General features: G+C 51.5%; 220 protein-coding genes, 3 tRNA genes, 1 other RNA gene, 4 pseudogenes and 1 riboswitch (2 of these 229 running past the window's edge). Of the genes and pseudogenes, 111 read left to right on the plus strand and 117 right to left on the minus strand.

What is annotated here, in order from left to right; genetic code table 11:
- From plsC to ygiW, 5 genes are all read right to left on the minus strand, one after another.
- Positions 1 to 374, minus strand: the 5' portion of a protein-coding gene (plsC, locus tag ACJHYO_RS02190) for a 1-acylglycerol-3-phosphate O-acyltransferase (RefSeq protein WP_000965712.1). It extends 364 nt beyond the left edge of the window; only the first 374 of its 738 coding nucleotides appear in the window; the start codon lies at positions 372 to 374; its stop codon lies beyond the left edge, outside the window.
- A gap of 234 nt (positions 375 to 608) precedes the next feature.
- Entirely contained in the window at positions 609 to 2867 is a 2259-nt protein-coding gene (gene parC, locus ACJHYO_RS02195) for a DNA topoisomerase IV subunit A (protein WP_001281888.1), read from the minus strand.
- A gap of 137 nt (positions 2868 to 3004) precedes the next feature.
- On the minus strand, positions 3005 to 4612 hold the full coding sequence (locus ACJHYO_RS02200) for an ABC transporter substrate-binding protein (protein ID WP_085455538.1): 1608 nt from the start codon (positions 4610 to 4612) through the stop codon (positions 3005 to 3007).
- Positions 4613 to 4720: 108 nt separating this feature from the next.
- Entirely contained in the window at positions 4721 to 5203 is a 483-nt protein-coding gene (locus tag ACJHYO_RS02205) for a GyrI-like domain-containing protein (protein ID WP_000183493.1), read from the minus strand.
- A 52-nt stretch (positions 5204 to 5255) separates the two neighbouring features.
- The gene (gene ygiW / locus ACJHYO_RS02210; protein WP_000712658.1) at positions 5256 to 5648 is read right to left on the minus strand and encodes an OB fold stress tolerance protein YgiW; all 393 of its coding nucleotides are present in this window, start codon (positions 5646 to 5648) and stop codon (positions 5256 to 5258) included.
- Between the two features lie 151 nt (positions 5649 to 5799).
- On the opposite strand from ygiW, the gene qseB reads away from it, so the two are divergent.
- The 4 genes from qseB to ACJHYO_RS02230 all read left to right on the plus strand — a co-directional run bounded on the left by qseB (position 5800) and on the right by ACJHYO_RS02230 (position 8841).
- Positions 5800 to 6459, plus strand: a complete 660-nt coding sequence (gene qseB, locus ACJHYO_RS02215) for a quorum sensing response regulator transcription factor QseB (protein ID WP_001221493.1) — start codon at positions 5800 to 5802, stop codon at positions 6457 to 6459.
- Positions 6456 to 7805 (plus strand): quorum sensing histidine kinase QseC, encoded by a 1350-nt coding sequence (qseC, locus tag ACJHYO_RS02220; protein WP_000673386.1) that lies wholly within the window; start codon positions 6456 to 6458, stop codon positions 7803 to 7805. The genes qseB and qseC overlap by 4 nt, the downstream gene beginning before the upstream one ends.
- A gap of 109 nt (positions 7806 to 7914) precedes the next feature.
- Positions 7915 to 8496, plus strand: a complete 582-nt coding sequence (mdaB, locus tag ACJHYO_RS02225; protein ID WP_000065430.1) for an NADPH:quinone oxidoreductase MdaB — start codon at positions 7915 to 7917, stop codon at positions 8494 to 8496.
- Between the two features lie 30 nt (positions 8497 to 8526).
- Positions 8527 to 8841 carry a putative quinol monooxygenase gene (locus tag ACJHYO_RS02230; protein WP_000633738.1) on the plus strand — a complete coding sequence of 105 codons (315 nt, stop codon included), beginning with the start codon at positions 8527 to 8529 and terminating at the stop codon, positions 8839 to 8841.
- Positions 8842 to 8885: 44 nt separating this feature from the next.
- Here ACJHYO_RS02230 and ACJHYO_RS02235 read toward each other — a convergent pair whose 3' ends face one another.
- The 5 genes from ACJHYO_RS02235 to ACJHYO_RS02255 are packed head-to-tail and all read right to left on the minus strand — an operon-like array spanning position 8886 to position 13563.
- The gene (locus ACJHYO_RS02235; RefSeq protein ID WP_000614960.1) at positions 8886 to 9773 is read right to left on the minus strand and encodes a MurR/RpiR family transcriptional regulator; all 888 of its coding nucleotides are present in this window, start codon (positions 9771 to 9773) and stop codon (positions 8886 to 8888) included.
- Positions 9770 to 10717, minus strand: coding sequence for an iron-siderophore ABC transporter substrate-binding protein (locus ACJHYO_RS02240; RefSeq protein WP_033555524.1), 948 nt, complete (start codon positions 10715 to 10717; stop codon positions 9770 to 9772). The genes ACJHYO_RS02235 and ACJHYO_RS02240 overlap by 4 nt, the downstream gene beginning before the upstream one ends.
- Before the next feature lie 10 nt (positions 10718 to 10727).
- Positions 10728 to 11765: a FecCD family ABC transporter permease gene (locus ACJHYO_RS02245; protein WP_001357675.1), complete on the minus strand. Its 1038-nt coding sequence runs from the start codon at positions 11763 to 11765 to the stop codon at positions 10728 to 10730.
- A gap of 8 nt (positions 11766 to 11773) precedes the next feature.
- Complete coding sequence (locus tag ACJHYO_RS02250) at positions 11774 to 12757, minus strand: FecCD family ABC transporter permease (RefSeq protein ID WP_000986433.1); 984 nt, start codon at positions 12755 to 12757, stop codon at positions 11774 to 11776.
- On the minus strand, positions 12754 to 13563 hold the full coding sequence (locus tag ACJHYO_RS02255) for an ABC transporter ATP-binding protein (protein ID WP_000940874.1): 810 nt from the start codon (positions 13561 to 13563) through the stop codon (positions 12754 to 12756). Before ACJHYO_RS02255 ends, ACJHYO_RS02250 begins: the two co-directional genes overlap by 4 nt.
- Positions 13564 to 13936: 373 nt before the next feature.
- Between ACJHYO_RS02255 and ACJHYO_RS02260 the strand changes: the two genes are divergently transcribed.
- Positions 13937 to 16078: a TonB-dependent siderophore receptor gene (locus ACJHYO_RS02260; protein WP_001240666.1), complete on the plus strand. Its 2142-nt coding sequence runs from the start codon at positions 13937 to 13939 to the stop codon at positions 16076 to 16078.
- A gap of 63 nt (positions 16079 to 16141) precedes the next feature.
- On the opposite strand, the gene parE is transcribed toward ACJHYO_RS02260, so the two are convergent.
- Genes parE through nudF form a run of 5 tightly spaced genes read right to left on the minus strand, consistent with a single transcriptional unit; the run spans position 16142 to position 20548 of the window.
- On the minus strand, positions 16142 to 18034 hold the full coding sequence (gene parE / locus ACJHYO_RS02265; protein ID WP_000195274.1) for a DNA topoisomerase IV subunit B: 1893 nt from the start codon (positions 18032 to 18034) through the stop codon (positions 16142 to 16144).
- A gap of 28 nt (positions 18035 to 18062) precedes the next feature.
- Positions 18063 to 18644 (minus strand): esterase YqiA, encoded by a 582-nt coding sequence (gene yqiA, locus ACJHYO_RS02270; RefSeq protein ID WP_000105733.1) that lies wholly within the window; start codon positions 18642 to 18644, stop codon positions 18063 to 18065.
- A complete protein-coding gene (gene cpdA, locus ACJHYO_RS02275; protein ID WP_000444751.1) occupies positions 18644 to 19471 on the minus strand; it encodes a 3',5'-cyclic-AMP phosphodiesterase in 828 nt (275 codons plus the stop codon). The genes yqiA and cpdA overlap by 1 nt, the downstream gene beginning before the upstream one ends.
- A gap of 24 nt (positions 19472 to 19495) precedes the next feature.
- Positions 19496 to 19918, minus strand: a complete 423-nt coding sequence (locus ACJHYO_RS02280; RefSeq protein ID WP_000833393.1) for a DUF1249 family protein — start codon at positions 19916 to 19918, stop codon at positions 19496 to 19498.
- Positions 19919 to 20548, minus strand: a complete 630-nt coding sequence (gene nudF / locus ACJHYO_RS02285; protein ID WP_000917124.1) for an ADP-ribose diphosphatase — start codon at positions 20546 to 20548, stop codon at positions 19919 to 19921. It lies immediately after the preceding gene.
- A 204-nt stretch (positions 20549 to 20752) separates the two neighbouring features.
- On the opposite strand from nudF, the gene tolC reads away from it, so the two are divergent.
- The 6 genes from tolC to dsbI all read left to right on the plus strand — a co-directional run bounded on the left by tolC (position 20753) and on the right by dsbI (position 27872).
- On the plus strand, positions 20753 to 22234 hold the full coding sequence (gene tolC, locus ACJHYO_RS02290; protein ID WP_000735290.1) for an outer membrane channel protein TolC: 1482 nt from the start codon (positions 20753 to 20755) through the stop codon (positions 22232 to 22234).
- 147 nt (positions 22235 to 22381) lie between these two features.
- On the plus strand, positions 22382 to 23053 hold the full coding sequence (locus tag ACJHYO_RS02295; RefSeq protein WP_000831543.1) for a DUF1190 family protein: 672 nt from the start codon (positions 22382 to 22384) through the stop codon (positions 23051 to 23053).
- A gap of 5 nt (positions 23054 to 23058) precedes the next feature.
- Positions 23059 to 24219, plus strand: coding sequence for a glutathionylspermidine synthase family protein (locus ACJHYO_RS02300; RefSeq protein WP_000442855.1), 1161 nt, complete (start codon positions 23059 to 23061; stop codon positions 24217 to 24219).
- Positions 24220 to 24703: 484 nt separating this feature from the next.
- A complete protein-coding gene (locus ACJHYO_RS02305; protein WP_000459865.1) occupies positions 24704 to 26500 on the plus strand; it encodes an aryl-sulfate sulfotransferase in 1797 nt (598 codons plus the stop codon).
- 17 nt (positions 26501 to 26517) lie between these two features.
- Positions 26518 to 27186, plus strand: a complete 669-nt coding sequence (locus tag ACJHYO_RS02310; protein WP_000040020.1) for a thiol:disulfide interchange protein DsbA/DsbL — start codon at positions 26518 to 26520, stop codon at positions 27184 to 27186.
- Positions 27187 to 27200: 14 nt separating this feature from the next.
- Positions 27201 to 27872 carry a protein-disulfide oxidoreductase DsbI gene (dsbI, locus tag ACJHYO_RS02315; RefSeq protein ID WP_000511506.1) on the plus strand — a complete coding sequence of 224 codons (672 nt, stop codon included), beginning with the start codon at positions 27201 to 27203 and terminating at the stop codon, positions 27870 to 27872.
- A 45-nt stretch (positions 27873 to 27917) separates the two neighbouring features.
- Here the strand turns inward: dsbI and ygiD are convergent, their stop codons facing one another.
- Complete coding sequence (gene ygiD, locus ACJHYO_RS02320) at positions 27918 to 28706, minus strand: 4,5-DOPA dioxygenase extradiol (protein ID WP_001443213.1); 789 nt, start codon at positions 28704 to 28706, stop codon at positions 27918 to 27920.
- A gap of 142 nt (positions 28707 to 28848) precedes the next feature.
- Between ygiD and zupT the strand changes: the two genes are divergently transcribed.
- Positions 28849 to 29622 (plus strand): zinc transporter ZupT, encoded by a 774-nt coding sequence (gene zupT / locus ACJHYO_RS02325; protein WP_001295627.1) that lies wholly within the window; start codon positions 28849 to 28851, stop codon positions 29620 to 29622.
- A 61-nt stretch (positions 29623 to 29683) separates the two neighbouring features.
- On the opposite strand, the gene ACJHYO_RS02330 is transcribed toward zupT, so the two are convergent.
- The gene (locus ACJHYO_RS02330) at positions 29684 to 29854 is read right to left on the minus strand and encodes a hypothetical protein (RefSeq protein ID WP_001296421.1); all 171 of its coding nucleotides are present in this window, start codon (positions 29852 to 29854) and stop codon (positions 29684 to 29686) included.
- Positions 29855 to 30424: 570 nt separating this feature from the next.
- Here ACJHYO_RS02330 and ACJHYO_RS02335 point away from each other — a divergent pair.
- The 4 genes from ACJHYO_RS02335 (at position 30425) to ACJHYO_RS02350 (ending at position 35399) form a co-directional block, all read left to right on the plus strand.
- Positions 30425 to 30988 carry a fimbrial-like protein gene (locus tag ACJHYO_RS02335; protein ID WP_000915007.1) on the plus strand — a complete coding sequence of 188 codons (564 nt, stop codon included), beginning with the start codon at positions 30425 to 30427 and terminating at the stop codon, positions 30986 to 30988.
- An 86-nt stretch (positions 30989 to 31074) separates the two neighbouring features.
- Positions 31075 to 33597, plus strand: coding sequence for a fimbria/pilus outer membrane usher protein (locus ACJHYO_RS02340; RefSeq protein WP_001060676.1), 2523 nt, complete (start codon positions 31075 to 31077; stop codon positions 33595 to 33597).
- Positions 33598 to 33612: 15 nt separating this feature from the next.
- The gene (locus ACJHYO_RS02345) at positions 33613 to 34353 is read left to right on the plus strand and encodes a molecular chaperone (RefSeq protein WP_001366880.1); all 741 of its coding nucleotides are present in this window, start codon (positions 33613 to 33615) and stop codon (positions 34351 to 34353) included.
- Entirely contained in the window at positions 34350 to 35399 is a 1050-nt protein-coding gene (locus tag ACJHYO_RS02350; protein ID WP_000631275.1) for a pilus protein, read from the plus strand. The genes ACJHYO_RS02345 and ACJHYO_RS02350 overlap by 4 nt, the downstream gene beginning before the upstream one ends.
- Positions 35400 to 35452: 53 nt before the next feature.
- Here ACJHYO_RS02350 and ribB read toward each other — a convergent pair whose 3' ends face one another.
- Positions 35453 to 36106 (minus strand): 3,4-dihydroxy-2-butanone-4-phosphate synthase, encoded by a 654-nt coding sequence (gene ribB / locus ACJHYO_RS02355; protein WP_001076989.1) that lies wholly within the window; start codon positions 36104 to 36106, stop codon positions 35453 to 35455.
- A 103-nt stretch (positions 36107 to 36209) separates the two neighbouring features.
- Positions 36210 to 36358, minus strand: a riboswitch (FMN riboswitch).
- A 121-nt stretch (positions 36359 to 36479) separates the two neighbouring features.
- Here ribB and ubiK point away from each other — a divergent pair.
- Complete coding sequence (ubiK, locus tag ACJHYO_RS02360; protein ID WP_001314168.1) at positions 36480 to 36779, plus strand: ubiquinone biosynthesis accessory factor UbiK; 300 nt, start codon at positions 36480 to 36482, stop codon at positions 36777 to 36779.
- Between the two features lie 34 nt (positions 36780 to 36813).
- Here the strand turns inward: ubiK and glgS are convergent, their stop codons facing one another.
- Complete coding sequence (gene glgS / locus ACJHYO_RS02365) at positions 36814 to 37014, minus strand: cell surface composition regulator GlgS (protein ID WP_001296424.1); 201 nt, start codon at positions 37012 to 37014, stop codon at positions 36814 to 36816.
- Positions 37015 to 37283: 269 nt separating this feature from the next.
- Between glgS and ACJHYO_RS02370 the strand changes: the two genes are divergently transcribed.
- From ACJHYO_RS02370 to ACJHYO_RS02380, 3 genes are all read left to right on the plus strand, one after another.
- The gene (locus ACJHYO_RS02370) at positions 37284 to 37913 is read left to right on the plus strand and encodes an OB-fold-containig protein (RefSeq protein WP_000599932.1); all 630 of its coding nucleotides are present in this window, start codon (positions 37284 to 37286) and stop codon (positions 37911 to 37913) included.
- A gap of 26 nt (positions 37914 to 37939) precedes the next feature.
- On the plus strand, positions 37940 to 39601 hold the full coding sequence (locus ACJHYO_RS02375; protein WP_001296425.1) for a flotillin family protein: 1662 nt from the start codon (positions 37940 to 37942) through the stop codon (positions 39599 to 39601).
- A 239-nt stretch (positions 39602 to 39840) separates the two neighbouring features.
- Positions 39841 to 39900: a type I toxin-antitoxin system Ibs family toxin gene (locus tag ACJHYO_RS02380; RefSeq protein ID WP_001387081.1), complete on the plus strand. Its 60-nt coding sequence runs from the start codon at positions 39841 to 39843 to the stop codon at positions 39898 to 39900.
- Positions 39901 to 40019: 119 nt separating this feature from the next.
- Here ACJHYO_RS02380 and hldE read toward each other — a convergent pair whose 3' ends face one another.
- From hldE to ygiF, 3 genes are read right to left on the minus strand one after another with little or no spacing between them, the layout of a single operon-like run.
- Positions 40020 to 41453, minus strand: a complete 1434-nt coding sequence (gene hldE / locus ACJHYO_RS02385) for a bifunctional D-glycero-beta-D-manno-heptose-7-phosphate kinase/D-glycero-beta-D-manno-heptose 1-phosphate adenylyltransferase HldE (protein WP_000869178.1) — start codon at positions 41451 to 41453, stop codon at positions 40020 to 40022.
- 47 nt (positions 41454 to 41500) lie between these two features.
- Positions 41501 to 44341 carry a bifunctional [glutamate--ammonia ligase]-adenylyl-L-tyrosine phosphorylase/[glutamate--ammonia-ligase] adenylyltransferase gene (gene glnE / locus ACJHYO_RS02390; protein ID WP_085455540.1) on the minus strand — a complete coding sequence of 947 codons (2841 nt, stop codon included), beginning with the start codon at positions 44339 to 44341 and terminating at the stop codon, positions 41501 to 41503.
- Positions 44342 to 44363: 22 nt separating this feature from the next.
- Positions 44364 to 45665 (minus strand): inorganic triphosphatase, encoded by a 1302-nt coding sequence (gene ygiF, locus ACJHYO_RS02395; RefSeq protein ID WP_085455541.1) that lies wholly within the window; start codon positions 45663 to 45665, stop codon positions 44364 to 44366.
- 241 nt (positions 45666 to 45906) lie between these two features.
- Between ygiF and ACJHYO_RS02400 the strand changes: the two genes are divergently transcribed.
- Positions 45907 to 46527, plus strand: a complete 621-nt coding sequence (locus ACJHYO_RS02400; RefSeq protein ID WP_001125331.1) for a TIGR04211 family SH3 domain-containing protein — start codon at positions 45907 to 45909, stop codon at positions 46525 to 46527.
- Between the two features lie 63 nt (positions 46528 to 46590).
- Complete coding sequence (cca, locus tag ACJHYO_RS02405) at positions 46591 to 47829, plus strand: fused tRNA nucleotidyltransferase/2',3'-cyclic phosphodiesterase/2' nucleotidase/phosphatase Cca (RefSeq protein ID WP_085455542.1); 1239 nt, start codon at positions 46591 to 46593, stop codon at positions 47827 to 47829.
- Between the two features lie 181 nt (positions 47830 to 48010).
- On the opposite strand, the gene bacA is transcribed toward cca, so the two are convergent.
- Both bacA and folB read right to left on the minus strand, forming a co-directional pair.
- Positions 48011 to 48832: an undecaprenyl-diphosphate phosphatase gene (bacA, locus tag ACJHYO_RS02410; protein WP_001305111.1), complete on the minus strand. Its 822-nt coding sequence runs from the start codon at positions 48830 to 48832 to the stop codon at positions 48011 to 48013.
- 90 nt (positions 48833 to 48922) lie between these two features.
- A complete protein-coding gene (gene folB, locus ACJHYO_RS02415) occupies positions 48923 to 49291 on the minus strand; it encodes a bifunctional dihydroneopterin aldolase/7,8-dihydroneopterin epimerase (protein ID WP_001295541.1) in 369 nt (122 codons plus the stop codon).
- Positions 49292 to 49395: 104 nt separating this feature from the next.
- Between folB and plsY the strand changes: the two genes are divergently transcribed.
- On the plus strand, positions 49396 to 50013 hold the full coding sequence (gene plsY, locus ACJHYO_RS02420; RefSeq protein ID WP_001272796.1) for a glycerol-3-phosphate 1-O-acyltransferase PlsY: 618 nt from the start codon (positions 49396 to 49398) through the stop codon (positions 50011 to 50013).
- A 12-nt stretch (positions 50014 to 50025) separates the two neighbouring features.
- Here the strand turns inward: plsY and ttdR are convergent, their stop codons facing one another.
- On the minus strand, positions 50026 to 50958 hold the full coding sequence (gene ttdR, locus ACJHYO_RS02425) for an L-tartrate utilization transcriptional activator TtdR (protein WP_000935202.1): 933 nt from the start codon (positions 50956 to 50958) through the stop codon (positions 50026 to 50028).
- A 206-nt stretch (positions 50959 to 51164) separates the two neighbouring features.
- Between ttdR and ttdA the strand changes: the two genes are divergently transcribed.
- The 3 genes from ttdA to ttdT are packed head-to-tail and all read left to right on the plus strand — an operon-like array spanning position 51165 to position 54189.
- Positions 51165 to 52076: a L(+)-tartrate dehydratase subunit alpha gene (gene ttdA, locus ACJHYO_RS02430; RefSeq protein WP_000986810.1), complete on the plus strand. Its 912-nt coding sequence runs from the start codon at positions 51165 to 51167 to the stop codon at positions 52074 to 52076.
- Entirely contained in the window at positions 52073 to 52678 is a 606-nt protein-coding gene (gene ttdB, locus ACJHYO_RS02435) for a L(+)-tartrate dehydratase subunit beta (RefSeq protein ID WP_000722957.1), read from the plus strand. The genes ttdA and ttdB overlap by 4 nt, the downstream gene beginning before the upstream one ends.
- 47 nt (positions 52679 to 52725) lie before the next feature.
- A complete protein-coding gene (gene ttdT, locus ACJHYO_RS02440) occupies positions 52726 to 54189 on the plus strand; it encodes an L-tartrate/succinate antiporter (protein ID WP_000804951.1) in 1464 nt (487 codons plus the stop codon).
- 42 nt (positions 54190 to 54231) lie between these two features.
- Here ttdT and tsaD read toward each other — a convergent pair whose 3' ends face one another.
- Positions 54232 to 55245, minus strand: coding sequence for a tRNA (adenosine(37)-N6)-threonylcarbamoyltransferase complex transferase subunit TsaD (tsaD, locus tag ACJHYO_RS02445; protein ID WP_001264377.1), 1014 nt, complete (start codon positions 55243 to 55245; stop codon positions 54232 to 54234).
- A 237-nt stretch (positions 55246 to 55482) separates the two neighbouring features.
- On the opposite strand from tsaD, the gene rpsU reads away from it, so the two are divergent.
- The 3 genes from rpsU to rpoD all read left to right on the plus strand — a co-directional run bounded on the left by rpsU (position 55483) and on the right by rpoD (position 59590).
- Positions 55483 to 55698, plus strand: a complete 216-nt coding sequence (gene rpsU, locus ACJHYO_RS02450) for a 30S ribosomal protein S21 (RefSeq protein ID WP_001144069.1) — start codon at positions 55483 to 55485, stop codon at positions 55696 to 55698.
- 110 nt (positions 55699 to 55808) lie between these two features.
- Entirely contained in the window at positions 55809 to 57554 is a 1746-nt protein-coding gene (gene dnaG / locus ACJHYO_RS02455) for a DNA primase (protein WP_000918810.1), read from the plus strand.
- 194 nt (positions 57555 to 57748) lie between these two features.
- Positions 57749 to 59590 (plus strand): RNA polymerase sigma factor RpoD, encoded by a 1842-nt coding sequence (gene rpoD, locus ACJHYO_RS02460; RefSeq protein WP_000437380.1) that lies wholly within the window; start codon positions 57749 to 57751, stop codon positions 59588 to 59590.
- 77 nt (positions 59591 to 59667) lie between these two features.
- On the opposite strand, the gene mug is transcribed toward rpoD, so the two are convergent.
- Positions 59668 to 60174 carry a G/U mismatch-specific DNA glycosylase gene (gene mug, locus ACJHYO_RS02465; protein ID WP_048223286.1) on the minus strand — a complete coding sequence of 169 codons (507 nt, stop codon included), beginning with the start codon at positions 60172 to 60174 and terminating at the stop codon, positions 59668 to 59670.
- Positions 60175 to 60298: 124 nt separating this feature from the next.
- On the opposite strand from mug, the gene ACJHYO_RS02470 reads away from it, so the two are divergent.
- Positions 60299 to 60374 (plus strand) — tRNA-Ile (locus ACJHYO_RS02470).
- Positions 60375 to 60427: 53 nt separating this feature from the next.
- Here ACJHYO_RS02470 and nfeF read toward each other — a convergent pair.
- Positions 60428 to 61192: an NADPH-dependent ferric chelate reductase NfeF gene (gene nfeF / locus ACJHYO_RS02475; protein ID WP_001066503.1), complete on the minus strand. Its 765-nt coding sequence runs from the start codon at positions 61190 to 61192 to the stop codon at positions 60428 to 60430.
- A gap of 287 nt (positions 61193 to 61479) precedes the next feature.
- On the opposite strand from nfeF, the gene nfeR reads away from it, so the two are divergent.
- On the plus strand, positions 61480 to 62103 hold the full coding sequence (gene nfeR / locus ACJHYO_RS02480) for a DNA-binding transcriptional regulator NfeR (protein ID WP_024705364.1): 624 nt from the start codon (positions 61480 to 61482) through the stop codon (positions 62101 to 62103).
- A 106-nt stretch (positions 62104 to 62209) separates the two neighbouring features.
- Here nfeR and aer read toward each other — a convergent pair whose 3' ends face one another.
- On the minus strand, positions 62210 to 63730 hold the full coding sequence (gene aer / locus ACJHYO_RS02485; protein WP_021555725.1) for an aerotaxis sensor receptor Aer: 1521 nt from the start codon (positions 63728 to 63730) through the stop codon (positions 62210 to 62212).
- Positions 63731 to 64147: 417 nt separating this feature from the next.
- On the opposite strand from aer, the gene ygjG reads away from it, so the two are divergent.
- Complete coding sequence (ygjG, locus tag ACJHYO_RS02490; RefSeq protein ID WP_085455543.1) at positions 64148 to 65527, plus strand: putrescine aminotransferase; 1380 nt, start codon at positions 64148 to 64150, stop codon at positions 65525 to 65527.
- Positions 65528 to 65568: 41 nt separating this feature from the next.
- Here ygjG and ACJHYO_RS02495 read toward each other — a convergent pair whose 3' ends face one another.
- Entirely contained in the window at positions 65569 to 65901 is a 333-nt protein-coding gene (locus ACJHYO_RS02495) for a tRNA-binding protein (RefSeq protein WP_000450588.1), read from the minus strand.
- Positions 65902 to 66119: 218 nt separating this feature from the next.
- Here ACJHYO_RS02495 and ebgR point away from each other — a divergent pair, with 218 nt between their 5' ends.
- The 7 genes from ebgR (at position 66120) to fadH (ending at position 78137) form a co-directional block, all read left to right on the plus strand.
- Entirely contained in the window at positions 66120 to 67103 is a 984-nt protein-coding gene (gene ebgR / locus ACJHYO_RS02500; RefSeq protein ID WP_000212449.1) for a transcriptional regulator EbgR, read from the plus strand.
- Positions 67104 to 67286: 183 nt separating this feature from the next.
- Complete coding sequence (ebgA, locus tag ACJHYO_RS02505; RefSeq protein ID WP_085455544.1) at positions 67287 to 70379, plus strand: beta-galactosidase subunit alpha; 3093 nt, start codon at positions 67287 to 67289, stop codon at positions 70377 to 70379.
- Positions 70376 to 70825, plus strand: a complete 450-nt coding sequence (locus tag ACJHYO_RS02510; RefSeq protein WP_001592724.1) for a beta-galactosidase subunit beta — start codon at positions 70376 to 70378, stop codon at positions 70823 to 70825. Before ebgA ends, ACJHYO_RS02510 begins: the two co-directional genes overlap by 4 nt.
- A 62-nt stretch (positions 70826 to 70887) precedes the next feature.
- Positions 70888 to 72321 carry an amino acid permease gene (locus ACJHYO_RS02515; RefSeq protein WP_001285446.1) on the plus strand — a complete coding sequence of 478 codons (1434 nt, stop codon included), beginning with the start codon at positions 70888 to 70890 and terminating at the stop codon, positions 72319 to 72321.
- 133 nt (positions 72322 to 72454) lie between these two features.
- Complete coding sequence (ygjJ, locus tag ACJHYO_RS02520; RefSeq protein ID WP_085455545.1) at positions 72455 to 73525, plus strand: protein YgjJ; 1071 nt, start codon at positions 72455 to 72457, stop codon at positions 73523 to 73525.
- A gap of 16 nt (positions 73526 to 73541) precedes the next feature.
- The gene (gene ygjK, locus ACJHYO_RS02525; protein WP_000695434.1) at positions 73542 to 75893 is read left to right on the plus strand and encodes an alpha-glucosidase; all 2352 of its coding nucleotides are present in this window, start codon (positions 73542 to 73544) and stop codon (positions 75891 to 75893) included.
- 225 nt (positions 75894 to 76118) lie between these two features.
- Positions 76119 to 78137 carry an NADPH-dependent 2,4-dienoyl-CoA reductase gene (fadH, locus tag ACJHYO_RS02530; RefSeq protein ID WP_000121413.1) on the plus strand — a complete coding sequence of 673 codons (2019 nt, stop codon included), beginning with the start codon at positions 76119 to 76121 and terminating at the stop codon, positions 78135 to 78137.
- Positions 78138 to 78181: 44 nt separating this feature from the next.
- Here the strand turns inward: fadH and higA are convergent, their stop codons facing one another.
- The 3 genes and pseudogenes from higA to rlmG form a co-directional block, all read right to left on the minus strand.
- Positions 78182 to 78598 (minus strand): type II toxin-antitoxin system antitoxin HigA, encoded by a 417-nt coding sequence (gene higA / locus ACJHYO_RS02535; protein WP_000560270.1) that lies wholly within the window; start codon positions 78596 to 78598, stop codon positions 78182 to 78184.
- Positions 78595 to 78672, minus strand: a pseudogene (locus ACJHYO_RS02540) (type II toxin-antitoxin system HigB family toxin); the annotation flags it as partial. The gene higA and the pseudogene ACJHYO_RS02540, both read right to left, overlap by 4 nt.
- Before the next feature lie 196 nt (positions 78673 to 78868).
- Positions 78869 to 80005 carry a 23S rRNA (guanine(1835)-N(2))-methyltransferase RlmG gene (gene rlmG / locus ACJHYO_RS02545; RefSeq protein ID WP_000018671.1) on the minus strand — a complete coding sequence of 379 codons (1137 nt, stop codon included), beginning with the start codon at positions 80003 to 80005 and terminating at the stop codon, positions 78869 to 78871.
- A gap of 84 nt (positions 80006 to 80089) precedes the next feature.
- Between rlmG and ACJHYO_RS02550 the strand changes: the two genes are divergently transcribed.
- The 5 genes and pseudogenes from ACJHYO_RS02550 (at position 80090) to sstT (ending at position 85243) form a co-directional block, all read left to right on the plus strand.
- The gene (locus tag ACJHYO_RS02550; RefSeq protein ID WP_001295542.1) at positions 80090 to 80593 is read left to right on the plus strand and encodes a M48 family metallopeptidase; all 504 of its coding nucleotides are present in this window, start codon (positions 80090 to 80092) and stop codon (positions 80591 to 80593) included.
- A gap of 76 nt (positions 80594 to 80669) precedes the next feature.
- A pseudogene (locus tag ACJHYO_RS02555) lies at positions 80670 to 81361 on the plus strand (vancomycin high temperature exclusion protein).
- 78 nt (positions 81362 to 81439) lie between these two features.
- Positions 81440 to 82426, plus strand: coding sequence for a Gfo/Idh/MocA family protein (locus ACJHYO_RS02560; protein WP_085455570.1), 987 nt, complete (start codon positions 81440 to 81442; stop codon positions 82424 to 82426).
- A 282-nt stretch (positions 82427 to 82708) separates the two neighbouring features.
- Positions 82709 to 83674 (plus strand): TerC family membrane protein Alx, encoded by a 966-nt coding sequence (gene alx, locus ACJHYO_RS02565; RefSeq protein ID WP_001098826.1) that lies wholly within the window; start codon positions 82709 to 82711, stop codon positions 83672 to 83674.
- A gap of 324 nt (positions 83675 to 83998) precedes the next feature.
- Entirely contained in the window at positions 83999 to 85243 is a 1245-nt protein-coding gene (sstT, locus tag ACJHYO_RS02570; protein WP_000211635.1) for a serine/threonine transporter SstT, read from the plus strand.
- 3 nt (positions 85244 to 85246) lie between these two features.
- Here sstT and ACJHYO_RS02575 read toward each other — a convergent pair whose 3' ends face one another.
- The 3 genes from ACJHYO_RS02575 to uxaC all read right to left on the minus strand — a co-directional run bounded on the left by ACJHYO_RS02575 (position 85247) and on the right by uxaC (position 88795).
- A complete protein-coding gene (locus tag ACJHYO_RS02575; protein ID WP_000128143.1) occupies positions 85247 to 85798 on the minus strand; it encodes a YgjV family protein in 552 nt (183 codons plus the stop codon).
- Between the two features lie 82 nt (positions 85799 to 85880).
- Complete coding sequence (uxaA, locus tag ACJHYO_RS02580; RefSeq protein WP_001199369.1) at positions 85881 to 87368, minus strand: altronate dehydratase; 1488 nt, start codon at positions 87366 to 87368, stop codon at positions 85881 to 85883.
- A 14-nt stretch (positions 87369 to 87382) separates the two neighbouring features.
- The gene (gene uxaC, locus ACJHYO_RS02585) at positions 87383 to 88795 is read right to left on the minus strand and encodes a glucuronate isomerase (RefSeq protein WP_000187442.1); all 1413 of its coding nucleotides are present in this window, start codon (positions 88793 to 88795) and stop codon (positions 87383 to 87385) included.
- A gap of 482 nt (positions 88796 to 89277) precedes the next feature.
- Here uxaC and exuT point away from each other — a divergent pair, with 482 nt between their 5' ends.
- From exuT to ACJHYO_RS02645, 12 genes are all read left to right on the plus strand, one after another.
- Positions 89278 to 90576, plus strand: coding sequence for a hexuronate transporter ExuT (gene exuT / locus ACJHYO_RS02590; protein ID WP_001298326.1), 1299 nt, complete (start codon positions 89278 to 89280; stop codon positions 90574 to 90576).
- Between the two features lie 129 nt (positions 90577 to 90705).
- Positions 90706 to 91482 carry a transcriptional regulator ExuR gene (gene exuR, locus ACJHYO_RS02595; protein WP_000406487.1) on the plus strand — a complete coding sequence of 259 codons (777 nt, stop codon included), beginning with the start codon at positions 90706 to 90708 and terminating at the stop codon, positions 91480 to 91482.
- 239 nt (positions 91483 to 91721) lie between these two features.
- Positions 91722 to 91805, plus strand: a complete 84-nt coding sequence (locus ACJHYO_RS02600; protein ID WP_212734101.1) for a hypothetical protein — start codon at positions 91722 to 91724, stop codon at positions 91803 to 91805.
- A 21-nt stretch (positions 91806 to 91826) separates the two neighbouring features.
- Positions 91827 to 92489 carry a DedA family general envelope maintenance protein YqjA gene (gene yqjA / locus ACJHYO_RS02605; protein ID WP_000422149.1) on the plus strand — a complete coding sequence of 221 codons (663 nt, stop codon included), beginning with the start codon at positions 91827 to 91829 and terminating at the stop codon, positions 92487 to 92489.
- A 3-nt stretch (positions 92490 to 92492) separates the two neighbouring features.
- A complete protein-coding gene (mzrA, locus tag ACJHYO_RS02610) occupies positions 92493 to 92876 on the plus strand; it encodes an EnvZ/OmpR regulon moderator MzrA (RefSeq protein WP_001166764.1) in 384 nt (127 codons plus the stop codon).
- A gap of 146 nt (positions 92877 to 93022) precedes the next feature.
- Positions 93023 to 93391 carry a DUF1090 family protein YqjC gene (gene yqjC, locus ACJHYO_RS02615; RefSeq protein WP_001298323.1) on the plus strand — a complete coding sequence of 123 codons (369 nt, stop codon included), beginning with the start codon at positions 93023 to 93025 and terminating at the stop codon, positions 93389 to 93391.
- A 37-nt stretch (positions 93392 to 93428) separates the two neighbouring features.
- Positions 93429 to 93734, plus strand: a complete 306-nt coding sequence (locus ACJHYO_RS02620; protein WP_000031415.1) for a YqjD family protein — start codon at positions 93429 to 93431, stop codon at positions 93732 to 93734.
- A 2-nt stretch (positions 93735 to 93736) separates the two neighbouring features.
- On the plus strand, positions 93737 to 94141 hold the full coding sequence (locus ACJHYO_RS02625; protein ID WP_000785725.1) for a phage holin family protein: 405 nt from the start codon (positions 93737 to 93739) through the stop codon (positions 94139 to 94141).
- The gene (locus tag ACJHYO_RS02630; RefSeq protein ID WP_000096093.1) at positions 94131 to 94430 is read left to right on the plus strand and encodes a YqjK-like family protein; all 300 of its coding nucleotides are present in this window, start codon (positions 94131 to 94133) and stop codon (positions 94428 to 94430) included. Before ACJHYO_RS02625 ends, ACJHYO_RS02630 begins: the two co-directional genes overlap by 11 nt.
- Before the next feature lie 186 nt (positions 94431 to 94616).
- Positions 94617 to 95009 carry a DoxX family protein gene (locus ACJHYO_RS02635; protein ID WP_000732237.1) on the plus strand — a complete coding sequence of 131 codons (393 nt, stop codon included), beginning with the start codon at positions 94617 to 94619 and terminating at the stop codon, positions 95007 to 95009.
- A 69-nt stretch (positions 95010 to 95078) separates the two neighbouring features.
- Entirely contained in the window at positions 95079 to 96065 is a 987-nt protein-coding gene (yqjG, locus tag ACJHYO_RS02640) for a glutathionyl-hydroquinone reductase YqjG (RefSeq protein WP_000531180.1), read from the plus strand.
- Between the two features lie 282 nt (positions 96066 to 96347).
- Positions 96348 to 96716 (plus strand): DUF805 domain-containing protein, encoded by a 369-nt coding sequence (locus tag ACJHYO_RS02645; RefSeq protein ID WP_001314179.1) that lies wholly within the window; start codon positions 96348 to 96350, stop codon positions 96714 to 96716.
- Between the two features lie 33 nt (positions 96717 to 96749).
- Here ACJHYO_RS02645 and yhaJ read toward each other — a convergent pair whose 3' ends face one another.
- On the minus strand, positions 96750 to 97646 hold the full coding sequence (gene yhaJ / locus ACJHYO_RS02650; protein WP_001041010.1) for a DNA-binding transcriptional regulator YhaJ: 897 nt from the start codon (positions 97644 to 97646) through the stop codon (positions 96750 to 96752).
- 104 nt (positions 97647 to 97750) lie between these two features.
- Between yhaJ and ACJHYO_RS02655 the strand changes: the two genes are divergently transcribed.
- Both ACJHYO_RS02655 and yhaL read left to right on the plus strand, forming a co-directional pair.
- Positions 97751 to 98452, plus strand: a complete 702-nt coding sequence (locus ACJHYO_RS02655; RefSeq protein ID WP_000633590.1) for a pirin family protein — start codon at positions 97751 to 97753, stop codon at positions 98450 to 98452.
- Between the two features lie 22 nt (positions 98453 to 98474).
- Complete coding sequence (gene yhaL, locus ACJHYO_RS02660; RefSeq protein ID WP_001295544.1) at positions 98475 to 98639, plus strand: protein YhaL; 165 nt, start codon at positions 98475 to 98477, stop codon at positions 98637 to 98639.
- Positions 98640 to 98701: 62 nt separating this feature from the next.
- On the opposite strand, the gene cyuA is transcribed toward yhaL, so the two are convergent.
- The 9 genes from cyuA to tdcA form a co-directional block, all read right to left on the minus strand.
- Positions 98702 to 100012, minus strand: coding sequence for a cysteine desulfidase (cyuA, locus tag ACJHYO_RS02665; RefSeq protein ID WP_000460529.1), 1311 nt, complete (start codon positions 100010 to 100012; stop codon positions 98702 to 98704).
- 27 nt (positions 100013 to 100039) lie between these two features.
- Entirely contained in the window at positions 100040 to 101371 is a 1332-nt protein-coding gene (locus ACJHYO_RS02670) for an amino acid permease (RefSeq protein WP_000401593.1), read from the minus strand.
- 277 nt (positions 101372 to 101648) lie between these two features.
- Entirely contained in the window at positions 101649 to 103013 is a 1365-nt protein-coding gene (gene tdcG / locus ACJHYO_RS02675) for an L-serine ammonia-lyase (protein WP_000622132.1), read from the minus strand.
- Positions 103014 to 103084: 71 nt separating this feature from the next.
- Positions 103085 to 103474, minus strand: a complete 390-nt coding sequence (locus tag ACJHYO_RS02680; protein WP_000719990.1) for an enamine/imine deaminase — start codon at positions 103472 to 103474, stop codon at positions 103085 to 103087.
- 13 nt (positions 103475 to 103487) lie between these two features.
- Positions 103488 to 105782: a 2-ketobutyrate formate-lyase/pyruvate formate-lyase gene (gene tdcE, locus ACJHYO_RS02685; RefSeq protein ID WP_000861710.1), complete on the minus strand. Its 2295-nt coding sequence runs from the start codon at positions 105780 to 105782 to the stop codon at positions 103488 to 103490.
- A gap of 33 nt (positions 105783 to 105815) precedes the next feature.
- A complete protein-coding gene (gene tdcD, locus ACJHYO_RS02690; RefSeq protein WP_001298325.1) occupies positions 105816 to 107024 on the minus strand; it encodes a propionate kinase in 1209 nt (402 codons plus the stop codon).
- A gap of 25 nt (positions 107025 to 107049) precedes the next feature.
- Complete coding sequence (gene tdcC / locus ACJHYO_RS02695; RefSeq protein WP_000107720.1) at positions 107050 to 108381, minus strand: threonine/serine transporter TdcC; 1332 nt, start codon at positions 108379 to 108381, stop codon at positions 107050 to 107052.
- A gap of 21 nt (positions 108382 to 108402) precedes the next feature.
- Positions 108403 to 109392 (minus strand): bifunctional threonine ammonia-lyase/L-serine ammonia-lyase TdcB, encoded by a 990-nt coding sequence (gene tdcB, locus ACJHYO_RS02700; RefSeq protein WP_085455546.1) that lies wholly within the window; start codon positions 109390 to 109392, stop codon positions 108403 to 108405.
- A gap of 98 nt (positions 109393 to 109490) precedes the next feature.
- The gene (gene tdcA, locus ACJHYO_RS02705) at positions 109491 to 110429 is read right to left on the minus strand and encodes a transcriptional regulator TdcA (protein ID WP_000104210.1); all 939 of its coding nucleotides are present in this window, start codon (positions 110427 to 110429) and stop codon (positions 109491 to 109493) included.
- Between the two features lie 314 nt (positions 110430 to 110743).
- On the opposite strand from tdcA, the gene tdcR reads away from it, so the two are divergent.
- From tdcR to ACJHYO_RS02720, 3 genes and pseudogenes are all read left to right on the plus strand, one after another.
- Positions 110744 to 110962 carry a transcriptional activator TdcR gene (gene tdcR, locus ACJHYO_RS02710; RefSeq protein ID WP_000033206.1) on the plus strand — a complete coding sequence of 73 codons (219 nt, stop codon included), beginning with the start codon at positions 110744 to 110746 and terminating at the stop codon, positions 110960 to 110962.
- Positions 110963 to 111217: 255 nt separating this feature from the next.
- A pseudogene (locus ACJHYO_RS02715) lies at positions 111218 to 111310 on the plus strand (hypothetical protein); the annotation flags it as partial.
- Positions 111311 to 111312: 2 nt separating this feature from the next.
- Positions 111313 to 111375, plus strand: a pseudogene (locus ACJHYO_RS02720) (hypothetical protein); the annotation flags it as partial.
- 143 nt (positions 111376 to 111518) lie between these two features.
- Here the strand turns inward: ACJHYO_RS02720 and rnpB are convergent.
- From rnpB to garP, 5 genes are all read right to left on the minus strand, one after another.
- Positions 111519 to 111895, minus strand: an RNA gene (gene rnpB, locus ACJHYO_RS02725) — RNase P RNA component class A.
- 32 nt (positions 111896 to 111927) lie between these two features.
- On the minus strand, positions 111928 to 113073 hold the full coding sequence (gene garK, locus ACJHYO_RS02730; protein ID WP_410232400.1) for a glycerate 2-kinase: 1146 nt from the start codon (positions 113071 to 113073) through the stop codon (positions 111928 to 111930).
- 96 nt (positions 113074 to 113169) lie between these two features.
- Positions 113170 to 114060, minus strand: a complete 891-nt coding sequence (garR, locus tag ACJHYO_RS02735; protein ID WP_001303675.1) for a 2-hydroxy-3-oxopropionate reductase — start codon at positions 114058 to 114060, stop codon at positions 113170 to 113172.
- A gap of 29 nt (positions 114061 to 114089) precedes the next feature.
- Entirely contained in the window at positions 114090 to 114860 is a 771-nt protein-coding gene (gene garL / locus ACJHYO_RS02740) for a 2-dehydro-3-deoxyglucarate aldolase (protein ID WP_001058227.1), read from the minus strand.
- 15 nt (positions 114861 to 114875) lie between these two features.
- Positions 114876 to 116210 (minus strand): galactarate/glucarate/glycerate transporter GarP, encoded by a 1335-nt coding sequence (garP, locus tag ACJHYO_RS02745; protein ID WP_001357710.1) that lies wholly within the window; start codon positions 116208 to 116210, stop codon positions 114876 to 114878.
- Between the two features lie 374 nt (positions 116211 to 116584).
- On the opposite strand from garP, the gene garD reads away from it, so the two are divergent.
- The 3 genes from garD (at position 116585) to yhaV (ending at position 119104) form a co-directional block, all read left to right on the plus strand.
- Positions 116585 to 118156, plus strand: coding sequence for a galactarate dehydratase (garD, locus tag ACJHYO_RS02750; RefSeq protein ID WP_001273763.1), 1572 nt, complete (start codon positions 116585 to 116587; stop codon positions 118154 to 118156).
- A gap of 148 nt (positions 118157 to 118304) precedes the next feature.
- The gene (gene prlF, locus ACJHYO_RS02755) at positions 118305 to 118640 is read left to right on the plus strand and encodes a type II toxin-antitoxin system antitoxin PrlF (protein ID WP_001296435.1); all 336 of its coding nucleotides are present in this window, start codon (positions 118305 to 118307) and stop codon (positions 118638 to 118640) included.
- Positions 118640 to 119104: a type II toxin-antitoxin system ribonuclease toxin YhaV gene (gene yhaV / locus ACJHYO_RS02760; protein WP_000347252.1), complete on the plus strand. Its 465-nt coding sequence runs from the start codon at positions 118640 to 118642 to the stop codon at positions 119102 to 119104. The genes prlF and yhaV overlap by 1 nt, the downstream gene beginning before the upstream one ends.
- A gap of 54 nt (positions 119105 to 119158) precedes the next feature.
- Here yhaV and agaR read toward each other — a convergent pair whose 3' ends face one another.
- Complete coding sequence (gene agaR, locus ACJHYO_RS02765) at positions 119159 to 119968, minus strand: aga operon transcriptional regulator AgaR (RefSeq protein ID WP_000072187.1); 810 nt, start codon at positions 119966 to 119968, stop codon at positions 119159 to 119161.
- 248 nt (positions 119969 to 120216) lie between these two features.
- Here agaR and kbaZ point away from each other — a divergent pair, with 248 nt between their 5' ends.
- The 12 genes from kbaZ (at position 120217) to ACJHYO_RS02825 (ending at position 130644) form a co-directional block, all read left to right on the plus strand.
- Positions 120217 to 121497: a tagatose-bisphosphate aldolase subunit KbaZ gene (kbaZ, locus tag ACJHYO_RS02770; RefSeq protein ID WP_085455547.1), complete on the plus strand. Its 1281-nt coding sequence runs from the start codon at positions 120217 to 120219 to the stop codon at positions 121495 to 121497.
- A 22-nt stretch (positions 121498 to 121519) separates the two neighbouring features.
- On the plus strand, positions 121520 to 121993 hold the full coding sequence (agaV, locus tag ACJHYO_RS02775) for a PTS N-acetylgalactosamine transporter subunit IIB (RefSeq protein ID WP_001298322.1): 474 nt from the start codon (positions 121520 to 121522) through the stop codon (positions 121991 to 121993).
- A gap of 10 nt (positions 121994 to 122003) precedes the next feature.
- Positions 122004 to 122783, plus strand: coding sequence for a PTS N-acetylgalactosamine transporter subunit IIC (gene agaW, locus ACJHYO_RS02780; protein ID WP_000406214.1), 780 nt, complete (start codon positions 122004 to 122006; stop codon positions 122781 to 122783).
- The gene (agaE, locus tag ACJHYO_RS02785; protein ID WP_001295548.1) at positions 122773 to 123651 is read left to right on the plus strand and encodes a PTS N-acetylgalactosamine transporter subunit IID; all 879 of its coding nucleotides are present in this window, start codon (positions 122773 to 122775) and stop codon (positions 123649 to 123651) included. Before agaW ends, agaE begins: the two co-directional genes overlap by 11 nt.
- Before the next feature lie 17 nt (positions 123652 to 123668).
- On the plus strand, positions 123669 to 124103 hold the full coding sequence (agaF, locus tag ACJHYO_RS02790; RefSeq protein ID WP_000948837.1) for a PTS galactosamine/N-acetylgalactosamine transporter subunit IIA: 435 nt from the start codon (positions 123669 to 123671) through the stop codon (positions 124101 to 124103).
- Positions 124100 to 125233 carry an N-acetylglucosamine-6-phosphate deacetylase gene (gene nagA, locus ACJHYO_RS02795; RefSeq protein WP_001337620.1) on the plus strand — a complete coding sequence of 378 codons (1134 nt, stop codon included), beginning with the start codon at positions 124100 to 124102 and terminating at the stop codon, positions 125231 to 125233. The genes agaF and nagA overlap by 4 nt, the downstream gene beginning before the upstream one ends.
- A 349-nt stretch (positions 125234 to 125582) precedes the next feature.
- Positions 125583 to 126737, plus strand: a complete 1155-nt coding sequence (locus ACJHYO_RS02800; RefSeq protein ID WP_001114867.1) for an AgaS family sugar isomerase — start codon at positions 125583 to 125585, stop codon at positions 126735 to 126737.
- Positions 126738 to 126749: 12 nt separating this feature from the next.
- Entirely contained in the window at positions 126750 to 127610 is an 861-nt protein-coding gene (gene kbaY / locus ACJHYO_RS02805) for a tagatose-bisphosphate aldolase subunit KbaY (RefSeq protein ID WP_042021115.1), read from the plus strand.
- 166 nt (positions 127611 to 127776) lie between these two features.
- Positions 127777 to 128253 (plus strand): PTS galactosamine transporter subunit IIB, encoded by a 477-nt coding sequence (gene agaB / locus ACJHYO_RS02810; protein ID WP_000098020.1) that lies wholly within the window; start codon positions 127777 to 127779, stop codon positions 128251 to 128253.
- Positions 128254 to 128291: 38 nt separating this feature from the next.
- The gene (agaC, locus tag ACJHYO_RS02815; protein WP_085455549.1) at positions 128292 to 129095 is read left to right on the plus strand and encodes a PTS galactosamine transporter subunit IIC; all 804 of its coding nucleotides are present in this window, start codon (positions 128292 to 128294) and stop codon (positions 129093 to 129095) included.
- On the plus strand, positions 129085 to 129876 hold the full coding sequence (agaD, locus tag ACJHYO_RS02820) for a PTS galactosamine transporter subunit IID (RefSeq protein WP_000534351.1): 792 nt from the start codon (positions 129085 to 129087) through the stop codon (positions 129874 to 129876). The genes agaC and agaD overlap by 11 nt, the downstream gene beginning before the upstream one ends.
- The gene (locus tag ACJHYO_RS02825; protein WP_072172205.1) at positions 129877 to 130644 is read left to right on the plus strand and encodes a galactosamine-6-phosphate isomerase; all 768 of its coding nucleotides are present in this window, start codon (positions 129877 to 129879) and stop codon (positions 130642 to 130644) included.
- 49 nt (positions 130645 to 130693) lie between these two features.
- Here ACJHYO_RS02825 and rsmI read toward each other — a convergent pair whose 3' ends face one another.
- A complete protein-coding gene (gene rsmI, locus ACJHYO_RS02830; protein ID WP_000809258.1) occupies positions 130694 to 131557 on the minus strand; it encodes a 16S rRNA (cytidine(1402)-2'-O)-methyltransferase in 864 nt (287 codons plus the stop codon).
- 64 nt (positions 131558 to 131621) lie between these two features.
- Here rsmI and lpoA point away from each other — a divergent pair, with 64 nt between their 5' ends.
- From lpoA to dolP, 4 genes are read left to right on the plus strand one after another with little or no spacing between them, the layout of a single operon-like run.
- On the plus strand, positions 131622 to 133658 hold the full coding sequence (gene lpoA / locus ACJHYO_RS02835; protein WP_085455550.1) for a penicillin-binding protein activator LpoA: 2037 nt from the start codon (positions 131622 to 131624) through the stop codon (positions 133656 to 133658).
- Entirely contained in the window at positions 133616 to 134011 is a 396-nt protein-coding gene (locus ACJHYO_RS02840) for a YraN family protein (protein WP_000246833.1), read from the plus strand. The genes lpoA and ACJHYO_RS02840 overlap by 43 nt, the downstream gene beginning before the upstream one ends.
- Positions 134012 to 134030: 19 nt before the next feature.
- Positions 134031 to 134621 carry a DnaA initiator-associating protein DiaA gene (diaA, locus tag ACJHYO_RS02845; protein WP_001158035.1) on the plus strand — a complete coding sequence of 197 codons (591 nt, stop codon included), beginning with the start codon at positions 134031 to 134033 and terminating at the stop codon, positions 134619 to 134621.
- Positions 134622 to 134630: 9 nt separating this feature from the next.
- Positions 134631 to 135206, plus strand: a complete 576-nt coding sequence (gene dolP / locus ACJHYO_RS02850; protein ID WP_000646033.1) for a division/outer membrane stress-associated lipid-binding lipoprotein — start codon at positions 134631 to 134633, stop codon at positions 135204 to 135206.
- A 112-nt stretch (positions 135207 to 135318) separates the two neighbouring features.
- Here dolP and ACJHYO_RS02855 read toward each other — a convergent pair whose 3' ends face one another.
- On the minus strand, positions 135319 to 136359 hold the full coding sequence (locus ACJHYO_RS02855) for a permease (RefSeq protein WP_000147603.1): 1041 nt from the start codon (positions 136357 to 136359) through the stop codon (positions 135319 to 135321).
- Positions 136360 to 136431: 72 nt separating this feature from the next.
- Positions 136432 to 137067, minus strand: a complete 636-nt coding sequence (locus ACJHYO_RS02860) for an NAD(P)H-binding protein (protein WP_000084526.1) — start codon at positions 137065 to 137067, stop codon at positions 136432 to 136434.
- 127 nt (positions 137068 to 137194) lie between these two features.
- On the opposite strand from ACJHYO_RS02860, the gene yhbO reads away from it, so the two are divergent.
- Positions 137195 to 137713, plus strand: coding sequence for a protein/nucleic acid deglycase (gene yhbO / locus ACJHYO_RS02865; protein WP_001346703.1), 519 nt, complete (start codon positions 137195 to 137197; stop codon positions 137711 to 137713).
- On the opposite strand, the gene ACJHYO_RS02870 is transcribed toward yhbO, so the two are convergent.
- Positions 137693 to 138136 carry a YhbP family protein gene (locus ACJHYO_RS02870; protein WP_000449457.1) on the minus strand — a complete coding sequence of 148 codons (444 nt, stop codon included), beginning with the start codon at positions 138134 to 138136 and terminating at the stop codon, positions 137693 to 137695. The two genes, yhbO and ACJHYO_RS02870, sit on opposite strands and share 21 nt — an antisense overlap.
- Before the next feature lie 50 nt (positions 138137 to 138186).
- On the opposite strand from ACJHYO_RS02870, the gene yhbQ reads away from it, so the two are divergent.
- A complete protein-coding gene (gene yhbQ, locus ACJHYO_RS02875) occupies positions 138187 to 138489 on the plus strand; it encodes a DNA damage response exodeoxyribonuclease YhbQ (protein ID WP_085455552.1) in 303 nt (100 codons plus the stop codon).
- Here the strand turns inward: yhbQ and ACJHYO_RS02880 are convergent.
- Both ACJHYO_RS02880 and ACJHYO_RS02885 read right to left on the minus strand, forming a co-directional pair.
- Positions 138476 to 138979 (minus strand): GNAT family N-acetyltransferase, encoded by a 504-nt coding sequence (locus tag ACJHYO_RS02880; RefSeq protein ID WP_000908554.1) that lies wholly within the window; start codon positions 138977 to 138979, stop codon positions 138476 to 138478. The genes yhbQ and ACJHYO_RS02880 overlap by 14 nt on opposite strands.
- Entirely contained in the window at positions 138973 to 139497 is a 525-nt protein-coding gene (locus tag ACJHYO_RS02885; protein ID WP_085455553.1) for an SCP2 domain-containing protein, read from the minus strand. The genes ACJHYO_RS02880 and ACJHYO_RS02885 overlap by 7 nt, the downstream gene beginning before the upstream one ends.
- A 208-nt stretch (positions 139498 to 139705) precedes the next feature.
- Between ACJHYO_RS02885 and ACJHYO_RS02890 the strand changes: the two genes are divergently transcribed.
- From ACJHYO_RS02890 to ACJHYO_RS02900, 3 genes are all read left to right on the plus strand, one after another.
- Entirely contained in the window at positions 139706 to 140701 is a 996-nt protein-coding gene (locus ACJHYO_RS02890) for a peptidase U32 family protein (RefSeq protein WP_000421305.1), read from the plus strand.
- 8 nt (positions 140702 to 140709) lie between these two features.
- Positions 140710 to 141588 (plus strand): U32 family peptidase, encoded by an 879-nt coding sequence (locus ACJHYO_RS02895; RefSeq protein ID WP_001298329.1) that lies wholly within the window; start codon positions 140710 to 140712, stop codon positions 141586 to 141588.
- An 80-nt stretch (positions 141589 to 141668) separates the two neighbouring features.
- Complete coding sequence (locus ACJHYO_RS02900; RefSeq protein ID WP_000130380.1) at positions 141669 to 142676, plus strand: luciferase-like monooxygenase; 1008 nt, start codon at positions 141669 to 141671, stop codon at positions 142674 to 142676.
- 117 nt (positions 142677 to 142793) lie between these two features.
- On the opposite strand, the gene mtr is transcribed toward ACJHYO_RS02900, so the two are convergent.
- The 12 genes from mtr to ACJHYO_RS02960 all read right to left on the minus strand — a co-directional run bounded on the left by mtr (position 142794) and on the right by ACJHYO_RS02960 (position 156510).
- Positions 142794 to 144038 (minus strand): tryptophan permease, encoded by a 1245-nt coding sequence (gene mtr / locus ACJHYO_RS02905; protein ID WP_000224361.1) that lies wholly within the window; start codon positions 144036 to 144038, stop codon positions 142794 to 142796.
- A 153-nt stretch (positions 144039 to 144191) separates the two neighbouring features.
- Entirely contained in the window at positions 144192 to 146081 is a 1890-nt protein-coding gene (gene deaD / locus ACJHYO_RS02910) for an ATP-dependent RNA helicase DeaD (protein ID WP_001442045.1), read from the minus strand.
- Positions 146074 to 146154 (minus strand): protein YrbN, encoded by an 81-nt coding sequence (gene yrbN / locus ACJHYO_RS02915; protein WP_010723222.1) that lies wholly within the window; start codon positions 146152 to 146154, stop codon positions 146074 to 146076. The genes deaD and yrbN overlap by 8 nt, the downstream gene beginning before the upstream one ends.
- 106 nt (positions 146155 to 146260) lie before the next feature.
- Positions 146261 to 147145 carry a lipoprotein NlpI gene (gene nlpI, locus ACJHYO_RS02920; RefSeq protein WP_000802080.1) on the minus strand — a complete coding sequence of 295 codons (885 nt, stop codon included), beginning with the start codon at positions 147143 to 147145 and terminating at the stop codon, positions 146261 to 146263.
- 108 nt (positions 147146 to 147253) lie between these two features.
- On the minus strand, positions 147254 to 149389 hold the full coding sequence (pnp, locus tag ACJHYO_RS02925; RefSeq protein WP_001298330.1) for a polyribonucleotide nucleotidyltransferase: 2136 nt from the start codon (positions 149387 to 149389) through the stop codon (positions 147254 to 147256).
- Positions 149390 to 149635: 246 nt separating this feature from the next.
- Positions 149636 to 149905 (minus strand): 30S ribosomal protein S15, encoded by a 270-nt coding sequence (rpsO, locus tag ACJHYO_RS02930; protein ID WP_000059466.1) that lies wholly within the window; start codon positions 149903 to 149905, stop codon positions 149636 to 149638.
- Between the two features lie 148 nt (positions 149906 to 150053).
- Entirely contained in the window at positions 150054 to 150998 is a 945-nt protein-coding gene (gene truB / locus ACJHYO_RS02935) for a tRNA pseudouridine(55) synthase TruB (protein WP_000089698.1), read from the minus strand.
- The gene (gene rbfA, locus ACJHYO_RS02940; protein WP_001040205.1) at positions 150998 to 151399 is read right to left on the minus strand and encodes a 30S ribosome-binding factor RbfA; all 402 of its coding nucleotides are present in this window, start codon (positions 151397 to 151399) and stop codon (positions 150998 to 151000) included. The genes truB and rbfA overlap by 1 nt, the downstream gene beginning before the upstream one ends.
- 163 nt (positions 151400 to 151562) lie before the next feature.
- Positions 151563 to 154235, minus strand: a complete 2673-nt coding sequence (gene infB, locus ACJHYO_RS02945; RefSeq protein ID WP_000133040.1) for a translation initiation factor IF-2 — start codon at positions 154233 to 154235, stop codon at positions 151563 to 151565.
- A 24-nt stretch (positions 154236 to 154259) separates the two neighbouring features.
- Positions 154260 to 155747 carry a transcription termination factor NusA gene (gene nusA / locus ACJHYO_RS02950; RefSeq protein ID WP_001031057.1) on the minus strand — a complete coding sequence of 496 codons (1488 nt, stop codon included), beginning with the start codon at positions 155745 to 155747 and terminating at the stop codon, positions 154260 to 154262.
- 27 nt (positions 155748 to 155774) lie between these two features.
- A complete protein-coding gene (rimP, locus tag ACJHYO_RS02955) occupies positions 155775 to 156227 on the minus strand; it encodes a ribosome maturation factor RimP (RefSeq protein WP_001300397.1) in 453 nt (150 codons plus the stop codon).
- A 206-nt stretch (positions 156228 to 156433) separates the two neighbouring features.
- Positions 156434 to 156510 (minus strand) — tRNA-Met (locus tag ACJHYO_RS02960).
- A 347-nt stretch (positions 156511 to 156857) separates the two neighbouring features.
- On the opposite strand from ACJHYO_RS02960, the gene argG reads away from it, so the two are divergent.
- Positions 156858 to 158201: an argininosuccinate synthase gene (gene argG, locus ACJHYO_RS02965; protein ID WP_001683324.1), complete on the plus strand. Its 1344-nt coding sequence runs from the start codon at positions 156858 to 156860 to the stop codon at positions 158199 to 158201.
- 7 nt (positions 158202 to 158208) lie between these two features.
- On the opposite strand, the gene ACJHYO_RS02970 is transcribed toward argG, so the two are convergent.
- The 7 genes from ACJHYO_RS02970 to rlmE form a co-directional block, all read right to left on the minus strand.
- Complete coding sequence (locus ACJHYO_RS02970) at positions 158209 to 159834, minus strand: phosphoethanolamine transferase (RefSeq protein ID WP_077633449.1); 1626 nt, start codon at positions 159832 to 159834, stop codon at positions 158209 to 158211.
- A 456-nt stretch (positions 159835 to 160290) separates the two neighbouring features.
- A tRNA-Leu gene (locus ACJHYO_RS02975) sits at positions 160291 to 160377 on the minus strand.
- A 14-nt stretch (positions 160378 to 160391) separates the two neighbouring features.
- A complete protein-coding gene (gene secG / locus ACJHYO_RS02980) occupies positions 160392 to 160724 on the minus strand; it encodes a preprotein translocase subunit SecG (protein WP_001295556.1) in 333 nt (110 codons plus the stop codon).
- A gap of 227 nt (positions 160725 to 160951) precedes the next feature.
- Positions 160952 to 162289 (minus strand): phosphoglucosamine mutase, encoded by a 1338-nt coding sequence (gene glmM / locus ACJHYO_RS02985; RefSeq protein WP_410232402.1) that lies wholly within the window; start codon positions 162287 to 162289, stop codon positions 160952 to 160954.
- Positions 162282 to 163130: a dihydropteroate synthase gene (gene folP, locus ACJHYO_RS02990; RefSeq protein WP_000764750.1), complete on the minus strand. Its 849-nt coding sequence runs from the start codon at positions 163128 to 163130 to the stop codon at positions 162282 to 162284. Before folP ends, glmM begins: the two co-directional genes overlap by 8 nt.
- Before the next feature lie 89 nt (positions 163131 to 163219).
- Complete coding sequence (ftsH, locus tag ACJHYO_RS02995) at positions 163220 to 165154, minus strand: ATP-dependent zinc metalloprotease FtsH (RefSeq protein WP_001107467.1); 1935 nt, start codon at positions 165152 to 165154, stop codon at positions 163220 to 163222.
- A gap of 99 nt (positions 165155 to 165253) precedes the next feature.
- The gene (rlmE, locus tag ACJHYO_RS03000; protein WP_000145975.1) at positions 165254 to 165883 is read right to left on the minus strand and encodes a 23S rRNA (uridine(2552)-2'-O)-methyltransferase RlmE; all 630 of its coding nucleotides are present in this window, start codon (positions 165881 to 165883) and stop codon (positions 165254 to 165256) included.
- A gap of 125 nt (positions 165884 to 166008) precedes the next feature.
- Here rlmE and yhbY point away from each other — a divergent pair, with 125 nt between their 5' ends.
- Positions 166009 to 166302 (plus strand): ribosome assembly RNA-binding protein YhbY, encoded by a 294-nt coding sequence (gene yhbY, locus ACJHYO_RS03005; protein WP_001054420.1) that lies wholly within the window; start codon positions 166009 to 166011, stop codon positions 166300 to 166302.
- Positions 166303 to 166457: 155 nt separating this feature from the next.
- On the opposite strand, the gene greA is transcribed toward yhbY, so the two are convergent.
- Positions 166458 to 166934, minus strand: a complete 477-nt coding sequence (gene greA, locus ACJHYO_RS03010) for a transcription elongation factor GreA (protein WP_001148001.1) — start codon at positions 166932 to 166934, stop codon at positions 166458 to 166460.
- 247 nt (positions 166935 to 167181) lie between these two features.
- On the opposite strand from greA, the gene dacB reads away from it, so the two are divergent.
- A complete protein-coding gene (gene dacB, locus ACJHYO_RS03015) occupies positions 167182 to 168615 on the plus strand; it encodes a serine-type D-Ala-D-Ala carboxypeptidase (protein WP_001212636.1) in 1434 nt (477 codons plus the stop codon).
- A gap of 40 nt (positions 168616 to 168655) precedes the next feature.
- Here dacB and cgtA read toward each other — a convergent pair whose 3' ends face one another.
- The 4 genes from cgtA to rplU form a co-directional block, all read right to left on the minus strand.
- Positions 168656 to 169828, minus strand: a complete 1173-nt coding sequence (gene cgtA, locus ACJHYO_RS03020; RefSeq protein WP_085455555.1) for an Obg family GTPase CgtA — start codon at positions 169826 to 169828, stop codon at positions 168656 to 168658.
- A gap of 15 nt (positions 169829 to 169843) precedes the next feature.
- Positions 169844 to 170809: a DMT family transporter gene (locus ACJHYO_RS03025; protein ID WP_000813040.1), complete on the minus strand. Its 966-nt coding sequence runs from the start codon at positions 170807 to 170809 to the stop codon at positions 169844 to 169846.
- A gap of 126 nt (positions 170810 to 170935) precedes the next feature.
- On the minus strand, positions 170936 to 171193 hold the full coding sequence (gene rpmA, locus ACJHYO_RS03030; protein WP_000940595.1) for a 50S ribosomal protein L27: 258 nt from the start codon (positions 171191 to 171193) through the stop codon (positions 170936 to 170938).
- Positions 171194 to 171213: 20 nt separating this feature from the next.
- Positions 171214 to 171525, minus strand: a complete 312-nt coding sequence (gene rplU / locus ACJHYO_RS03035; RefSeq protein ID WP_000271401.1) for a 50S ribosomal protein L21 — start codon at positions 171523 to 171525, stop codon at positions 171214 to 171216.
- A 258-nt stretch (positions 171526 to 171783) separates the two neighbouring features.
- Here rplU and ispB point away from each other — a divergent pair, with 258 nt between their 5' ends.
- Positions 171784 to 172755, plus strand: a complete 972-nt coding sequence (gene ispB / locus ACJHYO_RS03040) for an octaprenyl diphosphate synthase (RefSeq protein WP_001047336.1) — start codon at positions 171784 to 171786, stop codon at positions 172753 to 172755.
- Positions 172756 to 172989: 234 nt separating this feature from the next.
- Positions 172990 to 173268, plus strand: a complete 279-nt coding sequence (gene sfsB, locus ACJHYO_RS03045; RefSeq protein WP_000445413.1) for a DNA-binding transcriptional regulator SfsB — start codon at positions 172990 to 172992, stop codon at positions 173266 to 173268.
- Between the two features lie 47 nt (positions 173269 to 173315).
- Here the strand turns inward: sfsB and murA are convergent, their stop codons facing one another.
- The 7 genes from murA to mlaF all read right to left on the minus strand — a co-directional run bounded on the left by murA (position 173316) and on the right by mlaF (position 178146).
- Positions 173316 to 174575, minus strand: coding sequence for a UDP-N-acetylglucosamine 1-carboxyvinyltransferase (gene murA / locus ACJHYO_RS03050; RefSeq protein ID WP_000357259.1), 1260 nt, complete (start codon positions 174573 to 174575; stop codon positions 173316 to 173318).
- A gap of 54 nt (positions 174576 to 174629) precedes the next feature.
- On the minus strand, positions 174630 to 174884 hold the full coding sequence (gene ibaG, locus ACJHYO_RS03055; RefSeq protein ID WP_000429656.1) for a BolA family iron metabolism protein IbaG: 255 nt from the start codon (positions 174882 to 174884) through the stop codon (positions 174630 to 174632).
- 159 nt (positions 174885 to 175043) lie between these two features.
- A complete protein-coding gene (gene mlaB / locus ACJHYO_RS03060) occupies positions 175044 to 175337 on the minus strand; it encodes a lipid asymmetry maintenance protein MlaB (protein ID WP_000004487.1) in 294 nt (97 codons plus the stop codon).
- On the minus strand, positions 175337 to 175972 hold the full coding sequence (mlaC, locus tag ACJHYO_RS03065) for a phospholipid-binding protein MlaC (protein WP_000476484.1): 636 nt from the start codon (positions 175970 to 175972) through the stop codon (positions 175337 to 175339). Before mlaC ends, mlaB begins: the two co-directional genes overlap by 1 nt.
- 18 nt (positions 175973 to 175990) lie before the next feature.
- Positions 175991 to 176542 (minus strand): outer membrane lipid asymmetry maintenance protein MlaD, encoded by a 552-nt coding sequence (gene mlaD, locus ACJHYO_RS03070; RefSeq protein WP_001296448.1) that lies wholly within the window; start codon positions 176540 to 176542, stop codon positions 175991 to 175993.
- A gap of 4 nt (positions 176543 to 176546) precedes the next feature.
- Positions 176547 to 177329 (minus strand): lipid asymmetry maintenance ABC transporter permease subunit MlaE, encoded by a 783-nt coding sequence (gene mlaE, locus ACJHYO_RS03075; RefSeq protein WP_000925795.1) that lies wholly within the window; start codon positions 177327 to 177329, stop codon positions 176547 to 176549.
- Positions 177330 to 177336: 7 nt separating this feature from the next.
- Positions 177337 to 178146: a phospholipid ABC transporter ATP-binding protein MlaF gene (gene mlaF, locus ACJHYO_RS03080; RefSeq protein WP_000438245.1), complete on the minus strand. Its 810-nt coding sequence runs from the start codon at positions 178144 to 178146 to the stop codon at positions 177337 to 177339.
- Between the two features lie 209 nt (positions 178147 to 178355).
- On the opposite strand from mlaF, the gene ACJHYO_RS03085 reads away from it, so the two are divergent.
- The 12 genes from ACJHYO_RS03085 (at position 178356) to yrbL (ending at position 187164) form a co-directional block, all read left to right on the plus strand.
- On the plus strand, positions 178356 to 179333 hold the full coding sequence (locus ACJHYO_RS03085) for a calcium/sodium antiporter (RefSeq protein ID WP_094258990.1): 978 nt from the start codon (positions 178356 to 178358) through the stop codon (positions 179331 to 179333).
- A gap of 13 nt (positions 179334 to 179346) precedes the next feature.
- A complete protein-coding gene (kdsD, locus tag ACJHYO_RS03090; protein ID WP_085455557.1) occupies positions 179347 to 180333 on the plus strand; it encodes an arabinose-5-phosphate isomerase KdsD in 987 nt (328 codons plus the stop codon).
- Positions 180334 to 180353: 20 nt separating this feature from the next.
- Positions 180354 to 180920, plus strand: a complete 567-nt coding sequence (gene kdsC / locus ACJHYO_RS03095) for a 3-deoxy-manno-octulosonate-8-phosphatase KdsC (protein WP_000030016.1) — start codon at positions 180354 to 180356, stop codon at positions 180918 to 180920.
- Positions 180917 to 181492 carry an LPS export ABC transporter periplasmic protein LptC gene (gene lptC / locus ACJHYO_RS03100; RefSeq protein ID WP_000030537.1) on the plus strand — a complete coding sequence of 192 codons (576 nt, stop codon included), beginning with the start codon at positions 180917 to 180919 and terminating at the stop codon, positions 181490 to 181492. Before kdsC ends, lptC begins: the two co-directional genes overlap by 4 nt.
- On the plus strand, positions 181461 to 182018 hold the full coding sequence (gene lptA / locus ACJHYO_RS03105) for a lipopolysaccharide ABC transporter substrate-binding protein LptA (RefSeq protein ID WP_000669785.1): 558 nt from the start codon (positions 181461 to 181463) through the stop codon (positions 182016 to 182018). Before lptC ends, lptA begins: the two co-directional genes overlap by 32 nt.
- A 6-nt stretch (positions 182019 to 182024) precedes the next feature.
- Entirely contained in the window at positions 182025 to 182750 is a 726-nt protein-coding gene (gene lptB / locus ACJHYO_RS03110) for an LPS export ABC transporter ATP-binding protein (protein WP_000224099.1), read from the plus strand.
- A 47-nt stretch (positions 182751 to 182797) separates the two neighbouring features.
- Positions 182798 to 184231 (plus strand): RNA polymerase factor sigma-54, encoded by a 1434-nt coding sequence (gene rpoN / locus ACJHYO_RS03115; protein ID WP_000809051.1) that lies wholly within the window; start codon positions 182798 to 182800, stop codon positions 184229 to 184231.
- Between the two features lie 22 nt (positions 184232 to 184253).
- Positions 184254 to 184541: a ribosome hibernation promoting factor gene (gene hpf / locus ACJHYO_RS03120; protein ID WP_001176599.1), complete on the plus strand. Its 288-nt coding sequence runs from the start codon at positions 184254 to 184256 to the stop codon at positions 184539 to 184541.
- 117 nt (positions 184542 to 184658) lie between these two features.
- Positions 184659 to 185150, plus strand: a complete 492-nt coding sequence (gene ptsN / locus ACJHYO_RS03125) for a PTS IIA-like nitrogen regulatory protein PtsN (RefSeq protein ID WP_000183674.1) — start codon at positions 184659 to 184661, stop codon at positions 185148 to 185150.
- Positions 185151 to 185195: 45 nt separating this feature from the next.
- On the plus strand, positions 185196 to 186050 hold the full coding sequence (rapZ, locus tag ACJHYO_RS03130) for an RNase adapter RapZ (RefSeq protein ID WP_000243741.1): 855 nt from the start codon (positions 185196 to 185198) through the stop codon (positions 186048 to 186050).
- Entirely contained in the window at positions 186047 to 186319 is a 273-nt protein-coding gene (gene npr, locus ACJHYO_RS03135; protein WP_000216791.1) for a PTS phosphocarrier protein NPr, read from the plus strand. Before rapZ ends, npr begins: the two co-directional genes overlap by 4 nt.
- A gap of 212 nt (positions 186320 to 186531) precedes the next feature.
- Positions 186532 to 187164, plus strand: a complete 633-nt coding sequence (yrbL, locus tag ACJHYO_RS03140) for a PhoP regulatory network protein YrbL (RefSeq protein ID WP_000620399.1) — start codon at positions 186532 to 186534, stop codon at positions 187162 to 187164.
- On the opposite strand, the gene mtgA is transcribed toward yrbL, so the two are convergent.
- The 4 genes from mtgA to ACJHYO_RS03160 all read right to left on the minus strand — a co-directional run bounded on the left by mtgA (position 187161) and on the right by ACJHYO_RS03160 (position 192130).
- Positions 187161 to 187889: a monofunctional biosynthetic peptidoglycan transglycosylase gene (gene mtgA / locus ACJHYO_RS03145; protein ID WP_000047098.1), complete on the minus strand. Its 729-nt coding sequence runs from the start codon at positions 187887 to 187889 to the stop codon at positions 187161 to 187163. The two genes, yrbL and mtgA, sit on opposite strands and share 4 nt — an antisense overlap.
- Complete coding sequence (gene elbB, locus ACJHYO_RS03150) at positions 187886 to 188539, minus strand: isoprenoid biosynthesis glyoxalase ElbB (RefSeq protein ID WP_001302019.1); 654 nt, start codon at positions 188537 to 188539, stop codon at positions 187886 to 187888. The genes mtgA and elbB overlap by 4 nt, the downstream gene beginning before the upstream one ends.
- A gap of 229 nt (positions 188540 to 188768) precedes the next feature.
- Entirely contained in the window at positions 188769 to 191105 is a 2337-nt protein-coding gene (gene arcB, locus ACJHYO_RS03155; protein WP_000809774.1) for an aerobic respiration two-component sensor histidine kinase ArcB, read from the minus strand.
- 95 nt (positions 191106 to 191200) lie between these two features.
- Positions 191201 to 192130: a TIGR01212 family radical SAM protein gene (locus ACJHYO_RS03160; RefSeq protein WP_001298679.1), complete on the minus strand. Its 930-nt coding sequence runs from the start codon at positions 192128 to 192130 to the stop codon at positions 191201 to 191203.
- Positions 192131 to 192804: 674 nt separating this feature from the next.
- Between ACJHYO_RS03160 and gltB the strand changes: the two genes are divergently transcribed.
- The 3 genes from gltB to ACJHYO_RS03175 all read left to right on the plus strand — a co-directional run bounded on the left by gltB (position 192805) and on the right by ACJHYO_RS03175 (position 200006).
- Positions 192805 to 197265 (plus strand): glutamate synthase large subunit, encoded by a 4461-nt coding sequence (gene gltB / locus ACJHYO_RS03165; RefSeq protein WP_001357725.1) that lies wholly within the window; start codon positions 192805 to 192807, stop codon positions 197263 to 197265.
- Positions 197266 to 197277: 12 nt separating this feature from the next.
- The gene (gltD, locus tag ACJHYO_RS03170; protein ID WP_085455559.1) at positions 197278 to 198696 is read left to right on the plus strand and encodes a glutamate synthase subunit GltD; all 1419 of its coding nucleotides are present in this window, start codon (positions 197278 to 197280) and stop codon (positions 198694 to 198696) included.
- 182 nt (positions 198697 to 198878) lie between these two features.
- A complete protein-coding gene (locus ACJHYO_RS03175; protein ID WP_000445149.1) occupies positions 198879 to 200006 on the plus strand; it encodes a YhcG family protein in 1128 nt (375 codons plus the stop codon).
- A 59-nt stretch (positions 200007 to 200065) separates the two neighbouring features.
- On the opposite strand, the gene nanQ is transcribed toward ACJHYO_RS03175, so the two are convergent.
- The 11 genes from nanQ to zapE form a co-directional block, all read right to left on the minus strand.
- The gene (nanQ, locus tag ACJHYO_RS03180) at positions 200066 to 200530 is read right to left on the minus strand and encodes an N-acetylneuraminate anomerase (RefSeq protein WP_000979873.1); all 465 of its coding nucleotides are present in this window, start codon (positions 200528 to 200530) and stop codon (positions 200066 to 200068) included.
- Positions 200527 to 201402, minus strand: coding sequence for an N-acetylmannosamine kinase (gene nanK, locus ACJHYO_RS03185; RefSeq protein ID WP_085455560.1), 876 nt, complete (start codon positions 201400 to 201402; stop codon positions 200527 to 200529). The genes nanQ and nanK overlap by 4 nt, the downstream gene beginning before the upstream one ends.
- Positions 201399 to 202088, minus strand: a complete 690-nt coding sequence (locus tag ACJHYO_RS03190) for an N-acetylmannosamine-6-phosphate 2-epimerase (RefSeq protein WP_000054239.1) — start codon at positions 202086 to 202088, stop codon at positions 201399 to 201401. Before ACJHYO_RS03190 ends, nanK begins: the two co-directional genes overlap by 4 nt.
- Before the next feature lie 47 nt (positions 202089 to 202135).
- Entirely contained in the window at positions 202136 to 203626 is a 1491-nt protein-coding gene (gene nanT / locus ACJHYO_RS03195; RefSeq protein ID WP_000108474.1) for a sialic acid transporter NanT, read from the minus strand.
- Positions 203627 to 203734: 108 nt separating this feature from the next.
- A complete protein-coding gene (gene nanA, locus ACJHYO_RS03200; protein WP_000224714.1) occupies positions 203735 to 204628 on the minus strand; it encodes an N-acetylneuraminate lyase in 894 nt (297 codons plus the stop codon).
- 121 nt (positions 204629 to 204749) lie between these two features.
- Positions 204750 to 205541: a transcriptional regulator NanR gene (gene nanR, locus ACJHYO_RS03205; protein ID WP_000074796.1), complete on the minus strand. Its 792-nt coding sequence runs from the start codon at positions 205539 to 205541 to the stop codon at positions 204750 to 204752.
- Positions 205542 to 205648: 107 nt separating this feature from the next.
- The gene (gene sspB / locus ACJHYO_RS03210) at positions 205649 to 206146 is read right to left on the minus strand and encodes a ClpXP protease specificity-enhancing factor (protein ID WP_000366127.1); all 498 of its coding nucleotides are present in this window, start codon (positions 206144 to 206146) and stop codon (positions 205649 to 205651) included.
- A gap of 5 nt (positions 206147 to 206151) precedes the next feature.
- Entirely contained in the window at positions 206152 to 206790 is a 639-nt protein-coding gene (gene sspA / locus ACJHYO_RS03215) for a stringent starvation protein SspA (RefSeq protein ID WP_000257293.1), read from the minus strand.
- A 394-nt stretch (positions 206791 to 207184) separates the two neighbouring features.
- A complete protein-coding gene (gene rpsI, locus ACJHYO_RS03220; protein WP_000829818.1) occupies positions 207185 to 207577 on the minus strand; it encodes a 30S ribosomal protein S9 in 393 nt (130 codons plus the stop codon).
- A 15-nt stretch (positions 207578 to 207592) separates the two neighbouring features.
- On the minus strand, positions 207593 to 208021 hold the full coding sequence (rplM, locus tag ACJHYO_RS03225; RefSeq protein ID WP_000847559.1) for a 50S ribosomal protein L13: 429 nt from the start codon (positions 208019 to 208021) through the stop codon (positions 207593 to 207595).
- A 219-nt stretch (positions 208022 to 208240) separates the two neighbouring features.
- Complete coding sequence (gene zapE, locus ACJHYO_RS03230; protein WP_021524548.1) at positions 208241 to 209368, minus strand: cell division protein ZapE; 1128 nt, start codon at positions 209366 to 209368, stop codon at positions 208241 to 208243.
- Between the two features lie 193 nt (positions 209369 to 209561).
- Between zapE and zapG the strand changes: the two genes are divergently transcribed.
- From zapG to degS, 3 genes are all read left to right on the plus strand, one after another.
- Positions 209562 to 209960: a Z-ring associated protein ZapG gene (gene zapG / locus ACJHYO_RS03235; protein ID WP_001295270.1), complete on the plus strand. Its 399-nt coding sequence runs from the start codon at positions 209562 to 209564 to the stop codon at positions 209958 to 209960.
- A 153-nt stretch (positions 209961 to 210113) separates the two neighbouring features.
- Positions 210114 to 211481, plus strand: coding sequence for a serine endoprotease DegQ (degQ, locus tag ACJHYO_RS03240; RefSeq protein WP_001337629.1), 1368 nt, complete (start codon positions 210114 to 210116; stop codon positions 211479 to 211481).
- Positions 211482 to 211570: 89 nt separating this feature from the next.
- Complete coding sequence (gene degS, locus ACJHYO_RS03245; protein ID WP_000497726.1) at positions 211571 to 212638, plus strand: outer membrane-stress sensor serine endopeptidase DegS; 1068 nt, start codon at positions 211571 to 211573, stop codon at positions 212636 to 212638.
- Between the two features lie 62 nt (positions 212639 to 212700).
- Here degS and mdh read toward each other — a convergent pair whose 3' ends face one another.
- Positions 212701 to 213639 carry a malate dehydrogenase gene (gene mdh / locus ACJHYO_RS03250; RefSeq protein ID WP_001295272.1) on the minus strand — a complete coding sequence of 313 codons (939 nt, stop codon included), beginning with the start codon at positions 213637 to 213639 and terminating at the stop codon, positions 212701 to 212703.
- A gap of 434 nt (positions 213640 to 214073) precedes the next feature.
- Between mdh and argR the strand changes: the two genes are divergently transcribed.
- Together argR and yhcN are read left to right on the plus strand one after the other, a co-directional pair.
- Positions 214074 to 214544 (plus strand): transcriptional regulator ArgR, encoded by a 471-nt coding sequence (argR, locus tag ACJHYO_RS03255; protein ID WP_001257847.1) that lies wholly within the window; start codon positions 214074 to 214076, stop codon positions 214542 to 214544.
- A gap of 363 nt (positions 214545 to 214907) precedes the next feature.
- Positions 214908 to 215171 (plus strand): peroxide/acid stress response protein YhcN, encoded by a 264-nt coding sequence (gene yhcN, locus ACJHYO_RS03260; RefSeq protein WP_000695690.1) that lies wholly within the window; start codon positions 214908 to 214910, stop codon positions 215169 to 215171.
- A gap of 54 nt (positions 215172 to 215225) precedes the next feature.
- Here yhcN and ACJHYO_RS03265 read toward each other — a convergent pair whose 3' ends face one another.
- The 4 genes from ACJHYO_RS03265 to aaeX all read right to left on the minus strand — a co-directional run bounded on the left by ACJHYO_RS03265 (position 215226) and on the right by aaeX (position 218706).
- The gene (locus ACJHYO_RS03265; protein ID WP_001029013.1) at positions 215226 to 215498 is read right to left on the minus strand and encodes a barstar family protein; all 273 of its coding nucleotides are present in this window, start codon (positions 215496 to 215498) and stop codon (positions 215226 to 215228) included.
- A 91-nt stretch (positions 215499 to 215589) separates the two neighbouring features.
- A complete protein-coding gene (gene aaeB, locus ACJHYO_RS03270; protein ID WP_000510964.1) occupies positions 215590 to 217557 on the minus strand; it encodes a p-hydroxybenzoic acid efflux pump subunit AaeB in 1968 nt (655 codons plus the stop codon).
- Between the two features lie 5 nt (positions 217558 to 217562).
- Complete coding sequence (gene aaeA / locus ACJHYO_RS03275; RefSeq protein ID WP_000854033.1) at positions 217563 to 218495, minus strand: p-hydroxybenzoic acid efflux pump subunit AaeA; 933 nt, start codon at positions 218493 to 218495, stop codon at positions 217563 to 217565.
- A gap of 7 nt (positions 218496 to 218502) precedes the next feature.
- On the minus strand, positions 218503 to 218706 hold the full coding sequence (aaeX, locus tag ACJHYO_RS03280) for a p-hydroxybenzoic acid efflux pump operon protein AaeX (protein WP_000051841.1): 204 nt from the start codon (positions 218704 to 218706) through the stop codon (positions 218503 to 218505).
- Positions 218707 to 218888: 182 nt separating this feature from the next.
- Here aaeX and aaeR point away from each other — a divergent pair, with 182 nt between their 5' ends.
- Complete coding sequence (gene aaeR, locus ACJHYO_RS03285) at positions 218889 to 219818, plus strand: HTH-type transcriptional activator AaeR (protein WP_000440317.1); 930 nt, start codon at positions 218889 to 218891, stop codon at positions 219816 to 219818.
- A 127-nt stretch (positions 219819 to 219945) separates the two neighbouring features.
- On the opposite strand, the gene tldD is transcribed toward aaeR, so the two are convergent.
- The 8 genes from tldD to csrD form a co-directional block, all read right to left on the minus strand.
- Positions 219946 to 221391 carry a metalloprotease TldD gene (tldD, locus tag ACJHYO_RS03290; RefSeq protein ID WP_000055909.1) on the minus strand — a complete coding sequence of 482 codons (1446 nt, stop codon included), beginning with the start codon at positions 221389 to 221391 and terminating at the stop codon, positions 219946 to 219948.
- A 155-nt stretch (positions 221392 to 221546) separates the two neighbouring features.
- Positions 221547 to 225347 (minus strand): AsmA2 domain-containing protein YhdP, encoded by a 3801-nt coding sequence (yhdP, locus tag ACJHYO_RS03295; protein WP_085455561.1) that lies wholly within the window; start codon positions 225345 to 225347, stop codon positions 221547 to 221549.
- 67 nt (positions 225348 to 225414) lie between these two features.
- Positions 225415 to 226884, minus strand: a complete 1470-nt coding sequence (rng, locus tag ACJHYO_RS03300; RefSeq protein ID WP_000123197.1) for a ribonuclease G — start codon at positions 226882 to 226884, stop codon at positions 225415 to 225417.
- On the minus strand, positions 226874 to 227467 hold the full coding sequence (yhdE, locus tag ACJHYO_RS03305; RefSeq protein ID WP_000203099.1) for a nucleoside triphosphate pyrophosphatase YhdE: 594 nt from the start codon (positions 227465 to 227467) through the stop codon (positions 226874 to 226876). The genes rng and yhdE overlap by 11 nt, the downstream gene beginning before the upstream one ends.
- 8 nt (positions 227468 to 227475) lie before the next feature.
- The gene (gene mreD / locus ACJHYO_RS03310) at positions 227476 to 227964 is read right to left on the minus strand and encodes a rod shape-determining protein MreD (RefSeq protein ID WP_000179409.1); all 489 of its coding nucleotides are present in this window, start codon (positions 227962 to 227964) and stop codon (positions 227476 to 227478) included.
- Positions 227964 to 229067, minus strand: coding sequence for a rod shape-determining protein MreC (gene mreC / locus ACJHYO_RS03315; RefSeq protein WP_000802519.1), 1104 nt, complete (start codon positions 229065 to 229067; stop codon positions 227964 to 227966). Before mreC ends, mreD begins: the two co-directional genes overlap by 1 nt.
- A gap of 65 nt (positions 229068 to 229132) precedes the next feature.
- On the minus strand, positions 229133 to 230176 hold the full coding sequence (mreB, locus tag ACJHYO_RS03320) for a rod shape-determining protein MreB (RefSeq protein ID WP_000913396.1): 1044 nt from the start codon (positions 230174 to 230176) through the stop codon (positions 229133 to 229135).
- Positions 230177 to 230480: 304 nt separating this feature from the next.
- Positions 230481 to 230686: the 3' portion of an RNase E specificity factor CsrD gene (csrD, locus tag ACJHYO_RS03325; RefSeq protein WP_001241448.1), read on the minus strand. It continues 1735 nt past the right edge of the window; 206 of the gene's 1941 nt are visible here — the last part of the coding sequence; its start codon lies off the right edge, out of view; the stop codon is at positions 230481 to 230483.

A 230686-nucleotide genomic window follows, 5' to 3' on the forward strand; every position in this document is an offset into this window, starting at 1 on the left:
TGAGCTTTAGTGCGATTGTTTCTGTCGATCAATAAGTTGCCGGTTAACCAGTACAACTGCCCGAAGAAGGGGATCCACAGCAAGCTCTTTTTACCTACCGTCACTGTCGGCGGCTGCACAATGTTCGATGCCGTCACCATGTCATAATTGTTCTGGTGGTTAGCAATATAGATAGCATTGCCGTAGCTTTCAGCGTCTGCAGGTTTGCGGCACTCCACTTTCAGGCCGAAAAGCGGCGCAAGACGGCCAAACATATGCCCAAAGGTGGCCACATGTTTCGGGTTACGCGGGCTGAAAAGGCAGTAAATGGAGCCGAATACACAGACTAAGATGCTGTAAATCACGGTAATAATAAGACGAAAGATATATAGCATAACACCCTCTGAAGGTCTGAGAGACTGGCATTGTACGTCACCTGAAAATCAGGTTAGGGCATTGTTAAAAGCCGCTCTCTGGAAAAGCGTATTGTTAATCGCAACGCATGAATAAACAACGGTTTCAAGGGAATTTTTATCGTTTCCGGGGATTGAATACGCTGCCGGATGACGACTTAACGTTTCATCCGGCGTTCCTTGCAAGCGGGAGGAAACAGCGCCCTCCCCGGCATATTACTCTTCGCTATCACCGCTGCTGGCACGGCGAGGAGAGTCGATCTCAACACGATCGATACGCTGCAAACCGCGCATCAACGTACCGCGGCGTCCACGTTCGCCAGCGACTTTCTGTAGCTCTTCCGGACGCAGTTTAATTTTGCGTTTCCCAACATGAATGGTCAGCGTGCTTTGCGGCGGCAGAACGTACAGTTGCGCCAGGCCATCCTCGCCACGCGCGGCTTCTGCCGATGGAATGTTGATAATCTTGTTGCCTTTGCCCTTCGACAGCTGCGGCAGATCGCTTACCGGGAACATCAACATACGGCCTGCCTGAGTGATTGCCAGCAGCATATCGGAAGCATCTTCAATCACCACCGGCGGCATAACATGGGCATTTTCCGGTAAGGTGATCAAAGCTTTACCTGCACGGTTACGCGCCACCAGATCGTTAAAGGTGCAGACGAAACCGTAACCCGCATCGGAAGCCATCAGCAGTTTCTGATCGTCGCTTTCCATCAGCATATGGTCAACGGTCGCTCCAGGCGGCAACGTTAATTTGCCGGTGAGCGGCTCGCCCTGACCACGCGCCGACGGCAGCGTAATCGGGTCGATGGCATAGCTACGACCGGTGGAATCAACAAACACTACCGGTTGGTTGCTCTTACCTTTCACCGCCGCTTTGAAGCTATCGCCCGCTTTATAATTCAGGCCCGGCGCGTCGATATCATGGCCTTTAGCGCTGCGTACCCAGCCCATCTGCGACAGCACAATGGTGACAGGTTCAGACGGCAGCATGTCGTGCTCGCTCATCGCTTTCGCTTCTTCGCGTTCCTGCAACGGCGAACGACGTTCGTCACCGTAGGCTTGCGCGTCTGCCTGCAGTTCTTTCTTCAGCAGGTTATTCATTTTACGCTCGGAAGCCAAAATGCCCTGCAACTGGTCACGCTCTTTTTCCAGCTCACTCTGCTCACCGCGAATCTTCATCTCTTCCAGTTTGGCAAGATGACGCAGTTTCAGTTCGAGGATCGCTTCCGCCTGGGTTTCCGTAAGGCCAAACCGCGACATCAGCGCCGGTTTCGGTTCATCTTCATTACGAATGATCTCAATCACTTCGTCGATATTGAGAAACGCCACCAGCAAACCTTCGAGGATATGCAGGCGCTTGAGGACTTTCTCCAGACGATAGTTCAGTCGGCGGCGCACGGTATCGCGGCGGAACACCAGCCATTCGGAGAGGATTTCCAGCAGGTTTTTCACCGCCGGACGACCATCCAGACCGATCATATTGAGGTTAATGCGATAGCTCTTTTCCAGATCGGTGGTAGCAAAGAGGTGGTTCATCACCTGATCCATATCCACGCGGTTGGAACGCGGCACAATCACCAGACGGGTCGGGTTCTCGTGGTCAGATTCATCGCGCAGATCGTCAACCATCGGCAGCTTTTTGTTGCGCATTTGCGCAGCAATTTGCTCCAGTACGCGCGCACCTGAAACCTGATGCGGCAATGCGCTGATAACCACCGCGCCATCTTCTTTCTTCCACACCGCGCGCATACGCACTGAACCACGTCCGTTCTCGTAGATTTTACGAATCTCGGCGCGCGAAGTGATAATTTCCGCTTCAGTCGGATAATCCGGCCCCTGCACGATATCCAGCAGCTGATCGAGCGTGGTTTTCGGCTGGTCGATTAATGCGATTGCCGCCTGAGCCACTTCACGCAGGTTATGCGGTGGAATATCGGTCGCCATGCCGACGGCAATACCGGTGGTGCCGTTAAGCAAAATGTTTGGCAGACGGGCAGGCAGCATTTTCGGCTCCTGCAAAGTGCCGTCGAAGTTTGGCACCCAGTCAGCCGTCCCCTGCCCCAGCTCGCTCAATAGCAGCTCGGAATATTTCGACAACCGGGATTCGGTGTAACGCATTGCCGCGAACGATTTCGGATCGTCCGGCGCACCCCAGTTCCCCTGACCATCAACCAGCGGATAACGGTAAGAGAACGGCTGCGCCATCAGGACCATCGCTTCATAACAGGCACTATCGCCGTGCGGATGGTATTTACCCAGTACGTCACCGACGGTACGGGCCGATTTTTTAAATTTGGCGCTGGCATTCAGGCCCAGCTCAGACATCGCATACACAATGCGGCGCTGAACAGGTTTCAGACCATCACCAATAAACGGCAACGCACGGTCCATGATCACGTACATGGAGTAGTTTAAGTAGGCGTTTTCCGTAAATTCATGTAGCGCAAGGCGCTCTGCCATATCGCTCATTAATTCTGATTCCTCAACTTATTCGCCAGCCTTCAAAGGGGCAATATTGCCGGAGATACTACATTATCTGCCGCGTCGAGTCACAGGAGATCAGCGTGAATAGCGCCGCCGGACGTGCTCCGACGGCGATAAAGGCATCAATGTGCCTTGATATACAACTCTTTGCTGTAGACATAATCCTGGGGATTATGCAGCGGAAAACCGCCAACGTAGGGTTTAAGTAGTTTGATTAACGGCTGATAGTAGATAGGAATCAGCGGTGCCTGCTGGTTGATGATCACTTCTGCCTGCTGATACAACGCATTACGCTTTGTTGCATCAGTGATCTGCGTGGCCTGGTTTAGTAAGGCGTCATACTGCGCATTTTTCCAGTGACCGACGTTTTCTTCACTATCGCTTTTGAGCGTGTTCAGGAAGCTGGAGGCATCATTGTACGTCGCATCCCACGACTGCCGAGACAGCATAAAATCACCGGCTCGTCGGGCATCAAGATAGGTTTTCCACTCCATTGTGCGCAGCGTCACCTGTGCACCCAGCCATTTTTTCCATTCGGAAGACAACGCTATCGCGGTCTTTTCATGCAGATCGTACTTGTTGTAGAACAGCTCAAAGCGTAGCGGATGAGAGGCGTCGTATCCCGCCTGTTTCAGCAAGACTTTTGCCATCGCGACACGCTCACTCATTGGCTTTTGCAGTTCATCGAACGTCGTCGCGCTAAAGCCTTTTACCTCTGGCGGCGTCAGCGTGGTTGCGGGCGTTCTCAACCCCAGTACCTTTTGCGCAATAAGCTGTCGATCAACCGTAAGATATAGCGCCCGACGCACCCGCACATCGTTAAATGGCGGTTTCTCAAGGTTAAAGTTGTAATATTCGCTGTTCAGACGCGGGATAATTCGTAGATCGCCAGGCTGTGATTTTTCAATGGCGGGAATTTGCTGCGCCGGAACCCAGGTGAGATCGACCTCTCCCGCGCGATAGCGGTTATAGCCGGTGACCGAATTATCCAGCGCCAGATACTCAACCTGTTGCAATACTGTATGTTGCGCATCGCGGTACTTTGGATTTTTGCGTGCAGTAATCTTTTCGTTAACTACCCATTTATCAAGCACAAAGGCACCGTTGTAAACCATGTTCTCTGGCTTACTCCAGCTATCGCCATGTTTAGCGATGACATGATGAGGAACCGGGAACAGCGTCGGCCAGGCGAGCATCGTCGTGAACCAAGGAACTGGCTGCTCAAGCGTAACTTCAAGAGTACGATCATCCGTCGCTTTGACACCCAGCGATGTAACATCTGCTTTACCCGCAACAATAGCCGCGGCATTGTTAATGTGCGCCTGTGCCAGATAGTCAGCAAAAGGGCTTGCCGTTTTCGGGTCAACCGCGCGCTGCCAGCCGAGGACAAAATCCTCTGCCGTCAGAGGCTGACCGTCTGACCACTGCAAACCGCTACGCAGATGGAAAATATAGCGCTTGCCGTCGTCAAGTATCTCCCAGCGTTCAGCCTGAGCGGGCTGCACCTGGCCTTCACCGTCCATCCATACCAGACCTTCAAACAGATCCAGCACAATCTGCGCGGCAGTATTCTCCTCTACCTTTTGCGGGTCGAGCGTGCCTGGGTCGCTATGATTGTTGTAACGAAAGACTTGTTGCGGGGCGAGCGGTGTGTTGGCGGGAACGTCAGCAGCGTAGAGAGGAGCCGCACTTACCAGGCTGACCAGCCATAATAAATTTCGCGTATACATGGTATTCCTTACCGGAGAAATTATAAGCCCGACAACAATACGCCTGTGGCATTGTTTGCTCAAACTTATCGCGAGTGATTTGGCTCACACTCCGGTAAAGATTCCCCATCACGCCAACGGCACATAAATATCCGTTTCCAGTCGCCGCTCTGTCATCCCTTCGGCAAGATTGGTGTAGTGAAACAGGATCGGGGCTTTGCGCATTTTTTCGCCGCTTGCAGGTAGCCAGTGGCGAATGATGCCCCATATCGTGTGTGAAATATCGTCCAGCTCGCCAACATGGCGGGCAACAGCATAACGCCCACCGGTAAGTTCGCCATTACTCACGCCATAACGATTATCGGGGATCGGTTCACTAACGCTGCCGCAGATATCAAAGCGAAACGCTTCCGGTGCGGTGGTGGCTGGGTCGTCCCAGGCGACGCCAAAAGTCTGGCTTTGGTTAACAGGAGAAAGCCCCGTCTCTTTACGCCACATGATAAATTTCGCCACGCTGTAGTTGAGCAACTCAGGGCTACAGCGGTGCGGCAACATCGCCACAGGGATTGATGGGAAATCGATAATATTTACATCCAGTGTCAGGTTTGTCATTTTGCCTCCCTGCGAAATTATTCCCGGGAACGCGTCCCGGGAGCGGTAACAATTACGGATTTACTTTGCGGATCTGTTTGACGTCAATTTCAACAGAATTCCAGTCTTTATCGACTTCCCCCTGAATCTCAACCGTATCTTTCGGCGTCACCGTCACGCCGTTCCAGCGTTTGTGGTCGATATCAACATTGATAGTACCGCTGGCATCTTTGAACACGTAGAGATCGTCAGAGATGCGTTCAACGATATTGCCGCGTAGGGTTACCCAGGTGTCGTCACGCAGGGATTTTGCGCTTTCTACGGTCGTTACGCTGCCGTTCGGCCCCTGGAATCCTCCGGCCTGACTTTGCGTTGCCGATGGGCCAGAAAAACCTCCCTGCTCTGCTGCCATAACCGGTGCACTGCACAGGGCCATTACTGCGATTACTGCTGCGAATTTTTTCATGTTTATTACTCCCTTTAATGTCTGTTTCCGAGCATTTAACAAGATAGTCCTTAACAACTTCTTAAGGGAAAAAAATAAAATTTAATGCTGTACAGAGCGCGTTACAACACGGTTTACTGGCAGCAAATACGGTTATCGCAGGGATGAAAAAATGCGAATTTTACTGATAGAAGATGACATGCTGATTGGCGACGGCATCAAAACGGGCCTTAGTAAAATGGGTTTTAGCGTCGACTGGTTTACACAAGGTCGTCAGGGAAAAGAAGCGCTATATAGCGCGCCTTATGATGCGGTGATCCTGGATTTAACCTTACCAGGCATGGATGGTCGCGATATTTTGCGCGAATGGCGAGAAAAAGGTCAGCGTGAGCCTGTATTGATCCTGACTGCGCGCGATGCGCTGGCGGAACGTGTAGAAGGGCTGCGTCTGGGAGCTGACGATTATCTGTGTAAACCTTTTGCGTTGATAGAAGTCGCCGCCAGGCTGGAAGCTCTGATGCGCCGAACCAACGGCCAGGCCAGCAACGAGCTGCGCCACGGCAACGTCATGCTCGACCCCGGCAAACGTATCGCCACGCTGGCTGGCGAACCCTTAACGCTGAAACCAAAAGAATTTGCCCTGCTGGAATTACTGATGCGTAACGCTGGTCGGGTACTGCCGCGCAAACTGATTGAAGAGAAACTGTATACCTGGGACGAAGAGGTCACCAGTAATGCCGTTGAAGTGCATGTGCATCATCTGCGACGCAAACTCGGTAGTGATTTTATTCGTACCGTGCATGGTATTGGCTACACATTAGGTGAGAAATGAAATTTACCCAACGTCTTAGTCTGCGAGTCAGGCTGACGCTAATCTTTTTAATTCTGGCCTCGGTGACCTGGCTGCTTTCCAGCTTTGTCGCCTGGAAACAAACAACGGATAACGTCGATGAGTTGTTCGACACCCAACTGATGCTGTTTGCCAAACGGTTAAGTACGCTCGATCTCAACGAAATCAACGCGGCGGATCGCATGGCACAGACGCCAAATAAATTAAAACACGGTCATGTTGATGACGATGCGCTGACTTTTGCCATCTTTACCCACGACGGCAGAATGGTCCTTAACGATGGCGATAACGGAGAAGATATTCCCTATAGCTATCAGCGGGAAGGTTTTGCTGACGGGCAACTGGTCGGTGAAGACGATCCCTGGCGTTTTGTCTGGATGACCTCACCTGATGGCAAATATCGCATCGTTGTGGGTCAGGAATGGGAATACCGTGAAGACATGGCGCTGGCGATTGTTGCCGGACAATTGATCCCGTGGCTGGTCGCACTGCCGATTATGTTAATCATCATGATGGTACTACTGGGTCGTGAACTCGCGCCGCTGAACAAACTGGCGCTGGCACTACGTATGCGTGACCCAGACTCGGAAAAACCACTAAACGCGACGGGCGTACCCAGCGAAGTGCGCCCACTGGTTGAGTCGCTAAATCAACTGTTCGCCCGCACACATACGATGATGGTTCGTGAACGACGCTTTACCTCCGACGCAGCTCACGAACTTCGTAGCCCGTTAACGGCGCTGAAAGTGCAAACCGAAGTTGCTCAGCTCTCTGACGATGATCCGCAGGCGCGGAAAAAAGCGCTGCTCCAATTACATTCCGGGATCGATCGCGCTACTCGTCTGGTTGATCAACTGCTCACGCTATCGCGGCTGGACTCACTGGATAACCTTCAGGACATCGCGGAGATCCCGCTTGAAGATCTCCTGCAATCGTCGGTGATGGATATTTACCACACGGCGCAGCAGGCGAAAATTGACGTGCGACTGACACTCAAAGCCAACGGCATCAAACGCACCGGACAACCGCTATTGCTAAGTTTGTTGGTGCGAAATTTGCTGGATAACGCCGTGCGTTACAGTCCACAAGGTAGCGTGGTAGACGTCACGCTGAATGCCGATAATTTCATCGTGAGGGATAACGGCCCCGGTGTGACACCAGAGGCATTGGCGCGAATTGGCGAACGCTTCTATCGCCCACCCGGACAAACCGCTACCGGCAGTGGACTTGGGCTATCGATTGTCCAGCGAATCGCCAAATTGCATGACATGAATGTTGAATTTGGGAATGCGGAACAAGGTGGATTTGAGGCGAAGGTAAGCTGGTAAGGGTAAGACTTTTGCTAAATTCGCAAAAGACTTTGCACATTTTGCTAATTTCACCATACCGCTCTGTGACGTACTATAGTCGGCAAACGTCTCACCTTGAGGTTAAAAAATGAGCAACATCCTGATTATCAACGGCGCGAAAAAATTCGCCCACTCCAATGGTCAACTGAACGACACCCTGACCGAAGTCGCGGATGGCACACTTCGCGACCTCGGGCATGATGTCCGCATCGTTCGCGCCGACAGCGACTACGATGTCAAAGCGGAAGTACAAAACTTTCTCTGGGCTGATGTGGTGATCTGGCAGATGCCTGGCTGGTGGATGGGCGCGCCGTGGACAGTGAAAAAATATATTGATGATGTATTCACCGAAGGTCACGGGACTCTGTATGCCAGCGATGGTCGTACCCGCAAAGATCCATCAAAAAAATACGGTTCCGGCGGCCTGGTACAGGGCAAAAAATATATGCTTTCTCTGACCTGGAACGCACCAATGGAAGCCTTCACCGAAAAAGATCAGTTCTTCCACGGCGTTGGTGTTGACGGTGTGTACCTGCCGTTCCATAAAGCAAACCAGTTCCTTGGCATGGAACCGCTGCCGACATTTATCGCTAATGACGTGATAAAAATGCCTGATGTTCCCCGCTATACTGAAGAATATCGCAAGCATCTTGTGGAAATTTTTGGTTAACTAGAGCTCTGGCTTTAGAAGGAGTTAACCATGATTACAGTAATCGCAGAAATCCGTACTCGTCCTGGTCAACATCACCGTCAGGCAGTGTTGGATCAGTTTGCTAAAATCGTTCCAACCGTACTGAAAGAAGAAGGTTGCCACGGCTATGCGCCAATGGTGGATTGCGCTGCTGGCGTGAGTTTCCAGTCTATGGCACCGGATTCTATCGTGATGATTGAGCAGTGGGAAAGCATCGCGCATCTTGAAGCGCATCTGCAAACCCCGCACATGAAAGCATATAGCGAAGCCGTAAAAGGTGACGTGCTGGAGATGAATATTCGTATCCTGCAGCCGGGGCTTTGACATTTCTAAAAAGAGGCCGGTGCTGCTACCGGTCTCAGCCCAGATTAGCCATTCTTTCTTCCCGTTTTCAGTCCTCGATGGAAATCGTTAATTCGCTTAATGGTTTTAACCGCACGCTGCGGCACTGCGGAAGCTACCGACCAGACAATCATTTCCAGACACAACAATACCGTACCATGTAGCGGCGTTTTCCCTTTTTCATCCCCGCGCGGAACATGAATCACGATACTGGCGTCTTTGCTAAAACGTGAATCCAGCGCGTTTGTCAGCAAAATAACAGGGATCCCCAGCCGCCTCGCCTCACGAAGCGTTGTCAGCCCTTCCCGGTGCGCAGATTTTTGCGCCATCATGATCAGAACATCGCCACGTTGAAGCGCGATCAGTTGCTCGGCAAGGCCAATACCCGTACGGTTTAGTGCCGTGGCAGGCAAACCTATGCGGTTGAATAGTCGTGCGGTATAGTCCGCCAGAATACCCGAAGCGCCAATGCCAAAAATTGCGACTTGCCGTGCCTGCACCAACAACGCTACAGCTTGCGCAAGCGCGTGGCGGTTTTCAGGCTCTGACAGGACATTACAGGTATACAAATGCCCTTCAAGAACAAAGTCGATTGCGGTGTTAACATCGCTCGTCAAGTTACTCACCGTCGTAGACATCTTTTCGCTGGAACTAAGGGCTGGACCAAGCCACTGTTCCAGAGTGCGTTTCAGATCACGCAGCCCGGCAAACCCCAGGGCCTGTATAGCCCTGATAACTGTGGCATCGGAAGTGTTCAACGTGGCCGCAATTTCCATCGCCGTTTGCTCGAGTACCACTTCACGATGCTCATTAATGTAGCTGGCGACAACTCTTAACCCAGGCGTTAACTGACTCGCGCGAGTGCGAAAACGCTCACCAAAAATATCAACCCGCACTTTATCTTTCTGGATCATTTATCTTCCGGTAGAGGTCGCCCTGCAATTTGTGATTGTATCTGCGCAGCCATCAGCCCCAGAGATGCAAAGGAGTTAGAAATTGCCTCTTCACGAGAAATCAGCACATAACGCCCGGAACGACAGGCAGTCAGAAACTGACACCATCCCGGCATGACTTTTTCCATTGCTGCCAGCTCATCCTGAGGTTTACCACCGGTGTCACCGCGCCAGGTTGCAAAAACAAAATTGGCATCCAGTTCAGGTAAACGCTCCGCGCTCACATCCATTCGCCCACCTTCAGGAATGCTCTCAATCAGCGGCGGAAAACGAAAACCAGCATCGCGTAATACCCGCCCCAGCGAATGATAGCTATGCATCACATTAATTTTTCCCTGGTTTGCCTGAATCACCGATACCGTTATTTTTTGGCTGTCCAGCGTCGCCTTCAGCGCATTGATTTGTGCCTGATAGCGGCGTTCAAGTATCGCCAGCTGCGACTGCGTTCCTGTAAGTTCTGCCAGCTTGCGATAGATTTCTGGCGCACCCCCTTTGAGATGATCAATGCTCACCGTGGGCGCAATTTTTTCAAGTTGTTCAATGGGCGTATTACGGGTCGGTTCTGTGATGATCAGGTCAGGCTTTGCCGCCACAATCGCTTCAATATCAATATCAGCGGTACCAATAAAGGCGATCGATGAATTATCAAAGTCGACACCTGTCAATAACGCGCCAGATCGAATGAAATGGCTACCGTCAGGCCGAGTTCGCCCGTGGCTGGCGACAGGAGGTACACCGAGCTCAATCAGAGGAATAGTGATATCAAGATCGTGTAAAGAGACAATTCTCTTTGGATGAGCAGGAACAGTGACTTTGCGCCCTAAATCATCAGTAAATACCTGAACAGGTTCTGTTGCACGGGAAAAAAATGACAACAGTATCAGCAGAGAAAAAAATAAACGCATATAACTCCCGTTAAAAACTGTTCCTGCGCTGCCAGAGCAGTAGCAAAAAAAATGGTCCACCAATCAGTGAGATAATGATTCCGGCAGGCAGTTGCAAAGGCAAAAAAGCCAAACGACCAATGCTATCCGCCAGAATAACTAACAACGCCCCCGATACCGCGCTCCCCAGCAGTAATGTCGTCTGCCCGCCACGTAGAATAAAACGTGATATATGGGGTGCTATCAATCCGACAAAACCGATGTTACCAACACACGAAACGCAGACGGCTGTCAGGATTATGGGTGCGGCGACACGTAACAACGCCAGACGAGAACTATTCACCCCTAACCCGGTTGCAACCTGATGACCAAGCAGAGCGATATCCGCAGTCCTGGCGGTGAACAGCAATAAAAGAGCGGCTGGCAACATCCAACAGGCTGAAATACCGACTAACATCCAGTTAGCTGCATGCAGGCTTCCCGATAACCACATCAATGCAGTTTGTACATCTCGAACATCTGCAGTGGTCATAAATACACCGATACCGGCGGCGAAAAACCAGGAAACACCAATACCAATCAGAACAAATCGCGGGCGGGAAATATCGCGCGCACAAAAAATCACGATTAAAGCCACCAACAGGCCACCAGCAAGACCAGCCACTGGACGCCAGAACATTCCCAGCATTGGAAACTGGAAAATCAGCCACAGCACAGCCACGCTACATCCTTCTTTGACGCCGATTAACCCAGGATCGGCAAGGCCGTTACGTGCAATGGATTGCATTGCGGCCCCTGCCATACCTAACATGGCCCCGCATAGCAATGCCATGATGACTCTCGGCAAGCGAATATCCTGCACAATATAACGTGCGTCTGTGCTTACGTTTTCTGGAGAGAACAATGCTCGTCCTACTTCCGATGCCGGGACGGAGAAAGAGCCATGCATCAGACCGAATATCAGTATTCCAACCGCAAACAGAAACAACCCACCAAGCAACAGCAGATTTTTAGGGCGTACCAGTGTCGAAAACTTACCAACACGTAGTGGGCGTAGCCCGACGTTCATTATCCGACTCATTTGAACATCCTCGTCGCCATAATGACAAAAACAGGCGCACCAACTAACGCCGTCATGACACCGGTCGCTAACTCATGGGGCGTGAAAAGCGTCCGGGCAATAATATCTGCCAGTAATAACAAAAGCGCGCCGACACAAGCTGAAAGAGGGAGCAGAACGCGCAGATCCGCTGATACCAGACGCCGGACAATCTGCGGTACTAGCAGGCCGACAAAACCAATGGGGCCAGCAATCGATACGGCTGCGCCACAGAGCAACGCGATCGCAAGCAGGGTAAATGTTCGCGTGCGGAGTACAGAGACGCCCAGCCCCTGCGCCATGCGATCGCCCAGTGCCAACATGTTAAGGGAGGGTGCAAGGTAAAGGGCTAACACAAATCCCCCCAGAGAAAACCAGGCGGACGTACCCAGCGTCGCCCAATCCTGCCCCGCTAAATCACCTGCTAGCCATGTCCGCATCGCCAGCAGTGTTTGTTCGTCAAGAATCAGGATTGCAGCCGTTATTGAGGACACGAACGCCGATAGCGCCACGCCGCATAAAGTAACTTTCATTGGCGTTACCCCTGAACGCCCTGCGGAGGAAAGCAGCAATATCAACAGGAACAATAACGCGCCCCCCGTAGATGCCAGCAGTGGGCGTCCAACCGGAAAGGCCAGTCCAAGCGCACTGGCGGCAACGACAGCAAGAGCGGCTCCGGCATTTAAGCCTAAAATATGTGGCTCCCCCAATGGGTTACGAATGACAGCCTGCAACAAAGCACCAGCAACACCAAGAGAAGCACCGGTAAGCAATGCTGCCGCTAAACGCGGCAAACGGAGTCTTACAATTACGTTGTGATCGAAGTTTTGCGGATCAAAATGAAGAAATGCCTGCAACACCGTTTGTGGTGCAATAAATCGGGCACCAATCCCTGGATATACCACGCATCCCACCAGCAGTAAGGCGAGGAAAATTACAGTAACCAGCCCTGTGCGCATCATACTTTTTCTACACCACGAAACGGCATGAAGAACGGCTTTCCCGTCAGAGGATTTATTGATGCGTGAACATCAACGTCAAAGACCGCTTTTACCAGTTCAGGCGTGCAATGCTCCCCCTCATTCAACACACGCACCACTTTCCCCTGGCGTAAAAATATCAACGTATCGCCATAATTGACGGCAAAATTCAGATCATGCAACACCACGACGACTGTACGCCCGTGATGACGCGTTAAATCATGTAATAACTCAAGAATTTCAACCTGATAACGTAAATCAAGCCAGGTTGTGGGTTCATCCAGCAGGATATAAGGCGTCTTTTGCGCCAACACCATCGCAATCCAGCAACGCTGGCGCTGCCCACCAGAGAGTTTTTCAACAGGTAAATGTGCAAACTCCTGCGTACCGGTTAATTTCAGGGCCTCTTCCACCGCCTGCTCATCGGCGTCGCTCCATTGACGTATGAAATTTTGCCAGGGAAAACGCCCACGCGACACCAGTTCATAAACGGTTAAGCCCTCCGGCAATAATGGCGACTGCGGCAAGATCCCAAGTCTACGGGATAACGCTTTCGTTGGTTGCTCGTGAATCGCTTTGCCATCAAGCAATATCGAACCGCCCATAGGTTGCAAGATACGTGCAATGGTGCTGAGCAACGTCGACTTTCCACAGCCGTTTGCCCCAACCAGAACGGTCATTTTTTCTGTGGGAACGGAGAAAGAAACACCATCAACAATGATCTTCTTGTGATACCCGGCAGAAACATTGTCGAGGATCAGCCCCTGCCCTTTTGCGTTATGTGCCACGTGTACGCCAACTTAATCAAAGACAAACAAAAATAAAACTCATTCTCCTTTGAGAGTTTGACGCCACAAAATGTAGTAGTCAAGCAGTTAAAAGCCACACAAAAACAAGGTAAACAACAGGTAAAATATTTTTATACATAAAAATAAAAACATTAAATATCAATAAATTAAAAGCAATCAAATTGTATAAACTTTTCATAAAAACACATGTAGCATTTTTTTGTTATTTCTCATTTACTACTACATTACTGCGTGATTGAATGATTCTCAATTACATATCCGATGGCGAAATAACAAACGGATAGTGCTTAGTGAGCAATAAGAAACAATTTTCACTCGCGACAATCCGCGAGTTTTTGGGATAACAGACTAAATGGCTATGTTCACACCTTCATTCTCAGGACTCAAAGGTCGGGCGCTCTTTTCACTGCTTTTTGCGGCACCGATGATTCATGCAACAGACTCTGTAACGACCAAAGATGGCGAAACAATCACTGTTACAGCAGATGCAAATACCGCAACTGAGGCAACCGATGGTTATCAACCTCTGAGCACCTCTACGGCGACATTAACCGATATGCCGATGCTGGATATCCCGCAGGTGGTCAATACGGTTAGCGATCAGGTTCTGGAAAACCAGAATGCGACGACGCTGGATGAGGCGCTTTATAACGTCAGTAACGTGGTACAGACCAATACATTAGGCGGGACTCAGGATGCTTTTGTACGCCGTGGGTTTGGCGCAAACCGGGATGGCTCCATCATGACCAACGGTCTGCGAACCGTACTTCCTCGCAGTTTCAACGCCGCCACAGAACGTGTGGAAGTGCTAAAAGGCCCGGCCTCCACGCTGTATGGCATTCTCGATCCTGGCGGACTGATTAACGTCGTGACCAAGCGCCCGGAAAAAACATTCCATGGTTCGGTTTCAGCCACCTCCTCCAGTTTTGGTGGCGGCACTGGGCAACTTGATATCACAGGTCCCATTGAAGGCACTCAGCTGGCGTATCGCCTTACCGGGGAAGTGCAGGATGAAGATTACTGGCGAAACTTCGGTAAAGAGCGCAGTACATTTATTGCCCCGTCACTCACCTGGTTTGGTGATAATGCAACAGTAACCATGCTCTATTCCCATCGGGACTATAAAACTCCGTTCGATCGTGGAACGATTTTCGACCTTACGACGAAACAGCCCGTAAACGTTGATCGAAAAATACGTTTTGACGAACCGTTTAATATTACAGATGGTCAGTCCGATCTGGCGCAACTCAACGCAGAATATCATCTCAATAGCCAGTGGACAGCGCGCTTTGATTACAGCTACAGCCAGGATAAATACAGCGATAATCAGGCGCGTGTTACCGCGTATGATGCAACGACAGGAACACTGACACGGCGTGTTGATGCAACTCAGGGATCTACCCAGCGTATGCATGCTACTCGTGCGGATCTGCAAGGGAATGTTGATATTGCCGGATTCTATAATGAGATTCTGGGTGGGGTGTCATATGAATATTATGATCTTCTGCGTACAGATATGATTCGCTGTAAAAAAGCTAAAGATTTCAATATCTACAACCCTGTTTATGGTAATACCAGCAAATGTACAACGGTTTCGGCGTCGGACAGTGATCAGACGATCAAACAGGAGAGCTACTCAGCGTATGCACAGGACGCACTCTATCTGACCGATAACTGGATTGCCGTCGCCGGGATCCGCTATCAGTATTACACGCAGTATGCGGGTAAAGGCCGTCCTTTTAATGTCAATACTGACAGCCGCGATGAACAATGGACTCCCAAACTGGGGTTGGTCTACAAACTGACGCCATCGGTATCCTTATTTGCCAATTATTCGCAAACATTTATGCCACAGTCGTCAATTGCCAGCTACATTGGCGATCTTCCACCAGAATCATCTAATGCTTACGAAGTCGGGGCAAAATTCGAGCTATTCGATGGTATCACCGCAGATATTGCGCTGTTTGATATCCATAAACGTAATGTGTTGTATACCGAAAGTGTTGGTGATGAAACCATTGCCAAAACGGCAGGCCGTGTTCGTTCAAGAGGGGTAGAAGTCGACCTTGCGGGAGCATTAACTGAAAACATTAATATCATTGCCAGCTACGGCTATACCGATGCTAAGGTTCTGGAAGATCCTGATTATGCAGGTAAACCATTGCCGAATGTTCCTCGTCATACCGGTTCGCTATTCCTGACCTATGACATTCATAACATGCCTGGCAATAACACACTGACGTTTGGCGGTGGTGGACATGGCGTAAGCCGTCGTTCGGCAACCAATGGGGCTGACTATTATCTGCCAGGCTATTTTGTTGCCGATGCCTTCGCCGCATACAAAATGAAATTGCAGTATCCGGTCACACTGCAATTAAACGTCAAAAATCTGTTTGATAAAACGTATTACACCTCTTCCATCGCCACAAATAATCTGGGCAACCAGATTGGCGATCCGCGTGAAGTGCAATTCACGGTGAAAATGGAATTTTGATCAAAAAAGCCCGGTATACACTTGTATACCGGGCTATGTTTTATTCTTCTGGCGGGAGGATTATCAGACCTCAATCTCTGCCATGTCGCCTTTTTCTTGCAACCAATTGCGGCGATCTTCCGAGCGTTTCTTCGCCAGCAGCATATCCATCATCGCGTCAGTACGCTGATCGTCTTCATCATCGATAGTCAACTGCACCAGACGGCGAGTGTTCGGATCAAGCGTGGTTTCGCGCAATTGCATCGGGTTCATTTCCCCGAGACCTTTAAAACGCTGGACGTTTGGCTTGCCTTTCTTGCGTTTTAATTGCTCAAGTACGCCCTCTTTCTCTTCTTCCGTCAGCGCGTAATAAACCTCTTTCCCGAGGTCAATACGGTAGAGCGGTGGCAGTGCAACGTAAACGTGACCGTGTTTCACCAATGCGCGGAAGTGTTTTACAAACAAAGCGCAGAGCAGCGTGGCAATGTGCAGACCATCGGAGTCAGCATCCGCCAGGATACAGATCTTGCCGTAACGAAGCTGGCTCAAATCGTCGCTGTCAGGATCGATACCGATAGCTACCGAAATATCGTGCACTTCCTGCGAAGCCAGCACTTCGTCGGAAGAGACTTCCCAGGTGTTAAGGATCTTACCTTTCAGTGGCATGATCGCCTGATATTCGCGATCGCGCGCCTGCTTGGCAGATCCGCCTGCGGAGTCACCTTCCACAAGGAATAGTTCGGTACGGTTAAGATCCTGCGCGGTACAGTCAGCCAATTTACCAGGCAGCGCCGGGCCGCTGGTTAGCTTTTTACGCACCACTTTTTTAGCCGCACGCATACGACGCTGGGCGCTGGAAATCGCCATCTCTGCCAACAGCTCCGCCGCCTGAACGTTCTGGTTCAGCCACAGGATGAAGGCATCTTTCACCACGCCCGAAACGAATGCCGCACACTGACGCGAAGAGAGACGTTCTTTGGTCTGCCCGGCAAACTGCGGATCCTGCATTTTTACTGACAGCACATAGGCGCAGCGATCCCAGATATCTTCCGCCGACAGCTTTACACCGCGCGGCAGAATGTTGCGGTATTCACAGAACTCACGCATCGCGTCCAGCAGGCCCTGACGCAGGCCATTAACATGGGTACCGCCCTGCATCGTTGGGATCAGGTTGACGTAGCTTTCGGTCAGCAGTTCACCGCCTTCCGGCAGCCACAGTAGCGCCCAGTCCACCGCTTCAGTATCGCCAGCGAAATTACCGATAAACGGTTTTTCTGGCAGCGTCGGTAAACCGTTTACCGCTTCCGCCAGGTAATCATTCAGACCGTCCTGATAGCACCAGCGCTGTTCGGTGTTGTTGATCTCATCTTTAAAAGTGATCTCAACGCCCGGGCACAGTACCGCTTTGGCTTTCAGCACATGCGTCAGGCGTGAAACAGAAAAACGCGGGCTGTCAAAGAAGGTTTCATCCGGCCAGAAGTGCACGCTGGTACCGGTATTGCGTTTACCGCAAGTGCCGACAACCTGTAAATCTTGCACCTTTTCGCCATTTTCAAAGGCGATGTTATAGATCTGACCATCGCGGCGTACGTTAACTTCTACGCGCTTCGACAGGGCGTTAACTACCGAAATCCCCACGCCATGCAGGCCGCCAGAGAACTGGTAATTTTTGTTAGAGAATTTACCGCCCGCGTGCAGACGGCAAAGAATCAGTTCAACCGCCGGTACCCCCTCTTCCGGGTGAATATCTACCGGCATCCCGCGCCCATCGTCAATCACTTCTAACGACTGGTCGGCATGTAAGATTACATCCACGCGTTTTGCGTGGCCCGCCAGTGCTTCATCGACACTGTTATCAATAACTTCTTGCCCCAAATGGTTAGGGCGAGTGGTATCGGTATACATCCCCGGACGGCGGCGAACCGGCTCAAGCCCGGTGAGTACCTCAATGGCATCAGCGTTATAAGTTTGCGTCATGGTTTAAGTTAGCAATTCGAGTTGATCGTCAGAGATGGTGCAGACCAAGAAAATCGACGATCGGGTTGAAATAATCTTCGAAGCCCGTGAATGCGTGGTTGCCGCCTTCTATGACAGTCTGGCGGCAGGAAGCGTAGTACGCCACCGCCTGGCGGTAATCCAGCACTTCATCTCCCGTCTGTTGCAGCAGCCAGATCAAATCCGGCGCTTCCAGCGGGTCAATCTGCATGACTTTGAGATCGTAAATATGGCGTGACTCTAGCACATATTGCTGCCCGGTGTAGGGGTTCTCGTTCTGACCGAGATAGTCCGTCAGCAGTTCAAACGGGCGCACCGCCGGGTTGACCACCACTGCGGGCAGCATAAAACATTGCGACAACCAGGTGGCGTAATATCCCCCCAGTGACGAACCGACAATACCCAGCGAATCGCCGCCATGTTCCAGGACAATAGATTCCAGCAGTTCTGCCGCGTCAGAAGGATACGGGGGCAACTGCGGAATGATCATCTCAACGTCAGGGTGATGTTCCGCCAGCCAGTTTTTTAACAAGCTCGCTTTTGCAGAGCGCGGCGAGCTGTTGAAACCGTGTAAATAAAGAAGCGTAGACATCAGTAGCCTTCTGAAGCGGTATCAGGTTGGAAGCGTGCGTCCGCCAGGCGATGCACCTCGGTGGTCAGCGTGCCATCAGCATGTAACTCGAGAGTACGCCAGCCGGGCGCGATGGTGTCCAGCGTAAAGTTAGAACAGTGCGGCTTAAACTGCACACAGGTCGACGGCGTTGCCAGCAAGCGGCGACCATTCCAGTCGAGATCCAGCTCCTGATGAATGTGACCGCACAGCAAGTATTTGACGTGCGGAAACTTCGCCAGCACGGTATCCAGTTCGCCCGCGTTACGCAGGCTGTGTTGATCAAGCCAACTACAACCTGCAGGTAGCGGATGATGATGCAGCAGCAGCAACGTATGGCGTCCTGGCGCATCGGCCAGTTTACGTTCCAGCCACTCAAGCTGAAACTCGCTCAGCTCACCGTGCGGCACGCCAAACACCTGGCTATCCAGCAACAGGATTTGCCATTGCTCACCAATAAACACGCGCTTCGCCGGGGAGATACCCGCATCCTGTAACGCACTGTACATCGCGGGCTGGAAATCGTGGTTGCCCGGCAGCCAGACGCAGGGCGCACGAAAACTTGCGATGCCTTCAGCGAAATGCTGATAGGCCGCAGAGGATTGATCCTGCGCTAAATCACCTGTCGCGACAATCAGGTCGAATTCGTGCTGGTGTGGCCGAATCGCCTCCAGCACCGCCTGGTAGCTTTCCCAGGTGTTTACCCCTAACAGGGCTTCGTGCTTTTGTGCAAACAGGTGAGTGTCGGTAATTTGTAAAATCCTGACTCTGGCCTCACCAGCCAGAGGAAGGGTTAACAGGCTTTCCAAATGGTGTCCTTAGGTTTCACGACGCTAATAAACCGGAATCGCCATCGCTCCATGTGCTAAACAGTATCGCAACCAGTCCGCTAAAAACTGATTAATTTGATGCTTTTCGTCGCGTTGATGCAACTTTTTATTAGGATAATCATACCGCGCTTTGAAGCGAAAAATCTGCTGGCTTGAACACACTTCAGCCACCATCGCGTCATGATACAGACGCACCGTCATTGACGGAAGGCTCCAGTAACTGATCGCGGGCGCAGTCTGTTCTATTGTCACCAGGGTAGTGTATCGGGTCGATTCCACAATCGTCAGCCGATATTGTGCGTTTGCCACCTGATAGCTTACAGTTTCGCCGGGTGCGTCATTGCGCGGTAACAAACGGCGCAATTGTGAAAAGTTCATCTCGCACAGGCGCATCATTTCAGGAAAGTCAGGTGTGTAACGCTTCATTTATGCCCACTCATTTTTTAACGCTTGATGATGCAGCTGCAGCCATTGCAAAGCGATGACCGACGCTGCGTTGTCGATTTTCCCCTCTTCTACCCACTGGTATGCCTGTTCCCGGCTTACCACATGAACGCGAATATCTTCGTTTTCATCAGCCAGACCGTGAATACCGCTTGCGGTCGTGGCGTCCACTTCGCCCACCATAATTGACGAACGCTCACTGGTGCCCCCCGGGCTTGCCAGGAAACTTAACACCGGTTTGGTCCGTTTGACTATCAGTCCCGCCTCTTCAATCGCTTCGCGACGGGCAACATCTTCCACACTTTCACCCTCTTCAATCATCCCGGCAACCATCTCCAGTAGCCAGGGGGTTTTGCTGGTGTCGTACGCGGCAATCCGAATCTGCTCAATCAGCACAACTTCATCACGTACTGGGTCAAAGGGTAGCAAGACTGCGGCGTGACCGCGCTCAAAAATTTCCCGCCGTACCTCATGACTCATTTGCCCGTTGAATAGACGATGACGAAATCTATAAAGATCTAATGAAAAAAAGCCGCGATAAAGTGTTTCTCGTGCAATAATTTCTACATCGTTTTTGCCAAATGTAACGGGCAGGTTGTCTGGCTTAAGCATTGTTAATGTCCTAGCACTAATAGTGAATTAAATGTGAATTTCAGCGACGTTTGACTGCCGTTTGAGCAGTCATGTGTTAAATTGAGGCACATTAACGCCCTATGGCACGTAACGCCAACCTTTTGCGGTAGCGGCTTCTGCTAGAATCCGCAATAATTTTACAGTTTGATCGCGCTAAATACTGCTTCACCACAAGGAATGCAAATGAAGAAATTGCTCCCCATTCTTATCGGCCTGAGCCTTTCTGGTTTCAGTTCGTTGAGCCAGGCCGAGAACCTGATGCAAGTTTATCAGCAAGCACGCCTTAGTAACCCGGAATTGCGTAAGTCTGCCGCCGATCGTGATGCTGCCTTTGAAAAAATTAATGAAGCGCGCAGTCCATTACTGCCACAGCTAGGTTTAGGTGCAGATTACACCTATAGCAACGGCTACCGCGACGCGAACGGCATCAACTCTAACGCGACCAGTGCGTCCCTGCAGTTAACTCAATCCATTTTTGATATGTCGAAATGGCGTGCGTTAACGCTGCAGGAAAAAGCAGCTGGGATTCAGGACGTCACGTATCAGACCGATCAACAAACCTTGATCCTCAACACCGCGACCGCTTATTTCAACGTGTTGAATGCTATTGACGTTCTTTCCTATACACAGGCGCAAAAAGAAGCGATCTACCGTCAATTAGATCAAACCACCCAACGTTTTAACGTGGGCCTGGTAGCGATCACCGACGTGCAGAACGCCCGCGCACAGTACGATACCGTGCTGGCGAACGAAGTGACCGCACGTAATAACCTTGATAACGCGGTAGAGCAGCTGCGCCAGATCACCGGTAACTACTATCCGGAACTGGCGGCGCTGAATGTCGAAAACTTTAAAACCGACAAACCACAGCCGGTTAACACGCTGCTGAAAGAAGCCGAAAAACGTAACCTGTCGTTGTTACAGGCGCGCTTGAGCCAGGACCTGGCGCGCGAGCAAATTCGCCAGGCGCAGGACGGTCACTTACCGACTCTGGATTTGACGGCCTCTACCGGAATTTCTGACACCTCTTACAGCGGTTCAAAAACCCGTGGTGCGACCGCAGGCCAGTATGACGATAGCAATATGGGCCAGAACAAAGTTGGCCTGAGCTTCTCGCTGCCGATTTATCAGGGCGGAATGGTTAACTCGCAGGTGAAACAGGCCCAGTACAACTTTGTTGGTGCCAGCGAGCAACTGGAAAGCGCGCATCGTAGCGTCGTGCAAACCGTACGTTCCTCCTTCAACAACATTAATGCTTCTATCAGTAGCATTAACGCCTACAAACAAGCCGTAGTTTCCGCTCAAAGCTCATTAGACGCGATGGAAGCGGGTTACTCGGTTGGTACGCGTACCATTGTTGATGTGTTGGATGCGACCACCACGCTGTACAACGCTAAGCAAGAGCTGGCAAATGCGCGTTATAACTACCTGATTAACCAGTTGAATATTAAGTCAGCTCTGGGTACGTTGAACGAGCAGGATCTGCTGGCACTGAACAATGCGCTGAGCAAACCGGTTTCCACTAATCCGGAAAACGTTGCCCCGCAAACGCCGGAACAGAATGCTATTGCTGATGGTTATGCGCCTGATAGCCCGGCACCAGTCGTTCAGCAAACATCCGCACGCACTACCACCAGTAACGGTCATAACCCTTTCCGTAACTGATGACGACGACGGGGCTTCAGCCCCGTCTGAACGTAAGGCAACGTAAAGATACGGGTTATCTGCCGCATTCTTCCCCCTTCTCGCTTCAATTTCGACCAGCCATCCTCTATTCTGATGGGTATTTACCACTGGTCCCGGAAGACAAAAATGAAACGGACAAAATCCATACGCCACGCATCGTTCCGCAAAAACTGGAGCGCACGCCATCTGACACCAGTCGCTCTCGCGGTTGCCACTGTTTTTATGCTGGCGGGCTGTGAAAAGAGTGATGAAACAGTGTCTCTCTATCAAAATGCTGACGACTGTTCAGCTGCAAACCCAGGCAAAAGCGCCGAATGTACCACCGCGTACAACAATGCGCTGAAAGAAGCCGAACGTACTGCGCCGAAATACGCCACCCGTGAAGACTGTGTTGCTGAATTTGGTGAAGGTCAGTGCCAGCAGGCACCAGCCCAGGCTGGCATGGCACCAGAAAACCAGGCGCAGGCCCAGCAATCCAGCGGGAGTTTCTGGATGCCGCTGATGGCCGGTTACATGATGGGACGTCTGATGGGCGGCGGCGCGGGATTTGCACAGCAGCCGCTGTTCTCCTCGAAAAACCCGGCCAGCCCGGCTTACGGTAAATATACCGACGCGACCGGTAAAAACTATGGCGCAGCCCAGCCAGGCCGCACCATGACCGTACCGAAGACGGCAATGGCACCAAAACCGGCGACCACTACTACTGTTACCCGTGGCGGTTTTGGTGAATCTGTTGCCAAACAAAGCACTATGCAGCGTAGCGCAACCGGCACCTCTTCTCGTTCAATGGGTGGCTGATACCGATGGAAAGAGTCAGTATTACCGAGCGCCCGGACTGGCGCGAAAAAGCCCACGAATACGGTTTCAATTTTCACACCATGTACGGCGAGCCGTACTGGTGTGAAGATGCTTACTACAAGTTGACCCTCGCCCAGGTTGAAAAGCTGGAAGAAGTCACCGCCGAACTGCACCAGATGTGCCTGAAAGTGGTGGAAAAAGTGATCGCCAGCGATGAGCTGATGACCAAATTCCGCATTCCAAAACACACCTGGAGTTTTGTGCGCCAGTCATGGCTGACGCACCAGCCATCGCTTTATTCGCGTCTTGATCTGGCGTGGGATGGCACTGGCGAACCTAAACTTCTGGAAAATAACGCCGATACGCCAACGTCACTATACGAGGCGGCGTTCTTTCAGTGGATCTGGCTGGAAGATCAGCTTAACGCCGGTAACTTGCCGGAGGGCAGCGACCAGTTTAACAGTTTGCAAGAAAAGCTGATCGATCGCTTCGTTGAGCTGCGTGAACAGTATGGCTTCCAGTTGCTGCATCTCACCTGCTGTCGCGACACGGTGGAAGATCGCGGAACCATTCAGTATTTGCAGGACTGCGCGACGGAAGCTGAAATCGCTACCGAGTTCCTCTACATCGACGATATCGGGTTAGGTGAAAAAGGTCAGTTCACGGATTTACAGGATCAGGTGATTTCCAACCTGTTCAAGCTGTATCCGTGGGAATTTATGTTGCGTGAGATGTTCTCCACCAAGCTGGAGGATGCAGGCGTACGCTGGCTGGAACCGGCGTGGAAGAGCATTATCTCCAACAAAGCGCTTCTACCGCTACTGTGGGAGATGTTCCCGAATCACCCGAACCTGCTGCCCGCTTATTTTGCGGAAGATGATCATCCGCAAATGGAAAAATATGTGGTTAAACCGATCTTCTCCCGTGAAGGCGCAAACGTGTCGATCATTGAGAACGGCAAAACCATTGCAGCAGCGGAAGGTCCGTATGGCGAAGAAGGGATGATTGTTCAGCAATTCCACCCGTTACCGAAATTCGGCGACAGCTATATGCTGATTGGTAGCTGGCTGGTGAACGATCAACCTGCCGGAATTGGCATTCGTGAAGACCGTGCATTGATCACCCAGGATATGTCTCGGTTTTATCCGCATATTTTTGTTGAGTAATACAGCTTAATATTGCCCCGATAAGCGGGGCAATCTCTTATAATCCACCATTCATAACTCCCATCAATATATAAACACATACATATCCAACCTTTATTTAACATTAATACTCAATTTAATGTTAAATCGTCATATGCAAGCGATATTGTAATTAAAGTAAGTGAATACATCACAACATAACTATTTGATATTATTTAAATACTTTACTTTTATCTCACCAGATTTAAATTTAATAATTAAAAAACAATGTTGCAGGGATCACACTACACAGTATTGAACATTGTGATTGATATATTGCCCCCCTACTATCCATTAAACATAAATATTTGTTTCACCGAATAACAACATATTTAAAAGAAACACAAAAGCATTCTCACTCTTTATTGAATTAATATTTATATTCACGTAACGAATTTATTAGCACCCTCTCAACAGTCGATATTCATCATTATTATATATTTGCGTTATATAAGGAGATATATCCATGTTTGATAAATATAGAAAAACACTCGTAGCCGGAACTGTGGCGATAACCCTGGGTTTGTCAGCATCGGGGGTGATGGCTGCGGGTTTTAAACCAGCGCCGCCTGCCGGGCAACTGGGTGCGGTCATTGTCGATCCCTACGGCAATGCACCACTGACCGCTTTGGTTGACTTAGATAGCCATGTTATTTCTGACGTCAAAGTTACCGTCCATGGGAAGGGCGAAAAAGGCGTAGAAATCAGCTATCCCGTGGGTCAGGAATCACTAAAAACTTACGATGGTGTACCGATTTTTGGTCTTTATCAGAAATTTGCTAACAAAGTGACCGTTGAGTGGAAAGAAAACGGCAAGGTCATGAAAGATGATTATGTGGTGCACACTTCGGCCATCGTCAATAATTACATGGATAACCGCTCTATCTCCGATTTACAACAGACCAAAGTTATTAAAGTCGCACCGGGTTTTGAAGATCGCCTCTATCTGGTTAATACCCACACCTTTACCGCCCAAGGTTCCGATCTCCACTGGCATGGTGAGAAAGATAAAAATGCCGGTATCCTTGATGCGGGTCCGGCAACCGGCGCACTCCCTTTTGATATCGCGCCCTTTACTTTCATCGTCGATACCGAAGGTGAATACCGCTGGTGGCTGGATCAAGACACTTTCTACGATGGTCGTGACCGCGATATCAACAAGCGTGGTTATCTGATGGGTATCCGCGAAACGCCACGCGGCACCTTTACCGCTGTACAAGGTCAGCACTGGTACGAGTTCGACATGATGGGACAGGTGCTCGAAGATCACAAACTACCGCGCGGATTTGCTGACGCCACTCATGAGTCCATTGAGACGCCAAATGGCACGGTACTGTTGCGCGTAGGTAAGAGTAACTATCGTCGCGATGACGGCGTACACGTCACCACCATTCGTGACCATATCCTCGAAGTCGATAAATCTGGTCGCGTTGTCGATGTATGGGATCTGACCAAGATCCTCGATCCGAAACGCGATGCACTGCTCGGCGCGCTGGATGCAGGTGCAGTTTGCGTTAACGTTGACCTTGCCCATGCAGGACAACAGGCAAAACTGGAACCAGATACACCGTTCGGCGACGCGCTGGGTGTAGGGCCAGGCCGCAACTGGGCGCACGTGAACTCTATCGCCTATGACGCAAAAGATGACTCTATCATCCTCTCCTCTCGCCACCAAGGTGTTGTGAAGATTGGTCGTGATAAGCAAGTGAAATGGATCCTTGCGCCCTCTAAAGGTTGGGAAAAACCGCTGGCCAGCAAGCTGCTGAAACCGGTGGACGCTAACGGTAAACCTATTACCTGTAACGAAAATGGCCTGTGCGAAAACTCAGACTTCGATTTTACCTACACCCAGCATACCGCCTGGATTTCCAGTAAAGGAACGCTCACCATTTTTGATAATGGCGATGGGCGTCATCTGGAACAACCTGCCTTACCAACCATGAAATACTCCCGCTTTGTGGAATATAAGATTGATGAGAAGAAAGGCACCGTTCAGCAAGTGTGGGAATACGGTAAAGAACGTGGCTACGATTTCTATAGCCCGATTACCTCCATCATTGAATATCAAGCCGACCGTAACACCATGTTTGGCTTCGGTGGTTCTATTCATTTGTTCGATGTCGGGCAGCCGACCGTAGGTAAGTTGAACGAAATCGATTACAAAACCAAAGAAGTGAAAGTGGAAATCGACGTGCTGTCAGATAAACCCAATCAGACTCACTACCGTGCGCTGTTAGTCCGTCCACAACAGATGTTCAAATAATTAAGAAGGGAATAAAAATGTCGAAATTAGGGATCTCATCACTATTTAAAACCATACTGCTTACCGCAGCTCTGGCGGTTTCATTTACCGCTTCTGCATTTACCGAAGGCACGGATTACATGGTTCTGGAAAAACCAATTCCGAATGCCGACAAAACGCTGATTAAGGTATTTAGCTACGCCTGCCCGTTCTGTTACAAGTACGACAAAGCGGTTACCGGTCCGGTATCGGAAAAAGTGAAAGATATCGTTGCTTTCACGCCGTTCCATCTGGAAACAAAAGGTGAATACGGCAAACAAGCAAGCGAAGTCTTTGCGGTCTTGATCAATAAAGATAAAGCAGCAGGCATTTCCTTATTTGATGCTAACTCTCAGTTTAAGAAAGCCAAGTTTGCCTACTACGCGGCTTATCACGACAAAAAAGAACGCTGGTCTGACGGTAAAGATCCGGCTGCTTTTATCAAAACCGGTCTGGATGCCGCAGGTATGAGTCAGGCGGATTTTGAAGCGGCACTGAAAGAACCAGCAGTTCAAGAAACACTGGAAAAATGGAAAGCCTCTTATGATGTCGCCAAAATCCAGGGGGTTCCAGCCTATGTCGTTAATGGTAAGTACTTGATCTACACCAAGAGCATCAAATCCATCGACGCGATGGCAGACCTTATCCGTGAGTTAGCAAGCAAATAACAGGGAAACAGGCTATGGGTATTAAGGGAATGTGGAAAGATCTTCGCACATCACCAGTTGACACACTGGTCAGATGGCAGGAGCAACGCTTGTTGTGGTTGTTAATGGCCGTTGCGATGGGCGCGTTAATTATCCTGGCGCACTCTTTCTTCCAGATCTATCTCTACATGGCACCCTGTGAGCAATGTGTATACATTCGCTACGCCATGTTTGTGATGGTTATTGGAGGATTGGTTGCAGCGATCAACCCAAAGAACATCATCCTAAAGCTAATTGGCTGCGTGATGGCATTTTACGGCAGCATTTTGGGACTGAAGTTTTCGCTCAAACTGAACGATATCCACCATGCAGTACATAATCCGGATCCCGATTCACTGTTTGGCGTACAGGGTTGCTCTACCGATCCAACTTTTCCCTTTAACCTGCCGCTGGCACAGTGGGCACCAAATTGGTTCAAGCCTACCGGGGATTGTGGCTATGACGCACCAATCGTTCCTGATGGCGTCACACTGAGCAGCACGCAACAGTGGTTTGTGGAAATGTATCAGCAATCTGAAGGCTGGTATCTGCTACCACCATGGCATTTTATGAATATGGCTCAGGCTTGTATGCTGGCTTTTGGTATGTGTCTGGTGCTGCTGGTCATTATGAGTGGCGCATGGGCGCTTAAAATCATCAGAGGCTAACTCAGCAACACCCGAAGCCAGTCATTCTGGCTTCGGGTTCTTTTATTAACCTATCTGCACCGACAGCATACTTAAACTGCCCATTTCTATACCATCGACCGGAATGGTAATTGGCTCCTGCCCATCCCACGCCCCTAAGACATACAACAACGGCAGATAGTGCTCTGGCGTTGGGTTCGATAACGCGCCACCTTCATGGTCGAGATAATTCACCAGAGGATGTTGTTCCACCGGCCCTTGCCACGTCAGATTCGCTTTCACATACTCATTAAACGACGTCGCCCACGGATACGGTGAACTATCACCGTGCCACTTCACTGTACGCAGGTTATGTACCACGTTGCCACTGGCGACCAACATTATCCCTTCATCACGCAGCGCCGCGAGTTTGCGCCCCATTTCGAAATGCCAGGCGGCAGGTTTGCTACTGTCGATACTCAACTGCACCATCGGGATATCGGCGTCAGGGTACATCTTAATCAGCACTCCCCAGGAACCGTGGTCAAAGCCCCAGGCTTCTTTATCCAGCGCCACAGGAACCGGCGCTAACAGCTCAACCAGATGCTGTGCCAGCGCAGGTGAACCCGGAGCAGGATAATGCGTATCGTACAGCGCCTGCGGGAAGCCACCAAAGTCATGAATCGTGGGCGGCATCTCCATCGCGGTCACTCCTGTTCCACGGGTAAACCAATGAGCCGAAACCACCACTATTGCTTGCGGGCGTGGCAATGTCATCCCCAACGTCTGCCAGCTGCGGGTATACAAATTATCTTCCAGCACGTTCATCGGACTACCGTGACCTAAAAACAATGCTGGCATACGTGTTGAAGACATGATGATATCCTTAACTAAAGGTGTCATTTTGATATCCTCACAATACGCTTGTTCGGCGGAGTAAGAACCCGGATAACAATGATGATGATCATCAGTTATTTTGACGATCTGCCTGAAGGTGAAGATTTATAAGGAGTTGTCGATGTCAGTACCTCTCATTCTGACCATACTGGCGGGGGCAGCCACGTTTATTGGCGCGTTTCTCGGCGTTCTCGGGCAAAAACCCTCGAACCGCTTACTGGCGTTTTCGCTAGGATTTGCGGCGGGGATCATGTTGCTCATCTCATTAATGGAAATGCTTCCTGCCGCATTAGCCGCCGAAGGAATGTCGCCTGTGTTGGGTTATGGAATGTTTATCTTCGGTCTGCTTGGCTATTTTGGCCTGGACCGCATGTTGCCACATGCGCATCCGCAGGATTTAATGCAAAAATCGGTGCAGCCGTTGCCAAAATCGATCAAGCGCACAGCCATTCTGCTCACTCTCGGCATCAGTCTGCATAACTTCCCGGAAGGGATTGCCACCTTTGTCACGGCGAGCAGCAACCTGGAGCTGGGATTTGGCATCGCCCTGGCCGTAGCGTTGCACAATATTCCTGAAGGTCTGGCGGTTGCAGGCCCGGTTTACGCTGCAACAGGATCGAAACGTACCGCGATTCTGTGGGCGGGCATTTCCGGGCTGGCAGAAATTCTTGGTGGTGTGCTGGCATGGTTAATCCTCGGTAGCATGATTTCTCCGGTGGTCATGGCGGCAATCATGGCGGCGGTTGCAGGAATTATGGTGGCGCTCTCCGTTGACGAATTAATGCCGCTCGCCAAAGAGATCGACCCCAATAATAACCCCAGCTATGGCGTACTATGTGGAATGTCAGTGATGGGATTCAGTTTAGTGCTGCTACAAACGGCGGGAATTGGTTAAAGACGATAATGACAGATGTTGCCCATTGCTAAAGGCAACATCTGTATCGTTATTAAAGGTATTATTGATGCTTTTCAAACACTTCTTTATCGGAGCGTTTATCTAATTTACTTCGGGCAGCTAACAGCGCATCTCTGTCATGGCGAAAAGCTTTACAGTAACGTTTAAGATGAAGAAAATAGCCACCAGCCAGTAGAACAATTAATACAATCCAGTACCAGGCAATAAACATCCTTTTCACCTTCAAAATTTAACATTACTAAACATTTAGCGTTAAAATTTCACATATCCATCGTTGAATACATTCATATACTCGCATAATTCTGGATCAAGTATATGATTTCGATCATAGTAAGTGTTGTATTATATACCATATCTGGTTAAAAAAAGAACAACCAAGACTATTAATATATATTATCCCCCGATAAAACATTACTAATTAATAATATAAATTAATAAGCATCGCTAGATATATATTATATCTTCACGATTATTAAGCCCCTACTCGTTATAATAAGTATACACTCCCCCCTTTACAACATTAGGCGTAAACCTTTGTCAACAAACGGTTGTTTTTTCGCCGCAATTCATACAAAAAAATTATCACAAATAACGATAAACAACAAATATCTAGATATATACACCTCAATATATAACGGGGAATTATATTTTAAGTTTTACTTAATCAGCATTTAATATAAATAACGAGTCAAATTATCTCTGGTTATGGTAATGTCCATAGCTGAATTAATATTAAATTCAAACCTGTATTTTCCTCATCCATTTATAAAGGATTATAGTCATGTTAAAAAAAACATTGTTATCTATGTTCGCAACCGCATTGTTATCAGGCGTTGCTTTTAACGCTCTTGCTGACGATGCTAATCAGGGTTCAGGTAAAATTACTTTTAAAGGTGAAGTTATCGATGCACCTTGTTCTATTGCTCCTGGTGATGAAGATCAGACAATAAACCTCGGTGAAGTTGCTGATACCGTATTAAAAAGCGGTCAGAAATCACTGCCTGTAGATGTCACCATTCATTTGCAGGATTGTATTTTATCTGACGGCACTAACACTGTTGATAAAGTCAAAATCACCTTTAGTTCTGCCAGTGTTGACGCTACCGACTCCAACCTGCTTAAAAACACTCTGGAAGGTAACATCGGCGGCGCAACTGATGTAGGCGTACGTCTGGTGAAATCAGACAACACCAACGTGACTCTTGGCACTCCAATCACTATCAACTTCCCGACGACTAACTCTTACCAGGAGTTGAACTTTAAAGCCCGTATGGAGTCTCTGGGACGCACCGCGACCCCGGGTAACGTGCAGGCACAGGCTAATTACGTACTCGACTACAAGTAATCGGTAGTCAATACCTACACAACGCCAGGCGGTAAAGCCGATGAAATTTCATCGGCAACTTTGGGCCTTTTTAGAAATGGATTTTTATGAACAATAAAAACACGTTTTCCCGGGATAAGTTATCCCATGCAATTAAAAATGCCCTGTCTGGCGTTGTGTGTTCCCTACTCTTCGTTTTGCCAGTCCACGCCGTAGAATTCAACGTCGATATGATTGACGCAGAAGACCGTGAGAATATCGACATCTCTCGTTTTGAGAAAAAAGGCTATATCCCCCCTGGTAGATACCTCGTTCGTGTGCAAATAAATAAAAATATGTTGCCACAAACGTTAATACTGGAATGGGTAAAAGCCGATAATGAAAGTGGTTCGTTACTCTGCTTAACCAAAGAAAATTTGACTAATTTCGGTCTTAATACGGAATTTATTGAATCATTGCAAAACATAGCTGGCAGCGAATGTCTCGATTTAAGCCAACGTCAGGAGTTAACGACACGACTTGATAAAGCTACGATGATATTATCGCTAAGTGTTCCCCAGGCATGGTTAAAATACCAGGCAACAAACTGGACGCCACCAGAGTTTTGGGATACCGGTATCACCGGGTTTATCCTTGATTACAACGTGTACGCCAGCCAGTATGCCCCACATCACGGAGACAGCACCCAAAACGTCAGCTCCTATGGTACGTTAGGCTTTAACCTCGGCGCATGGCGCTTACGTAGCGATTACCAATATAATCAGAATTTTGCTGATGGACGCTCGGTAAACCGCGACAGCGAATTTGCGCGAACTTATCTGTTTCGCCCTATCCCCTCCTGGTCGTCAAAATTCACTATGGGCCAGTACGACCTGAGCTCCAATCTTTACGATACCTTCCACTTTACTGGCGCATCGCTGGAAAGTGATGAAAGCATGCTGCCGCCAGATTTACAGGGTTATGCGCCACAAATTACCGGCATCGCGCAGACCAACGCGAAAGTAACTGTGGCACAAAATGGTCGTGTACTTTATCAAACCACTGTCGCGCCAGGCCCTTTTACTATTTCTGATTTGGGGCAATCGTTTCAGGGGCAGCTGGATGTCACAGTGGAAGAAGAAGATGGCCGCACCAGCACCTTCCAGGTTGGCTCCGCATCCATTCCCTATTTAACCCGTAAAGGGCAAGTGCGCTATAAAACGTCACTGGGAAAACCGACATCCGTCGGGCATAACGATATCAATAATCCCTTTTTCTGGACGGCGGAAGCCTCCTGGGGCTGGCTGAACAATGTGTCGTTGTATGGTGGTGGCATGTTCACCGCTGATGATTATCAGGCTATCACTACCGGTATTGGCTTTAACCTTAACCAATTCGGTTCGCTTTCTTTTGATGTCACTGGAGCAGACGCGTCTTTACAGCAACAAAATAGCGGCAATCTGCGTGGTTACAGCTATCGCTTCAACTATGCAAAGCATTTCGAATCGACAGGCAGTCAGATTACCTTCGCGGGTTATCGCTTCTCAGATAAAGATTACGTGTCGATGAGTGAGTACCTCAGCTCGCGTAATGGCGATGAGTCAATCGATAATGAAAAAGAGAGTTATGTCATTTCCTTGAACCAGTACTTTGAAACGCTGGAATTAAACTCTTATCTCAACGTTACACGCAATACTTATTGGGACAGCGCCAGCAATACCAACTACTCCGTATCTGTAAGCAAAAACTTTGATATTGGCGATTTCAAAGGTATATCTGCATCGCTGGCAGTAAGTCGAATCCGCTGGGATGACGACGAAGAGAATCAATATTACTTCTCTTTCTCTCTACCTTTACAACAAAACCGCAACATCTCCTACAGTATGCAGCGAACGGGAAGCAGTAATACTTCGCAGATGATTTCCTGGTACGATTCATCAGATCGCAACAATATCTGGAATATTTCAGCGTCGGCAACGGACGACAATATACGTGATGGCGAACCAACACTGCGCGGCAGCTACCAGCACTATTCGCCGTGGGGACGCCTGAACATTAATGGCAGTGTACAGCCGAATCAGTACAATTCTGTTACCGCAGGCTGGTACGGTTCACTTACCGCTACACGTCATGGTGTCGCCCTTCACGATTATAGCTATGGCGATAACGCCCGCATGATGGTCGATACCGATGGCATCTCCGGCATTGAAATCAACTCTAACCGTACCGTTACCAACGGGCTGGGCATCGCCGTGATACCTTCGTTATCGAACTACACCACCTCCATGTTGCGGGTGAACAATAACGATCTGCCAGAAGGTGTCGATGTCGAAAACTCGGTTATTCGTACTACGCTCACCCAGGGTGCCATCGGCTACGCAAAACTGAATGCCACCACCGGATACCAAATCGTCGGCGTTATTCGTCAGGAAAATGGCCGCTTCCCTCCACTAGGTGTGAATGTCACGGATAAAGCGACAGGTAAAGATGTGGGCCTGGTAGCGGAAGATGGCTTCGTTTATCTCAGCGGTATTCAGGAAAACAGTATTCTGCATTTAACCTGGGGTGATAATACCTGTGAAGTCACGCCGCCAAACCAAAGTAACATTAGTGAAAGCGCGATAATTTTACCTTGTAAAACAGTCAAATAATTCAGGATGAATATAATGAAATTACCATTAATCACAACAGGAATGATTTGTTTTCTGGGGATCTGCAACTTTGCCCAGGCGACTGTCTCCCCCGACAGGACACGCATCATTTTTAATGCTTCGAATAAAAGCGCAACGGTTCGCCTGACCAACCAAAGTAAAATCGATCCTTATCTTGCTCAATCGTGGATTGAAGATGCCAGCGGTAAAAAAACGCGTGATTATATTTCAACACTGCCGCCGATGGAACGTATTGAGCCTGATGAACAGGTACAAATTCGCCTGATGGCGCTGGCCTCGTTAAATAACTTACCACAGGACCGAGAAACGCTATTCTACTATAACGTGCGGGAAATTCCGCCGCGTGCCAAAGAACAGAATGTCATGCAAATCGCCATGCAAAGCCGTCTGAAACTGTTCTGGCGACCGAAAGCGATTGAGTTAAAAGAAGGAGAGATGGTTCCTCTGCAAAAAGTGACGATTACCCGCACCGCCGCCGGGCTGACCCTGAATAACCCGACGCCTTATCATATTACCGTCGGCTATATCGGCACTAATGGCAAGACACTGATGCCTGGTGCGGACAGTATTATGGTGGCACCATTTGCTTCTGCGACTCAACACTTAAACAACCTGCCCTCTACGTTCCAGTTAGGCTTTGTGGCGGACTACGGCGGGCTGGAGATGTTTAAAGTAGTATGTAATTCCGTCCAGTCCCTCTGCCAAAGTACTCCTGCGAAGAAGGGGAAAATATGATTACACTTTTTCGACTACTGGCGATTCTTTGCCTTTTTTTTAACGTTTCAGCTTTTGCTGTTGATTGCTATCAGGATGGGTACAGAGGAACAACCCTCATAAATGGAGATTTACCAACGTTCAAAATTCCAGAGAATGCGCAACCTGGGCAAAAAATTTGGGAGAGCGGAGATATTAATATCACAGTTTATTGTGACAATGCACCAGGATGGTCAAGTAATAACCCATCAGAAAATGTCTATGCCTGGATCAAATTGCCCCAAATAAATAGTGCCGATATGTTGAATAATCCGTATTTAACATTTGGCGTGACTTATAATGGTGTAGATTATGAAGGGACAAATGAAAAAATTGATACTCATGCGTGCCTGGATAAATATGAACAATACTATAATGGGTATTATCATGACCCTGTATGCAATGGCAGCACTCTTCAAAAAAATGTAACATTTAACGCCCATTTTCGCGTCTATGTAAAATTCAAAAGCCGCCCGGCAGGAGATCAGACGGTAAACTTTGGCACAGTCAACGTGCTGCAATTCGACGGTGAAGGCGGGGCGAACATGGCCCCCAACGCGAAAAATTTACGCTATGCGATTACGGGGTTAGATAATATTTCATTCCTTGACTGTAGTGTCGACGTCCGCATTTCCCCGGAAAGTCAGATAGTCAATTTTGGGCAGATCGCTGCGAATTCCATTGCAACTTTCCCACCGAAGGCAGCATTCAGCGTTTCTACCATAAAAGACATTGCGTCTGATTGTACCGAACAGTTTGATGTTGCAACCAGTTTCTTTACTTCAGATACATTATATGACAATACGCATCTGGAAATAGGTAACGGCTTGCTCATGCGAATTACTGATCAAAAAACGCAAGAAGATATTAAATTTAACCAGTTCAAATTATTTAGTACTTATATTCCCGGTCAGAGTGCGGCAATGGCAACCCGCGATTACCAGGCCGAATTAACCCAAAAACCTGGTGAACCACTCGTCTATGGCCCATTTCAGAAAGACCTGATAGTTAAAATCAACTACCACTAAACAGCAAAATGCCGGGAACACCCCGGCATTTTCATATTTAGTATTTCATCTCATTAGCTGGCTTTACGCTCATGTGCCTGACGGTATGCCACCAGGTCTTCAATAGTCACGAGCGCCATATTGTGTTTATTGGCAAACTCAATGCACTCTGGTGCACGCGCCATCGTGCCATCGTCATTAGTCAGCTCACACAGCACACCAGCTGGTTTAAAGCCTGCCAGCGTCATCAGATCGATAGTCGCTTCAGTATGACCGCCACGCGTCAGTACACCACCTGCCTGCGCGCGAAGTGGGAAAACGTGGCCCGGACGATTCAGATCTGACGGTTTTGCGCCATCGGCAATCGCTGCGCGAACGGTCGTAATACGGTCAGCGGCAGAAACACCGGTAGTCACACCTTCAGCTGCTTCAATGGTCACGGTAAAACCGGTGCCATAGGCGCTGGTGTTATTTTCTACCATCATTGGCAGATCGAGTTGTTTACGGCGATCGTCAGTAATGCACAGGCAAACAATACCACTCCCGTGGCGAATGGTCAGCGCCATCTGCTCAACGGTCATGGTTTCTGCCGGGAAGATCATATCGCCTTCGTTTTCACGGTCTTCATCATCAAGCACCATCACACCGCGTCCTTCACGCAGCGCAGCCAGTGCATTTTCAACACGTTCGAAAGGCGTACCAAAAGAGGAAAGTAGCGTCTGATTCATGGTAAAAAAACCTCACTAAAATTATGGTTACCAGAATCAGGGCAGTCTTAGGAGTGGCGGCATATAGCCAAAATAACGTGAGCGGGTCCATGCCCGACAGAATCGTTACTCTCTCCCATCCGGACTCTAACCGTCGGCCCCGGAATTACACCGGATCTGCTGTCCTTTGAGTTCGCACCCAAAGCGCTCGCGGGCTTTCAACTGAGTTGATTTACCGCCGGTGGGGAATTTCGCCCCGCCCTGAGAATAAGCGGATTCACTATAACGCTAATGATTAGCGCCAGCAACGCATAGCTTCACATAATTCTGGTTTATGACTTACCCTTATCGCACTACAATGGCACTCAACACCTATCAGTACAGGGAAACTACAATGATTGACCCGAAAAAAATTGAGCAAATCGCTCGCCAGGTTCACGAATCAATGCCTAAAGGAATCAGGGAGTTCGGGGAAGATGTGGAGAAAAAAATCCGCCAAACCCTACAAGCGCAGCTGACGCGTCTCGATCTGGTAAGCCGCGAAGAATTCGACGTTCAGACGCAAGTCCTGTTACGGACTCGTGAAAAACTGGCGTTACTGGAGCAGCGCATCAGCGAACTGGAAGCGCGCAATAATCCGATAGCAGAACTTCAATCTCCTCCGGCTATCCCGCCAGTTGATAAAGCAGAATAAAGCACCACAAAAACGGGCCAGACGGCCCGTAATATCAGTGTTCTAATTCAAGTTCTCTGGTTTGCATCATCTGTTGGCAATACCAGGCATAACGTGCGCAAAACCAGGTTCTATGTTCTTCATCCATGTTACCAGTAACGGCCAGAATATCGACCGGGCGACCTTCTGCGTGCATTCTGGCAAAACTACGCGCGAGAAAATCGAAATTATTTAAAGAATTAAGACTATGATCCATAAGCACATCCTCCGGTTATTGCATACCTTTTAAGGCCATATGCTTTTTCTGATTTCAGTATTCCCCAATCAGTGTAGTGCCTTTAAACATAACGTGCGTAAATATATTGTCCCCGATCACACTTTTTAGTGAAAAATAAAAAAACCATATTAAAAGACTTTCTCTTCCAGAACCTCTCTAACATGTGTTATTATTAACAAAGACAAATGTAAGCAAGGAAACTATTCCAAAGTAAATATTGCGTCACTAAATGGACATTGGAGTGACATATGATTTTATTCGCCGACTATAACACCCCTTATCTTTTCGCTATTTCCTTTGTACTCTTGATCGGCCTTTTAGAAATTTTTGCACTTATCTGCGGTCACATGCTCTCCGGTGCTCTTGATGCACATCTTGACCATTATGATTCCATAACCACAGGTCATATTAGCCAGGCACTTCATTATCTCAATATTGGAAGATTACCAGCTCTCGTCGTCCTCTGCTTACTCGCTGGTTTTTTTGGTCTTATTGGCATCCTGTTGCAACATGCCTGCGTTACGCTCTGGCAATCACCACTCCCCAACCTGTTCGTGGTTCCTGTCAGTTTACTGTTTACAATTATTGCAGTGCATTATACCGGTAAAGTCGTTGCACCCTGGATTCCACGCGACCATAGTTCAGCTATTACAGAAGAAGAATATGTTGGTAGCATGGCATTAATTACCGGCCATCAAGCCACTTCAGGTAACCCTTGCGAAGGAAAACTCACCGATCAATTTGGCCAAATACATTATTTGCTACTGGAGCCTGAAGAAGGAAAAACTTTCACTAAAGGAGACAAAGTGTTAATTATTTGCCGACTTTCTGCAACGCGATATTTGGCGGAAAATAATCCCTGGCCCCAGATATTGTGATTTATTAATCAAAAGGAAATTTAATAATGGATGATATCGTTAATTCTGTGCCCTCCTGGATGTTTACCGCGATTATCGCCGTATGCATTCTGTTTATTATTGGAATTATTTTCGCCAGGCTCTATCGTCGCGCTTCGGCAGAGCAAGCATTTGTTCGTACTGGTTTAAGTGGGCAAAAAGTGGTGATGAGCGGTGGCGCAATCGTGATGCCGATCTTTCATGAAATAATTCCCATCAATATGAATACCCTGAAGCTGGAAGTCAGCCGTTCTACTATTGATAGCCTGATTACGAAAGATCGTATGCGTGTTGATGTTGTAGTGGCTTTCTTTGTGCGGGTAAAACCTTCAGTAGAAGGGATTGCCACCGCCGCCCAGACGCTGGGGCAACGCACCCTGTCGCCTGAAGACTTACGTATGCTGGTGGAAGATAAATTTGTCGATGCCCTCCGTGCAACAGCGGCACAAATGACCATGCATGAGTTACAGGATACCCGCGAGAACTTCGTGCAGGGAGTACAAAATACCGTAGCTGAAGATCTGTCGAAAAATGGCCTGGAACTGGAAAGCGTTTCACTTACCAACTTTAACCAGACCTCGAAAGAACATTTCAATCCGAACAATGCCTTTGACGCCGAAGGTTTAACCAAACTGACTCAGGAGACGGAGCGCCGTCGTCGCGAACGTAACGAAGTTGAACAGGATGTGGAAGTCGCAGTGCGTGAGAAAAACCGTGATGCACTTTCGCGCAAGTTGGAGATTGAACAACAAGAAGCGTTTATGACGCTTGAGCAGGAGCAGCAGGTTAAAACCCGTACCGCTGAGCAGAATGCGAAAATTGCGGCTTTTGAAGCTGAACGTCGTCGTGAAGCAGAGCAGACGCGAATTCTGGCTGAACGACAGATTCAGGAAACAGAAATCGACCGCGAACAGGCCGTCCGCTCAAGAAAGGTTGAGGCCGAACGTGAAGTTCGCATTAAAGAGATCGAACAGCAGCAGGTCACCGAAATCGCTAACCAGACGAAATCGATCGCTATTGCCGCCAAATCGGAACAACAGTCCCAGGCAGAAGCGCGTGCTAACCTTGCACTCGCAGAAGCAGTAAGCGCCCAACAAAACGTAGAAACCACTCGCCAGACTGCCGAAGCCGATCGTGCTAAACAAGTGGCGTTGATCGCCGCAGCGCAGGATGCAGAAACCAAAGCGGTTGAACTGACCGTGCGGGCGAAAGCAGAAAAAGAAGCCGCAGAGATGCAGGCGGCGGCTATCGTTGAGTTAGCCGAAGCTACACGTAAAAAGGGTCTGGCGGAAGCAGAAGCACAACGTGCGCTGAACGATGCTATCAACGTACTTTCTGATGAACAAACCAGCCTTAAATTCAAACTGGCATTATTGCAGGCGCTGCCTGCGGTAATTGAGAAATCCGTGGAACCAATGAAGTCTATCGACGGCATCAAAATTATTCAGGTCGATGGGCTGAATCGTGGTGGCGCTACGGGTGATGCAAACACGGGTAATGTGGGGGGCGGAAACCTGGCAGAACAAGCGTTATCAGCCGCACTCTCTTACCGCACACAGGCACCGCTGATTGACTCCTTGCTCAATGAAATTGGCGTTTCAGGCGGCTCACTGGCGGCATTGACTTCATCCTTAAGCTCAACAACTCCCGTCGAAGAAAAAGCAGAGTAAGCCCTCTTCTATGAATAATCCCTGGCCCAAAAAGCCGGGGATTTTTTATATCTGCGTTCCGCTAAAAGGTGCAAATGATCAGGCTGTTGCAGCATTTTGCGTGACTGCTCGGGGAAGGTAAAACTGCCTCTGGGAAAGCGTTGCGCGGGGTCCGGCGCTCATCAACAATCGGGGAGTCAGCAAGGGGCTGAAACGGGAAAGCCCCTCCCGAGGAAGGGGCCTTGTATAAGGAAAGGGTTATGATGAAGCTCGTCATCATACTGATTGTGTTGTTACTCGTAAGTTTCGCAGCTTATTAACAGCCAATCAGAGGGGGGAGAAATCCTCCCTCACCCTTGTTCCTTTACTTTAGGTTGAAAAAAAATCAGCGTCAATAGGCCCGCCTGCTACAAAGCGAGATCTGTGAACCGCTTTCCGGTTAGCCTTTTTTATCCTGTTGGATCTTCTTGATGATGTTGGTCGTCGAGCAACCGTCTTCAAAGTTGAGCACCAGCACTTCGCCACCGTTGGCCCAGACTTCTTTACTCCCGGCAATCTCTTCTGGTTTATAGTCGCCGCCTTTCACCAGTAGATCTGGCAAGATCCCGGCGATCAAGCGCTGCGGCGTGTCCTCTTCAAACGACACCACCCAGTCGACCGCTTCCAGTGCGCCCAGCACAATCATACGCTGTTCGAGCGGGTTAACGGGGCGGGAATCCCCTTTCAGCCGTTTGGTGGAGGCATCGCTGTTCACAGCGACAATCAAACGGTCACCCAGTTTACGGGCATTTGCCAGATAAGAGACGTGCCCAGCGTGCAGGATGTCAAAGACACCGTTGGTCATCACCACTTTTTCACCGCGTTTACGCGCTGCCGCTACAGCAAGCTTCAGTTCCTCTTCGGTCATCACACCAAAGCCGGTATCTGCACGTCCACGTACTGCGTTTTCCAGCTCGATCGGCGAAACCGTGGATGTCCCCAGTTTGCCGACCACGACACCAGCCGCCGCATTGGCAAAGAAGCAGGCTTCTTCCAGCGAATTACCCGCTGCCAGCGTTGCCGCCAGGACGCCAATCACCGTGTCGCCCGCACCGGTAACGTCATACACTTCCTGCGCCTGGGTTGGCATATGCAGCGGCGCTTTACCCGGTTGCAGCAGCGACATACCCTGTTCGGAACGGGTCACTAACAGAGCCGAGAGTTCGTAATCGGCAATCAGTTTCATGCCGCGCTCAACAATCTCTTCTTCGGTCTTACATTTACCGACAACAGCTTCAAATTCCGAGAGATTCGGCGTTAACAGCGTAGCGCCGCGGTAGCGCTCAAAATCGGTACCTTTTGGATCAATCAGCACTGGAACACCCGCTTTACGCGCCAGTTGGATCATCTGCTGTACGCTTGCCAGCGCACCTTTGGCGTAGTCAGAAAGCACCAGCGCGCCAATCGAACTCAGTGCCTGATTAATCCGCTCGTGCAGCGGCTGCGGATCAACCCCTTCGAAACCTTCTTCGAAATCCAGACGGATCAGCTGTTGGTTACGAGAAAGTACCCGTAATTTGGTGATAGTCGGATGCGTCGGTACAGAAACAAAGTCGCATTTGACGTTGACGTCGGCCAGAGATTTACTGAGCGCGCGCGCCGCATCGTCAATGCCCGTCAACCCGACCAGGCGTGCATTAGCACCGAGAGAAGCGATATTCATCGCCACGTTAGCCGCGCCGCCCGGACGTTCTTCGATGGTATTCACTTTAACCACGGGCACCGGCGCTTCCGGCGAGATACGGCTGGTGGGACCGTACCAGTAACGATCCAGCATCACATCACCAACCACCATCACTCCTGCACGTTCAAACTCTGGCAGCGTTACTTTCATTCCTGTCTCCTGAGAGATTCAAAATTTGCGCGCGATAATACCATACTTCATTCTTCCACCAGCCACTTCTGCCAGCTTGCCCGCACCAGTTCACGCTCTGCGGTGAAGCAATCCTCCGACACATGGCCCGGCAATTCCTGTAATGCCAGATGATGAAGTTCATCGCGCAGCGTCGTGTAAGCACGGGTCAGCGCCATCGCTTCCTGCTCTTCCATAATGTCGTTTTGCGCCAGTAGTTCCAGAATGCGCACGTTGTCTGACCAGCGCGTTAACTTCGGTTTTTCGTGAGCGTAGCGCAACACCAGATATTGAGTAATAAATTCGATATCGGTAATTCCGCCTTCATCGGCTTTGATATCAAAGCGATCGCGATGTTTATTGCCGAGATGGGCACGCATTTTCTCGCGCATTTCCCGCACTTCTGTTTGCAGGGTTTTGCCTTCGCGCGGCAGCGTCATAATCTCCCGGCGTACTGCGTCAAAGTGCGCGGTGAGCTGCGGATCGCCGTACACTACACGCGCACGCACCAGCGCCTGATGCTCCCACGTCCAGGCCTCGTTTTTCTGATAATCAGCAAATGCTTCTGCGGATGTCACCAGCATTCCCGCCGCCCCGGACGGACGCAGTCGTGCATCCACTTCATACAAAATGCCGGAAGAGGTTCGCGTACTGAACAGATGCATAATGCGTTGCGCCAGACGCAGATAAAACTGTCGCCCGTCGATTTCCCGCTCGCCGTCAGTCATCGCATCCATTGGGCAATCATGGAGGAAGATCAGGTCAAGATCGGAACTGTAGCCTAACTCCCAGCCACCCAGCTTGCCGTAGCCGACCACCGCAAAACCACGCCCTTCGCGTTCGTTCAGGTGATTTGGCTTACCGTAGCGGGCAACCATTTGAACCCACGCCTGCTGAACGACGGCATCAATCATGGCTTCTGCCAGCCAGGTTAAGTGATCGCTCACTTTCATTACCGGTAGCGTACCGGCGATATCCGCTGCCGCAATGCGTAACAGCTGCGCCTGTTTGAACTGACGCAGCGCCTCAAGCTGTTGTTCTTCGTCATCTTCCGGCACGCGCAGCAAATACTGGCGCAGTTCATCACGGTAGGCATCCGTCGCCGTTGGTTGGTAGAGGGTATTTGGATCGAGCAATTCATCCAGCAATAATGGATAACGCGCTAGCTGGCTGGCAATCATCGGCGATGCAGCACACAGAGAAATCAAATGCTTAAGCGCCGCAGGGAATTCACTAAGCAGCTCAAGATAAGTGGTGCGAGTAACAATCCCCACCAGCAAGGCGGTAATGCGCGACAGCGTGACAGCAGCGTCTTCACGCGCACAGACATCACTTAGCAGATGTGGCATCAGATGGTCGAGCACCTGACGTCCTCGCGGCCCGATAGTGCGCTTATCCAGCTCTTTGCGAAAATCAGCAATCAGCATTAGCACCTGTTTGCGATCATCCTCGCTAAGATGCGCCAGCACTGGCGTGGTGTCATCTTCCTGCAACGCATCCTGCCACAGCTCACGCCACTGTTCCGACAGCGACTCTTCCTGAGTTTCACTTTCGTCGTCGCCAATCAATTCATTAAACACCCGGCGCACATTGGCCATATGTGCGGTCAGCACCCCGGTCAATTGCGGCCAGTCAGCAAAGTCCATCGCCCACGCCAGCCGCGCACGGTTAAGCTCATCAGAAGGAAGCGTCTGGGTTTGTTCGTCGTTAATGCTTTGCAGCAGGTTTTCCAGACGCCGCAGGAACAGATACGCCACTCGCAATTGTTCAGCATCGTTTTCAGAAAGCAGATGCAGCGCGGCAATGGCGCTGAGCGTTGGCAGTAAAGCGCGCGATTGCAGCGACGGTTCGCGCCCGCCGCGAATGAGCTGGAACACCTGGACGATAAATTCAATTTCGCGAATGCCGCCTGCGCCAAGTTTGATGTTGTCGGTCAAACCGCGTCGACGCACTTCACGGGCAATCATTCCTTTCATGTTGCGCAGCGACTGAATCACGCTGAAATCGATGTAACGACGGAAAACAAACGGACGCAGCATCGTACGCAACTCGTTAGCATAGACGCCGTCGCTATCCCCCATAATCCGCGCCTTGACCATCGCGTAACGCTCCCAGTCGCGCCCCTGCTCCTGGTAATAATCTTCCAGCGCCGCAAAACTCAGCACCAGCGGGCCACTTTCACCAAACGGACGCAGCCGCATATCCACGCGATAGACGAAGCCATCCTGCGTTGGTTGATCCAGCACTTTAATCAGCCGCTGCCCCATGCGGGTAAAAAACTGCGCGTTATCCAGTTCCCGGCGTCCACCCTGGGTACAACCATGTTCCGGCCAGGCAAAAATCAGATCGATATCAGAGGAGAAATTCAGTTCCCCGCCGCCCAGCTTACCCATGCCTAAAATCAGCAGCGGTTGCGCTTCGCCCTGCGCATTGCACGGCGTTCCCCATTCGCGGCAGCAGGCGTCATACAGCCAGTCACGCGCCGCAACAATCAGCGTCTCCGCCAGATGGCTGAGCTGCTGCAATATGCTCTCTTCAGTAACCAGTGCCAGCGTTTGCGCCCAGGCGATGCGCACCATAATGCGCCGCCGGAATAGCCGCAGCTCGCGCATTAACCCAGCCTCGTCACTCACATTACTGAGCGCCTCCTGCAACCATGCAGCGTAATGCTGCCATTCGTCGGCCTGCGGCGGTTGGCTTTCCAGTTCCGTCAGCCACTCTGGATGCGCAATCACGCTGTCCTGCACAAAATCACTGAAAGTAAGTACTGACTTCGCCTGTGCGCTAAGTGATTCCTCGGCTAAAGGCTCTGGCAGCCGCTCAACAACGGTCTGCCAGTACTGCTGTAACGGTGAAGAGAGCGGCTTCATAAGCGATTTTATCCTTGCCTGATTAACGTTTTCCGCTGTGCAACCAGAACGGTTCCTGATTGTTTGCCTCATTACGGAAATGTTCAATTTCAATGCGTTGCCCGGTCAGAATAGCGTGACGCAGCCCCAGCCAATTCTCCAGCCAGGCTTGCGCGACGACAGGATCATAGTAACCCGCCAGCAACAGTATTGAGTCAATATCACGCGTCAGGCGTGGCAACTGGTCACGGTAGCGATCGCCTAACGGCTGGCAGAAAACGCTTTTCAGTTCAGCGGTATGGCGGGAAAGATGGATATCGGCAAAGCGTTTGAAGGAGTCGCTGATTTTGCCCTGCGCTTTGGCATCTAAAAACGGCTGCCAGGCTTTGCTTACCAGCCATTCGGTCAACGCCAGCTTCGCCATTGCCGTTTCGGTAGAGTAGACCGCCGTTACGGCAGAAACCGCAGAAGCAATGGTCGCCTCGCATTGAGTCAGCAGATCACGTAAGTGAGTGCTCGCTTTACGCGGCACGATACCGCCGAACAGCATCAGTGTATGACGGACCAGGCCAATGGCTGCCAGCACCTGCTCTTTCGCCGCATCGTTGCCGCGTACCCACAGTTCTTCATGATACTGCCATTGCGCTAACGCCAGCTCGAACGCCGCTTCCAGCCCCTGTTCCACATCAGCTTTTGCCGCAACATGCAAAATGGTGGTCGGTTTGATTTCACGCGCCGGATTGCCCTGCGCCAGATGATAGCCACGCGCTGCTTTGCTCAGGCTGCCCTGGCGTAATCCGGTTTGCGATACCAGTTGGTTCGCCAGTTTCAGCACCGCACGCATGTCGCCGCTAAGCAGTTCCAGTTCCAGCTCACAGATAGGTTCAGCAAATTCACCCGCTTTCACCTCACCCTGATCGAGAGCGATTTCAATTCGGCTGCCATCGACCTCTACTAGCCATTTTTCGCGATAAAAATCGGTGCTAAACAGCGGCTGCACGCGGGAAGCGAGATCGGCAGGCAATTCGCCGTTCGGCCAGACTACCGTCGGTAACTGCGCCAGGTCGAGCGTCGGTTCGCTCAACGCCACGTTATATTCCGGGCGCTGGTGTAAGCCGCCTGTCACTCTTCCTGCAACTTTCATGGTCATCTCATAGCGACCGTTTTCGCCACGAATACGCAAGCCCATGTCGTGCCCACGCAGCCAGTTATCCGGCGTTTCGTAGTAAATATTCAGCAACTGCACGGGATCATGGTGCTCGCCGCCCAGCGTATTGAGATGGTCACGCAACGCCTCAACGGCACTGTGATTAACAATAAACTTTAATTCGATTTCCTGAGCCATAGCCTTTACTTATCGGTTATGTCACATAAGTGACGATGAACGGCGAACTTAATGCGATCTTTTTTGTCAGTAGATAGTATTTTGCGCCAAATTGCCATGCAACGGGCAATTTGACGGGCGTAAAAGTTTGAAGCAGTGGCAAGACCTGACACAGAGGATTCCGATTGATGTCGAATGCTTTGCGTAGCGACACTGATGCCACTACTATCGTTCCACTTTCCATGACAATAACGACAGCCTGATGCCAAAATTACGCCTGATCGGATTAACTTTACTCGCACTTAGCGCGACTGCCGTCTCACACGCTGAAGAAACGCGCTATGTTTCTGACGAACTGAATACCTGGGTCCGTAGCGGTCCGGGAGATCATTATCGCCTCGTGGGCACGGTTAACGCCGGCGAGGAAGTGACCTTATTACAAACTGACGCCAACACCAATTATGCCCAGGTGAAAGACAGCTCTGGCCGTACTGCCTGGATCCCGTTGAAACAACTTAGCACGGAGCCAAGCCTGCGTTCCCGTGTGCCAGATCTGGAAAATCAGGTCAAAACGCTGACCGATAAACTCACCAATATCGATAACACCTGGAATCAGCGCACCGCAGAAATGCAGCAAAAAGTGGCGCAGAGTGACAGCGTGATCAACGGGTTAAAAGAAGAAAATCAGAAACTGAAAAACGAGCTGATTGTCGCGCAGAAAAAGGTCGATGCCGCCAGCGTACAGCTGGATGACAAACAGCGCACCATCATCATGCAGTGGTTTATGTATGGCGGTGGCGTGCTGGGGCTTGGCTTGCTGCTCGGTCTGGTACTGCCGCACCTGATCCCAAGCCGCAAACGCAAAGATCGCTGGATGAACTAAATCGCCTTCTTCGTTGCACTGTCTTATTATTAGGAATTGTGTATTTGACGAAGGGATGATGGCGTGAAGATTTATCTGGTCGGTGGTGCTGTTCGGGATGCATTGTTAGGGCTACCGGTCAAAGACAGAGATTGGGTGGTGGTCGGCAGTACGCCACAGGAGATGCTCGACGCGGGCTACCAGCAGGTAGGCCGCGATTTTCCTGTGTTTCTGCATCCGCAAACGCATGAAGAGTATGCACTGGCACGTACCGAACGGAAATCTGGTTCCGGTTACACCGGTTTTACCTGCTATGCCGCACCGGATGTCACGCTGGAAGATGATCTTAAGCGTCGCGATCTGACCATTAATGCGCTGGCCCAGGACGATAACGGCGAGATTATCGACCCGTACAACGGTCTGGGCGATCTGCAAAATCGTCTGTTGCGCCATGTTTCCCCCGCTTTTGGCGAAGATCCGTTACGCGTGTTGCGCGTAGCGCGTTTTGCTGCGCGTTATGCCCACCTCAGTTTCCGTATTGCCGATGAAACTCTGGCGCTGATGCGCGAGATGACCCATGCGGGTGAACTGGAACACCTGACGCCTGAACGGGTATGGAAAGAGACGGAAAGCGCCCTCACCACCCGCAATCCCCAGGTGTTCTTCCAGGTACTGCGCGATTGCGGCGCACTGCGCGTTTTATTCCCGGAAATTGACGCCCTGTTTGGCGTTCCGGCCCCTGCCAGGTGGCACCCGGAAATCGACACGGGTATTCATACCTTAATGACGCTCTCAATGGCGGCGATGCTGAGTCCGCAGGTCGATGTCCGTTTCGCAACGTTATGCCACGATCTCGGTAAAGGACTGACGCCGCCAGAACTTTGGCCACGTCATCATGGTCATGGCCCGGCGGGTGTGAAGTTAGTGGAACAATTGTGCCAGCGTCTGCGCGTGCCTAATGAAATTCGTGACTTAGCCAAACTGGTGGCTGAGTTTCACGATCTCATCCACACCTTTCCAATGCTGAACCCGAAAACCATTGTTAAATTGTTTGATTCCATTGACGCCTGGCGTAAACCGCAGCGTGTCGAGCAACTGGCGCTGACCAGCGAGGCTGACGTGCGCGGCAGAACCGGTTTTGAATTGGCGGACTACCCGCAAGGCCGCTGGTTGCGCGAAGCCTGGGAAGTGGCACAGTCAGTACCAACAAAAGCCGTCGTTGAAGCGGGATTTAAAGGTGTGGAGATTCGCGAAGAGCTGACCCGCCGCCGAATTGCAGCGGTAGCCAACTGGAAGGAACAACGCTGCCCAAAGTCTGAGTAATTGTTGGATATTTTGCCGGATGCGGCGTAAACGCCTTATCCGGCTACATATCAACGACGGTTGTAGGCCTGATAAGACGCGCAAGCGTCGCATCAGGCGTTGATTGTCGGATGCGGCGTGAACGCCTTATCCGGCCTACGCAATCGAGGACAATTCCAGGCATCCGACACTATTCTTCACATCAAAAGAACACGACGTACACCGCAGCCGCCACAATAAAGCGATAAATGGCGAACGGGATAAACGAAATGCGCTTAATCAATTGCAGGAAGGTTTTAATCGCTATCAGCGCCACCACAAAAGCGGTGATAAACCCAACAGCAAACATCGGGATATCGCCGGTGGTCAGGAAGCCCCAGCTTTTGTAGAGATCAAGCGCCGTTGCGCCCATCATCATCGGCACCGCCAGCAGGAACGAGAACTCAGAAGCCGCGTAACGGCTCACGCCCATCAGCATCCCACCTGAAATGGTCGCCCCGGAGCGAGAGAAACCCGGCCACAGCGCCAGACACTGGAAACAGCCAATCATAAACGCCTGACGATAGGTCATATCATCAAGACCCGGCGCACGCGGCTCTTTCGGCTTCAGGCATTCGGCGGCAATCAGCAACAGACCGCCAACGACCAGTGCATACATGACATTTATCGGGTTAAACAATGATTTAATCGTGTCGTGGAACAACAGCCCCAGTACCACCGCCGGAATCATCCCCAGCAAAATGTGGATCAGCGTTAAACGACCTTTGCTTTCTCCTTCGTGCTGCAACGGGCGACCAAAGTGGATGCCAATCAGGCCAAACAGACGCCGCCAGAACATCACTACTACCGCCAGAATTGATCCTAACTGGATCACGACTTCAAAGGTTTTCGCCGTGTCGCCCTCAAACCCTAACAAGTGACCGACAATAATCATATGGCCCGTGCTGGATACCGGCAGAAATTCTGTCAATCCTTCGACCACACCCAATATTGCCGCTATCAGCAGCGAGTGCATATCGCTCATCAATAAACCCCTAAATTATAAAAATGTAACGCTTGTCCGAACTACTGCAGTATGACCAGGTTATAACCGTTTGGTTTAACAGCTGTAAAATTAATTATTTTCTTTCAGATTATTGCCACGCTCAATGATGACACCAACATTCGCCGCCCGCGCCACTGCGCCTGGTTTGCTGAGTTTGATACGCACCCACGGCGAGTTGAAGCGTGCTAACAGCAGCTCCGCCACCTCTTCAGCCACGCGTTCCACCAGCGCAAAACGCGCTCCCTCGACGTGGCTGACCACCGTTTCTGCAATGTCAGCGTAACTGAGGCAATCCGCCACATCATCACTTTTCGCCGCTTTACGGTTATCCCACGCCATTTCGATATCGAACACTAACTTCTGTTCGATGGTCTGTTCCCAGTCGTAAACACCAATAGTGGTGATTACCGAAAGTTGCTCTATAAATACAATATCCATCACGTCCTGCCTGCTTTTTGGCTAACCGGATACCACTTCCGGCGAAATGTGCGTATTATCCACAGATTCATCGTTGAACACGAATTTTCAAAACGGAACAGCTTATGAGTGCAATCGCGCCTGGAATGATCCTCATCGCGTACCTCTGCGGCTCCATTTCCAGTGCCATTCTGGTTTGCCGCTTGTGTGGGTTGCCCGATCCGCGAACCAGCGGCTCCGGCAATCCAGGCGCAACCAATGTGTTACGTATCGGTGGCAAGGGAGCAGCCGTAGCAGTACTGATTTTCGACGTTCTGAAAGGAATGTTGCCCGTCTGGGGCGCGTATGAATTAGGTGTCAGCCCCTTCTGGCTAGGCTTAATTGCCATCGCCGCCTGTCTTGGACACATCTGGCCCGTTTTCTTCGGTTTTAAAGGAGGAAAAGGCGTTGCTACCGCTTTTGGTGCCATCGCACCAATTGGCTGGGATCTCACTGGAGTAATGGCGGGAACCTGGTTACTGACCGTGCTATTGAGTGGTTACTCGTCGCTGGGAGCGATTGTCAGTGCACTGATTGCTCCGTTTTATGTCTGGTGGTTTAAGCCACAATTCACCTTCCCGGTTTCGATGCTCTCTTGCCTGATCCTGCTGCGTCATCATGACAACATCCAGCGTCTGTGGCGTCGTCAGGAGACAAAAATCTGGACGAAATTCAAAAGAAAGCGCGAAAAGGATCCCGAGTGATTTCTGGTGGATCTACATGACCTGATAGCCTTCGTCGGGCTTGCCCAGCCGTTGCTGGCACCATGCCGCCAGAAATTCCACACAGACACGTAATTTCATGCTGCGATAGAGCGGCTCCCGGTAAACAGCCCAGATATTGGCGCTTTGTGCATACTCCGGCAATACTCGCACCAGTTTGCCACTCTCCAGAAACGGCAACACATCCCACTCGGAACGCAGCATAATCCCTTTGCCCTCCAGCGCCCATTGCAGCACAATCTCGCCGCTATTGGAGGAAAGATGTCCGCTTACCTTCACCGATTTTTTCTCCTGACCGTTCCCCAACTCCCATATTCCGTGGGTCATATCGCGCTCTTTGGTCACCAGGCAGTCATGACGACTTAATTCCTGTAAGGATTGTGGCTGCGGATATTTTTGCAGATACTCAGGTGCTGCGCATAATATTCTTTTATTTTTTGTCAAAAGATGCGCAATATAATAATCAGGAATTGCGTCATTAATACGAATATCCAGATCAATATTATCTTGCACTAAATCAATTTGTCGATCGAACAATTCAAAATGCACCTGTAACTCAGGATAATTGCGCATCAGTTCGGTAATAGCTGGCGCAATATGACTGCGCCCAAAACCAAAACTGCAACCAATGCGGATCATCCCCTCCGGGCGCGTTTTGATTTGCGTGACGTCATCGACCAGTCGCTGATATTGGGTGAGGATTTCCAGCGCATGTTCGTAACAACGCTGGCCACTTTCAGTCAGCGCCACGCCGCGAGCGGAGCGGTTCAGCAGAGTTGTTGCCAGCGTATTTTCAAGGATTTGGATCCGCTTGGTGACAAATGCAGGCGTTTGCCCAAGCGTCGCCGCTGCAGCACTAAAACTCCCGCTATGGACGATTTCCACCAGTACCTGCAAGTCTTTGGCTAAAGGCCAGCTATTTAGCATTGTTAAATATCCGCAGTTTTGATAAACGCAGTGTATTTCGCAAAACATTACCATTCCCTGCTCTGGCGCAATATTCGTTCTTATTTTCGCGTTGATTCACGAACTGTTAATTACATATTCACGGTGGCAAAAAATATAAAACCACATTTTTAGTGGTAGTTTGTGGCGGTGAATTTTTCCAGACAAATACATAAACTGGAGTTGCCATGATGAGCGAAAGTAATAAGCAACAGGCAGTGAATAAGTTGACGGAGATTGTCGCTAACTTTACCGCCATGATTTCTACCCGAATGCCTGATGACGTGGTGGATAAACTAAAACAGCTAAAGGATGCCGAAACATCGTCGATGGGAAAAATCATCTACCACACGATGTTCGATAACATGCAAAAAGCGATCGACCTGAATCGTCCTGCCTGTCAGGACACCGGCGAAATCATGTTTTTTGTTAAGGTCGGTTCCCGTTTCCCACTGCTTGGCGAGCTGCAAAGCATACTCAAACAAGCCGTGGAAGAGGCAACCGTCAAAGCGCCACTGCGTCACAATGCGGTAGAAATTTTTGACGAAGTAAACACCGGCAAGAATACCGGCAGCGGCGTACCGTGGGTCACCTGGGATATCGTCCCCGACGGTGACGATGCGGAAATCGAAGTTTACATGGCAGGCGGCGGCTGCACGCTACCTGGCCGATCGAAAGTGTTAATGCCGTCAGAAGGCTACGAAGGCGTAGTGAAATTCGTCTTCGAAAATATCTCCACCCTCGCCGTAAACGCCTGTCCGCCGGTACTGGTGGGCGTTGGCATCGCTACCTCGGTGGAAACCGCCGCAGTGCTCTCGCGTAAAGCCATTTTGCGCCCGATTGGCAGCCGCCATCCCAATCCAAAAGCGGCAGAGCTGGAAGTACGCCTGGAAGAAGGACTCAACCGTCTGGGGATTGGTCCACAAGGGCTGACTGGCAACAGTTCAGTGATGGGCGTACATATCGAATCTGCCGCTCGCCATCCGTCAACCATCGGCGTTGCTGTTTCTACCGGCTGCTGGGCGCATCGTCGCGGCACACTGCGAGTTCATGCCGATCTCACCTTTGAAAATCTGTCTCATACCCGGAGCGCGTTATGAAAAAGATCCTGACAACCCCGATCAAAGCTGAAGATCTGCAAGATATTCGCGTCGGCGATGTGATCTACCTGACCGGTACGCTGGTGACCTGCCGTGACGTTTGTCACCGCCGATTGATCGAACTGAAACGTCCGATCCCTTACGATCTCAACGGCAAAGCGATTTTCCACGCTGGCCCCATCGTGCGCAAAAACGGCGACAAATGGGAGATGGTGTCCGTCGGCCCGACAACCAGTATGCGTATGGAAAGTTTTGAACGTGAATTTATCGAGCAGACCGGCGTGAAACTGGTGGTCGGCAAAGGCGGAATGGGGCCGCTGACCGAAGAAGGCTGCCAGAAATTCAAGGCGCTGCATGTGATTTTCCCGGCTGGCTGTGCGGTACTGGCGGCAACTCAAGTGGAAGAGATTGAAGAGGTACACTGGACAGAACTCGGGATGCCTGAGTCGCTGTGGGTCTGCCGGGTCAAAGAGTTTGGCCCGCTGATTGTCTCTATAGATACCCACGGCAACAACCTGATAGCCGAAAACAAAAAGCTGTTCGCCGAACGCCGCGATCCCATCGTGGAAGAGATCTGCGAGCACGTCCACTACATCAAATAACCCTCACGGAGAGGCTCGCCCCTCTCCTTTTTCGCAGGCATAACACGATGAAACCTTCCACTGAATGGTGGCGATACCTTGCGCCGCTGGCGGTCATCGCCATTATTGCTCTACTTCCGCTTCCCGCAGGGCTGGAGAGTCATACCTGGCTCTACTTTGCCGTTTTTACTGGCGTGATCGTTGGACTGATCCTCGAACCCGTGCCGGGTGCCGTGGTGGCGATGGTGGGTATATCCATCATCGCCATTCTTTCGCCGTGGCTGCTGTTTAGCCCGGAGCAGCTCGCCCAGCCAGGTTTTAAGTTCACCGCCAAATCCCTCTCCTGGGCGGTTTCTGGTTTTTCTAATTCAGTTATCTGGCTTATTTTCGCCGCCTTTATGTTTGGTACGGGCTATGAAAAAACCGGGCTTGGACGTCGCATCGCGCTGATTCTGGTGAAAAAAATGGGGCATCGCACGCTGTTTCTCGGCTATGCAGTGATGTTCTCCGAGCTGATACTCGCGCCTGTAACACCGTCCAACTCGGCGCGTGGTGCGGGGATTATCTATCCCATCATCCGTAACCTGCCACCGCTCTATCAATCACAACCAAACGACAGCAGTTCGCGCAGCATTGGCTCGTACATCATGTGGATGGGGATTGTTGCCGACTGCGTGACCAGCGCCATTTTCCTGACGGCGATGGCTCCAAATTTGCTGTTAATTGGACTGATGAAAAGCGCATCTCACGCCACGCTGAGCTGGGGCGACTGGTTCCTCGGGATGTTGCCGCTCAGTATTTTACTGGTTCTGCTGGTTCCCTGGCTGGCTTACGTGCTGTACCCGCCGATACTGAAGTCTGGCGATCAGGTGCCGCGCTGGGCAGAGACGGAACTGCAGGCAATGGGCCCGCTCTGTTCGCGTGAAAAACGGATGCTGGGGCTGATGGTAGGCGCACTGGTGCTGTGGATTTTTGGCGGTGATTATATCGATGCCGCGATGGTCGGTTACAGCGTGGTGGCGCTGATGCTGCTTCTGCGCATTATCAGTTGGGACGACATTGTCAGTAATAAAGCGGCGTGGAACGTTTTCTTCTGGCTGGCCTCGCTTATCACCCTCGCTACCGGACTCAACAACACCGGTTTTATTAGCTGGTTTGGCAAACTGTTAGCAGGCAGCTTAAGCGGTTATTCGCCAACGATAGTGATGGTGGCGTTGATTGTGGTCTTTTATCTGCTGCGCTACTTTTTTGCCAGCGCCACAGCGTATACCTCCGCTCTCGCACCGATGATGATTGCCGCCGCGCTGGCGATGCCGGAAATCCCGCTGCCGGTGTTCTGCCTGATGGTTGGTGCGGCAATTGGTCTGGGGAGCATTCTTACACCATACGCCACCGGACCCAGTCCGATTTACTACGGCAGTGGTTATCTGCCAACGGCGGATTACTGGCGACTGGGGGCGATTTTTGGGCTGATATTCCTCGTATTGCTGGTGATTACCGGCTTACTGTGGATGCCCGTGGTGTTGCTTTAAGTGAGGACGGTGCCGGAAGTTGCTCTCCGGCACCTAATAGTTTTACGCAGCCGGTAACTCCGCCAGCGGCCAGCGCGGACGCACACTCACGCCGAGATCCGCCGTCGCGCCTGCTTTAAACCGCACCATTCCGGCATAGGCGATCATCGCACCGTTATCAGTGCAAAATTCCGGACGCGCGTAGAACACTTCGCCACGACGCTTTTTCATCATTTCCGCCAGTTTCGCCCGCAGTGTGCGGTTAGCACTCACGCCGCCCGCCATTACCAGACGCTTGAAGCCCGTCTGATCCAGTGCTCGCTTACACTTAATCATCAACGTATCGACCACTGCATCTTCAAAGGCGCGGGCGATATCGGCACGCGTCTGATCGTCAGTGCCGTTGTCACGTATGGTATTTGCCGCGAAGGTTTTCAGACCAGAAAAGCTGAAATCCAGCCCCGGACGGTCGGTCATCGGGCGCGGGAAGACAAAGCGCCCGGCAGTACCCTGAGCCGCCATTTTCGACAGTAATGGCCCGCCAGGATAATCCAGCCCCAGCAGCTTCGCGGTTTTATCAAACGCTTCACCAGCCGCATCATCGATAGACTCTCCGAGCAGCTCGTACTGACCAATGCCAGTCACGCTGATTAACTGCGTATGACCGCCGGAAACCAGCAGCGCGACAAACGGAAATTCCGGTGGGTTATCTTCCAGCATCGGCGCTAACAGATGTCCTTCCATATGATGTACCGGGATTGCCGGAACGTCCCAGGCAAACGCCAGAGAACGCCCCACGGTCGCGCCAACCAGCAGTGCGCCGACTAATCCTGGGCCTGCGGTATAGGCCACAGCATCAATGTCTTTTGCCGTTAAACCAGACTCCTTTAGCGCCTCCTGGATCAACGGTACGGTTTTACGCACGTGATCGCGGGAGGCCAGTTCAGGCACGACACCGCCGTAGTCAGCGTGCAATTTCACCTGACTATACAATTGGTTGGCTAACAAACCTTTTTCATCGTCGTAAATGGCGATGCCGGTTTCATCGCAGGAAGTTTCAATACCCAGTACACGCATGACTTGTTTTACCTCGCTTTATTACCGCGCAGTGTAGGACCAATGCGGGTTGATGTAAAACTTTGTTCGCCCCTGGAGAAAGCCTCGTGTATACTCCTCACCCTTATAAAAGTCCCTTTCAAAAAAGGCCGCGGTGCTTTACAAAGCAGCAGCAATTGCAGTAAAATTCCGCACCATTTTGAAATAAGCTGGCGTTGATGCCAGCGGCAAACCGAATTAATCAAAGGTGAGAGGCACATGCCGGTAATTAAAGTACGTGAAAACGAGCCGTTCGACGTAGCTCTGCGTCGCTTCAAGCGTTCCTGCGAAAAAGCAGGTGTTCTGGCGGAAGTTCGTCGTCGTGAGTTCTATGAAAAACCGACTACCGAACGTAAGCGCGCTAAAGCTTCTGCAGTGAAACGTCACGCGAAGAAACTGGCTCGCGAAAACGCACGCCGCACTCGTCTGTACTAATTCCCCGAGAGCGTTGCTCTCCGATCAGACCGAGTTGTAGTTGTAAGGCCGTGCTTCCGAAAGGAATGCGCGGCTTATTTTCGTTTATGAATTGCTAAAAATCGGGGCCTATGGCTGGACGAATCCCACGCGTATTCATTAATGATCTGCTGGCACGCACTGACATCGTCGATCTGATCGATGCCCGTGTGAAGCTGAAAAAGCAGGGCAAGAATTTCCACGCGTGTTGTCCATTCCACAACGAGAAAACCCCGTCATTCACCGTTAACGGTGAGAAACAGTTTTACCACTGCTTTGGATGTGGCGCGCACGGCAACGCGATCGACTTCCTGATGAACTACGACAAGCTCGAGTTCGTAGAAACGGTCGAAGAGCTGGCAGCAATGCACAATCTTGAAGTGCCATTTGAAGCAGGCAGCGGCCCCAGCCAGATCGAGCGCCATCAGAGGCAAACGCTTTATCAGTTGATGGACGGTCTGAATACGTTTTACCAACAATCTTTACAACAACCTGTTGCCATGTCTGCGCGCCAGTATCTGGAAAAACGCGGATTAAGCCACGAGGTTATCGCTCGCTTTGCGATTGGTTTTGCGCCCCCCGGCTGGGACAACGTCCTGAAGCGGTTTGGCGGCAATCCAGAAAATCGCCAGTCATTGATTGATGCGGGCATGTTGGTCACTAACGATCAGGGGCGCAGTTACGATCGTTTCCGCGAGCGGGTGATGTTCCCCATTCGCGATAAACGCGGTCGGGTGATTGGTTTTGGCGGGCGCGTGCTGGGCAACGATACTCCCAAATACCTGAACTCGCCGGAAACGGACATTTTCCATAAAGGCCGCCAGCTTTACGGTCTTTATGAAGCGCAGCAGGATAACGCTGAACCCAATCGTCTGCTTGTGGTCGAAGGCTATATGGACGTGGTGGCGCTGGCGCAATACGGCATTAATTACGCCGTTGCGTCGTTAGGTACGTCAACCACCGCCGATCACATACAACTGTTGTTCCGCGCGACCAACAATGTCATTTGCTGTTATGACGGCGACCGTGCAGGCCGCGATGCCGCCTGGCGAGCGCTGGAAACGGCGCTGCCTTACATGACAGACGGTCGTCAGCTACGCTTTATGTTTTTGCCTGATGGCGAAGATCCTGACACGCTGGTACGAAAAGAAGGTAAAGAAGCGTTTGAAGCGCGGATGGAGCAGGCGATGCCACTCTCCGCATTTCTGTTTAACAGTCTGATGCCGCAAGTTGATCTGAGTACCCCTGACGGGCGCGCACGTTTGAGTACGCTGGCACTGCCACTGATATCGCAAGTGCCGGGCGAAACGCTGCGAATATATCTACGTCAGGAATTAGGCAACAAATTAGGCATACTTGATGACAGCCAGCTTGAACGATTAATGCCAAAAGCGGCAGAGAGCGGCGTTTCTCGCCCTGTTCCGCAGCTAAAACGCACGACCATGCGTATACTTATAGGGTTGCTGGTGCAAAATCCAGAATTAGCGACGTTGGTCCCGCCGCTTGAGAATCTGGATGAAAATAAGCTCCCTGGGCTTGGCTTATTCAGAGAACTGGTCAACACTTGTCTCTCCCAGCCAGGTCTGACCACCGGGCAACTTTTAGAGCACTATCGTGGTACAAATAATGCTGCCACCCTTGAAAAACTGTCGATGTGGGACGATATAGCAGATAAGAATATTGCTGAGCAAACCTTCACCGACTCACTCAACCATATGTTTGATTCGCTGCTTGAACTGCGCCAGGAAGAGTTAATCGCTCGTGAGCGCACGCATGGTTTAAGCAACGAAGAACGCCTGGAGCTCTGGACATTAAACCAGGAGCTGGCGAAAAAGTGATTTAACGGCTTAAGTGCCGAAGAGCGATCGGGAAGCCCCCGACAGCCGCACTGAGAGGCAGCGGCAAATATATAAGTACGCCCTCGTAATTATCGTTGGCGGTAAACAACCGTTGGATTTCAGCGTTAACAGCTGAAGGACATCGGGTCAATCGCCCAACACCAACCTCATGAAATAAGTGTGGATACCGTCTTATGGAGCAAAACCCGCAGTCACAGCTGAAACTTCTTGTCACCCGTGGTAAGGAGCAAGGCTATCTGACCTATGCCGAGGTCAATGACCATCTGCCGGAAGATATCGTCGATTCAGATCAGATCGAAGACATCATCCAAATGATCAACGACATGGGCATTCAGGTGATGGAAGAAGCACCGGATGCCGATGATCTGATGCTGGCTGAAAACACCGCGGACGAAGATGCTGCCGAAGCCGCCGCGCAGGTGCTTTCCAGCGTGGAATCTGAAATCGGGCGCACGACTGACCCGGTACGCATGTACATGCGTGAAATGGGCACCGTTGAACTGTTGACCCGCGAAGGCGAAATTGACATCGCTAAGCGTATTGAAGACGGGATCAACCAGGTTCAATGCTCCGTTGCTGAATATCCGGAAGCGATCACCTATCTGCTGGAACAGTACGATCGTGTTGAAGCAGAAGAAGCGCGTCTGTCCGATCTGATCACCGGCTTTGTTGACCCGAACGCAGAAGAAGATTTGGCACCTACCGCCACTCACGTCGGTTCTGAGCTTTCCCAGGAAGATCTGGACGATGACGAAGATGAAGACGAAGAAGATGGTGACGACGATACCGCCGATGATGACAACAGCATCGACCCGGAACTGGCTCGCGAAAAATTTGCGGAACTGCGCGCTCAGTACATTGTAACGCGTGACACCATCAAAGCGAAAGGCCGCAGTCACGCTGCCGCTCAGGAAGAGATCCTGAAACTGTCTGAAGTATTCAAACAGTTCCGCCTGGTGCCGAAGCAGTTTGACTACCTGGTCAACAGCATGCGCGTCATGATGGACCGCGTTCGTACGCAAGAACGTCTGATCATGAAGCTCTGCGTTGAGCAGTGCAAAATGCCGAAGAAAAACTTCATTACCCTGTTTACCGGCAACGAAACCAGCGATACCTGGTTCAACGCGGCAATTGCGATGAACAAGCCGTGGTCGGAAAAACTGCACGATGTCTCTGAAGAAGTGCATCGCGCCCTGCAGAAACTGCAGCAGATTGAAGAAGAAACCGGCCTGACCATCGAGCAGGTTAAAGATATCAACCGTCGTATGTCCATCGGTGAAGCGAAAGCCCGCCGTGCGAAGAAAGAGATGGTTGAAGCGAACTTGCGTCTGGTTATTTCTATCGCTAAGAAATACACCAACCGTGGCTTGCAGTTCCTTGACCTGATTCAGGAAGGTAACATCGGTCTGATGAAAGCGGTTGATAAATTCGAATACCGCCGTGGTTACAAGTTCTCCACCTACGCAACCTGGTGGATCCGTCAGGCGATCACCCGTTCTATCGCGGATCAGGCGCGCACCATCCGTATTCCGGTGCATATGATTGAGACTATCAACAAGCTCAACCGTATTTCTCGCCAGATGCTGCAAGAGATGGGCCGTGAACCAACGCCGGAAGAACTGGCTGAACGCATGCTGATGCCGGAAGACAAGATCCGCAAAGTGCTGAAGATCGCCAAAGAGCCAATCTCCATGGAAACGCCGATCGGTGATGATGAAGATTCGCATCTGGGGGATTTCATCGAGGATACCACCCTCGAGCTGCCGCTGGATTCTGCGACCACCGAAAGCCTGCGTGCGGCAACGCACGACGTGCTGGCTGGCCTGACCGCGCGTGAAGCGAAAGTTCTGCGTATGCGTTTCGGTATCGATATGAACACCGACCACACGCTGGAAGAAGTGGGTAAACAGTTCGACGTTACCCGCGAACGTATCCGTCAGATCGAAGCGAAGGCGCTGCGCAAACTGCGTCACCCGAGCCGTTCTGAAGTGCTGCGTAGCTTCCTGGACGATTAATCGGTAGGCCGGATCAGGTGTTACGCCGCACCCGGCACTAGTCCCTCCGCACAAACGCCACCTTTTCGGTGGCGTTTTTATCGCCCACGCACCACCAGCGCCTGGTCCAGCTCGCGATACGCTTCAACCAGTTTCTCCAGTGAAACGCGACTTAAACCGCTGGGATTTGGCAGGACCCAAATCTGCGTCGAACCAATGGTGAGCGTTTGTTTCCCCCACTGTGCACCGCGCTGGCTGAATCCCTGTTCATATGCTTGTTTGCCCAGAATCGCCAACGCCTGCGGCTGATAATCTTCTATTTTTTCAATTAGCTTACGCCCGCCTGCGTGCAGCTCCTGCTTTGACACTTCATTGGCTTGCACCGTTGGACGGTCTACCAGTTTGGTGACGCCACAACGATAATCCAGCAGATGCTGTGCCTCCTGCGGCTTCAACTGACGGTCGGTAAACCCGGCCTGATATATCACCTTCCAGAAGCGGTTTGCCGGATGAGCAAAGGGAAAACCCGTTCCGGCGGATGAAAGACCAGGGTTGATACCGCAAAACACGACCCGTAACCCTAGAGCCAAAATATCCTCAACCATATTTACTCCTTTCTAACATCACCAGGAAAAGTATAACGGATTGAAAATACATTGTTTATAAAAACAGCAGGCGCGCGGTAATGGCTGGATTGCGACACGGAGTTACTTTATAATCCGCTACCATGGCCCCTTAGCTCAGTGGTTAGAGCAGGCGACTCATAATCGCTTGGTCGCTGGTTCAAGTCCAGCAGGGGCCACCAGACATAGCAAAGGCTGACGAGAAATCGTCAGCCTTTTTCTTTTTATATATCAGTTACTTTGCGTGCCAGTAAGCCGCCGCGCGTACCCGCTGTGGGTCATACTGTTCCGCTTCAAAGCGACGGCTTAAATTCTTAACGACTTTGCCTTCGCCGGTTATCCAGATGAAGTAATCATCGGCAGGGATTTGCATCTGCGCCAGACGCGCATCTACCGCCTGCTCATCATGTGCCAGCCATTCGATATTAAAACCATCAAGGTGCGCGAGATAATCCTGACAGGCGTTATCCCGCACGCTAACCAGCGCACTAACTTGCGGTTTAACGGCAAGTTTGCTCAACGTTTCCAGGCGGCGGCGCAGTGCGGGCATTCCGGATTCATCGCAGACATACAGCTGATACGCGTAATCCTCTGGCACCACCAGCGAACCGCGCGGACCTGCCACCGTAAGTTTATCGCCCGGTTTCGCCTGCATCGCCCAGCCGCTGGCGACCCCACCGTCGTGAATAAAGAAATCGATCGCCAGTTCATGGCGTAGTTCGTCATACAGCGGCGTATAGTCACGCGACGGTGGGCGTGGTCCTTCCGGCCAGACGATGCCCTCTTCCGTTACCGTTGGCGGCACAAAGTGAGTGCCTGGTTGAGGAAAGAAGAGCTTGCTGTGATCGTCAAAGCCGCGCGACGTAAAACCGTCCAGCGCCTCGCCGCCGAGGACAATGCGCTGAAAACCGGCGCTGATGCGCTCAACGCGTAGCACAGTCAGTTCACGGAAGCGCAGATCATTGCGAACGCGCTGTGGGTAGCGGGGGGTGTTATTCATTGTTATCGCCTTCGTGATGGTAATCAGATATATCTAAATAAATTCCACAAATGATAATGATTGTTAATCATGATAAATGCAAGTGATTTGTAGCACTGATATATCTGTAGTCTGATAAGACGCGCAACCTCTTATCAAGCATCATTGCTCAATGCCGGATGCGGCGTGAACGCCATATCCGGCCTACATGTTGAGTAAACCTGCGTTTAAAAATCATTTTTGTACTTGCAGTAATGCTTATATCAGATATAAATTAGATATATCTAATTAAGCAAAAGGAGGCTGATATGAGCCATCATCACGAAGGGTGTTGTAAACATGAAGGCCAGCCACGCCATGAGGGCTGCTGCAAAGGTGAGAAGTCAGAACACGAGCACTGCGGACACGGTCACCAGCATGAACACGGTCAATGCTGCGGTGGTCGCCACGGTCGCGGCGGCGGTCGTCGACAACGTTTCTTTGGTCACGGTGAATTGCGTCTGGTGATTCTGGATATTCTCTCGCGCGATGACAGCCACGGTTACGAGTTGATTAAAGCGATTGAAAATCTGACCCAGGGGAATTACACCCCAAGCCCGGGCGTCATCTACCCAACGCTGGATTTTCTGCAGGAGCAGTCGCTGATTACCATTCGCGAAGAGGAAGGTGGTAAGAAGCAGATTGCGCTAACCGAACAAGGCGCGCAGTGGCTGGAAGAAAACCGCGCACAGGTAGAGATGATTGAAGAACGCATCAAAGCGCGTTGCGTTGGCGCTGCGCTGCGCCAGAACCCGCAAATGAAGCGGGCGCTGGATAATTTTAAAGCGGTGCTGGATTTACGCGTCAACCAGAGCGATATCACTGATGCACAAATAAAAAAGATCATTGCGGTGATCGACCGCGCCGCTTTTGATATTACGCAACTGGATTAATCACCGATTGCCGGATGCGGCGTATCCTACACACCCCGTAGGCCTGATAAGATGCGCCAGCATCGCATCAGGCATTGTGCTCCAACCGCCGGATCCGGTATACCGATTAATGCAGCACCGTCACCGCGTCTTCCAGTCGGCTGGCGCGGTGTTTCACCATCGCCGACGCCTGCGCACTCTCTTCCACTAACTCGGCGTTTTTCTGGGTGATCAGGTTAAGCTCATCCACTGCACGGGTCAGGCTGGAAAGCCCATCGGCCTGTTCCAGCGTTGAATGGCTAATCTGAGCTATCAACTGGGTGACGTTTTTTACCTGCGCCACAATATCTTCCATCGTCCGTCCGGCGGCGTGTACCTGCTGCGAACCAGATTGCACCTTATCAGCACTGGCATCAATCAGCTTGCGAATATCGTTGGCAGCATTGGCGCTGCGGCTGGCTAAATGACGCACTTCCCCCGCCACCACTGCAAAACCTTTGCCCTGTTCGCCGGCACGCGCCGCTTCCACCGCCGCATTCAGGGCCAGAATATTGGTCTGAAACGCAATATCGTTAATCAGCGAAGTAATGGTGCCAATGCGCTGGGTACTGTCGGCAATATCGTCCATTGTCTTGATCACCGTAGTCATCGCCTCCCCGCCCTGCACTGCCGCATTACTGGCGGTGATAGAAAGTTTATCGGCAGCCGACGCCGTGGCAGAGTTCTGTTTCACCGACGCCGCCATTTGGTTCATGGTCGCCACCGTTTGCTGAACGTTATCAACTGTCTGCTGGGTATGTTCGTTCAGTTCATCGGTGCCTTTCGCCAGCGTCTCACTGCCGTTTCTGACACTGGACACCTGGCTTGAGACATCATTAATTAGCCAACGGCACATCAGGCCAAGCTGCCCTACCGCGCGTAATGTCAGCCCCAGCTCATCGCTGCGCTTCAGATGCTCAACACTATTACGTTCTCCGGTCGCCACTTTCAGTGCCTGGCTGGCGACATTTTCTATCGGACGTACAATTTGCCATTCAAAACAGGCATTTCCCAACAACATCACTAACGCACAGAGGAAATACGTCACCACCGGGGCAGCGACAAACCAGAGCATGGCCGCCAGCACGATAAACATCAGGGTCATCACGCCACGCACCCGCCAGCGAAGCGGTAATGAAGGCAGTTTACCCAGCCAGCCTTTACGCACCACCAGGCCTTTATGAATACGCTTACCGGTACGTCCGGCATTCAGCGCTTTGTACAGCGGCTCCACCGCCGCGATCTCTTCATCCGTAGCCCGGGTACGAATCGACATATAGCCACTGATTTTTCCCTCGCGCACCATCGGTACCGCATTGGCCCGCACCCAATAATGGTCGCCATTTTTGCGGCGATTTTTCACGATGCCACTCCAGGGCTCCCCTTTTTTCAGGGTGAACCACATATCCGCAAACGCCGCTTTTGGCATATCCGGGTGACGCACCATGTTGTGCGGTTGCCCCTGTAACTCCTGCAAGGTATAGCCGCTCACCTGCACAAAAGTGTCATTAGCATGAGTGATATAGCTTTGCAGATCGGTAGTGGACATCAGAGTGGTGTCGTCCGCCAGCGGGGTATTTTGCTGGGTGACATACGGATGAGAAGACATGTTCGCGTCCTGTGCAGGTTATATGGTTGTTAACTTCTTGTCAGAGTTTATGTCGGCCCCGCTGTGGTTATCTTTAACCAATTAATTTGATTTAGATCGCAATTTGCGATTAAAGCACAAATCTAATTCCTTGATTTAAAATACTTTCACTCTGTTACTATACGAAAACGTTAATTATCTTGCCCAAAAATCAGGCAATTATTGCCCTGAAAGCGTGCATTTGCGCAGCAATCATCAAATCCATACCCGACAAAAACCGTGCAAAATAACAGCAAATGTTAGCAAATAGCATTAAATATTGCGCAAATGATAACCACATTTGTGTTTATCCCGATTTTCGCGATCGCAGCCAGAGTGGCGCAATCCCTGCAATACTTAAATCGGTATCATGTGATACGCGAGCCTCCGGAGCATATTTTGAACAGGTTACCTTCGAGCGCATCAGCTTTAGCGTGCAGCGCCCACGCCCTGAATCTCATTGAAAAGCGAACGTTGGATCATGAGGAGATGAAAGCACTTAACCGGGAGGTGATTGAATACTTCAAAGAGCATGTCAATCCGGGGTTTTTAGAGTATCGCAAATCTGTTACCGCCGGCGGGGATTACGGAGCCGTAGAGTGGCAAGCGGGAGGTTTAAATACGCTTGTCGACACCCAGGGACAGGAGTTTATCGACTGCCTGGGAGGTTTTGGAATTTTCAACGTGGGGCACCGTAATCCAGTTGTGGTTTCCGCCATACAGAATCAACTTGCGAAACAACCGCTTCACAGCCAGGAGCTGCTTGATCCGTTACGGGCGATGCTGGCGAAAACCCTTGCGGCGCTAACGCCCGGTAAACTGAAATACAGCTTCTTCTGTAATAGCGGCACCGAATCCGTTGAAGCGGCGCTGAAGCTGGCGAAGGCTTATCAGTCACCGCGCGGCAAGTTTACTTTTATTGCCACCAGCGGCGCGTTCCACGGTAAATCACTTGGCGCGCTGTCGGCCACGGCGAAATCGACCTTCCGCAAACCTTTTATGCCACTGCTGCCAGGGTTTCGTCATGTACCGTTTGGTAATATCGAAGCCATGCGCACGGCTCTTAACGAGTGCAAAAAAACCGGTGATGATGTTGCTGCGGTGATCCTCGAACCGATTCAGGGCGAAGGTGGCGTAATTCTGCCGCCGCCAGGCTATCTCACCGCCGTGCGTAAGCTGTGCGATGAGTTCGGCGCACTGATGATCCTCGATGAAGTACAAACGGGCATGGGGCGCACGGGCAAGATGTTCGCCTGCGAGCATGAGAACGTACAGCCGGATATCCTTTGTCTGGCAAAAGCGCTCGGCGGCGGCGTGATGCCGATTGGCGCAACCATCGCCACTGAAGAGGTGTTCTCAGTCCTGTTCGACAATCCGTTCCTGCACACTACCACCTTTGGCGGCAACCCGCTGGCCTGTGCGGCGGCGCTGGCGACCATCAATGTGTTGCTGGAGCAGAACTTACCGGCTCAGGCTAAACAAAAAGGCGATATGTTGCTGGACGGTTTCCGTCAACTGGCGCGGGAATATCCCGATCTGGTACAGGAAGCGCGTGGTAAAGGGATGTTGATGGCGATTGAGTTTGTTGATAACGAAATCGGCTATAACTTTGCCAGCGAGATGTTCCGCCAGCGCGTACTGGTGGCCGGAACACTCAACAACGCTAAAACGATCCGCATTGAACCGCCACTGACACTGACCATTGAACAGTGTGAACTGGTGATCAAAGCGGCGCGTAAGGCGCTGGCGGCCATGCGAGTCAGTGTCGAAGAAGCGTAATATCAAATCGGATGGCGATACGACGTCGCCATCCGATCTTTTTATACGATACGTACGCCCGCAGGCATCATCCGCTCCGGCGTTAACAGCACGCTTTCACTGCCGTCATCGGTTTCCGCACACAACAGCATGCATTCCGACGTTTCACCGCGCATTTTCGCTTTTTGCAAATTGCATAAGACCACCACTGTTTTTCCCATCAGCTCTTCTTCGCTGTAGTACGGCACCAGGCTGGTCACGGTTTGCAGCGTTTTTTCCCCCACATCAACCTGTACGATGTACAGCTTGTCGGCGTTTTCATGGCGTTTCACTTCCACAATCTTTCCGACGCGCATTTCCAGACGTGCAAAATCAGCGTAAGCCACGGTTTCCATTGTTTCCTCCCTTCGAGTAAAATTTTACTAAACTATAGCAAAAGTTTTTCTCAATCCTGTAGGCTAAAAATGGAGAATGCAGGCGTGATCACATTCGTGAGCCGCTGTGTTACCGTTACAGCGTCAAAGAAACGCGCTTTATTTACTGAAAACAGGTGACCCGATAAGCACTTCCTCTACAATGGGGGCGCACATCAGGGAAAGTAAAAAAGGTAAACATGGCAACACTAAAAGACATCGCAATCGAAGCTGGCGTATCCCTGGCGACAGTATCCAGGGTCTTGAATGACGATCCGACATTGAATGTGAAAGAAGAGACGAAACATCGCATTCTCGAGATCGCCGAAAAGCTGGAGTACAAGACCAGTAGCGCCCGTAAACTCCAGACAGGCGCAGTCAACCAACACCATATTCTGGCTATCTACAGCTACCAACAGGAGCTGGAGATCAACGATCCTTACTATCTGGCGATCCGCCACGGCATTGAAACTCAGTGCGAAAAGCTGGCGATCGAACTGACCAACTGTTATGAACACAACGGCTTACCAGACATTAAAAACGTCACCGGTATTTTAATTGTCGGCAAACCCACGTCCGCCCTGCGCGCCGCCGCCTGTGCGTTGACCGACAATATCTGTTTTATCGACTTTCACGAACCCGGCAGCGGTTACGATGCGGTGGATATCGATCTGGCACGTATCAGTAAAGAAATCATCGATTTCTATATCAATCAGGGCGTTAATCGTATTGGTTTTATTGGCGGTGAAGACTTGCCTGGCAAGGCGGATATTCGTGAGGTCGCCTTTGCGGAATATGGTCGTCTGAAACACGTGGTACGCGAAGAGGATATCTGGCGCGGCGGTTTTTCCAGTTCGTCGGGCTATGAACTGGCAAAACAGATGCTGGCGCAGGAAGACTATCCGAAGGCACTGTTTGTTGCTTCCGATTCCATTGCTATCGGCGTACTGCGGGCAATTCATGAACGTGGCCTGAACATCCCACAGGATATTTCGCTTATCAGCGTTAACGATATCCCCACCGCGCGATTTACCTTTCCGCCGCTCTCCACCGTGCGCATCCATTCCGAGATGATGGGAAGTCAGGGCGTTAACCTGGTGTATGAAAAAGCCCGCGATGGTCGCGCGCTGCCGCTGTTGGTCTTCGTTCCCAGCAAATTAAAACTGCGCGGCACGACCCGTTAAATCCCCTTGCACGCTGTCCGGCAATCGTTTTTGCCGGACAGTGCTGCCGTTTATTTTCGTGATCCAGTTAAAGTAAATGCATTTATCCGCTACTTTTTAGTAAAATTTTTACTAAACTCCCCAGCAATTACACAAACTACCATCACCATGAATGGTTCCGATTTCTCTCTACCGGGAGGCCCTATGAATCGCTGGGAAAACATTCAGCTCACCCACGAAAACCGACTTGCGCCGCGTGCGTACTTTTTTTCATATGATTCTGTTGCGCAGGCGCGTACTTTTGCCCGTGAAACCAGCAGCCTGTTTCTGCCCTTAAGCGGTCAGTGGAATTTCCACTTTTTTGACCATCCGCTGCAAGTGCCAGAAACCTTCACCTCTGAGTTAATGGCTGACTGGGGGCATATTACCGTCCCCGCCATGTGGCAAATGGAAGGTCACGGCAAACTGCAATATACCGACGAAGGTTTTCCGTTCCCCATCGATGTGCCGTTTGTCCCCAGCGATAACCCAACCGGTGCCTATCAACGTATTTTCACCCTCAGCGACGGCTGGCAGGGTAAACAGACGCTGATTAAATTTGACGGCGTCGAAACCTATTTTGAAGTCTACGTTAACGGTCAGTATGTGGGGTTCAGCAAGGGCAGTCGCCTGACCGCAGAGTTTGACATCAGCGCGATGGTTAAAACCGGCGACAACCTGTTGTGTGTGCGCGTGATGCAATGGGCGGACTCTACCTACGTGGAAGACCAGGATATGTGGTGGTCGGCGGGGATTTTCCGCGATGTTTATCTGATCGGAAAACAACTCACGCATATTAACGATTTCACCGTTCGTACCGACTTTGACGAAGCCTATTGCGATGCCACACTTTCCTGCGAAGTGGTGCTGGAAAATCTCGCCGCCTCCCCTGTCGTCACGACGCTGGAATATACCCTGTTTGATGGCGAACACGTGGTGCACAGCAGCGCCATTGATCATTTGGCAATTGAAAAACTGACCAGCGCCAGTTTTGCTTTTACTGTCGAACAGCCGCAGCAATGGTCAGCAGAATCCCCTTATCTTTACCATCTGGTCATGACGCTGAAAGACGCCGACGGCAACGTTCTGGAAGTGGTGCCACAACGCGTTGGCTTCCGTGATATCAAAGTGCGCGACGGTCTGTTCTGGATCAATAACCGTTATGTGATGCTGCATGGCGTCAACCGCCACGACAACGATCATCGCAAAGGCCGCGCCGTTGGGATGGATCGCGTCGAGAAAGATCTCCAGTTGATGAAGCAGCACAACATCAACTCCGTGCGTACCGCTCACTACCCGAACGATCCACGTTTTTACGAACTGTGCGATATCTACGGCCTGTTTGTGATGGCGGAAACCGACGTCGAATCGCACGGCTTTGCTAATGTCGGCGATATCAGCCGTATTACCGACGATCCGCAGTGGGAAAAAGTCTACGTCGAGCGCATTGTTCGCCATATTCACGCGCAGAAAAACCATCCGTCGATCATCATCTGGTCGCTGGGCAATGAATCCGGCTATGGCTGTAACATCCGCGCGATGTACCATGCGGCGAAGGCGCTGGATGACACGCGACTGGTGCATTACGAAGAAGATCGCGATGCTGAAGTGGTCGATATTATTTCCACCATGTACACCCGCGTGCCGCTGATGAATGAGTTTGGTGAATACCCGCATCCGAAGCCGCGCATCATCTGTGAATATGCTCATGCGATGGGGAACGGACCGGGCGGGCTGACGGAGTACCAGAACGTCTTCTATAAGCACGATTGCATTCAGGGACATTATGTCTGGGAATGGTGCGACCACGGGATCCAGGCGCAGGATGACAACGGCAATGTCTGGTATAAATTCGGCGGCGACTACGGCGACTATCCCAACAACTATAACTTCTGTCTTGATGGTTTGATCTATTCCGATCAGACGCCGGGACCGGGCCTGAAAGAGTACAAACAGGTTATCGCGCCGGTAAAAATCCACGCGCTGGATCTGACTCGCGGCGAGTTGAAAGTCGAAAATAAACTGTGGTTTACCACGCTAGATGACTACACCCTGCACGCAGAGGTGCGCGCCGAAGGTGAAACGCTCGCGACGCAACAGATTAAACTGCGCGACGTTGCGCCGAACAGCGAAGCCCCCTTACAGATCACGCTGCCGCAGCTGGACGCCCGCGAAGCGTTCCTCAACATTACGGTGACCAAAGATTCCCGCACCCGCTACAGCGAAGCCGGGCATTCTATCGCCACTTATCAGTTCCCGCTGAAGGAAAACACCGCGCAGCCTGTACCTTTCGCACCGAATAACGCCCGTCCGCTGACGCTGGAAGACGATCGTTTGAGCTGTACTGTTCGCGGCTACAACTTTGCGATCACCTTCTCAAAAACGAGTGGTAAACCGACATCCTGGCAAGTGAATGGCGAGTCGCTGCTGACCCGCGAGCCAAAGATCAACTTCTTCAAGCCGATGATCGACAACCATAAGCAGGAGTACGAAGGGCTGTGGCAGCCAAATCATTTGCAGATCATGCAGGAGCATCTGCGCGATTTTGTCGTTGAGCAAAGTGATGATGAAGTGTTGCTAGTCAGCCGCACGGTTATTGCCCCACCGGTGTTTGACTTCGGGATGCGTTGTACCTACATCTGGCGCATCGCTGCCGATGGTCAGGTTAATGTGGCGCTTTCCGGCGAACGTTACGGCGACTATCCGCACATCATTCCGTGCATCGGTTTCACCATGGGGATTAACGGCGAATACGACCAGGTAGCATATTACGGACGTGGACCGGGCGAAAACTACGCCGACAGCCAGCAGGCTAACATCATCGATATCTGGCGCAGCACCGTCGATGCCATGTTCGAGAACTATCCCTTCCCGCAGAACAACGGTAACCGTCAGCATGTCCGCTGGACGGCACTGACTAACCGCCACGGCAACGGTCTGCTGGTGGTTCCGCAGCGACCCATTAACTTCAGCGCCTGGCACTATACCCAGGAAAACATCCACGCTGCCCAGCACTGTAACGAGCTGCAGCGCAGTGATGACATCACCCTGAATCTCGACCACCAGTTGCTTGGCCTCGGCTCTAACTCCTGGGGCAGCGAGGTGCTGGACTCCTGGCGCGTCTGGTTCCGTGACTTCAGCTACGGCTTTACGTTGCTGCCGGTTTCTGGCGGAGAAGCTACCGCGCAAAGCCTGGCGTCGTATGAGTTCGGCGCAGGGTTCTTTTCCACGAATTTGCACAGCGAGAATAAGCAATGAGGATCATCGATAACTTAGAACAGTTCCGCCAGATTTACGCCTCTGGCAAGAAGTGGCAACGCTGCGTTGAAGCGATTGAAAATATCGACAACATTCAGCCTGGCGTCGCCCACTCCATCGGTGACTCATTGACTTACCGCGTGGAGACGGACTCCGCGACCGATGCGCTATTTACCGGGCATCGACGCTATTTTGAAGTGCATTACTACCTGCAAGGGCAGCAAAAAATTGAATATGCGCCGAAAGAGACATTACAGGTCGTGGAATATTATCGTGATGAAACTGACCGCGAATATTTAAAAGGCTGCGGAGAAACCGTAGAGGTCCACGAAGGGCAAATCGTTATTTGCAATATCCATGAAGCGTATCGGTTTATCTGCAATAACGCGGTCAAAAAAGTGGTTCTCAAAGTCACCATCGAAGATGGTTATTTCCATAACAAATAACAACTACGGCGGCAAAAGGAGTTTGCCGCCACCGCTACCCTACTCATTTTCGGAGATGTGTTATGTCTGATACCAAACGTAATACAATCGGCAAATTCGGCTTGCTCTCGCTGACTTTTGCCGCCGTTTACAGCTTTAACAACGTTATCAATAATAATATTGAGCTTGGACTGGCCTCGGCACCGATGTTTTTCCTCGCAACAATTTTTTATTTTATTCCCTTCTGTCTGATCATCGCAGAATTTGTTTCGTTAAATAAAAACTCGGAAGCCGGTGTCTACGCGTGGGTAAAAAGTTCGCTGGGCGGACGTTGGGCATTTATTACTGCCTATACCTACTGGTTCGTAAACCTGTTCTTTTTCACCTCACTGTTACCGCGCGTTATTGCTTATGCTTCGTATGCCTTCCTCGGCTACGAATATATTATGACGCCGGTTGCCACCACCATTATCAGTATGGTGCTGTTCGCCTTCTCCACCTGGGTTTCCACCAACGGGGCGAAAATGCTGGGGCCAATCACCTCCGTCACTTCAACGCTGATGCTGCTGTTAACGCTATCCTACATTTTACTGGCAGGTACGGCACTGGTTGGCGGCGTACAGCCTGCCGATCCGATCACCGTTGACGCGATGATCCCGAACTTCAACTGGGCGTTCCTCGGCGTGACCACCTGGATCTTTATGGCCGCAGGTGGCGCGGAGTCCGTCGCGGTGTACGTTAACGACGTCAAAGGCGGTTCGAAATCGTTCGTTAAAGTGATCATCCTCGCCGGGATTTTTATCGGCGTACTGTATTCCGTCTCCTCGGTGCTGATTAACGTCTTCGTCAGCAGCAAAGAGTTGAAATTTACTGGCGGATCGGTGCAGGTATTCCACGGCATGGCGGCGTATTTTGGTCTACCGGAAGCGTTGATGAATCGCTTTGTCGGTCTGGTGTCCTTTACCGCGATGTTCGGTTCCCTGCTGATGTGGACGGCAACGCCGGTGAAAATTTTCTTCTCCGAAATCCCGGAAGGCATCTTTGGTAAGAAAACCGTCGAACTGAACGAAAACGGCGTTCCGGCGCGCGCAGCGTGGATCCAGTTCCTGATCGTCATCCCGCTGATGATTATCCCGATGCTCGGTTCCAATACCGTGCAGGATCTGATGAATACTATTATTAATATGACTGCCGCAGCGTCCATGCTTCCGCCGTTATTCATCATGCTGGCTTACCTGAATTTACGCGCCAAATTAGATCACCTGCCACGCGATTTCCGTATGGGCTCCCGCCGCACCGGTATTATCGTTGTTTCAATGCTGATTGCGATATTTGCCGTAGGGTTTGTCGCTTCGACATTCCCGACTGGCGCGAATATTCTGACCATCATTTTTTATAACGTCGGCGGTATTGTTATCTTCCTCGGCTTTGCGTGGTGGAAATACAGTAAATATATAAAGGGATTAACGGCTGAAGAGCGCCATATTGAAGCGACGCCAGCCAGCAATGTTGATTAAGCAGAATAATAAAAAATGAGCAGGCATTTTCCCTCTTCCTGGATGGGGAGAGGGAAAATAGTTTCTACCTTTATATTTTTATAATTACAACGATAAAAGGCTGTACTTTTTCTTTAGCTCATGGATTAACACAATGAAATTAATCACTGCACCATGCAGAGCATTACTTGCTCTGCCGTTTTGCTACGCCTTTTCTGCGGCCGCTGATGAAGCACGTCCGGCAGAACATGACGACACAAAAACCCCCGCAATGACCTCGACATCTTCTCCTTCATTTCGTTTTTACGGCGAATTAGGGGTTGGTGGATATATGGATTTAGAGGGTGAGAATAAACATAAATACAGCGACGGCACCTATATTGAAGGTGGCCTGGAGATGAAGTACGGCTCCTGGTTCGGCCTGATTTACGGCGAAGGCTGGACCGTGCAGGCCGACCACGACGGTAATGCCTGGGTGCCTGACCATAGCTGGGGTGGTTTCGAAGGTGGGATTAACCGTTTCTATGGCGGTTATCGTACCAATGATGGCACCGAAATCATGCTCAGTCTGCGTCAGGATTCCTCGCTGGATGACCTGCAATGGTGGGGCGATTTCACGCCCGATCTGGGCTACGTCATTCCCAATACCCGCGACATTATGACTGCGCTGAAGGTACAGAACTTAAGCGGCAACTTTCGTTATAGCGTTACCGCCACACCTGCCGGACATCATGACGAAAGCAAAGCCTGGCTACATTTTGGCAAGTACGATCGCTACGACGACAAATACACCTATCCGGCAATGATGAACGGTTACATCCAGTATGACCTTACAGAAGGTATCACCTGGATGAATGGTCTGGAAATCACCGACGGCACAGGCCAACTCTATCTCACGGGCCTGCTTACCCCTAACTTTGCCGCTCGCGCCTGGCACCATACCGGACGCGCCGACGGGCTGGACGTATCGGGAAGTGAAAGCGGGATGATGGTGAGCGCCATGTATGAAGCGTTAAAGGGCGTTTATCTCTCCACCGCTTACACCTACGCCAAACATCGCCCTGACCACGCTGACGATGAAACCACCTCTTTCATGCAGTTTGGTATCTGGTACGAATACGGCGGCGGACGTTTCGCAACGGCTTTTGATAGCCGCTTCTACATGAAAAATGCCTCTCACGATCCCAGCGACCAACTCTTCCTGATGCAATATTTTTACTGGTAATAAGGACAGTAATCTCATGAAAATAAAAACCATTTTAACGCCAGTAGCCTGTGCTCTGCTGATGAGCTTTTCCGCCCATGCCGCTAACGCTGACAATTATAAAAACGTGATTAACCGTACTGGCGCGCCGCAGTACATGAAGGATTACGATTACGACGATCACCAGCGTTTTAATCCGTTTTTCGATCTCGGAGCCTGGCATGGTCATCTGTTGCCAGACGGCCCGAACACTATGGGCGGCTTTCCTGGCGTTGCGCTGCTGACGGAAGAATACATCAACTTTATGGCCAGCAATTTCGATCGCCTGACCGTCTGGCAAGACGGCAAGAAAGTCGATTTCACGCTGGAGGCATACAGTATTCCCGGCGCGCTGGTGCAAAAGTTGATATCGAAAGATGTACAGGTCGAAATGATTCTGCGCTTCGCCACGCCGCGCACATCACTACTGGAAACCAAAATCACCAGCGATAAACCGCTGGATCTGGTGTGGGATGGCGAACTGCTGGAAAAACTGGAAGCGAAAGAAGGGAAACCGCTTTCCGATAAAACCATTGCTGGCGAATACCCTGACTATCAGCGCAAAATCAGCGCCACCCGTGATGGCCTGAAAGTCACCTTTGGCAAAGTGCGCGCCACCTGGGATCTGCTGACCTCCGGTGAATCAGAATATCAGGTGCATAAATCCCTGCCAGTGCAGACTGAAATCAACGGCAATCGCTTTACCAGTAAGGCGCATATCAACGGTTCGACGACGCTCTATACCACCTACTCCCATCTGCTGACCGCTCAGGAAGTTAGCAAAGAGCAAATGCAGATCCGCGATATTCTGGCGCGTCCGGCGTTTTATCTCACCGCCTCGCAGCAACGCTGGGAAGAGTATCTGAAGAAAGGGTTAACCAATCCGGATGCGACGCCGGAACAGACGCGCGTCGCGGTGAAAGCCATCGAAACGCTCAACGGTAACTGGCGATCGCCGGGCGGTGCGGTGAAATATAACACCGTCACGCCGTCGGTGACCGGGCGCTGGTTCTCCGGCAATCAGACCTGGCCGTGGGATACCTGGAAGCAGGCATTTGCGATGGCGCATTTCAATCCGGATATCGCCAAAGAGAATATCCGCGCGGTCTTCTCCTGGCAGATCCAGCCAGGCGACAGCGTGCGTCCGCAGGATGTGGGCTTTGTCCCCGACCTGATAGCATGGAACCTTAGCCCCGAGCGTGGCGGAGATGGCGGCAACTGGAACGAACGTAACACTAAACCCAGCCTTGCCGCCTGGTCGGTGATGGAAGTGTACAACGTCACCCAGGATAAAGCCTGGCTGGCAGAGATGTACCCGAAACTGGTGGTCTATCACGACTGGTGGCTACGTAACCGCGATCATAACGGCAACGGGGTGCCGGAATATGGCGCGACCCGCGATAAAGCCCACAATACTGAGAATGGCGAGATGCTGTTTACGGTGAAAAAAGGCGCCAAAGAGGAGACGCTGTCTGGGCTGAACAACTACACCCGCGTGGTGGAGAAAGGCCAGTACGACAGTCTGGAAATTCCGGCACAGGTTGCGGCGTCGTGGGAATCGGGTCGTGATGATGCCGCCGTTTTTGGGTTTATCGACAAGGAACAGTTGGATAAATATGTCGCTAACGGCGGCAAACGTAGCGACTGGACGGTGAAATTCGCGGAAAACCACAGTCAGGACGGAACGTTGCTGGGCTACTCGCTATTGCAGGAGTCGGTGGATCAGGCCAGCTATATGTACAGCGATAACCATTATCTGGCGGAGATGGCGACGATTCTCAGTAAGCCGGAAGAGGCCAAACGCTATCGTCAGTTAGCACAACAGCTCGCGGACTACATCAACACCTGTATGTTCGACCCGACTACACAGTTCTACTATGACGTGCGTATTGAAGATAAACCGCTGGCGAACGGCTGCGCGGGCAAACCGATTGTCGAGCGCGGTAAAGGGCCGGAAGGCTGGTCACCGCTGTTTAACGGTGCGGCAACGCAGGCCAACGCCGACGCGGTGGTGAAGGTGATGCTGGATCCGAAAGAATTCAACACCTTTGTCCCGCTGGGGACGGCAGCGTTAACCAACCCAGCCTTTGGCGCAGATATCTACTGGCGCGGGCGCGTATGGGTGGATCAGTTCTGGTTTGGTCTGAAAGGGATGGAGCGTTACGGTTATCGCGATGACGCCCTGAAACTGGCTGATACGTTCTTCCGGCACGCCAAAGGATTAACCGCCGATGGCCCAATTCAGGAGAATTACAACCCGCTCACTGGCGCGCAGCAAGGCGCACCAAATTTCTCCTGGAGTGCCGCGCATTTGTATATGTTGTATAACGATTTTTTTCGTAAGCAGTAATTAGCAACGGCTGGCGGATGCGGCGTAAACGCCTTATCCGCCCTACATGTGCAATCCCCCAGGCCGGATAAGACGCGTCAAGCGTCGCATCCGGCGTTACCACCGGGCGTATTCTTTTTGAATCCCATCACAAACCCCGCACTCCCCTTTTCCCTTTTCTCCGGCGACGGCTAAATTAGAACTCATCCGACCACATAACAATTATTTTACATACTGGACAATTTTATGAGCTACCCGTCGCTGTTCGCCCCGCTGGATTTAGGTTTTACCACGTTAAAAAACCGCGTGTTGATGGGCTCAATGCACACCGGGCTGGAGGAATACCCGGACGGCGCTGAACGGCTGGCAGCGTTTTATGCCGAACGCGCCCGTCACGGCGTGGCGTTGATTGTCAGCGGCGGTATCGCACCAGATTTAACAGGCGTTGGTATGGAAGGCGGTGCAATGCTCAATGACGCCAACCAGATCCCACACCATCGCACCATTACCGAAGCCGTACATCAGGAAGGCGGCAAAATCGCCCTGCAAATTTTGCATACCGGGCGCTACAGCTACCAACCGCATCTGGTCGCTCCCTCCGCATTGCAGGCCCCCATCAACCGTTTCGTTCCTCACGAACTCACCCATGAAGAGATCCTGCAACTGATCGACGATTTCGCCCACTGCGCGCAATTAGCACGGGAGGCAGGATACGACGGTGTAGAGGTGATGGGGTCCGAAGGGTATTTGATCAACGAATTTCTGACGCTGCGCACCAATCAGCGTAGTGACCAGTGGGGTGGCGATTACCGCAACCGGATGCGGTTTGCCGTAGAAGTAGTGCGTGCGGTGCGCGAACGTGTCGGCAACGACTTCATTATTATCTACCGACTGTCGATGCTCGACCTGGTCGAAGGCGGCGGTACTTTTGCCGAAATGGTAGAGTTGGCGCAGGCCATTGAAGCGGCGGGCGCGACCATTATCAACACCGGCATTGGCTGGCATGAAGCACGTATTCCGACCATTGCCACGCCCGTGCCGCGCGGTGCCTTTAGCTGGGTCACGCGCAAACTGAAAGGCCACGTTTCGCTGCCGCTGGTGACCACCAACCGGATTAACGATCCGCAGGTTGCCGACGATATTCTCTCGCGCGGCGATGCGGACATGGTATCGATGGCGCGACCGTTTCTTGCTGATGCGGAACTGCTGTCAAAAGCGCAATCGGGACGAGCCGATGAGATCAACACTTGTATTGGCTGCAACCAGGCCTGTCTCGATCAGATCTTCGTTGGCAAAGTCACCTCGTGCCTGGTGAATCCTCGCGCCTGCCATGAAACCAAAATGCCAATCCTTCCTGCCGTGCAGAAAAAAAATCTGGCGGTGGTCGGTGCGGGACCTGCTGGGCTGGCGTTTGCCATTAACGCGGCGGCGCGTGGGCATCAGGTAACATTGTTTGATGCGCACAGCGAGATCGGCGGGCAGTTTAATATCGCCAAACAGATCCCCGGCAAAGAGGAGTTTTACGAAACGCTGCGCTATTACCGCCGGATGATCGAAGTGACGGGTGTGACGCTAAAACTCAATCACACCGTGACGGCGGATCAGTTACAGGCGTTCGATGAAACGATCCTCGCCAGTGGGATCGTGCCGCGCGTTCCGCCTATCGACGGGATCGATCATCCTAAGGTATTGAGTTATCTCGATGTACTGCGCGACAAAGCGCCGGTGGGCAACAAAGTTGCCATCATCGGTTGTGGCGGAATTGGTTTTGATACGGCGATGTATTTAAGTCAGCCGGGCGAATCCACCAGCCAGAATATCGCCGGGTTCTGTAATGAGTGGGGAATCGACAGTAGCCTGCAACAGGCCGGAGGTTTGAGTCCGCAAGGCATGCAAATCCCCCGTAGCCCACGGCAGATTGTGATGCTCCAGCGCAAAGCCAGCAAACCAGGACAAGGGTTAGGCAAAACCACCGGCTGGATCCATCGCACCACCCTGCTCTCGCGCGGCGTGAAAATGATCCCAGGCGTAAGTTACCAGAAGATCGACGATGACGGGCTGCATGTAGTGATCAACGGCGAAACGCAGGTATTAGCAGTGGACAATGTGGTGATCTGCGCAGGGCAAGAGCCAAACCGCGCATTGGCGCAACCGCTGATTGATAGTGGGAAAACTGTGCATTTAATTGGCGGCTGCGATGTAGCTATGGAGCTGGACGCACGGCGGGCAATTGCCCAGGGAACACGGCTGGCGCTGGAGATTTAAATCGTTGTTTGAAGCGCCGGATGCGACGCATCCGGCACGTCGCGTTAATCAATAAACAAGGCGGGAGAAATGCCGAATCGTGTTGCCAGTTTTTTAGCGTGTTCCAGCGTTAATTTCCTCTTCCCGCTCAAAACGCGTGACACCATCGATTTACTGCCAATTTCCGGAAGATCGGAAAGGGTTAAACCATATTGATCCATAAGGGTACGAATCACAGCTATACCGCCAGGCATGGCTTGCGCCATGGCATTAAATTCAGCAAATTCGGGCGCTGATTCTTCCCACGCGGTTATTTTGGCACACACCAGATCCAGCAAGGGGTTTTCAGGATCGTTGAGCAGCAGATAATCTACCAGTTCCAGCGCCTGGGTGTATTGTTCCTCGTTCTGAATACCCGCCAGAAAAGGTGCCACAGCAGTTAACTTTTCTCCTGCTTGCAAGATGTCGGCAATCGCAATCATTTTTTCCCCTTAGTACGATGAACGGCGGTAAAGAAATCGTATTCTTTATGCGTCATAACTTCACGTATGTAGCATAAACGTTGAACAACGCTAAACAAGAGAATGTAGAGGATGGTGACAGGGATTTTTTGTTTTATGGAAGCGCGATTCCAGAACTGGGCAGACATTGCCGGATGCGACGTTTGCCGCGTCTTATCCGACCTGGGGGTAATGTGCTGAACGTATGCCGGATAAGGCGTTTACGCCGCATCCGGCAGGTAACCCCCAATCTTACCGACGACGCCCCAGCTTCACTGCTTTCAGCACCACAAATTTATTATTCGTGGCGATGGTGGTGCAGTTGCCGAAAATTTTCTTCAGTTTATGGAAGTAATCCAGGTGACGGTTGGCAACGATATACAACTCGCCGTTGATTTTCAGGCAGCGGCGGGCATGGTGGAACATCTCCCAGGCGACGTTATCGGTCAGCGCATGTTGCTGATGAAACGGCGGGTTGCAGAGCACAGCATTAAAGCGGAAAGGCTCCACGCCGGAGAGCGCGTTGTTGATCATAAACTCGCAGCGATCCAACGCCTCGGGCATGTTGGTTTCAACGTTCAAACGGCTGGAAGCAACCGCCATCGGTGATTCATCGACAAACACCACTTTCGCCTGCGGGTTTTTATCGAGCAATGTCAGGCCAATAACGCCATTACCGCAACCGAGATCGACAATCTCACCTTCGAGATTCTCTGGCAGATGCTGCATAAAGAAGCGCGCGCCAATATCCAGCCCGGTGCGGGAGAAGACATTCGCATGGTTGTGGATAGTCCAGTCAGTACCTTCCAGTTTCCAGCTAACGGTTTGCGGCGCATCGGCCAGCGGCGGCTCGTTGAAAGTACAGTTAATTAAGCGTGCTTTCTTCCATGCCAGCGTGGTGGTGGTCGGGCCGAGCACTTTTTCGAACAGTTCCAGCGTGGAAGTGTGGATGTCACGGGCTTTGGCACCGGCAATAATACGTGTATCCGGCGTAACCACTTTGCGCAGCGCGCGCAGTTGTTGTTCCAGCAACGCCAGTGTTTTCGGTACTTTGATCAGTACCACGCCCGGCTGTTGCGGGTAGTCGGCGGTGCTGTCGAGAAACTTCACGCTCGACTCATCAATCCCGTTGAGGCGTAAATTCTCGCGCGTCGCCAGTTCGCTGATGTATGAGTCGCCAATGCTGTATGGCTTATGTTCCGCCAGCGCACAACTTAACGCACCAAAGGCATCATTCAGGATCAACACCGGGCCGCGGATTTCTGTGTCGTCCAACTGTTGCAGCAAATATTCATCCGCCGCTTCCCACGCCTGTAGTGGGTTTACGTCATCCGTCGCCGGAAAACGTTGTAGTGTCAGTGAACGGAAACCGTTGTCTAAGTGGCTCATCGGCCCTCCTGAATGATAAAATTTCGACGTTGCCCCTGAAAAGGGTGCGTGAGTATACCCTTTTTCTCTTTTTCGTGGGCGGTTATGAGCAATCTTACTTATCTTCAGGGTTATCCCGAGCAGCTACTTTCCCAAGTGCGAACGCTGATAAACGAACAGCGTCTGGGCGATGTGCTGGCAAAACGCTATCCGGGAACACACGACTACGCCACCGATAAAGCCCTCTGGCAATATACTCAGGATCTTAAAAATCAGTTTCTGCGCAATGCCCCGCCGATCAATAAAGTGATGTATGACAACAAGATCCATGTGCTGAAAAATGCGCTCGGCTTACATACCGCTGTTTCGCGTGTGCAGGGCGGCAAGCTGAAAGCAAAGGCGGAGATCCGCGTCGCTACCGTGTTTCGCAACGCGCCGGAACCGTTTTTGCGCATGATCGTGGTGCACGAGTTGGCGCACCTGAAGGAGAAAGAGCATAACAAAGCGTTCTATCAATTGTGCTGCCATATGGAGCCGCAGTACCACCAGCTTGAGTTCGACACCCGGCTGTGGCTAACGCAGTTGTCGCTTGGGCAGGACAAAATCTGAAAATGATGTCAGGCGTTATTTTTTCCTCCTTTAGCGCCTAAAATCGACCTCCCCCCTTTCGTTAAGGATAACGACCATGCTGCGCGTATTTGCCCACCTTCTTCGCCGCGTTTGTTTCTCTCGCCGGACTCTTAAAATTGGCTGTTTATTGTTGCTTATAGCAGGAGCGACCCTTTTTATTGCCGATCGCGTTATGGTCAACGCCAGCAAGCAGCTGACCTGGAGTGATGTCAACGCCGTTCCGGCGCGGAACGTGGGTTTATTGCTGGGGGCGAGGCCGGGTAATCGCTACTTTACCCGACGTATTGATACCACAGCAGCGTTGTACCACGCCGGAAAAGTGAAATGGCTGTTAGTCAGTGGCGATAACGGACGTAAAAATTACGATGAAGCCTCAGGTATGCAACAGGCTTTGATCGCTAAAGGCGTACCGGCAAAAGTGATCTTCTGCGACTATGCCGGATTCTCAACGCTTGATTCGGTGGTGCGTGCCAACAAGGTGTTTGGTGAAACCATATCACCATTATCTCGCAAGAATTTCATAACCAACGCGCCATCTGGCTGGCAAAACAGTATGGTATCGATGCTATCGGTTTTAACGCGCCAGACCTGAATATGAAGCACGGTTTATATACTCAACTGCGGGAAAAACTTGCCAGAGTCAGCGCGGTGATTGATGCGAAAATCCTCCATCGCCAGCCGAAATATCTCGGGCCGTTGGTTATGATTGGGCCGTTTAGTGAGCATGGCTGTCCGGCAAAAGAATAATGCGTATCTGCGCACGTCGAAGATAAAAAAGGCGTGCTACAGTGACGAGAGAATCCCTTTATGGAGTATCCACGCGTTATGATACGTTTCGCTGTGATTGGTACGAACTGGATCACTCGCCAGTTCGTCGAGGCCGCCCATGAGAGCGGTAAATACAAGTTAACCGCCGTTTATTCCCGCAGTCTTGAACAGGCCCAGCACTTCGCCAATGATTTTTCTGTCGAGCATCTGTTTACGTCGCTGGAAGCGATGGCAGAAAGCGATGCCATTGACGCGGTGTATATTGCCAGCCCGAATTCCCTGCACTTTTCCCAGACACAACTTTTCCTTAGTCACAAAATTCATGTGATTTGCGAGAAACCGCTGGCGTCGAATCTGGCGGAAGTGGATGCCGCCATTGCCTGTGCGCGGGAAAATCAGGTGGTGCTGTTTGAGGCATTTAAAACGGCCTACCTGCCGAACTTTCATCTGTTACGCCAGGCGCTGCCGAAAGTCGGCAAACTGCGTAAAGTCTTTTTCAACTATTGCCAGTATTCCTCGCGGTATCAGCGTTACCTGGACGGAGAGAATCCCAACACCTTCAATCCGGCATTCTCCAACGGTTCGATTATGGATATCGGCTTTTACTGCCTGGCGTCGGCGGTGGCATTATTCGGTGAACCGAAAAGCGTGCAGGCAACCGCCAGTTTGCTGGCAAGTGGTGTGGATGCCCACGGCGTGGTGGTGATGGATTACGGTGATTTCAGCGTTACGTTGCAGCACTCAAAAGTGAGCGATTCTGTCCTGGCAAGCGAGATTCAGGGCGAAACGGGATCGCTGGTGATTGAAAAACTCTCTGAATGCCAGAAAGTCTGCTTTGTACCGCGTGGCAGCCAGATGCAGGATCTCACCCAGCCACAGCATATTAATACCATGCTCTACGAAGCAGAGCTGTTCGCTACCCTGGTGGATGAGCATCTGGTGAATCATCCAGGGCTGGCGGTCAGTCGTATCACCGCCAAACTGCTGACTGAGATCCGCCGCCAGACTGGGGTGATTTTTCCGGCAGATAACGTAAAACTATAATTGCCAAAGTAAAACAGTGTAAAAGGTATGTAACAGACCATTGACTGACTGAATGGTCTGTCATACTTTGTTACCTGCAAAGGGGAGTAACTTCATTGCCGGTCGATCGTCATTACGATGTGTGAAAAACCACATCCGGTCACCGGGCAACCCGAAAGGAATACGCAGACGTATTCCTTTTTTGTTGTAAGTGAGACCTTGCCGGAAGGCGAGGTCTATGCATAAAAAGCAGCGGCTGACGTCTTCCGACGTTGGCCGTTTTTTTATGTGTAAGGAACTTCTATGAATACTGTCGGCACGCCGTTGCTATGGGGCGGATTCGCTGTTGTTGTCACCATTATGCTGGCTATCGACCTATTGTTGCAGGGGCGTCGTGGGGCACATGCCATGACCATGAAACAGGCTGCGGCCTGGTCGCTGGTCTGGGTGACGCTGTCGTTACTGTTTAACGCCGCTTTCTGGTGGTATCTGGTGCAAACCGAAGGTCGCGCCGTTGCCGATCCACAGGCACTGGCCTTTCTCACGGGTTATCTGATTGAGAAATCGCTGGCGGTCGATAACGTCTTTGTCTGGCTGATGTTGTTCAGCTATTTCTCTGTTCCGGCGGCATTACAACGCCGCGTGCTGGTGTATGGCGTACTCGGGGCGATTGTTCTGCGTACCATCATGATCTTCACTGGTAGCTGGCTGATTTCACAGTTCGACTGGATCTTGTATATCTTCGGTGCCTTCCTGCTGTTTACCGGCGTGAAGATGGCGCTCGCCCATGAAGATGAATCAGGCATTGGCGACAAGCCGCTGGTGCGCTGGCTACGCGGTCATTTGCGCATGACCGACACCATCGACAACGAGCATTTCTTTGTGCGTAAGAATGGTTTGTTGTATGCCACGCCGCTGATGCTGGTGCTGATTCTGGTGGAGTTGAGCGACGTGATTTTCGCCGTGGATAGTATTCCGGCTATCTTCGCCGTGACCACCGATCCGTTTATTGTGCTGACCTCAAACCTGTTTGCGATCCTCGGCCTGCGTGCGATGTATTTCCTGCTGGCAGGTGTGGCAGAGCGTTTCTCGATGCTCAAATATGGTCTGGCGGTGATTCTGGTGTTTATCGGTATCAAGATGCTGATTGTCGACTTCTACCATATTCCGATCGCCGTCTCGCTGGGCGTGGTGTTTGGCATTCTGGTGATGACGTTTATTATCAACGCCTGGGTGAATTATCGGCATGATAAGCAGCGGGTAGAATAATTTTTAATCCTGCCTAAGCCGTGTACCCTGTCATCAACATGAGTACCGTTTTCTCCCTCTCCCCAAAAGGGGCGAGGGGACTGACCGAGTACTTTTTTGACGTTGTCATCAGTCTGGAAGCCGCACGTTGGGCTTTATTTTTATGTCAAACAAATGTAACCATTAAGTTGCGAAATATGACCTCTCTTTAAAATCCAGCATTTTTCGCTTCCCGAAGCTGTAACTTTCCTTATACTCGACCTTGCAAACACTTTGTTACATCCTGAAAGATGCGTCGACAGAACGCACCAGGGATGTGCGACAACACAATGAAAGGATCGAAAAATGACTACGCAACGTTCACCGGGGCTATTCCGGCGTCTGGCTCATGGCAGCCTGGTAAAACAAATCCTGGTCGGCCTTATTCTGGGGATTCTTCTGGCATGGATCTCAAAACCCGCGGCGGAAGCTGTTGGTCTGTTAGGTACTTTGTTCGTCGGCGCACTGAAAGCCGTTGCCCCCATCCTGGTGTTGATGCTGGTAATGGCATCTATTGCTAACCACCAGCACGGGCAGAAAACCAATATCCGCCCTATTTTGTTCCTCTATCTGCTGGGCACCTTCTCTGCTGCTCTGGCCGCAGTAATCTTCAGTTTTGCCTTCCCTTCTACCCTGCACTTGTCCAGTAGCGCGGGTGATATTTCGCCGCCGTCAGGCATTGTAGAAGTGATGCGCGGGCTGGTAATGAGCATGGTTTCCAACCCCATTGACGCGCTGCTGAAAGGTAACTATATCGGGATCCTGGTGTGGGCAATTGGCCTCGGTTTCGCACTGCGTCACGGTAACGAAACCACCAAAAACCTGGTCAACGATATGTCGAATGCCGTTACCTTTATGGTGAAACTGGTGATTCACTTCGCACCGATCGGTATTTTTGGTCTGGTTTCTTCTACCCTGGCAACCACCGGTTTCTCCACGCTGTGGGGCTACGCGCAACTGCTGGTGGTACTGGTTGGCTGTATGCTGCTGGTGGCGCTGGTGGTTAACCCACTGCTGGTATGGTGGAAAATTCGTCGTAACCCGTTCCCGCTGGTGCTGCTGTGCCTGCGCGAAAGCGGCGTGTATGCCTTCTTCACCCGCAGCTCTGCGGCGAACATTCCGGTGAATATGGCGCTGTGTGAAAAGCTGAATCTGGATCGCGATACCTATTCCGTTTCTATTCCGCTGGGAGCCACCATCAATATGGCAGGCGCAGCAATCACCATTACCGTGTTGACGCTAGCTGCGGTTAATACGCTGGGTATTCCGGTTGATCTGCCCACAGCGCTGCTGTTGAGCGTAGTGGCTTCTCTGTGTGCCTGTGGCGCATCCGGCGTGGCGGGGGGGTCTCTGTTGCTGATCCCACTGGCCTGTAATATGTTCGGTATTTCGAACGATATCGCCATGCAGGTGGTTGCTGTCGGCTTTATTATCGGCGTATTGCAGGACTCCTGTGAAACCGCGCTGAACTCGTCAACTGACGTGCTGTTCACTGCGGCAGCTTGCCAGGCGGAAGACGATCGTCTGGCAAATAGCGCCCTGCGTAACTAATACTTAGCCCCTTTCGTCTACGGCGGAAGGGGTTTTCTCCACTTTAAACGGATCAATTCCCCTTCTCTGCATACGCCAAAAACGAATGATATTCAGGCCATTCATCAGCAGAAAACTGCCTTCAATCATCGTGCCGCCTATCGACCCCGCCCAGAAGTTGTGAATCACCCAGCAACACGTTGAAAACCACATTACGCAGCGCATGGTCAGCCCTTTACAGCGGAACAGCGCCCAGGTACTGACAATCGTGCCGATTACCGGCAATAGTTCGACAGGATGATGGAACTTCGCGAGGCCAATTCCGCCAGTCAGCACAATAAAAATCGCCATTACCCATAAGCTGCGCGTGCGTAAGGTAATCAATGTACGAATGGCATTAAGGATGGCACTGGCACCGGCAGGATAGGTGCCCAAAAGAAAGAAATGCACACCGATAACGGCGCTATAGACCGAAAGCTGCTTTTTAAAGCGGCGTTCGTCACGGTTGAAAAATGTTGTGATACCAATCAGAAAGGCGATGACACCCACGCCCTGGGCCAGCCAATACGCGGTCATGATAAATCCTTAGCAGGTCTGGAAAAGCAAACGGCGCTTCACATTATGAAACGCCGTTTTTTATTAACAACTCATTTCGACTTTATAGCGTTACGCCGCTTTTGAAGATCGCCAGTTCGCGGAAGTCGTTACGCTCGTTACAGGTTTGCTTACCGTTGGCAAACTCAACGATGGTATCGATGAATTCTTCCAGCAACTGCGGCATCGCTTTACCGTGGATCAGCTGACCCGCGTCAAAGTCGATCCAGTGTTTTTTCTTCGCCGCCAGTTCGCTGTTGGTGGCGATTTTCACCGTCGGTACAAAGCCGCCGTATGGCGTGCCGCGACCAGTACTGAACAGCACCATATGGCAGCCCGCACCCGCCAGGGCGCTGGTCGCTACGGCATCGTTACCTGGCGCACTTAACAAGTTCAGCCCCGGCGTTTTCAGACGCTCGCCGTAACGCAGCACGTCAACCACGACACTGGAACCGGCTTTCTGGGTACAGCCAAGTGATTTGTCTTCCAGCGTGGTGATACCGCCCGCTTTGTTCCCCGGCGATGGGTTTTCATAGATCGGCTGGTCATGGGCAATAAAGTACTGTTTGAAGTCGTTGACCATAGTGACCAGTTTTTCAAACGTTGCTTCGTCGCGGCAATGGTCCATCAGCAACTGCTCTGCGCCAAACATCTCCGGCACTTCGGTCAGTACGGTAGTACCGCCGTTAGCAATCACGTAGTCAGAGAAACGCCCCAGCATCGGGTTAGCAGTAATACCAGAAAGACCGTCAGAACCACCGCACTCCAGACCAAACTTCAGTTCGCTGAGTTTGCCTGGCTCGCGTTTATCGTTGCGCATCACGTTATACAGCTGATGCAAATGCGCGATCCCGGCCTCGATCTCATCATCCTGCTGTTGGCAGATCATGAAATGAACGCGTTCAGGATCGATATCGCCCAGCGTTTCACGGAATGCGGCAACCTGGTTGTTTTCACAACCCAGGCCAATCACCAGCACTGCGCCCGCGTTCGGGTGGCGCACCATATTTTGCAGCATGGTGCGGGTATTGATGTGATCGTCGCCCAGTTGTGAGCAGCCGTAGGTGTGGCTGAAGAGGAACACGCCGTCGGTACCTTCAGCGTTGTTGGTCTCTTTCAGGAAACGATTTTGGATCTGCCGCGCGATGCCGTTGACACAGCCCACGGTTGGCAGGATCCACAGCTCATTACGCACCCCGACATCGCCGTTAGCGCGACGATAGATCTGCACTTCACGATCTGCCGCTTGCGCAGGCAGATCCTGAAAATCAGGTTGATAGCGATACTGATCCAGATCGCTCAGATTCGTGCGCGTATTGTGGGCGTGAACGTGTTCCCCCGCCGCAATATCCGCCAATGCATAACCAATCGGCAGGCCATATTTAATGACGTTGGCCCCTTTTGCGATATCCGTTAACGCAAATTTATGTCCACGAGCAACATCCTGGCGCAGCGTAACAGTCTGGTTATCGACACTGACTTCTGTGCCTTCAGCCAAATCCGCTAAAGCAACCGCGACGTTATCCAGCGCATGGATCTTGATGTATTGCATATCAACCCCAGACCTTAGTTCAGTTCAATGGCGAAGTAGTCACGCGCATTGTTAAAGCAAATATTTTTCACCATCTCGCCCAGCAGGTTGATGTCCGCCGGTGCTTCGCCCGCTTCCACCCAGCGACCGATCATCTGGCACAGAATGCGGCGGAAGTATTCGTGACGGGTGTATGACAGGAAGCTACGGCTGTCAGTCAGCATACCGACAAAGCGGCTCAACAGACCGAGCTGCGCCAGTTGGGTCATCTGACGTTCCATACCGTCTTTCTGATCGTTAAACCACCATCCGGAACCGAACTGCATTTTGCCCGGCATACCTTCGCCCTGGAAGTTACCGATCATGGTGCCCAGCACTTCGTTATCGCGCGGGTTCAGGCAGTAGAGAATGGTTTTCGGCAGCAGGTTTTCTTCGTTCTGCTTGCTCAGCAGCTTAGACAACTCTTCCGCCATCGGACGGTCGTTGATGGAGTCAAAGCCGACATCCGGCCCCAGCAGTTTGAACTGACGCAGGTTGTTATTACGCAGTGCGCCAATGTGGTACTGCTGTACCCAGCCGCGACGTGCATATTCGGCACCAAGGAACACCAGCACCGCAGTTTTGAACTGTGCCACTTCGTGCTCGCTCAGGGTTTCGCCTGCCAGACGGCGCGCGAGGATGCTGTCCAGTTCCGCTTCGTTCGCTTCAGCAAACATCACCACATCCAGCGCGTGGTCAGACACTTTACAGCCGTGAGCGGCGAAGTGATCCAGACGTTTGGTCAGGGCAGTTTGCAGGTCAGCAAAGCGGCGAATGTCGGTATCGGAAACTTCGCCCAGCTTCGCCATGTAGTCGTTAAAGGTCGCCTGTTCAATGTTAAAGGCTTTGTCCGGACGCCAGCTCGGCAGCACTTTAATGGTGAAAGAGCCGTCTTTGGCGATCTCTGCGTGATGCTCCAAAGAATCGATCGGGTCATCGGTGGTGCCGACCATTTTCACGTTCATCTGCTGCATGATGCCGCGTGCAGAGAAATTATCCTGCGCCAGCAGTTCGTTACATTCGTTCCAGATTTCATCGGCAGTTGACGGAGAAAGCAATTTGCCAGTGATACCAAACGGACGACGCAGTTCGAGGTGCGTCCAGTGGTATAACGGGTTGCCGATAGTGTGCGGAACAGTCGCCGCCCAGGCGTCAAATTTTTCACGGTCAGACGCATCACCGGTGCACAAACGCTCGGCCACACCGTTGGTACGCATAGCGCGCCATTTGTAGTGATCGCCCTTCAACCAGATGTCATACAGGTTTTTAAAACGATAGTCTTCCGCAATCTGCTGCGGCGGCAAATGGCAATGGTAATCGAAAATCGGCTGGTCTTTTGCGTAGTCGTGATACAGACGGCGGGCAAATTCAGTATCTAACAGGAAATCTTCAGTCATAAACGGAGTCATTTTCGTCTTCCTCTCAACGAGTGAGCTAGCTTGCTTATGGTGCGATGCTGACAAAGTTATCACACCAATTTCCAGAGTCCGAAGATATTTTCGTGAGTTAGATCAATAAACGTAGTTAAAAAAATTACTCTCAAAGTGGTAAATCTCGCTGCAGGCCGCGCCAGTACTGGCCTCGCCGTCGTCAGGTAATGTCCCTACAAATATTCGCACATTTGTGATGGCTCTCACCTTTTAAAGTTGTATGACAAGTTATCTTTCTGCCGTCGCAAATCATAAGTCGACGGAATGCAAATTGCCGATTCATTCATTTGTTAGATGAATCGGGTTAACCGGTACGGAAGCCGAATTAGCACGAAACTTTCATGGCAACGTTCGGGGCGTGCCGGTTTTTTTTCGGTTACCCGGTCGTAACTAACATCTTCAGCCTCTGGCGGGATGATGGCCGCGCTTCCTGCGGATATAACAAAACGATGAGGTTTTACATGCGTAAAATTAAAGGGTTACGTTGGTATATGATCGCACTGGTGACGCTCGGCACCGTGCTTGGTTACCTGACGCGTAACACTGTGGCGGCAGCTGCGCCAACTCTGATGGAAGAGTTAAACATCTCCACCCAACAGTATTCCTATATCATCGCAGCGTATTCTGCTGCTTATACGGTCATGCAACCGGTAGCGGGTTATGTACTGGATGTGCTGGGTACGAAAATCGGTTATGCAATGTTTGCTGTACTGTGGGCCGTGTTCTGTGGTGCAACCGCGCTGGCAGGTAGTTGGGGTGGCCTGGCGGTTGCTCGTGGTGCGGTCGGTGCCGCGGAAGCCGCGATGATTCCGGCGGGTCTGAAAGCCAGCTCCGAATGGTTCCCGGCGAAAGAGCGTTCCATCGCGGTAGGTTACTTTAACGTAGGTTCTTCGATTGGTGCGATGATTGCGCCGCCGCTGGTGGTATGGGCAATCGTGATGCACAGCTGGCAGATGGCATTTATCATCTCCGGTGCGTTGAGCTTTATCTGGGCGATGGCATGGCTGATTTTCTACAAGCATCCGCGCGACCAGAAACATCTGACCGATGAAGAACGCGACTACATTATTAATGGTCAGGAAGCCCAGCACCAGGTTGACACAGCGAAGAAAATGTCCGTTGGTCAGATCCTGCGTAACCGTCAGTTCTGGGGTATCGCGCTGCCGCGATTCCTGGCAGAACCGGCATGGGGTACTTTTAACGCGTGGATCCCGCTGTTCATGTTTAAAGTTTACGGCTTTAACCTGAAAGAGATCGCGATGTTTGCCTGGATGCCGATGCTGTTTGCTGACCTCGGTTGTATCCTCGGTGGTTACCTGCCGCCGCTGTTCCAGCGTTGGTTTGGTGTGAACCTGATCGTTTCCCGTAAGATGGTCGTAACGCTGGGCGCTGTGCTGATGATTGGCCCGGGTATGATCGGTCTGTTCACCAACCCGTATGTCGCGATTATGCTGCTGTGTATCGGTGGTTTTGCTCACCAGGCACTGTCTGGCGCACTGATTACGCTCTCTTCTGACGTGTTCGGTCGTAACGAAGTGGCGACGGCGAACGGTTTAACCGGGATGTCCGCATGGCTGGCAAGTACGCTGTTTGCACTGGTAGTCGGTGCACTGGCTGACACCATCGGCTTCAGCCCGCTGTTCGCAGTTCTGGCAGTGTTCGACCTGTTAGGTGCGCTGGTTATCTGGACCGTGTTGCAGAACAAACCGGCGATTGAGGTGGCGCAGGAATCACATAACGATCCCGCACCGCAACATTAAGGCTTCGTGTAAGTTTTAGTTTCCCTTCAAAGCCGCCTTCTCAGGCGGCTTTTTCATCACTGCGAGTAGAGCTAAACTCGCAAAAGTGGTATAACAAATATAGTCTGCCGTATCATGCCTGGAGCGCATATGGAAATCACTGAACCACGCCGTTTGTATCAACAACTTGCCGCTGATCTGAAAGAGCGCATCGAACAGGGCGTCTATCTGGTGGGTGATAAACTGCCTGCCGAACGCTTTATTGCCGATGAAAAAAACGTCAGCCGCACCGTGGTTCGTGAAGCCATCATCATGCTGGAAGTTGAAGGCTATGTCGAAGTGCGTAAAGGTTCAGGTATTCATGTGGTTTCCAACCAGCCGCGCCATCAGCAGGCGGCTGACAATAATATGGAATTCGCCAATTACGGTCCGTTTGAGTTGCTCCAGGCTCGCCAGCTCATCGAAAGTAATATTGCCGAGTTCGCGGCAACTCAGGTCACAAAACAGGACATCATGAAATTGATGGCCATCCAGGAGCAGGCACGCGGCGAACAATGCTTCCGTGATTCCGAGTGGGATTTGCAGTTCCATATTCAGGTAGCCCTGGCGACGCAGAACTCCGCCCTGGCGGCTATCGTTGAAAAAATGTGGACCCAGCGTAGTCATAACCCGTACTGGAAAAAACTGCACGAACACATTGATGCCCGTACCGTCGATAACTGGTGTGATGACCACGATCAAATCCTCAAGGCGCTGATTCGCAAAGATCCTCATGCTGCTAAGCTGGCAATGTGGCAGCACCTGGAAAACACCAAGATCATGTTATTTAACGAAACCAGCGACGATTTCGAGTTCAATGCCGACCGCTATCTGTTCGCCGAAAACCCGGTGGTGCATCTCGATACAGCCACCAGCGGCAGTAAATGAAATTCCTGTCCGACAGGCGCTACAGTGCGCCTGTTTGTCTCGTCGGTAAGCGAAAAGTATAAAGTGTCAGCCTGTGTAAATCCTCTCGCCTCCCTCCCCTGCATTCAGCAAAATCAGACTCCACGGACATGTAATTTTGATAACGAACAACGTTGACCTTTGTTACAATTAGATTCAATTTGAATTTATGCTTTTGAATGCTTTCTTATCTCACGATTTAACAGGGAATAGTTCAGGCTGTGTTGATGTATCAAACCCGCAGAACATACCAAGACAGCAATAACATTGCGGTAGTGCATCATTTAAAACCAGCGTGGCGTTAACCGATTCACCAGGAATAATGAATGGAACTTTTGACCCAATTGCTGCAAGCCCTGTGGGCGCAGGATTTTGAAACCCTGGCCAATCCGTCGATGATTGGCATGTTGTATTTTGTCTTGTTTGTCATTTTGTTCCTTGAAAACGGCTTGCTTCCGGCGGCCTTTTTACCGGGCGACAGTTTACTGGTACTGGTCGGCGTATTGATTGCGAAAGGCGCGATGGGCTATCCGCAAACGATTCTGCTGCTGACCGTTGCCGCCAGCCTCGGTTGCTGGGTCAGCTATATTCAGGGGCGATGGCTGGGCAATACCCGCACCGTACAAAACTGGCTATCTCATTTACCCGCGCATTATCATCAACGCGCACACCATCTTTTTCATAAACACGGTTTATCGGCGCTGTTAATTGGTCGCTTTATTGCGTTTGTCAGAACACTGCTGCCGACGATTGCCGGGTTATCAGGGCTGAATAACGCGCGCTTTCAGTTCTTCAACTGGATGAGTGGTCTGCTGTGGGTGTTGATCCTGACAACTCTGGGTTACATGCTCGGCAAAACGCCGGTATTTTTAAAGTACGAGGACCAGCTGATGTCATGCCTGATGCTGCTCCCGGTGGTGCTGCTGGTGTTTGGCCTGGCAGGTTCTCTGGTCGTGTTATGGAAAAAGAAATATGGAAATCGGGGGTAAGGGATGCAAATACCTCGCATGTCACTTCGCCAGCTAGCCTGGTCCGGCGCTGTTTTACTTCTGGTCAGCACACTATTGCTGGCCTGGTCCGCGGTTCGCCAGCAAGAGTCTACGCTGGCGATTCGTGCCGTTCATCAAGGGACAACGATGCCAGACGGTTTTTCAATCTGGCATCACCTTGACGCTCACGGCATTCCTTTCAAAAGTATCACCCCCAAAAACGACACTCTGTTAATTACCTTTGACTCCAGCGACCAGAGCGCCGCCGCAAAAGCGGTCCTCGACAGAACATTGCCCCATGGCTACATCATTGCGCAGCAGGACAATAACAGTCAGGCTATGCAGTGGCTGACCCGGTTGCGGGATAACTCTCATCGCTTCGGATAACTTCCTGTTATCCGAAACAGATCACTCACTTTGGTGATTTCACCGTAACTGTCTATGATTAATGAGGCGGTGGTTAACACTACCGCTTCGTTGTCTGGACAATCGTTCCTTTGTAATAGGTCCGAATCACAATGGAAGGTTCAAGAATGAAATACCGCATCGCTTTAGCTGTTTCTCTCTTTGCTCTTAGTGCCGGTAGTTATGCCACTACCCTGTGTCAGGAAAAGGAGCAAAATATCCTTAAGGAGATCAGCTATGCCGAAAAACACCAAAACCAGAATCGTATTGACGGTCTGAATAAAGCCCTGAGTGAAGTCCGGGCCAACTGTTCAGATAGCCAACTGCGTGCCGATCATCAGAAGAAAATCGCAAAGCAGAAAGATGAGGTGGCGGAACGCCAGCAAGATTTAGCCGAGGCGAAGCAAAAAGGCGATGCAGATAAGATTGCCAAACGCGAACGGAAACTGGCAGAAGCGCAGGAAGAGCTGAAAAAGCTGAAAGCGCGCGACTACTAACTCACAATAGTCACTACTTACTCACCTGGAGAAAACTATGTCGAAAGAACACACTACGGAACATCTGCGTGCTGAGTTGAAATCCCTTTCCGATACGCTGGAAGAGGTGCTTAGCTCATCTGGCGAGAAGTCAAAAGAAGAGTTGAGTAAGATTCGTAGCAAAGCGGAGCAGGCACTGAAACAGAGCCGTTATCGCCTGGGTGAAACCGGTGATGCCATTGCCAAACAAACCCGTGTCGCGGCGGCGCGTGCCGATGAGTATGTGCGTGAAAATCCGTGGACGGGCGTGGGCATTGGCGCAGCAATCGGTGTAGTGCTCGGCGTTCTGCTGTCGCGTCGTTAATTATGGCGGACACTCATCACGCGCAAGGGCCCGGTAAAAGCGTTCTGGGCATCGGGCAGCGAATTGTTTCCATCATGGTTGAAATGGTGGAGACACGTCTGCGGCTGGCGGTGGTGGAGCTGGAAGAGGAAAAAGCGAATCTCTTTCAACTTTTACTGATGCTGGGCCTGACGATGCTTTTCGCTGCATTTGGTCTTATGAGCCTGATGGTGCTAGTTATCTGGGCGGTTGATCCGCAATATCGCCTGAATGCGATGATTGCCACCACCGTGGTGTTGCTGCTACTGGCACTGATTGGCGGCATCTGGACGTTACGTAAATCGCGTAAGTCTACGTTGCTGCGCCACACGCGCCATGAGCTGGCAAACGATCGGCAGCTGCTCGAGGAGGAGTCCCGTGAGCAGTAAAGTCGAACGTGAACGACGTAAGGCGCAACTGCTTAGCCAGATCCAGCAACAACGGCTGGATCTTTCCGCCACTCGTCGTGAATGGCTGGAGGCAACAGGCGCTTACGATCGTCGCTGGAATATGCTGTTGAGTCTGCGCTCCTGGGCGCTGGTTGGCAGTAGCGTGATGGCTATCTGGACGATTCGCCATCCTAATATGCTGGTCCGCTGGGCCAGACGCGGTTTTGGTGTATGGAGCGCCTGGCGTCTGGTGAAAACAACCCTCAAGCAACAACAGCTTCGCGGTTAACTTCCTCTCTGGCCGGAGAAATTCCGGCCTTATCCCTCAAATTTTTTGAAAATATTTGACAGTTTTCCTTGCTAACAATCACGCTTCGTCACGTTTATGATTCTCTCCATCGACAGCAACGACGCTAATAGCGCGCCCTTGCACAAAAAAACAATCAGCAGCCTGAGCGGCGCAGTGGAGAGTATGATGAAAAAATTAGAAGATGTTGGTGTACTGGTAGCGCGTATTTTAATGCCGATTCTGTTTATTACGGCAGGCTGGGGAAAAATTACTGGCTACGCGGGTACCCAACAATATATGGAAGCAATGGGCGTCCCCGGCTTTATGCTGCCGCTGGTGATTCTGCTTGAGTTTGGTGGTGGTCTGGCAATCCTGTTCGGTTTCCTGACACGTACCACAGCCCTGTTTACTGCGGGCTTTACGCTGCTGACGGCATTTTTATTTCACAGCAACTTTGCAGAAGGCATGAACTCGCTGATGTTTATGAAAAACCTGACTATTTCTGGCGGATTCCTGCTGCTGGCAATTACCGGTCCAGGCGCATTCAGCATCGACCGCCTGCTGAATAAAAAGTGGTAAGCACGCGCTATACTTAACGATAAAAAACGAGGGGGAAGCTCCTCGTTTTTGCTATTGGAGGATAGAAAAATGGGTCAACTGATTGACGGCGTCTGGCATGACACCTGGTACGATACCAAATCCACCGGCGGTAAATTTCAACGTTCAGCTTCCGCATTTCGTAACTGGCTCACTGCCGATGGCGCGCCAGGCCCCACTGGCAAAGGCGGTTTTGCCGCAGAGAAAGATCGTTATCATCTCTATGTTTCACTCGCCTGCCCGTGGGCACACCGCACGCTGATCATGCGTAAGCTCAAAGGACTGGAACCGTTTATTTCCGTTTCCGTAGTGAACCCGCTGATGCTGGAAAACGGCTGGACCTTTGATGACAGTTTTCCGGGAGCAACCGGCGACACGCTCTATCAACATGAATTTCTGTATCAGCTTTATCTCCACGCCGATCCACACTACAGCGGACGAGTTACTGTTCCCGTGCTGTGGGACAAAAAAAACCACACCATCGTCAGCAACGAATCAGCAGAAATCATACGCATGTTCAATACCGCGTTTGATGCGCTGGGTGCGAAAGCTGGAGATTACTACCCACCAGCCCTGCAACCGAAAATTGACGAACTTAACGGCTGGATTTACGACACCGTTAACAATGGCGTGTATAAAGCCGGTTTTGCCACCAGCCAGCAAGCCTACGACGAGGCGGTGGCGAAAGTGTTTGAATCGCTGGCGCGACTGGAACAGATTTTAGGTCAGCACCGTTACCTGACCGGCAACCAGCTAACCGAAGCCGATATTCGCCTGTGGACCACGCTGGTGCGTTTTGATCCAGTGTATGTGACCCACTTCAAGTGTGATAAGCACCGCATCAGCGATTACCTGAATCTGTATGGCTTCCTGCGCGATATCTACCAGATGCCGGGAATTGCCGAAACAGTCAATTTCGATCACATCCGTAATCATTACTTCCGCAGCCATAAGACCATCAACCCTACGGGGATTATTTCAATTGGTCCGTGGCAGGATCTCGATGAGCCGCATGGACGAGATGTTCGCTTCGGTTAAAAAAAGGCACCTTACGAGGTGCCTCTGATAATTAGCTAAGTACGTGTTGTTCATGTCGGATGCGGCGTAAACGCCTTATCAAACCTACAAAACATTTATATTCAATATGTTGCAATGACCGCGCAGGCCAGATAAGCGTAGCGCATCTGGCAATTTTGCGCTTGCCCTTATCCTTCACAGCGCCTTATTAATTCATCGCGATAATATTTACTGCCATTTCATTCACGTCTATTCTTAATTTGCTGCTTTAAAAACAAGTGATTGAGCAAAATTGAGGCAAAAATGGACTGGTATCTGAAAGTACTAAAAAATTATGTCGGTTTCCGGGGTCGTGCGCGGCGCAAAGAGTACTGGATGTTTATTCTGGTCAACATCATCTTTACGTTCGTGCTGGGGCTACTGGATAAAATGTTAGGCTGGCAACGTGCCGGTGGCGAAGGCATCCTGACGACAATCTACGGTATTCTGGTGTTTTTACCATGGTGGGCAGTTCAGTTCCGCCGCCTGCACGACACCGACCGCTCGGCGTGGTGGGCACTGCTATTCTTAATCCCGTTCATCGGCTGGCTTATTATCATCGTCTTTAACTGCCAGGCGGGTACGCCAGGCGAAAACCGCTTTGGACCAGATCCGAAACTGGAACAAGAATAATAATTAAGCACCTTGTAAAAGGTGCTTAATCGATTATTTTCCGCTAAAAAGTTTGGGAATTTCCCGCAGACACCAGGATTTCGCCTCCCCCATACTGTCACGACGCCAGGCCATAATAATATCGATCTCGCTGGTCGATTCCGGGCTGACGACACGCAACCGCCCTTCCGCAATATCTTTTTCGACCATCGGATACGGCATCGTCGCCACGCCAAGCCCCGCCAGTAATGCCTGACGTTTATCTTCAATCGTGCTCACCGTTAAGCGCGGCTGTTTGTCCAGCAACTGTACGGTCAACACCGGGCGCTCACGAGCGGTATCCGCCACCGCAATTCCACGATATTTCACGCGCGTCACTTCAGATAACGGTTCCGGCTCCTGATGAATCGGGTGATCCGGCGCGGCAACATAGACGTTCATTAAGGTATAGAGTTTGCGCGAGTTGATCTCCGACGAGGAACGAAAATGCATATCCGGCGCGATAACGATATCCGCCCGCCCCTGCTCCAGCCGTTCCCACGCCCCCGCCAGCACTTCGGTGATAATTGCCAGTTGGGTATTGGCTTTTGCCGCCAGTTTGTCGATTAACGGGAAAAAGGCAGGTGTCGGTACCAGCGCCTCGGTCACAATGGTGAGATGCGTTTCCCAACCGCGCGCGAGGGCTTCCGCATCGGTAGTCAGTTTATCTGCGGCTTCCAGCAAAACGCGCCCTCGTTCCAGCAACATCCTCCCGACATTGGTGAATTTGGTGCGATGGCCCGAGCGGTCAAACAGCACCACATCCAGCTCTTCTTCCAGTTTTTGCATGGTGTAGCTAAGTGCGGAAGGCACGCGTCCCAGCTCATCCGCCGCCGCCGCAAAACTGCCCCGGCGATCGATCGCATCCATAACCCGTAGTGCTTCCAGCGTTAATGCCCTTTCTTTGGCCATTTCGTTCTCATTCAGGAAATTTGAACATACCGGGCAGAATATCTGGCTAACAATGTAGCGTCCAGCCCCTTACCATAAAAGGAAGTAAAGAGAGGTCAAGAATTATGATTACTACCCGAACTGCCAGGCAGTGTGGACAAGCAGACTACGGATGGTTGCAGGCCCGGTATACTTTTTCCTTTGGACACTACTTCGACCCGAAATTGTTAGGCTATGCCTCCCTGCGCGTGCTTAACCAGGAAGTGCTGGCCCCAGGTGCCGCCTTTCAGCCGCGAACCTATCCCAAAGTCGATATTTTAAATGTGATTCTGGATGGAGAAGCTGAGTATCGCGACAGCGAAGGCAATCATGTTCAGGCCAGCGCCGGTGAGGTGTTGCTGCTCTCTACCCAGCCGGGTGTCAGCTATAGCGAACACAATCTCAGCAAAGACAAACCGTTAACGCGAATGCAGCTTTGGCTGGATGCCTGCCCGCAGCGAGAGAATCCGCTGATTCAAAAGCTGGCGCTTAATATGAGCAAGCAGCAATTAATCGCCTCGCCAGAAGGTGGGATGGGAAGCCTGCAATTGCGCCAGCAAGTGTGGCTGCACCATATCGTGCTCGACAAAGGCGAAAGTGCGAATTTCCAGTTGCATGGGCCACGCGCGTATTTGCAATCGATTCACGGGAAATTTCATGCGCTTACGCATCATGAAGAGAAAGCGGCGCTAACCTGCGGTGATGGGGCGTTTATTCGTGACGAGGCTAACATTACGCTGGTTGCCGATTCCCCACTGCGCGCTTTGCTGATAGATTTGCCTGTCTAGTTGTTTTTACAGGGAGATGATGATGAGTAAAAAATCGGCCAAAAAGCGCCAGCCAGTGAAGCCCGTGGTGGCGAAAGAACCTGCTCGTACCGCCAAAAATTTTGGCTATGAAGAGATGTTGAGCGAGCTGGAAGCCATCGTCGCGGATGCTGAAACGCGTTTAGCCGAAGATGAAGCTACCGCGTAAAGACAAGTTGCCGGATGCGGCGTAAACGCCTTATCCGGCCTACAAAACCCAAAACCGGGCGTTTATCTGGCCTTGCTCGCCATAATCTCGATAATCTGCCGATCCGTTTGCTGCATCGAATGGCTTGCTAACGCACACAGGTTGGCAATCGACTGCTCAACATCATGCGCCACAATCCCTTCATTACCGGTTACGGCGGTATCATCCAGCGCCATTAACACCGCTTTCCACGCAGCCGAAGCACTGGTCGAAACCTTCATCGCGCAGCTGTTCGATGCACCATCGCAAATCATGCCACTGACATCGCCGATCATACTGCTGATCGCCATCGAGATGGTTTCATAACGCCCATCCACCAGCCATGCCATCCCGGCAGCGGCCCCCATTGCTGCGGTCGTTGCGGCACACAGCGCAGACAAACGCGGTAACTGGTTATGGATGTAAATCGCGCTCAAATGCGAAAGCATCAGCGCACGCGCCAGCCGTTCATCATCCGCTCCGAAGTGTTCAGCTACCACCACCACGGGCATTGTTGCGGTGATCCCCTGGTTACCCGAGCCGGAGTTACTCATTGCCGGAAGCGTAGCGCCGCCCATACGCGCATCGGATGCCGCGCTGGTACGAATCACAATGGATGAAGAGAGATCTTTCGCCAGCAAACCGCGCGCGCACTGTTTTTCCAGCGTCGCACCAATATGCAGCCCCCAGTTACCGCTCAAACCTTCCTGCGATAACGCACAATTTAACTTCGCAGAATCGAGAATAAAGCGGATCGCCGCAAACGGGACTTCATTAACGAACTTCAGGATCTCAGCCAGCGTCGTTCTGGAAAGCACCGTCAGCGGCGACTCTTGCTCGCCCTCTGTCACACACGCCTGCTGGGTAAACACCACACCATTGTGCGTCTCAATATGCACAATGTTGGTATGCCCGCCGACGATGGTGACACACGCCCACTTCTCACCGTTCCAGACTTTGGCGCGTGAGAAGAGGATTTCATCGCAAGGTTCCTGGATCTTAACTGAGACTTTCCCCGCCGCCAGCAGTGCTTTGGCATCGGAAATTGCCTGCGCAGTTGCGTCTTTCAGCACTTCCAGCCCGGCGTTAGCATTTCCACCTAACGCTCCCAGCGCCGCCGCAATTGGCAGCCCCACCATTCCTGTACCAGGAACGGTGACACCCAGACCGTTCTTCATCAGATTTGGCGAAACCCAGGCTTCTACACGTTCAACCGGACCTTCCAGTTCAGCCGCAGCAACCGCCGCCGCCAGCGCCAGTGAAATCGGTTCAGTACACCCCAGCGCCGGTTTTACTTCCTCCTGAACGGCGAGGATGTAACGCTGCCATAACGGATTTAAAGTCGAATCAAACATATTAAAAACCTTAAAATTTCAGGTAAATCAAGAAAATGCCAGGAACGGAGAAACACAAAGCAACAAACCAGTGACGATAATCAGGTACAGAGACATCCCTTTGTATTTGTGCAATGCCGGTACTTTGTAAACCAGCCACGCCGGGATCAGGCACCCTACCATGCCGAAAATCGGGCTACAGATAGAGGTGAAGCTCAACACCGGGGCGTTCAGTACGATGGCGCTCCAGGCCAGCAAAATGGCGAAAATCATTATGCCGCGCTGAACGAGATTTTCGTTAATCTTCTCGGCAGGTATCTTGCGACGCAGGATGTTCATTACGATCCCTTGCGTTGCTTCGCGAAAGCCTAAATAGACGCCAAAGAATGCAGTCATTACAGCAAAGATATTGAGAATAACGCTGACCACTTTCACCCACGCTGCGCCGTCACCGCTAATAAACTGTGCGGCAATCGCCAGCGCGGAAATATTCTGCTCGTAGGCTTTTACCGCTTCGTCATGTCCCATCGCCAGCGTGAATGACACGGCGTAGAAAAAGACGGTGACAAACAAAATGCCAAACGCGATATTCATTGCCCGCAATGCTTTATGCCGCGCCACTTCAATTGATTTTTCCCGCGAACGATAAGAGATCACCATCGGGCTTAACGTCTGGATAAACAGAATCGACGTCAGGGTAAACGGCAGCGTAATAATGGCGTTTTTCACCAGCAGCCCCAGCGGCGGTAGCGAACCGACGTTATACAGATGCCACATTCCCACCATCGACACGCCCAGCGCCGCGACCACCAGCAGCTTGGTCAGCACCATGCCGGTCGAAATTTTGAATAACAATTTCTCGCCGCGTGAGGAGATCGCCACCAGAATGCAAATCAGTACCAGACCATAAAAGGGACTGTCTGACAGCAACCCTTCCGTCACGCCGAAGGTATGCAGGTAGGAAGCACTATCGTTGGTGATGGCGGTGGAATAGACGAACATCCAAATCACCAGCATTACGAAATAGAGTGCACCTAACAGGATGCCCCAGTTTTTACCTAAATAACCGCTGATGACGCTCGGGTAATCTTTACACTCCGGTGATTCTGCCAGCGTATTAATAAACAACCGCTGAAACAGATACATTGCCGGGTAACCAATCACCGATGAGAGCAAAAATACCCACAATCCCATCAAACCGACCTGCACCGGGAGAAAAACAATCCCCGCGCCAATCGCCATCCCGATACTCATAATCACCCAGCCGGTGTCAGTACTGTCGAATTTGATCGCTTCTCGCCACTCGCTCTCACTCATTCCAGCACGACCCGCCGGGGTCGAAGCGTCTGCAATGACGCCTTTATTCGATGCAATTTCCATAATTTCTCGCTCAATATTTTGTAGGGCTTATTATTTTTTTCCGAGCCGCATCAAGGCGATATGCGGTCTACGTTTTTGCAGGCGAGTTATTAGAATAAAGAAATGATACGCGTGAGATCAGAGAAAATCTTCACAATCAAGACTTTTAAATAGCAATTGTGGGTAATAATTTTCTATTAAATTGAGTTAATAGAAATAATTATTCTCTATTTGCGGCAGATCACAATAAAAAAGGGTGCACATTTTGTGCACCCAAGAATGATAGCTGACAGCAATGTCAGCCGCAGACCACTTTAATAGCCAGTCCTCCGCGTGATGTTTCGCGGTATTTATCGTTCATATCTTTGCCGGTTTCATACATCGTCTCGATCACTTTATCGAGTGAAACACGCGGTGCCGAGGTGCGGCGCATTGCCATCCGCGCGGCGTTTACTGCTTTCACGGCATTAATGGCATTACGTTCAATGCACGGGATTTGTACCTGTCCGGCAACCGGATCGCAGGTCAGCCCAAGGTTATGCTCCATCGCGATTTCCGCCGCATTGCATACCTGCGCCGGACTGCCGCCCAGTAGTTCAGTTAACCCTGCCGCCGCCATTGAACAGGCTACACCAATCTCCCCCTGACAGCCGACTTCCGCGCCAGAGATGGAGGCGTTCATTTTATACAGCGCGCCAATAGCCCCCGCTGCCAGAAAATAGCGGGCAATTGACCGCTCGTTTACCGGACGACGGAACTTATCGTAATAAGCCAGCACTGCCGGAATAATGCCGCACGCACCGTTAGTCGGTGCCGTTACCACGCGCCCGCCAGCTGCGTTTTCTTCACTAACCGCTAGCGCGTACATGTTGATCCAGTCGATGACATTCATCGGATCGTTAGAGATGTTATCGCTGGAAACCAGTTGACGACGCAGCGCTACGGCACGGCGCGGCACATTGAGCGGACCAGGCAGCACGCCTTCAGTATTCATTCCACGTTCAATACCGTCATGCATCACTTGCCAGATACGGGCAAACCCTGCGTCAATTTCCGCTTTACTGCGCAGCGCCAGCTCGTTGTGCATCATCAGGCCAGATATAGACAGGCCGTTGTAATCACACATTTTCAGCAGTTCACCTGCTGAGTGGAAATCGTAAGGTACGGGTGTTTCGACATCGTGCGACAGGCCGAAGTGTTCTTCTTCGACAATAAACCCGCCGCCGACAGAGTAATAGGTTTTGCTTAATAGTTCTTCCTGTCCCTTCCAGGCAGTGATCCGCATTCCGTTCTCATGGCGAGGCAACATTTCGGGATGGAAGATAATGCTCTTTGCTACAGGAAAATCAACAATATGCGCGCCAGAAGCCACCGGCAACCGCCCGCTGCGCGTCACTAACTCTATAAATGCAGGGATCTCATCAATGACAACATCCTGCGGACTGTTTCCTGCCAGTCCCATGATGATGGCGACATCCGTGGCATGGCCTTTGCCCGTCAGTGACAACGACCCGTACAGATCGACCACAATATGGCTCGTCGCGGTTAATAAGCCGCTACTTTCCAGCCGATCAATAAAACTTTTTCCGGCATTCATTGGCCCCACAGTATGCGAACTGGAGGGGCCAATCCCAATTTTGAAAATATCGAATGCACTAATCATATCCACACCCTCGGATTGCCGTTCAGTGAAGTGGAGCGGAACGACCTAGCGACCGTCCCGCTCACGAGGCCTTACGCACTACGTACTGCGATGGCTTCAATTTCCAACTTCACATCTTTCGGCAAACGCGCGACCTGCACACAGCTCCGGGTCGGGTAGGTCGCCTGATGTTCATCGAAGAACTGCTTATAGACTTCATTGATGGTGGCAAAATCATTCAGATCGGTGATGAACACGGTCATCTTGATGATATCGCCCACACTCAGCCCGGCAGCAACCACGATCGCTTTGACGTTTTCGAGGCTTAAACGCGCCTGATCTTGCACATCAGCCGGGATCTCACCGGTCTGTGGGCAAACCGGAATTTGCCCGGAGGTGAAGACCATGCTGCCTAAATCAACGCCCTGAACATAAGGGCCGATTGCGCCTGGGGCACGTTGCGTTTCGATAATCTTTTTCATACATCCTCCGGCGTCAGAGCGCCTGGGTAAAGGTACGTGAAATAACATCCTGTTGCTGTTCACGGGTCAGTGCGTTAAAGCGCACGGCGTAGCCAGAGACACGGATTGTCAGGTTAGGATATTTTTCCGGGTGCTCGATGGCATCCAGCAGCATTTCCCGATTCATTACGTTGACGTTGAGGTGTTGACCGCCTTCGACATCCGCTTCGTGGTGGAAATACCCATCCAGCAGGCCGACAAGGTTGGTTTTACGTACTGGATCTTCTTTGCCCAGCGCCGCAGGGACGATGGAGAAGGTGTACGAGATCCCATCTTTGGCGTAGGTGAACGGCAGTTTCGCCACCGACGTCAATGAGGCCACGGCGCCTTTGCGATCACGACCGTGCATCGGGTTAGCGCCCGGCGCGAACGGTGTTCCGGCGCGGCGACCGTCCGGCGTGTTCCCGGTTTTCTGACCGTACACCACGTTAGAGGTGATAGTCAGAATCGATTGGGTCGGCACAGCATTGCGATAGGTTGGCAAAGCTTTAATTTTCTTCATAAAGCGTTCAACCAGATCGCAGGCAATGCTGTCTACGCGCTCGTCGTTGTTGCCATACTGCGGATATTCGCCGTCAATCTCGAAATCCACCGCCAGGCCGTTTTCATCACGGATTGGTTTCACACGAGCATATTTGATGGCAGACAGGGAGTCCGTTGCCACCGACAGGCCCGCGATGCCGCACGCCATGGTGCGATAGACATCACGATCATGTAGCGCCATCAGCGAAGCTTCGTAGCTGTACTTGTCGTGCATGTAGTGAATGATATTCAGCGCGCTGATGTACTGTACCGCCAGCCAGTCCATGAAGTGGTCGAGGCTATCCATCACTTTGTCGTAGTCCAGCACGTCATCCATCAACGGAGCCGTTTTCGGGCCAACCTGAATCTTCAGCTTCTCGTCCATTCCGCCGTTGATTGCGTACAGTAGCGTTTTCGCCAGGTTAGCGCGTGCTCCAAAGAACTGCATTTGCTTACCAATCACCATTGGGCTGACGCAACAGGCAATCGCGTAATCGTCGCTATTGAAGTCAGTACGCATCAGATCGTCGTTTTCATACTGCAAAGAGGATGTGACGATAGACACCTGCGCGGCATATTTTTTGAAGGCAATCGGCAAGGCTTCCGACCACAGAATAGTCAGGTTAGGTTCCGGTGCAGGCCCCATAGTGTGCAGGGTGTGCAAATAGCGGAAGGAGTTTTTGGTCACCAGGGTTCGACCGTCCAGCCCCATCCCGCCGATCACTTCCGTCGCCCAGATCGGGTCGCCGGAGAACAGCGAATCAAATTCCGGCGTACGCAAGAAGCGCACCATACGGATCTTCATGATGAAGTGGTCGATCAGTTCCTGTGCCTGCTGCTCATTGAGTACGCCTGCTTTAAAGTCGCGCTCAATGTAGATATCGAGGAACGATGCCGTGCGCCCCAGCGACATCGCGCCGCCATTTTGCGATTTCACTGCCGCCAGGTAAGCGAAGTAGAGCCACTGCACCGCTTCCTGTGCATTCTGCGCCGGACGGGAGATGTCAAAACCGTATTTCGCCGCCATTTCCTGAATCTGCAACAGCGCACGACGATGTTCCGCCAGCTCCTCACGCAGACGGATCGTAGCTTCGAGATCTTCGCCTTTTTCCAGACGGGACTGGAGATCGGCAAACTGCAGTTCGCGTTCACGTACCAGATAACTGATGCCGTAAAGCGCCACGCGGCGGTAGTCACCGATGATACGCCCACGACCATAACCATCTGGTAAACCGGTCAGTACACCAGATTTACGGCAGCGCAGCATATCCGGTGAGTAAACATCAAATACGCCCTGGTTATGGGTTTTACGCAGATCGGTAAAGATGTATTCAAATTCGCTATCCATTTCACGACCATACGCGTGGAATGAACTTCTAATCATATTAATGCCGCCGAACGGATGCAGTGCACGCTTTAATGGCGCATCCGTTTGCAGACCCACTATTTTTTCCAGCGGCTGGTCAATATATCCTGCATCATGAGCGGTAATTGTGGTGGCAATATTGGTATCGAAATCCAATGGCGCGTGAGTCGCATTTTCGATACGGATGCCTTCCATGACTTTTTCCCACAATTCCGTGGTGGCAGGCGTCGCTTCGGCGAGAAAAGATTCATCGCCTTCATAAGGTGTATAGTTATGTTGAATAAAATCGCGGACATTAATTTCGTTTTTCCAGTCCGTACCTTTAAAGCCAAGCCATGCGTCGGCGTACAGCTTATCGCTGGTATCAATATCTACCTTCATGAAAAATAATCTCTCTACAATACTTCAACTAAATTATGCAAATTCTGCGGGCGCGTTCACTTTGCCTAAATGAATGGCATCCAAAGCAATCATTTTTTCTTCGTTAGTCGGAATTACGGCGCAAATGACACGCGCATTTTCACTGGAAACAATTCGCTCTCCAAAAGAGTTAGAGCGATTATTCATTTCTGTATCAATCTCTACGCCTAATACAGCTAAATGTTCCATGACCAGACGACGAATTAAACTTGAATTCTCTCCTATTCCGCCGGTGAATATAATTCCATCCAGGCGATGTAATGAAGCAGCGTGTCCGGCAATATGACGGGCAATTCGGTGAACAAAGGTTTTAATTGCCAGTTGCGCGCGTTCGTGACCTTCATGCCAGGCTTTTTCCAGAACACGTAAATCCGAAGAAAGGCCGGAAATACCTAATAATCCCGACTCTTTATTCACTACGCGTTCCAGGTCCCCCAGGCTCTGGTTGGTTTGGCTGGCGACCCAGGACATCGCCCCGAAGTCGACATCACCACTGCGGGTACCCATCATCAAGCCTTCCAGCGGCGTCATTCCCATGGAAGTGTCAACACTCTGACCGTTGCGAACCGCGCAGATTGACGCGCCATTGCCAAGATGCGCCACAACCAGGCCGGAGTCATCTTCCGCCAGATTCAGCAGAGAATGTGCGCGCTGGGAAACATAGCGGTGCGACGTGCCGTGGAAACCATAACGGCGTACACCTAACTCTTCATAATATTTCCACGGCAGGCCGTATAAATAAGCTTCCGGAGCCATCGTCTGGTGGAAACTGGTATCAAATACCGCCACCTGAGTTACGCCCGGGAATAATTGCTGCGCCGATTCAATACCACTTAAATTGGCGTAATTATGCAGGGGGGCCAGTGGAGAAACGCGACGGATATTATCAATGACTTCATCGGTAATAATGGCGGACTCGGTAAAAATACTGCCGCCGTGAGCGATGCGGTGGCCAATTAAGGCCACATTGTCATTTAAATTCCGTTTTTCCAGTTCAAATGCAATTGCCTTCAATGCACCTTCGTAGCTGTGGTGAGCCAGCGGTGCTGGCTCTCCCCCATTTACGGATAAGAATGCATTTTCCGAGTTAATACCGTCGGCAATACCTGACATTAATACTTCACAGTCGCTGGCATTGAGTACGGAAAACTTAATCGAAGACGAACCACAGTTAATAACCAAAACAACCGGAAATTCATTCATCTCTTTTCTCATCCTGAGTTACGGATTAAAACAGTTTGTATACGATGTTCAGGATGGTCAGCAGACCAATCACGGTAACAAACACGTTATCCAGACGACCACGGTATTTCGCCAGAGACGGCGCTTTACGGATGGCATACATCGGCAACAGGCACAGCAGTGATGCAATAATCGGTGCGCCCATGGCTTCAATCAGGTCGAGGATGTTCGGGTTGGCGTAGGCAACAACCCAGGTGGAGCCCATAATGAAAATCATGCTGATAGTATTCAGTTTACCCAGCGACACTTTGGTTTTGTCACCTTTATAACCGAACTTCAGAATCAAACCATTCAGCCCTTCCAGCGTCCCCAGATAGTGACCGAAGAAAGATTTGAAAATAGCCACGAGTGCGATGATGGAAGCGGCATATTCCAGTGTAATCGCAAACGTTGTTTTGGTACCGGTCATGGACGCAAAGTGGTTAGCCAGATAAGAAAGCACTGGAATATTCTGCGCTTTCGCTTCAGCCATATTCGCCGGAGACAGCGTAAACAGGCAGCTAAAGGCAAAGAACATCACCACTGCAACCATCAGCATACTGGCGCGAGAGATGATTTGTGAACATTTACGCTCGGTGAAGTCGCGACCAAAATCTTTCTCGTACTCTTCACGTTTAGAAACCACGAAGGAAGAGACGATTGGCGAGAAGTTAAAGGAGAAAACCATGATGGAAATCCCCAGCCAGACGGTGATCAGGATACCGTCATGACCAGTTAACGACAGCGAACCGAGGTCAACCTGGTCGATAACTGCAGAGTTCCAGTAAGGGATCAGCGAAAGAGAAATCAGCACCAGGCTGGCGATAAACGGCCATACCAGATAGCTCATCACTTTAACCATCAGATCCTTACCAAACCAGATGACGAAAGCCATCAGCAGCAACAGGAACAGCGCCACAAAGCCGCGATTCAGCGGTGCAAAGCCGAGCTGGTTTTCCCAGAACGTCATAAAGGTATTGGTAATAGTAACGCCATAAATCCACAACAGTGGGCAAATCGCGAAGAAGTACAGGAACGTGATAACCACGCCGCCAGTTTTACCAAAATGCTCTTCCACCGTTTCCGTAATGTTGCCGGAAGGGTTAGAGCCAGAAAGACACAGACGCGCCAGTGCCCGGTGGCAATAAAACGCGATGGGGTATGCTAATACCAACATCAGAAGAATCGGGATCAGTCCGCCAAAACCTGCGCGGATAGGGAAGAACAGCACCCCGGCGCCGATTGCCGTACCAAACAAGCCTAACGTCCATGTGGTATCTGATTTACGCCAGGACGATTGTTTTGTCTGGCTGGATACAATGCTATCTGAAGTACTCATATCCTATCCTCAACGAATTAATTAAGCGTCAACGAAACCGGTGATTTGAGAGACGCGAGAAAGATCGATATTGCCGCCGGAAATAATACTGACGGTTTTTCTGTTTTGAATATATTGGTCTAATTTACCGCTTAATAATGCAGCACATGCCAGAGCGCCTGCGCCTTCGGTGACGACTTTATTGCGCTGAATTAAGGCAATCATACTGTTTCTGATTTCGTCTTCGCTGACCAGCACGATGTCATCGACTAATTCACGAACGATTTCGTAAGTTAAATTACCCGGGCGGGAGACATCACAACCATCCGCCAGGGTGCCGGTAGTTCGGTGCGTAGTTATTTCTCCGGAGTGGAAAGAAGCCGCCATGCCGTGAACGTTTTCAGACTGTACGCCAATAACACGGATGGTCGGGTTGATAGATTTAATTGCCACCGCAATACCTGCAATTAAACCGCCGCCGCCAATTGGCACAATCACGTTATCGACATCATAGAGATCTTCCATAATTTCCAGACCAATCGTTCCCTGGCCAGCAATCACTTTCGGATCATCGTAAGGTGGGATAAAAATACGGCCTTCCATTTCGACAATTTCGCTCACTTTAGCAATAGTGTCGTTGAAGTTATCACCATGCAAAACGACTTCTGCGGAGTAGTCGCACGTTGCCGCGACTTTGGATTTCGGCGCACCTTTTGGCATCACCACTTTACCGTCAATACCCAGCATCGCACAGGAGAGCGAAACCCCTTGCGCATGGTTGCCCGCAGAGCAGGCCACTACACCTTTACGTTTTTCCGCATCAGTCAGTGAACTTAATTTATTAAATGCGCCACGAATTTTAAATGAACCGGTACGCTGCATGTTTTCGAATTTGAGGAATATTTCACCTTTGCAACGTTCACTAAAATAGTTGGAGCGAGGCATACCTGTTTTATAAATTCGCCCAGCCAGTCGTTGTTTTGCTCCAATGATGTCATCAATAGCAACCGGGAGATCGTATGTAATATGCATTATAAAACCTCTTAGCCTGAATTAAATATGTAGGTAACCGTAACCGACACCTGCAAAACAGACAGGTGGATTATTTATGTTTAAATTAAAACAAATAACTAATCAACTTCAATTAATTGCCTTCGTCTACACCCATTATAAGATGAATACTCTTTGGCTAATTCCACCAAAACCGATGCTGCTTTTTTAATACGATAATTTTTCGACCATACCGCGGCATATTGTGCCACAGGTAATGTTTCTTCAACCGGAATAGTAATAAATTGATTAGAACCAAAAGGTGATGTCATATCACAAGGAATTACAGTTAAGAAATCAGCATTGAGAACAAGATTATAAATTGTCACGACTGAGTCGGTTTTAACGATGTTTTCAATACTGATGCCATTTCTTTGTAACGTAGTAAGTAGTTCGCTGTAGTACCCCATATTGGTTTGTGGCAACACCCACTGTTCGTTCTTCAACGACTCCAGCGTGGTGGTGCCGGTGCATGTTCGGGACTTACTGGCTACCAGCACAAACTCGGACTCGAACAGCGGCTCAACATGTAAATCCTGAAGCTTCATTTCTGCGCTTAACGTACCAATCGCAAAATCCAGTCGACCGTCGCGGATTGCCGGTAAGAACGAAGACAGTTGCGCTTCATACATAGAAACCTGCGCTTTCGGGAACACCTCTTTGAACTTGTTGATCATCCCTGACATAAAAGTAAAACCAATCAATGAAGGAAAACCAAATGAGACTTCCACCACCGCCTCAGAAGACATACCGCTTATCTCATTAACCATATTTTTCATTTCACGGGTAATGGATTCGGAACGGGAGAGTAACAATTGACCGGCAGGTGTTAATGTTACACCGGTATTTTTCCGCACCACTAACTCCACCCCAAAATAATCTTCAATATCGTTAATGATTTTACTGACGGCCGGTTGAGTTAACCCTAACTCTTTTGCAGCCGAGCCGATAGAACCACTTCTAATAACTTCCTGAAAGACTACCAGGTGCTGCGTTTTCGGAAGAAGAATAGTGCTCATAACGACCTACGTTAATTACCTCATTGACGGTATGAAGTGTATCAAAATGAAATGAACAGGATATGTGCGACCACTCACAAATTAACTTTCAATACTTTCCATGGCATCGTTACCACAATTAAATACCTTTAAGTATCAACAAGTTAAAGCATGAAAATCAGCATAAACCCTGATTTTTGTCAAAAAAAATGACGGGGATAACCATATTTTATGGCGATAACATCATTCTTTATGTGGTTAATACAAAAAAGGGGCTGAGACTATATTTCAAGCAATTACCGGATAATTACCAGGCAAAATTTGAGTTAAATTTAATGAGTAAGTTCTCAAATTTTATTATAAACAAACCATTTTCAGCGATAAATAATGCGGCACGTCACATTTTTTCACGCTATTTGTTGGAGAACAAACATCTATTTTATCAATATTTTAAAATTTCGAATACAGGTATTGATCATCTCGAACAATTGATTAACGTCAACTTTTTCTCTTCTGACAGGACGTCATTTTGTGAATGCAATCGTTTTCCATAAATTCTTCTCCCCTCATAGGCAACGAATAGCATTTTGTGTTGAGGATCACAAAACGAATAATTGCTGGTCGCCGCGATAAGGTCAGACGAAGTCAACAAGGAGGATTTTCGCTGTGCTTTACATCAGCGTAGGCCATAGAATGTTGCTTCGTTGACTGTAATGCCGGGTAAATGAGCATTTTTTGATAGTGCGAAAGAACCCTGCGAGGAAAATAAGCATCTATTATTGTTTGTCATGATGACAAGGCAGGCATCAATGAAAGGCTTCTCAATTGCACATATTTTTCACCCTTCAATGCACGCAGTGGTTAACAATCACAATAGAAATATTGATTATTGGACGGTAAAAATTTAGGTTATAACGCCCAAATGATTCAACGATCGGACAATACCTGCGAACTTACAATTAATGAGAGAAATATATGTATAATTACGACCTTTTAAATGCAATATAGACTTAATAACTTCTTACAAAGTCTGTTATTAATACCGTAGATATTCATCTTACCCTGGGCACCAAAAGCAAAAACCCGCCGAAGCGGGTTTTTACGTAAATCAGGTGAAACTGACCGATAAGCCGGGTTCTGTCGTGGACAGTCATTCATCTAGGCCAGCAATCGCTCACTGGCTCAAGCAGCCTACCCGGGTTCAGTACGGGCCGTACCTTATGAACCCCTATTTGGCCTTGCTCCGGGTGGAGTTTACCGTGCCACGGACTGTTACCAGCCGCGCGGTGCGCTCTTACCGCACCCTTTCACCCTTACCTGATCCCGCTTACGCGGGCCATCGGCGGTTTGCTCTCTGTTGCACTGGTCGTGGGTTTCCCCCCCAGGCGTTACCTGGCACCCTGCCCTATGGAGCCCGGACTTTCCTCCCCTCCGCCCGTCTCCCCCGAAGAGGACGACGACGAAGCGGCGACTGTCTGGTCAGCTTCGGCGCGCAGTATAGAGGGTTTGCGCGCCCTTGTCACCCCGCGTTGCGCATTCCAATCGCCAGTGTCGCGGCGATATTACGTGAAGCACGGCAGATATTGTCATAAGCTCCGCGGAGTGCTTCGTCTAACGTACCAATGCTGGTCAGTACGCTGAAGACCGCATCAATGCCATGCTGATGTACAACGCCAACATCATTGGTCAGGCTACCCGCAATGCCAATCACCGGTTTATGGTACTTCTTCGCCACGTTTGCGACACCAATCGGTACCTTGCCGTGAATACTCTGGCTATCAATACGCCCTTCACCAGTGATCACCAGCGTACAATCGTGAATATGTTCCTCCAGATTCAGCGCCGTAGTGACGATTTCAATACCACTTTTCAGTTCTGCACCAAGAAACGCCATCAGCGCCGCGCCCATACCGCCCGCAGCTCCTGCGCCGGGGACATCTTTCACATCAACATGCAGCGCTTTTTTAATAACATCGGCATAGTGAGAGAGGTTATTGTCCAGCTCGACAATCATCGCCTCACTGGCTCCCTTTTGTGGGCCAAAGATGCGCGAAGCACCACTGTCGCCGACTAACGGGTTGGTGACATCACAAGCGACGCGGATGACACAATCTTTTAAGCGCGGATCGAGACCGGAAATATCAATATCATTCAGAGTATTAAGACTACCGCCGCCAAAACCAATTTCATTGCCGTTGGCATCGCATAATTTCGCCCCCAGCGCCTGTACCATGCCTGCGCCGCCGTCGTTGGTGGCGCTGCCGCCAATGCCGATAATAATGTTTGTCGCACCGCTCTCCAGCGCCTGCAGGATTAACTCACCAGTACCGCGTGAAGTGGTCACGAGTGGATCGCGTTTTTCCGCAGGTACCAGTTCCAGCCCACTGGCCGCCGCCATTTCGATAAACGCGGTTTTGCCATCGCCGGAGATCCCCCAACTGGCATTCACTTTCTCGCCCAGCGGCCCTGTAACCCAGGCGTGACGTTCAGCCCCCTGGGTGGCTGCAATCATCGCTTCCACCGTTCCTTCACCACCGTCGGCAACCGGAACAGAAACATACTGTGCATCAGGAAAAATTTTCCGAAATCCTTTTTCTATCGCCTGCGCAACCTCGCTGGCAGATAAACTTTCTTTATAAGAGTCTGGGGCGATTACGATTTTCATACCTATGCCTGTTACCACATGACGCCGGAGGGCGTTTCTCTTATTCGGCCTGGATTCCAGGCCCGGATTGCAATACGCCATCCGGGCACGACGTCATTAGCGAGTAACTTCGACTTTCGCCAGTTTTTCGTAGTAGCACGCCAGGGCGCTATGATCCGCCGTTCCTAAACCATCTGCACGCAGTGCCTGCATCATCTCCATAACCGCAGCTGTGAGCGGCAGTTGCGCGCCGACGCCGTGAGAAGTATCCAGCGCATTCGCCAGATCCTTAATATGCAGATCAATACGGAAGCCCGGTTTGAAGTTGCGGTCCATCACCATCGGCGCTTTGGCATCCAGCACGGTACTGCCCGCCAGCCCACCGCGAATTGCCTGATACACCAGATCCGGGTTAACGCCCGCTTTGGTTGCCAACGTTAACGCTTCTGACATCGCAGCAATATTCAGCGCCACAATGACCTGATTTGCCAGTTTGGTGACGTTACCTGCACCGATTTCCCCGGTATGCACCACGGAACCCGCCATCGCTTTCATCAAATCATAGTATTTGTCGAAAATAGCCTTGTCGCCGCCCACCATCACTGACAGCGTACCGTCGATGGCTTTCGGTTCACCGCCGCTCACCGGAGCATCCAGCATATCAATGCCTTTCGCTTTCAGCGCTTCGCTGATTTCACGGCTTGCCAGCGGTGCGATAGAACTCATATCGATCAATACCGTACCTGGCTTCGCGCCTTCAATAATGCCATTCTCACCCAGCGCCACCTCTTTCACATGAGGGGAGTTTGGCAGCATGGTTATGATTACGTCGCACTGTTCAGCGATCGCTTTAGCCGTAGAGGCTGTTTCTGCACCTGCAGCAATCACGTCAGCGATAGCTTCTGGGTTACGGTCAGCAACCACCAGCGAGTAACCTGCTTTCAAAAGGTTTTTACTCATTGGTTTACCCATAATCCCAAGGCCAATAAAACCAACTTTCATAGTCATATCAATCATCTCTCTTATTGCGGTGGTGGTTATTTTTTAAAGGTATCAGCCAGTTTCTGAGTGGCAGAGCGGAAGACGCCGAGATCGCTGCCGACGGCCACAAACGTCGCGCCCCATTCCAGATAACGACGCGCATCAGCCTCGACTGGTGCGAGGATGCCGCTGGGTTTGCCGTGCGCGCTGGCACGGTTAAAAATGTGCTGAATTGCTTTTTGTACATCCGGGTGCGAGGCATTGCCGAGATGGCCTAATGCCGCAGCCAGATCGCTGGGGCCGACGAAGATACCGTCTACACCTTCGGTAGCGGCAATGGCATCGACGTTATCTACGCCCTGCTGACTTTCTATCTGGACCAGAATAGTGATGTTCTTGTTCGACTGAGCGAAATAATCCGCCACGGTGCCAAACATATTGGCGCGGTGAGAAACGGAGACGCCGCGAATGCCTTCCGGTGGGTAACGAGTTGATGCCACCGCCTGCTCTGCTTCCTCTTTTGTTTCTACAAAAGGAATCAGGAAGTTATAGAAACCGATATCCAGAAGACGCTTAATAATTACCGGCTCGTTGGTCGGCACTCGCACTACTGGCGCGCTGGCGCTGCCTTTCAGGGCCATTAACTGCGGAATAAACGTGGAGATATCGTTTGGCGCATGTTCGCCATCCAGCACCAGCCAGTCAAACCCAGCCAAACCAAGAACTTCAGTGCTAATCGGGTTAGAGAGAGCTGACCAGCAACCAATTTGTACCTGTTTCGCAGCCAGTGCGGCTTTGAATTTATTCGGGAAAACATCGTTATTCATCGCTTATACCTTTGCTTATTTCTGCAATTCCATACGTTTAATGTCGCCAACTACGAAGAGGTAGCAGACCATCGCCATCAGCGCTGAACATCCCACGAAAACCAGTGCTGCATTGAAGGAGTGCAGTTCACTTACCAGGTAGCCAATCACCAGTGGAGTGACAATGGAGGCAACATTGCCAAAGACGTTAAAGACGCCGCCGCAGAGGCCAACAATCTCTTTCGGCGCGGTGTCAGAAATTACCGGCCAGCCTAGCGCACCAAATCCTTTGCCAAAGAAAGCCAGCGCCATCAGCATGACCACCAGCGTGGTGTTGTTGGTGTAGTTACATAAGATGATGGTGGAAGCCAGCAACATTCCCAGCACAATCGGTAGCTTACGTGCCAGGGTCAGGGATAAACCGCGTTTGATCAGATAATCCGAGAAGACACCTCCCAGCACGCCGCCCGCAAAACCACACAGTGCCGGAATCGAGGCGACCAGACCCACTTTCAGAATCGACATGCCTTTTTCCTGCACCAGATAAATTGGGAACCAGGTGAGGAAGAACCAGGTAATGGTGTTGATAAAATATTGTCCGAAAAATACGCCCAGCATCATGCGGTTAGAGAGCAATTGCTTGATGTAATGCAGTTTGGGTCCGCTTGCTGCCGCACTGCCCGGCTTTTTGTGGTCCATATCGACCACCGCGCCATTTTCCGAGATAAACTTCAGCTCTTCCGCAGACATACGTGGGTGATCTGTCGGGTTATGAATCAACTTGATCCACAGCGCCGTCAGCACAAAACCCATCCCCCCCATAACGGTAAAGACGTGCTCCCAGCCCCAGGCGAAAGTCAGCCAGCCAAGCAGCGGCGAAAAGAGCGCCAACGAGAAATATTGCGCCGAGTTAAAGATGGCGGAGGCAGTACCACGTTCTTTCGTCGGGAACCAGGCGGCGACAATACGGGCGTTCGCCGGGAATGATGGCGCTTCCGAGAACCCCAGCATAAATCGCATAAAGAACATGGAGATCCCAGCCCAGGCCAGCGGAAACATATCGACAAAGCCTTGCAGGAAGGTGAACAGCGACCAGAAAAAGAGGCTGTAAGTGTAAACTTTCTTCGAGCCAAACTTATCAAGCAGCCAGCCGCCGGGAATTTGCATCAGCAAGTAGGCCCAGCCAAAAGCAGAGAAGATGTAACCCATCGAAACCGCACTTAACTGCAACTCTTTTGCCACTTCGGTACCAGCAATAGACAGCGTTGCACGATCGGCGTAGTTAACGGCGGTAACAATAAAAATAATCAGTAATATTAAATAGCGGGTATGCACGCCTTTCTTTTTTTCGTCAACGGTGTCCAGCATCATTTTATTTACCTCGGGTACTTATGCTGATTTTTATTATTATGGGGAAGGTGTTATTTATGAGTTTCATTTATGCCGTTACGACAATGAACTCGGGAATTAGTATAAGCAGCGCGAGAATAATAATCATTGTGCAAATGCTAATTTAATTAGTATTATTTAAATATTATTTTGAGCATATGCACATAAGGTTGCGCGCTAAAGCACAGATTTGCGCTTTACCTTGCCGGGAGGTACTGCAATCCCTGAAATGATTGACATTGATCACATTTCTGCATTTAAACTCCTGACATTCTTATTTCACCCAATGAAGTTATTTATTTTTAAATGAGACCAGGTCCTCATTTTAATAGTCCCTGGCTGGAGAATATTGCACAATGGCCAACATCGAAATCAGACAAGAAACGCCAACTGCGTTTTATATAAAAGTTCACGACACAGATAATGTGGCAATTATTGTTAATGATAATGGCCTGAAAGCAGGAACGCGTTTTCCGGATGGGCTGGAATTAATTGAACATATTCCCCAGGGGCATAAAGTCGCATTGCTGGACATTCCGGCTAATGGTGAAATTATTCGTTATGGCGAGGTGATTGGTTACGCCGTGCGCGCAATCCCACGCGGAAGCTGGATCGACGAATCAATGGTTGTACTACCGGAAGCGCCGCCGTTACATACGCTGCCACTGGCAACCAAAGTCCCGGAACCCTTACCGCCGCTGGAAGGATACACCTTTGAGGGCTATCGCAATGCCGATGGCAGCGTGGGCACCAAAAACCTGCTCGGCATCACCACCAGCGTCCACTGTGTGGCAGGCGTGGTGGACTACGTAGTAAAAATCATTGAACGCGATCTGCTACCGAAATACCCGAACGTCGATGGCGTGGTGGGGCTGAATCATTTGTACGGTTGTGGCGTGGCGATTAACGCACCCGCGGCAGTTGTACCTATTCGTACCATTCACAATATTTCGCTGAACCCTAACTTTGGCGGCGAAGTAATGGTGATTGGTCTGGGTTGTGAAAAGTTGCAGCCTGAACGCCTACTGACTGGAACGGATGATGTGCAAGCTATTCCAGTAGAAAGCGCCAGCATTGTCAGTTTGCAGGATGAAAAGCATGTCGGTTTTCAGTCCATGGTCGAGGATATTTTGCAGGTCGCCGAACGCCATCTACAAAAACTGAATCAACGTCAGCGAGAAACCTGTCCGGCTTCAGAACTGGTTGTCGGCATGCAGTGCGGTGGCAGCGATGCGTTTTCTGGCGTAACGGCAAACCCGGCGGTTGGGTATGCGTCTGATCTATTGGTGCGCTGCGGCGCAACGGTGATGTTTTCAGAAGTCACAGAAGTGCGTGACGCGATCCATCTGCTGACACCACGCGCAGTGAACGAAGAGGTCGGCAAACGGCTGCTGGAGGAGATGGAGTGGTACGATAACTATCTCAATATGGGAAAAACCGACCGCAGCGCCAACCCTTCGCCGGGCAACAAGAAAGGCGGTCTGGCAAACGTGGTAGAGAAGGCACTCGGCTCCATTGCTAAATCGGGTAAAAGTGCAATTGTTGAAGTGCTGTCGCCCGGCCAACGCCCGACTAAACGCGGATTAATTTACGCCGCGACGCCAGCCAGCGATTTTGTCTGTGGCACGCAACAGGTGGCTTCGGGTATCACCGTGCAAGTGTTTACGACCGGTCGTGGTACGCCGTACGGCCTTATGGCGGTACCCGTCATTAAAATGGCGACCCGCACCGAGCTGGCGAACCGCTGGTTTGATTTAATGGATATTAACGCGGGCACTATCGCTACCGGCGAAGAAACCATTGAAGAAGTGGGCTGGAAGTTGTTCCACTTTATTCTCGACGTCGCCAGCGGGAAGAAGAAAACTTTCTCGGATCAATGGGGACTGCATAACCAGCTGGCGGTGTTTAACCCGGCACCGGTGACCTGATTTCTTTTGGAACGTCCCTCGCAAAACATGGCCTTAGTGCCATGTTTTTATTGTTTAAAGTCCACACATCCATTAATAATGCATTTGCATTACCTTAGTTCAAGCTTATAATTTGAGCAGAAAACAGGCTGTAAAAGGACAGTAAATAATGCCCGCTAATGCTCGCTCTAACGCTGTACTGACCACTGAATCAAAGGTCACTATACGCGGACAAACAACTATCCCCGCGCCAGTGCGTGAGGCCTTAAAACTGAAGCCAGGCCTGGACAGCATTCATTACGAAATTCTGCCTGGTGGGCAAGTATTTATGTGCCGACTGGGAGATGAACAGGAGGATCATACTATGAATGCATTTTTGCGTTTTCTGGATGCAGATATCCAGAACAACCCGCAAAAAACTCGTCCATTCGACATTCAACAAGGAAAGAAACTTGTCGCTGGCATGGACGTCAACATTGACGATGAGATTGGCGACGACGAATAATGGATTTTCCACAAAGGGTTAATGGTTGGGCGCTATATGCTCATCCCTGTTTTCAGGAAACCTACGATGCTTTAGTTGCCGAAGTCGAGGCATTAAAGGGAAAAGATCCTGAAAATTATCAGAGAAAAGCTGCCACAAAGTTATTGGCGGTGGTCCATAAAGTGATTGAGGAGCATATCACGGTCAATCCATCATCACCGGCATTCCGTCATGGCAAGTCGTTAGGCTCTGGGAAAAATAAAGACTGGTCACGGGTAAAATTTGGTGCTGGTCGCTATCGTCTCTTCTTTCGTTACAGTGAAAAAGAGAAAGTCATCATTCTGGGATGGATGAACGATGAAAACACGCTGCGCACCTACGGTAAAAAAACAGATGCCTATACCGTATTCAGTAAAATGTTAAAAAGAGGACATCCTCCTGCCGACTGGGAAAGCCTCACCCAAGAGACAGAAGAAAGCCATTGATGGTGTTCACAATGCCCGCCGAACGCATTGGTGTTGACCAGCGGGCATCCTTTCTCATTCCCCGACCAGAATCACTTCAACCCCAGCCTTTCTCAGTCCTTCCAGACTATCCGCAGGAATGCCTTCATCAACAATGATCATGTCGATACGTTGAGTATCAATGATCTTATGTAAACTAGAACGATTGAACTTACTGGAATCGGTGACCACGATGATCCGTTCCGCAACTTCGCACATCCGACGGTTTAAACGGGCTTCATCTTCATTATGCGTGCTGACGCCGCGCTCCAGATCGATCGCATCTACACCAAGAAACAGCATATCGAAGTGGTAATTTTGCAGCGATTGCTCAGCCTGATCACCGTAAAAAGATTGCGACTGACGGCGCAAATGCCCCCCGGTCATCAGCAGCTCAACGCCTTCCGCTTCCAGCAACGCATTAGCCACGTTCATACCGTTGGTCATCGCAATTACGTCGGTGTGCTTGCGCATCAGACGAGCAATCTCAAAAGTGGTGGTCCCGGAGTCGAGGATCACCCGATGACCAGGCTGAATCAACTCAACGGCAGCTTTCGCAACGCTGCGTTTCATCGCGGTGTTCAGCGCGCTTTTATCTTCCACTGATGGCTCGACTGACGGCGTTGTGCTATCGCAGATCAACGCGCCACCATAGGCACGCACAGCGATCCCCTGCTTTTCCAGAAACGCCAGATCGTTGCGGATCGTCACAGTAGATACACCATACAACGCCGATAGATCATTAACTTGCACACTTCCTTGCTGGCGCAGGCGTTGAATGATCTGTTCTCGTCGCTCGCTGGTGCCTGTCACTCGCTTCTCACCTGAAGCGTCGGTATTACTCATAGTAAGTCCTTTCGTAAAACTTTCGTTTCATTTCGTTTTGCCTATTAACGCCTTTCTATTAAGCAAATGCAAGCCCACCTTACCCATTGGCGCAAGCTACTCTCGTTTCAGTGGCTTTCATTATGTTTCTTTTGTGAATCAGATCAGAAAACTATTATCTTTCGTTTTATTTTTATCTCACCATGACGCAGTATCAACTGAAACAAAACGAAAGATTAATGTCGCAGTAATCTGAACTGGAGAGGAAAGTGAAACATCTGACAGAAATGGTGAGACAGCACAAAGCGGGCAAAACAAATGGGATTTATGCCGTTTGTTCCGCACATCCGCTGGTGCTGGAAGCTGCAATCCGCTACGCCAGTGCAAACCAAACGCCGTTACTGATTGAAGCAACCTCCAATCAGGTGGACCAGTTCGGCGGTTATACCGGAATGACGCCCGCCGATTTTCGCGGCTTTGTTTGTCAGCTCGCCGACTCGTTGAATTTCCCGCAGGATGCGCTGATTCTGGGTGGCGACCATCTGGGGCCAAACCGCTGGCAAAACCTGCCTGCCGCTCAGGCAATGGCCAATGCCGATGATTTGATTAAAAGCTACGTGGCGGCAGGATTCAAAAAAATTCACCTTGATTGCAGCATGTCCTGTCAGGACGATCCGATTCCCTTAACTGATGACATCGTGGCTGAACGCGCCGCCCGTCTGGCGAAAGTGGCGGAAGAAACCTGTCTTGAACACTTTGGCGAAGCCGATCTGGAGTATGTCATTGGTACCGAAGTCCCGGTGCCTGGCGGCGCGCATGAAACCTTAAGCGAGCTGGCGGTCACCACGCCGGATGCCGCCCGCGCCACGCTGGAAGCCCATCGTCACGCTTTTGAAAAGCAGGGTCTGAATGCCATCTGGCCACGCATCATTGCCCTGGTGGTTCAACCCGGCGTCGAATTCGATCACACCAACGTTATTGATTATCAGCCCGCCAAAGCGACCGCCTTAAGCCAGATGGTCGAAAACTACGAAACGCTGATTTTCGAAGCGCACTCTACCGATTATCAAACACCGCAATCGCTGCGCCAGCTGGTGATTGACCACTTTGCCATTCTGAAAGTTGGCCCGGCGCTGACCTTTGCTCTGCGTGAAGCTCTGTTCTCTCTGGCGGCGATTGAAGAAGAACTGGTGCCAGCAAAAGCCTGTTCTGGTCTGCGTCAGGTGCTGGAAAACGTGATGCTCGACCGCCCGGAATACTGGCAAAGCCACTACCACGGTGACGGCAACGCGCGTCGTCTGGCGCGTGGTTATAGCTACTCGGATCGCGTGCGCTATTACTGGCCGGACAGCCAGATTGATGACGCTTTCGCTCATCTGGTTCGTAATCTGACGGATTCACCAATTCCGCTGCCGCTGATCAGTCAGTATCTGCCGCTGCAGTACGTGAAAGTTCGCTCCGGCGAGCTGCAGCCAACGCCACGGGAACTCATTATCAACCATATTCAGGACATCCTGGCGCAGTACCACACAGCCTGTGAAGGCCAATAAGCAAAACAAAGAGGAACACGCTATGCCAAATATTGTTTTAAGTCGGATTGATGAACGCTTGATTCACGGTCAGGTCGGCGTTCAGTGGGTCGGATTTGCGGGGGCAAATCTGGTGCTGGTAGCCAACGATGAGGTTGCCGAAGATCTGGTACAACAAAACCTGATGGAAATGGTACTGGCAGAAGGGATCGCCGTACGTTTCTGGACGCTGCAAAAAGTCATCGACAACATTCATCGCGCCGCCGATCGACAGAAAATCCTGCTGGTTTGTAAAACACCGGCCGATTTCCTGACGCTGGTGAAAGGTGGCGTTCCGGTGAATCGCATTAACGTTGGCAATATGCACTACGCCAATGGCAAGCAACAAATCGCCAAAACGGTTTCTGTGGATGCGGGTGATATCGCAGCATTTAACGACCTGAAAGCCGCTGGGGTGGAATGCTTCGTTCAGGGCGTCCCAACAGAGCCTGCTGTGGACCTCTTTAAATTACTTTGAGGGATTCATCATGGAAATCAGTCTGTTGCAGGCATTTGCGTTGGGCATTATCGCCTTTATCGCTGGCCTGGATATGTTTAACGGCTTAACCCATATGCACCGCCCGGTGGTTCTCGGCCCGTTGGTCGGGCTGGTACTTGGCGATCTGCATACCGGTATTTTAACCGGCGGTACGCTGGAACTGGTGTGGATGGGGCTGGCCCCTCTGGCGGGCGCACAGCCGCCTAACGTGATTATCGGTACTATCGTCGGCACGGCGTTTGCCATTACTACTGGCGTGAAACCCGATGTCGCGGTCGGTGTCGCCGTACCTTTCGCTGTCGCAGTACAGATGGGGATTACCTTCCTGTTCTCGGTGATGTCCGGCGTGATGTCCCGATGCGACCGGATGGCGGAGAACGCCGATACACGCGGCATTGAACGCGTGAACTATCTGGCACTGCTGGCACTCGGCACTTTCTATTTTCTCTGCGCTTTCCTGCCTATCTACTTCGGCGCGGAACATGCAAAAACCATCATTGATGTCCTGCCGCAACGATTAATTGATGGCCTCGGCGTCGCAGGCGGCATCATGCCAGCAATCGGTTTTGCCGTGCTGCTGAAAATCATGATGAAAAACGTCTACATCCCCTACTTCATCCTGGGCTTCGTTGCCGCAGCCTGGCTCAAGTTACCGGTGCTGGCTATTGCTGCCGCTGCGCTGGCGATGGCGCTGATCGACCTGCTGCGTAAATCTCCTGAACCGACTCAACCTGCGGCACAGAAAGAGGAATTTGAAGATGGCATCTAATCAAACCACCCTGCCGAACGTCAGCGAAAATGAAGAAACACTGCTGACTGGCGTCAATGAAAACGTGTATGAAGATCAGAGCATTGGCGCGGAGCTGACGAAAAAAGATATCAACCGCGTCGCCTGGCGTTCCATGCTGTTACAGGCTTCTTTCAACTACGAACGTATGCAGGCTTCCGGTTGGCTGTACGGCCTGCTGCCAGCACTGAAAAAGATCCACACTAATAAACGCGACCTGGCGCGCGCCATGAAGGGGCATATGGGTTTCTTCAATACCCATCCGTTTCTGGTGACGTTTGTTATCGGCATTATCCTTGCGATGGAGCGTTCTAAGCAGGACGTTAACAGTATTCAGAGCACCAAAATTGCCGTCGGTGCGCCGCTCGGCGGGATTGGCGATGCGATGTTCTGGCTAACGCTACTGCCGATTTGTGGCGGGATAGGTGCAAGCCTCGCGCTACAAGGCTCTATTCTTGGCGCTGTCGTCTTTATTGTGCTGTTCAACGTGGTACACCTGGGGCTGCGTTTTGGTCTGGCGCATTATGCTTACCGCATGGGCGTGGCGGCTATTCCACTCATTAAAGCAAATACCAAAAAAGTCGGCCATGCGGCATCTATCGTTGGGATGACGGTAATCGGCGCGCTGGTGGCAACTTATGTTCGTTTAAGCACCACGCTGGAAATCACCGCGGGCGACGCAGTGGTTAAGTTACAGGCTGATGTTATCGACAAACTGATGCCAGCCTTCTTACCGCTGGTCTACACCCTGACCATGTTCTGGCTGGTACGCCGCGGCTGGAGTCCGCTGCGCCTGATTGCAGTGACAGTGGTTCTCGGCATCGTCGGTAAATTCTGCCATTTCCTTTAAATACAATGAGGTATTAGATGTTAAGTATTATTTTGACAGGGCATGGCGGGTTTGCCAGCGGTATGGAAAAAGCAATGAAGCAAATTCTCGGTGAGCAATCGCAGTTTATCGCCATCGATTTTCCGGAAACCTCAAGCACCGCGCAGCTTACATCGCAGCTTGAAGAGGCCATCGCCCAACTGGATTGTGAAGACGGCATTGTTTTTCTGACGGATTTGCTGGGCGGCACGCCGTTTCGCGTAGCTTCAACGCTGGCGATGCAAAAACCGGGCTGTGAAGTGATCACCGGCACAAATTTGCAACTATTACTGGAAATGGTGCTGGAACGCGAAGGGTTAAGCGGTGAAGAGTTCCGTGTGCAGGCGCTGGAGTGTGGACACCGTGGGCTAACCAGTCTGGTGGACGAACTTGGTCGCTGCCATGAGGAATGTCCGGTCGAGGAAGGAATATGACACACGTTCTGCGCGCCAGAAGGCTGCTGACTGAAGAGGGATGGCTCGATGACCATCAGTTGCGTATTGCTGACGGTGTAATCGCAGCAATCGAACCGATTCCAGTGGGCGTGACTGAACGCGATGTGGAACTGCTCTGCCCCGCTTACATCGACACCCATGTACACGGTGGTGCGGGCGTTGATGTAATGGATGACGCGCCGGATGCGCTCGACAAGCTGGCAATGCACAAGGCACGCGAAGGTGTCGGCAGCTGGTTACCGACCACCGTAACCGCGCCGCTTAATACCATTCATGCGGCGCTGAAACGTATTGCTCTACGCTGCCAGCGTGGCGGACCTGGTGCGCAAGTGCTGGGGAGTTATCTCGAAGGACCGTACTTCACGCCGCAGAATAAAGGCGCGCATCCACCGGAGCTGTTTCGCGAGCTTGAAATTGCCGAGCTGGATCAATTGATTGCCGTTTCTCAGCATACCTTGCGCGTGGTAGCGCTGGCACCAGAAAAAGAAGGGGCATTGCAGGCCATCCGCCATCTTAAACAGCAAAACGTACGGGTGATGCTGGGGCATAGCGCGGCGACCTGGCAACAAACCCGTGCCGCGTTTGATGCTGGTGCCGACGGCCTGGTGCATTGCTATAACGGGATGACAGGTTTACATCACCGCGAACCGGGAATGGCTGGCGCGGGATTAACGGACAAGCGCGCCTGGCTGGAACTGATAGCCGATGGTCATCATGTACATCCGGCGGCAATGTCGCTCTGTTGTTGCTGTGCGAAAGAGAGGATCGTACTGATCACCGACGCGATGCAGGCAGCCGGGATGCCGGATGGTCACTATACGTTATGTGGTGAAGAAGTGCAGATGCGCGGTGGCGTTGTCCGTACCGCGTCCGGTGGGCTGGCGGGCAGTACGCTGTCTGTCGATGCGGCAGTGCGCAACATGGTCGAGTTGACGGGCGTAACGCCTGCGGAAGCCATCCATATGGCGTCGCTGCATCCGGCGCGAATGCTGGGTGTTGATGGTGTTCTGGGATCGCTTAAACCGGGCAAACGCGCCAGCGTCGTTGCGCTGGATAGCGGGCTGCATGTGCAACAAATCTGGATTCAGGGTCAATTAGCTTCGTTTTGATGGTTTGCTCCTTTATTAGGCCTTCACTTCCCCCGTAAGGCCTTTCTTTTTCTTTCGTTTTGATCTGTGCAGCGGTGTCGGATGCGACGCTAATGCGTCTTATCCGACCTACGGTTGGTGACCGTAAGGCCGGATAAAGTATTTACGCCGCATCCAGCAATCCCTTTTACTTCCCTTGCCTTTTCTTTCAACGATCACAGATTTCGTTTTATTTCCTTTTTCTCCATTGAACTTTCAGTTTCTTTTCTATAGATTTTAACCAACGAAAGAAATCACCAAGTGAAATGAAACGAAAGGCAAGCGAAAGCGACAACGCCGACGTCAAGTTCATCAGACTAAGGATTGAGTTATGCCAGAAAATTACACCCCTGCTGCTGCCGCAACCGGTACATGGACTGAAGAAGAGATCCGCCATCAGCCTCGCGCATGGATCCGTTCACTCACCAACATTGACGCGCTACGTTCCGCGCTCAATAACTTCCTTGAACCGTTACTGCGCAAAGAGAATCTGCAAATCATCCTGACCGGAGCCGGAACATCGGCATTTATCGGTGACATCATCGCGCCGTGGCTCGCCAGCCATACCGGTAAAAACTTCAGCGCCGTACCGACCACCGATCTGGTCACCAATCCAATGGACTACCTGAACCCAGCTCATCCGCTACTATTGATCTCCTTCGGTCGATCCGGCAACAGCCCGGAAAGCGTCGCCGCCGTGAAACTGGCAAATCAATTTGTACCAGAATGCTATCACCTGCCGATCACCTGCAACGAAGCGGGCGCTCTTTACCAAAACGCGATCAACAGCGACAACGCGTTTGCCCTGCTGATGCCCGCAGAAACGCACGATCGCGGCTTCGCGATGACCAGCAGCATTACCACCATGATGGCCAGCTGCCTCGCGGTTTTCGCACCTGAGATGATCAACAGCCAAACCTTCCGCGACGTGGCGGATCGTTGCCAGGCGATCCTGACCTCACTGGGCGATTTCAGCGAAGGTGTGTTTGGTTACGCACCGTGGAAACGGATCGTTTATCTCGGCAGCGGTGGCTTACAGGGCGCAGCACGCGAGTCGGCGCTGAAAGTGCTGGAACTGACAGCGGGTAAACTGGCGGCCTTCTATGATTCCCCGACCGGATTCCGTCATGGCCCGAAATCGCTGGTCGATAACGAAACGCTGGTGGTGGTGTTTGTCTCCAGCCACCCTTACACCCGTCAGTATGATCTTGATCTGCTGGCAGAACTCCGCCGCGATAACCAGGCAATGCGCGTAATCGCCATCGCCGCGGAAAGCAACGACGTTATTGCCGCCGGTCCACATATCATCCTGCCGCCGTCCCGTCACTTTATCGACGTTGAGCAGGCATTTTGCTTCCTGATGTACGCCCAGACATTTGCACTGATGCAGTCGCTGCACATGGGTAATACGCCGGATACCCCATCAGCCAGTGGCACCGTTAACCGCGTGGTGCAAGGCGTAATCATTCATCCGTGGCAGGCATAAGAGGATCGCATTATGAGCATTATCTCCACCAAATATCTGTTACAGGACGCCCAGGCCAATGGCTACGCGGTGCCTGCCTTTAACATTCATAACGCCGAGACGATCCAGGCGATCCTCGAAGTGTGCAGTGAAATGCGATCGCCGGTGATCCTCGCCGGAACGCCGGGGACCTTTAAACATATCGCGCTGGAAGAGATCTACGCCCTGTGTAGTGCCTATTCCACAACCTACAACATGCCACTGGCGCTGCATCTCGACCACCACGAATCGCTGGATGATATTCGCCGTAAAGTCCACGCAGGCGTGCGCAGCGCGATGATCGACGGCAGTCATTTCCCGTTTGCCGAGAACGTGGAGCTGGTGAAATCGGTTGTCGACTTCTGCCACTCCCAGGATTGCAGCGTGGAAGCAGAACTGGGCCGCCTCGGCGGTGTTGAAGATGACATGAGCGTTGACGCCGAAAGTGCATTCCTGACTGATCCACAAGAAGCTAAACGCTTTGTCGAACTGACTGGCGTCGACAGCCTGGCGGTAGCGATTGGTACGGCGCACGGCTTATACAGCAAAACGCCGAAGATTGATTTCCAGCGGCTGGCGGAAATTCGTGAAGTGGTGGATGTTCCTCTGGTGCTGCATGGTGCCAGCGATGTCCCGGATGAATTTGTCCGTCGCACTATTGAACTTGGCGTAACAAAAGTGAACGTTGCCACAGAATTAAAAATAGCCTTCGCTGGCGCGGTTAAAGCCTGGTTTGCGGAAAATCCGCAGGGTAATGATCCTCGTTATTATATGCGCGTCGGAATGGATGCGATGAAAGAAGTTGTCAGAAATAAAATTAATGTCTGTGGTTCAGCGAATCGAATTTCAGCATAATCATTAGTTTTTTATGATTTATCCCAATGTACTTCCCGATTAATATCGGGGAGTGCCTTAATGGTAAAGGAGATAACTAAACCTTAATAAATACATCAGTACAATATCGCAACAATAATATATTTAAAAGGATTATATTATTCAACTTTATGGTGAGGATTACACAATGAGCAGTCCAAATATTCTCTTAACCCGTATTGATAACCGTCTGGTTCACGGTCAGGTTGGCGTGACCTGGACATCCACCATCGGTGCGAATCTGTTAGTAGTCGTGGATGATGTTGTCGCTAACGATGATATTCAACAGAAATTAATGGGTATTACCGCAGAAACCTACGGCTTTGGCATTCGTTTCTTTACTATCGAAAAAACCATTAACGTCATCGGCAAAGCTGCACCACATCAGAAGATCTTCCTGATTTGCCGTACGCCACAAACGGTACGTAAATTGGTAGAAGGTGGTATTGACCTGAAAGATGTCAACATCGGCAATATGCATTTCTCGGAAGGGAAAAAGCAAATCAGCAGTAAAGTTTATGTCGATGACCAGGATCTCACGGATTTACGTTTTATTAAACAACGTGGCGTAAATGTTTTCATTCAGGACGTCCCTGGCGATCAAAAAGAACAAATCCCTGACTAAATCTAAAATAGCCTTAATATTGGTTTGAGGTAATAAAAATGCATGAAATAACCCTACTCCAGGGATTATCCCTGGCGGCGTTAGTTTTCTTTCTGGGGATTGATTTTTGGCTGGAAGCCTTATTTTTATTCCGCCCGATAATCGTTTGTACCCTTACAGGTGCTATTCTCGGTGATATGCAGACTGGCTTAATTACCGGTGGCCTGACAGAGTTGGCTTTCGCCGGATTAACCCCTGCAGGTGGTGTTCAGCCGCCCAACCCGATTATGGCGGGTCTGATGACCACTGTCATTGCATGGTCTACGGGCGTTGATGCCAAAACGGCAATTGGTCTTGGCCTGCCGTTTAGTTTGTTAATGCAGTACGTCATTCTGTTCTTCTATTCCGCTTTCTCATTATTTATGACCAAAGCCGATAAATGCGCAAAAGAGGCGGATACGGCAGCGTTTTCCCGACTTAACTGGACAACGATGCTCATCGTCGCTTCAGCGTATGCGGTGATTGCTTTCCTCTGTACTTACCTGGCACAAGGGGCGATGCAGGCGCTGGTGAAAGCGATGCCCGCCTGGCTGACCCACGGCTTTGAAGTGGCTGGCGGTATTCTGCCTGCTGTTGGTTTTGGCTTGCTGCTGCGCGTGATGTTCAAAGCACAATATATCCCTTACCTGATCGCCGGTTTCCTGTTTGTTTGCTACATCCAGGTCAGCAACCTGTTGCCGGTTGCCGTACTGGGCGCAGGCTTTGCGGTGTATGAGTTTTTCAATGCGAAATCCCGGCAGCAAGCGCAACCGCAGCCCGTTGCCAGTAAAAATGAAGAAGAGGACTACAGCAATGGGATCTGAAATCAGTAAAAAAGATATCACCCGTCTGGGCTTTCGTTCGTCACTGCTACAAGCAAGCTTTAACTACGAAAGGATGCAGGCGGGCGGTTTTACCTGGGCGATGTTGCCGATCCTGAAAAAGATTTATAAGGACGACAAACCGGGCCTAAGCGCGGCGATGAAAGATAACCTCGAATTTATTAATACCCACCCTAATCTGGTCGGATTCCTGATGGGGTTATTAATTTCGATGGAAGAAAAAGGAGAAAACCGCGACACCATTAAAGGCCTCAAAGTGGCGCTGTTTGGCCCAATCGCCGGGATTGGCGATGCGATTTTCTGGTTTACCTTGTTGCCAATTATGGCGGGGATTTGCTCATCGTTTGCCAGTCAGGGGAACCTGTTGGGACCGATTTTGTTTTTCGCCGTTTACCTGCTTATCTTTTTCCTGCGCGTCGGCTGGACCCACGTCGGTTATTCAGTCGGCGTGAAGGCTATTGATAAAGTGCGAGAGAACTCGCAGATGATTGCTCGTTCGGCAACCATCCTCGGGATCACAGTAATCGGCGGGCTGATCGCTTCGTATGTGCATATTAACGTGGTGACGTCGTTTGCCATCGACAGTACCCACAGCGTCGCACTGCAGCAGGATTTCTTCGATAAAGTCTTCCCGAACATTTTACCGATGGCCTACACCCTGTTGATGTATTACTTCCTGCGGGTGAAAAAAGCGCATCCGGTGCTGTTAATCGGCGTGACTTTTGTGCTCTCTATTGTTTGTTCTGCATTCGGCATTTTGTAAATGGAACGAGGCACTGCGTCTGGTGGTGCCTCTTTACTAAAGGAATTTCATCCTGTGCAAACCCTTCAACAAGTTGAAAACTATACGGCGTTAAGTGAACGTGCCAGCGAATATTTATTGGCCGTGATCCGTAGCAAACCGGATGCCGTGATTTGCCTGGCGACCGGAGCCACGCCATTACTGACGTATCATTATCTGGTAGAAAAAATCCACCAGCAGCAGGTTGATGTCAGCCATCTCACCTTCGTGAAGCTCGACGAATGGGTGGATCTGCCATTAACGATGCCTGGCACCTGCGAAACTTTCCTACAACAGCATATCGTGCAGCCGCTGGGGCTGCGTGAAGACCAACTCATCAGCTTTCGCTCCGAAGAGATAAATGAGACAGAGTGCGAACGGGTAACGAACCTGATTGCGCGCAAAGGCGGTCTGGATTTATGCGTTCTCGGATTGGGGAAAAACGGTCATCTTGGGCTGAACGAACCGGGAGAAAACCTGCAACCGGCCTGCCATATCAGTCAACTTGATGCCAGAACACAGCAACATGAGATGTTAAAAACCGCGGGCCGTCCTGTGACTCGTGGGATCACCTTAGGCCTGAAGGATATTCTCAATGCTCGCGAAGTTTTGTTACTGGTGACTGGCGAAGGAAAACAGGATGCGACAGAACGTTTTCTCACGGCTAAAGTCTCTACCGCTATCCCGGCTTCATTTTTATGGCTGCATAACCATTTCACATGCGTGATTGATGAAATGTGTCGTCGTTAACTCGCCAGGTAAAGGCGTTGTAGCGCTATTCCTGCTGCAACGCCTGTAATCACTCTCCCTGCTGCTCCAGCGCATACTTATACAGCGCATTTTTCTTCACGCCGTGAATTTCTGCGGCCAGCGCCGCCGCTTTTTTCAGCGGCAGTTCTGCCTGTAGCAGCGCCAGCGTGCGCAGGGCATCAGCAGGCAGGTCATCTTCCTGCGCTTTATGGCCTTCGACAATCAGCACCATTTCGCCTTTGCGACGGTTTTCATCTTCTTTTACCCACGCCAGCAGCTCGCCAACGGGCGCGCCGTGAATGGTTTCCCAGGTTTTGGTTAGCTCACGCGCCAGAACCACGTAACGGGATTCGCCTAATACCGCAACGATATCTTCCAGGCTATCTAACAGACGGTGGGTAGATTCATAAAAAATCAGCGTGCGCGGCTCCGCTTCAATAGCTTTTAGCGCATCACGGCGGCCTTTTGATTTGGCAGGTAAAAAGCCTTCATAACAAAAACGATCGGATGGTAAACCCGCGGCGCTTAACGCAGTGATAGCAGCACACGGCCCTGGTAGCGGCACCACGCGAATCCCCGCTTCACGACAGGTACGCACCAGATGGTAGCCAGGATCGTTAATTAGCGGCGTTCCGGCATCGGAAACCAGCGCAATGTTTTGCCCCTCTTGCAGCTTCGCCAGCAGCGTTTCGGCTTTTTGTTGTTCGTTATGGTCGTGCAGCGCAAACAACCGAGCATTAATCCCAAAATGTTGCAGCAATAAACCGGTGTGACGCGTATCCTCGGCGGCAATCAGATCAACGGCCTGTAATACCTCTAATGCACGCTGGGTGATATCAGCCAGATTGCCGATTGGCGTCGGTACAATGTAAAGCTGGCCCTGAGAATTATCCGCCGATTGGTGTTGTTTCATTGTGTCGTCCGTATTGCCGATTTAATATTGAGCATTGCGTAAAAAAAATATCACTGGATACATTATGGTACCCTCAACATTTTCTCGTTTGAAAGCCGCGCGTTGTCTGCCTGTTGTTCTGGCAGCCCTGATTTTCGCCGGTTGTGGCACCCATACTCCCGATCAGTCCACTGCTTATATGCAGGGCACGGCGCAGGCTGATTCTGCCTTTTACCTGCAACAGATGCAGCAAAGTTCTGATGATACCAGGAACAACTGGCAATTACTCGCCATTCGTGCACTGGTGAAAGAAGGTAAAACCGGACAGGCGGTGGAGTTGTTTAACCAACTACCGCAAGAACTGAACGATTCTCAGCGTCGCGAGAAAACACTGCTGGCGGCAGAGATTAAACTGGCGCAGAAAGATTTTGCTGGCGCGCAAAACTTGCTGGCGAAAATCACACCTGCCGATTTAGAACAAAACCAGCAAGCCCGTTACTGGCAGGCAAAAATCGATGCCAGCCAGGGGCGTCCTTCCATTGATTTACTGCGCGCGTTAATTGCTCAGGAACCGCTGCTCGGTGCGAAAGAAAAGCAGCAGAATATTGACGCCACATGGCAGGCGCTCTCCTCCATGACTCAGGAGCAGGCGAATACGCTGGTGATCAACGCCGACGAAAATATTCTGCAAGGCTGGCTGGATTTGCAGCGCGTCTGGTTTGATAACCGTAACGATCCTGACATGATGAAAGCTGGGATCGCCGACTGGCAGAAACGTTATCCGAACAACCCGGGCGCGAAAATGCTGCCAACGCAGTTGGTTAACGTAAAAGCGTTTAAACCAGCATCGACCAACAAAATCGCCCTGCTGTTGCCGCTGAATGGCCAGGCAGCGGTATTTGGTCGCACTATTCAGCAAGGCTTTGAAGCGGCGAAAAATATCGGCACTCAGCCAGTGGCGGCCCAGGTAGCTGCCGCACCTGCCGCAGACGTAGCAGAACAATCTCAGCCGCAAACCGTGGATGACGTTGCCAGCCCGGCACAAGCCTCGGTTAGCGATCTGACCGGTGAACAGCCTGCGGCCCAGCCGGTGCCTGTAAGCGCCCCGGCGACAAGCACCGCAGCGGTAAGCGCACCCGCAAATCCATCCGCAGAGCTGAAAATCTACGATACCTCATCACAACCACTTAGCCAGATCTTAAGCCAGGTTCAGCAGGATGGCGCGAGTATTGTGGTCGGTCCGTTGCTGAAAAATAACGTTGAAGAGTTGCTGAAGAGCAACACCCCGCTGAACGTGCTGGCACTGAACCAGCCGGAGAACATCGAAAACCGCGTCAATATTTGTTACTTCGCGCTTTCACCGGAAGACGAAGCGCGCGATGCAGCGCGTCATATTCGTGACCAGGGTAAACAAGCGCCGCTGGTGCTGATCCCACGCAGTTCATTGGGCGATCGCGTAGCCAATGCGTTTGCGCAAGAGTGGCAGAAACTGGGCGGCGGCACCGTTCTGCAACAAAAATTTGGTTCCACCAGCGAATTACGCGCGGGTGTTAACGGCGGTTCGGGTATCGCTTTAACGGGTAGCCCGATTACTCCCAGAGAAACAACCGACTCCGGCATGACGACCAACAATCCAACGCTGCAAACCACGCCAACCGACACTCAATTCACTAACAATGGCGGTCGTGTCGATGCGGTGTACATTGTGGCAACGCCGGGTGAAATCGCTTTTATCAAACCAATGATCGCCATGCGTAACGGTAGCCAGAGCGGTGCAACGCTGTACGCCAGCTCCCGCAGTGCGCAAGGGACCGCTGGCCCGGATTTCCGCCTGGAGATGGAAGGCTTGCAGTACAGCGAAATCCCGATGCTGGCAGGCGGTAATCTGCCGTTAATGCAGCAGGCGCTCAGCGCGGTGAACAACGATTATTCGCTGGCTCGCATGTATGCGATGGGCGTCGATGCCTGGTCGTTGGCAAATCATTTCTCACAAATGCGCCAGGTTCAGGGTTTTGAAATCAACGGTAATACCGGAAGCCTGACGGCAAACCCGGATTGCGTGATTAACAGGAAGTTATCATGGCTACAGTACCAACAAGGTCAGGTAGTCCCCGCCAGTTAACCACCAAACAGACCGGCGATGCGTGGGAAGCACAAGCGCGTCGCTGGCTGGAAGGCAAAGGACTACGGTTTATCGCCGCTAACGTGAACGAGCGTGGCGGCGAGATCGATCTGATAATGCGTGAAGGCCGGACCACCGTTTTTATCGAGGTGCGTTACCGCCGCTCTGCGCTTTATGGCGGCGCGGCAGCCAGTGTGACCCGCAGCAAACAACACAAATTATTACAGACTGCCCGCTTGTGGCTCGCGCGTCATAATGGGAGTTTTGATACTGTGGATTGCCGGTTCGATGTGGTAGCCTTCACCGGGAATGAGGTTGAGTGGATTAAGGATGCCTTTAATGACCACTCATAATTAAGGTTTAAGGATTAGCGTGCAAGAAAGAATTAAAGCTTGCTTCACTGAAAGCATTCAAACTCAAATTGCGGCGGCAGAGGCGCTTCCGGATGCCATCTCCCGTGCAGCCATGACGCTGGTTCAGTCTCTGCTCAATGGCAACAAAATCCTCTGTTGTGGTAATGGAACTTCCGCTGCCAATGCACAGCATTTTGCTGCCAGCATGATCAACCGTTTCGAAACGGAGCGGCCCAGCTTACCTGCCATTGCACTAAATACTGATAATGTTGTCTTAACGGCAATTGCCAACGATCGCTTACATGATGAAGTGTATGCAAAACAGGTGCGGGCGCTGGGTCATGCGGGAGATGTATTGTTAGCCATTTCCACCCGTGGCAACAGCCGCGATATTGTAAAAGCGGTAGAAGCTGCCGTTACGCGTGATATGACCATTGTGGCATTAACCGGCTATGACGGCGGTGAACTTGCAGGTTTGTTAGGGCCACAGGATGTGGAGATCCGCATTCCTTCGCATCGTAGTGCTCGCATTCAGGAAATGCATATGCTGACGGTAAATTGCCTGTGCGATCTGATCGATAACACGCTTTTCCCTCACCAGGATGTTTAAGGAGAATACATGAAGGCATTATCGCCAATCGCAGTCCTTATTTCCGCGCTGCTGTTGCAAGGTTGTGTTGCCGCTGCCGTAGTGGGTACTGCTGCTGTGGGTACCAAAGCCGCAACTGACCCACGCAGTGTCGGCACCCAGGTAGACGATGGTACCCTGGAAGTGCGCGTGAACAGCGCATTGTCGAAAGACGAACAAATTAAGAAAGAAGCGCGCATTAATGTAACGGCCTATCAGGGCAAAGTGCTGCTGGTTGGGCAGTCACCAAACGCTGAACTTTCGGCTCGCGCCAAACAGATTGCTATGGGCGTAGACGGTGCCAACGAAGTGTATAACGAGATTCGTCAGGGCCAGCCGATTGGTCTGGGCGAAGCGTCTAACGATACGTGGATCACCACCAAAGTACGTTCGCAGCTGTTAACCAGCGACCTGGTGAAATCGTCCAACGTGAAAGTGACCACCGAAAACGGTGAAGTGTTCCTGATGGGGCTGGTGACTGAACGTGAAGCGAAAGCGGCGGCAGATATTGCCAGCCGGGTAAGCGGCGTGAAGCGGGTAACTACGGCGTTTACGTTTATTAAATAGCAGCCCTTGTAATGCCTGATGCGACGCTTGCAGCGTCTTATCAGGCCTACAACGATGCAAACCGTAGGTCGGATAAGGCGTTTACGCCGCATCCGACATGTTTTCCCTCAAATCAAACCAACAGCGCCAGCCCGCCGACAATCACACCAGACACTGCCACCATCGCCCCCGTCAGCCATAAGGCTTTCGCCGGAAACGCTTTACGCAACATTATCAGCGACGGCAAACTCACCGCCGGGAGCGTCATCAACAATGCCAGCGCCGGAGCGGTTCCCATACCTGCCAGCATCATCGTTTGTACAATCGGAATTTCTGCTGCCGTGGGAATGACAAACAAGCATCCCGCTACCGCCATCGCCACCACCCACATCAGGCTGTTATCGACAGCACCATCGGCATGGGGGAATAACCAGACGCGAGCGGCACCCAACACCAGTACTGCAAGGATGTAAACCGGGATCGTACTCCAGAAAAGCGTCCATAGCGCCCTGCCCCAGCGGCTAAAAAAACCGCCCTGTGATTCCGGTATGTCAATTTCGACCGGTGCCTGCGTTTGCGGTGTTTCACGCACCCATTTTTGCACCAGCGTCGCAATCAGCAACACCATCACCAGCCCCGCCACCAGACGAATCGCCGCAAAACCCCAGCCGAGGACGAACCCCATAAACACCAGCGTCGCCGGGTTTAACAACGGATTCCCCATCCAGAATGCCAGCGCACCGCCCATCGACACCTGTTGGCGACGCATTCCCGCCGCGACCGGAGCCGCACAGCAGGTACACATCATGCCCGGCAGAGAAAACAGCGTTCCCAGCAACGTGCCGCGAAAGCGCGATTGCCCAAGCGTACGCAACAACCAGTCACGCGGGATCAGCACCTGAATCAACGAACCGAGGATCACCCCCAGCACCGCCGCTTTCCATACCGCGAGAAAATAGATCATCGCGTAATCCAACGCCGCCTGCCACGGATTAGCATCTGCCTGCGCAAGGATAGATTTACCGATACTGTGGGTTTCGGCAGCAGTAAACGCTTTGCCGTAGTAAGGTTGCCATTTCACATACCAGAGACCGGCAATGACAACGAGAAAGAAAAGCGCGGGTTTCCACCACTGAATGGGCGTTGCCGCCTGAGATGAAGACTGACCAGTCATAGCATTCCCCAGGAATAAGTTATGATAATTGAGCGCGTGAATATTACGCTCACTATCAATTCTTGGGAATAATTATTCAGCTCTTTTGCGTAATTCTGAAGAGCTTAAAATCGTCACACCTTCATGCTCAGGCCGCATCGCCTCTGCCAGCATGACCCGCGCCACGTCTCTCGCATCAATGGATTTCCAGTTACCGGGTAACAAACGGAACAGCGGCGCAAAAAGCGTTTCGTTCATCCGCTGTTTGCTACGATCGCCCAGTAACATCGACGGGCGAGCAATGGTCAATTTCGGCCAGTTCTGGGCGATTAATGCTTCTTCCATCTCCCCTTTGACGCGGTTATAGAAAAACGGCGAGTGGGCATTAGCACCCATAGCACTGACCACCAGCATATGCTGCGCACCGAGCCGCCGCCCGGTTAATGCGGTATCCACTACCAGCGTGTAATCGGCATGAATAAACGCCTCTTTACTCCCCGCTTCTCGCCGCGTGGTGCCGAGACAACAAAACACAATGTCGATGGGATCGGTGACCTGCGCCAGCGCGTCGGTCAGTTGCGGATCATGGGGATTGAACACTCCTGGCATATCTCCCAACGGACGTCGCGTCGGCGCGGCTATGGCGTTAACTTTCGGTTCGTTAATCAACATCCGCAGCAGGTGACCGCCCACCAGCCCCGTTGCGCCTGTAATCAGTACCTGACTCATCTTCGCTCCTTTACAGAATTGTCTGCCTTGCGCTCCACGGCTCATGCACCAGGCTTAATAGATCATGAGGTAATTATCCCCGATTGTGGAAAATTCGCCTCATCCAATGCAACAACGCGGAGGAAGCATGAGTAAGAAAATCGCCGTTTTAATCACTGATGAATTTGAGGATTCAGAATTTACTTCACCCGCAGACGAGTTCCGTAAAGCCGGACACGAAGTGATTACCATTGAAAAACAAGCGGGTAAAACGGTGAAAGGCAAAAAAGGAGAAGCCAGCGTGGCCATCGATAAATCCATCGATGAAGTGACGCCCGCAGAGTTCGATGCCCTGCTGCTACCGGGCGGTCATTCACCAGATTATCTGCGTGGTGACAACCGTTTTGTCACCTTCACACGCGATTTTGTGAACAGCGGCAAACCTGTTTTCGCCATCTGTCACGGTCCGCAGCTGCTGATCAGCGCCGATGTGATTCGGGGGCGCAAACTGACTGCCGTTAAACCGATCATTATTGATGTTAAAAACGCGGGCGCGGAATTTTACGATCAGGAAGTGGTGGTCGATAAAGATCAGCTAGTTACCAGCCGTACACCGGACGATCTGCCAGCGTTTAACCGCGAGGCATTACGCCTGCTCGGTGCCTGAGTTACGTAGCCAGATCATTTTTTTACCAAAGCCCAGCGTGTTGTCGGTGAATTTGATTTCATCAAGCCGGATTTCCCACACCGGGGCCGACAGCATTCTGGCAACAGGAAAGCGACGATTGTACGCCTGGCGCGCAAGGTCGCTTTCCTCACCTTCAAGCCTGCGGATCTCGCCTTTAAATTGCACGCCGCGAATTAACGCTACCGTTTTCGGCTGACCGTTTACCGTTCCGGCAACTGCCGCCTGCGGCCCACTCATCTGCGCGTGGCGCGTTTTTTCTTCCGTCAAAATGTAGAAGGCGACTTTCTGCGCATCAAAAAGATAAAAGGCATTAGCGCACCAGAGTTCCCCTTCCTGCTGCACACACCAGGTGACAACATGTTGTTTTGCCAGCCAACGGCTGATGGCGGTGAGTGTTTCCATTGCTGTTCTCTTTTATACTGTGGGCCTGACCTTAACATGCGACGCAGACGATGACACCCTGGTTTCTTTACTTGATCCGTACCGCCGACAATAAGCTTTATACCGGGATCACCACAGATGTCGAACGCCGCTATCAGCAGCACCAAAGCGGCAAAGGGGCGAAAGCACTGCGCGGGAAAGGAGAACTAACGCTGACGTTTTCCGCGCCAGTGGGCGATCGTTCGCTGGCACTACGGGCGGAATATCGCGTTAAGCAACTGACCAAACGGCAAAAAGAGCGTCTGGTAGCGGAAGGCGCAGGGTTTGCAGAGCTGTTGAGCAGCCTGCAAACCCCGGAGATTAAAAGCGATTGAAATGCTCGTGATACTCAACCAGACCGGTTACGCCGTTCAGCGCGTCATCCGCTAAACGATGTACCTGGAAGGCGCTTTCAGTGCCCGGCCAGCGGCAACGCAGATCGTGATGCGCCGCCAGTTCAAAGCCGAAACGACTGTACAGCGCCGGATCGCCCAGCGTCACCACTGCGGCATAGCCGAACTCATTGAGCGAATCGAGTCCTTCATAGACCAGTTGGCGTGCCAGCCCCTGTCCACGGTATTTTTCATCTACCGCCAGCGGTGCCATGCCGACCCATTGCAGGTCTTCGCCCTGCACATCAACCGGACTAAATGCCACATAGCCAATGACCTGACCTTCGTCATCTGTCGCCACCAGCCCCAACGTCAGAAAGCCATCTTCACGCAGATCGTGAACCAGCTTCGCTTCCGCATCACTTTCGAATGAACGACGCAGCAGGGCATCAATACCCGGCGCATCAATGGGAATTTCTACTCGAATTAGCATGGTTCACCTACCGATGTCTGTTTGGTTTCAGGCGCGGTTTTCATTCCCGCCTCAACAAAATCCGCCAGTTGCAGCAGCATCATGCGTAAGGCTTTCGGCATTTGCTCCAGTTCAATGGCGTCCATCAGGTTTTTCACATACAGCCCCAGCTCCGTATCGCCTTCAATCGCCAGCCGACGCTGGAAGAAGAGCGTATCCGGATCTTGTTTACGCGCCGCAATCATCAGCAGATCGCTGGCGTCGGCACTAAAACTCACATCAGCTTGCGCGTTCTGGCTAACGACCAGTTTGCCATTCACCACCGAGGTAAACCATTGCAGGCCAATATCACGCACATGAATACTTAACCAGCGGCCTTCAAGAAACTCCAGCTCGCCATCATCCAGCGCCTGACGGAATTGCCAGCTTAAGACCTGCTCAAGAACCTGGCGTTTTAGCGCAAATGGCGTCAGTTTTACCGGTACACTCAACAGAGATGGCCCCAAATGCACAATACGGGAACGCAGTTTATCCAACACGAGTTTTACTCCCTGTTTCAACAATCATCCTATTTTGCCATATCAGAAAAATAACATGGCGGTATAAATCAACAATTCCATATGAAATTGCTGCTACCACCAATACAACTTTAACTGCCTTAAATCAAAAATTGTCGCAGCAAGGTTAACTAAAATCCCAGTTCGTTAACATTTTTGCGTTTTGATAGCGCAACCTTCAGGAAAAATTATGGAGCTGCTCTGCCCTGCCGGAAATCTCCCGGCGCTTAAGGCGGCCATCGAAAACGGCGCAGATGCTGTTTATATCGGGCTAAAAGATGATACCAATGCCCGTCACTTCGCCGGCCTTAACTTTACCGAGAAAAAATTGCAGGAAGCGGTGAGTTTTGTCCATCAACATCGCCGCAAACTTCACATCGCGATTAACACTTTTGCGCATCCGGACGGTTACGCCCGCTGGCAGCGCGCCGTGGATATGGCGGCGCAGCTGGGTGCCGACGCGCTGATCCTCGCCGACCTCGCCATGCTGGAGTACGCCGCCGAGCGTTATCCGCATATTGAGCGCCACGTATCGGTGCAGGCTTCGGCGACCAATGAAGAGGCGATTAACTTTTATCATCGCCATTTTGACGTTGCCCGCGTGGTGCTGCCGCGCGTGTTGTCGATTCATCAGGTGAAACAACTGGCACGGGTCACACCTGTACCACTGGAAGTCTTTGCTTTCGGCAGCCTGTGCATTATGTCGGAAGGTCGTTGCTATCTGTCGTCGTATTTGACGGGTGAATCGCCCAACACCGTGGGTGCGTGTTCTCCGGCCCGTTTCGTGCGCTGGCAACAAACGCCGCAGGGGCTGGAATCCCGCCTGAACGAAGTGCTGATCGACCGTTATCAGGACGGCGAAAACGCAGGTTATCCGACGCTGTGTAAAGGGCGTTATCTGGTGGACGGCGAGCGCTATCACGCGCTGGAAGAACCAACCAGTCTCAATACCCTTGAGCTGCTGCCGGAGTTAATGGCGGCGAATATCGCTTCGGTGAAAATTGAAGGCCGCCAGCGTAGCCCGGCGTATGTCAGCCAGGTGGCGAAAGTCTGGCGTCAGGCTATCGACCGTTGTAAGGCCGATCCGCAAAACTTCGTGCCGCAAAGCGCGTGGATGGAGACGCTCGGGTCGATGTCCGAAGGCACGCAAACTACCCTTGGCGCGTATCACCGTAAATGGCAGTGAGAAAAGCAATGAAATATTCCTTAGGGCCGGTGCTATGGTACTGGCCAAAAGAGACGCTGGAAGAATTTTATCAGCAGGCCGCCGCCAGCAGCGCCGACGTGATTTATCTTGGTGAAGCGGTCTGTAGCAAACGCCGGGCAACCAAAGTTGGCGACTGGCTGGAGATGGCAAAATCGCTCGCCGGAAGTGGCAAGCAGATTGTGCTCTCCACGCTGGCGCTGGTGCAGGCATCCTCCGAACTGGGCGAACTGAAACGCTATGTTGAGAACGGTGAGTTTCTGATTGAAGCCAGCGATCTCGGCGTGGTGAATATGTGCGCTGAACGCAAACTGCCGTTCGTCGCCGGGCACGCGCTGAACTGCTACAACGCGGTGACGCTGAAAATATTGCTCAAACAGGGCATGATGCGCTGGTGTATGCCGGTGGAGCTTTCCCGCGACTGGCTGGTGAATCTGCTTAATCAGTGCGATGAACTGGGCATTCGCAACCAGTTTGAAGTGGAAGTCTTGAGCTACGGTCATCTGCCGCTGGCCTACTCCGCCCGCTGCTTTACCGCGCGTTCGGAAGACCGCCCGAAAGATGAGTGTGAAACCTGCTGCATTAAATATCCGAACGGGCGCAACGTACTGTCGCAGGAAAACCAACAAGTGTTTGTACTCAACGGCATTCAGACCATGAGCGGCTACGTTTACAACCTCGGTAACGAGCTGGCATCCATGCAGGGGCTGGTCGATGTGGTCCGCCTGTCACCGCAGGGTACTGACACTTTCGCAATGCTCGATGCCTTCCGCGCTAATGAAAATGGCGCTGCGCCACTACCGTTGACGGCAAACAGCGACTGTAACGGCTACTGGCGGCGGCTGGCCGGGCTGGAGCTGCAAGCGTAAGTATATAGCTCACTTTGTTAACAACTTTAACTACTCTTTAATGCAGTATTAAAGACTAATCGGTAACAAAGTGAGCTGTTATGACTGATAAAACCATTGCGTTTTCGCTACTCGATCTGGCCCCCATCCCCGAAGGTTCTTCAGCGCGGGAAGCGTTCTCCCACTCTCTCGACCTCGCCCGTCTGGCTGAAAAGCGCGGCTATCATCGCTACTGGCTGGCAGAACACCACAATATGACCGGCATTGCCAGTGCTGCAACATCGGTGTTAATTGGCTATCTGGCGGCGAATACCACCACGCTGCATCTGGGGTCTGGCGGCGTGATGTTGCCTAACCACTCACCGTTGGTGATCGCCGAACAATTCGGCACGCTCAATACGCTCTATCCGGGGCGAATCGATTTGGGGCTGGGCCGCGCGCCGGGTAGCGATCAGCGAACCATGATGGCGCTGCGTCGTCATATGAGCGGCGATATTGATAATTTCCCCCGCGATGTCGCGGAACTGGTGGACTGGTTTGACGCCCGCGATCCCAATCCGCATGTGCGCCCGGTACCAGGCTATGGCGAGAAAATCCCCGTGTGGTTGTTAGGATCCAGCCTTTACAGCGCGCAACTGGCGGCGCAGCTTGGTCTGCCGTTTGCGTTTGCCTCACACTTCGCGCCGGATATGTTGTTCCAGGCGCTGCATCTTTATCGCAGCAACTTCAAACCGTCGGCACGGTTGGAGAAACCGTATGCGATGGTGTGCATCAATATTATCGCCGCCGACAGCAACCGCGATGCCGAATTCCTGTTTACCTCAATGCAGCAAGCCTTTGTGAAGCTGCGCCGCGGCGAAACCGGGCAACTGCCGCCACCGATTCAAAATATGGATCAGTTCTGGTCGCCGTCCGAACAGTATGGTGTGCAGCAGGCGCTGAGTATGTCGCTGGTGGGCGATAAAGCGAAAGTGCGTCATGGCTTGCAGTCGATCCTGCGCGAAACCGACGCCGATGAGATTATGGTTAACGGGCAGATTTTCGACCACCAGGCGCGCCTGCATTCGTTTGAACTGGCGATGGATGTTAAGGAAGAGTTGTTGGGATAGTATGTCTTAACGCGGGAAGCCTTATCCGAGCTGGCAACGCTGTCCTACGTAGGCCTGATAAGCGAAGCGCATCAGGCATTGTGTAGGCAGCAGAAATGTCGGATAAGGCACCGCTGATTACTGATACACCGGCAGCAAATTAAAGCTCGATAAGATATGGACCAGTGCGTTGCCAACGCCAAATACCAGAATCAGCATAATCATCGGCTTGCCGCCCCAGACGCGGAATTTCGGGCTACCAAAGCGTTTACGCGATGCGCGGGCCAACAGCGCCGGAACAATTGCCGCCCAGATGGTAGCCGCTAAGCCAGCATAACCAATGGCGTACAGGAATCCGTTAGGAAACAGCAGGCCACCCACAACAGGCGGGGCAAAGGTCAGCAACGCTGTTTTCAAACGGCCCATAGCCGAGTCGTCGAAACCAAACAGATCTGCCAGATAGTCAAACAAACCCAGCGTTACGCCAAGGAACGAACTCGCTACCGCAAAGTTTGAGAACACGACCAGCAGAAGATCCAGGCTACGGCTGTTCAGCACGCCGCTTAATGCCTGTACCAGCACATCAATATTACCGCCCTTCTCGGCGATGCCGATAAACTCCGGACGAGGGATGTTGCCCATCGTCGCCAGCAACCAGATGGTATACAGCGCCAGCGCCATCAGCGTACCGTACACCAGGCATTTCACGATGGTTTTCGGATCTTTGCCGTAATACTTCATCAGGCTCGGCACGTTACCGTGATAACCAAACGATGCCAGACAGAATGGCAGTGTCATCAGCAGATACGGCGCATAAGACGCATTGCTTTCGGCGACGTTGAACAAGGTCGTTGGCTGTACATGCCCCAGCAGGCTGCCGAAGGTGAGGAAGAAAGTAATGACTTTCGCCCCCAGCACAATTGCTGTCATCCGGCTGACAGCTTTCGTACTCAACCACACCACGAACGCTACCAGCAGTGCAAAACCAAATCCAGCTGCCCGTGCAGGGACGTTTAGCGACATCTCCGCGAAGGTGTGATGCAGAATCGAACCGCTGGCAGAAATATAGGCATAGGTCAGGATGTAGAGCACAAAGGCAATGGAAATGCCGTTGACCACGTTCCAGCCTTTGCCGAGCAGGTCTTTGGTGATGGTGTCAAAGCTCGAACCGATTCGGTAATTCAGGTTAGCTTCCAGAATCATCAAGCCGGAATGCAGCATACAGAACCAGGTGAAAATCAGCGCCGCCATTGACCAGAAGAACCACGCCCCGGACATGACCACTGGCAGAGAAAACATCCCTGCGCCAATAATGGTGCCGCCGATAATCACCACGCCGCCAAGCAGCGACGGTGACGTTTGGGTGGTGGTTAGTGTTGCCATGAGGGCTTCTCTCCAGTGAAAAATAGTGCGACTGCGTTGTTATGCATTGCACTGTACCAGTACATGAGTACAAAAAACAGAAAAAAAGCCCCGATGGGTAAAATCGGGGCTGTATATATTATTTTACAGATTGTGTTCGCTGTTCAGCGATGATTACGCATCACCACCGAAACGACGACGACCGGTAGAGTCATCACGACGCGGTGCGCGGCCTTCACGACGTTCGCCGCTAAAACGACGCCCATCACCACGCCCCCCTTCACGGCGTTCACCGCTGAAGTTACGACCGCCTTCACGACGTTCGCCACCGAAACCACGACCACCGCCACGACGCTCACCGCCAGTATGCGGCTGTGCATCGCCCAGTAACTGCATGTTCATCGGCTTGTTGAGAATGCGAGTGCGCGTAAAGTGTTGCAGCACTTCACCCGGCATACCTTTCGGCAGTTCGATGGTGGAGTGAGAAGCAAACAGCTTGATGTTACCAATGTAACGGCTGCTGATGTCGCCTTCGTTAGCAATCGCACCAACGATATGACGAACTTCAACACCATCATCGCGGCCCACTTCAATGCGGTACAGCTGCATATCGCCAACATCACGACGTTCACGACGCGGACGATCTTCACGGTCACCACGCGGGCCACGGTCGTTACGATCGCGCGGACCACGGTCATCACGGTCACGGAATTCACGTTTCGGACGCATCGGCGCATCTGGCGGAACAATCAGAGTACGTTCACCCTGTGCCATTTTCAGTAGTGCGGCTGCCAGAGTTTCGAGATCCAGCTCTTCGCCTTCGGCAGGCGGCTGAATTTTGCTCAGCAGTGCACGGTATTGATCCAGATCGCTGCTTTCCAGTTGCTGCTGTACTTTAGCGGCAAATTTTTCCAGACGACGTTTGCCCAGCAGTTCTGCGTTTGGCAGTTCTACTTCCGGAATAGTCAGCTTCATAGTACGTTCAATGTTGCGCAGCAGACGACGCTCGCGGTTCTCAACGAACAGCAGTGCGCGGCCAGCACGACCCGCACGACCAGTACGACCTATACGGTGAACGTAAGATTCAGAATCCATCGGGATATCGTAGTTAACTACCAGGCTGATACGCTCAACGTCCAGGCCACGGGCCGCAACGTCGGTCGCAATCAGGATGTCCAGACGACCATCTTTCAGGCGTTCCAGTGTCTGCTCACGCAGCGCCTGGTTCATGTCACCGTTCAGCGCGGCGCTGTTGTAGCCGTTACGCTCAAGAGCTTCTGCCACTTCCAGAGTCGCGTTTTTGGTACGAACGAAGATAATCGCCGCATCAAAATCTTCCGCTTCCAGGAAACGTACCAGTGCTTCGTTTTTACGCATACCCCAGACAGTCCAGTAGCTCTGGCTGATGTCAGGACGGGTAGTCACGCTGGACTGAATGCGCACTTCCTGCGGCTCTTTCATAAAGCGGCGGGTAATGCGACGAATCGCTTCCGGCATGGTTGCAGAGAACAGAGCGGTCTGATGACCTTCCGGGATCTGCGCCATAATGGTTTCAACGTCTTCGATGAAGCCCATGCGCAGCATTTCGTCAGCTTCATCCAGAACCAGACCGCTCAATTTAGAGAGGTCCAGAGTGCCACGTTTCAGGTGGTCCAGCAGACGGCCCGGAGTACCGACAACGATCTGCGGCCCCTGACGCAGGGCGCGTAATTGCACGTCATAACGTTGGCCGCCGTACAGGGCAACCACGTTTACGCCGCGCATGTGTTTAGAGAAATCCGTCATTGCTTCAGCAACCTGTACCGCCAGTTCGCGGGTCGGTGCCAGCACCAGAATCTGTGGTGCTTTCAGCTCAGGATCAAGATTCTGCAGCAGAGGTAAAGAGAATGCTGCAGTTTTTCCGCTCCCCGTCTGGGCCATACCCAGAACGTCGCGGCCATTCAGCAGATGTGGAATACACTCTGCCTGAATTGGAGATGGTTTTTCGTAACCCAGATCGTTAAGGGCTTCAAGGATAGGAGCCTTCAGGCCCAGATCTGCAAAAGTGGTTTCGAATTCAGCCATGTAGTACGTGTGCCTCAAAATTAATGGCGGCCAGTCTACATAACTCATCATGAAATTGATCAGCAATTTTCATTGAAAAGTGTGAACCGGCTCAAAGTAGGTGTATTAACGAACAACAACGCCCTCACCCGTTAAGGTGATGGCAATCAAAAAAGATTACGGGCTGATGTGTACGTCAGCTATTGCTGGTCCGATTCTGCCAGGTCATCTTGGTCCTGGCCCAGGAGCGATAATTCCAACAATGCGTATCGGTGCTCAACAAAGTTATGAACGTTGTTGGCAACCGCCAGTTTGAACAGTGCCGTGGCGCTGTCCAAATCCCCCAGACTTAGGTAGTACTTACCTAAATAGAAGTTGGTTTCACTGAGATGCTCAGCGAGCGAGGTGTTATCCGTTGCGTCCGCCTTGAGCCTTTCCATTAACGTTTGTTCGCTAATGTTGCCCAGGTAGAACTCGACAATGTTCCATCCCCACTGTTCCTTATCCGATTTTTCGAAGTGCTGTTTCAACACTTCTTTAGCCTGCTTCTCATCGAGCTTCTGCTCGGCGAGATAAAGCCACAGACTACGGAAAGGATCATTGGGATCGTCTTGATAAAACGCCAGCAGATCATCTTGCGCTAACTTGTCACGACCGCCGTAATATAATGCGATCCCGCGATTCAAGTGCGCGTAGTTGTAAGTTGGATCAAGCTCAAGTACAGAATCAAACGCTTCATAGGCAGCATCAAAATTGCCTGCCTGCGTTAAATATATGCCTAAGTAATTGAATACTTCAGGCATATCCGGTCGGATTGCCAGCGCTTGCGAAAAATCGTTACGCGCTAATGCCCTCAGACCGAGACTATCATACAACACTCCGCGCTCATATAAAAGCTGTGCGCGTTCGTCATCGGTTAAAGCCCGACTGGCAAGGATCTGTTCCATACGTGCCAGAATCACTTCCTGCTGTAAAGTCGGTTGCAATGGTACCGCGAGGACTTCACTTTTACGCCAGGAAGTATTACTGCATCCTGCAAGCGTAAGTGCTGTCGCAACGAAACACCAGCGCAAAAAAGGCTTCATTTCCCACTCCCGAAGACCACGGTTGAATGAACGTCCTGTTCCCGGTTGCTAACAAGGCGTCCTGCCCGGTTAAAAGCCCCCCGCCGCAGCGGAGGGCAAATGGCAACCTTACTCGCCCTGTTCAGCAGCCGGAGCTTCCGGTGCTGCAGCAGGTTGAGACTGCTCAGTCGCTTCTTTAATGCTCAGACGGATACGGCCCTGGCGATCAACTTCCAGAACTTTCACCGGTACTTCCTGACCCATCTGCAGGTAATCGGTCACTTTCTCAACGCGTTTGTCAGCGATCTGAGAGATGTGGACCAGACCTTCTTTACCGCCGCCGATGGCAACAAATGCGCCAAAGTCAACGATACGGGTCACTTTACCATTGTAGACGCGGCCCACTTCGATTTCTGCAGTGATCTCTTCGATACGACGAATCGCGTGTTTCGCTTTCTCGCCGTCGGTCGCTGCGATTTTCACAGTACCGTCATCTTCGATTTCGATGGTGGTGCCAGTTTCTTCGGTCAGAGCACGGATAACAGAACCGCCTTTACCGATAACGTCTTTGATCTTGTCCGGGTTGATCTTGATGGTATGGATACGCGGAGCGAACTCAGAGATATCGCCGCGCGGCGCGTTGATCGCCTGTTCCATTACGCCCAGGATATGCAGACGCGCACCTTTAGCCTGGTTCAGTGCAACCTGCATGATCTCTTTGGTGATACCTTCAATTTTGATATCCATCTGCAATGCAGAGATACCGTCACGGGAACCCGCAACTTTGAAGTCCATATCGCCCAGGTGATCTTCGTCGCCCAAAATGTCAGACAGTACAACGTAGTTGTCGCCTTCTTTCACCAGACCCATTGCGATACCCGCAACGGCAGCTTTGATCGGCACACCTGCGTCCATCAGCGCCAGAGACGCGCCGCACACGGAAGCCATAGAAGAGGAACCGTTGGATTCGGTGATTTCAGACACAACACGTACGGTGTACGGGAATTTGTCCATATCCGGCATTACTGCCAGCACGCCGCGCTTCGCCAGACGACCGTGACCAATTTCACGACGCTTCGGAGAACCGACCATGCCGGTTTCGCCTACGGAGTACGGAGGGAAGTTGTAGTGGAACAGGAAGGTATCGGTACGTTCGCCCATCAGTTCATCAAGAACCTGCGCGTCACGAGCAGTACCCAGCGTTGCGGTAACCAGCGCCTGCGTTTCACCACGGGTGAACAGCGCAGAACCGTGAGTACGCGGCAGCACACCAGTACGCACATCCAGACCACGGATCATATCTTTTTCACGACCGTCGATACGCGGTTCGCCTGCCAGTACGCGGCTACGAACAACATTTTTCTCGATAGCGTGCAGAATTTCACCCAGTTCGTTTTCGTCCAGGGTTTCGTCTTCAGCAAGCAGTGTCGCGATGGTTTCAGATTTGATGACATCAACCTGCGCATAACGCTCTTGTTTGTCGGTGATGCGGTAAGCATCGCTCAGACGAGCTTCAGCCAGCGCAGCAACGCGCGCGTTCAGCGCTTCGTTTACCGGCTCCGGCTGCCAATCCCAACGCGGTTTACCGGCTTCTTTCACCAGTTCATTGATGTTCTGAATAACAACCTGCTGTTGTTCATGACCGAACACCACTGCGCCCAGCATTTGGTCTTCGCTCAGCAGTTCAGCTTCAGATTCAACCATCAGCACGGCAGCTTCTGTACCGGCAACAACCAGGTCCAGTTTGCTCTCTTTCAGTTCGTCCTGAGTCGGGTTCAGTACGTACTGGTCATTGATGTAACCTACACGGGCAGCACCAATCGGGCCATTGAACGGAATACCAGACAGAGACAGTGCTGCGGAAGCACCAATCATCGCGACGATATCCGGGTTAACCTGCGGGTTAACAGAAACCACGGTGGCGATAACCTGAACTTCGTTGACGAAGCCTTCCGGGAACAGCGGGCGAATCGGGCGGTCAATCAGACGCGCGATCAGGGTTTCGCCTTCGCTTGGGCGGCCTTCACGACGGAAGAAGCTACCCGGGATACGACCAGCAGCGTAGGTACGCTCCTGATAGTTAACGGTCAGCGGGAAGAAGTCCTGACCTGGTTTGGCTTTTTTCTGACCAACAACGGTAACAAATACCGCGGTGTCATCCATGCTAACCATAACAGCGGCAGTAGCCTGACGAGCCATCATGCCGGTTTCCAGAGTCACGGTGTGTTGGCCGTACTGGAATTTACGAACGATCGGATTAAGCAATGTAATATCCTTTCTCTTTCTTAGACAGTACCTTACGGTACTGGTGTTAATACCCGATCTTCTGCGCATCCTCGCGACTAATGACAACCCTAACCCAGCTCTATGTGGGTAAAGCCTCTCATTAGCCGCGCGAACCTCTGCAACGGAAGATCATTCATAGCAACAATACATTAGTTTCCAGTGAATTGCTGCCGTCAGCTTGAAAAAAGGGGCCACTCAGGCCCCCTTTTCTGAAACTCGCAAGAATTAGCGACGCAGACCCAGGCGCTCGATGAGCTGGGTGTAACGTGCTACGTCTTTACGTTTCAGGTAGTCGAGCAGTTTACGACGCTGAGAAACCATGCGCAGCAGACCACGACGGCTGTGGTGATCTTTTTTGTGCTCTGCAAAGTGGCCCTGCAGGTGGTTGATCTGTGCAGTCAGCAGTGCTACCTGAACTTCGGTAGAACCGGTGTCGTTTGCGTCACGACCAAACTCAGAAACGATTTTAGCTGTTGCTTCAGTACTTAGAGACATTTTAAAACTCCAAAGTATATAGAATGAAAGGACGCCGATCTCTAATTCAGCGATCCCAGTGTACGTTACGCAAAGTGTTAAACAATTTACGCGACGTTAAGCGGCAGTATTCTACTCGTAGCGACCTGTTATCGCAAGACGGTTAACATTACGCCGGGTATTCAACCACCAGGCGACGAGGCGCAACGCGGCCTTCATCGTCAATTTCGCCCATACCGATAAACTTGCCGTTCTCACCCTCTGTAACGCGAACCAGTCCTTCCAGCGGCGCACCGGATGTACGAACTGGGTTACCATTTTTGAAGTAAACAGAAGACGTTAACGGAAGATTCACCACTGGGTAGTCCGAAGCTGGACTGTCCATTGGCATCAGTAATGGATCAAGTAACTCCGCAGCCGGAATATCCTGCTGTTCGGCTTGCTCAACCAGTTCACGCAGATGTTCCAGGGTCACCATCCGTTCAACCGGATATTTACTTACCGCCAGACGACGCAAGTAAATAACATGCGCGCCACAACCGAGTTTTTCGCCGAGATCGTCAATGATAGTGCGGATATAAGTGCCTTTTGAGCAGTGAATTTCCAGCTCCAGCTCATTGCCTTCATGGCGAATAAACAGCAATTCATAAACGGTAATCGGGCGCGCTTCACGCGGAACTTCAATGCCCTGACGCGCGTATTCGTACAGTTTTTTGCCCTGATATTTCAGTGCTGAATACATCGAAGGGATCTGTTCGATATCGCCACGGAAGGTATCCAGCGCCGCCGCCAGTTGCTCTGCACTAAAGGTTACCGGACGTTCTTCAACGATTTGTCCGTCGGCATCAGAAGTATCGGTACGCTGTCCAAGACGCGCAATGACCCGATAGCGTTTGTCGGAGTCCAGCAGATACTGGGAAAACTTCGTCGCTTCCCCGAGGCAAATTGGCAACATGCCGGTCGCCAGCGGGTCCAGCGCACCGGTATGCCCGGCACGGTTGGCGTTATAAATCCGTTTCACTTTTTGCAGCGCATCGTTGCTGGACATCCCCTGCGGTTTATCCAGCAACAAAACGCCGTTAATGTCGCGACCGCGACGACGAGGACGACTCATTAGTCCTCCTTGCTGTCGTCCGGGTTAACACGACGTTCTTCGTCATGTTTGACCACGCTGGTCACCAGGTTTGACATGCGCATCCCTTCAACCAGAGAGTTGTCGTAGAAGAAGGTCAGTTCCGGCACGATACGCAGGCGCATCGCTTTCCCCAGCAGGCTGCGGATGAAACCAGAAGCTTCCTGCAACGCTTTGATGCCCGCTTTAACCGCGTCTTCATCTTTGTCGTTGAGGAACGTCACATATACTTTGGCATACGCCAGGTCGCGAGACATTTCGACACCGGAAACGGTGGTCATCATGCCCAGACGAGGATCTTTAATTTCACGCTGCAGGATGAGAGCGATCTCTTTTTGCATTTCCTGCGCTACGCGCTGCGGGCGACCAAATTCTTTCGCCATAATAAATTCTCCTGACAAAAAAGGGGCTGTTAGCCCCTTTTTAAAATTAATTTCAGGTGGAAGGGCTGTTCACGTTGGCCTGATAAGACGCGCCAGCGTCGCATCAGGCAATCCATGCAGGATGCGGCATAAACGCCTTATCCCGCATGGAACCCTAAAAACCTTAAGCGATGGTACGTTGGATCTCGATGATTTCGAATACTTCGATCACATCGCCAGTGCGGACATCGTTGTAGTTCTTAACGCCGATACCACATTCCATACCGTTACGGACTTCGTTAACGTCATCTTTGAAGCGGCGCAGGGACTCCAGCTCGCCTTCGTAGATAACCACGTTGTCACGCAGAACGCGGATCGGGTTGTGACGTTTAACCACACCTTCGGTAACCATACAACCTGCGATGGCACCAAATTTCGGTGATTTGAACACGTCACGAACTTCCGCCAGACCGATAATCTGCTGTTTCAGTTCCGGAGACAGCATACCGCTCATCGCCGCTTTCACTTCGTCGATCAGGTTATAGATGACGGAGTAGTAACGCAGATCCAGGCTTTCCGCTTCAATCACTTTACGTGCAGAGGCATCAGCACGTACGTTGAAGCCAACCAGGATGGCGTTGGACGCCGCAGCCAGGGTAGCGTCGGTTTCGGTGATACCACCTACGCCAGAACCGATGATCTTCACTTTAACTTCGTCAGTAGACAGTTTCAGCAAGGAGTCGGAAATTGCTTCCACAGAACCCTGTACGTCTGCCTTCAGGACAATATTCACTTCGTGAACTTCGCCTTCGGTCATGTTGGCGAACATGTTCTCGAGTTTAGATTTCTGCTGACGCGCCAGTTTAACTTCGCGGAATTTACCCTGACGATAGAGTGCAACTTCACGCGCTTTCTTCTCGTCACGTACAACGGTAACTTCATCACCCGCAGCCGGTACGCCGGACAGGCCAAGGATTTCCACCGGAATGGACGGACCCGCTTCCAGCACTTCCTGACCCAGTTCGTTACGCATTGCACGAACACGACCGTATTCGAAGCCACACAGAACGATATCGCCCTTGTGCAGAGTACCTTCACGTACCAGAACGGTAGCAACCGGACCACGACCTTTATCGAGGAAGGATTCGATAACCGCACCGCTCGCCATACCTTTACGTACCGCTTTCAGCTCCAGAACTTCCGCCTGCAGCAGGATAGCATCCAGCAGTTCATCAATACCGGTACCCGCTTTTGCAGATACGTGTACGAACTGGCTTTCGCCGCCCCACTCTTCTGGCAGGATGCCGTACTGGGAGAGTTCGTTCTTAACGCGATCCGGATCGGCTTCTGGTTTATCGATTTTGTTCACAGCAACCACCACCGGAACACCCGCCGCTTTCGCGTGCTGGATAGCTTCGATGGTCTGCGGCATTACACCGTCGTCTGCAGCAACAACCAGGACTACGATGTCCGTTGCCTGCGCACCACGTGCACGCATTGAAGTAAACGCGGCGTGCCCCGGGGTGTCCAGGAAGGTGATCATGCCGTTTTCAGTTTCAACGTGGTATGCACCAATGTGCTGGGTAATGCCGCCCGCTTCGCCAGAGGCCACTTTCGTTGAACGAATGTAGTCCAGCAGAGAGGTTTTACCGTGGTCAACGTGACCCATGATGGTCACAACCGGCGCGCGCGGTTCAGCCGCAGCACCCGTGTCACGGTCGCTCATTACCGCCTCTTCCAGCTCGTTTTCACGACGCAGGATAACTTTGTGGCCCATCTCTTCAGCAACCAGCTGTGCGGTTTCCTGATCGATAACCTGGTTGATGGTTGCCATTGCGCCCAGTTTCATCATCGCTTTGATGACCTGAGAGCCTTTAACCGCCATCTTGTTCGCCAGTTCGCCAACGGTGATGGTTTCGCCGATCACAACGTCACGGTTAACGGCCTGAGCTGGCTTCTGGAAGCCTTGCTGCAGCGAAGAACCTTTACGTTTTCCGCCCTTACCGCCACGTACTGCTGCGCGAGCTTCTTCACGATCAGCTTTTGATTCAGCGTGTTTGTTGCCCTTCTTCGGACGCGCTGCTTTCGCGTTACGACCACGGCCACGGCCGCCTTCGACTTCACGATCGCTTTCGTCTTCTGCCTGGCGAGCATGTTGAGAAGTAGTGACGTGATAATCGCTGGAATCTTCAGTCGGTTCCGCGTTATCAGTCCATTTGTTTTCTTCCGCCATACGACGTGCTTCTTCAGCAACGCGACGTGCTTCTTCTTCGAGTTTACGACGCGCTTCTTCTTCGGCTTTACGCTTGAGCTCTGCAGCTTCCTGCTCACGGCGGGCTTTTTCAGCCTGGGCGTTTTTAGTCATATCGTCTTGTTGATTGCTCACTTTGTCTTTTTCCGCAGCTTCACGTTTCGCTTGTTCAGCAGCTTCACGCTTAGCCTGTTCTGCGGCCTCACGTTCAGCTTTTTGTTGCGCCTCGCGTTTAGCCGATTCTTCTGCCTCACGACGGGCTTGCTCTTCCGCTTCACGCTGCGCTTGCTCTTCCGCTGCAAGGCGCTCAGCCTCTTGCGGATCGCGTTTCACAAAGGTGCGTTTCTTGCGGACTTCGATTTGTACCGATTTGCTTTTTCCACCGGTACCAGGAATGTTAAGGGTGCTGCGTGTTTTACGTTGCAGCGTCAATTTGTCCGGGCCTGAATTTTTCTGATTCAGGTGGTCAATCAAAGTCTGTTTCTCTTGTGCAGACACAGAGTCGTCAGCAGACTTCCGGATACCTGCATCAGCAAATTGCTGTACCAGGCGTTCCACGGAGGTCTGTCGCTCTGCGGCCAGCGTTTTAATCGTTACATCTGTCATGCTGTTCCTTCCTGCTACAGTTTATTACGCTTCGTCACCGAACCAGCAAATATTACGGGCAGCCATAATCAGTGCTCCGGCTTTTTCGTCGGTCAACCCTTCGATATCAGCCAGATCATCAATGCCCTGTTCGGCGAGATCTTCCAGCGTACAAACGCCACGGGCGGCCAGTTTGAATGCCAAATCACGATCTACCCCTTCAAGGTTCAGCAGATCGTCAGCCGGTTTGTTATCACCGAGGCTTTCTTCCTGGGCCTGTGCAATGGTGGCCAGTGCATTTTTAGCACGCTCGCGCAGTGCTTCAACGGTCGGCTCATCAAGGCCTTCGATTTCCAACAGCTCTTTCATCGGCACATAGGCCAGTTCTTCCAGCGTCGAGAAGCCTTCTTCTACCAGAACAGTCGCGAAGTCTTCATCGATGTCGAGATATTTGGTGAAGGTGTCGATCGCTGCGTGCGCTTCCGCCTGATGCTTAGCCTGCAGGTCGTCAACGGTCATCACGTTGAGTTCCCAACCGCTCAGCTGCGAAGCCAGACGCACGTTCTGACCGTTACGGCCAATCGCCTGCGCCAGGTTACCGGCTTCAACGGCGATATCCATGGTGTGTTTATCTTCATCCACCACGATAGAAGCAACGTCTGCTGGTGCCATTGCGTTAATCACGAACTGCGCCGGGTTATCATCCCACAGGACAATATCGATACGCTCGCCGCCCAGTTCAGTAGAAACCGCCTGAACACGCGCGCCACGCATACCTACGCAAGCACCTACCGGATCGATACGTTTATCGTTGGTTTTCACCGCAATTTTCGCACGAGATCCCGGGTCGCGAGCCGCTGCTTTAATTTCAATCACTTCTTCGCCGATTTCCGGCACTTCAATACGGAACAGTTCGATCAGCATTTCCGGCTTGGAGCGGGTGACGAACAGCTGCGCGCCACGCGCTTCCGGGCGAACGGAATAGAGCACGCCACGAACGCGGTCGCCAGGGCGGAAGTTTTCACGCGGCAGCATATCTTCGCGCAGGATCACGGCTTCAGCGTTGTTGCCCAGATCCAGAGAGATGTTGTCGCGGTTTACTTTTTTCACCACGCCGGTGATGATTTCACCTTCGTGTTCACGGAACTGATCAACCACCATTGCACGTTCGGCTTCACGCACTTTCTGCACGATAACCTGTTTTGCCGTCTGGGTAGTGATACGGTCAAAGGTAACAGACTCAATCTGATCTTCAACGTAATCGCCCAGGTTCAAGCTTTCATCTTCATAACGTGCGGCTTCAAGGGTGATTTCCTTGGTCGGCTGGGTGACTTCATCAACAACTAACCAGCGACGGAAGGTGTCAAAATCACCGCTTTTGCGATCGATCTGTACGCGAACGTCGATTTCTTGTTCATATTTTTTCTTTGTTGCTGTCGCCAGCGCGCTTTCCAATGCTTCGAAAATCTTCTCGCGAGGTAGCGCCTTTTCATTGGATACGGCTTCAACTACAGCCAAAATTTCTTTGTTCATCGCGGGCTTTTCACCTCATCCAGACTATTAAAAGTGGGGAACCAGGTTCGCCTTCTGGATATTACTCAGCGCGAACACTTCATCTTTACCTTCGACGGTAACTGTGATCATTTCACCGTCTACCGCTTTGATAACGCCCTGCCATTTACGACGGTTTTGTACCGCCATACGGAGAACCAGAGTCACCTCTTCTCCGACAAAACGGGCGTAGTGTTCAGCCGTGAACAGTGGGCGATCGAGACCCGGTGAGGAGACTTCCAGGTTATAAGCAACGGTGATGGGGTCTTCAACATCCAGCACAGCACTTACCTGGTGGCTCACATCAGCACAATCATCAACATTGATGCCATCTTCACTATCAATATAGATGCGCAGTGTGGATGTGCGACCGCGAATAAATTCGATGCCAACCAGTTCAAAACCCAGGGCCTCAACTGGCGCAGTAATCATCTCTGTTAATTTTTGCTCTAATGTGGACAAGCCCACCCCCAAGACATAAAAAAAGGGCCTAAAGCCCAGTTATTCTGTAGTCAGATAACAAAAAACCCCGATAAATCGGGGCTTTATATAACTGAACCCTATAACCGCAACTGCGGTCTGGAGCACTTTCCAGAAGGATTTTTTCAAATCCCACTACGAAGGCCGAAGTCTTCACAGTATATTTGAAAAAGGACTCTAAGGGAAAGTGGTTGCGGGGGCCGGATTTGAACCGACGACCTTCGGGTTATGAGCCCGACGAGCTACCAGGCTGCTCCACCCCGCGCCTGAAACGTGGCAAATTCTACTCGTTTTGGGTAAAAAATGCAAATACTGCTGGGATTTGGTGTACCGAGACGGGACGTAAAATCTGCAGGCATTATAGTGATCCACGCCACATTTTGTCAACGTTTATTGCTAATCACGTGAATGAATATCCAGTTCACTTTCATTTATTGAATACTTTTACCTTCTCCTGCTTTCCCTTAATCGCATTATTTTACAAAAAACACACTAAACTCTTCCTGTCTCCGATAAAAGATGATTAAATGAAAACTCATTTATTTTGCATAAAAATTCAATGAGAGCAGAAATCCAGGCTCATCATCAGTTAATTAAGCAGGGTGTTATTTTATGACGACGATTCTCAAGCATCTCCCGGTAGGTCAACGTATTGGTATCGCTTTTTCCGGCGGTCTGGACACCAGTGCCGCACTGCTGTGGATGCGACAAAAGGGAGCGGTTCCTTATGCATATACTGCAAACCTGGGCCAGCCAGACGAAGAGGATTATTATGCGATCCCTCGTCGTGCCATGGAATACGGCGCGGAGAACGCACGTCTGATCGACTGCCGCAAACAACTGGTGGCCGAAGGTATTGCCGCTATTCAGTGTGGCGCATTTCATAACACCACTGGTGGACTGACCTATTTCAACACGACGCCGCTGGGCCGCGCCGTGACCGGCACCATGCTGGTTGCTGCGATGAAAGAAGATGGCGTGAATATCTGGGGTGACGGCAGCACCTATAAAGGAAACGATATCGAACGTTTCTACCGTTACGGTCTGCTGACCAATGCTGAACTGCAGATTTACAAACCGTGGCTTGATACTGACTTTATTGATGAACTGGGCGGCCGTCATGAGATGTCTGAATTTATGATTGCCTGCGGTTTCGACTACAAAATGTCTGTCGAAAAAGCTTACTCCACGGACTCCAACATGCTTGGTGCAACGCATGAAGCGAAGGATCTGGAATACCTCAACTCCAGCGTCAAAATCGTCAACCCAATTATGGGCGTGAAGTTTTGGGATGAGAGCGTGAAAATCCCGGCAGAAGAAGTCACAGTACGCTTTGAGCAAGGTCATCCGGTGGCGCTGAACGGTAAAACCTTTAGCGACGACGTAGAAATGATGCTGGAAGCTAACCGCATCGGCGGTCGTCACGGCCTGGGCATGAGCGACCAGATTGAAAACCGTATCATCGAAGCAAAAAGCCGCGGCATTTATGAAGCCCCTGGGATGGCACTGCTGCACATTGCGTATGAACGTTTGTTGACCGGTATTCACAACGAAGACACCATTGAGCAGTATCACGCGCATGGTCGTCAGTTGGGCCGTCTGCTGTACCAGGGACGTTGGTTTGACTCCCAGGCGCTGATGCTGCGGGACTCTCTGCAACGCTGGGTTGCCAGCCAGATCACTGGTGAAGTTACTCTGGAGCTGCGCCGCGGGAACGATTATTCAATCCTGAATACCGTCTCAGAGAACCTGACCTACAAGCCAGAGCGTCTGACGATGGAAAAAGGCGACTCGGTGTTCTCGCCAGATGATCGTATCGGTCAACTGACCATGCGTAACCTGGATATCACCGATACCCGCGAGAAACTTTTCGGTTATGCCAAAACTGGCCTGCTCTCCTCCTCTGCCGCTTCAGGGGTGCCGCAGGTGGAGAATCTGGAAAATAAAGGCCAGTAATTCGACATCAACCCTGCCCTTCAGGGGTGGGGTTACCTTGCTTATCCTCTGTAAACTCCTTTCTGAGCAGCACATAATCGAAAACATCATGGTTTGCATCCACAACCCGTGAGTCTCCTTTATAGTGTGCAATCACTTCCTCAAGCGTTTGCGGCTGTTCCGGCTTTGTTACCCCCATCCACGCATTAATAAGGTAATTATTGTAAGCTGTCGAAAAGATGTTGTTTTCCGTTGTGCGATCCACGCCATCCCCTAGAACGGGGCTATACCAGATAAACATCGGGACATGATACGCCTGCTGGCTAGCCTCCCTGCCTCCATGAAAATAGACATTCTTCTTCGTAGGGTCGCGTTCCAGGCCGTGGTCGGCAAAATACATGACCGAGGCGCGGCGATCTTTTAATAATTCAAAAACCTGACCTAGCAAACTATCTGTGTAATGAATGGAGTTGTCATAGCAGGCATCCTGATCGTCCTGCGGTTGAAACACGGCGCTGGATTGCGGATAGGCGCTACAAGCCGGTTCATGGCTTCCATTTAAATGAAGAACAATCAGTTTTTTTTGCTGCGTCTTTTGCTGTAACGCTTGCGATAAATGCGGCAACAACAATTCATCAAATCCTCTGACATAGACTGTTTCCATGGCGCGCATGGCGATACTGGTAACTGCTGTACCATTCTGCCGGAAAGCGGATTGCGAGCTTAGCCAGAAAGTCTGAAATCCTGCTTGATTAGCCATATTAATAATGTTGTCCGGGTAATTATGAATGTCATGACTCAAAACAGAATCAGCAGTTAAAGAAAGGGGAACCGACAGCGCAGTGTAAGGTGCACCGCTTATTGCTTGATTAAACAGTTTGATCTGCTTTCTTTGTGCTTCGACTTGCGGTGTCGTAGAGCGTGTATATCCATACAAAGACATATTGTCGACACGTACAGACTCCCCCACAATCAACACGTAGGTATCAATACCTGTATCCCTGACTGATAGTTGAAAATACGGCACCGTGTTTGCAATTGAGAGTAATCTTTGATGCTCTTTCGCTGCTAAAGCAAAATAATTGAGATTGAAAAACGGCGTATAGGTAGCAAATCGCGACGCTAGTATATATGGACTGAACGCCTCTTTATTTTTTGCATCTTTATAAGCAAATTGACAAGCGGAAAATAAACTGCCCGAAATGGCAATCAGCAATAATATTCCTGTCACTTTTTTTGTCGGCAAGGAAACATCATATTTTATTATTACTGCAAAAAAAAGAAGGGATAAAAAGGCAAAAGCACATAGATAAGGGATATACATTCCCAGCATTTTGACAACTTCATCCGGATCACTCTGCAGCACACTAATCGCAAATCCATCATTGAAAGTTGTACCAAAGATACACCATGAATAGAGGCTAATACTCATATCTGCCGCAATCAGTAACACAAATGGTACGGCAATAAGCAGGCGAAGCGGAAGGGATGATATACGTTTAACAACCAGGATGGTCAGAACGAAGAACAGCAATCGCTGAACCATATGCGCTCCGGAAGAAGCGACTAAGTTCGTAATACCAAAAACAATAACACAAAGATACAACAACCAATGAGATTTAAAACTTTTAACAAATTTGTTGAATACTGTCATCCAGAAATCCAAGTTCACAACCAATATAAACAATTATCAACAATGTTCAATTTTATATCAGACATGTTTTTCAACTCTGATCCATATCAGACCGAAACACTGTTAGATTTTTTCTTTTTAAATGATGCGGCCATTGCGTTCTCAGTAATTAAATAACATTATCAATGCGTCTCTAAACATTACGCAGAACGTAGCCATCAGTAGTTATACTGACAGGGGCAGGATGGTTTATCGAGAAGTAAACATATCCGTATTCGTACCGGAAATGGAGTTGACACAATAAAGTGCCAATTATGTCAGCAGAAGGGAAAAGCTTATAACTAAGGCATACCGGCACCATCGTTTCAAGGTACCAGCTACGAGTAAAACAACTGGACGAGATACAGATACCTGACAACCATTCCTCAGACCAGGACCAAAACGAAAAAAGACGCTTTTCAGCGTCTTTCTGGAATTTGGTACCGAGGACGGGACTTGAACCCGTAAGCCCTATTGGGCACTACCACCTCAAGGTAGCGTGTCTACCAATTCCACCACCTCGGCACGGATACTACTTTTTAGTTCGGGATATCGCTGGTCGGCTTAGCCGGAGCTGCTGGCTGAGTTTGTTCGGTTTTGGCCGGCGCACTCAGGTTTTCCCATTCGCTACCTTTATTGGTTTTGTTGCTATTGATGTTACCCAGCACCAGACTGATGATGAAGAATAACGTTGCCAGCAGCGCCGTCATGCGGGTCATGAAGTTACCAGAACCACTTGAACCAAACAGCGTAGCGGAAGCGCCTGCTCCGAAGGAGGCTCCCATATCAGCGCCTTTACCTTGCTGCAGCATGATCAGACCAACAAGGCCAATTGCCACAATAAGGAAAACTACCAAAAGAGCTTCGTACATAATCAACCTGTTCCTTGCGGAGTTGCCGCGTACCAATGCTTCAACCAATAAAGCGGGAGTTTTTAATCTTTCCCACTGAAGCGGGTGTGAATACTAACCAAAGCGAATGACCTTCGCAAGAGCAATTTTATCGCATTGTATCAACTGCGGAAAAAAACAGCAAAACCGATGTGTTCGCCGAGAAAAAAGGCGACAACCGCCGCCTTTTTAGCCAGTTATCTAACGCTTTAAACGGCTTTTACTGCATCGGCGATACGGTGTGCAAATTCAGTTACCTGCGCTTCGTCTTCACCTTCTACCATCACGCGAATTAACGGTTCGGTGCCGGATTTACGCAACAGCACACGTCCACGGCTACCCAGCGCCGCTTCAACTTCTGCGGTCACAGCTTTGACTGATTCATGCTCCAGCGGATCGCCGCTACCTGCGGTGTAACGCACGTTAACCAGAATCTGCGGGAACATTTTCATGCCGCTGCAAAGGTCGTGCAGGCTCATATGGTTACGCGCCATCGCCGCCAGCACCTGCAAGCCAGCAACAATGCCGTCACCGGTAGTGGTTTTATCCAGCAGGATCACATGACCGGAGTTCTCTGCACCGATACGCCAGCCTTTCTCCTGCATTTTTTCCAGTACGTAGCGGTCACCCACTTTCGCGCGCGCAAATGGAATACCTAACTGTTTCAGCGCCAGTTCAAGCCCCATGTTGCTCATCAATGTACCCACAGCACCACCACGCAGCTGGCCCTGACGAAGACCTTCACGCGCGATGATATACATGATCTGATCGCCATCGACTTTATTGCCTTCATGGTCAACCATAATCACGCGATCGCCGTCGCCGTCGAAGGCAATACCGAGATCCGCTTTTTCAGCCAGCACACGAGCCTGGAGCGCGCGAACGTCGGTAGCCCCCGCTTCGGCATTGATATTTACACCGTTCGGCTCACAACCGATAGCGATAACGTTCGCCCCCAGTTCACGCAGTACGTTCGGCGCGATGTGGTAAGTCGCACCGTTTGCACAATCCACCACAATCTTCAGTTCACTGAGGCTAAGTTCGTTCGGGAACGTGGCTTTGCAAAACTCGATATAACGACCCGCGGCATCAACGATACGGCTGGCTTTACCCAGTTCTGCCGAATCAACACAGCTGATCTCTTTTTCCATTTCCGCTTCGATGGCTTCTTCAACTGCATCCGGCAGCTTAGTACCGTCAATAGAAAAGAATTTAATGCCGTTATCGTAGAATGGGTTATGCGATGCAGAAATTACAATTCCAGCCTCTGCGCGGAAGGTACGCGTCAGATAAGCCACGGCCGGTGTTGGCATCGGGCCAGTGAATAGCGCGGAAAGACCGGCTGCCGCAAGCCCCGCTTCCAGTGCTGACTCCAGCATATAGCCAGAAATACGCGTGTCTTTACCAATAATAATCTTACGGGAGCCGTGGCGCGCCAGCACTTTACCCGCGGCCCAACCCAGCTTAAGCACAAAATCAGGTGTGACCGGCGCATCCCCTACACGACCACGAATCCCATCGGTACCGAAATATTTACGATTACTCATAGCGTTTGTTTTCCTTTGCAGACAGAGTGGCTTCCACCACCCGCATCGCTTCTACGGTTTCTTTGACGTCATGAACACGAATGATGTGCGCGCCTTGCATTGCGGCAATAACCGCACAGGCCAGACTACCGCTCAGGCGCTCGGACGGCCCCACGTTCAGCAATTGCCCAATCATCGATTTTCGTGACATACCCACCAACAGCGGCAGGTTGAAATGGTGAAATTCAGCCAGGCGCGCCAGTAATGAATAGTTATGGGAGAGATTTTTACCGAAACCGAATCCGGGGTCGAGCAACAATTTCTCTTTTGCGATACCCGCCTGCTCGCAACGTGCTATTTGCTCAATAAAGTAGCGATTCACTTCTGCAAAGACATCGTCATACTTCGGCGCTTCCTGCATGGTTTTTGGATTTCCCTGCATATGCATCAGACAAACCGGTAAACCGGTTTCTGCAGCCGCCTCCAGAGCACCAGGTTCGGAAAGGGAGCGGATATCGTTAATAATGTGAGCGCCAACTTTCGCTGACTCACGGATGACTTCTGGTTTGGATGTATCTACCGAGATCCAGACTTCGAAGCGTTGAGCAATTGCCTCAACCACAGGAATAACACGTTGCAACTCTTCTTCAACGCTAACTTCCGCCGCCCCTGGGCGCGTGGACTCGCCACCAACGTCAATGATCGTCGCGCCAGCGTTGATCATCAGATTCGCATGTTTCACCGCATCTAACAGCGAGTTATGCGTGCCACCATCCGAAAAGGAATCAGGCGTGACGTTGAGGATCCCCATTACGTGAGGATGGCTAAGGTCCAGTGAAGTACCCTGGGCAAAGAGTTTCATGATGTTATCCCTGGTATGAATTGATAAGAAAAAACCCCGGAGCACGCCCCGGGGTTTTCGGTACAAATACAGTCATCTGATACGGAAACTTACTTGTCGCCTAACTGCTCTGACATGGTGTTACCCGGGTTCGGCGTACGCGGTTCATCAACCGGACGTGGAGCCTTTGGACTACCATTGTCGCCAGAATTGTTAGAAGCGCCTGGTTCTTCCCAGCCCGCTGGCGGACGTACATCGCGACGTGCCATCAGGTCATCAATCTGCGGTGCGTCGATAGTCTCATATTTCATGAGAGCATCTTTCATCGCATGCAGAATATCCATATTGTCGGTCAGAAGCTGACGCGCACGATTATAGTTACGCTCAATCAGTGCTTTCACTTCCTGGTCGATGATACGTGCAGTTTCATCGGACATATGTTTCGCTTTCGCTACGCTACGGCCGAGGAACACTTCACCTTCTTCTTCCGCGTACAGCAGTGGACCCAATTTCTCAGAGAAGCCCCACTGAGTCACCATGTTACGTGCCAGGTTGGTCGCAACTTTAATATCGTTGGACGCACCGGTAGAAACATGTTCCGGCCCGTAGATGATCTCTTCTGCCAGACGACCACCGTACAGCGTAGAAATCTGGCTTTCCAGTTTCTGACGGCTGGCGCTGATTGCGTCGCCCTCAGGCAAGAAGAAAGTCACACCCAGCGCACGACCGCGTGGGATAATCGTCACTTTGTGCACCGGATCGTGTTCCGGCACCAGGCGACCGATAATCGCATGGCCTGCTTCGTGGTAAGCCGTCGATTCTTTCTGCGCTTCCGTCATCACCATGGAGCGACGTTCCGCACCCATCATGATTTTGTCTTTCGCTTTCTCGAACTCAACCATCGACACAACGCGTTTATTGCCACGAGCTGCGAACAGTGCCGCTTCGTTCACTAGGTTTGCCAGGTCAGCACCGGAGAAACCAGGAGTACCACGGGCAATGATTGCCGCGTCGATATCGGGTGCCAATGGTACGCGACGCATGTGAACTTTCAGGATCTGCTCACGACCACGAACATCTGGCAAGCCAACCACAACCTGACGGTCGAAACGGCCAGGACGCAGCAGGGCCGGGTCAAGAACGTCCGGACGGTTAGTCGCGGCGATAACGATGATACCTTCGTTACCTTCGAAGCCATCCATCTCAACCAGCATCTGGTTCAAAGTCTGTTCACGTTCATCGTGACCACCGCCCAGACCTGCGCCACGCTGGCGGCCTACGGCGTCGATTTCATCGATAAAGATGATGCACGGTGCCGCTTTCTTCGCCTGTTCGAACATATCACGAACACGGGATGCACCCACACCGACGAACATTTCTACGAAGTCAGAACCGGAGATAGTAAAGAACGGAACTTTTGCTTCGCCTGCAATCGCTTTCGCCAGCAGCGTTTTACCGGTACCCGGAGGACCGACCATCAGGACGCCTTTCGGGATCTTACCGCCGAGTTTCTGGAAGCGGCTCGGCTCGCGCAGATACTCAACCAGTTCAGCAACTTCTTCTTTTGCTTCGTCGCAGCCCGCAACGTCAGCAAAGGTCGTTTTGATCTGATCTTCCGTCAGCATGCGCGCTTTGCTCTTACCAAACGACATGGCACCTTTGCCACCGCCGCCCTGCATTTGACGCATGAAGAAGATCCAGACACCAATCAGCAACAGCATCGGGAACCAGGAGATGAAGATAGAAGCCAGCAGGCTTGGTTCTTCAGGCGGTTCACCGACAACCTTGACGTTCTTGGTCAACAGGTTATCCAGTAATTTCGGATCCTGAACCGGAATGTAAGTGGTATAACGGTTACTATCTTTCTTGGTAACGTTGATTTCACGTCCGTTGATACGCGCTTCACGAACCTGGTCGTTATTGACCTCTTGTAGGAAGGTAGAGTAATCCACCTTACGGCCATTAGACTCGCTGGGCCCAAAGCTCTGGAATACTGACATCAGCACAACGGCAATGACCAGCCAGAGTATTAGGTTTTTCGCCATGTCACTCAAGGGATTAACCTCTTATTACAACTGTGTTAAAAACAGCGTCAGGATACTCTATATCCAGCATCTTTCAAACTTTCGTCTGAAATCTCCCGGTTAGGGTTTACGCCCGGTCGCTACAATATACACTTCCCGCGAACGTGCACGAGAAGAGTCCGGCTTACGAACTTTGACCTTCGTAAACAGGGAGCGAATTTCCCTTAGATACTCATCGAAACCTTCGCCCTGGAACACCTTCACAACAAAACTGCCACCTGGCGCCAATACATCACGACACATTTCTAGCGCCAGTTCCACCAGATACATGGCACGGGGGATATCCACCGCCGGTGTTCCGCTCATGTTTGGTGCCATATCGGACATGACAACCTGGACTTTGCTGTCGCCAACGCGCTCCAGCAGTGCTTTCATCACCAGTTCATCACGAAAATCGCCCTGAAGAAAGTCCACACCAACGATAGGATCCATAGGTAAAAGATCGCAAGCGATGATGCGGCCTTTGCCGCCAATTTGGGTGACCACATATTGTGACCAACCACCCGGAGCAGCACCAAGGTCGACAACCGTCATTCCCGGTTTAAAGAGTTTGTCACTTTGCTGTATTTCATCAAGTTTAAACCAGGCACGGGAACGTAACCCCTTTTTCTGTGCCTGTTGAACATATTTATCGCTAAAGTGTTCCTGAAGCCAGCGGCTGGAGCTGGCAGAACGCTTCTTACCTGTCATTTAACTTTCCCATGGGGATAACTCATCGTAACCAATTGCGTAAATTTTTACGCGCCTATTTGGTGATATATGGGAGATGGCGGTAGAATGACCCGTTTTCAATCCCAACGTAAGCAAAAAATACGATGAATCTGAGTACTAAACAAAAACAGCACCTGAAAGGTCTGGCACATCCGCTCAAGCCAGTTGTTCTGCTTGGCAGTAATGGTTTGACCGAAGGGGTGCTGGCCGAGATTGAACAAGCGTTAGAGCACCATGAACTCATCAAGGTGAAAATCGCCACCGAAGATCGCGAAACTAAAACCTTGATCGTGGAAGCTATCGTGCGCGAAACCGGCGCCTGTAATGTACAGGTCATCGGTAAAACGCTGGTGCTTTATCGCCCAACTAAAGAACGTAAAATCTCGCTGCCACGCTAAGATTATCCTAAAGTTACACACATTTGCTGTGTAAAACGAGGGGTTTTCCGCAGGCAGGAGAGCAAAATGCCACGCTCTGTTCGTTGATAAAAGGCCGCATAGCGGCCTTTTTCCTTTCTTTACAATACATCAACATCTTGAGTATTGGGTAATTCTTACAGGTATTCCACCTTAATTACTTCAAATTCTACTTCGCCGCCCGGCGTTTTGATGACCACAACATCATCTTCTTCTTTGCCGATCAGGCCACGAGCAATAGGCGAGTTTACAGAAATCAGGTTTTGTTTAAAGTCAGCTTCGTCATCGCCAACGATGCGGTAAGTCTGTTCTTCGTCAGAATCGAGATTCAGCACCGTTACGGTAGCACCAAAAATAACGCGCCCATTGTTGGGCATTTTGGTGACATCAATCACCTGCGCGTTCGACAGCTTGGCTTCGATGTCTTTGATACGGCCTTCGCAAAAGCCCTGCTGTTCACGAGCTGCGTGGTATTCGGCGTTTTCTTTCAGGTCGCCATGCTCACGCGCTTCCGCGATAGCAGCAATGATTTCAGGACGGCGCACAGATTTCAGAAAATCCAGCTCTTCGCGTAATTTTTCAGCGCCGCGTAAGGTCATCGGAATAGCTTGCATTTGTTATACCTCTTGAATATTCCTGATGGGGCAAGTCTTCACCAACCCCGGCTGTTCGGCCTGCCCGGCATAACTCCTCACCGGGACCAGAAGCAAAAAAATACCGACCCGGGTACAGGTCCCAGGTCAGCTACAATTCACATTTTGATAGTCATTTTACCCTGAAGTTCCCGAAGGGTCATCGTTTACTTTATAGGGCGTTGCGCCGTAGTATGACGGCTCGATTCCAGGTTGTTAGCGCGAGATTATGCGATTTTCCAGATTTATCATCGGATTGACCAGCTGTATAGCGTTCAGTGTTCAGGCCGCAAATGTTGATGAGTACATTACTCAACTCCCCGCTGGTGCCAACCTTGCCCTGATGGTGCAAAAAGTCGGCGCGTCGGCCCCCGCTATTGATTACCACAGTCAGCAGATGGCGCTGCCCGCCAGTACGCAGAAAGTGATTACTGCACTGGCGGCGTTGATTCAACTCGGCCCCGATTTTCGTTTTACCACGACGCTTGAAACCAAAGGCAATGTGGAAAACGGCGTACTTAAGGGTGACTTAGTGGCGCGATTTGGTGCCGATCCGACGTTAAGACGTCAGGATATTCGCAATATGGTCGCGACTTTGAAAAAATCTGGCGTCAACCAAATCGATGGCAATGTGTTGATAGATACCTCCATTTTCGCCAGCCACGATAAAGCCCCCGGCTGGCCATGGAATGACATGACACAATGCTTTAGCGCTCCGCCTGCCGCCGCCATAGTTGACCGCAACTGTTTCTCCGTCTCGCTCTATAGTGCCCCAAAACCTGGTGATATGGCTTTTATACGCGTGGCATCTTATTACCCCGTTACGATGTTCAGCCAGGTACGCACCCTCCCCCGTGGTTCTGCCGAAGCGCAATACTGCGAGCTGGATGTGGTGCCAGGCGACCTGAACCGCTTTACGCTGACCGGATGCCTGCCACAACGTTCTGAGCCGCTCCCGTTGGCTTTTGCCGTGCAGGATGGTGCCAGCTATGCTGGGGCAATTCTGAAAGATGAGTTAAAACAGGCAGGTATCACCTGGAGCGGAACACTGCTACGCCAGACTCAGGTTAACGAACCTGGAACGGTAGTTGCCAGTAAACAGTCGGCCCCGCTGCACGATCTGCTTAAGATTATGCTGAAAAAGTCGGACAACATGATTGCCGATACGGTTTTCCGCATGATCGGCCATGCGCGCTTCAATGTGCCTGGAACATGGCGGGCCGGGTCGGACGCCGTGCGTCAGATCCTGCGCCAGCAAGCCGGTGTCGATATTGGTAACACCATTATTGCCGATGGTTCAGGGCTTTCGCGGCATAACCTGATTGCCCCCGCCACCATGATGCAGGTGCTGCAATACATTGCCCAACACGACAATGAACTTAACTTTATCTCCATGCTGCCGCTGGCGGGCTATGACGGCTCTTTGCAGTACCGTGCAGGTCTGCATCAGGCGGGCGTGGATGGAAAAGTCTCAGCGAAAACCGGTTCGTTGCAGGGGGTATATAACCTGGCGGGATTCATTACCACAGCGAGCGGGCAACGAATGGCGTTTGTGCAATATCTTTCTGGCTATGCAGTAGAACCGGCGGATCAGCGTAATCGCCGTATTCCGTTGGTACGTTTTGAAAGCCGTTTGTATAAAGATATTTACCAGAACAATTAGTCTAAAGAGAAACCCCGGCACATGGCCGGGGTTTTGCTGATTAACGCTTGTAAATGAACTCAACGCCTTCTTCGTCGTCTTCGTCCCAGTCGTCATCCCAGTCTTCATCATCCTCTTCAGCAATCTCTTCAAGCTGCTGGCGATGATAATCATCCCACATGAATTCGACTTTCTCTGGCTGTTTCGCTTCTTCAGCCTGCACGACCGGGTTTTCAATGATAAAGGTCATCACATCCCAGCAGAGATCTTTCACGCCCAGTCCGCTCGCCGCAGAGATCAGATAATATTTATCTTCCCAACCCAGCGCCTCAGCGATCGCTTTCGCTTTCTCTTCGGCTTCTGCCTTATCCAGCAGGTCGATCTTGTTGAAGACTAACCAACGCGGTTTCGCCGCCAGATCCTGGCTGTATTTTTTCAGCTCGCTGATAATAATACGCGCGTTTTCAACCGGATCGGTGCCATCAATCGGATCGATATCGATGAGGTGCAACAGGACGCGGCAACGCTCCAGGTGCTTCAGGAAGCGAATGCCCAGACCAGCGCCTTCTGCAGCGCCTTCAATCAGTCCTGGAATATCGGCAACAACGAAGCTCTTTTCGTTGTCCATTCGTACCACACCAAGACTTGGCACCAGAGTGGTAAACGGATAATCCGCCACTTTCGGTTTAGCCGCCGATACTGCGCGGATAAATGTCGATTTACCCGCGTTTGGCATCCCCAGCATACCGACGTCAGCCAGCAGCATCAGCTCCAGTAGCAGCTCACGCTTATCGCCCGGCGTACCGTTAGTTTTCTGCCGTGGTGTACGGTTAACTGACGATTTGAAACGGGTATTGCCCAGACCGTGCCAGCCGCCCTTAGCAACCAGCAGACGCTGACCGTGTTTGGTCATATCGCCCATGGTTTCACCGGTACCCTGGTCGATAACACGCGTACCTACAGGCACTTTAATCGTCACGTCTTTACCGCGCTTACCGGTACAGTCGCGGCTTGCGCCATTCTGACCACGCTCTGCGCGGAAAGATTTTTCAAAACGATAATCGATAAGCGTGTTCAGGTTCTCGTCGGCTTCCATCCATACGTCACCGCCGTCACCGCCGTCGCCGCCATCCGGGCCGCCTTTCGGAATATACTTTTCGCGGCGGAAGCTCACGCAACCATTACCGCCATCACCTGCAACGACCAGAATCGATGCTTCATCAACAAACTTCATTTTATTCTCCGTAAATCATTCGCCTGCGCGGGGTTGCGATACCACCGTTGTATGCTTACGTAATCCGCCCCAAATACGATGACCAATGGCGGAATACATCGCGCCCGCAACCACGACAAACGCACCGAGATAACCTAAAAGGTTTAACATCGGTCTGGCGAAGAAATCGGGCCAGGCCAGTGATAAAAGATCTGAAAAAAACAGCGTAAACAGTGGGGTGAGCGTGATGATCGCGCTCACCTGCGCTGCCTGCCAGCGAGCCATCGCTTCCGCCAGGGCGCCATATCCTACCAATGTATTCAGTCCGCAAAAAATTAAACATGCGAGCTGCCAGTGGCTAAGCTGCGCTATCACTCCAGGATTTGCCAGAGGGAAGAGCGCAATTGTACATAAAGTGTACAACAAAAACAGGATCTGCGGTGAAGCCAGCCGACGCAATAAAACCTTTTGCGCCACGCCATAACTCACCCAAACCGTCGCCGCACCGACCCCAAAGATAACTCCCCAGGTGTAATCGGTGAGCTTTGTAAATATCTCGACCAGACTGGTGTTAAAAAACATCACCAGGCCGCTCAGGAGCATCAATGCCCCTACAACCTGAGTACTGCGCATTTTCTCTTTCAGGATAAATACGCTGGCAACCATCATGCCAACTGGCGAGAGTTGCCCAATCACCTGCGAAGCGGTCGGACTCAGGTATTGCAAGGATGAGCTGAACAGGATGAAGTTCCCAAACAGCCCGGCGGTCGCCACTGCTAACAAAATCAACCAGCGTGGCTTACGAAACACGCGTAATGGCGGCAACCGCTTCTTCACCGCAAGAATGGCACCAAGGCCAATACTCGCCATCAAGAAACGGTAAAACACGATTGTCGGAGGTTCCATCACCTCCAGCACCTGCTTCATTGCGATTGGCAACGCCCCCCAGCAAATTGCTGTGGTGAGCGCCAAAAGAATGCCAATGCCTGCCTGCTGCTTCATACCGTATTCCCTGCAAAGCGCATTTGCGGATTAACGTCGCACCATGCGCATTTTTACCGGTTATCGAATGTAAAAAGCCCCGCAACGTGTTGCGGGGCTTTCATCCGTTACCGGGACGCGAAAAACTTATTCAGCTTCGATGCTGATAAATTTACGGTTTTTCGGGCCTTTAACTTCGAATTTCACTTTACCGTCTGCTTTAGCAAACAGAGTGTGGTCACGACCGCAACCTACGTTAGCGCCAGCGTGGAATTTGGTACCACGTTGACGAACGATGATGCTACCCGCCAGAACGGATTCGCCACCGAAACGCTTAACGCCCAGGCGTTTAGCTTCTGAATCGCGACCGTTACGTGTGGAGCCGCCAGCCTTTTTATGTGCCATTTGAAATCTCTCCTCAGGTCTTAGGCGCTGATGCCAGTAATTTTCACATCAGTGAACCACTGACGATGGCCCTGCTGCTTACGATAGTGTTTACGACGACGAAACTTAACGATTTTAACTTTTTCGCCACGACCGTGAGCAACAACTTCAGCTTTGATTACGCCGCCATCAACGAAAGGAACGCCGATTTTGACTTCTTCACCGTTTGCGATCATCAGCACTTCAGCGAACTCAACAGTTTCGCCAGTTGCGATGTCCAGCTTTTCCAGGCGAACGGTCTGACCTTCGCTTACTCGGTGTTGTTTACCACCACTTTGGAAAACCGCGTACATATAAAACTCCGCTTCCGCGCACACCTTTTCAATGATTCAGAGTGCGCTATAAATATTCACAATAGGGCGCGAATATTACGCAAAACGCACGCCTTTGACAAGTGCTACAGTCAATACACGAAGAAAAAAAACACAACTTGTACGGTAACGTTTATCTGTGCCATTTTTTCAGTACAATCACCCTATATTCCTAACCATAAACCCTAAGTTGCCTTTGTTCACAGTAAGGTAATCGGGGCGAAAAGCCCGGCTTTTGCGATGAATTTAGAAAAAATCAATGAGTTAACCGCGCAAGATATGGCGGGTGTTAATGCGGCAATCCTTGAGCAGCTTAATTCCGACGTCCAACTGATCAATCAGTTAGGCTATTACATCGTCAGCGGCGGCGGTAAACGTATTCGTCCGATGATTGCTGTACTGGCTGCACGAGCTGTTGGCTATGAGGGAAATGCGCATGTCACCATTGCTGCCCTGATCGAGTTTATCCACACGGCGACTCTGCTACACGACGACGTTGTGGATGAATCAGATATGCGCAGGGGTAAAGCTACCGCCAACGCCGCATTTGGCAATGCCGCCAGCGTGCTGGTAGGCGATTTTATTTATACCCGCGCGTTCCAGATGATGACCAGCCTCGGTTCACTCAAAGTGCTGGAAGTCATGTCAGAAGCCGTAAACGTCATCGCAGAAGGTGAAGTTCTGCAACTGATGAACGTTAACGATCCGGACATCACTGAAGAAAACTACATGCGCGTTATCTACAGCAAGACTGCGCGTCTGTTTGAGGCTGCCGCGCAGTGTTCCGGGATTCTGGCTGGCTGTACGCCGGAGGAGGAGAAAGGCCTACAAGATTATGGGCGCTATCTCGGCACTGCTTTCCAGTTGATCGACGATTTACTCGATTACAATGCCGATGGCGAACAGTTAGGTAAAAACGTCGGCGACGATCTGAACGAAGGTAAACCGACGCTGCCGCTGCTGCATGCGATGCATCATGGCACACCAGAACAGGCACAGATGATTCGTACCGCCATCGAACAGGGTAACGGTCGCCATCTTCTGGAACCGGTTCTGGAAGCAATGAACGCTTGTGGATCTCTTGAATGGACGCGTCAGCGTGCCGAGGAAGAAGCAGACAAAGCCATCGCAGCGTTACAGGTGCTCCCGGACACCCCGTGGAGAGAAGCACTTATCGGCCTCGCGCACATCGCTGTTCAACGCGATCGTTAATCCCCTCCCCTCATCCCGCGCAGTGCGCGGGATGATTCCAGTAAATTCCATAAAAACACTTATTCAGCTCTATAAATCCTGAAAAACAGGGCTGTGTAATCTTTATATATTCTGAATATTCACGCTCTTTACAGGAACTTTTTAGAGCAATAGGCCATCAGGAGTATAGTGATGCTCGACAGAAACAGAAGAAGTGTTCTGAATGAAAGCGACTAACTTAAGGAGTGAGGAAAGATGGAAAGTAATTTCATTGACTGGCATCCCGCTGACATCATTGCAGGTTTGCGCAAGAAGGGAACGTCAATGGCGGCGGAGTCTCGCAGAAATGGTTTGAGTTCCTCAACGCTGGCGAACGCATTATCACGCCCATGGCCGAAAGGAGAGATGATTATTGCGAAAGCCCTGGGAACTGACCCCTGGGTTATCTGGCCATCACGCTACCATGATCCGCAGACCCATGAGTTTATCGACAGAACGCAGTTGATGCGTAGCTACACTAAACCGAAAAAATGAGTGGTCTGGCGGTAGCCCCGCGAACGGGGCTGCCAGCTCTCAGACAATTACTCGCCTTTCACACGCTCAATATTTGCACCTAAAGCGCGTAGTTTGTCTTCAATGCGTTCGTAGCCACGATCGATGTGATAAATACGATCAACCACCGTCGTCCCTTCCGCAATACAGCCAGCCAGCACCAGGCTTGCTGATGCACGCAGATCGGTTGCCATAACCTGTGCGCCAGAAAGTTTTTCAACACCGTGACAAATAACGGTATTGCTTTCGATTTCGGCGTGCGCGCCCATACGGCTCAGCTCTGGCACATGCATAAAGCGGTTTTCAAAGACCGTTTCGGTGATGAATCCGGTCCCTTCTGCCACCAGGTTCAACAGCGTGAACTGGGCCTGCATATCGGTCGGGAATGCCGGATGCGGCGCGGTACGTACGTTAACAGCCTTCGGACGTTTGCCATGCATATCCAGGCTAATCCAGTCTTCGCCGACTTCGATGTCCGCTCCAGCGTCACGCAGTTTCGCCAGCACGGCGTCCAGAGTATCTGGCTGCGCGTTACGGCAGATAATTTTGCCGCGAGAGATCGCCGCCGCCACCAGGAAAGTACCGGTTTCGATACGATCCGGCAGCACACGATAGACACCGCCGCCTAAACGTTCCACACCTTCGATGACGATACGATCAGTGCCCTGACCGCTAATTTTCGCACCCAGCGTAATCAGGAAGTTCGCGGTATCGACGATTTCCGGTTCACGCGCTGCGTTTTCAATAATCGTGGTGCCTTCCGCAAGGGTTGCAGCACACATGATGGTCACCGTTGCGCCAACGCTGACTTTATCCATCACGATATGTGCGCCTTTCAAACGACCATCGACGGAAGCTTTAACGTAACCTTCTTCCAGTTTGATGGTCGCGCCTAATTGTTCGAGGCCAGAAATGTGTAGATCAACCGGACGTGCGCCGATCGTACAACCGCCAGGCAGTGAAACTTGCCCCTGACCAAAGCGCGCTACCAGCGGCCCCAGCGCCCAGATAGAAGCACGCATGGTTTTAACCAGATCGTAAGGTGCGCAGAATACATTAACGTCGCGGGCATCAATATGCACAGAACCATTACGTTCTACTTTCGCACCCAGCTGGCTTAGCAGCTTCATTGATGTATCGACGTCTTTTAGTTTCGGGACGTTCTGGATCTCTACCGGTTCTTCCGCCAGTAGTGCGGCAAAAAGGATAGGCAGAGCAGCATTTTTAGCGCCGGAAATTGTGACTTCGCCCTGGAGCTTCGTTGGCCCCTGAACACGAAATTTATCCATTTAGTTTGTTCTCAGTTAACAATTCATATCCGCTACCGGCGAATCGCCCATAGCTCAAAAGCCGTTCAGTTTGCGATCGCGCGCCCACTCCGCAGGGGTATACGCTTTGATCGACACAGCATGAATGCGGTTATCCGCAATATATTCCATCAGCGGGCCATAGACCGTCTGCTGTTTTTTAACCCGACTCATGCCGTCAAACAACTCACCCACGGCAATAACCTGAAAGTGGCTGCCATCGCCGGAAACGTGGACTTCCTGGAGGGAGAGAGCGTTCATCAACACGCTCTGAATTTCATTATTTTCCATGGGATCTTCAATCATCAGTTAATAAATCAGCGAAACATCTTAGAGCAAAGTTGCGCTGGCATAAATAAGCAAAAAGCCTCGCTGATCAATCAGACAAGGCTCGACTTGCAGGCAGGTTTGCCGGACAGGCGGTTAACGCCATATCCGGCCTGAAAAAATTTAACGAGGCAGAACATCAGCAGGCAAATTATACAATTTCGCCAGGGTATACACTTTGTCGTTTACCCCCTGAAGCGTCACATTGTTGCCCTGCTTTTTCGCCAGATCGATAAGATGGAGCAGCAGTGCCAGTCCACCCGTATCCACGCGAGACACACGGCTAAGATCGATGCTGGTAATCCCCTTCACCGCTTCCTCACGTATTTCCCAAAGCGGTAGCAGAACGTCCTGATCCAGCTCTCCGGATAACGCCAGCGTGTCACCCGTCTGCATCCAGCTCAGTGACTCGCTCATTATTTTTTCTCTTCCAGAGTGATTTTCTGTTGAGAAATCGATTTCAGTTGCGCAGTCAGGCCGTCGATACCTTTGGTACGCAGCAGCGTTCCCCACTCGTTTTGTTTGGTGGTGATCATACTGACGCCTTCAGCAATCATGTCGTAAGCCTGCCAGTTGCCCGTCTGGGAGTTTTTACGCCACTGGAAGTCCAGACGCACCGGCGGGCGGCCATTCGGGTCAATAATGGTAACGCGAATCGGCACAATGGTTTTATCACCCAGCGGCTGTTCTGGCGCAATCTGATAGGTTTGACCGTGATACATCGCCAGCGCCTGACCGTAAGCCTGCTTCAGGTACTCACGGAAAGCGGCAAAGTAAGCATCACGTTGAGCTGGGGTCGCACTCTTGTAATACTGGCCCAGCACCAGCGCACCGGCGTATTTCACCTGTACGTATGGCAACAGTTCCTGATCAACAATGGTACGCAGATAATCCGGGTTGGCCCGAATTTGCGGTTGCTCATTCTTCAGGCGATCGAACGTTTTCTGCGCCGCCTCGTCCATCAGCTTATACGGATTGGTCTGGTCTGCCGCGGTTGCCGCACTCAGCGGTGCAATCACCAGCAAAGCGACCATCATTAAACGTTTAAACATGCGTCGGTTCTCCTGAAATTATTTCGTTGTACCCACAGGTTCAGTGGTTTCATTATTACCTGGCGCAGCAGCTGGCGCATCGCCACTATTCTTATTGTCATCGCCTTTACTACCGTAAAGGAACTGACCAATGAGATCTTCCAGCACCATCGCAGACTTGGTGTCCTGAATTGTATCGCCATCCTTCAGGATAGCAGTCCCCAGTTCCGGGTCTTCAAAACCGACGTTTAATGCCAGATATTGTTCCCCCAGCAGGCCGGAAGTACGAATGCTCAGCGAACTGGTATCAGGAATGTGGTTATAACGTTGTTCAATTTCCAGCGTTACGCGCGGCAGATAGGTTTTCGGGTCCAGCGTAATATCCGCCACCCGGCCCACAACAACGCCACCAATGCTGACCGGAGAGCGCGCTTTCAGGCCGCCAATGTTATCGAACGTCGCATAAAGCGTATAGGTCGGTTCAGTACGTATAGACGTCACGTTCGCTGCCTTCAGGCAAACAAACAGCGCCGCAAGCAGTGCTGCTAATAAAAAGATACCCACCCAAATTTCATTTTTTTTCGTTTGCATGAACTCAATTCCCAAACATCAATGCGGTCAGCACAAAATCCAGCCCCAGAACAGCCAGAGACGAGTGGACAACGGTGCGAGTGGTTGCCCGGCTAATCCCGGCAGACGTCGGGATGGCGTCGTAGCCGTTAAACAACGAAATCCACGTCACCGTGATGGCGAACACCACGCTCTTAATCAGACAGTTGACGAGATCCATACGCCAGTCGACGGCATTTTGCATTGCCGACCAGAAGAACCCACTATCAATGCCTTTCCAACTGACGCCGACCAGCGATCCGCCCCAGATCCCCACGGCGACGAAGATAACCGTCAACAGTGGTAATGAAATAACTCCAGCCCAGAAACGGGGAGAAATAACCCGACGCAGCGGATCCACCGCCATCATCTCCATACTGGAGAGTTGCTCTGTAGCGCGCATCAGGCCGATTTCTGCGGTTAGCGCCGAACCAGCACGCCCGGCAAACAACAACGCGGCAACCACCGGCCCCAGTTCACGCAGTAGCGATAACGCCACCAGCATACCCAGACTGGTTTCCGCACTATAAGTGGTCAGAACCAGATAACCTTGCAGCCCCAACACCATTCCGATGAACACGCCAGAAACCACAATAATCAGCATCGACAGGACGCCGACATTATAGAGCTGGCGCACCAGCAGCGGTGCATGTTTGCGAAATTCCGGTTTGCCGACCAGCGCATTGAATAACATTAACCCGGCCCGCCCGAACGTTCTCAGGGTTTTAATCCCTTTATGTCCGAGCGACGCCAGCGCATTTAACAGCATGAGTGGCTTAACTCCCTGGTAAAAGATCAGCGTGATAATCGCCGGCAGGATAGCGGAACGGAACAGGCCCGTCAGCTATCCCGTCCAGAAACTGACGTACGCGCGGATCAGGATTCGCCTGCAACGCCTGGGCACTGCCATGAGCGACAATTTTTTTGTCCGCCAGGATCCAGGCGTGATCCGCAATACTTAACACTTCCGGCACATCGTGAGAAACCACCACACAAGTCACGCCCAGCGCGCTGTTCAGCTCAGAAATCAGCTTCACCAGCACGCCCATGGTAATGGGATCTTGCCCAACAAAGGGCTCATCAAACATGATGAGATCCGGCTCCAGCGCAATCGCACGTGCCAGCGCTGCACGCCGCGCCATCCCACCGGAAAGTTCAGAAGGCATAAGTTTAGCCGCTCCACGCAGCCCCACGGCCTCCAGCTTCATCATCACCGTACTATGCAACAATGGCGCGGGAAGTTGGGTATGTTCCCGCAGTGGATAGGCGACGTTGTCAAATACGTTCATATCAGTGAACAACGCCCCGGACTGAAATAACATGCTCATCCGTTTGCGCACTGTATACAGGCGCGAACGAGACATCGCCGGAATATTCTCACCATCGAAAAGGATCTCACCATGATCTGGTGCGATTTGCCCGCCAATCAGACGGAGTAGCGTCGTTTTACCGATGCCCGATGGCCCCATGATCGCCGTGATCTTCCCTCGCGGCACGGTCAGGGAAATATTATCGAAGATGCAGCGATTGCCACGCGTAAAACTGACATCGCGCATATCGACTAAATTCGCCACAGACTGCTCCATAATTCACCCTTCGTCTTGCGTTGATTTTCTAAGCATGGCGCTCAATTTAACCTTGAACCCAACATATTTACAGAATATTACCCGCCGTGGTTAGCGAAAGCTGGCATTTGTTTTACTTTTTAGCCGCATAAAGTCAAAATTAAGAATCCGTTACGGCTTTCTGAAAATCTTCAGCGGACCGGCGAGTATACCTGAAGAAAGGACGTTAGATGCTTTTAGCTACGGCACTGTTAATTGTTGGTTTACTTTTGGTCGTTTACAGTGCCGACCGCCTGGTTTTTGCCGCGTCTATTCTTTGCCGAACCTTTGGCATCCCGCCGCTAATCATCGGCATGACGGTGGTCAGTATTGGTACATCGTTACCAGAAATCATCGTCTCGCTTGCCGCGTCTCTGCACGAACAACGCGATTTAGCCGTTGGTACAGCCCTCGGCTCAAACATTATCAATATATTGCTGATCCTCGGTCTGGCTGCGCTGGTTCGTCCTTTTACCGTCCATTCTGATGTTCTACGCCGTGAATTACCCTTAATGTTGTTGGTCAGCGTGGTGGCCGGTTCCGTACTCTATGACGGACAACTTAGTCGCAGCGATGGTATCTTTCTCCTCTTTCTGGCTGTGCTATGGCTGCTGTTCATTGTTAAACTTGCACGTAAGGCTGAACGTCAGGGGACTGACAGCCTGACCAGAGAGCAGCTTGCAGAGCTGCCGCGTGACGGCGGATTGCCCGTCGCGTTTTTATGGCTCGGCATTGCGCTTATCATCATGCCAGTGGCCACGCGGATGGTGGTTGATAACGCCACGGTGCTGGCGAATTACTTTGCCATCAGCGAGTTGACGATGGGTCTGACGGCAATTGCTATCGGAACCAGCCTGCCGGAACTGGCAACCGCAATAGCGGGGGTTCGCAAAGGTGAAAACGACATTGCTGTCGGAAATATTATTGGCGCAAACATCTTTAATATTGTCATCGTGTTGGGTTTACCCGCGCTGATAACGCCAGGAGAGATTGATCCACTGGCGTACAGTCGTGACTACAGCGTGATGTTGCTGGTGAGCATTATTTTTGCGTTGCTGTGCTGGCGGCGCTCCCCGCAATCGGGCCGTGGTGTAGGGGTATTATTAACTGGCGGATTTATCGTATGGCTGGCGATGTTGTACTGGTTATCGCCAATACTCGTTGAATAACTGGAAACGTATTATGTCGCACGTAGAGTTACAACCGGGTTTTGACTTTCAGCAAGCAGGTAAAGAAGTCCTGGCGATTGAACGTGAATGCCTGGCGGAGCTTGATCAATACATCAATCAGAATTTCACGCTTGCCTGTGAAAAGATGTTCTGGTGTAAAGGGAAAGTTGTCGTCATGGGGATGGGGAAATCGGGGCACATCGGGCACAAAATGGCGGCAACGTTTGCCAGCACCGGTACACCTTCATTTTTCGTCCATCCTGGTGAAGCCGCGCATGGTGATTTAGGCATGGTCACCCCACAGGATGTGGTGATTGCTATCTCTAACTCAGGTGAATCCAGCGAAATCACGGCCTTAATTCCAGTGCTTAAGCGTCTTCACGTACCGTTAATCTGCATCACCGGTCGCCCGGAGAGCAGCATGGCGCGCGCCGCAGATGTGCATCTGTGTGTTAAAGTAGCGAAAGAAGCCTGTCCGTTAGGGCTGGCACCGACCAGCAGCACCACCGCCACGCTGGTTATGGGCGATGCCCTCGCTGTCGCGCTGTTAAAAGCACGCGGCTTTACTGCTGAAGATTTTGCGCTCTCACACCCAGGCGGCGCACTGGGTCGTAAACTTCTGCTGCGCGTAAACGATATTATGCATACGGGCGATGAGATCCCGCATGTTAAGAAAACGGCCAGTCTGCGTGACGCATTGCTGGAAGTTACCCGCAAAAATCTTGGTATGACTGTCATTTGCGATGACAATATGATGATTGAAGGCATCTTTACCGACGGTGATTTACGCCGTGTCTTCGATATGGGCGTGGATGTTCGTCAGTTAAGTATTGCCGATGTGATGACGCCGGGGGGAATACGTGTGCGCCCTGGCATTCTGGCCGTTGAGGCACTGAACTTAATGCAGTCCCGCCATATCACCTCCGTGATGGTTGCCGATGGCGACCATTTACTCGGTGTGTTACATATGCATGATTTACTGCGTGCAGGCGTAGTGTAAAGATTCAAGGATAAACAACAATGAGCAAAGCAGGTGCGTCGCTTGCGACCTGTTACGGCCCTGTCAGCGCCGACGTTATGGCAAAAGCAGAGAACATTCGTCTGCTGATCCTCGACGTTGATGGCGTACTGTCAGATGGCCTGATTTATATGGGCAATAACGGCGAAGAGCTGAAAGCGTTCAATGTTCGTGACGGTTATGGCATTCGTTGTGCGCTCACCTCTGATATTGAAGTCGCTATCATTACCGGGCGAAAGGCTAAACTGGTAGAAGATCGTTGTGCCACATTGGGGATCACTCACTTGTATCAGGGGCAGTCAAACAAACTGATCGCCTTTAGCGATCTGCTGGAAAAACTGGCGATTGCCCCGGAAAATGTGGCTTATGTCGGCGATGATCTCATCGACTGGCCGGTAATGGAAAAAGTGGGTTTAAGCGTCGCCGTGGCCGATGCGCATCCACTGTTGATCCCGCGCGCCGATTACGTAACGCGCATTGCTGGCGGTCGTGGCGCAGTGCGAGAAGTTTGCGACTTATTACTCCTGGCGCAGGGCAAACTGGATGAAGCCAAAGGGCAATCGATATGAGTAAAGCCAGACGTTGGGTTATCATTGTGCTATCACTGGCGGTTCTGGTGATGATCGGCATTAATATGGCCGAAAAAGACGATACCGCCCAGGTGGTCGTCAACAACAATGATCCCACCTATAAAAGCGAGCATACGGACACACTCGTCTATAACCCAGAAGGGGCACTAAGCTATCGATTGATTGCTCAACACGTTGAATATTATTCCGATCAGGCCGTTTCGTGGTTTACGCAGCCGGTACTTACCACGTTTGATAAGGATAAAATCCCGACATGGTCCGTAAAAGCAGATAAAGCCAAGCTGACCAATGACCGGATGCTCTATTTATATGGACACGTTGAAGTCAATGCACTCGTGCCGGACTCTCAACTTCGCAGAATCACGACGGATAACGCGCAGATCAATCTGGTGACGCAGGATGTTACCTCTGAAGACCTCGTCACGTTATACGGAACAACATTTAACTCCAGCGGTCTGAAAATGCGCGGCAACTTACGCAGCAAGAACGCCGAGCTGATTGAAAAGGTTAGAACATCCTATGAAATTCAAAACAAACAAACTCAGCCTTAATCTTGTGCTTGCCAGCTCACTTCTGGCCGCCAGCATTCCGGCATTTGCCGTAACCGGAGATACTGATCAGCCGATCCACATTGAATCGGACCAGCAATCTCTTGATATGCAAGGCAACGTGGTTACCTTTACCGGCAATGTCATCGTCACCCAGGGCACCATCAAAATTAATGCCGACAAAGTGGTCGTTACCCGTCCGGGCGGCGAACAAGGTAAAGAAGTGATTGACGGCTACGGTAAACCGGCAACGTTCTACCAGATGCAGGACAACGGTAAACCCGTTGAAGGTCACGCTTCCCAGATGCACTACGAACTGGCAAAAGATTTTGTCGTTCTGACGGGTAATGCTTATCTGCAGCAGGTCGATAGCAACATTAAGGGCGATAAGATCACTTACCTGGTGAAAGAGCAGAAAATGCAGGCTTTCAGCGACAAAGGCAAGCGCGTAACCACCGTTCTGGTGCCGTCGCAGCTGCAGGACAAAAACAATAAAGGCCAGACCCCGGCACAGAAGAAGGGTAATTAATTCGTTATGGCAACATTAACTGCAAAGAACCTTGCAAAAGCCTATAAAGGCCGTCGCGTGGTAGAAGACGTCAGCCTGACCGTCAACTCCGGGGAAATTGTCGGTCTGCTGGGGCCAAACGGTGCCGGTAAGACCACCACTTTCTACATGGTTGTTGGCATTGTGCCGCGCGATGCGGGCAACATCATTATTGATGATGACGATATCAGTCTGCTGCCTCTGCATGCACGCGCGCGCCGCGGTATCGGCTATCTGCCGCAGGAAGCCTCCATTTTCCGTCGCCTCAGCGTTTACGATAACCTGATGGCGGTACTGCAAATTCGTGACGACTTGTCTGCTGAACAACGTGAAGACCGCGCGAACGAGCTGATGGAAGAGTTTCACATTGAGCACCTGCGTGACAGCATGGGGCAGTCACTCTCCGGGGGTGAACGTCGCCGTGTAGAAATTGCCCGCGCACTGGCTGCGAATCCGAAATTTATTCTGCTCGACGAACCGTTTGCCGGGGTTGACCCGATCTCGGTTATCGACATTAAACGCATCATTGAGCACCTGCGCGACAGCGGCCTGGGCGTACTGATCACTGACCACAACGTGCGTGAAACACTGGCGGTTTGTGAACGCGCTTATATCGTCAGTCAGGGGCATTTGATCGCCCACGGCACGCCTACAGAAATCTTACAAGACGAACACGTTAAGCGTGTATACCTTGGGGAAGACTTCAGACTCTGATAGGGTAGAAGTTTGCGACGTTTTAGCAGGAGAGTACGATTCTGAACATGAAGCAAGGTTTGCAACTCAGGCTTAGCCAACAACTGGCGATGACGCCACAGCTCCAACAGGCAATTCGTCTGTTGCAGTTGTCGACGCTGGAACTTCAGCAGGAGCTACAGCAGGCGCTGGAGAGCAATCCGCTGCTTGAGCAAATCGACACTCATGAAGAAATCGACACCCGCGAAACGCAAGACAGTGAAACACTGGACACCGCCGACGCGCTCGAACAAAAAGAGATGCCGGAAGAGCTGCCGCTCGATGCCAGTTGGGACACCATTTACACCGCTGGTACACCATCCGGCACCAGCGGTGACTACATTGACGACGAGCTGCCGGTCTATCAGGGCGAAACGACACAGACCTTACAGGATTACCTGATGTGGCAGGTCGAGTTGACACCGTTTTCCGACACTGACCGCGCTATTGCTACCTCTATCGTCGATGCCGTTGATGACACCGGTTATCTGACTGTCCCGCTGGAAGATATTCTCGAAAGTATGGGCGATGAAGAGATTGACATCGACGAAGTTGAAGCCGTCCTTAAGCGGATCCAACGGTTTGATCCGGTCGGTGTGGCGGCAAAAGATCTGCGTGACTGCCTGCTGATCCAACTCTCCCAATTCGATAAGACCACGCCATGGCTGGAAGAGGCAAGACTGATCATTAGCGATCATCTCGATCTATTAGCCAATCATGACTTCCGCACTTTAATGCGCGTCACGCGTCTGAAAGAAGATGTGCTGAAAGAAGCCGTCAATCTGATCCAGTCGCTCGATCCGCGCCCCGGGCAGTCGATCCAGACTGGCGAACCTGAATATGTCATTCCAGATGTGCTGGTGCGTAAGCATAACGGTCACTGGACGGTAGAACTCAACAGTGACAGCATTCCGCGTTTGCAAATCAACCAGCACTACGCCTCGATGTGCAATAACGCGCGCAACGATGGTGATAGCCAGTTTATCCGCAGCAATCTGCAGGATGCCAAATGGTTGATCAAGAGTCTGGAAAGCCGTAACGATACGCTACTGCGCGTGAGTCGCTGTATCGTTGAACAGCAGCAAGCCTTCTTTGAGCAAGGCGAAGAATATATGAAACCGATGGTACTGGCTGATATCGCCCAGGCCGTCGAGATGCATGAATCGACGATATCTCGCGTGACCACGCAAAAATACCTGCATAGTCCACGAGGCATTTTTGAACTGAAGTATTTCTTTTCCAGTCACGTCAATACCGAGGGCGGCGGCGAAGCTTCCTCCACGGCGATTCGTGCGCTGGTGAAGAAATTAATCGCGGCGGAAAACCCAGCGAAACCGTTGAGCGACAGCAAGTTAACCTCTTTGCTGTCGGAACAAGGTATCATGGTGGCACGCCGCACTGTTGCGAAGTACCGAGAGTCTTTATCCATTCCGCCGTCAAACCAGCGTAAACAGCTCGTTTGACCCAACCGATAAGGAAGACACTATGCAGCTCAACATTACCGGAAATAACGTCGAGATCACCGAGGCACTGCGCGAGTTTGTTACAGCCAAATTTGCCAAACTTGAGCAATATTTTGACCGAATCAACCAGGTCTATGTTGTTCTGAAAGTGGAGAAAGTCACCCACACCTCAGATGCAACACTGCATGTAAACGGTGGTGAAATTCATGCCAGCGCGGAAGGTCAGGACATGTACGCTGCCATTGATGGCTTAATTGATAAGCTGGCACGCCAGTTGACCAAACATAAAGATAAACTGAAACAACACTAATTGTCCGGGCAATTAGCATGTGCATGGCGGCCTGTTGTGCGGCACAACGGGCCATTTGTACGGTTAATGCTCCGAGCCTGTTCCACTGTTTGAGTGGGCAGGTTCTTAGGTGAAATTATGACAAATAATGATACAACTCTACAGCTTAGCAGTGTTCTTAACAGGGAATGTACGCGAAGCCGCGTCCACTGTCAGAGCAAAAAACGCGCCCTGGAAATCATCAGCGAGCTGGCAGCGAAACAACTTAGCCTGGCGCCCCAGGTGGTTTTTGAAGCTATCCTGACGCGGGAAAAAATGGGCAGTACCGGTATCGGCAATGGTATTGCCATTCCGCATGGCAAACTGGAAGAAGATACTCTGCGCGCCGTTGGCGTTTTCGTTCAGCTCGAAACGCCTATAGCTTTCGATGCCATCGACAACCAACCGGTGGACTTACTTTTTGCCCTGCTGGTGCCGGCAGACCAAACTAAAACGCACCTGCATACTCTGTCGCTGGTAGCGAAACGTCTGGCGGACAAAACCATCTGCCGCCGTTTACGCGCAGCCCAGAGCGATGAAGAGCTGTATCAAATCATTACGGATACCGAAGGTACTCCGGATGAAGCGTAGTTATTCGGTAATGTCTCTTTTAGACGTTGTGAGGAGAAACAGTACATGGTACTGATGATCGTCAGCGGACGTTCAGGTTCAGGTAAATCTGTCGCCCTGCGTGCGCTGGAAGATATGGGTTTTTACTGCGTGGATAACCTTCCCGTAGTGTTGTTACCCGATCTGGCTCGAACTCTGGCCGATCGAGAGATTTCTGCCGCCGTCAGCATTGATGTTCGTAATATGCCGGAGTCACCAGAAATATTCGAACAGGCGATGAGTAACCTGCCTGACGCTTTCTCACCGCAACTACTGTTCCTGGATGCCGACCGTAATACCTTAATTCGTCGTTACAGTGACACGCGCCGACTGCATCCGCTTTCCAGCAAAAACCTGTCGCTGGAAAGTGCTATCGACAAAGAAAGCGATTTGCTGGAGCCTCTGCGTTCGCGAGCGGATCTGATTGTCGATACCTCAGAAATGTCCGTTCACGAGCTGGCAGAAATGCTGCGTACCCGTCTGCTGGGTAAACGTGAACGTGAACTGACCATGGTCTTTGAGTCTTTCGGCTTCAAACACGGTATCCCTATCGATGCAGATTACGTCTTTGACGTGCGCTTCTTGCCGAACCCGCACTGGGATCCGAAACTGCGTCCAATGACAGGTCTTGATAAACCTGTCGCCGCGTTCCTCGACCGCCACACAGAAGTACACAATTTTATCTACCAGACGCGAAGCTATCTTGAGCTATGGTTACCTATGCTGGAAACCAACAACCGTAGCTACCTGACGGTCGCCATTGGTTGTACCGGCGGGAAGCACCGTTCGGTGTATATTGCAGAGCAACTGGCAGACTACTTCCGTTCGCGCGGTAAAAACGTCCAGTCACGCCATCGGACGCTGGAAAAACGTAAACCATGACCGTCAAGCAAACTGTTGAAATCACAAACAAGCTGGGCATGCATGCCCGGCCTGCAATGAAGCTGTTTGAATTAATGCAGGGTTTTGACGCTGAAGTGCTGTTACGTAATGACGAAGGCACCGAGGCTGAAGCCAACAGCGTTATTGCGCTGCTGATGTTGGATTCTGCCAAAGGACGGCAGATTGAAGTTGAAGCGACCGGTCCACAGGAAGAGGAAGCACTGGCCGCCGTTATCGCCCTCTTTAACTCTGGTTTTGATGAAGATTAATCTTCATCACTTTGACATTCAAATCCCTTCAAGCTCCCCCGGCAATAAGAAAAGCGCGTACTGAAATCGTTATCAATCAACGTCGATTGTACATTTCGTGCGCTTTTTACTTTCAGAAGAACCTTAAGAAAACCTTAAGAAGCATTGTTTAGATTTCGTTTAAGTTAATCGACCATACTGGAGATCGTCAGAAAATATTTCCAGGAGATGGCATGATTCGCTTATCTGAACAAAGTCCCCTGGGCACCGGAAGACATCGGAAATGTTATGCGCATCCGGAAGATGCCCAACGCTGTATTAAGATTGTCTACCATCGTGGCGATGGTGGCGATAAAGAGATCCGCCGTGAGTTAAAGTACTACGCGCATCTTGGTCGCCGGTTAAAAGACTGGAGTGGAATACCGCGCTATCACGGTACCGTTGAGACGGATTGCGGAACCGGTTATGTCTACGATGTGATTGCAGATTTTGACGGCAAACCCTCCATTACGCTGACCGAATTTGCTGAACAATGCCGTTACGAAGAAGACATTGCACAACTGCGCCAGATACTGAAACAGCTGAAGCGTTATTTGCAGGATAACCGTATCGTGACGATGTCGCTGAAGCCGCAGAATATCCTCTGTCACCGCATCAGTGAGTCAGAGGTTATCCCCGTCGTCTGCGACAACATTGGTGAAAGCACATTGATTCCACTGGCGACCTGGTCGAAGTGGTGTTGTCTGCGTAAGCAAGAGCGGTTATGGAAACGATTTATCGCCCAACCGGCGCTGACTATTGCCCTGCAGAAAGATCTGCAACCTCGTGAAAGCAAAACGCTGACCCTCACTTCGCGCGAAGCTTAATCCAGCTGGTGTTGTTGCATAAACGACTCACCGCCTAACTGATACATCTGCCGTAAAATCCACGCCTGACGGCTACGCACGTAGCCCGATGGCGCGGAGACTTTGAAACGAAGTGGATTAGGTAATACAGCTGCCAGTAATGCAGCTTCCGACCGGGTAAGCTTGCTCGCGGGTTTGTGGAAATAACGTTGTGCCGCAGCTTCGACGCCAAACACACCGTCGCCAAATTCGGCGATATTCAGGTAAACCGTCAGGATACGCTTTTTGCTCCAGACCGTTTCTATCCCCAGCGTTAATCCAGCTTCCAGCCCTTTTCGAACCCAGCTACGCCCATCCCATAAAAAGAGATTTTTGGCAGTCTGCTGAGAAATCGTTGAAGCACCGCGAATACGGTTTTCATTGCGCTCGTTGTGCGCCAGGGCTTTCTCAATGGAAGCGACATCAAAGCCCCAGTGCTCAGGAAATGTCTGATCTTCTGCGGCAATCACCGCCAGTCCCATCCACGGCGAGATTTGATCCATACTGACCCAGTCAGAATGTGCCACGTAACGAAAATTGCCATGCAGCCAGGCGCTGACCTGTCGCTCGACCATTACCGCTGAGAAAGGAACAGGCGCAACGCTAAACAACGCGATGCCCCCGCCCCAAAAAACGGCGAGGACAACCATTAACCGCAAAAGAAAACGGCGAACGAAACTAAACACCGTTAAGCGGCTTTTACTCATTCAGCCAGAACCAGCACGCGGGAAACCAGCTTATCAATGCCGCTCGCCGCTTCTGCAATGTTCTGCGCCAGCATATATGCCGGGGTGGTGACAATCTTATTGTCTTCATCAACCACGATATCATCGACAGGACACGGCACATGCTCCGCGCCCATCTCTTCCAGCACTTCTGCGGTATCAATATCAGTACCGATGGTCAAACGCAGCGGGAAATCGAAAATTTTCGGCAGCATCGCCGGGGCAATACACATAAAACCAAGCGGTTTTCCGGCCTGATGCATCGCTTGTGCCAGCGCCTTTAATTCACGGTCAACGGTGCATTCGCGACCAAGACTGGCAAAATTGCTTAAATTCTTCGCCGCGCCAAACCCCCCCGGCACAATCAACGCATCCAGTTCAGCGGCATCGGCCTGGGCCAGAGGACGGATTTCACCGCGCGTTATTCGTGCCGCTTCAATCAGCACATTGCGCGTTTCCGTCATCGCTTCGCCCGTTAAATGGTTGATAACATCAACCTGCTGCTTATCCGGTGCAAAGCAGACCGCCTGCGCACCGCTGCGTGAAATAGCTAACAACGTCAACACCGCTTCATGAATTTCAGAACCGTCATAAACGCCGCATCCGCTCAGAATTACGCCAATTTTCTTCATTGTGATCATCCTTTCGCAATTGACTGAAACACATTAATTTTTTTAATAAAAATGCTACGCATCACACATTTAACTGATTCATGTAACAAATCATTTAAGTTTTGCTATCTTAACTGCGTGCGGCCTGAAAAACAGTGCTGTGCCCTTGTAACTCATCATAATAATTTACGGCGCAGCCAAGATTTCCCTGGTGTTGGCGCAGTATTCGCGCACCCCGGTCTAGCCGGGGTCATTTTTTAGTGGCTTTTGCCACCCACGCTTTCAGTACTTCTACGTCGTGACGCCACTCTTCTTTCATCTCTTCAATCCATTCACCGACGTTATCTTCCCAGGCGGGAAGGTCAGGAGACTGAATTTGCTGACCCAGCTGTTGCAGATGGCGTAACCCCACTGACCCCGCCGCACCTTTAATTTTATGTCCTTCCTCAACAATGCCTTTTTTATCCTGCGCCGTCAGATTCGACTCCAGCACGCTGACATAGCCCGGCATCATCTTCTCAAACACCGCTAACCCGTCGGTGATCAGCTTCGGTCCTACAAGTTCGAGATACTGTTCCAGCATGGGAATATCGAGCAATGCTTCTGATTTACTGTTCTCTTCTGTCGTCACCGTACTTTCCTCATCATCCTGGGTATCCCAGAATTTCTTGATCATCGCGGTTAGCGCCGGAACAGAAAGCGGCTTACTCAGCACATCATCCATTCCAGCATTGAGGTACTCTTGTTTGTCTTTCAGCACGTTAGCGGTTAAGGCCACCAGCGGTGGTAAATCCTCGCGCGGATAACGCTTCGTCAGTTCACGAGAGATATCCAGCCCGGTCATATCTGGCAACTGAATATCCAGCAACACCAGGTCGTATTCGCCCGGTTTAAACATCTCCAGCGCCGCCTTGCCGGTCATGGCGACATCAACGCTGTTACCTAATTTTTCCAGCACAGAGCGTGCGACAATCACGTTCAGTTCAATGTCTTCCACCAGCAGCACATTCAGCGCCGGTAAAGGCATATCGTCTTCATCAAACGCATCATCAACCTCTTCTGCTACCGACGGTGCGTGGATCGTCAACGTAAAGGTTGAACCTTTGCCCTGTTCGCTGGTAACCGTAATATCGCCGCCCATATTTTTCGCCAGACGACGAGAAACGGCCAGACCAATACCGGTGCCGGTGGCAGGTTTACCGCCATGACTGTCTTTCACCTGGTAATACATGGCGAAGATTTTATCCAGCTCATCCTGCGGAATGCCGATACCAGAGTCTTCCACTTCAAAATGCAGCATATCGCCTTCATCGTAGCGCACGCGCACGGTAACCTGGCCTTGCTGAGTGAATTTGACGGCGTTACTGATGAGGTTCCACAAGATCTGCCGTAAACGCGTCCCGTCGGTAATGACCTGATGCGGTAATGGCAGCGTCGGCTCCAGATTAAAGCGCAATCCTTTTTGTTGCGCCTGCAATGCGGAGAGATTTTCCAGATCGGCAAGGAAGCTGGTGAAATCAACCGGCTGATTATCAAGCTGGACCTTACGCCGTTCCATCTTATCCATGTCGATAATATCGTTGAAGATATTCCCGAGCGTGACGGCCGAAACATGGATGGTTTTGAGATATTTTTCCTGCTCGGCGGTGAGTTCGGTATCCAGCAGAATGCGGCTCAGGCCGACGATACCATTCAGCGGTGTACGCAATTCGTGACTGATGGTGGAGATAAACGTCGTTTTGTCGCGGCTGGCCCGTTCAAGCGCATCCTGATACCGCTTACGCTCGGTAATGTCGCGACCAAAGCCCATCAAACCGTGACGTTTACCCACGCGGTCGTAGTACGGTACTTTACGGATTTCAAAGCAGGCTTTGCGTCCGTCGGGATAATCCAGCCACTGCTCATAGGTCAGTGACACATTATGACGGAACACTTTTTCATCGGTTTCAATGACTTTCGCAGCGGCTTCCGGTGAGTAAACATCAGCAGGTTTCAGGTGAACCAGTTGTTTTTCGCTTTTTCCGGTCAGCAGCTCCATCGCGCGGTTACAGCCGGAAAACTCTTTATCTTCGTTACGATAAAAAACCAGGTCGGGTGAAGCGTCAAGGAAGGAACGTAAGAATGAGGATTGCTGCTCGAGCTGAATTTGTGTCTCTTCGCGCTCTTTGATTTCAATTTTCAGTTGGCCGAAGGTTTCCTGCAGTTCTGCTTCCGCTTTTTCACGAACGGCGATTTCCTGATTTAGCTGGGCAATATTATCTTTTAACTGAACGTTGAGGCTCAAATCGCGCTCGCGCATCTCCTCCAGTTTTTGCACCAGTCGTGACAGACGTTGTCGTGACTCCTCCAGTTGCTCGACGACCACCGATAGAAAGTAGACCGCCCACGGCGTAATCAGCAAACCAAAGAAGATAGAACGAATAACATCAATGCTTTCGACCTGGCCATGCAGCACCATGGTTACCGCCATTTGTACCACAATGGCAAGAACGACGAGGGCCAGCGCCAGCAACATTGAGAAGCGCACCAGACCTAACTTCATCATCAGGTCAACATAATACTGCGCCAGCAGACGAATTTGCTTCATTAGGGAATTCCTTCACGACAACCTGCCCCAATAATACCCAATTCTGACAGTTACGTTATAAATTGTGTGAGAAATGCGGAATTCCCCTCAATGGCCTACGCCGTTGGAGGTAGCCACGGACGTCCCAGCGCCGATCCCTGTACGCCATGTTCATTCAGATAACGATCCAGCCCGACCATTCCCGTCCATCGATTTTCGCACCACAGCGGAGCAAGCAGCGTCGGGCGACGGGCGCTGGCGGAAATGCGGTGGTAGATCACTTCCGGTGGCGTATGGCGAATCATTTCTCCGGCAGTGAGCGTGTAATCCTCCAGTTCAATTCCGTTCAAACGCCCCGCTTCCCAGGCTTTCGCCATAATGCTGCCTTTCACTATATGCAGCGGATGCAGCTTTATGCCGTCCACGCCGGTTTCAACCACTCGCTCCAGCGTTTGCAAACATTCAGCCTGCCCTTCGCCAGGCAGGCCAACAATTAAGTGAGAACACACCTTCAGCCCACGCTCACGCGCCAGCTGCGTCGTGCGCTGATAGCAGGCAAAATCATGACCGCGATTGATGCGATGCAGCGTTTTGTCGTGGGCGGTTTGTAGCCCCAGCTCCAGCCACACTTCGTAGCCCTGGTCCTTATATTCGCAAAGCAGATCCAGCACCGCATCCGGCACGCAGTCCGGGCGGGTACCAACACACAAACCGACAATATTGGCCTGGCTCACCGCCTGCTGATACATCGAACGCAGCACCTGAACTTCCGCAAAGGTGCTGGTATACGCCTGAAAGTAGGCCAGATAGCGTTTAGCGCGGTTAACTAAATTCGCCTGGTGCGCCAGTTGCTCGGCAATGGAACGATGCTGCTGCGCTTCATCGGCAAACGAGGCAACATTACAGAATGTGCAGCCGCCACGCCCGATGGTACCGTCACGGTTAGGGCAGCTAAAACCGCCATGCAGCGTCAGCTTATGCACCTTTTGCCCATAACGACGGGTGAGATCACCACCAAACATATTGACTAATTTCTGTAACTGCATAATCTGATAGACCGCGCCTTGAAAAGAGGCCAAAGCCTGCCATTTTTAGCCCAATTCGGCGATGACCTGGATCAATCGTCCCGGCCTGCTTTTATCAACTGCATAATCAATCAAAATTACCGAAATTTCATGCACAATCACATAAATCACTTTTGCTTATCTTGTGTCAGATTTTTTTATCTCCTTATGGATTTTAGGCAAAAACAGTAGCATGAAACGTTATTACCAATTAAGGCAGTATAAAATGCTGGTTTTCTCGTCAGTTCAAGGCAGGATAAGGGTTAACACGCCTTTATGACAGTCAGGTATTGGCTGTTTCTCTAACGACGCCCCTTTTAGCCTTAAATAGAAAATCCAATTTAATTTCAGATAATTAATAAAGAATTTTGCGCTAAAGCACATTTCTGTACCAATAAGCTTGCCATTTGACCTGTATCAGCTTTCCCGATAAGTTGGAAATCCGCTGGAAGCTTTCTGGATGAGCAGCCTGCTCATCATATTTATGCAGTAATTGAGATCCCCTCTTCACCGTATTAACCGATGCGAAAAGGACAACAAGGGGGCGAATGCGAGGCGCGCGTATGACACGCAAACCCCGTCGCCACGCTCTTACTGTGCCCGTGCGCAGCGGTTCGGAAGTGGGGTTCCCGCAGAGCCTGGGGGAGGTTCACGATATGTTGTACGATAAATCCCTTGAGAGGGATAACTGTGGTTTCGGCCTGATCGCCCACATAGAAGGCGAACCTAGCCACAAGGTAGTGCGTACTGCAATACACGCACTGGCCCGCATGCAGCACCGTGGCGCGATTCTCGCCGATGGTAAAACCGGTGACGGTTGCGGCTTGCTGTTACAAAAACCGGATCGTTTTTTTCGCATCGTTGCGCAGGAGCGCGGCTGGCGTTTAGCAAAAAACTACGCCGTCGGGATGCTCTTCCTGAATAAAGATCCTGAACTCGCCGCTGCCGCACGCCGCATCGTTGAAGAAGAGCTGCAACGCGAAACGTTGTCGATTGTGGGCTGGCGTGATGTCCCCACTAACGAAGGCGTGCTGGGTGAAATCGCCCTCTCCTCTCTGCCACGCATTGAGCAAATTTTTGTGAACGCCCCGGCAGGCTGGCGTCCGCGCGATATGGAGCGCCGTCTGTTTATCGCCCGCCGCCGCATTGAAAAGCGTCTCGAAGCCGACAAAGACTTCTACGTCTGTAGCCTGTCGAATCTGGTCAATATTTATAAAGGTCTGTGTATGCCGGCGGATCTGCCGCGCTTCTACCTGGACCTCGCTGACCTGCGTCTGGAATCGGCCATCTGCCTGTTTCACCAGCGCTTTTCCACTAACACCGTACCGCGCTGGCCGCTGGCGCAGCCGTTCCGCTACCTCGCGCATAACGGTGAAATCAACACCATCACTGGTAACCGCCAATGGGCGCGTGCGCGTACCTATAAATTCCAGACGCCGCTGATCCCTGACCTGCACGACGCCGCGCCGTTCGTCAACGAAACCGGCTCTGACTCCAGTTCGATGGATAACATGCTGGAACTCCTGCTGGCAGGCGGGATGGATATCATCCGTGCCATGCGTCTGTTAGTGCCACCAGCCTGGCAGAACAACCCGGATATGGACCCGGAACTGCGTGCCTTCTTTGACTTTAACTCCATGCATATGGAGCCGTGGGATGGTCCGGCAGGCATCGTGATGTCTGACGGTCGTTTCGCCGCCTGTAACCTCGACCGTAACGGTCTGCGTCCGGCACGCTACGTCATCACCAAAGATAAACTGATCACCTGCGCCTCTGAAGTCGGTATCTGGGATTATCAGCCTGACGAAGTGGTCGAAAAAGGCCGCGTAGGGCCAGGCGAACTGATGGTGATCGACACTCGCAGTGGGCGCATTCTACACTCGGCAGAAACCGATGATGACCTGAAAAGCCGCCATCCCTATAAAGAGTGGATGGAGAAAAACGTCCGCCGTCTGGTACCGTTTGAAGATCTGCCCGATGAAGAAGTGGGTAGCCGCGAACTGGACGACGACACGCTTGCCAGCTACCAGAAACAATTTAACTACAGCGCGGAAGAGCTGGATTCGGTGATCCGCGTACTGGGTGAAAACGGTCAGGAAGCGGTCGGTTCGATGGGCGACGACACCCCATTCGCCGTGCTCTCCAGCCAGCCGCGCATTATTTACGACTACTTCCGCCAGCAGTTTGCTCAGGTAACCAACCCGCCAATCGACCCGCTGCGCGAAGCGCATGTTATGTCGCTCGCCACCAGTATCGGTCGTGAAATGAACGTCTTCTGTGAAGCAGAAGGCCAGGCGCACCGTTTAAGCTTTAAATCGCCGATTCTGCTCTATTCCGATTTCAAACAGCTCACGACGATGAAAGAGGATCACTACCGCGCAGATACGCTGGATATCACCTTTGACGTCACTAAAACCACGCTCGAAGCGACGGTGAAAGAGCTGTGCGACAAAGCCGAAAAAATGGTACGTAGTGGCACCGTGCTGCTGGTGCTCTCCGACCGGAATATCGCTAAAGATCGCCTGCCGGTTCCGGCTCCGATGGCGGTTGGCGCGATCCAGACCCGTCTTGTCGAGCAAAGCCTGCGTTGCGATGCCAACATCATCGTAGAAACCGCCAGCGCCCGTGATCCGCACCACTTCGCCGTGTTGCTGGGCTTCGGTGCGACGGCTATTTATCCGTACCTTGCCTATGAAACGCTGGGCCGCCTGGTAGACACCCACGCGATTGCCAAAGATTATCGTACCGTGATGCTCAACTACCGTAACGGCATCAACAAAGGCTTGTACAAAATCATGTCCAAAATGGGCATCTCCACCATCGCCTCTTACCGCTGCTCGAAACTGTTTGAAGCGGTCGGTCTGCACGATGATGTCGTAGGCCTGTGCTTCCAGGGCGCGGTTAGCCGCATTGGCGGGGCGAGCTTTGAAGACTTCCAGCAGGATCTGCTGAATCTGTCGAAACGTGCCTGGCTGGCGCGCAAGCCCATCAGCCAGGGCGGCCTGCTGAAATACGTGCACGGCGGCGAATACCACGCCTACAACCCGGACGTGGTGCGCACACTGCAGCAGGCGGTACAAAGCGGCGAGTATAGCGACTATCAGGAATACGCGAAGCTGGTTAATGAGCGTCCGGCAACCACGCTACGCGATCTGCTGGCAATTACGCCGGGTGAAAACGCAGTCAACATTGCCGATGTTGAACCGGCAAGCGAACTGTTTAAACGCTTCGATACCGCTGCGATGTCTATCGGCGCGTTAAGCCCGGAAGCCCACGAGGCGCTGGCGGAAGCGATGAACAGCATCGGCGGTAACTCAAACTCCGGCGAAGGCGGTGAAGACCCGGCGCGCTATGGCACTAACAAAGTGTCGCGCATCAAGCAGGTGGCGTCCGGTCGCTTTGGGGTTACTCCGGCGTATCTGGTCAATGCCGACGTCATTCAGATAAAAGTCGCCCAGGGCGCGAAGCCGGGTGAAGGTGGTCAGTTACCGGGTGATAAAGTCACTCCTTACATTGCCAAACTGCGCTATTCGGTGCCGGGCGTGACGCTGATCTCCCCGCCGCCGCACCACGATATCTATTCTATTGAGGATTTAGCGCAGCTGATTTTCGACCTCAAACAGGTTAACCCGAAAGCGATGATCTCCGTGAAGCTGGTTTCCGAACCGGGCGTAGGCACCATCGCGACTGGCGTGGCAAAAGCTTATGCCGATTTAATCACCATCGCAGGCTATGACGGCGGCACCGGCGCAAGTCCGCTTTCATCGGTGAAATACGCAGGCTGTCCGTGGGAGCTGGGGCTTGTTGAAACCCAACAGGCGCTGGTTGCCAACGGCTTGCGTCACAAGATCCGTTTGCAGGTCGATGGCGGCCTGAAAACGGGTGTCGATATCATCAAAGCGGCGATTCTTGGCGCGGAAAGTTTTGGCTTCGGCACTGGCCCGATGGTAGCGCTTGGCTGTAAATATCTGCGAATTTGCCACCTGAACAACTGCGCCACGGGTGTAGCAACTCAGGATGACAAACTGCGTAAGAATCACTATCACGGCCTGCCGTTCAAAGTGACTAATTACTTTGAGTTTATCGCCCGTGAAACCCGCGAGCTGATGGCACAGCTGGGGGTAACGCGTCTGGTGGATCTGATTGGTCGCACCGACCTGCTGAAAGAGCTGGACGGTTTCATCGCCAAACAGCAGAAACTGGCACTGTCGAAGCTGCTGGAGACTGCCGAGCCGCATCCTGGTAAAGCGCTCTACTGCACCGAAAACAACCCGCCGTTTGATAACGGCCTGCTGAACGCGCAGTTGCTGCAACAGGCAAAACCGTTTGTCGATGAACGCCAGAGCAAAACCTTCTGGTTCGATATCCGCAACACCGACCGTTCTGTCGGCGCGTCGCTTTCAGGCTATATCGCCCAGACGCACGGCGATCAGGGGCTGGCTGCCGATCCTATCAAAGCGTACTTCAACGGCACCGCAGGCCAGAGCTTCGGCGTGTGGAACGCGGGCGGCGTGGAACTGTACCTGACCGGTGATGCCAACGACTATGTCGGTAAAGGCATGGCGGGTGGCTTAATCGCCATTCGTCCTCCGGTTGGCTCAGCCTTCCGCAGCCATGAAGCGAGCATTATCGGCAACACCTGCCTGTATGGCGCGACCGGTGGTCGTCTGTATGCCGCAGGCCGCGCGGGTGAACGTTTCGGCGTGCGTAACTCCGGTGCTATCACCGTGGTAGAAGGCATTGGCGACAACGGCTGTGAATATATGACGGGTGGTATCGTCTGTATTCTGGGTAAAACCGGCGTTAACTTCGGCGCGGGCATGACTGGCGGCTTCGCTTACGTTCTCGATGAAAGCGGCGATTTCCGCAAACGCGTTAACCCGGAACTGGTCGAGGTCTTAAGCGTTGACGATCTGGCGATCCATGAAGAGCATCTGCGTGGTCTTATCACCGAGCATGTTCAGCATACCGGTTCCCAGCGTGGTGAAGAGATTCTGGCGAACTGGTCAACCTTCGCCACTAAATTTGCGCTGGTTAAACCGAAGTCCAGTGATGTAAAAGCACTGCTGGGTCACCGTAGTCGTAGCGCAGCAGAGTTGCGCGTGCAGGCGCAGTAAGGGGTAGCAACAATGAGTCAGAATGTTTATCAATTTATCGACCTGCAGCGCGTTGATCCGCCAAAGAAACCGCTGAAGATCCGCAAAATTGAGTTTGTTGAAATTTACGAGCCGTTTTCCGAAGGCCAGGCCAAAGCGCAGGCTGACCGCTGCCTGTCGTGCGGCAACCCATACTGCGAGTGGAAATGCCCGGTACACAACTACATCCCAAACTGGCTGAAGCTCGCCAATGAGGGGCGTATTTTTGAAGCGGCGGAACTGTCGCACCAGACAAACACCCTGCCGGAAGTTTGCGGACGTGTCTGCCCGCAAGACCGTCTGTGCGAAGGTTCCTGCACCCTGAACGATGAGTTCGGTGCGGTGACCATCGGCAACATTGAGCGTTATATCAATGATAAAGCGTTCGAGATGGGCTGGCGTCCGGATATGTCCGGCGTGAAACAGACCGGTAAAAAAGTAGCGATTATCGGCGCAGGTCCGGCGGGTCTGGCGTGCGCGGATGTCCTGACGCGCAACGGCGTAAAAGCGGTTGTCTTCGACCGTCACCCGGAAATTGGCGGCTTGCTAACCTTCGGTATTCCGGCCTTCAAGCTGGAAAAAGAGGTAATGGCGCGCCGCCGTGAAATCTTCACCGGCATGGGTATTGAATTCAAACTCAATACCGAAGTGGGCCGCGACGTACAGCTGGACGATCTGCTGAGTGATTACGATGCCGTGTTCCTTGGCGTCGGGACTTATCAGTCAATGCGCGGCGGGCTGGAAAACGAAGACGCCGATGGCGTGTACGCAGCGCTGCCGTTCCTTATCGCCAACACCAAACAGTTAATGGGCTTTGGTGAAACCCGCGACGAACCGTTCGTCAGCATGGAAGGCAAACGCGTGGTGGTCCTTGGCGGTGGCGACACTGCGATGGACTGCGTGCGCACGTCTGTACGCCAGGGGGCAAAGCACGTTACCTGTGCCTATCGTCGTGATGAAGAGAACATGCCGGGTTCCCGCCGCGAAGTGAAAAACGCGCGGGAAGAAGGCGTAGAGTTCAAATTCAACGTCCAGCCGCTGGGTATAGAAGTGAATGGCAACGGCAAAGTCAGCGGCGTAAAAATGGTGCGCACAGAAATGGGCGAACCGGATGCCAAAGGCCGTCGCCGCGCGGAGATTGTGGCAGGTTCCGAACATATCGTTCCGGCAGATGCGGTGATCATGGCGTTTGGTTTCCGTCCACACAACATGGAATGGCTGGCAAAACACAGCGTCGAGCTGGATTCGCAGGGGCGCATTATCGCCCCGGAAGACAACGACAACGCTTTCCAGACCAGCAACCCGAAAATCTTTGCTGGCGGCGATATCGTCCGTGGTTCCGATCTGGTGGTGACCGCTATTGCCGAAGGTCGTAAGGCGGCAGACGGTATTATGAACTGGCTGGAAGTTTAAGCCTGTCCCAGCGCCGCCTCCTCAGAAAAGAGTCGGCGCTGAAATTCTCCTTTCTTTCTGGAAAGCGCCTCGCATAATCTGAAGAAAACCAATGTAATACGCTCATCTGGATTGTTACCGGTAGATGCCCGGCGTATAGCTGATTCCATTATTCAACGCAGCGCCATATAAAGGGACAGATAATGGAATCGCTCTCAGAGAGAACCTCAACAGGCTACCAGCAAATCCACGACGGTATTATTCACCTGGTCGATAGCGCCCGGACGGAAACGGTACGTAGCGTTAACGCGCTGATGACCGCGACATACTGGGAAATTGGCCGACGAATTGTCGAATTTGAACAAGGTGGCGAGGCCAGGGCTGCGTATGGTGCGCAGCTAATCAAGCGACTATCAAAGGATTTAAGTCTAAGGTATAAGCGTGGGTTCTCTGCAAAAAACTTACGCCAAATGAGGCTTTTTTACCTCTTTTTTCAACATGTTGAAATTCGCCAGACAGTGTCTGGCGAATTAACACCATTGGGAATTCCGCAGACACCATCTGCAGAATTCCCATCGGCAAAGATTTGGCAGACGCTGTCTGCCAAATCTTTCCCCCTGCCCTGGTCCACCTACGTCCGTTTACTTTCTGTTAAAAACCCTGATGCCCGCAGCTTTTATGAAAAAGAGACGCTCCGCTGTGGTTGGTCTGTCCGCCAGCTAGAGCGGCAAATTACGACCCAATTTTATGAGCGAACACTACTGTCACATGACAAATCAGCCATGCTGCAACAACACGCTCCTGCCGAGATGCATATTCTTCCGCAACAGGCGATACGCGATCCCTTTGTGCTCGAATTTCTGGAGTTGAAAGATGAATACTCAGAATCTGATTTTGAGGAGGCGCTGATCAACCACCTGATGGATTTCATGCTGGAACTTGGGGATGATTTTGCCTTTGTTGGTCGGCAGCGAAGGTTACGCATTGATGACAACTGGTTTCGGGTCGATCTGCTGTTTTTCCACCGCCGTTTACGCTGCCTGCTAATCGTCGATCTAAAAGTGGGCAAATTCAGCTATAGCGATGCCGGACAGATGAATATGTATCTCAACTACGCCAAAGAGCACTGGACACTACCGGATGAAAATCCGCCCATCGGTCTGGTTCTCTGTGCAGAGAAAGGAGCCGGCGAAGCGCATTATGCACTGGCTGGTTTGCCTAACACCGTTCTGGCGAGCGAATATAAGATGCAACTACCTGATGAAAAACGACTCGCGGATGAACTCGTTCGAACACAGGCGGTGCTAGAGGAAGGCTATAGACGCCGTTAATTTCAGCGGTTTCGAATTCTGCAGACAGTGTCTGCAGAATCTTTAAAACGAACTAAGTTTTAAGCCATTAAATCAGCCTTAACCTTCACCACAACCTTTTTAATCTCATCAGGTTCGCCGACAACGCATCCTGGTTTATGCGGTTCTCCCGGCATAAACACGGCGAACATTCCCGGTTTCAGGATGATGGCTTGCTCGTTTTCAATGGCGCTGCAAAGCTGATAATCATCTTCATGGTGGAACTCTTCACACTGACGCGCAGTGCCTGCCATGCCAAACAGAATCCGTTCCTCACCGTTTAATAACAGCTGGATATCAATGTATTGTTCGTGCAATTCGGCTTTTTTCTCAACAGGCGATTGAGTATTAAATGTCATGACATTCATAAAGATATTGTCGCCCTGTAATTCGTAACGGCCAGGCGCTTTTTCTTGCGGTCTGGCAGCTAATGCCAACGTTAACGCGTCCTGTAACGCAGGATGTAATCCGGCAGACGGTAATGACTGTACTTCACCCATCATCATAATATTTCTCCCTGGGCCAACAGCGCAGCCCCAAGTAAACCTGCATCGTGGCGGTAGTGCGCCGCCAGTAAATCAACATGAAATGCCGCTGGCTCCTGCGCCAGATACGTTTCCACCAGCGCCAGATACCCTTCTGCCAGACCAACGCTGCCACCGACCACCACGCACTGGCAATCAGTTGTGGCTTTAATATCAGCGATCAGCCTTGCAAGCGTACGTGCGGAGCGGTGAATCAGTTGCTGCGCCTGCTCATCACCCTGCCCGGCGCGCGTGAAAATAGTTTTCGCATTCGCACCAGCCAACTCCCCCTGCGCTGCCGTTGCAATGCCGCGACCAGAAGCAATCGCTTCCACGCAACCTGTGCGTCCACAGCCGCAGACTGGACCATGCGGATCGGCAAGCGTATGCCCGATATGCCCCGCCAGACCGCCAGGGCCGGTACGCAGTTTACCGCCGCTCACTACACCGCCGCCAACGCCGGTGGAAACAGTGATAAACACCATATCGGTTATATCGCCATCCAGCGCCTGATACTCCGCCCATGCTGCGGCCTGCGCATCATTAATGGCAATGGTCGGCAAATTGGTAAGTTGCTCCAGCGTTTTGACTAACGGAAAGTGTAACAATCCACCGAGATTATGCGGATTCAGCGCCAGCAAGCTGCCGTCGCGAATAATTCCGGTTGAAGCGATGGCAACCCGCTGCGCATGTGCTTGCAACGGAGAGACTAATGCGGATAAGGCATCACGCAGCGCCTGCGGAGTCTGGCTGGCAGGCGTAGGAAGTTCTCGGCGATCGCGGATCTGCCCGTCAGCGCCAATCAGCGCGGCGGCAAGTTTAGTACCGCCGATATCAATCGCCAGTATGGTCATAGCACCGCCTTTTTCATCGCTGTGTTGTACCACTGACAAATGTGTTCAAGACGCGTAATGGCAGAACCGACCGTCACCGCCCACGCGCCGTGGCGCATCGCATCCGCCGCCTGAGCAGGCGTGTTGTAACGCCCTTCGGCAATCACCCGGCATCCGGCGTCGCTCAACGTTTTCACCAGCGCCAGATCCGGCTCTTCTGGCGTTTCAGGCGTGGTATAGCCAGAAAGCGTAGTGCCAATAATTTCGGCTCCCAGCTTTTGGCATGCCAGGCCGTCTTCCGGCGTTGAGCAGTCGGTCATCGCCAGTAAACCGTGATGGTGAATACGTGCCAGCAGCGTTTCAACAGGTACCGGACGCGGTCGGTCGGTGCCGTCAATGGCGATAATGTCCGCGCCCGCCTGCGCCAGCGCATCAACATCTTCAATATAGGCCGTGATGCGTACCGGAGAATCCTCCAGATCGCGCTTCACAATCCCGATAATCGGCACGCTCACCACCGCACGCGTGGCTTGCAGATTTGCCACACCTTCAATACGAATGGCGACCGCGCCCGCCTGCTCTGCCGCTAATGCCATGGCAGCGACGATTTCGGGTTTATCGAGCGGGCTGTCCGGAACCGGCTGGCAGGAGACAATCAGGCCACCGTTAGCAGCGATTTTTTGATCCAGTTGTGCAAGTAACGACATACATCTTCCCTTAGCGAAAGGCCCGGTACAGAGACCGGGCAACAGGATTAACTTTTGGTTTTGACTAAATTGTTTTTGGCGCTGCCAAATGGCACGGCACCGCTAAATGGTTTGCCGTCGATAGCGTCATGAGTACGCAATGCTTCCGGGCGCAGCCAACGCTGAACACGAGAAGGCATATCCAGACCAATCAGCAGGATCACCACAAATGTCAGACTGAACGAGAGCGATGCCAGCGCAGTACCCAGATCCAGACGTTGAGCGATCAACGCGCCGATGATTGGGGCCAGTGCACCGCCCAATGCGCCAACGTTGTAGGTAAAGCCCAGGCCCGCTGCACGCTGGTCGGTATCGAAATAACCGCCAATCAGTTTCGGTAAGATCCCGGCGATCCCTTGTCCAAGCATTTGCTGGAAGAACAGTAACAGACCGAGCACCCAGACGTTTGCGCCGCCAATCGCAAATACCGGAATAATCAGCAGCTGCGAGGCCAGCAGACTACAAACGTACGCTTTGCGGGTTCCCAGCCAGTCACCGAGGAAGCCCCCGACGCAGCACCCCACCGCCGCGCCAAAGCCACTAAAGAACAGCACATTGGCGACAGTATGCGGGTCATAAGCCAGATCGGTTTTCAGATACGTTGGCAGCAGCGCCTGAATCGGCCATGAGTAGAGGAAAGCGAACAACACGACCACCATCAGCATTACGCCCGTTGGCCAGCGTTTGCCCGTACTCTGCACCATAAAGCTGATAAAGATTGCGGCGCATAACAGCCCAAGAACAGCGACGATCGCGGCATTTTGCAGGTTACCGGCGAAGCAGAACCACAGCGCAGTAGCCGCCGCCAGTGTCATTACGATATTGGCAATGCGATGTTCACCACGGTAGAGAATGTCTACCATCGTGCGTACTGGTGCTTTACCCCCGTGTTTCTCTTTCCAGTCTTCCGCTTCCGGGATGTTTTTACGCAGCCAGAGAGCAAAGATGATTGGCAAAATGCCGATAAAGAACAGCGCACGCCAGCCCCAGACCGGAACCACCAGACTATAGACCTGAGCGGCAACGACGGCCCCCACTGAGAAGCCTGAAATCAGAAAACCACTGGCTTTGTTACGCAGATGCTTTGGCCAGCTTTCAATGACATAGGTGGCGCTGGAACCGTATTCACCCGCCATCCCCATGCCAATGACCAGACGAGCGATAAACATGGTGATGTAGCCTGGCGCAAAGCCGCAGGCCAGCGTCCCGGCCGAGAAGAGAACGATGCTGGTGACCATTGCCAGACGACGCCCGTAGCGGTCACCCATAGCGCCGAGCATCAGGCCGCCGAACCAGCGAGAGATAAAGGCTGCGGAGATCAGACTTGCCGCCTGCACCGTCGTCAGCCCGAATTCACCCTGTACTTCGGTGAGTACCAGGGCGATTAAAACGAAATCAAAACCGTCAAGCAGATATCCCAACCAGGCAGCGGAAAATGCCCGCCATTGTGCGCGGTTAAGATGGCGATACCACGGGATATTCTGGGTTGTAGTACTCATTGTGAGTCTCCCGCGGTGGGCGATGCCCACACGCTTTGGTATGAAAATTGTAGGGTACAGATGCGTTTATTTCCCCTCACCCGGTAGGGGCGAGCGAGGGGAAACAACTCACCCGCGCTCTTGCATCAACTGCTGGGCCAGCGCCTTCAGTTCTGGCAGATATTTTTCATCTACCGGACCAAACGGTTTGCGGCACAGCGGCACAGAAACGACATCCATATAATGCAGGACAGTTTTCAGGCCGCGGAATACGCCAGTTTTGATCAGTAAATCAATGACTTTGTTGCACTCAGTTTGCAGTTTCTGCGCGGTCTGGATATCGCCTTCTTTCAGCGCCTTCACGATCCCCTGATAACGCCAGCCCATGATGTTGTAAGTGCTGCCGATACCGCCGTCTGCGCCCGCCAGAAGACCAGAGGCGAAGATTTCGTCGTAACCGTTATAGAGCACCAGATCAGGATGTTCACGACGGATCTGCTCCATCTGATAGAGATCGCCAGAGGTCTGTTTCAGCGCACCTACACCAGGCAGCGTAACCAGGGTGTTGATCTGATCCAGGGTCAGTTTTACCCCGCTCAGGGCTGGAATGTTGTACACCACCATCGGCAACCCATCCGCCGAATCAATAATTGCCCGATAGTGATCGCAGTGTTCTTCAAAGCTGAAAGGATAGTAGAACGGCGTGACGGCGGAGACGGCATCGAAGCCATAACGTTTAGCCGATGCCGCAAGTTGTTGGCTTTCGGCGGTGCTGACGCAACCGACGTGGGCGATGAGTTTAATCTTACCTTTCGCCTCTTCAGCGACGATTTCCAGTACCTGTTCACGCTCTGAAAGGCTCTGTACAAAGGCTTCGCCTGTCGAACCACCCACGTACAAACCGTCGATGCCCTGCTGAATATTGAACTGAACCAGGCGGCGCAGACTCGCTTTATCCAGTGCTTGTTGTTGGTCAAAAGGAGTCAGGAGTGCAGCCATTACGCCACGTAAATTCGTTGCCATAAATACCTCTGAAGTGATGCTTGTCTGATAAACGATATACCTTTATACCTGTTATACCAGATCAATTAAGCAACACCCCATACAGAAAGCTTATAATGCGATCTGCTTCACTAAAGTGGCATTATTTCTTTTTGTTGGTGGTCTGACCGAAGGCGTGCCAGGTAGCAGAGACGCTGTTGAGATGCGATTGCAACGCGCGATCGGCTTCGTCAGGATCATGACGGCGGATCGCGTCAACGATCGCAATATGCTGTTGATAGCTAACGTTGTTATGCTCATGCAGAGCCTGATCGGTCACGGTTGGACGTGCGGCGATTAGCCAGTCGAGCAGGGCAACGTGGATCGCCATGAAGATTGGGTTACCAGGGATCTCCGCCAGAACGCGGTGGAAATCAACGTCTGAGCGAATGAATGCCGCGTTGTTATCCAGCGACTGACTGTTGATTTCCAGTGCTTTTGCCAGCAAATCGATTTGCTCATCGGTGGCGTGTTCAGCCGCATAGCGCACCAGGCTGGATTCAAAAAACAGACGTAATTGTTCGAAATGGGCAATCCCACCAGGATGAGAAAGGAAATCTTTCGCCATGCCGGAAAGCTCGCCGATGATGGTGTCCGCAGAAGGACGTGAGACGCGGGCACGTTCGCCGTTGTTTATTTGCACCAGACCTTTGCGTTTTAACGCTGCCAGCGCTTCGCGCACCGAAGGACGCCCGACGTTAAAGAACGCCATCAGTTCGCGTTCAGACGGTAATTGTTCACCTTCGCCAAATTCACGACGGCGGATCATCTGTTCCAGCTCTTCTTCCACCATTTCGGAGAGTTTTTTACGCGCCAGCGGGCGGCTGCGCAAGTTGCGCCCGATAGTGGTAGTAGAATCTTCAGCTTGCGGATCAAATGCGTTCATAGGACTCATTCAGGAAAATGCGTTAGCGGATAATAACGACGCTATCGTAGCACAGTATCAAAGTCAGGCGAAAAGATGACAGATAGCAAAACAGGCCACATGGGCCTGTTTTCATTTTACTTCACAACGCGTAATGCCGGTCGACCACCGCGTGGTGGCTGCGGAGGTTCATCGTCAGGATGAGTTTCATCATCGTGATCTGGCTTGTCGCCATCGATAACCGACATAACGGTTTCGTTGTCTGCCGATGCCTCTTCATCATTCATGATGCTGGCATCTTCATCGTAGGCAGCTTCAGGCTCAAACATCGTGCCTGCACCATTTTCACGGGCGTAGATAGCCAGCACGGCAGCCAGCGGCACAGAAACCTGACGCGGAATGCCACCAAAGCGCGCGTTAAAGCGCACCTCATCATTCGCCAGTTCCAGATTGCCGACAGCACGCGGCGCAATGTTGAGTACGATTTGCCCGTCACGCGCATATTCCATAGGAACCTGCACGCCTGGGAGCGTCACATCCACCACCAGGTGCGGCGTGAGCTGGTTATCCAGCAACCACTCATAGAATGCACGCAGCAGATAGGGACGACGTGGTGTTAGCTGTGACAAATCCATACAGATTAACTCCGGCCCAGACGCATTTCACGTTCTGCTTCAGTTAAAGAAGCAAGGAAAGAGTCACGTTCAAAGACGCGGGTCATATAGCCTTTCAGCTCTTTCGCACCCGGGCCGCTGAACTCGATGCCCAGTTGCGGCAGACGCCACAGCAGAGGAGCAAGGTAGCAATCGACCAGGCTGAACTCATCGCTCAGGAAGTACGGCTTCTGACCGAAGACCGGCGCAATCGCCAGCAGTTCTTCGCGCAGTTGCTTACGTGCGGCATCGGCTTCAGAAGCTGAACCGTTGATGATGGTGTTCATCAGCGTGTACCAGTCTTTTTCGATGCGATGCATGTACAGACGGCTTTCACCGCGAGCTACCGGGTAAACAGGCATCAGTGGCGGATGCGGGAAACGCTCATCCAGATATTCCATAATGATGCGAGATTCCCACAGGGTCAGCTCACGATCCACCAGGGTCGGAACGCTCTGATTCGGGTTGAGGTCAATCAGATCCTGAGGCGGATTGTCCTTTTCCACGTGTTCGATCTCGAAACTTACACCTTTCTCAGCCAGCACAATGCGGACCTGATGGCTATAGATGTCAGTAGGACCGGAAAACAGCGTCATTACCGAACGTTTGTTGGCAGCGACAGCCATGAAAACCTCCAGGTATAGTCAGAATTTTTACTGCTACCAGCCACCAGGTGGCCAGTCAGAAGTTGTGTTACCCAGTAAGGAACGACTCTCTTTGTTCGAAAATCAAACAAAAAATGAGCAATACCCGACATTTGGGCAGAAAATTGGATGATAGTTTACCAGATTTTGCGACCTTTGTGGTGAGTCGATGCCGGAAATGGGGAAAAAGAGATGCGCTTTAGTCTGAAATAGTTGACTTAGTCCCTTATTGGCGATGTGGTTTTTGTTTTACCTGTCTGTCAGGTGGCAGCAAAAAGCAACTTTCCATTTTTTACGCTGATGCAGATTTTAGCCATAAAAAAACCCGCCGAAGCGGGTTTTTTCGCAAATTGTTTTCTGCCGGAGCAGAAGCCAATTAACGTTTGGAGAACTGCGGACGACGACGTGCTTTACGCAGACCGACTTTCTTACGTTCAACCTGACGAGCGTCACGAGTAACGAAGCCAGCTTTACGCAGTTCAGAACGCAGGGACTCGTCGTATTCCATCAGAGCGCGGGTGATACCGTGACGGATCGCACCAGCCTGACCAGAGATACCACCACCTTTAACGGTGATGTACAGGTCCAGTTTCTCAACCATGTCGACCAGTTCCAGCGGCTGACGAACTACCATGCGAGCAGTTTCACGACCGAAGTACTGTTCCAGAGAACGTTGGTTGATTACGATTTTACCGTTGCCCGGTTTGATGAAAACGCGAGCTGCGGAACTTTTGCGGCGACCAGTGCCGTAGTATTGATTTTCAGCCATTGCCTATAATCCCGATTAGATGTCAAGAACTTGCGGTTGCTGTGCCGCGTGGTTGTGCTCGTTACCCGCGTAAACTTTCAGTTTACGGAACATAGCACGACCCAGCGGGCCTTTTGGCAACATGCCTTTAACCGCGATTTCAATCACACGCTCAGGACGGCGAGCAATCATCTCTTCAAAGGTCGCTTGTTTGATACCACCGATGTGGCCGGTGTGGTGATAGTACACTTTGTCAGTACGCTTGTTGCCGGTTACAGCAACTTTGTCAGCGTTCAGAACGATGATGTAATCACCGGTATCTACGTGCGGAGTGTATTCCGCTTTGTGCTTACCGCGCAGGCGACGAGCCAGTTCAGTAGCCAGACGGCCCAGAGTTTTACCGGTCGCGTCAACAACATACCAGTCGCGTTTTACGGTTTCTGGTTTAGCTGTAAAAGTTTTCATTAAAAGCTTACCCAATAAATAGTTACACGTTGGTGAACACCCAAACGTCTTCAATTGTTGAGGTTCACACGACAAAGTCCGGCAAACCTACCCCTTCGAATAGCCTATGCCAGCACACAAAAAGTTTCGGGAAAAAAAACTTTCTTGTAACGTGGGGTCGCAGGATTATAGAGAAGTCGGGGTCAAAGATCGACCCCTTTTTGTGATTTGTGGCAGGTTTTACCCCGCCAAATGCTCGCGCTTCAAATACTCTTCGCTTTGCATCTCTTGCAGACGTGACAGGCAACGCTGGAACTCAAACTTCAGCCGCTCGCCCTGATAAATTTCATACAGCGGCACTTCTGCACTCACCACTAATTTGACATGGCGCTCGTAAAACTCATCCACCAGCGCAATAAAGCGTCGCGCTTCGCTCTCCATCAACCGCGTCATAACTGGTACATCAAACAACATGACCGTGTGAAAGAGGCGTGAGAGCGCAATATAGTCATGCTGACTGCGGGCGTCGACGCACAGCGTAGTAAAAGAAACCGCCAGCGTCTGGTTCTCGACGCCCATTGTCGCCAATGGCCGATGGTTGATTTCTAACGTCGGTGAATTTTCTCGTTTCGCCCCCGCCAGCGCCAACCATAGTTTATCCATTTGCGCCCGGATTTCATCGTTGAGTGGCGAAAGCCACAGGTGCGCCTGAGTGAGTGTACGCAGGCGATAATCAACACCAGCGTCCACGTTCATTACATCACAATGCTGTTTAATGGCATCGATTGCAGGCAAAAAACGCGCACGTTGCAGGCCATTTCGATAAAGTTCGTCCGGCGGAATATTTGACGTCGCTACCAGGGTAATACCGCGGGCGAACAGGGCTTTCATCAGACCGCCAAGTAGCATGGCATCGGTAATATCAGAAACAAAAAATTCGTCAAAACAGAGCACGTCAGTTTCTGCTTTAAAGCGATCGGCGATAATTTCCAGCGGATCGCTTTGGCCTTGTAATTCGGTCAGCTCATCGTGCACCCGCAGCATAAAACGGTGAAAGTGCAGGCGCTGTTTCCGCTCTCCCGGCAGACTTTGATAGAAAAGGTCCATCAGCCAGGTTTTCCCGCGTCCTACACCGCCCCACATATATAAGCCACGCACTGGCATATGCTTTGTGTCTTCGCGTTTACCCCACAGCTTACCGACCCGCGCCATTAGCCCACTCGTCCTGGGGGCTGGTGGCGTGCTATTGATGAGTTCCTGATAAATAATTTCCAGGCGGCTGACGGCCTCTTTTTGAACGTCGTCGGGTTGATGGCTGCCTTCATTGAGCGCCTTCAGGTATTGCGATGTTGGGGTAACGCTTTGCATGATCTTATTGTTATTCCTTGAATAATCGGTGCGCCGTTGTTCACGGTTGACGAAAAAAAGGCCGTTCTACACTACGCGATATGCTGTCGGGATTCCACTTCTGTGGAATTAACGGTTATAGTGGCATAATCAGCCGCAGGCATGGAGCCTGAAGCCAACACCCTACGGAAACAAAAGACAACGGGAGATGTTCATGACCTGGGAATATGCGCTAATTGGGTTAGTCGTCGGCATCATTATTGGTGCTGTGGCCATGCGTTTTGGTAATCGTAAACTACGCCAGCAACAGGCGTTGCAGTACGAACTGGAAAAGAATAAAGCTGAACTGGACGAGTATCGCGAAGAGCTGGTTAGCCACTTTGCCCGCAGCGCGGAATTACTGGATACCATGGCGCACGACTATCGCCAGCTGTATCAGCACATGGCGAAAAGCTCCAGTAGCCTGCTGCCGGAACTGTCTGCGGAAGCAAACCCGTTCCGTAATCGTCTGGCAGAGTCTGAAGCCAGCAACGATCAGGCACCGGTGCAGATGCCTCGCGACTATTCTGAAGGCGCATCCGGCCTGCTGCGTACTGGCGCGAAGCGCGACTAATTTATTTTTCGGGCGCAGCCATTGCGCCCTCCTCTTCTCTCCCTCCCCGACTATCATTTAATCTGGTGTCTCATTGTTAGCCGTCTGAAAATTCAATAACATCAAACTGTTTTGAATCTCTTTTCTTATCATTCAGGTACGAGAGCAGGAATAATGAAAAAACAAACCCAGCTGTTGAGTGCATTAGCGTTAAGTGTCGGGTTAACTCTCTCGGCGTCATTTCAGGCCGTCGCGTCGATTCCAGGCCAGGTTGCCGATCAGGCCCCCCTCCCCAGTCTGGCTCCAATGCTGGAAAAAGTGCTTCCGGCAGTGGTGAGCGTACGGGTGGAAGGAACGGCCAGTCAGGGACAGAAAATCCCGGAAGAATTCAAAAAGTTTTTTGGTGATGATTTACCGGATCAACCTGCACAACCCTTCGAAGGTTTAGGCTCCGGTGTCATCATCAACGCCAATAAAGGCTATGTGCTGACCAACAACCATGTGATTAATCAGGCACAGAAAATCAGTATTCAGCTCAATGATGGGCGCGAGTTTGATGCAAAACTGATTGGTAGCGATGACCAGAGCGATATCGCCCTGTTGCAAATTCAAAACCCGAGCAAATTAACGCAAATCGCTATTGCCGACTCCGATAAATTGCGCGTCGGTGATTTTGCCGTGGCGGTCGGTAACCCATTTGGCCTTGGGCAAACCGCCACCTCTGGCATTATATCCGCATTAGGCCGCAGCGGGTTGAATCTTGAAGGTCTGGAAAACTTTATCCAGACAGATGCTTCCATTAACCGCGGTAACTCCGGCGGTGCACTGTTAAACCTTAACGGTGAGTTAATTGGCATCAACACTGCAATCCTTGCGCCTGGCGGCGGTAGCGTCGGGATTGGATTTGCCATTCCCAGTAATATGGCGCGAACACTGGCGCAGCAGCTTATCGACTTTGGAGAAATCAAACGCGGCCTGTTAGGCATCAAAGGCACCGAGATGAGTGCCGATATCGCCAAGGCCTTCAACCTTGACGTGCAGCGTGGCGCGTTTGTCAGCGAAGTGTTGCCAGGTTCTGGCTCGGCGAAAGCGGGCGTCAAAGCGGGCGATATTATTACCAGCCTCAACGGCAAACCGCTGAATAGCTTTGCTGAGTTGCGCTCTCGTATCGCGACCACCGAGCCGGGCACGAAAGTGAAGCTTGGCCTGCTGCGTAACGGCAAACCACTGGAAGTAGAAGTGACGCTCGATACCAGCACCTCTTCGTCGGCCAGCGCTGAAATGATCACGCCAGCGCTGGAAGGTGCAACGTTGAGCGATGGTCAACTAAAAGATGGTGGCAAAGGTATTAAGATCGATGAGGTTGTCAAAGGAAGCCCAGCTGCTCAGGCTGGCTTGCAAAAAGACGATGTGATCATTGGCGTCAACCGCGATCGGGTGAACTCGATTGCTGAAATGCGTAAAGTGCTGGCGGCAAAACCGGCCATCATTGCCCTGCAAATTGTACGCGGCAATGAAAGCATCTACCTACTAATGCGTTAATGTCGTAAACCGGGCATCAGGCTGACGTGTGATGTCCGGTTAACTCGTGGTATGCTGCTGCCGTTCCCTTTTTTAACGATGCCTCCATCATGTTTGTGAAGCTCTTACGTTCCGTTGCGATTGGATTAATTGTCGGCGCTATTCTACTGGTTGCCATGCCTTCGCTGCGCAGCCTTAACCCGCTTTCCACTCCGCAATTTGACAGTACCGATGAGACGCCTGCCAGCTATAATCTGGCGGTTCGCCGCGCCGCGCCAGCGGTGGTTAACGTTTATAACCGCGGTTTGAACACCAACTCTCACAACCAGCTTGAGATCCGCACCCTGGGATCTGGTGTAATCATGGATCAACGCGGGTATATCATCACCAATAAACACGTGATCAACGACGCCGATCAGATCATCGTCGCCTTACAGGATGGACGTGTTTTTGAAGCGTTACTGGTTGGCTCTGACTCTCTAACCGATCTGGCGGTGCTGAAAATTAACGCCACAGGCGGTTTACCAACGATTCCGATCAATCCACGCCGCGTACCGCACATTGGCGATGTGGTTCTGGCGATCGGTAACCCGTACAACCTCGGGCAGACCATTACCCAAGGGATTATCAGTGCCACGGGTCGAATCGGTCTGAACCCGACCGGGCGGCAAAACTTCCTGCAAACCGATGCTTCCATTAACCACGGTAACTCTGGCGGCGCGCTGGTGAACTCGCTGGGCGAACTGATGGGCATTAACACGCTGTCGTTTGATAAGAGTAACGATGGCGAAACGCCGGAAGGTATCGGCTTTGCGATTCCTTTCCAGTTAGCGACCAAAATTATGGATAAACTGATCCGTGATGGCCGTGTGATCCGTGGCTACATTGGCATTGGTGGACGTGAGATCGCCCCATTACATGCGCAGAGTGGCGGCATGGATCAACTGCAAGGGATCGTGGTTAACGAAGTGTCGCCTGATGGCCCAGCGGCAAATGCAGGCATCCAGGTCAACGATCTGATTATCTCTGTGAATAACAAACCCGCTATTTCCGCCCTGGAGACAATGGATCAGGTCGCGGAAATTCGCCCTGGTTCGGTGATCCCGGTTGTCGTGATGCGTGACGATAAACAGTTAACATTGCAGGTCACCATTCAGGAATATCCGGCGACCAACTAAGGTCAGCGTAAAAAAACAAAAACCGGAGTCTGTGCTCCGGTTTTTTATTATCCGCTAATCAATTACTTATTAACGAACTCTTCGCCCAGGGCGATATCTTTCTTCAGCGTATCCAGCATACCTTCCAGCGCGTTCTGTTCAAATGCGCTCAGAGTACCGATAGATTTACGCTCTTCCACGCCGTTTTTACCCAGCAGCAGCGGTTGAGAGAAGAAACGAGCGTACTGACCGTCGCCTTCAACGTAGGCACATTCGACAACGCCTTGTTCGCCCTGCAGTGCGCGAACCAGAGACAGACCAAAACGTGCAGCTGCCTGGCCCATAGACAGGGTTGCAGACCCGCCACCGGCTTTCGCTTCAACCACCTCAGTACCCGCGTTCTGGATACGTTTGGTCAGATCAGCCACTTCCTGCTCGGTAAAACTAACGCCAGGAACCTGTGACAGCAGCGGCAGAATGGTAACACCAGAGTGACCACCAATAACCGGCACTTCAACTTCGCCTGGCTGTTTGCCTTTCAGTTCCGCAACAAAGGTGTTGGAACGAATGATATCCAGCGTGGTAACGCCGAACAGTTTGTTTTTGTCATAAACACCGGCTTTTTTCAGCACTTCAGCAGCAATCGCAACTGTAGTGTTAACCGGGTTAGTGATAATACCAATGCACGCTTTCGGGCAGGTTTTCGCAACTTGCTGTACCAGGTTTTTCACGATGCCGGCGTTAACGTTAAACAGGTCGGAACGATCCATACCCGGTTTACGCGCTACGCCTGCAGAGATAAGAACGACATCTGCACCTTCCAGCGCCGGAGTCGCATCTTCACCTGAAAAACCTTTGATTTTCACAGCAGTAGGGATATGGCTCAGATCGACAGCCACACCGGGAGTCACTGGAGCGATATCATACAGAGAGAGTTCTGAACCTGAAGGCAGTTGGGTTTTTAACAGTAGTGCAAGCGCCTGGCCAATACCGCCAGCAGCGCCGAGGACTGCGACTTTCATCCTAAACTCCTTATTATATTGATAAACTAAGATATGTTGCTCCGCTGCCGCGACCTTAATCCACAAAATTGCCGTTTACAATGACCACATCTCAAGAATGTGTAGTCACGCAAGTTTAGCGTTTATGCATTTAATTGCCGTAATCAGGAACCTAACTTACGTAATTAACAGTCACTTATGCATTAGCGCAACATTCCAACAGGCGGTGACAATATACCCTACCGCTCAGCCAAAACAATATCAATTTGATAACAATTAATTTACTTTTAAGCAGAATTTGCAGGCCGTGACGCAGGCATGTTTCTCAATAACGAAATTTGATAAAATCCCGCTCTTTCATAACATTATTTCAGCCTTCTTCAGGGCTGACTGTTTGCATAAAAATTCATCTGTATGCACAATAATGTTGTATCAACCACCATATCGGGTGACTTATGCGAAGCTCGGCTAAGCAAGAAGAACTAGTTAAAGCATTTAAAGCATTACTTAAAGAAGAGAAATTTAGCTCCCAGGGCGAAATCGTCGCCGCGTTGCAGGAGCAAGGCTTTGACAATATTAATCAGTCTAAAGTCTCGCGGATGTTGACCAAGTTTGGTGCTGTACGTACACGCAATGCCAAAATGGAAATGGTTTACTGCCTGCCAGCTGAACTGGGTGTACCAACCACCTCCAGTCCATTGAAGAATCTGGTACTGGATATCGACTACAACGATGCAGTTGTCGTGATTCATACCAGCCCTGGTGCGGCGCAGTTAATTGCTCGCCTGCTGGACTCACTGGGCAAAGCAGAAGGTATTCTGGGCACCATCGCTGGCGATGACACCATCTTTACTACCCCTGCTAACGGTTTCACCGTCAAAGAGCTGTACGAAGCGATTTTAGAGCTGTTCGACCAGGAGCTTTAATCTCTGCCCCGTCGCTTCTGGCGGCGGGGAAAATGTTGCTTTTGCCTATCAACCCCCTGCTTTCCCCTGCGATTCATTTAACGAATAGTGCGTTTTACTGCGACATATCATTCACACAATGAATACATATAGTAAAAAAGCACATTATGCAAAATTCATTATCTAATTGAAAATACTATAATTAACAATAAATGATCGTGTTTTTAATTCTTTTTTGTTATTAAAATTCACATTTTTAACACTTAGTATCAACTGAAACAGTTAGCGTGGTATTAATTAGTTCAATAATTAGTGTATACTTGATTTTGTGATATGGGTCACGAAACAAAGGCCCAGCTAAAAGATTATGTCGAGGTAAAAATCATGAAAATCAAAACCACTGTTGCTGCATTAAGTGTGCTTTCTGTTCTCTCTTTCGGTGCATTCGCTGCCGACTCCATTGATGCTGCACAAGCACAAAATCGTGAAGCAATCGGGACCGTATCCGTAAGTGGTGTGGCGTCTTCGCCAATGGATATGCGTGAAATGCTGAACAAAAAAGCGGAAGAGAAAGGCGCAACGGCCTACCAGATTACTGAAGCTCGTAGTGGTGACACCTGGCACGCTACGGCTGAACTGTACAAATAAACCCTCATCGTCTTGTCCGACGATATTGCCCCCGGTTCGGGGGCTTTTTTTGCGCTAATGACGAACATTAAAACGCAAATGCCCTTCCAGCTCTTCCTCTGCCTCATCAAACAGCAATATTAACGCGCCAAAACGGCGACGCGTTTTCTCTCCCAGATGAACAAATTCAATCTCAAGTGGTAGCGGCAGGACATCGTTCATTAACACATCCCATAGTGAGTCGAGATCGCGTACCTTATCTTTCGCCAGACCAAAGGTTTGGCTAAAGTCACGATAAAAATCCTCCTGACTCTCAATCTCATCAAAATCAAAGGTATAAATATTCATCTGTTGCCACCGTCACGTTTCGCGGCGAGTTCTGCCGTTCATCGCTAAGTATAGCCATGAAAAAACCGACGCTTCGGGCGCCGGTTTTGACTTAACTATCGGTCAACGCATGTTGATACTTATGGAGCATACCCGTAAGCCGATGTACTGGTTCCGTCACCTGCGGTGGCGCTTGCCAGATGCGTAGCTTTTCCTGGTAGATTTCCAGTTCTTCCAGCAACTGGCCAAAGTACCGACGACGTTTATCATCGCTACGGGCAGATATCACATGGTCTGCTGTGCGGCGCATTTGCCGGTGAAACGCCGATAAATCCTCGTTAACCGGAATCGGCGCATCACGCAGGCGCTGGTGCGCGATAATCATCGTCAGCGCCAGGCGAAATTTCGGCAAATCCCCCGGGAACTTATTCATCAGCAAAAACAGCTGCTGATAAAGTGCCGGGAGGTGATTCTCTTTACGACGTGCCACATTGGTAGTCATCGCGGAAACAGCGGCAGAAACAAACTGATTAAGCAGTACACGTCCAGTCCTGTCGCGCGATTTATCCCGCACCAGCAAAATAACGGTGAACGCGAGCACACAGCCGACGATTTGCCCTAATGCGCTGTCGAGAAACTGACTGAAATGGAAAGTCATCGGGTTATCCAGCACGATAATGTTTATGGTGCTGGCCAACGCCCCCATCGAGCCCAATCTCCGTTTCTGTACTTCTATACCGAGGAAGAATCCCAGCACTGCCAGGCTAATACACAGCAGCAACATGCTCTGTTGGGTATTAGGGATAATCACCAAAAAGTAGAGCAGCCCTAACGGTAGCGCTGCCAGCGTCCCGTAGATAAAGTCGATCGCCACCATGCGTGGATTCGGCAAACGCATTGCCAGTGACGTCACTACCGCAATCATCACCATTGCACCACTGCCGGAAGTCCAGCCCGTCCACAGCCAGAAAAGCGTGCCCAGAATGCAAGAAAGTGTGGTTCGCCAGAAGTTAACCATTGCATGATGACGTTCGGCTGACTCTACTTTTACTTCCGGTTCGCCTTGCAGGATCTCTTCTTCGGTGGCGTTGATTTTTGTGTTACTGATAACGCCGCGCTTGAGAAGCTGATAACGCGTTGCCGCCGCGACCCAGCTATAAATGGTGACAGGCGTTTCCCGTTCCCCGGTCCAGGCGATCACTCTCCGCAGGCGTTTGAGCTGCTTGTGGACGTCCTGCGCAGTTTCTACCGGCGTGTCAAAAAATTCGCGGAAAGTATCAGTGATCAATTCCGGGCGCGTATTCTGAATAAGATAAGTTTCGCAGGATTGGGTAATCAGCGTCAGCGATAGTGTATTGATCGCTTTTAAACGTCGATTGGCCCGCGCCCAGCGGGAAGATTCCATATTCAGGTTGCTGCGCATACCTTGTAACGCCGTAGTACGTCGCACCAGATCGCCCCAGGCTTTATCGACAACTTCACCATCGCCATGCTTGATACAGAGTTGCATTAATTGATATTGCGCGACCAGCAAACTTTCCAGCTCTCGATCCACTTCTTGTTTGATCGATCGCGGAGAAAAGAGCAAATCCGCCATAATTGCACACACAATACCGATAACGATCTCGCTACAACGTTCGACGGCAAACTGCGGCGTAAGCAATGGTTCCGGCTGAATGGTGATCACAATGATCAGCGCGGTATAACCGGCCAGCCCCCACGCATACGAGTTTTCTATTCGTACCAGCGAGGATATCCAGGTACAAAAACCGGCCCAGATACAGCACACCAGAATCATCAATAATGGTGCTCGGATCATCGCAATGATGATTACCAGTCCGGCAATACAGCCAATAAATGTGCCGATGATGCGCAAAAAGCCACGATAGCGAATAGCGCCAGAATACGGTTCACCTCCCGCAGCAAAGGCCGGACCGGCGGCAACAATCGCCGCTGTCAGTACCGCCCAGCGTGGCGTTTCCAGCTGGAAGTGAAAGCCAACAAACAGCGCCAGTACAATGGCGGTCGCCAGTTTTACCGCAAAGCGAATATGTTGATTAGCAATGGAGAAAATACCCATCGTGATTAACCAAACTCACGCAGGCGATGAGCCATTTTACGGAAGAACGAATCCTGACTTTCGTCGCGATCTTGTTTGCCAGTGACTACCACCGTAGCAGTGGTGCCCGCAGGCCAGATGTTCTCTTGCTGGTTGTCGAGACGAATACGTACCGGAACACGTTGCGCCAAACGTACCCATTCAAGGTTAGAGTCGATGGTCGCCATCCCTTTGTCGTCACGCGTGCTGCTGGCATTGGTGACCCCTGCGGCAACACTATCAACAGTCCCTTTCAGCACTTTGTTACTGCCAAGCGGCGTGATCTCCGCACGATACCCAGGGCGCACCCCTTCCAGCTTAGTTTCTTCCATATAGGCCAGTACATAGAAGGAGTTCTGTTTCACCAGCGCAACCGCCGTTGATCCTCGAGTAATAAACTCACCGGTATAGACGTTGAGGTTGGTCACCCAGCCATCTGCTGGCGCGCGGATGACTGTACGTTCAAGATCCAGTTTTGCCAGATCGCGGGTCGCCTGCGCTTTCGCTAACTGATGCAGAACTGTTTGTAGTACGTTGTTGGCCTGGTCGATCTCTTCGCGAGACATCGCCTGCACACCGAGACGGTTACGACGTCCGGCCTCCTGGCGTTTCTCCTGTGCCAGTACCTGATAATAAGCAACATCGGCTTGCGCTTCCTCAAGCGCCTTTTGATAACGCGGCTGGTCGATGGTGAACAGTACCTGTCCTTTTTTCACCAGCTGGTTATCATGAACATTCACCTGGGTAATGAGTCCAGAAACGTCCGGCGCGATCGCAACGACGTCAGCGCTAAAGCGCGCGTCACGCGTCCACGGGGATTCGGTGTAATAGACCCAGGCATTAAAAATTGCGATGAAGGCCAGAATGACTAATACGACCGTGATGGCCGTACGGGAGAATTTTCTTATTAGTGTTTTCACTTCAACCTCAAACGAACAGTCGCGATATCAAATAAAACAAGCAGCAATAGAGCGCGGTGTTGAACAACGCCGGATGCCAGACAAAGTCGTAAATACCTGTTGGCACAAGTACCCGGCGCACCAGCCAGAAAATCGCCAGTGATAAAAGCAATTCGAAAAATATCGGTGGGAAGGACAGCCCAAACACCACGATAACGGGAAACAGACTCATGTTGACCTTGGTTGTATAGAGAGAGCAGGCGTTATTATTTTCAGCATCTGTCGCCGCAGAGAAGGGCATGGAAAGCCGGGCGAGAGCAACATTGCTGTAGATTGATATTTAATATATTAACGTAACTGTTATGCTGTTATCTATATTATGTGATCTAAATCACTTTTAAGTCAGAGTGAATAATGGAACGACTAAAACGCATGTCGGTGTTTGCCAAAGTAGTTGAATTTGGCTCTTTTACCGCCGCCGCCAGACAGCTACAGATGAGCGTTTCGTCCATCAGTCAGACGGTGTCAAAACTGGAAGATGAGTTGCAGGTAAAGCTGTTAAACCGTAGCACACGCAGCATTGGCCTGACCGAAGCCGGCAGAATTTACTACCAGGGCTGCCGTCGGATGCTCCATGAAGTGCAGGATGTTCATGAGCAACTGTATGCCTTCAATAACACCCCCATCGGGACGCTGCGCATTGGCTGTTCTTCAACTATGGCACAAAATGTTCTCGCCGGGCTGACGGCAAAAATGCTGAAAGAATACCCAGGTTTGAGCGTCAATCTGGTTACCGGAATTCCTGCCCCCGACCTGATTGCCGACGGTCTGGATGTGGTGATCCGCGTCGGCGCGTTGCAAGATTCCAGCCTGTTTTCCCGCCGTCTGGGCGCGATGCCAATGGTGGTGTGCGCCGCAAAAAGCTATCTCACACAATACGGCATACCAGAAAAACCCGCCGATTTAAGTAGTCATTCATGGCTTGAATACAGCGTGCGACCCGACAATGAATTTGAACTGATCGCACCGGAAGGGATCTCGACTCGCCTGATCCCGCAAGGGAGATTTGTGACTAATGATCCGATGACGCTGGTGCGCTGGCTGACGGCGGGTGCCGGGATCGCCTACGTGCCGCTGATGTGGGTGATCAACGAGATCAATCGCGGGGAACTGGAGATCCTGCTGCCACGTTACCAGTCAGACCCACGCCCGGTTTATGCGTTATATACCGAAAAAGATAAGCTGCCGCTGAAGGTACAAGTCGTGATCAACTCGCTAACGGATTATTTTGTTGAGGTCGGTAAATTGTTTCAGGAGATGCACGGGCGCGGGAAAGAGAAGTAATTAATATTGTACTGTTACGTTGTACAAACCTGTGCCAACGGGTTCCCCTCACCCTAACCCCAGAGGGGCGAGGGGACCGTTCGTACACGGAGAAGGATTAATTATCCTTCTGAAAATACTGAAATTATTACGCAGTACCGCCAACAGTCAGGTTATCAACTTTCAGCGTTGGCTGGCCCACGCCAACCGGCAAACTTTGCCCTTCTTTACCGCAGACACCCACGCCGTTATCCAGTTTCAGGTCGTTGCCAACCATCGAAATCTGCTGCATGGTTTCGATACCGGAACCAATCAACGTTGCGCCTTTCACCGGCTTAGTTACTTTACCGTTTTCAATAAGATACGCTTCTGAGGTGGAGAAAACGAATTTGCCGGAGGTGATATCCACCTGGCCGCCACCAAAGTTCGGTGCATAGATACCGTACTCAACGGATTCAATAATTTCCTGCGGGGTCGATTTACCCGGCAGCATATAGGTGTTGGTCATACGCGGCATGGGCAGATGAGCGTAGGATTCACGGCGACCGTTGCCAGTCGGCGTCATCCCCATCAAACGCGCGTTGAGTTTATCCTGCATGTAGCCTTTCAGAATGCCGTTCTCAATCAGCACGTTGTACTGGCCTGGCGTACCTTCGTCATCAATCGCCACCGAACCACGGCGATCGACCATCGTGCCATCATCAACCACGGTACACAGTTCTGAAGCCACCAACTCCCCGACCTGTCCACTAAATACTGAAGTGCCACGGCGGTTGAAGTCGCCTTCCAGACCGTGACCCACCGCTTCATGCAACAGCACGCCCGGCCAACCTGCGCCAAGTACTACCGGCATGGTGCCCGCTGGTGCAGCAACGGCAGAAAGATTGACCAGCGCCATACGCACTGCTTCTTTTGCCCACGCATCCGCACGGACTTCGCCGTCGAGATCGGCAAGGAAGAACTCATAACCAAAACGACCGCCACCACCACTGGCACCGCGTTCGCGTTTGCCATCTTCTTCGACCAAAACGCTCACGGAAAGACGCACCAGCGGACGGACATCCGCCGCTAGTGTGCCGTCGGTGGCCGCAACCAGAATTAATTCATAGACACCACTGAGGCTGGCAGTCACTTCCTGTACGCGCTTGTCCGCTTCGCGGGCAACCTTATCGACGCGACGCAGAATATCCAACTTCTCTTCACGGCTCATGCTTTGCAGCGGATCTACCGAGGTATATAACGGGCTATGCTCTACCGCGCCCAGCGTCTGTACTTTGCCATCACCACTATCACGGACGATGGTGCGCGCCGCTTGTGCACTCTGTTCCAGCGCCAGCAGGCTGATTTGGTCAGCATAAGCAAATCCGGTTTTTTCACCACTGATTGCACGCACGCCAACGCCCTGATCGATGTTGTAAGAACCATCTTTAATAATACGGTCTTCTAAAACCCAGGATTCGTGATAGCTCGACTGAAAATAGAGATCGCCATAATCAAGGCGACGTTCGGCCAGTTGACCGAGGATCGCGAACAAGTCCTGATGTTTCAGGCCGTTCGCCGCTAGCAATTGTTCACTTACCAGGTTCAGACTCATCGTTTTTGCTACTCGTTAGTTACTGCAGTAGAGGATTTTTTACGGCTGCCGGATGCGGCGTGAACGCCCTGTCCGGCCTACGGTTATGTTCTGGCTCGTTGGCCTTTGGCAACGATTATCATATGAGATTGGGGCAATTACGCGCCCTCGTCAAATCATTGCGCTTTTTCTTTGCGCGGTTGTCGCAACACTTCGTTGATTTGCGGATCGTCCAGCGGACCCGAAATGTGATAGCGCAAAATGGAGACTTTGCTCCACAGCGGTCCCAGCACTTTACTGGCGGCAAACACTGCCGCGCCAACAATGGGGTTAACCGCAAAGGCCGCAGCCACGCCGACCGTCGCAGAAATCTCTGGTGCGACAACCGCTTCCATATTCAGGTCGCGACGTACCAGATTTACCGACCCTTTCATAGCGATGTCCGCTTCCAGGCCATCCACCAGCGTGTCGTCGGTGTGCATAACGCCGTCTTTAATCCACGCGGTGCTGCGAATGGAGTCAAAATAGAACCCTTCGCCAAAAGTGTCTCTGAAATCAAAACGCAGCTTACGCATCAGGGCATCTACGCTCAATAAGCGCAGCAATTGCCCGGCATGTCCGGTATTGATTTCGGTAATTTCGCCTTTACCCAGTTGAGTATGAATGATGCCATTCAACGTCGCCTCATCTGGCTGCCAGGGTGCTTTGCGCCAGTGTAAATCGTAATCCACATTAAATGACGACTGGCGTATGGGCGTCGTGACACCAAAAAATTCTGCGGCGGCATCAATTTTCTGCCCGCGCAGTTTTCCTTTCAGCGAGGTACGTTCATTCCCCGGATTGTTAACCCATTCACCATCGGCAGTGAGCCGCGAAAAACCAGTATCAATCAGTCCATTAGTCAGCGTTAACGTATCGCCAGAAATGGTGATATCACTGTCAATACGACCGAATTTTTGCCCCCAGAACCAGCACTCTGCGCATCGTATTTGTGCGTCTGGCCAGCCACGGAAGTTAATGCGTTCCGTTGTCGGGAAAGGTGATGACTGTGTTGAATCACCACGAGTTTTCGCCACGCTTGGGTTGTAATAAAGATATTTGATATTCGCCAGCCACGGTGCGTTATTACGCATCGCCAGCGTGGCGTTGATTTCACGCCCTTGCGCCTCAACCAGGGTGCCATTTGCCGTCGGTTGCGAAACAATACTCAGGTTATTCCATTGCTGATTTCCCAGCGACAACATAGGCGTACGTAACGTTATGTGTTGTGGGAAACTCGCTGCACCACCGACACTCTCCGCCGCGCCTTTCTGGAACAGGGCCAGCCACTCGGCACCATTCATCGGCGGCATATTGAGTTCAACGCCACTTTGTTCCGGCAACGGCGGGAGCGTTTTACTGTCTGCCGCCCAAATAGCACGATCGAGCGTCAGCTTTTGACCGAGCAACCAGCGGCTATTGAAATGGTTATCCGCACCAGCCTGTCCGGTTAATTCAAAGCTGTTGAGATTGCCATCAACCTTAACGTTTACCGGTAGTGGTTCACCCGCAGGTTTGGCTAACGGTGAAGGTAAGTGACTGCTCACATTCTTCAAATCGCCGTTCAGCTCTACGTTATACGTCGCGCCAGCATGATAAGGCAGCTCAATGCCCACTTTACCATCCCACGCCACGCTGCCACTTAATGCTTCGTTCACCGCTGCAGGCAGAACGCCGGTTTTCGCTGGTTGCCAGTTACCGTTGAGATTCACCGCGACCTGGTAGGCTTTTGCCCCTTCTTTGGTGGAAAAATCCACGTTCAACGGCTGATTAAACCAGCTTGCTGTCAGTGGTTCACTTTGCAGATCGCCATTAATAAAGCTGAATTTCCCGCTCAAATTTTTCAGGGTGCTGTCGAGTGGTTTGATAAACAGACTGTTATTACGCAGCGTCACTTCACCTTTCGCGGTTACCAGTTCGCCGTTCAGCGGAATATCGAGATGTAAGCGAGCATTCACATCGCCGTCGAGCTGGAGTTCTTGCAGGGTCGCCCCCAGAGAATCTTTCAGCGGTGTCTCATCAAAGTAAGGGCCAACGGCTTTACCCGGACCTTTAATGTCAGCGTCAATCAGCAGTTTTTCTTTTGAGTAGTCAGGGATCACTGCGGTGAGATTACTCGCGCGCACGCCGCCCAGATTAACGCCATCGGTTTTCATCCATAAACCGTCGTTAATAAAGTCCAGTTCAATATCAAGGTTAGTTAATGCAGGCCAGTCCGGCTGGAAGGCAAACTTCGCGTTGCGCAGCGGCACCAGCACTTCAAACTGACCTTCGTTGTGTTTATAGGGGAAGAGTTGCGGATTGCCACCATAAACCAGCGTCGCGTTATCCGCTTCACCGCCCTGAATCGCGCCACTTAAGTAATCAACCAGGTCTTTACCCATCAAGTTTTCCGGGAAATAGCGCCAGGCTTGTGAACCATCATCGGTACTGATGCCAGCCAGAATACCCAGCCAGGGTTCATCGTTAGCAGGTTGCAGGTAACGAAAACCGCCGCGCGCATGGACGGCTTTGGCTTTAACGTCAATATTACGCCCATCCAGCTGGAAACCTTTGTCATTGTTCAGCCAGCTTATCGTTGCCTGGCCGTCGGCGATTTCCAGTGGCGCACGGAATACCGTTTCGTAAGGCATCTTTGCCTGCTTCATCGACGCGGTAAGCAAACCATTTTCTACGCTGCCGGAAAGCGTCCCGGAGAAGTGTTCCGCACCCGGTAATAATTTCCATTGCTTCCAGGCCAGATCGCTCCACGATGCCTGAAAACGGGTCTTGTCTGCAGCCTGAAGCGGGATATCCAGCGCCAGAGTGTTAATCTTGCCGCTCGGTTGTGTGGAGCGCCAAACATCACCCAGTGCAGGTGAAAGTTTCGCGACCAGCGGGCGTACGCCCTCCAGGCCTGCCAGCTCCAGATTACTGGCACGAATCCGGAGTTCGTCACTGCGTTTATTGTCTTTGCCGCCAACGTCCTGTTCCGGTATCCAGGCCAGCGTCAATGCTCCGCTCGGCCAGGGTTTGCCGTCCATCGTGATCCGTGTATCGGGAATAGAGAACTGCCATCCCGGATTTTCACGCGTAATATGCGCAGTCAGATTATCCACCGACAGCGTATGTGTTTCCTTCTCGCCCAACCAGCTGGCACCGCCCTGTTTCAGCCAGACGTCACCGCCGGTTACATCGCCTTTGTCGATCGTCATCCAGCCTTCAAGGGAGAACTGTGCCGTTTCCAGCGCAATATTGTCCTGCATCCATTTACCGAGCCACGGCTTCAGGTCGATGTCATCCGCCTGGAGCCAGACGCGACCATTGCTTAACAACCCCTCATCATCGCGCAAATCCATACGCACCTGCATCACGCCGTGCTGTCCGGTAAGGCTGGAGAGGCTTACCAGGCCTTCCGCACGGTGTCGACGTGGATCGTTCAGCCAGGTGAGCTGTGGGATCGCCAGCTCGGCGCGCTGACCGGATGGCGTCAGGAAACTGACTTCACTGTCGCGGAGATCGAAATGGTCAAATTGACGAAGAAACAGATCGCTGATGTGACTGGCTTCCAGGCTATCATTACCACCGCCGCTGGTGATAGAAGTGTTGGTGCGAAAGCGCAGCTGCCAGAAAGTGAGGTCGCGAAACTGCCAGCGCATATGTAACAGGCTCTGCCAGACATCCAGCGCCAGGGTAACGCGTTTAACCGAAAATTCGCCGCCATCTTTTAGTTCTGCACGGATGTCGTGCGCTTCAAGCGTCGGACCAAAATTCTGCCAGCTGGCTGAGAGCTGACTGGCTTCTACCGGCATGCCAGTCGCGGATTCTATTTTGTTGAGGATTTCCGGACGCCAGGCGTCAAGATGCGGTAAAGCAATACGCAGGCCGCTAACCAGCAGGGCAGCGATCACAACGAGCGCGGCTCCAGTAAGCAGTAAAATCCCCGGCAATCGCCTCACCCGTCACTCCTTGTCTGCTAAAAATGTGACTCAAAAACCCTTTGCCGGATGGCGGCCCAGCATCTGTTTACATCATTACGACGTCAAACTGCTCCTGGTTATAGAGCGGTTCAATTTGTACTTTAACCTGTTTGCCAACGAAAATTTCCACTTCCGCCAGCGAGTGTGACTCTTCACCTTTCAAGGCTTCGGCTACTGCCGGAGAAGCATAGACCAGGAAACGGTCGGAGTCGTAAGCATGGTGTACACGAACAATCTCGCGCATGATTTCATAGCATACCGTTTCCACGGTTTTCACCGTTCCGCGACCGTGGCAGGTTGGGCATTCGTTACATAGTACGTGCTCAATGCTTTCGCGGGTGCGTTTACGCGTCATCTCCACCAGCCCCAGCGCCGAAAAACCATTAACGCTGGTTTTCACCCGGTCTTTGCTCAACGCCTGCTCCAGCGAGTGCAGCACGCGGCGACGGTGATCTTCATTATTCATATCGATGAAATCAATAATGATAATCCCGCCCAGATTGCGCAACCGTAACTGGCGAGCGATAGCCTGCGTCGCTTCAATATTGGTATTGAAAATGGTGTCGTCCAGATTGCGATGACCGACAAACGCCCCGGTATTGATGTCCACGGTGGTCATCGCTTCGGTCTGGTCGATAATCAGATAACCACCGGATTTCAGTTCTACTTTGCGTTCCAGCGCTCGCTGGATTTCGTTTTCGACATCAAAGAGATCGAAAATCGGCTGGCGTCCGGTGTAATGCTCCAGCTTGCTGGTCATCTCGGGAATGTACTCCGAGGTAAACTCCAGCAATGCTTCGTAAGTCAGGCGTGAGTCAACGCGAATGCGGTCGAGTTCGGCGTCGGCGAAATCACGCAGAACACGCTGCGCCAGCGCCAGTTCTCCGTACAGCTGATAACGGGTCTGCGGGCGTTTTTTACGCTCCATAACTTTGGTCCAGACGCGTTTCAGATAAGCGGCATCGGAGGCCAGTTCAGCCTCGCCAACCCCTTCCGCTGCAGTACGGATGATAAACCCGCCCTGCTCGTCGCAATACTCTGCGACCACTTTTTTCAGGCGTTCACGTTCTGATTCGCTTTCAATTCGTTGGGATACCCCAACGTGAGAAGCCCCTGGCATAAACACCAGATAGCGAGAAGGCAGCGTGATATCGGTGGTCAGGCGCGCACCTTTAGTGCCAAGCGGATCTTTCACCACCTGCACCATCAGATCTTGCCCCTGACGGACCAGTTCCGAGATGTCGCGCACCGTGAATTGCTTTTGTTCTTCACCCGCCACACATTCGGTGTGCGGCATGATGTCAGATGCATGAAGAAACGCGGCTTTATCCAGCCCAATATCTACAAAAGCCGCCTGCATACCCGGAAGTACACGACTTACACGACCCTTGTAGATATTGCCTACTATTCCGCGTCGCGCCTCACGTTCAATATGAATTTCCTGCAGAATACCGCCATCAATATACGCCACTCGCGTTTCCGAAGGCGTTACGTTTACTAACAATTCAGCCGTCATGTTTATCCCTTTTCTCACGCAGTGCGTTAAAATTACTTAATAATTCATACGTTTCAACCAGCGGTAAGCCGACTACGGCGTGATAGCTGCCATTTATCTTCCTGACAAAACAGCCACCCAGCCCCTGAATACCGTATGCACCTGCTTTATCTAACGGTTCACCGCTGGCGACATAGCCCGCGATGTCTTCGTCTGTTAACGTTCTGAAAGTCACATCGGTGACCACCAGGCAATCGAGAATGTGCTGGCTGTCGGCCAACGCCACTGCCGTCATTACCTGATGGGTCTGACCCGATAATTTGCGCAACATCTGCACCGCATGCTCTGCGTCGCGCGGTTTCTCCAGCACTTCTCCATTCAGGATAACGATAGTATCCGCACCCAGCACCGGGAGATCCTGCGCCGTTTGCGCGACACCCGCCTGTGCTTTCTCGCGCGCCAGACGCACAACATATTGCTGCGCGCTCTCCTGCGGCTGACGCTGCTCCTCAATGCCCGTAACAATACGTTCAAAGGTCACGCCAAGTTGCGCAAGTAACTCCTGACGACGCGGAGAACCGGAAGCTAAATACAGAGAAGTCATAGAAACCTTTATTGCACTGCAAACTGCTGACGGACTTTACGCATCAGCAAGAAAATCCACGGCCAGAGAACGCCATTGACTACACTACTCCAGAACACTTCCGGTCTGAAAGAGACGTTAATCACTAAAAACTCTGCCCAGAAAACAATAATATCCACCACCAGCGAAAGCAACATGACGACCAGCGCCTGCTGCCATAATGCGAGGTTGCGGAAAAGCTGGTATTTCAGCGCCACCAGGTAAGCAATGATGCTCATCGCCAATACGCGTACGCCAAGCGTCGAGCCGCTGATCAGATCCAGTATGGCACCCATCACAAAACCTGTGCCCACATTTACGCGATGGGGCAAGGCCAGGATCCAATACAACAAGATGAGTAACACCCAGTTTGGCCGGAAAACAATCAGGTTATCCGGCCAGGGCATGATCTGCAGCAACAGCGCAATGAGGAAAGAGAGCCAGATTACCCAGCGTCCCTGGCTACGATAGCTCGCCACTATTGTCCTCCCGACGCACGCGCAGGCGGTTGAGCACCACTTTGCGGCGGCGTAGCTCTTTGTGGAGAGCGATTAGCTGCGGGCTGTGTGGGCGCAGCAGGCGCAGTAACTGCATTTCCTGTCGCCGGTTGCTGCGGAGTCGGCTGAGTGATCCCCGTTGCCGGTTCAGGTAACTTTGGCCCCATCGCGTCTGGCGAAGGCAATACCTGCGGCATCATCTGCATCAAACGTTCATTAGCAACACGATGCACCTCTTCCGGCGTCATCGGGTTAGCGCCGTTACGATCCGCGCCCCACAGCAGCAGCAGATAACGCAAACGTTGCAGTCCTGCAGTCGGACGCGCCTGAATCACAGTATAAGCGCGCTGGGTATCGAGTTTTACGGAAGAGACAACCGCGACCGGATAGCCTTCCGGGAAACGACCGCCCAGACCGGAAGTCACCAGCACATCACCAACACGAATGTCCGTATTCGCTGGCAGATGCTCAAGCTGCAAATCATCCGTACAACCGTTACCGGCTGCAATTACGCGGATATCGTTGCGCAGCACCTGGATTGGCAGCGCGTGGGTCGCATCACAAATCAGCAGCACGCGGCTGGTCAGTTTAGCGACGGCCACCACCTGACCAACAACACCTTTGTCGCTGATGACCGGCTGGCCTTCATAAACGCCATTAACGCTACCTTTATCGATAACAACTTGATCGCTATAAGGATCGTTAACCGTGGAGATAACCTGAGTCACCATTTTCTGCTCATCCTGACGCAGCGGGGAACCCAGCAGCTCGCGCAGACGCGCGTTCTCCTGTTTGTATTGTCCAAGCATCAGCAGTTCACTGTTTTTCAGCAACAGTTCCTGACGTAACGCCCGGTTTTCAAGTTCTAGTTGGTCACGCGAGGCCAGCGTCTGCGATACGCCATCCAGCAATTCACGAGGAGCATTGGAAACAAAGTAGAAAGGACTGACGGCGGTATCCATATAAGTACGGATTTGACTGAACGTCCCCAGGCGGCTGTCGGCAATAATAATGCCGAGCGCCACCAGCACCGCCAGAATAAGGCGAATCTGTAGCGACGGGCCACGGCTAAAAATTGGCTTCATAAGTTATGCGTATTCTCGTATCAGACCAGGCAGGGTAAACAGACACTTCCCCTGCCTGCATCCGATTACTCTTCGCTGAACAGGTCGCCGCCGTGCATGTCGATCATTTCCAGCGCTTTGCCGCCACCGCGCGCCACACAGGTCAGCGGGTCTTCAGCAACAACGACTGGAATGCCGGTTTCTTCCATTAACAAACGGTCAAGGTTACGCAGCAGTGCGCCACCACCGGTGAGCACCATGCCGCGCTCGGAGATATCGGAAGCCAGTTCCGGCGGGCACTGTTCCAGTGCAACCATTACCGCGCTCACAATACCGGTCAGCGGTTCCTGCAGTGCTTCGAGGATTTCGTTGGAGTTCAGGGTAAAGCCGCGTGGAACACCTTCTGCAAGGTTACGGCCACGAACTTCGATTTCACGTACTTCATCGCCCGGGTAAGCCGAACCGATTTCGTGCTTGATACGTTCTGCGGTGGCTTCACCGATCAGAGAACCGTAATTACGACGTACATAGTTGATGATAGCTTCGTCGAAACGGTCACCACCAATGCGCACGGAAGAGGAGTAAACCACGCCGTTCAAGGAGATAACAGCAACTTCAGTAGTACCACCACCGATATCAACCACCATAGAACCGGTCGCTTCAGAAACCGGCAGGCCAGCACCAATTGCGGCAGCCATCGGTTCTTCAATCAGGAAGACTTCACGGGCACCAGCGCCCTGCGCGGATTCACGAATTGCGCGGCGTTCAACCTGGGTCGCGCCAACCGGCACACAAACCAGAACGCGCGGGCTTGGACGCATAAAGCTGTTGCTGTGCACTTGTTTGATGAAGTGCTGGAGCATTTTTTCAGTCACGAAGAAGTCGGCGATAACGCCGTCTTTCATTGGGCGAATGGCAGCAATATTGCCCGGCGTACGGCCCAGCATCTGCTTCGCGTCATGACCTACTGCAGCTACGCTTTTCGGTGAACCGGCACGATCCTGACGAATGGCCACCACGGAAGGCTCATTCAATACGATGCCTTGTCCTTTTACATAAATGAGGGTATTCGCAGTACCCAGGTCAATGGACAAGTCATTGGAAAACATGCCACGAAATTTTTTCAACATACTAAGGGATAATCCTGAAAGCTGGGGCGGAAAAGAAAATCCGCTTACTTTACCAACCACACGCAGCAGCGACAAGGCGCAAAAATCATCTGCTACGGTGAAAATTAGTGCAGTTCGTTTCCTTTGTTACAAATCTCTGCCTGAGTCCAGAAAGGCTTAATGCATCAGCAGCATTCCTCGCCTGTTTGCAACCGCGTAAGGTCATTCATCTGCATATGTGCTGCAACAATCTGGCGAGCAGACAAGCACACTCCCATGAGACGCAGCGCGCGTTATTCTACGTGAAAACGGATTAAACGGCAGGTTAAACCGAGTATCTTTGTGAATATTTTTTCACGTTAGTATCAAGTGGCTGTGAGGACGCGAAAAAATCCCCTTGCCCACCTGTAACACCGCGCTGAATCAGGGTCTGCCACTCGCTTCGCGAACGCACGCCGGTGGCGTAAACCTGGGTGCTGGTCCCGGAGCAGGCTTCCACCAGGCTTTGAACCAGCAGTTGGTTCTCCGTTC

Source organism: Escherichia sp. WS1118, assembly GCF_046487695.1.
In the GTDB taxonomy this organism is placed as follows: domain Bacteria; phylum Pseudomonadota; class Gammaproteobacteria; order Enterobacterales; family Enterobacteriaceae; genus Escherichia; species Escherichia coli.

Bases quoted from the DNA above. Each gene is read 5' to 3' on its own strand.
- parC (WP_001281888.1), bottom strand. From the start codon at position 2,867: ATGAGCGATATGGCAGAGCGCCTTGCGCTACATGAATTTACGGAAAAC.
- ACJHYO_RS02200 (WP_085455538.1), bottom strand. From the start codon at position 4,612: ATGTATACGCGAAATTTATTATGGCTGGTCAGCCTGGTAAGTGCGGCT.
- ACJHYO_RS02205 (WP_000183493.1), bottom strand. From the start codon at position 5,203: ATGACAAACCTGACACTGGATGTAAATATTATCGATTTCCCATCAATC.
- ygiW (WP_000712658.1), bottom strand. From the start codon at position 5,648: ATGAAAAAATTCGCAGCAGTAATCGCAGTAATGGCCCTGTGCAGTGCA.
- qseB (WP_001221493.1), top strand. From the start codon at position 5,800: ATGCGAATTTTACTGATAGAAGATGACATGCTGATTGGCGACGGCATC.
- qseC (WP_000673386.1), top strand. From the start codon at position 6,456: ATGAAATTTACCCAACGTCTTAGTCTGCGAGTCAGGCTGACGCTAATC.
- mdaB (WP_000065430.1), top strand. From the start codon at position 7,915: ATGAGCAACATCCTGATTATCAACGGCGCGAAAAAATTCGCCCACTCC.
- ACJHYO_RS02230 (WP_000633738.1), top strand. From the start codon at position 8,527: ATGATTACAGTAATCGCAGAAATCCGTACTCGTCCTGGTCAACATCAC.
- ACJHYO_RS02235 (WP_000614960.1), bottom strand. From the start codon at position 9,773: ATGATCCAGAAAGATAAAGTGCGGGTTGATATTTTTGGTGAGCGTTTT.
- ACJHYO_RS02240 (WP_033555524.1), bottom strand. From the start codon at position 10,717: ATGCGTTTATTTTTTTCTCTGCTGATACTGTTGTCATTTTTTTCCCGT.
- ACJHYO_RS02245 (WP_001357675.1), bottom strand. From the start codon at position 11,765: ATGAACGTCGGGCTACGCCCACTACGTGTTGGTAAGTTTTCGACACTG.
- ACJHYO_RS02250 (WP_000986433.1), bottom strand. From the start codon at position 12,757: ATGATGCGCACAGGGCTGGTTACTGTAATTTTCCTCGCCTTACTGCTG.
- ACJHYO_RS02260 (WP_001240666.1), top strand. From the start codon at position 13,937: ATGGCTATGTTCACACCTTCATTCTCAGGACTCAAAGGTCGGGCGCTC.
- parE (WP_000195274.1), bottom strand. From the start codon at position 18,034: ATGACGCAAACTTATAACGCTGATGCCATTGAGGTACTCACCGGGCTT.
- yqiA (WP_000105733.1), bottom strand. From the start codon at position 18,644: ATGTCTACGCTTCTTTATTTACACGGTTTCAACAGCTCGCCGCGCTCT.
- ACJHYO_RS02280 (WP_000833393.1), bottom strand. From the start codon at position 19,918: ATGAAGCGTTACACACCTGACTTTCCTGAAATGATGCGCCTGTGCGAG.
- nudF (WP_000917124.1), bottom strand. From the start codon at position 20,548: ATGCTTAAGCCAGACAACCTGCCCGTTACATTTGGCAAAAACGATGTA.
- tolC (WP_000735290.1), top strand. From the start codon at position 20,753: ATGAAGAAATTGCTCCCCATTCTTATCGGCCTGAGCCTTTCTGGTTTC.
- ACJHYO_RS02295 (WP_000831543.1), top strand. From the start codon at position 22,382: ATGAAACGGACAAAATCCATACGCCACGCATCGTTCCGCAAAAACTGG.
- ACJHYO_RS02300 (WP_000442855.1), top strand. From the start codon at position 23,059: ATGGAAAGAGTCAGTATTACCGAGCGCCCGGACTGGCGCGAAAAAGCC.
- ACJHYO_RS02305 (WP_000459865.1), top strand. From the start codon at position 24,704: ATGTTTGATAAATATAGAAAAACACTCGTAGCCGGAACTGTGGCGATA.
- ACJHYO_RS02310 (WP_000040020.1), top strand. From the start codon at position 26,518: ATGTCGAAATTAGGGATCTCATCACTATTTAAAACCATACTGCTTACC.
- dsbI (WP_000511506.1), top strand. From the start codon at position 27,201: ATGGGTATTAAGGGAATGTGGAAAGATCTTCGCACATCACCAGTTGAC.
- ygiD (WP_001443213.1), bottom strand. From the start codon at position 28,706: ATGTCTTCAACACGTATGCCAGCATTGTTTTTAGGTCACGGTAGTCCG.
- zupT (WP_001295627.1), top strand. From the start codon at position 28,849: ATGTCAGTACCTCTCATTCTGACCATACTGGCGGGGGCAGCCACGTTT.
- ACJHYO_RS02330 (WP_001296421.1), bottom strand. From the start codon at position 29,854: ATGTTTATTGCCTGGTACTGGATTGTATTAATTGTTCTACTGGCTGGT.
- ACJHYO_RS02335 (WP_000915007.1), top strand. From the start codon at position 30,425: ATGTTAAAAAAAACATTGTTATCTATGTTCGCAACCGCATTGTTATCA.
- ACJHYO_RS02340 (WP_001060676.1), top strand. From the start codon at position 31,075: ATGAACAATAAAAACACGTTTTCCCGGGATAAGTTATCCCATGCAATT.
- ACJHYO_RS02345 (WP_001366880.1), top strand. From the start codon at position 33,613: ATGAAATTACCATTAATCACAACAGGAATGATTTGTTTTCTGGGGATC.
- ACJHYO_RS02350 (WP_000631275.1), top strand. From the start codon at position 34,350: ATGATTACACTTTTTCGACTACTGGCGATTCTTTGCCTTTTTTTTAAC.
- ribB (WP_001076989.1), bottom strand. From the start codon at position 36,106: ATGAATCAGACGCTACTTTCCTCTTTTGGTACGCCTTTCGAACGTGTT.
- ubiK (WP_001314168.1), top strand. From the start codon at position 36,480: ATGATTGACCCGAAAAAAATTGAGCAAATCGCTCGCCAGGTTCACGAA.
- glgS (WP_001296424.1), bottom strand. From the start codon at position 37,014: ATGGATCATAGTCTTAATTCTTTAAATAATTTCGATTTTCTCGCGCGT.
- ACJHYO_RS02370 (WP_000599932.1), top strand. From the start codon at position 37,284: ATGATTTTATTCGCCGACTATAACACCCCTTATCTTTTCGCTATTTCC.
- ACJHYO_RS02375 (WP_001296425.1), top strand. From the start codon at position 37,940: ATGGATGATATCGTTAATTCTGTGCCCTCCTGGATGTTTACCGCGATT.
- hldE (WP_000869178.1), bottom strand. From the start codon at position 41,453: ATGAAAGTAACGCTGCCAGAGTTTGAACGTGCAGGAGTGATGGTGGTT.
- glnE (WP_085455540.1), bottom strand. From the start codon at position 44,341: ATGAAGCCGCTCTCTTCACCGTTACAGCAGTACTGGCAGACCGTTGTT.
- ygiF (WP_085455541.1), bottom strand. From the start codon at position 45,665: ATGGCTCAGGAAATCGAATTAAAGTTTATTGTTAATCACAGTGCCGTT.
- ACJHYO_RS02400 (WP_001125331.1), top strand. From the start codon at position 45,907: ATGCCAAAATTACGCCTGATCGGATTAACTTTACTCGCACTTAGCGCG.
- bacA (WP_001305111.1), bottom strand. From the start codon at position 48,832: ATGAGCGATATGCACTCGCTGCTGATAGCGGCAATATTGGGTGTGGTC.
- folB (WP_001295541.1), bottom strand. From the start codon at position 49,291: ATGGATATTGTATTTATAGAGCAACTTTCGGTAATCACCACTATTGGT.
- plsY (WP_001272796.1), top strand. From the start codon at position 49,396: ATGAGTGCAATCGCGCCTGGAATGATCCTCATCGCGTACCTCTGCGGC.
- ttdR (WP_000935202.1), bottom strand. From the start codon at position 50,958: ATGCTAAATAGCTGGCCTTTAGCCAAAGACTTGCAGGTACTGGTGGAA.
- ttdA (WP_000986810.1), top strand. From the start codon at position 51,165: ATGATGAGCGAAAGTAATAAGCAACAGGCAGTGAATAAGTTGACGGAG.
- ttdB (WP_000722957.1), top strand. From the start codon at position 52,073: ATGAAAAAGATCCTGACAACCCCGATCAAAGCTGAAGATCTGCAAGAT.
- ttdT (WP_000804951.1), top strand. From the start codon at position 52,726: ATGAAACCTTCCACTGAATGGTGGCGATACCTTGCGCCGCTGGCGGTC.
- tsaD (WP_001264377.1), bottom strand. From the start codon at position 55,245: ATGCGTGTACTGGGTATTGAAACTTCCTGCGATGAAACCGGCATCGCC.
- rpsU (WP_001144069.1), top strand. From the start codon at position 55,483: ATGCCGGTAATTAAAGTACGTGAAAACGAGCCGTTCGACGTAGCTCTG.
- dnaG (WP_000918810.1), top strand. From the start codon at position 55,809: ATGGCTGGACGAATCCCACGCGTATTCATTAATGATCTGCTGGCACGC.
- rpoD (WP_000437380.1), top strand. From the start codon at position 57,749: ATGGAGCAAAACCCGCAGTCACAGCTGAAACTTCTTGTCACCCGTGGT.
- mug (WP_048223286.1), bottom strand. From the start codon at position 60,174: ATGGTTGAGGATATTTTGGCTCTAGGGTTACGGGTCGTGTTTTGCGGT.
- nfeF (WP_001066503.1), bottom strand. From the start codon at position 61,192: ATGAATAACACCCCCCGCTACCCACAGCGCGTTCGCAATGATCTGCGC.
- nfeR (WP_024705364.1), top strand. From the start codon at position 61,480: ATGAGCCATCATCACGAAGGGTGTTGTAAACATGAAGGCCAGCCACGC.
- aer (WP_021555725.1), bottom strand. From the start codon at position 63,730: ATGTCTTCTCATCCGTATGTCACCCAGCAAAATACCCCGCTGGCGGAC.
- ACJHYO_RS02495 (WP_000450588.1), bottom strand. From the start codon at position 65,901: ATGGAAACCGTGGCTTACGCTGATTTTGCACGTCTGGAAATGCGCGTC.
- ebgR (WP_000212449.1), top strand. From the start codon at position 66,120: ATGGCAACACTAAAAGACATCGCAATCGAAGCTGGCGTATCCCTGGCG.
- ebgA (WP_085455544.1), top strand. From the start codon at position 67,287: ATGAATCGCTGGGAAAACATTCAGCTCACCCACGAAAACCGACTTGCG.
- ACJHYO_RS02510 (WP_001592724.1), top strand. From the start codon at position 70,376: ATGAGGATCATCGATAACTTAGAACAGTTCCGCCAGATTTACGCCTCT.
- ACJHYO_RS02515 (WP_001285446.1), top strand. From the start codon at position 70,888: ATGTCTGATACCAAACGTAATACAATCGGCAAATTCGGCTTGCTCTCG.
- ygjJ (WP_085455545.1), top strand. From the start codon at position 72,455: ATGAAATTAATCACTGCACCATGCAGAGCATTACTTGCTCTGCCGTTT.
- ygjK (WP_000695434.1), top strand. From the start codon at position 73,542: ATGAAAATAAAAACCATTTTAACGCCAGTAGCCTGTGCTCTGCTGATG.
- fadH (WP_000121413.1), top strand. From the start codon at position 76,119: ATGAGCTACCCGTCGCTGTTCGCCCCGCTGGATTTAGGTTTTACCACG.
- higA (WP_000560270.1), bottom strand. From the start codon at position 78,598: ATGATTGCGATTGCCGACATCTTGCAAGCAGGAGAAAAGTTAACTGCT.
- rlmG (WP_000018671.1), bottom strand. From the start codon at position 80,005: ATGAGCCACTTAGACAACGGTTTCCGTTCACTGACACTACAACGTTTT.
- ACJHYO_RS02550 (WP_001295542.1), top strand. From the start codon at position 80,090: ATGAGCAATCTTACTTATCTTCAGGGTTATCCCGAGCAGCTACTTTCC.
- ACJHYO_RS02560 (WP_085455570.1), top strand. From the start codon at position 81,440: ATGATACGTTTCGCTGTGATTGGTACGAACTGGATCACTCGCCAGTTC.
- alx (WP_001098826.1), top strand. From the start codon at position 82,709: ATGAATACTGTCGGCACGCCGTTGCTATGGGGCGGATTCGCTGTTGTT.
- sstT (WP_000211635.1), top strand. From the start codon at position 83,999: ATGACTACGCAACGTTCACCGGGGCTATTCCGGCGTCTGGCTCATGGC.
- ACJHYO_RS02575 (WP_000128143.1), bottom strand. From the start codon at position 85,798: ATGACCGCGTATTGGCTGGCCCAGGGCGTGGGTGTCATCGCCTTTCTG.
- uxaA (WP_001199369.1), bottom strand. From the start codon at position 87,368: ATGCAATACATCAAGATCCATGCGCTGGATAACGTCGCGGTTGCTTTA.
- uxaC (WP_000187442.1), bottom strand. From the start codon at position 88,795: ATGACTCCGTTTATGACTGAAGATTTCCTGTTAGATACTGAATTTGCC.
- exuT (WP_001298326.1), top strand. From the start codon at position 89,278: ATGCGTAAAATTAAAGGGTTACGTTGGTATATGATCGCACTGGTGACG.
- exuR (WP_000406487.1), top strand. From the start codon at position 90,706: ATGGAAATCACTGAACCACGCCGTTTGTATCAACAACTTGCCGCTGAT.
- yqjA (WP_000422149.1), top strand. From the start codon at position 91,827: ATGGAACTTTTGACCCAATTGCTGCAAGCCCTGTGGGCGCAGGATTTT.
- mzrA (WP_001166764.1), top strand. From the start codon at position 92,493: ATGCAAATACCTCGCATGTCACTTCGCCAGCTAGCCTGGTCCGGCGCT.
- yqjC (WP_001298323.1), top strand. From the start codon at position 93,023: ATGAAATACCGCATCGCTTTAGCTGTTTCTCTCTTTGCTCTTAGTGCC.
- ACJHYO_RS02620 (WP_000031415.1), top strand. From the start codon at position 93,429: ATGTCGAAAGAACACACTACGGAACATCTGCGTGCTGAGTTGAAATCC.
- ACJHYO_RS02625 (WP_000785725.1), top strand. From the start codon at position 93,737: ATGGCGGACACTCATCACGCGCAAGGGCCCGGTAAAAGCGTTCTGGGC.
- ACJHYO_RS02635 (WP_000732237.1), top strand. From the start codon at position 94,617: ATGAAAAAATTAGAAGATGTTGGTGTACTGGTAGCGCGTATTTTAATG.
- yqjG (WP_000531180.1), top strand. From the start codon at position 95,079: ATGGGTCAACTGATTGACGGCGTCTGGCATGACACCTGGTACGATACC.
- ACJHYO_RS02645 (WP_001314179.1), top strand. From the start codon at position 96,348: ATGGACTGGTATCTGAAAGTACTAAAAAATTATGTCGGTTTCCGGGGT.
- yhaJ (WP_001041010.1), bottom strand. From the start codon at position 97,646: ATGGCCAAAGAAAGGGCATTAACGCTGGAAGCACTACGGGTTATGGAT.
- ACJHYO_RS02655 (WP_000633590.1), top strand. From the start codon at position 97,751: ATGATTACTACCCGAACTGCCAGGCAGTGTGGACAAGCAGACTACGGA.
- yhaL (WP_001295544.1), top strand. From the start codon at position 98,475: ATGAGTAAAAAATCGGCCAAAAAGCGCCAGCCAGTGAAGCCCGTGGTG.
- cyuA (WP_000460529.1), bottom strand. From the start codon at position 100,012: ATGTTTGATTCGACTTTAAATCCGTTATGGCAGCGTTACATCCTCGCC.
- ACJHYO_RS02670 (WP_000401593.1), bottom strand. From the start codon at position 101,371: ATGGAAATTGCATCGAATAAAGGCGTCATTGCAGACGCTTCGACCCCG.
- tdcG (WP_000622132.1), bottom strand. From the start codon at position 103,013: ATGATTAGTGCATTCGATATTTTCAAAATTGGGATTGGCCCCTCCAGT.
- ACJHYO_RS02680 (WP_000719990.1), bottom strand. From the start codon at position 103,474: ATGAAAAAGATTATCGAAACGCAACGTGCCCCAGGCGCAATCGGCCCT.
- tdcE (WP_000861710.1), bottom strand. From the start codon at position 105,782: ATGAAGGTAGATATTGATACCAGCGATAAGCTGTACGCCGACGCATGG.
- tdcD (WP_001298325.1), bottom strand. From the start codon at position 107,024: ATGAATGAATTTCCGGTTGTTTTGGTTATTAACTGTGGTTCGTCTTCG.
- tdcC (WP_000107720.1), bottom strand. From the start codon at position 108,381: ATGAGTACTTCAGATAGCATTGTATCCAGCCAGACAAAACAATCGTCC.
- tdcB (WP_085455546.1), bottom strand. From the start codon at position 109,392: ATGCATATTACATACGATCTCCCGGTTGCTATTGATGACATCATTGGA.
- tdcA (WP_000104210.1), bottom strand. From the start codon at position 110,429: ATGAGCACTATTCTTCTTCCGAAAACGCAGCACCTGGTAGTCTTTCAG.
- tdcR (WP_000033206.1), top strand. From the start codon at position 110,744: ATGAGTAAGTTCTCAAATTTTATTATAAACAAACCATTTTCAGCGATA.
- garK (WP_410232400.1), bottom strand. From the start codon at position 113,073: ATGAAAATCGTAATCGCCCCAGACTCTTATAAAGAAAGTTTATCTGCC.
- garR (WP_001303675.1), bottom strand. From the start codon at position 114,060: ATGACTATGAAAGTTGGTTTTATTGGCCTTGGGATTATGGGTAAACCA.
- garL (WP_001058227.1), bottom strand. From the start codon at position 114,860: ATGAATAACGATGTTTTCCCGAATAAATTCAAAGCCGCACTGGCTGCG.
- garP (WP_001357710.1), bottom strand. From the start codon at position 116,210: ATGATGCTGGACACCGTTGACGAAAAAAAGAAAGGCGTGCATACCCGC.
- garD (WP_001273763.1), top strand. From the start codon at position 116,585: ATGGCCAACATCGAAATCAGACAAGAAACGCCAACTGCGTTTTATATA.
- prlF (WP_001296435.1), top strand. From the start codon at position 118,305: ATGCCCGCTAATGCTCGCTCTAACGCTGTACTGACCACTGAATCAAAG.
- yhaV (WP_000347252.1), top strand. From the start codon at position 118,640: ATGGATTTTCCACAAAGGGTTAATGGTTGGGCGCTATATGCTCATCCC.
- agaR (WP_000072187.1), bottom strand. From the start codon at position 119,968: ATGAGTAATACCGACGCTTCAGGTGAGAAGCGAGTGACAGGCACCAGC.
- agaV (WP_001298322.1), top strand. From the start codon at position 121,520: ATGCCAAATATTGTTTTAAGTCGGATTGATGAACGCTTGATTCACGGT.
- agaW (WP_000406214.1), top strand. From the start codon at position 122,004: ATGGAAATCAGTCTGTTGCAGGCATTTGCGTTGGGCATTATCGCCTTT.
- agaE (WP_001295548.1), top strand. From the start codon at position 122,773: ATGGCATCTAATCAAACCACCCTGCCGAACGTCAGCGAAAATGAAGAA.
- agaF (WP_000948837.1), top strand. From the start codon at position 123,669: ATGTTAAGTATTATTTTGACAGGGCATGGCGGGTTTGCCAGCGGTATG.
- nagA (WP_001337620.1), top strand. From the start codon at position 124,100: ATGACACACGTTCTGCGCGCCAGAAGGCTGCTGACTGAAGAGGGATGG.
- ACJHYO_RS02800 (WP_001114867.1), top strand. From the start codon at position 125,583: ATGCCAGAAAATTACACCCCTGCTGCTGCCGCAACCGGTACATGGACT.
- kbaY (WP_042021115.1), top strand. From the start codon at position 126,750: ATGAGCATTATCTCCACCAAATATCTGTTACAGGACGCCCAGGCCAAT.
- agaB (WP_000098020.1), top strand. From the start codon at position 127,777: ATGAGCAGTCCAAATATTCTCTTAACCCGTATTGATAACCGTCTGGTT.
- agaC (WP_085455549.1), top strand. From the start codon at position 128,292: ATGCATGAAATAACCCTACTCCAGGGATTATCCCTGGCGGCGTTAGTT.
- agaD (WP_000534351.1), top strand. From the start codon at position 129,085: ATGGGATCTGAAATCAGTAAAAAAGATATCACCCGTCTGGGCTTTCGT.
- ACJHYO_RS02825 (WP_072172205.1), top strand. From the start codon at position 129,877: ATGGAACGAGGCACTGCGTCTGGTGGTGCCTCTTTACTAAAGGAATTT.
- rsmI (WP_000809258.1), bottom strand. From the start codon at position 131,557: ATGAAACAACACCAATCGGCGGATAATTCTCAGGGCCAGCTTTACATT.
- lpoA (WP_085455550.1), top strand. From the start codon at position 131,622: ATGGTACCCTCAACATTTTCTCGTTTGAAAGCCGCGCGTTGTCTGCCT.
- ACJHYO_RS02840 (WP_000246833.1), top strand. From the start codon at position 133,616: ATGGCTACAGTACCAACAAGGTCAGGTAGTCCCCGCCAGTTAACCACC.
- dolP (WP_000646033.1), top strand. From the start codon at position 134,631: ATGAAGGCATTATCGCCAATCGCAGTCCTTATTTCCGCGCTGCTGTTG.
- ACJHYO_RS02855 (WP_000147603.1), bottom strand. From the start codon at position 136,359: ATGACTGGTCAGTCTTCATCTCAGGCGGCAACGCCCATTCAGTGGTGG.
- ACJHYO_RS02860 (WP_000084526.1), bottom strand. From the start codon at position 137,067: ATGAGTCAGGTACTGATTACAGGCGCAACGGGGCTGGTGGGCGGTCAC.
- yhbO (WP_001346703.1), top strand. From the start codon at position 137,195: ATGAGTAAGAAAATCGCCGTTTTAATCACTGATGAATTTGAGGATTCA.
- ACJHYO_RS02870 (WP_000449457.1), bottom strand. From the start codon at position 138,136: ATGGAAACACTCACCGCCATCAGCCGTTGGCTGGCAAAACAACATGTT.
- yhbQ (WP_085455552.1), top strand. From the start codon at position 138,187: ATGACACCCTGGTTTCTTTACTTGATCCGTACCGCCGACAATAAGCTT.
- ACJHYO_RS02880 (WP_000908554.1), bottom strand. From the start codon at position 138,979: ATGCTAATTCGAGTAGAAATTCCCATTGATGCGCCGGGTATTGATGCC.
- ACJHYO_RS02890 (WP_000421305.1), top strand. From the start codon at position 139,706: ATGGAGCTGCTCTGCCCTGCCGGAAATCTCCCGGCGCTTAAGGCGGCC.
- ACJHYO_RS02895 (WP_001298329.1), top strand. From the start codon at position 140,710: ATGAAATATTCCTTAGGGCCGGTGCTATGGTACTGGCCAAAAGAGACG.
- ACJHYO_RS02900 (WP_000130380.1), top strand. From the start codon at position 141,669: ATGACTGATAAAACCATTGCGTTTTCGCTACTCGATCTGGCCCCCATC.
- mtr (WP_000224361.1), bottom strand. From the start codon at position 144,038: ATGGCAACACTAACCACCACCCAAACGTCACCGTCGCTGCTTGGCGGC.
- deaD (WP_001442045.1), bottom strand. From the start codon at position 146,081: ATGGCTGAATTCGAAACCACTTTTGCAGATCTGGGCCTGAAGGCTCCT.
- yrbN (WP_010723222.1), bottom strand. From the start codon at position 146,154: ATGAAAATTGCTGATCAATTTCATGATGAGTTATGTAGACTGGCCGCC.
- nlpI (WP_000802080.1), bottom strand. From the start codon at position 147,145: ATGAAGCCTTTTTTGCGCTGGTGTTTCGTTGCGACAGCACTTACGCTT.
- rpsO (WP_000059466.1), bottom strand. From the start codon at position 149,905: ATGTCTCTAAGTACTGAAGCAACAGCTAAAATCGTTTCTGAGTTTGGT.
- truB (WP_000089698.1), bottom strand. From the start codon at position 150,998: ATGAGTCGTCCTCGTCGTCGCGGTCGCGACATTAACGGCGTTTTGTTG.
- rbfA (WP_001040205.1), bottom strand. From the start codon at position 151,399: ATGGCGAAAGAATTTGGTCGCCCGCAGCGCGTAGCGCAGGAAATGCAA.
- infB (WP_000133040.1), bottom strand. From the start codon at position 154,235: ATGACAGATGTAACGATTAAAACGCTGGCCGCAGAGCGACAGACCTCC.
- nusA (WP_001031057.1), bottom strand. From the start codon at position 155,747: ATGAACAAAGAAATTTTGGCTGTAGTTGAAGCCGTATCCAATGAAAAG.
- argG (WP_001683324.1), top strand. From the start codon at position 156,858: ATGACGACGATTCTCAAGCATCTCCCGGTAGGTCAACGTATTGGTATC.
- ACJHYO_RS02970 (WP_077633449.1), bottom strand. From the start codon at position 159,834: ATGACAGTATTCAACAAATTTGTTAAAAGTTTTAAATCTCATTGGTTG.
- secG (WP_001295556.1), bottom strand. From the start codon at position 160,724: ATGTACGAAGCTCTTTTGGTAGTTTTCCTTATTGTGGCAATTGGCCTT.
- glmM (WP_410232402.1), bottom strand. From the start codon at position 162,289: ATGAGTAATCGTAAATATTTCGGTACCGATGGGATTCGTGGTCGTGTA.
- folP (WP_000764750.1), bottom strand. From the start codon at position 163,130: ATGAAACTCTTTGCCCAGGGTACTTCACTGGACCTTAGCCATCCTCAC.
- ftsH (WP_001107467.1), bottom strand. From the start codon at position 165,154: ATGGCGAAAAACCTAATACTCTGGCTGGTCATTGCCGTTGTGCTGATG.
- rlmE (WP_000145975.1), bottom strand. From the start codon at position 165,883: ATGACAGGTAAGAAGCGTTCTGCCAGCTCCAGCCGCTGGCTTCAGGAA.
- yhbY (WP_001054420.1), top strand. From the start codon at position 166,009: ATGAATCTGAGTACTAAACAAAAACAGCACCTGAAAGGTCTGGCACAT.
- greA (WP_001148001.1), bottom strand. From the start codon at position 166,934: ATGCAAGCTATTCCGATGACCTTACGCGGCGCTGAAAAATTACGCGAA.
- dacB (WP_001212636.1), top strand. From the start codon at position 167,182: ATGCGATTTTCCAGATTTATCATCGGATTGACCAGCTGTATAGCGTTC.
- cgtA (WP_085455555.1), bottom strand. From the start codon at position 169,828: ATGAAGTTTGTTGATGAAGCATCGATTCTGGTCGTTGCAGGTGATGGC.
- ACJHYO_RS03025 (WP_000813040.1), bottom strand. From the start codon at position 170,809: ATGAAGCAGCAGGCAGGCATTGGCATTCTTTTGGCGCTCACCACAGCA.
- rpmA (WP_000940595.1), bottom strand. From the start codon at position 171,193: ATGGCACATAAAAAGGCTGGCGGCTCCACACGTAACGGTCGCGATTCA.
- rplU (WP_000271401.1), bottom strand. From the start codon at position 171,525: ATGTACGCGGTTTTCCAAAGTGGTGGTAAACAACACCGAGTAAGCGAA.
- ispB (WP_001047336.1), top strand. From the start codon at position 171,784: ATGAATTTAGAAAAAATCAATGAGTTAACCGCGCAAGATATGGCGGGT.
- sfsB (WP_000445413.1), top strand. From the start codon at position 172,990: ATGGAAAGTAATTTCATTGACTGGCATCCCGCTGACATCATTGCAGGT.
- murA (WP_000357259.1), bottom strand. From the start codon at position 174,575: ATGGATAAATTTCGTGTTCAGGGGCCAACGAAGCTCCAGGGCGAAGTC.
- ibaG (WP_000429656.1), bottom strand. From the start codon at position 174,884: ATGGAAAATAATGAAATTCAGAGCGTGTTGATGAACGCTCTCTCCCTC.
- mlaB (WP_000004487.1), bottom strand. From the start codon at position 175,337: ATGAGCGAGTCACTGAGCTGGATGCAGACGGGTGACACGCTGGCGTTA.
- mlaC (WP_000476484.1), bottom strand. From the start codon at position 175,972: ATGTTTAAACGTTTAATGATGGTCGCTTTGCTGGTGATTGCACCGCTG.
- mlaD (WP_001296448.1), bottom strand. From the start codon at position 176,542: ATGCAAACGAAAAAAAATGAAATTTGGGTGGGTATCTTTTTATTAGCA.
- mlaE (WP_000925795.1), bottom strand. From the start codon at position 177,329: ATGCTGTTAAATGCGCTGGCGTCGCTCGGACATAAAGGGATTAAAACC.
- mlaF (WP_000438245.1), bottom strand. From the start codon at position 178,146: ATGGAGCAGTCTGTGGCGAATTTAGTCGATATGCGCGATGTCAGTTTT.
- ACJHYO_RS03085 (WP_094258990.1), top strand. From the start codon at position 178,356: ATGCTTTTAGCTACGGCACTGTTAATTGTTGGTTTACTTTTGGTCGTT.
- kdsD (WP_085455557.1), top strand. From the start codon at position 179,347: ATGTCGCACGTAGAGTTACAACCGGGTTTTGACTTTCAGCAAGCAGGT.
- kdsC (WP_000030016.1), top strand. From the start codon at position 180,354: ATGAGCAAAGCAGGTGCGTCGCTTGCGACCTGTTACGGCCCTGTCAGC.
- lptC (WP_000030537.1), top strand. From the start codon at position 180,917: ATGAGTAAAGCCAGACGTTGGGTTATCATTGTGCTATCACTGGCGGTT.
- lptA (WP_000669785.1), top strand. From the start codon at position 181,461: ATGAAATTCAAAACAAACAAACTCAGCCTTAATCTTGTGCTTGCCAGC.
- lptB (WP_000224099.1), top strand. From the start codon at position 182,025: ATGGCAACATTAACTGCAAAGAACCTTGCAAAAGCCTATAAAGGCCGT.
- rpoN (WP_000809051.1), top strand. From the start codon at position 182,798: ATGAAGCAAGGTTTGCAACTCAGGCTTAGCCAACAACTGGCGATGACG.
- hpf (WP_001176599.1), top strand. From the start codon at position 184,254: ATGCAGCTCAACATTACCGGAAATAACGTCGAGATCACCGAGGCACTG.
- ptsN (WP_000183674.1), top strand. From the start codon at position 184,659: ATGACAAATAATGATACAACTCTACAGCTTAGCAGTGTTCTTAACAGG.
- rapZ (WP_000243741.1), top strand. From the start codon at position 185,196: ATGGTACTGATGATCGTCAGCGGACGTTCAGGTTCAGGTAAATCTGTC.
- npr (WP_000216791.1), top strand. From the start codon at position 186,047: ATGACCGTCAAGCAAACTGTTGAAATCACAAACAAGCTGGGCATGCAT.
- yrbL (WP_000620399.1), top strand. From the start codon at position 186,532: ATGATTCGCTTATCTGAACAAAGTCCCCTGGGCACCGGAAGACATCGG.
- mtgA (WP_000047098.1), bottom strand. From the start codon at position 187,889: ATGAGTAAAAGCCGCTTAACGGTGTTTAGTTTCGTTCGCCGTTTTCTT.
- elbB (WP_001302019.1), bottom strand. From the start codon at position 188,539: ATGAAGAAAATTGGCGTAATTCTGAGCGGATGCGGCGTTTATGACGGT.
- arcB (WP_000809774.1), bottom strand. From the start codon at position 191,105: ATGAAGCAAATTCGTCTGCTGGCGCAGTATTATGTTGACCTGATGATG.
- ACJHYO_RS03160 (WP_001298679.1), bottom strand. From the start codon at position 192,130: ATGCAGTTACAGAAATTAGTCAATATGTTTGGTGGTGATCTCACCCGT.
- gltB (WP_001357725.1), top strand. From the start codon at position 192,805: ATGTTGTACGATAAATCCCTTGAGAGGGATAACTGTGGTTTCGGCCTG.
- gltD (WP_085455559.1), top strand. From the start codon at position 197,278: ATGAGTCAGAATGTTTATCAATTTATCGACCTGCAGCGCGTTGATCCG.
- ACJHYO_RS03175 (WP_000445149.1), top strand. From the start codon at position 198,879: ATGGAATCGCTCTCAGAGAGAACCTCAACAGGCTACCAGCAAATCCAC.
- nanQ (WP_000979873.1), bottom strand. From the start codon at position 200,530: ATGATGATGGGTGAAGTACAGTCATTACCGTCTGCCGGATTACATCCT.
- nanK (WP_085455560.1), bottom strand. From the start codon at position 201,402: ATGACCATACTGGCGATTGATATCGGCGGTACTAAACTTGCCGCCGCG.
- ACJHYO_RS03190 (WP_000054239.1), bottom strand. From the start codon at position 202,088: ATGTCGTTACTTGCACAACTGGATCAAAAAATCGCTGCTAACGGTGGC.
- nanT (WP_000108474.1), bottom strand. From the start codon at position 203,626: ATGAGTACTACAACCCAGAATATCCCGTGGTATCGCCATCTTAACCGC.
- nanA (WP_000224714.1), bottom strand. From the start codon at position 204,628: ATGGCAACGAATTTACGTGGCGTAATGGCTGCACTCCTGACTCCTTTT.
- nanR (WP_000074796.1), bottom strand. From the start codon at position 205,541: ATGAGTCCTATGAACGCATTTGATCCGCAAGCTGAAGATTCTACTACC.
- sspB (WP_000366127.1), bottom strand. From the start codon at position 206,146: ATGGATTTGTCACAGCTAACACCACGTCGTCCCTATCTGCTGCGTGCA.
- sspA (WP_000257293.1), bottom strand. From the start codon at position 206,790: ATGGCTGTCGCTGCCAACAAACGTTCGGTAATGACGCTGTTTTCCGGT.
- rpsI (WP_000829818.1), bottom strand. From the start codon at position 207,577: ATGGCTGAAAATCAATACTACGGCACTGGTCGCCGCAAAAGTTCCGCA.
- rplM (WP_000847559.1), bottom strand. From the start codon at position 208,021: ATGAAAACTTTTACAGCTAAACCAGAAACCGTAAAACGCGACTGGTAT.
- zapE (WP_021524548.1), bottom strand. From the start codon at position 209,368: ATGCAAAGCGTTACCCCAACATCGCAATACCTGAAGGCGCTCAATGAA.
- zapG (WP_001295270.1), top strand. From the start codon at position 209,562: ATGACCTGGGAATATGCGCTAATTGGGTTAGTCGTCGGCATCATTATT.
- degQ (WP_001337629.1), top strand. From the start codon at position 210,114: ATGAAAAAACAAACCCAGCTGTTGAGTGCATTAGCGTTAAGTGTCGGG.
- degS (WP_000497726.1), top strand. From the start codon at position 211,571: ATGTTTGTGAAGCTCTTACGTTCCGTTGCGATTGGATTAATTGTCGGC.
- mdh (WP_001295272.1), bottom strand. From the start codon at position 213,639: ATGAAAGTCGCAGTCCTCGGCGCTGCTGGCGGTATTGGCCAGGCGCTT.
- argR (WP_001257847.1), top strand. From the start codon at position 214,074: ATGCGAAGCTCGGCTAAGCAAGAAGAACTAGTTAAAGCATTTAAAGCA.
- yhcN (WP_000695690.1), top strand. From the start codon at position 214,908: ATGAAAATCAAAACCACTGTTGCTGCATTAAGTGTGCTTTCTGTTCTC.
- ACJHYO_RS03265 (WP_001029013.1), bottom strand. From the start codon at position 215,498: ATGAATATTTATACCTTTGATTTTGATGAGATTGAGAGTCAGGAGGAT.
- aaeB (WP_000510964.1), bottom strand. From the start codon at position 217,557: ATGGGTATTTTCTCCATTGCTAATCAACATATTCGCTTTGCGGTAAAA.
- aaeX (WP_000051841.1), bottom strand. From the start codon at position 218,706: ATGAGTCTGTTTCCCGTTATCGTGGTGTTTGGGCTGTCCTTCCCACCG.
- aaeR (WP_000440317.1), top strand. From the start codon at position 218,889: ATGGAACGACTAAAACGCATGTCGGTGTTTGCCAAAGTAGTTGAATTT.
- tldD (WP_000055909.1), bottom strand. From the start codon at position 221,391: ATGAGTCTGAACCTGGTAAGTGAACAATTGCTAGCGGCGAACGGCCTG.
- rng (WP_000123197.1), bottom strand. From the start codon at position 226,884: ATGACGGCTGAATTGTTAGTAAACGTAACGCCTTCGGAAACGCGAGTG.
- yhdE (WP_000203099.1), bottom strand. From the start codon at position 227,467: ATGACTTCTCTGTATTTAGCTTCCGGTTCTCCGCGTCGTCAGGAGTTA.
- mreC (WP_000802519.1), bottom strand. From the start codon at position 229,067: ATGAAGCCAATTTTTAGCCGTGGCCCGTCGCTACAGATTCGCCTTATT.
- mreB (WP_000913396.1), bottom strand. From the start codon at position 230,176: ATGTTGAAAAAATTTCGTGGCATGTTTTCCAATGACTTGTCCATTGAC.